This window comes from Rudaea cellulosilytica DSM 22992 (assembly GCF_000378125.1).
In the GTDB taxonomy this organism is placed as follows: domain Bacteria; phylum Pseudomonadota; class Gammaproteobacteria; order Xanthomonadales; family Rhodanobacteraceae; genus Rudaea; species Rudaea cellulosilytica.
Map to the genome: position 1 here is coordinate 1,834,381 of NZ_KB899241.1, position 230,686 is coordinate 2,065,066.

At 64.0% G+C, this 230,686-nt stretch carries 173 protein-coding genes, 1 tRNA gene, 3 pseudogenes and 2 riboswitches (2 of these 179 running past the window's edge); of the genes and pseudogenes, 86 read left to right on the forward strand and 91 right to left on the reverse strand.

What is annotated here, in order from left to right; translation table 11 throughout:
- The 6 genes from rimK to F455_RS0108165 all read left to right on the forward strand — a co-directional run.
- A protein-coding gene (rimK, locus tag F455_RS0108140) for a 30S ribosomal protein S6--L-glutamate ligase (protein ID WP_018972791.1) crosses the window boundary here: on the forward strand, positions 1-359 show its 3' portion. It extends 538 nt beyond the left edge of the window; 359 of the gene's 897 nt are visible here — the last part of the coding sequence; its start codon lies beyond the left edge, outside the window; its stop codon occupies positions 357-359.
- A 118-nt stretch (positions 360-477) separates the two neighbouring features.
- Complete coding sequence (locus F455_RS21940) at positions 478-1,008, forward strand: hypothetical protein (RefSeq protein ID WP_018972792.1); 531 nt, start codon at positions 478-480, stop codon at positions 1,006-1,008.
- A 27-nt stretch (positions 1,009-1,035) separates the two neighbouring features.
- Positions 1,036-1,437, forward strand: coding sequence for a BlaI/MecI/CopY family transcriptional regulator (locus tag F455_RS0108150; RefSeq protein ID WP_018972793.1), 402 nt, complete (start codon positions 1,036-1,038; stop codon positions 1,435-1,437).
- Positions 1,434-3,149, forward strand: coding sequence for a TonB family protein (locus tag F455_RS21945; RefSeq protein WP_018972794.1), 1,716 nt, complete (start codon positions 1,434-1,436; stop codon positions 3,147-3,149). The genes F455_RS0108150 and F455_RS21945 overlap by 4 nt, the downstream gene beginning before the upstream one ends.
- Before the next feature lie 390 nt (positions 3,150-3,539).
- Positions 3,540-4,226: a response regulator transcription factor gene (locus F455_RS0108160; RefSeq protein ID WP_018972795.1), complete on the forward strand. Its 687-nt coding sequence runs from the start codon at positions 3,540-3,542 to the stop codon at positions 4,224-4,226.
- Between the two features lie 51 nt (positions 4,227-4,277).
- Positions 4,278-5,600: a sensor histidine kinase gene (locus tag F455_RS0108165; RefSeq protein WP_018972796.1), complete on the forward strand. Its 1,323-nt coding sequence runs from the start codon at positions 4,278-4,280 to the stop codon at positions 5,598-5,600.
- Here the strand turns inward: F455_RS0108165 and F455_RS0108170 are convergent.
- The 4 genes from F455_RS0108170 to F455_RS0108185 form a co-directional block, all read right to left on the reverse strand.
- Positions 5,597-6,256 carry an ATP-binding cassette domain-containing protein gene (locus F455_RS0108170; RefSeq protein ID WP_018972797.1) on the reverse strand — a complete coding sequence of 220 codons (660 nt, stop codon included), beginning with the start codon at positions 6,254-6,256 and terminating at the stop codon, positions 5,597-5,599. The two genes, F455_RS0108165 and F455_RS0108170, sit on opposite strands and share 4 nt — an antisense overlap.
- Complete coding sequence (modB, locus tag F455_RS0108175; RefSeq protein WP_018972798.1) at positions 6,246-6,926, reverse strand: molybdate ABC transporter permease subunit; 681 nt, start codon at positions 6,924-6,926, stop codon at positions 6,246-6,248. Before modB ends, F455_RS0108170 begins: the two co-directional genes overlap by 11 nt.
- A gap of 5 nt (positions 6,927-6,931) precedes the next feature.
- Complete coding sequence (gene modA / locus F455_RS0108180) at positions 6,932-7,708, reverse strand: molybdate ABC transporter substrate-binding protein (RefSeq protein ID WP_018972799.1); 777 nt, start codon at positions 7,706-7,708, stop codon at positions 6,932-6,934.
- 91 nt (positions 7,709-7,799) lie between these two features.
- The gene (locus tag F455_RS0108185) at positions 7,800-8,150 is read right to left on the reverse strand and encodes a winged helix-turn-helix domain-containing protein (protein ID WP_018972800.1); all 351 of its coding nucleotides are present in this window, start codon (positions 8,148-8,150) and stop codon (positions 7,800-7,802) included.
- A 200-nt stretch (positions 8,151-8,350) separates the two neighbouring features.
- Here F455_RS0108185 and F455_RS20180 point away from each other — a divergent pair, with 200 nt between their 5' ends.
- The 6 genes from F455_RS20180 to F455_RS23440 all read left to right on the forward strand — a co-directional run bounded on the left by F455_RS20180 (position 8,351) and on the right by F455_RS23440 (position 18,975).
- Positions 8,351-16,078, forward strand: coding sequence for an Ig-like domain-containing protein (locus F455_RS20180; protein WP_033408949.1), 7,728 nt, complete (start codon positions 8,351-8,353; stop codon positions 16,076-16,078).
- Between the two features lie 130 nt (positions 16,079-16,208).
- Complete coding sequence (locus F455_RS0108195; protein ID WP_018972801.1) at positions 16,209-16,712, forward strand: phage tail protein; 504 nt, start codon at positions 16,209-16,211, stop codon at positions 16,710-16,712.
- 12 nt (positions 16,713-16,724) lie between these two features.
- Positions 16,725-17,228: a phage tail protein gene (locus F455_RS0108200; RefSeq protein WP_018972802.1), complete on the forward strand. Its 504-nt coding sequence runs from the start codon at positions 16,725-16,727 to the stop codon at positions 17,226-17,228.
- 12 nt (positions 17,229-17,240) lie between these two features.
- Positions 17,241-17,765 carry a phage tail protein gene (locus tag F455_RS0108205; protein ID WP_018972803.1) on the forward strand — a complete coding sequence of 175 codons (525 nt, stop codon included), beginning with the start codon at positions 17,241-17,243 and terminating at the stop codon, positions 17,763-17,765.
- 56 nt (positions 17,766-17,821) lie between these two features.
- A complete protein-coding gene (locus F455_RS23435) occupies positions 17,822-18,412 on the forward strand; it encodes a hypothetical protein (protein ID WP_018972804.1) in 591 nt (196 codons plus the stop codon).
- Positions 18,409-18,975 carry a GNAT family N-acetyltransferase gene (locus tag F455_RS23440; RefSeq protein WP_018972805.1) on the forward strand — a complete coding sequence of 189 codons (567 nt, stop codon included), beginning with the start codon at positions 18,409-18,411 and terminating at the stop codon, positions 18,973-18,975. Before F455_RS23435 ends, F455_RS23440 begins: the two co-directional genes overlap by 4 nt.
- A gap of 15 nt (positions 18,976-18,990) precedes the next feature.
- On the opposite strand, the gene F455_RS20190 is transcribed toward F455_RS23440, so the two are convergent.
- From F455_RS20190 to F455_RS0108230, 3 genes are all read right to left on the reverse strand, one after another.
- Entirely contained in the window at positions 18,991-19,284 is a 294-nt protein-coding gene (locus tag F455_RS20190; RefSeq protein ID WP_018972806.1) for a DUF6916 family protein, read from the reverse strand.
- A gap of 5 nt (positions 19,285-19,289) precedes the next feature.
- Complete coding sequence (gene metF, locus F455_RS0108225; protein ID WP_018972807.1) at positions 19,290-20,120, reverse strand: methylenetetrahydrofolate reductase [NAD(P)H]; 831 nt, start codon at positions 20,118-20,120, stop codon at positions 19,290-19,292.
- 106 nt (positions 20,121-20,226) lie between these two features.
- Positions 20,227-21,294, reverse strand: coding sequence for a fatty acid desaturase (locus F455_RS0108230; RefSeq protein ID WP_018972808.1), 1,068 nt, complete (start codon positions 21,292-21,294; stop codon positions 20,227-20,229).
- A gap of 473 nt (positions 21,295-21,767) precedes the next feature.
- Here F455_RS0108230 and F455_RS0108240 point away from each other — a divergent pair, with 473 nt between their 5' ends.
- From F455_RS0108240 to F455_RS0108255, 4 genes are all read left to right on the forward strand, one after another.
- Positions 21,768-22,217 carry a fasciclin domain-containing protein gene (locus tag F455_RS0108240; RefSeq protein ID WP_018972810.1) on the forward strand — a complete coding sequence of 150 codons (450 nt, stop codon included), beginning with the start codon at positions 21,768-21,770 and terminating at the stop codon, positions 22,215-22,217.
- Between the two features lie 398 nt (positions 22,218-22,615).
- Complete coding sequence (locus tag F455_RS0108245; RefSeq protein WP_018972811.1) at positions 22,616-24,520, forward strand: alpha/beta hydrolase family protein; 1,905 nt, start codon at positions 22,616-22,618, stop codon at positions 24,518-24,520.
- 165 nt (positions 24,521-24,685) lie between these two features.
- Positions 24,686-27,112, forward strand: a complete 2,427-nt coding sequence (locus F455_RS0108250) for a zinc-dependent metalloprotease (RefSeq protein ID WP_018972812.1) — start codon at positions 24,686-24,688, stop codon at positions 27,110-27,112.
- 10 nt (positions 27,113-27,122) lie between these two features.
- Positions 27,123-27,680 (forward strand): DUF3228 family protein, encoded by a 558-nt coding sequence (locus tag F455_RS0108255; RefSeq protein WP_018972813.1) that lies wholly within the window; start codon positions 27,123-27,125, stop codon positions 27,678-27,680.
- A 7-nt stretch (positions 27,681-27,687) separates the two neighbouring features.
- On the opposite strand, the gene hslO is transcribed toward F455_RS0108255, so the two are convergent.
- Positions 27,688-28,575, reverse strand: a complete 888-nt coding sequence (hslO, locus tag F455_RS0108260; RefSeq protein WP_018972814.1) for an Hsp33 family molecular chaperone HslO — start codon at positions 28,573-28,575, stop codon at positions 27,688-27,690.
- 254 nt (positions 28,576-28,829) lie between these two features.
- Between hslO and F455_RS0108265 the strand changes: the two genes are divergently transcribed.
- The 3 genes from F455_RS0108265 to F455_RS0108275 all read left to right on the forward strand — a co-directional run bounded on the left by F455_RS0108265 (position 28,830) and on the right by F455_RS0108275 (position 31,561).
- A complete protein-coding gene (locus tag F455_RS0108265; protein WP_018972815.1) occupies positions 28,830-29,738 on the forward strand; it encodes an alpha/beta hydrolase in 909 nt (302 codons plus the stop codon).
- A gap of 190 nt (positions 29,739-29,928) precedes the next feature.
- A complete protein-coding gene (locus F455_RS0108270; RefSeq protein WP_018972816.1) occupies positions 29,929-30,408 on the forward strand; it encodes a VOC family protein in 480 nt (159 codons plus the stop codon).
- Positions 30,409-30,562: 154 nt separating this feature from the next.
- Entirely contained in the window at positions 30,563-31,561 is a 999-nt protein-coding gene (locus F455_RS0108275; protein WP_018972817.1) for a zinc-dependent alcohol dehydrogenase family protein, read from the forward strand.
- A gap of 579 nt (positions 31,562-32,140) precedes the next feature.
- Here the strand turns inward: F455_RS0108275 and F455_RS0108280 are convergent.
- The 3 genes from F455_RS0108280 to F455_RS0108290 all read right to left on the reverse strand — a co-directional run bounded on the left by F455_RS0108280 (position 32,141) and on the right by F455_RS0108290 (position 35,945).
- Complete coding sequence (locus tag F455_RS0108280) at positions 32,141-33,724, reverse strand: Na+/H+ antiporter (RefSeq protein ID WP_026293194.1); 1,584 nt, start codon at positions 33,722-33,724, stop codon at positions 32,141-32,143.
- A 191-nt stretch (positions 33,725-33,915) separates the two neighbouring features.
- Positions 33,916-34,935 (reverse strand): TolB family protein, encoded by a 1,020-nt coding sequence (locus tag F455_RS20195; protein ID WP_018972819.1) that lies wholly within the window; start codon positions 34,933-34,935, stop codon positions 33,916-33,918.
- A gap of 44 nt (positions 34,936-34,979) precedes the next feature.
- A complete protein-coding gene (locus F455_RS0108290) occupies positions 34,980-35,945 on the reverse strand; it encodes a TolB-like translocation protein (RefSeq protein WP_018972820.1) in 966 nt (321 codons plus the stop codon).
- A 345-nt stretch (positions 35,946-36,290) separates the two neighbouring features.
- On the opposite strand from F455_RS0108290, the gene F455_RS21950 reads away from it, so the two are divergent.
- Positions 36,291-37,148 carry an SH3 domain-containing protein gene (locus F455_RS21950; RefSeq protein WP_018972821.1) on the forward strand — a complete coding sequence of 286 codons (858 nt, stop codon included), beginning with the start codon at positions 36,291-36,293 and terminating at the stop codon, positions 37,146-37,148.
- A 174-nt stretch (positions 37,149-37,322) separates the two neighbouring features.
- On the opposite strand, the gene F455_RS23550 is transcribed toward F455_RS21950, so the two are convergent.
- Positions 37,323-37,526: a hypothetical protein gene (locus F455_RS23550; protein ID WP_281167379.1), complete on the reverse strand. Its 204-nt coding sequence runs from the start codon at positions 37,524-37,526 to the stop codon at positions 37,323-37,325.
- Here F455_RS23550 and F455_RS0108305 point away from each other — a divergent pair.
- Positions 37,510-38,961, forward strand: a complete 1,452-nt coding sequence (locus tag F455_RS0108305) for an alpha-L-fucosidase (protein ID WP_018972823.1) — start codon at positions 37,510-37,512, stop codon at positions 38,959-38,961. The two genes, F455_RS23550 and F455_RS0108305, sit on opposite strands and share 17 nt — an antisense overlap.
- Positions 38,962-39,104: 143 nt before the next feature.
- Here the strand turns inward: F455_RS0108305 and F455_RS0108310 are convergent, their stop codons facing one another.
- Both F455_RS0108310 and F455_RS20210 read right to left on the reverse strand, forming a co-directional pair.
- On the reverse strand, positions 39,105-39,488 hold the full coding sequence (locus tag F455_RS0108310; protein WP_018972824.1) for a hypothetical protein: 384 nt from the start codon (positions 39,486-39,488) through the stop codon (positions 39,105-39,107).
- Positions 39,489-39,775: 287 nt separating this feature from the next.
- Positions 39,776-41,452 carry a S41 family peptidase gene (locus tag F455_RS20210; RefSeq protein WP_083918840.1) on the reverse strand — a complete coding sequence of 559 codons (1,677 nt, stop codon included), beginning with the start codon at positions 41,450-41,452 and terminating at the stop codon, positions 39,776-39,778.
- Positions 41,453-41,716: 264 nt separating this feature from the next.
- Here F455_RS20210 and F455_RS0108320 point away from each other — a divergent pair, with 264 nt between their 5' ends.
- From F455_RS0108320 to F455_RS0108335, 3 genes are all read left to right on the forward strand, one after another.
- The gene (locus tag F455_RS0108320; RefSeq protein WP_018972826.1) at positions 41,717-42,961 is read left to right on the forward strand and encodes a ComEC/Rec2 family competence protein; all 1,245 of its coding nucleotides are present in this window, start codon (positions 41,717-41,719) and stop codon (positions 42,959-42,961) included.
- Between the two features lie 420 nt (positions 42,962-43,381).
- Positions 43,382-43,561 (forward strand): hypothetical protein, encoded by a 180-nt coding sequence (locus F455_RS0108325; protein ID WP_018972827.1) that lies wholly within the window; start codon positions 43,382-43,384, stop codon positions 43,559-43,561.
- A gap of 375 nt (positions 43,562-43,936) precedes the next feature.
- Entirely contained in the window at positions 43,937-44,845 is a 909-nt protein-coding gene (locus tag F455_RS0108335; RefSeq protein WP_157578539.1) for a hypothetical protein, read from the forward strand.
- A 302-nt stretch (positions 44,846-45,147) separates the two neighbouring features.
- Here the strand turns inward: F455_RS0108335 and ahcY are convergent, their stop codons facing one another.
- The 6 genes from ahcY to F455_RS20225 form a co-directional block, all read right to left on the reverse strand.
- Entirely contained in the window at positions 45,148-46,575 is a 1,428-nt protein-coding gene (gene ahcY / locus F455_RS0108340; protein ID WP_018972830.1) for an adenosylhomocysteinase, read from the reverse strand.
- Positions 46,576-46,589: 14 nt separating this feature from the next.
- Positions 46,590-46,677: riboswitch (S-adenosyl-L-homocysteine riboswitch) on the reverse strand.
- A 178-nt stretch (positions 46,678-46,855) separates the two neighbouring features.
- Positions 46,856-47,503, reverse strand: a complete 648-nt coding sequence (locus tag F455_RS21955; protein ID WP_018972831.1) for a hypothetical protein — start codon at positions 47,501-47,503, stop codon at positions 46,856-46,858.
- A gap of 11 nt (positions 47,504-47,514) precedes the next feature.
- A complete protein-coding gene (locus F455_RS0108350) occupies positions 47,515-48,030 on the reverse strand; it encodes an RNA polymerase sigma factor (protein ID WP_026293195.1) in 516 nt (171 codons plus the stop codon).
- A gap of 238 nt (positions 48,031-48,268) precedes the next feature.
- Positions 48,269-51,331: a TonB-dependent receptor gene (locus F455_RS0108360; RefSeq protein ID WP_018972834.1), complete on the reverse strand. Its 3,063-nt coding sequence runs from the start codon at positions 51,329-51,331 to the stop codon at positions 48,269-48,271.
- Between the two features lie 83 nt (positions 51,332-51,414).
- Entirely contained in the window at positions 51,415-52,434 is a 1,020-nt protein-coding gene (locus F455_RS0108365) for a FecR family protein (RefSeq protein ID WP_051084172.1), read from the reverse strand.
- A gap of 1 nt (position 52,435) precedes the next feature.
- Entirely contained in the window at positions 52,436-53,068 is a 633-nt protein-coding gene (locus F455_RS20225) for an RNA polymerase sigma factor (protein ID WP_018972836.1), read from the reverse strand.
- A 59-nt stretch (positions 53,069-53,127) separates the two neighbouring features.
- Between F455_RS20225 and F455_RS20230 the strand changes: the two genes are divergently transcribed.
- Together F455_RS20230 and ppc are read left to right on the forward strand one after the other, a co-directional pair.
- Positions 53,128-54,225, forward strand: a complete 1,098-nt coding sequence (locus tag F455_RS20230) for a cyanophycinase (RefSeq protein ID WP_157578541.1) — start codon at positions 53,128-53,130, stop codon at positions 54,223-54,225.
- Between the two features lie 103 nt (positions 54,226-54,328).
- Positions 54,329-57,031 (forward strand): phosphoenolpyruvate carboxylase, encoded by a 2,703-nt coding sequence (ppc, locus tag F455_RS0108380; protein ID WP_026293198.1) that lies wholly within the window; start codon positions 54,329-54,331, stop codon positions 57,029-57,031.
- A gap of 750 nt (positions 57,032-57,781) precedes the next feature.
- Here the strand turns inward: ppc and F455_RS20235 are convergent.
- Both F455_RS20235 and F455_RS0108390 read right to left on the reverse strand, forming a co-directional pair.
- On the reverse strand, positions 57,782-60,013 hold the full coding sequence (locus tag F455_RS20235) for a patatin-like phospholipase family protein (protein WP_018972839.1): 2,232 nt from the start codon (positions 60,011-60,013) through the stop codon (positions 57,782-57,784).
- A 52-nt stretch (positions 60,014-60,065) separates the two neighbouring features.
- A complete protein-coding gene (locus F455_RS0108390; RefSeq protein ID WP_018972840.1) occupies positions 60,066-61,967 on the reverse strand; it encodes an ATP-binding cassette domain-containing protein in 1,902 nt (633 codons plus the stop codon).
- A 155-nt stretch (positions 61,968-62,122) separates the two neighbouring features.
- Here F455_RS0108390 and pyk point away from each other — a divergent pair, with 155 nt between their 5' ends.
- On the forward strand, positions 62,123-63,595 hold the full coding sequence (pyk, locus tag F455_RS0108395; RefSeq protein WP_018972841.1) for a pyruvate kinase: 1,473 nt from the start codon (positions 62,123-62,125) through the stop codon (positions 63,593-63,595).
- Positions 63,596-63,650: 55 nt separating this feature from the next.
- On the opposite strand, the gene F455_RS0108400 is transcribed toward pyk, so the two are convergent.
- Positions 63,651-65,711 (reverse strand): S9 family peptidase, encoded by a 2,061-nt coding sequence (locus F455_RS0108400; protein WP_018972842.1) that lies wholly within the window; start codon positions 65,709-65,711, stop codon positions 63,651-63,653.
- A gap of 404 nt (positions 65,712-66,115) precedes the next feature.
- Between F455_RS0108400 and F455_RS0108410 the strand changes: the two genes are divergently transcribed.
- Positions 66,116-66,571 carry a hypothetical protein gene (locus F455_RS0108410; protein ID WP_018972844.1) on the forward strand — a complete coding sequence of 152 codons (456 nt, stop codon included), beginning with the start codon at positions 66,116-66,118 and terminating at the stop codon, positions 66,569-66,571.
- 139 nt (positions 66,572-66,710) lie between these two features.
- Positions 66,711-67,727: a class I fructose-bisphosphate aldolase gene (locus tag F455_RS0108415; protein ID WP_018972845.1), complete on the forward strand. Its 1,017-nt coding sequence runs from the start codon at positions 66,711-66,713 to the stop codon at positions 67,725-67,727.
- Positions 67,728-67,869: 142 nt separating this feature from the next.
- On the opposite strand, the gene F455_RS20240 is transcribed toward F455_RS0108415, so the two are convergent.
- On the reverse strand, positions 67,870-68,892 hold the full coding sequence (locus tag F455_RS20240) for a hypothetical protein (protein ID WP_157578543.1): 1,023 nt from the start codon (positions 68,890-68,892) through the stop codon (positions 67,870-67,872).
- A gap of 53 nt (positions 68,893-68,945) precedes the next feature.
- Positions 68,946-69,461: an O-acetyl-ADP-ribose deacetylase gene (locus tag F455_RS0108425; RefSeq protein ID WP_033409590.1), complete on the reverse strand. Its 516-nt coding sequence runs from the start codon at positions 69,459-69,461 to the stop codon at positions 68,946-68,948.
- A gap of 41 nt (positions 69,462-69,502) precedes the next feature.
- Here F455_RS0108425 and F455_RS0108430 point away from each other — a divergent pair, with 41 nt between their 5' ends.
- Together F455_RS0108430 and F455_RS0108435 are read left to right on the forward strand one after the other, a co-directional pair.
- Positions 69,503-70,372 (forward strand): TrmH family RNA methyltransferase, encoded by an 870-nt coding sequence (locus F455_RS0108430; RefSeq protein ID WP_018972848.1) that lies wholly within the window; start codon positions 69,503-69,505, stop codon positions 70,370-70,372.
- 4 nt (positions 70,373-70,376) lie between these two features.
- The gene (locus F455_RS0108435) at positions 70,377-72,563 is read left to right on the forward strand and encodes an alpha-N-acetylglucosaminidase (protein ID WP_018972849.1); all 2,187 of its coding nucleotides are present in this window, start codon (positions 70,377-70,379) and stop codon (positions 72,561-72,563) included.
- A 4-nt stretch (positions 72,564-72,567) separates the two neighbouring features.
- Here the strand turns inward: F455_RS0108435 and F455_RS0108440 are convergent, their stop codons facing one another.
- From F455_RS0108440 to F455_RS0108470, 7 genes are all read right to left on the reverse strand, one after another.
- Positions 72,568-73,797 carry an RNA polymerase sigma factor gene (locus F455_RS0108440; RefSeq protein ID WP_018972850.1) on the reverse strand — a complete coding sequence of 410 codons (1,230 nt, stop codon included), beginning with the start codon at positions 73,795-73,797 and terminating at the stop codon, positions 72,568-72,570.
- Positions 73,798-73,802: 5 nt separating this feature from the next.
- On the reverse strand, positions 73,803-74,153 hold the full coding sequence (locus F455_RS0108445) for a YciI family protein (RefSeq protein ID WP_018972851.1): 351 nt from the start codon (positions 74,151-74,153) through the stop codon (positions 73,803-73,805).
- A 116-nt stretch (positions 74,154-74,269) separates the two neighbouring features.
- The gene (locus F455_RS0108450; RefSeq protein ID WP_018972852.1) at positions 74,270-74,701 is read right to left on the reverse strand and encodes an EamA family transporter; all 432 of its coding nucleotides are present in this window, start codon (positions 74,699-74,701) and stop codon (positions 74,270-74,272) included.
- A 37-nt stretch (positions 74,702-74,738) separates the two neighbouring features.
- Positions 74,739-75,215, reverse strand: coding sequence for a GFA family protein (locus tag F455_RS0108455; RefSeq protein ID WP_018972853.1), 477 nt, complete (start codon positions 75,213-75,215; stop codon positions 74,739-74,741).
- Positions 75,212-76,687, reverse strand: a complete 1,476-nt coding sequence (locus F455_RS0108460; RefSeq protein ID WP_018972854.1) for a M20/M25/M40 family metallo-hydrolase — start codon at positions 76,685-76,687, stop codon at positions 75,212-75,214. Before F455_RS0108460 ends, F455_RS0108455 begins: the two co-directional genes overlap by 4 nt.
- Positions 76,688-76,864: 177 nt before the next feature.
- Positions 76,865-77,266, reverse strand: coding sequence for a large-conductance mechanosensitive channel protein MscL (mscL, locus tag F455_RS0108465; protein ID WP_018972855.1), 402 nt, complete (start codon positions 77,264-77,266; stop codon positions 76,865-76,867).
- Between the two features lie 112 nt (positions 77,267-77,378).
- On the reverse strand, positions 77,379-77,825 hold the full coding sequence (locus tag F455_RS0108470) for a hypothetical protein (RefSeq protein WP_051084173.1): 447 nt from the start codon (positions 77,823-77,825) through the stop codon (positions 77,379-77,381).
- Positions 77,826-78,015: 190 nt separating this feature from the next.
- On the opposite strand from F455_RS0108470, the gene F455_RS0108475 reads away from it, so the two are divergent.
- The 4 genes from F455_RS0108475 to F455_RS0108490 all read left to right on the forward strand — a co-directional run bounded on the left by F455_RS0108475 (position 78,016) and on the right by F455_RS0108490 (position 82,533).
- A complete protein-coding gene (locus F455_RS0108475; RefSeq protein WP_018972857.1) occupies positions 78,016-79,266 on the forward strand; it encodes an efflux RND transporter periplasmic adaptor subunit in 1,251 nt (416 codons plus the stop codon).
- 65 nt (positions 79,267-79,331) lie between these two features.
- A complete protein-coding gene (locus F455_RS0108480; protein ID WP_018972858.1) occupies positions 79,332-80,021 on the forward strand; it encodes an ABC transporter ATP-binding protein in 690 nt (229 codons plus the stop codon).
- A gap of 12 nt (positions 80,022-80,033) precedes the next feature.
- A complete protein-coding gene (locus F455_RS0108485) occupies positions 80,034-81,194 on the forward strand; it encodes an ABC transporter permease (RefSeq protein ID WP_018972859.1) in 1,161 nt (386 codons plus the stop codon).
- Entirely contained in the window at positions 81,175-82,533 is a 1,359-nt protein-coding gene (locus tag F455_RS0108490; RefSeq protein ID WP_018972860.1) for an ABC transporter permease, read from the forward strand. The genes F455_RS0108485 and F455_RS0108490 overlap by 20 nt, the downstream gene beginning before the upstream one ends.
- 54 nt (positions 82,534-82,587) lie before the next feature.
- Here the strand turns inward: F455_RS0108490 and F455_RS0108495 are convergent, their stop codons facing one another.
- The gene (locus tag F455_RS0108495; protein ID WP_018972861.1) at positions 82,588-84,021 is read right to left on the reverse strand and encodes a short-chain fatty acid transporter; all 1,434 of its coding nucleotides are present in this window, start codon (positions 84,019-84,021) and stop codon (positions 82,588-82,590) included.
- A 69-nt stretch (positions 84,022-84,090) separates the two neighbouring features.
- Positions 84,091-85,848: a 3-hydroxybutyrate oligomer hydrolase family protein gene (locus F455_RS0108500; RefSeq protein ID WP_018972862.1), complete on the reverse strand. Its 1,758-nt coding sequence runs from the start codon at positions 85,846-85,848 to the stop codon at positions 84,091-84,093.
- A 74-nt stretch (positions 85,849-85,922) separates the two neighbouring features.
- Here F455_RS0108500 and F455_RS0108505 point away from each other — a divergent pair, with 74 nt between their 5' ends.
- Complete coding sequence (locus F455_RS0108505; RefSeq protein ID WP_018972863.1) at positions 85,923-86,573, forward strand: response regulator transcription factor; 651 nt, start codon at positions 85,923-85,925, stop codon at positions 86,571-86,573.
- Between the two features lie 23 nt (positions 86,574-86,596).
- Here F455_RS0108505 and F455_RS0108510 read toward each other — a convergent pair whose 3' ends face one another.
- Positions 86,597-89,971 (reverse strand): hybrid sensor histidine kinase/response regulator, encoded by a 3,375-nt coding sequence (locus tag F455_RS0108510; RefSeq protein ID WP_018972864.1) that lies wholly within the window; start codon positions 89,969-89,971, stop codon positions 86,597-86,599.
- Positions 89,972-90,146: 175 nt separating this feature from the next.
- Here F455_RS0108510 and F455_RS0108515 point away from each other — a divergent pair, with 175 nt between their 5' ends.
- Positions 90,147-91,661: a fumarate hydratase gene (locus F455_RS0108515; RefSeq protein ID WP_018972865.1), complete on the forward strand. Its 1,515-nt coding sequence runs from the start codon at positions 90,147-90,149 to the stop codon at positions 91,659-91,661.
- A gap of 23 nt (positions 91,662-91,684) precedes the next feature.
- Here F455_RS0108515 and yedA read toward each other — a convergent pair whose 3' ends face one another.
- Positions 91,685-92,590 (reverse strand): drug/metabolite exporter YedA, encoded by a 906-nt coding sequence (gene yedA, locus F455_RS0108520; RefSeq protein WP_018972866.1) that lies wholly within the window; start codon positions 92,588-92,590, stop codon positions 91,685-91,687.
- A gap of 86 nt (positions 92,591-92,676) precedes the next feature.
- Positions 92,677-92,940 (reverse strand): hypothetical protein, encoded by a 264-nt coding sequence (locus tag F455_RS20245; protein ID WP_018972867.1) that lies wholly within the window; start codon positions 92,938-92,940, stop codon positions 92,677-92,679.
- Between the two features lie 72 nt (positions 92,941-93,012).
- On the opposite strand from F455_RS20245, the gene F455_RS0108530 reads away from it, so the two are divergent.
- A complete protein-coding gene (locus F455_RS0108530; protein WP_026293205.1) occupies positions 93,013-93,357 on the forward strand; it encodes a Rieske (2Fe-2S) protein in 345 nt (114 codons plus the stop codon).
- A gap of 16 nt (positions 93,358-93,373) precedes the next feature.
- On the opposite strand, the gene F455_RS0108535 is transcribed toward F455_RS0108530, so the two are convergent.
- From F455_RS0108535 to F455_RS21960, 5 genes are all read right to left on the reverse strand, one after another.
- Positions 93,374-95,218: an SLC13 family permease gene (locus F455_RS0108535; RefSeq protein WP_018972869.1), complete on the reverse strand. Its 1,845-nt coding sequence runs from the start codon at positions 95,216-95,218 to the stop codon at positions 93,374-93,376.
- Between the two features lie 335 nt (positions 95,219-95,553).
- Positions 95,554-96,237, reverse strand: a complete 684-nt coding sequence (gene trmB / locus F455_RS0108540) for a tRNA (guanosine(46)-N7)-methyltransferase TrmB (protein ID WP_018972870.1) — start codon at positions 96,235-96,237, stop codon at positions 95,554-95,556.
- Positions 96,238-96,319: 82 nt separating this feature from the next.
- A complete protein-coding gene (locus tag F455_RS0108545) occupies positions 96,320-97,132 on the reverse strand; it encodes a thiazole synthase (protein ID WP_051084135.1) in 813 nt (270 codons plus the stop codon).
- Positions 97,133-97,376: 244 nt separating this feature from the next.
- The gene (gene thiS, locus F455_RS0108550) at positions 97,377-97,580 is read right to left on the reverse strand and encodes a sulfur carrier protein ThiS (RefSeq protein WP_018972872.1); all 204 of its coding nucleotides are present in this window, start codon (positions 97,578-97,580) and stop codon (positions 97,377-97,379) included.
- Positions 97,581-97,674: 94 nt separating this feature from the next.
- A complete protein-coding gene (locus F455_RS21960; RefSeq protein ID WP_051084136.1) occupies positions 97,675-100,098 on the reverse strand; it encodes a DUF6600 domain-containing protein in 2,424 nt (807 codons plus the stop codon).
- 346 nt (positions 100,099-100,444) lie between these two features.
- On the opposite strand from F455_RS21960, the gene F455_RS0108560 reads away from it, so the two are divergent.
- From F455_RS0108560 to F455_RS0108580, 5 genes and pseudogenes are all read left to right on the forward strand, one after another.
- Complete coding sequence (locus F455_RS0108560) at positions 100,445-101,434, forward strand: sulfate ABC transporter substrate-binding protein (protein WP_026293206.1); 990 nt, start codon at positions 100,445-100,447, stop codon at positions 101,432-101,434.
- A gap of 7 nt (positions 101,435-101,441) precedes the next feature.
- Positions 101,442-102,326 carry a sulfate ABC transporter permease subunit CysT gene (gene cysT / locus F455_RS0108565; protein WP_018972874.1) on the forward strand — a complete coding sequence of 295 codons (885 nt, stop codon included), beginning with the start codon at positions 101,442-101,444 and terminating at the stop codon, positions 102,324-102,326.
- Positions 102,323-103,192 (forward strand): sulfate ABC transporter permease subunit CysW, encoded by an 870-nt coding sequence (gene cysW, locus F455_RS0108570; protein ID WP_018972875.1) that lies wholly within the window; start codon positions 102,323-102,325, stop codon positions 103,190-103,192. The genes cysT and cysW overlap by 4 nt, the downstream gene beginning before the upstream one ends.
- A 1-nt stretch (position 103,193) precedes the next feature.
- A pseudogene (locus F455_RS20260) lies at positions 103,194-103,904 on the forward strand (sulfate/molybdate ABC transporter ATP-binding protein); the annotation flags it as partial.
- 186 nt (positions 103,905-104,090) lie between these two features.
- Positions 104,091-104,981 carry an EamA family transporter gene (locus tag F455_RS0108580; RefSeq protein WP_018972877.1) on the forward strand — a complete coding sequence of 297 codons (891 nt, stop codon included), beginning with the start codon at positions 104,091-104,093 and terminating at the stop codon, positions 104,979-104,981.
- Here the strand turns inward: F455_RS0108580 and F455_RS0108585 are convergent.
- Complete coding sequence (locus tag F455_RS0108585) at positions 104,973-105,998, reverse strand: cysteine synthase A (RefSeq protein WP_018972878.1); 1,026 nt, start codon at positions 105,996-105,998, stop codon at positions 104,973-104,975. The two genes, F455_RS0108580 and F455_RS0108585, sit on opposite strands and share 9 nt — an antisense overlap.
- Positions 105,999-106,304: 306 nt before the next feature.
- On the opposite strand from F455_RS0108585, the gene F455_RS0108590 reads away from it, so the two are divergent.
- Complete coding sequence (locus F455_RS0108590) at positions 106,305-107,300, forward strand: LysR substrate-binding domain-containing protein (protein ID WP_018972879.1); 996 nt, start codon at positions 106,305-106,307, stop codon at positions 107,298-107,300.
- Positions 107,301-107,356: 56 nt separating this feature from the next.
- A complete protein-coding gene (locus F455_RS0108595; RefSeq protein ID WP_018972880.1) occupies positions 107,357-107,704 on the forward strand; it encodes a GFA family protein in 348 nt (115 codons plus the stop codon).
- Positions 107,705-107,707: 3 nt separating this feature from the next.
- Here the strand turns inward: F455_RS0108595 and F455_RS0108600 are convergent, their stop codons facing one another.
- From F455_RS0108600 to F455_RS0108610, 3 genes are all read right to left on the reverse strand, one after another.
- Positions 107,708-108,427, reverse strand: coding sequence for a phosphoadenylyl-sulfate reductase (locus F455_RS0108600; protein ID WP_018972881.1), 720 nt, complete (start codon positions 108,425-108,427; stop codon positions 107,708-107,710).
- A gap of 178 nt (positions 108,428-108,605) precedes the next feature.
- Positions 108,606-110,345 carry an assimilatory sulfite reductase (NADPH) hemoprotein subunit gene (gene cysI, locus F455_RS20265; protein ID WP_033408960.1) on the reverse strand — a complete coding sequence of 580 codons (1,740 nt, stop codon included), beginning with the start codon at positions 110,343-110,345 and terminating at the stop codon, positions 108,606-108,608.
- A gap of 1 nt (position 110,346) precedes the next feature.
- Entirely contained in the window at positions 110,347-112,206 is a 1,860-nt protein-coding gene (locus tag F455_RS0108610) for an assimilatory sulfite reductase (NADPH) flavoprotein subunit (RefSeq protein ID WP_018972883.1), read from the reverse strand.
- Between the two features lie 315 nt (positions 112,207-112,521).
- On the opposite strand from F455_RS0108610, the gene F455_RS20270 reads away from it, so the two are divergent.
- A complete protein-coding gene (locus tag F455_RS20270; RefSeq protein WP_157578547.1) occupies positions 112,522-113,973 on the forward strand; it encodes an FAD/NAD(P)-binding protein in 1,452 nt (483 codons plus the stop codon).
- Between the two features lie 74 nt (positions 113,974-114,047).
- Positions 114,048-114,121, forward strand: a tRNA-Gly gene (locus F455_RS0108620).
- 347 nt (positions 114,122-114,468) lie between these two features.
- Here the strand turns inward: F455_RS0108620 and F455_RS0108625 are convergent.
- The 4 genes from F455_RS0108625 to F455_RS0108640 form a co-directional block, all read right to left on the reverse strand.
- A complete protein-coding gene (locus F455_RS0108625) occupies positions 114,469-115,377 on the reverse strand; it encodes an alpha/beta fold hydrolase (RefSeq protein ID WP_018972885.1) in 909 nt (302 codons plus the stop codon).
- A gap of 210 nt (positions 115,378-115,587) precedes the next feature.
- A complete protein-coding gene (locus F455_RS0108630) occupies positions 115,588-116,844 on the reverse strand; it encodes a peptide-N-glycosidase F-related protein (protein WP_018972886.1) in 1,257 nt (418 codons plus the stop codon).
- Positions 116,845-117,367: 523 nt separating this feature from the next.
- Complete coding sequence (locus F455_RS0108635) at positions 117,368-117,949, reverse strand: nucleoside deaminase (RefSeq protein WP_018972887.1); 582 nt, start codon at positions 117,947-117,949, stop codon at positions 117,368-117,370.
- The gene (locus F455_RS0108640) at positions 117,946-119,676 is read right to left on the reverse strand and encodes a glutamine--tRNA ligase/YqeY domain fusion protein (RefSeq protein ID WP_018972888.1); all 1,731 of its coding nucleotides are present in this window, start codon (positions 119,674-119,676) and stop codon (positions 117,946-117,948) included. The genes F455_RS0108635 and F455_RS0108640 overlap by 4 nt, the downstream gene beginning before the upstream one ends.
- 151 nt (positions 119,677-119,827) lie before the next feature.
- On the opposite strand from F455_RS0108640, the gene F455_RS0108645 reads away from it, so the two are divergent.
- From F455_RS0108645 to metB, 5 genes are all read left to right on the forward strand, one after another.
- The gene (locus F455_RS0108645; protein ID WP_018972889.1) at positions 119,828-120,094 is read left to right on the forward strand and encodes a putative signal transducing protein; all 267 of its coding nucleotides are present in this window, start codon (positions 119,828-119,830) and stop codon (positions 120,092-120,094) included.
- 65 nt (positions 120,095-120,159) lie between these two features.
- Positions 120,160-120,822 carry a glutathione S-transferase family protein gene (locus F455_RS0108650; RefSeq protein WP_018972890.1) on the forward strand — a complete coding sequence of 221 codons (663 nt, stop codon included), beginning with the start codon at positions 120,160-120,162 and terminating at the stop codon, positions 120,820-120,822.
- The gene (locus F455_RS0108655; RefSeq protein WP_018972891.1) at positions 120,819-121,718 is read left to right on the forward strand and encodes a DMT family transporter; all 900 of its coding nucleotides are present in this window, start codon (positions 120,819-120,821) and stop codon (positions 121,716-121,718) included. Before F455_RS0108650 ends, F455_RS0108655 begins: the two co-directional genes overlap by 4 nt.
- A gap of 73 nt (positions 121,719-121,791) precedes the next feature.
- A riboswitch (SAM riboswitch) is annotated at positions 121,792-121,931 on the forward strand.
- Positions 121,932-121,973: 42 nt separating this feature from the next.
- Entirely contained in the window at positions 121,974-123,002 is a 1,029-nt protein-coding gene (locus F455_RS20275) for an alpha/beta fold hydrolase (protein WP_018972892.1), read from the forward strand.
- Positions 123,003-123,177: 175 nt separating this feature from the next.
- Positions 123,178-124,386 carry a cystathionine gamma-synthase gene (metB, locus tag F455_RS0108665; RefSeq protein ID WP_018972893.1) on the forward strand — a complete coding sequence of 403 codons (1,209 nt, stop codon included), beginning with the start codon at positions 123,178-123,180 and terminating at the stop codon, positions 124,384-124,386.
- 212 nt (positions 124,387-124,598) lie between these two features.
- On the opposite strand, the gene F455_RS0108670 is transcribed toward metB, so the two are convergent.
- The 3 genes from F455_RS0108670 to F455_RS0108680 form a co-directional block, all read right to left on the reverse strand.
- Positions 124,599-126,023, reverse strand: coding sequence for a PA domain-containing protein (locus F455_RS0108670; protein WP_018972894.1), 1,425 nt, complete (start codon positions 126,021-126,023; stop codon positions 124,599-124,601).
- Positions 126,013-126,513: a post-PEP-CTERM-1 domain-containing protein gene (locus F455_RS0108675; RefSeq protein ID WP_157578549.1), complete on the reverse strand. Its 501-nt coding sequence runs from the start codon at positions 126,511-126,513 to the stop codon at positions 126,013-126,015. The genes F455_RS0108670 and F455_RS0108675 overlap by 11 nt, the downstream gene beginning before the upstream one ends.
- A 168-nt stretch (positions 126,514-126,681) precedes the next feature.
- Positions 126,682-127,479 (reverse strand): inositol monophosphatase family protein, encoded by a 798-nt coding sequence (locus F455_RS0108680; RefSeq protein WP_018972896.1) that lies wholly within the window; start codon positions 127,477-127,479, stop codon positions 126,682-126,684.
- 180 nt (positions 127,480-127,659) lie between these two features.
- Between F455_RS0108680 and F455_RS0108685 the strand changes: the two genes are divergently transcribed.
- The gene (locus F455_RS0108685) at positions 127,660-128,397 is read left to right on the forward strand and encodes an RNA methyltransferase (RefSeq protein ID WP_018972897.1); all 738 of its coding nucleotides are present in this window, start codon (positions 127,660-127,662) and stop codon (positions 128,395-128,397) included.
- Here F455_RS0108685 and F455_RS0108690 read toward each other — a convergent pair.
- A complete protein-coding gene (locus tag F455_RS0108690; protein ID WP_018972898.1) occupies positions 128,394-129,737 on the reverse strand; it encodes a hemolysin family protein in 1,344 nt (447 codons plus the stop codon). The two genes, F455_RS0108685 and F455_RS0108690, sit on opposite strands and share 4 nt — an antisense overlap.
- 196 nt (positions 129,738-129,933) lie before the next feature.
- On the opposite strand from F455_RS0108690, the gene rfbB reads away from it, so the two are divergent.
- The 12 genes from rfbB to F455_RS21965 all read left to right on the forward strand — a co-directional run bounded on the left by rfbB (position 129,934) and on the right by F455_RS21965 (position 152,228).
- Positions 129,934-130,986: a dTDP-glucose 4,6-dehydratase gene (gene rfbB / locus F455_RS0108695; protein ID WP_026293211.1), complete on the forward strand. Its 1,053-nt coding sequence runs from the start codon at positions 129,934-129,936 to the stop codon at positions 130,984-130,986.
- A gap of 9 nt (positions 130,987-130,995) precedes the next feature.
- Complete coding sequence (locus F455_RS0108700; protein ID WP_018972900.1) at positions 130,996-131,217, forward strand: hypothetical protein; 222 nt, start codon at positions 130,996-130,998, stop codon at positions 131,215-131,217.
- Between the two features lie 12 nt (positions 131,218-131,229).
- Complete coding sequence (gene rfbA / locus F455_RS0108705) at positions 131,230-132,123, forward strand: glucose-1-phosphate thymidylyltransferase RfbA (protein WP_018972901.1); 894 nt, start codon at positions 131,230-131,232, stop codon at positions 132,121-132,123.
- On the forward strand, positions 132,110-132,667 hold the full coding sequence (gene rfbC / locus F455_RS0108710) for a dTDP-4-dehydrorhamnose 3,5-epimerase (RefSeq protein ID WP_018972902.1): 558 nt from the start codon (positions 132,110-132,112) through the stop codon (positions 132,665-132,667). Before rfbA ends, rfbC begins: the two co-directional genes overlap by 14 nt.
- The gene (gene rfbD, locus F455_RS0108715) at positions 132,664-133,599 is read left to right on the forward strand and encodes a dTDP-4-dehydrorhamnose reductase (protein WP_018972903.1); all 936 of its coding nucleotides are present in this window, start codon (positions 132,664-132,666) and stop codon (positions 133,597-133,599) included. Before rfbC ends, rfbD begins: the two co-directional genes overlap by 4 nt.
- Before the next feature lie 89 nt (positions 133,600-133,688).
- Positions 133,689-135,143 (forward strand): mannose-1-phosphate guanylyltransferase/mannose-6-phosphate isomerase, encoded by a 1,455-nt coding sequence (locus tag F455_RS0108720; protein WP_018972904.1) that lies wholly within the window; start codon positions 133,689-133,691, stop codon positions 135,141-135,143.
- A 577-nt stretch (positions 135,144-135,720) separates the two neighbouring features.
- A complete protein-coding gene (locus F455_RS0108730) occupies positions 135,721-143,637 on the forward strand; it encodes a DUF5979 domain-containing protein (RefSeq protein ID WP_157578551.1) in 7,917 nt (2,638 codons plus the stop codon).
- 121 nt (positions 143,638-143,758) lie between these two features.
- On the forward strand, positions 143,759-145,825 hold the full coding sequence (locus tag F455_RS0108735) for a S9 family peptidase (RefSeq protein ID WP_018972906.1): 2,067 nt from the start codon (positions 143,759-143,761) through the stop codon (positions 145,823-145,825).
- A 263-nt stretch (positions 145,826-146,088) separates the two neighbouring features.
- Positions 146,089-146,940, forward strand: a complete 852-nt coding sequence (gene fghA / locus F455_RS0108740) for an S-formylglutathione hydrolase (protein ID WP_018972907.1) — start codon at positions 146,089-146,091, stop codon at positions 146,938-146,940.
- A 96-nt stretch (positions 146,941-147,036) separates the two neighbouring features.
- Positions 147,037-148,146 carry an S-(hydroxymethyl)glutathione dehydrogenase/class III alcohol dehydrogenase gene (locus F455_RS0108745; RefSeq protein ID WP_026293212.1) on the forward strand — a complete coding sequence of 370 codons (1,110 nt, stop codon included), beginning with the start codon at positions 147,037-147,039 and terminating at the stop codon, positions 148,144-148,146.
- Between the two features lie 123 nt (positions 148,147-148,269).
- On the forward strand, positions 148,270-148,845 hold the full coding sequence (gene gfa, locus F455_RS0108750) for an S-(hydroxymethyl)glutathione synthase (RefSeq protein ID WP_018972909.1): 576 nt from the start codon (positions 148,270-148,272) through the stop codon (positions 148,843-148,845).
- A 581-nt stretch (positions 148,846-149,426) separates the two neighbouring features.
- Positions 149,427-152,228 (forward strand): CshA/CshB family fibrillar adhesin-related protein, encoded by a 2,802-nt coding sequence (locus F455_RS21965; protein ID WP_169337308.1) that lies wholly within the window; start codon positions 149,427-149,429, stop codon positions 152,226-152,228.
- Between the two features lie 478 nt (positions 152,229-152,706).
- On the opposite strand, the gene F455_RS0108765 is transcribed toward F455_RS21965, so the two are convergent.
- From F455_RS0108765 to rpsB, 25 genes are all read right to left on the reverse strand, one after another.
- Positions 152,707-154,713 (reverse strand): sigma-54-dependent Fis family transcriptional regulator, encoded by a 2,007-nt coding sequence (locus tag F455_RS0108765; protein ID WP_018972910.1) that lies wholly within the window; start codon positions 154,711-154,713, stop codon positions 152,707-152,709.
- 175 nt (positions 154,714-154,888) lie between these two features.
- Positions 154,889-155,416, reverse strand: a complete 528-nt coding sequence (locus F455_RS0108770; protein WP_211212291.1) for a c-type cytochrome — start codon at positions 155,414-155,416, stop codon at positions 154,889-154,891.
- A gap of 107 nt (positions 155,417-155,523) precedes the next feature.
- On the reverse strand, positions 155,524-157,158 hold the full coding sequence (locus F455_RS0108775) for a quinoprotein dehydrogenase-associated putative ABC transporter substrate-binding protein (protein WP_018972912.1): 1,635 nt from the start codon (positions 157,156-157,158) through the stop codon (positions 155,524-155,526).
- 123 nt (positions 157,159-157,281) lie between these two features.
- The gene (locus tag F455_RS0108780) at positions 157,282-159,174 is read right to left on the reverse strand and encodes a PQQ-dependent dehydrogenase, methanol/ethanol family (RefSeq protein ID WP_018972913.1); all 1,893 of its coding nucleotides are present in this window, start codon (positions 159,172-159,174) and stop codon (positions 157,282-157,284) included.
- 483 nt (positions 159,175-159,657) lie between these two features.
- Positions 159,658-160,617, reverse strand: coding sequence for a beta-propeller fold lactonase family protein (locus F455_RS0108785; protein WP_020684066.1), 960 nt, complete (start codon positions 160,615-160,617; stop codon positions 159,658-159,660).
- A 147-nt stretch (positions 160,618-160,764) separates the two neighbouring features.
- Positions 160,765-164,235, reverse strand: a complete 3,471-nt coding sequence (gene mfd, locus F455_RS0108790; protein ID WP_018972915.1) for a transcription-repair coupling factor — start codon at positions 164,233-164,235, stop codon at positions 160,765-160,767.
- A 97-nt stretch (positions 164,236-164,332) separates the two neighbouring features.
- Entirely contained in the window at positions 164,333-164,836 is a 504-nt protein-coding gene (locus F455_RS0108795; protein ID WP_018972916.1) for a carboxymuconolactone decarboxylase family protein, read from the reverse strand.
- Positions 164,837-165,020: 184 nt separating this feature from the next.
- The gene (gene rnhB / locus F455_RS0108800; protein ID WP_018972917.1) at positions 165,021-165,602 is read right to left on the reverse strand and encodes a ribonuclease HII; all 582 of its coding nucleotides are present in this window, start codon (positions 165,600-165,602) and stop codon (positions 165,021-165,023) included.
- Positions 165,599-167,380 carry a sulfatase-like hydrolase/transferase gene (locus F455_RS20290; protein WP_018972918.1) on the reverse strand — a complete coding sequence of 594 codons (1,782 nt, stop codon included), beginning with the start codon at positions 167,378-167,380 and terminating at the stop codon, positions 165,599-165,601. The genes rnhB and F455_RS20290 overlap by 4 nt, the downstream gene beginning before the upstream one ends.
- A 117-nt stretch (positions 167,381-167,497) precedes the next feature.
- Complete coding sequence (gene lpxB / locus F455_RS0108810) at positions 167,498-168,670, reverse strand: lipid-A-disaccharide synthase (protein ID WP_018972919.1); 1,173 nt, start codon at positions 168,668-168,670, stop codon at positions 167,498-167,500.
- 5 nt (positions 168,671-168,675) lie between these two features.
- Entirely contained in the window at positions 168,676-169,446 is a 771-nt protein-coding gene (gene lpxA / locus F455_RS0108815; protein WP_018972920.1) for an acyl-ACP--UDP-N-acetylglucosamine O-acyltransferase, read from the reverse strand.
- Entirely contained in the window at positions 169,446-169,913 is a 468-nt protein-coding gene (gene fabZ / locus F455_RS0108820; protein ID WP_018972921.1) for a 3-hydroxyacyl-ACP dehydratase FabZ, read from the reverse strand. Before fabZ ends, lpxA begins: the two co-directional genes overlap by 1 nt.
- On the reverse strand, positions 169,910-170,941 hold the full coding sequence (gene lpxD, locus F455_RS0108825; protein ID WP_018972922.1) for a UDP-3-O-(3-hydroxymyristoyl)glucosamine N-acyltransferase: 1,032 nt from the start codon (positions 170,939-170,941) through the stop codon (positions 169,910-169,912). Before lpxD ends, fabZ begins: the two co-directional genes overlap by 4 nt.
- Positions 170,938-171,498, reverse strand: coding sequence for an OmpH/Skp family outer membrane protein (locus F455_RS0108830; protein WP_018972923.1), 561 nt, complete (start codon positions 171,496-171,498; stop codon positions 170,938-170,940). Before F455_RS0108830 ends, lpxD begins: the two co-directional genes overlap by 4 nt.
- A gap of 249 nt (positions 171,499-171,747) precedes the next feature.
- A complete protein-coding gene (bamA, locus tag F455_RS0108835; RefSeq protein WP_018972924.1) occupies positions 171,748-174,198 on the reverse strand; it encodes an outer membrane protein assembly factor BamA in 2,451 nt (816 codons plus the stop codon).
- Positions 174,199-174,327: 129 nt separating this feature from the next.
- A complete protein-coding gene (rseP, locus tag F455_RS0108840) occupies positions 174,328-175,695 on the reverse strand; it encodes an RIP metalloprotease RseP (RefSeq protein ID WP_018972925.1) in 1,368 nt (455 codons plus the stop codon).
- 78 nt (positions 175,696-175,773) lie between these two features.
- The gene (locus tag F455_RS0108845; RefSeq protein WP_018972926.1) at positions 175,774-176,988 is read right to left on the reverse strand and encodes a 1-deoxy-D-xylulose-5-phosphate reductoisomerase; all 1,215 of its coding nucleotides are present in this window, start codon (positions 176,986-176,988) and stop codon (positions 175,774-175,776) included.
- Positions 176,985-177,800: a phosphatidate cytidylyltransferase gene (locus F455_RS0108850; RefSeq protein WP_018972927.1), complete on the reverse strand. Its 816-nt coding sequence runs from the start codon at positions 177,798-177,800 to the stop codon at positions 176,985-176,987. The genes F455_RS0108845 and F455_RS0108850 overlap by 4 nt, the downstream gene beginning before the upstream one ends.
- A gap of 136 nt (positions 177,801-177,936) precedes the next feature.
- Positions 177,937-178,674 (reverse strand): polyprenyl diphosphate synthase, encoded by a 738-nt coding sequence (gene uppS, locus F455_RS0108855; protein ID WP_033408963.1) that lies wholly within the window; start codon positions 178,672-178,674, stop codon positions 177,937-177,939.
- A gap of 200 nt (positions 178,675-178,874) precedes the next feature.
- The gene (frr, locus tag F455_RS0108860; protein WP_018972929.1) at positions 178,875-179,432 is read right to left on the reverse strand and encodes a ribosome recycling factor; all 558 of its coding nucleotides are present in this window, start codon (positions 179,430-179,432) and stop codon (positions 178,875-178,877) included.
- A 125-nt stretch (positions 179,433-179,557) separates the two neighbouring features.
- The gene (locus tag F455_RS20295) at positions 179,558-180,277 is read right to left on the reverse strand and encodes an RNA polymerase sigma factor (protein ID WP_157578555.1); all 720 of its coding nucleotides are present in this window, start codon (positions 180,275-180,277) and stop codon (positions 179,558-179,560) included.
- Positions 180,278-180,442: 165 nt separating this feature from the next.
- The gene (locus F455_RS0108870; protein WP_018972931.1) at positions 180,443-180,799 is read right to left on the reverse strand and encodes a hypothetical protein; all 357 of its coding nucleotides are present in this window, start codon (positions 180,797-180,799) and stop codon (positions 180,443-180,445) included.
- 252 nt (positions 180,800-181,051) lie between these two features.
- The gene (gene pyrH / locus F455_RS0108875) at positions 181,052-181,777 is read right to left on the reverse strand and encodes a UMP kinase (protein ID WP_018972932.1); all 726 of its coding nucleotides are present in this window, start codon (positions 181,775-181,777) and stop codon (positions 181,052-181,054) included.
- Positions 181,778-182,007: 230 nt separating this feature from the next.
- The gene (gene tsf, locus F455_RS0108880) at positions 182,008-182,883 is read right to left on the reverse strand and encodes a translation elongation factor Ts (RefSeq protein ID WP_018972933.1); all 876 of its coding nucleotides are present in this window, start codon (positions 182,881-182,883) and stop codon (positions 182,008-182,010) included.
- 108 nt (positions 182,884-182,991) lie between these two features.
- Positions 182,992-183,939 (reverse strand): 30S ribosomal protein S2, encoded by a 948-nt coding sequence (gene rpsB / locus F455_RS20300; RefSeq protein ID WP_018972934.1) that lies wholly within the window; start codon positions 183,937-183,939, stop codon positions 182,992-182,994.
- Positions 183,940-184,236: 297 nt separating this feature from the next.
- Here rpsB and map point away from each other — a divergent pair, with 297 nt between their 5' ends.
- Genes map through dapE form a run of 6 tightly spaced genes read left to right on the forward strand, consistent with a single transcriptional unit; the run spans position 184,237 to position 190,433 of the window.
- Positions 184,237-185,004, forward strand: coding sequence for a type I methionyl aminopeptidase (gene map, locus F455_RS0108890; RefSeq protein WP_018972935.1), 768 nt, complete (start codon positions 184,237-184,239; stop codon positions 185,002-185,004).
- A gap of 8 nt (positions 185,005-185,012) precedes the next feature.
- On the forward strand, positions 185,013-187,739 hold the full coding sequence (gene glnD / locus F455_RS0108895) for a [protein-PII] uridylyltransferase (protein ID WP_018972936.1): 2,727 nt from the start codon (positions 185,013-185,015) through the stop codon (positions 187,737-187,739).
- Positions 187,726-188,553: a 2,3,4,5-tetrahydropyridine-2,6-dicarboxylate N-succinyltransferase gene (dapD, locus tag F455_RS0108900; protein WP_018972937.1), complete on the forward strand. Its 828-nt coding sequence runs from the start codon at positions 187,726-187,728 to the stop codon at positions 188,551-188,553. Before glnD ends, dapD begins: the two co-directional genes overlap by 14 nt.
- 16 nt (positions 188,554-188,569) lie before the next feature.
- Positions 188,570-188,956, forward strand: a complete 387-nt coding sequence (locus tag F455_RS0108905) for a VOC family protein (protein ID WP_026293217.1) — start codon at positions 188,570-188,572, stop codon at positions 188,954-188,956.
- Positions 188,953-189,306, forward strand: coding sequence for a Spx/MgsR family RNA polymerase-binding regulatory protein (locus F455_RS0108910; RefSeq protein ID WP_018972939.1), 354 nt, complete (start codon positions 188,953-188,955; stop codon positions 189,304-189,306). The genes F455_RS0108905 and F455_RS0108910 overlap by 4 nt, the downstream gene beginning before the upstream one ends.
- A complete protein-coding gene (dapE, locus tag F455_RS0108915; RefSeq protein WP_018972940.1) occupies positions 189,303-190,433 on the forward strand; it encodes a succinyl-diaminopimelate desuccinylase in 1,131 nt (376 codons plus the stop codon). The genes F455_RS0108910 and dapE overlap by 4 nt, the downstream gene beginning before the upstream one ends.
- 55 nt (positions 190,434-190,488) lie before the next feature.
- Here dapE and F455_RS0108920 read toward each other — a convergent pair whose 3' ends face one another.
- Positions 190,489-191,388: a helix-turn-helix transcriptional regulator gene (locus tag F455_RS0108920; RefSeq protein WP_018972941.1), complete on the reverse strand. Its 900-nt coding sequence runs from the start codon at positions 191,386-191,388 to the stop codon at positions 190,489-190,491.
- Between the two features lie 208 nt (positions 191,389-191,596).
- Here F455_RS0108920 and F455_RS0108925 point away from each other — a divergent pair, with 208 nt between their 5' ends.
- Positions 191,597-196,147: a beta strand repeat-containing protein gene (locus F455_RS0108925; protein WP_018972942.1), complete on the forward strand. Its 4,551-nt coding sequence runs from the start codon at positions 191,597-191,599 to the stop codon at positions 196,145-196,147.
- Positions 196,148-196,199: 52 nt separating this feature from the next.
- Here the strand turns inward: F455_RS0108925 and ppnP are convergent, their stop codons facing one another.
- Complete coding sequence (ppnP, locus tag F455_RS0108930; RefSeq protein WP_018972943.1) at positions 196,200-196,517, reverse strand: pyrimidine/purine nucleoside phosphorylase; 318 nt, start codon at positions 196,515-196,517, stop codon at positions 196,200-196,202.
- Positions 196,518-196,525: 8 nt separating this feature from the next.
- Positions 196,526-198,907, reverse strand: coding sequence for a penicillin acylase family protein (locus F455_RS0108935; protein ID WP_018972944.1), 2,382 nt, complete (start codon positions 198,905-198,907; stop codon positions 196,526-196,528).
- Positions 198,908-199,099: 192 nt separating this feature from the next.
- Between F455_RS0108935 and F455_RS0108940 the strand changes: the two genes are divergently transcribed.
- Positions 199,100-199,993, forward strand: coding sequence for a hypothetical protein (locus F455_RS0108940; protein ID WP_018972945.1), 894 nt, complete (start codon positions 199,100-199,102; stop codon positions 199,991-199,993).
- 8 nt (positions 199,994-200,001) lie between these two features.
- Here F455_RS0108940 and parC read toward each other — a convergent pair whose 3' ends face one another.
- Positions 200,002-202,242 carry a DNA topoisomerase IV subunit A gene (gene parC / locus F455_RS0108945; protein WP_018972946.1) on the reverse strand — a complete coding sequence of 747 codons (2,241 nt, stop codon included), beginning with the start codon at positions 202,240-202,242 and terminating at the stop codon, positions 200,002-200,004.
- A 464-nt stretch (positions 202,243-202,706) separates the two neighbouring features.
- Between parC and F455_RS0108950 the strand changes: the two genes are divergently transcribed.
- On the forward strand, positions 202,707-205,739 hold the full coding sequence (locus F455_RS0108950; RefSeq protein ID WP_083918848.1) for a TonB-dependent receptor: 3,033 nt from the start codon (positions 202,707-202,709) through the stop codon (positions 205,737-205,739).
- A gap of 151 nt (positions 205,740-205,890) precedes the next feature.
- On the opposite strand, the gene F455_RS22915 is transcribed toward F455_RS0108950, so the two are convergent.
- From F455_RS22915 to F455_RS0108965, 3 genes are all read right to left on the reverse strand, one after another.
- Positions 205,891-206,559: a hypothetical protein gene (locus F455_RS22915; RefSeq protein WP_157578557.1), complete on the reverse strand. Its 669-nt coding sequence runs from the start codon at positions 206,557-206,559 to the stop codon at positions 205,891-205,893.
- Positions 206,560-206,713: 154 nt separating this feature from the next.
- Entirely contained in the window at positions 206,714-207,847 is a 1,134-nt protein-coding gene (cfa, locus tag F455_RS0108960; protein WP_018972949.1) for a cyclopropane fatty acyl phospholipid synthase, read from the reverse strand.
- Positions 207,848-207,939: 92 nt separating this feature from the next.
- Positions 207,940-208,755: an outer membrane protein assembly factor BamD gene (locus F455_RS0108965; protein ID WP_018972950.1), complete on the reverse strand. Its 816-nt coding sequence runs from the start codon at positions 208,753-208,755 to the stop codon at positions 207,940-207,942.
- A 111-nt stretch (positions 208,756-208,866) separates the two neighbouring features.
- Between F455_RS0108965 and rluD the strand changes: the two genes are divergently transcribed.
- From rluD to F455_RS0109005, 7 genes and pseudogenes are all read left to right on the forward strand, one after another.
- On the forward strand, positions 208,867-209,835 hold the full coding sequence (gene rluD, locus F455_RS0108970; protein WP_018972951.1) for a 23S rRNA pseudouridine(1911/1915/1917) synthase RluD: 969 nt from the start codon (positions 208,867-208,869) through the stop codon (positions 209,833-209,835).
- A gap of 47 nt (positions 209,836-209,882) precedes the next feature.
- On the forward strand, positions 209,883-211,400 hold the full coding sequence (locus F455_RS0108975; protein WP_018972952.1) for a M20/M25/M40 family metallo-hydrolase: 1,518 nt from the start codon (positions 209,883-209,885) through the stop codon (positions 211,398-211,400).
- 8 nt (positions 211,401-211,408) lie between these two features.
- A complete protein-coding gene (gene pgeF / locus F455_RS0108980; protein WP_018972953.1) occupies positions 211,409-212,173 on the forward strand; it encodes a peptidoglycan editing factor PgeF in 765 nt (254 codons plus the stop codon).
- Between the two features lie 159 nt (positions 212,174-212,332).
- Complete coding sequence (gene clpB / locus F455_RS0108985; protein ID WP_026293218.1) at positions 212,333-214,924, forward strand: ATP-dependent chaperone ClpB; 2,592 nt, start codon at positions 212,333-212,335, stop codon at positions 214,922-214,924.
- A 77-nt stretch (positions 214,925-215,001) separates the two neighbouring features.
- Positions 215,002-215,422 (forward strand): annotated as a pseudogene (locus F455_RS21575) (RNA-binding S4 domain-containing protein).
- A 627-nt stretch (positions 215,423-216,049) separates the two neighbouring features.
- Positions 216,050-216,244: an alpha/beta hydrolase gene (locus tag F455_RS0109000; RefSeq protein ID WP_018972957.1), complete on the forward strand. Its 195-nt coding sequence runs from the start codon at positions 216,050-216,052 to the stop codon at positions 216,242-216,244.
- Positions 216,237-217,880 (forward strand): glycosyltransferase family 2 protein, encoded by a 1,644-nt coding sequence (locus F455_RS0109005; protein ID WP_018972958.1) that lies wholly within the window; start codon positions 216,237-216,239, stop codon positions 217,878-217,880. The genes F455_RS0109000 and F455_RS0109005 overlap by 8 nt, the downstream gene beginning before the upstream one ends.
- 47 nt (positions 217,881-217,927) lie before the next feature.
- On the opposite strand, the gene F455_RS0109010 is transcribed toward F455_RS0109005, so the two are convergent.
- Positions 217,928-218,149 (reverse strand): hypothetical protein, encoded by a 222-nt coding sequence (locus tag F455_RS0109010; protein WP_018972959.1) that lies wholly within the window; start codon positions 218,147-218,149, stop codon positions 217,928-217,930.
- Positions 218,150-218,213: 64 nt separating this feature from the next.
- Here F455_RS0109010 and F455_RS0109015 point away from each other — a divergent pair.
- Positions 218,214-218,420 (forward strand): annotated as a pseudogene (locus tag F455_RS0109015) (hypothetical protein); the annotation flags it as partial.
- 98 nt (positions 218,421-218,518) lie between these two features.
- Here F455_RS0109015 and F455_RS20310 read toward each other — a convergent pair.
- On the reverse strand, positions 218,519-218,701 hold the full coding sequence (locus F455_RS20310) for a hypothetical protein (protein WP_020684068.1): 183 nt from the start codon (positions 218,699-218,701) through the stop codon (positions 218,519-218,521).
- A gap of 112 nt (positions 218,702-218,813) precedes the next feature.
- Here F455_RS20310 and F455_RS0109025 point away from each other — a divergent pair, with 112 nt between their 5' ends.
- Complete coding sequence (locus F455_RS0109025; protein WP_018972962.1) at positions 218,814-221,117, forward strand: winged helix-turn-helix domain-containing protein; 2,304 nt, start codon at positions 218,814-218,816, stop codon at positions 221,115-221,117.
- A gap of 327 nt (positions 221,118-221,444) precedes the next feature.
- Positions 221,445-222,317 (forward strand): helix-turn-helix transcriptional regulator, encoded by an 873-nt coding sequence (locus tag F455_RS21970; protein ID WP_083918849.1) that lies wholly within the window; start codon positions 221,445-221,447, stop codon positions 222,315-222,317.
- Between the two features lie 96 nt (positions 222,318-222,413).
- Here F455_RS21970 and F455_RS0109040 read toward each other — a convergent pair whose 3' ends face one another.
- Positions 222,414-225,338, reverse strand: a complete 2,925-nt coding sequence (locus F455_RS0109040; RefSeq protein ID WP_018972965.1) for a TonB-dependent receptor domain-containing protein — start codon at positions 225,336-225,338, stop codon at positions 222,414-222,416.
- 260 nt (positions 225,339-225,598) lie between these two features.
- Here F455_RS0109040 and F455_RS0109045 point away from each other — a divergent pair, with 260 nt between their 5' ends.
- Positions 225,599-226,345 carry a DUF1223 domain-containing protein gene (locus tag F455_RS0109045; RefSeq protein ID WP_018972966.1) on the forward strand — a complete coding sequence of 249 codons (747 nt, stop codon included), beginning with the start codon at positions 225,599-225,601 and terminating at the stop codon, positions 226,343-226,345.
- Positions 226,345-226,875, forward strand: coding sequence for a hypothetical protein (locus F455_RS20320; RefSeq protein WP_018972967.1), 531 nt, complete (start codon positions 226,345-226,347; stop codon positions 226,873-226,875). The genes F455_RS0109045 and F455_RS20320 overlap by 1 nt, the downstream gene beginning before the upstream one ends.
- Before the next feature lie 60 nt (positions 226,876-226,935).
- Here the strand turns inward: F455_RS20320 and F455_RS0109055 are convergent, their stop codons facing one another.
- Complete coding sequence (locus tag F455_RS0109055) at positions 226,936-229,419, reverse strand: TonB-dependent receptor (RefSeq protein ID WP_245539955.1); 2,484 nt, start codon at positions 229,417-229,419, stop codon at positions 226,936-226,938.
- 67 nt (positions 229,420-229,486) lie between these two features.
- Positions 229,487-230,686, reverse strand: the 3' portion of a protein-coding gene (locus tag F455_RS20325; RefSeq protein ID WP_018972969.1) for a tetratricopeptide repeat-containing sulfotransferase family protein. Its footprint extends 573 nt past the window's final position; only the last 1,200 of its 1,773 coding nucleotides appear in the window; its start codon lies beyond the right edge, outside the window; the stop codon is at positions 229,487-229,489.

Here is a 230,686-nt window from a genome sequence, read left to right on the forward strand (position 1 = left end):
TCAAGGAAGCCAAGGGCGCGGACATCCGCTGCTTCGTCGTCGGCGGCAAGGTCGTCGCCGCAATGCAGCGCCAGGCGCGCGAGGGCGAGTTCCGCTCGAACCTGCACCGCGGCGGCATTGCGACCGTGGTCGATCTCGACAGCGCGGAAATCGATACCGCGGTGCGCGCCGCCCGCGTGATGGGGCTCAACATCGCCGGCGTCGACCTGCTGCGTTCGAAGCGTGGGCCGCTCGTGCTCGAGGTCAATTCCTCGCCCGGGCTCGAGGGCATCGAGGGCACGACCGCGGTCGACATCGCCGGGGAAATCATCGAATACCTCGAGCGGCGCGTGCGCCAGCGGACGGCACGCAAGCGCTGATCTGTTCGGCCCGGTTCGGCCCGATTTTGACTTACGAAGGTCTTCGTTGACATCCTCGCGGAATTGGAACTACGATGCGCTACGTAGTCCTTCCATTCATCACAATCGGGGGTTCACCGTGAAACAGTTTTTCCGTCATCTGGCCCTGCTCGCGTCCGTGCAGGTACTTGGTCTGGGCTTGGCCATGGCCTCGGACAAGGTCGTCGAAAAGCCGGTCGCGGCCGATACGCCGGAGAAGTTCGCTGCGACGGCCGCACAGATCCGCAAGGAAATGGGCGCCGAGGGCCGCTACGAGTTCATTCGCGCCGACGACAAGGCCAAGGCCGACGCTGACCTCGACACCATCGCCGCGATGCTGCAGAAGGCTGGCTCGGTATCGGCGATGTCGCAAAGTGACCAGGTGCAGCTGTTCAACACCCAGGAACATCTCAACGGCATTCTGACCCACAGCGACCGCAACCGTCTGGTTTGCGAGCGCCGCGCGCCGGTCGGCACGAATATTCCGCAAAATACTTGCAAGACCGTGGCGGAAATCGAGAAGATGCGTCGGGACTCGCAGAAATACATGAACGATCATTCGCGGGATGCGAATAGCAACAGCGCGGCGATGAACAGGATCGGCGGGGACTCCGCTAAAGGCGCTCACTGATCTCTGACTTGTGAGAATATCGGCATCATGACTTCGTCAAAGCCAAGTCCTCGTCCGACCGAAGCGGAGCTCGATATCCTGCGCGTGCTCTGGGACCAGGGCGCGTGCACGGTGCGCGAAGTGCATGAGCAGCTGCACGCCGATGGCGGCGCCGGTTACACGACCGTACTTAAGCTATTGCAGATCATGCACGCGAAAGGGCTGGTGGCGCGCGACGACGCACAGCGTGCACATGTCTATCGCGCGACGGTAAGCCGGCAGCGTACGCAGAAGCGCTTCCTCTCGGAGATGGTCACGCGCCTGTTCAACGGCTCGCCCTCGCAGCTCGTACTGCATGCGCTCGGCGAGACGCCGCGTGCCTCCAAAGCCGAGCTGAGGCAGATCCGCGAGTTGCTTGATCGCATCGACGGTGGAGGCAAATCGCAATGAACGCGCTGATCGCCGAACTGGTGCCGTACGTCCATGCGGTGGGATGGACCTTGCTGCATTTTCTCTGGCAAGGGGCGTTGATCGGGTTGGCCTACGCGCTGCTGCGCAGCGTGTGCACATCCAGCGTTGTGCGCCATCGCCTCGGCATGCTTTGCCTACTGGCGATGCTCGTCTGTCCGCTGGCGACGCTCGCGCTGCTGTGGCCCGCGCCGGTCGATCCGGCCGGCCTCTCAGCGGCGGTGGCGTCCGCCTCTGCGGAGAACGTTTCCGCATTGACCGATACGCCGGCCACGGGTTTTGAAGCGTGGCTGCCTTGGTGCGTGGGCCTGTGGCTGGTCGGCGTTTGCGCGATCGCGTTGCGCTCGTTCCTGCACTGGCGCCGTCTGGCCGCGCTGGTGCGCACCGCGACCGCTCTGCCGCGCGATTGGCAGTTGCGCCTGATCGAGCTACGTCAGCGTTTCGGCATCCTGCGCCCAGTGCGTCTGCTCGCTTCGTTCGCAGTTGCCACGCCAACGCTGATCGGCTGGCTCAAGCCGACGATCCTGCTGCCGGCGAGCCTGCTCAGCGGCTTCAGCCCGGAGCAGATCGAGCTGATCCTCGCCCATGAACTGGCCCATGTGCGCCGCTACGATTACATCGCAAACCTGGTCCAGGTCATCGTCGAGACGCTGCTGTTCTATCACCCCGTCGTCCACTGGATCTGCGCCGATGTGCGCCAGCAGCGCGAACAATGCTGCGACGATCTCGTGCTCGGCGTCGGCGGTGGCGAGCGTCTAGCCTATGCGCGCACGCTGGCCGATCTGGAAGAATGGATGCAAGGCGAGTCGCGCCACGGCTTTGGCGCGACACCTGCGCTCGCTGCCAGCGGTGGCGTGCTGCTCGAACGCGTGCGTCGCATCGTCGATCCGCGTCCCGCGCAATCGCCCGGACTTCTCTCGCGTGACAACGGCATGACCTTGCCCGCCCTGGTTGCCGGCGCGGGTCTGTTGCTGGCGCTGCTGCGCCTGCACGCGCCGTCGGCGGAAGCGCTCGGCGCGGCGTTGGTGCGCGCCTCGGCGACGAACGCCGAATTGCTCGCGCTCGCGACGCTGCGCATCCACGCCGATGCATCGATCCCCGTACCGCGGATCACGCCGGCGGCGCTCGTCGTCGCGGCGCCGCCACGTGAGGCGGAGCGCCAGCCCGCAACGGTCGTACCGTCGGCATCGCAGGCGACGGAGCGAACCGAGATGCCCGCCGTGATCGCCGCCCCTCACGCCGCAGTGCCGGAAGCCGGCTCGATCTCGCCGCCGTCCGCTTCTGCGGTGGTGCAAGCGCCGGCAGCACCAGCTCCGTCGCCAGCCGTTGTCGCCGAGAAGACGCCGTCCGCTGCAATTGCGCCACCGGGACCGCAGCTGTTGCGCGTCGTGCAGCCGTCGTATCCACTCGATGCGCTGCGCAACGGCGTCGCGGGCAAGGTCGATCTGGAGTTCGAGGTCGATGCCGAAGGCCGCGTGCGCGACATCCATGTGCTCACCGCGCAACCGGCTGGCGTATTCGAGCAATCGGCGATCGCCGCATTGCGGCAGTGGCGCTTCGCGGCGCCTGCGGCGCCGGCCCGTTACACGCGCAGTTTTGCCTTCACGCACGGCAATAGTGCGGCGGAAAATTGCCATGAAATCACCGGTTCGCACATTTGCAGGCGGCCAAATTCGGAAACCGAGTCCAATTAACGAAACCAATAGATCGGCTTAACGTCGATTTAATCGAGCGATGCCTAACATCCTCGTCACTGTACTTGCTCGACACTCCCAAGGTCAGGTCAGGTGACTGGCAGGTTACGGTAATCGGGGCAGTAGCTTTAAGCCCAAGCGAGGTGCGTTCCCCCAATGGCGCCTCCTTGGGCTTTTTTATTGGGTGTTTGTCTCGCATTTCCGCCATCGCCCATGATGGCGAAAGTCAAAAAAAGCGACCATCCTGGCCGCACTTCTCACTAATATCGACTTGCTCCCGACGTCCCCGGCAAGTTTTGATGCGCGGCCGGACGGGAACTCGAAGCCTCGTGCGGCGATCCAACCACGACCGGCCGAGCAATTCGGACGCTATACGGGTAAGCTTTGCATATGCGCATACTGGTCATCGAAGACAATAGCGATATCGCCGCGAACATCGGCGACTATCTCGAGGAAAAGGGCCACACGGTCGATTTCGCCGGCGACGGTGTCACCGGCCTGCACTTGGCCATCTCGCATGACTTCGACGCGATCGTGCTCGACCTCACGCTGCCCGGCATGGACGGCCTCGAGCTCTGCCGCAAGCTGCGCCAGGAAGCACGCCGGCAGACGCCGGTGCTCATGCTCACCGCGCGCGACGCGCTCGACCAGAAGCTGACCGGTTTCGATTCCGGCGCCGACGACTACATGGTCAAGCCCTTCGCCCTGCAGGAACTCGAAGCACGCCTGTCGGTGCTCGCACGCCGCGGAAAAGGTATACAAAGCCGCGTGCTACAGGTCGCCGATCTGAGCTACAACCTCGACACGCTGATCGTCACGCGCGGCGACAAGGCGATCCAGCTCAACCCGATCGGGCTAAAGCTGCTGCAGAACCTGATGGAATCGAGCCCGTCGGTAGTAACCCGGCAGGAGCTGGAAACGCGCGTCTGGGGCGAGGAACTGCCCGACAGCGACTCCCTGCGCGTGCATATCCATGGCTTGCGCGCGGCAATCGACAAGCCGTTCGAGAAGCCGCTGATCCAGACGCGCCACGGCATCGGTTATCGCATGGTCGATCCCGACGCGGCCGCGAACTGACTGCGCAGCCTGCTTGCGTAGCGCCGACACTTCGCCGATCCTTCGGCGCGCATGAAACCCGCGAAGTTCCGCCGGCGGCTGCGCAGCCGCATCATTATTTCGTTCTTTCTGTTCGGCTTTGGGCTGACGGCTCTGTTCGCTACGGCGATCATGTATCTGCGCGCGCAGATCGAAGAGCAACTCGTCAACAACGATTTGGGTCGACAGGTTAAAAACTTCGTCGACTTCAAGCGTGACCATCCGGACGAAAACGCGCCATGGAATCCGCCGCAATACGACCCGGTGCCGTACATTGCCAATGCACGGAATTTTGCCAGGGTGCCGTTCGATCTGCAGAAGTACGACAAGACCGGGGTATACGACGTGGAGTTGCCGGCAGTGGACGGCAAGGTGCGCCCGCACAAGCTGGCGGTTTACAAGGATGCCGACTACTGGGGGTTCGTCTGGAATGACTACGGTCCGCAGAAACTCAACGAGCATCAGCTTTACCGCGGGCTTTTCCTGGGCGTGCTCCTTTTCGGCGTATTGTCGTTGTTCACCGGAATTTGGCTGTCGCGCCGTGTGATGCGGCCAGTCACGGATCTGGCGCAGCGCATCCGCACCCTGAGGCAGACCGGCAAACCGACACCGGTTGCGCCGCATTTCGCCGCCGACGAAGTCGGCGAGCTCGCCGCGGCTTTCGACGACTATTCCCGGCGCATGACCGCGATCGTCGTACGCGACCGCGACTTCAACGCCGACGTCAGCCACGAACTGCGCACGCCGCTTGCGGTGATTTCCGGCACGACCGAGCTGCTGCTCGGCTCCGACAAGATCGACGACAAGATTCGCGAACGCCTCAAGCGTATCGAGCGCGCGGCAAAACAATCGACCGAATTGACCAATGCACTGCTGCACCTGTCGCGCAGCGAGCGCAGCGCGCCGAACGATGGCGAAACGACCGACGTTGCCAAGGTTGCCGAGCAGGTTATCGACGTCTATCGCTCGCATATTGGTCGCAAACCGATCGACGTGCATCTCGTCGTCGATCAAGCGGTTGAAGTCGTCGCGCCATCATCGGTCGTCGCGGTTGCGCTGGGAAATCTGATCGGCAACGCGTTCAAGTACACGCAGAAAGGCGACGTCATCATCACGGTCGGCGCCAGGCGCGGAGTCGTCACGGTCGAGGATTCCGGCCCGGGCATCAAGCAGGAGGATGCGGACAAGCTTTTTCAGCGCGGCGTGCGCGGCGAATCCTCGACCGGCACCTCGGGCGCGGGCCTCGGTCTCGCCATCGTTATCCGCCTGTGCCAACTCTTCGATTGGCACGTTTCGCTTGCGCCGCGCCCGCAGGGCGGCGCCGTCGCCACGCTCGATTTCCGTTTGCGTTCCTAGGCCGCCCTACCGCTTTCGATAGGGACGAGACGACCGCCCAGCGCGGCCACGTCGTCGGGATCATGCGTGATCACCACCATCGGCACATCGAACTGTGCGCGCACGGCGAGCAGTTCTGCGCGCAGGCGCGCGCGCAGCGGTGCGTCGAGCGCGGCGAACGGCTCGTCGAGCAGCAGCAGGCGCGGCTTCGCCGCGAGCGCGCGGGCGAGCGCGACGCGTTGGCGCTGGCCGCCGGAGAGTTCGTGCGGATAGCTCGCTGCGAGCTTGCCGAGTGCGAAGCGTGCGAGCAGGGCGTAGACCTCGGATGGGGCGCGACGCGAATTGAATATCGTGCTGCGCGAGGTCGCGAACGCGACGTTCTGTTGCACGGTCAGGTGTGGAAACAGTGCGTAGTCCTGGAAGACGTAGCCGATGCCGCGCCGGTGTGGCGGCAGGTCGATGTTGCGCTCGGTGTCGAACAGAGTTGCATCGCCGACGCGGATCGCTCCGCGCTCGGGCCGCATCAGACCGGCGATCGCGTACAGAGTCTGTGTCTTGCCGGCGCCCGAGGGACCGAACAGCACGGTCACGTCTGCCTCGCTCGCAAACGCCAGCTCGAGGCGGAACTCGCGATCGCGTGCGCGCAGCGTTTTGGCGATGTCGACTTCAAGCCGCATTGTCATCTCCGTGACGACTTCGCTGCAGCGCCTGCGCAGCGAGCACAAGCGCGATGACGGCGACGACGAGCGCGACAAGTACGAGCGCCTGAGCGGTTGCGTCGTCGCCGGCCATGACCGCGTTGTAGATCGCGATCGATAGAGTTTGCGTGCGGCCGGGCAGCGAGCCGGCGACCATCAGCGTCGCGCCGAACTCGCCCATCGCGCGTGCGAACGCGAGCAGCGTGCCGGCGCAGATGCCGCGCCATGCCAGCGGCAGGCTGACGCGGAAGAACACCGCGGTTTCATTCAGGCCGAGCGTGCGTGCTGCGCGCTCGAGTTGCGGATCGACCTCGCGGAACGCGGCGCGCGCCGCGCGCAGGATCAGCGGAAACGCGGCCACCGCTGCGGCGATGACCGCGCCTTGCCAGGTGAAGATGAGGCTGATGCCGAAGGCATCGTGCAGCCAACTGCCGATCGCGCCGTTGCGCCCGAGCACGACGAGCAGGTAGTAGCCGAGCACGGTCGGCGGCAGCACGAGCGGCAGGGTCAGCAACGATTCGGCGGTGTCGCGCGCGAGACTGCTTTTGCGACCGAGAGCGCGCGCCGCGGCGATACCGAAGATCAGCGCCAGCAACGTCGCCAGCGCGGCAACCTTGAGTGTGAGCCAGAGTGGAGCGAGGAATTCCAAATGGGCTACGGACTGAGCGGACTGAATCCGTATTTTGCCAGCGTCGCCTGGCTGGAGGGCGTGGCGAGGAATTGCACGAAATCGCAGGCCGCAGGTTTATGCTTGCAGGCGCCGATCGCGGCGACGGGATAGCGCACGGGCGTCGCCGTCGGTACAGTCAGCGCAACTTTTACTTTGCTCGCCTGCGCGGCTGCGTCGGTTGCGTAGACGAAACCGGCCTCGGCTTCGCCGCGCGCTACGTAGTCGAGCGCCTGGCGCACGTTCTGTGCCTGCACGAATTTCGGTTGCAGCGCGTCCCACAGCTTCGCGTCGACCAGCGCTTGCTTGGCGTAGCGTCCAGCCGGCACCGAGTCGGGATTGCCGATTGCGACGTGCTTGTAGGCGTCCTGCGCGAGGTCGCCGAGTTTCGCCGGCACCGCGCCGCCGGCAGGCGTGATCAGCACAAGCGTGTTCGCGGCGAAATCGCGGCGCGAGGCCGCGTCGATGCGTCCGGCGTTCGCGGCGCGATCCATCATCGCCTCATCCGCGCTGGCGAACACGTCAGCCGGCGCACCTTGCTCGATCTGCTTGAGCAGCACGTCGGAAGCGCCGAAGTTGAGGCTCACCTGCGTGCCCGGGTGCTGCGCCTCGTAGGCGCGGGCGATGTCGGTGAACGCGTTGGTCAGGCTTGCCGCCGCGGATACGACGAGATCGTCGGCGCGCGCGCTGGTTGTGCTGGCGAAAGTGGCGCCGAGAATCAGCGCATAGTTAAACCGCGAGGGCGATCGGGAAGGGCGAGTCATGACCGGATCCGCGTCGATATGGCCAAGTGACTATATTGCTTCGCAGCGAATGTAGCTATCCCGGCGTGCGGCCGGGCTGCGGAAGGCGGAGTTAGTCAGCGAGCAAGCGCGACAGCACCCGCAGTTCTGCCGCACAGGCGAGTTTCGCCTTGCGTTCGATGTCGCGATAGGCGCGGACGACCTTTTCGCCGGTCGCAGTCAGCGTCGTGCCGCCGCCGTGTTCGCCACCCTTGTTTGCCGCGATCAGCGGCTCGGCGAAGCTGCGGTTGAGGTCGTCGGCGAGCTGCCAGGCGCGCTTGTAGCTCATGCCCATCGAGCGGCCTGCGGCGGCGATCGAGCCGGTCGCCGCGATCGCTTCGAGCAGGTCCGCCTTGCCCGGGCCGAGCGCATGCTCGGCGTCGAGCAGCAGGCGAAAGCGCAACGCAGGCGATGGATGGGCCATAAGACACAATAACGTGAAACCACCGGGAAACGTATCAGCGGATATGCTGCTGATGCATCGATTTGTGATTAGGTCTTCAAATTCTTTCGTATAATCTGAAGTACTATCAAGCATTCTGCTGCCAGGCACGGGTCCGCTGAAGGCAGCCACCATGGATTCGGGGGAATCACGTGCTGCCTATCATCCGGCGATTTGTCGCCTTGTTTGCACTGTTTGGTGCGACTTCCGTATTCGCCCAGACCTATACCTATTCGATTTACGTCGACGCTGACAACAGCGCGGCCACCGGCTGCAGCGTAAGCCTGCCGGGCGGCAACATCGCCGGCGCGGAATCGGTGCTGACCGCGACTATAAACGCGGGCTCGCCGCCGCAGGTCGCACAGGTAACCCGCAGCACCTGTGCGGGCGGCAGTTTCGGCGCGCCGGTCGGATTCGGCAACGCCGCGGTCAGCGTCGGTGCGGGTAACGGCGGGACCACGTCAATCGAACTGAGCGGAGCGCTGGCGAGCATCGCGCCCGGCGCGACGACAATCCGACTGTACGTCGTTGCACAAAGCACCGATGGCAGCGATGTCCTCCTGACCACCACAGGCGCGCCGGCCGGCGCGCCAATCCTGCTGGCGGTGAACGCGTTGCCGGGGCAGGGCGCAGTCCCCGCGCCAATGATCGGCATCCCTGCGGTGTTGCTGCTCGGGATGGCCCTGCTGCTGATCGGCTCGCGCTCGGCACGCCGGCGCATGATCAAGCGGTTGATGCTCGGCCTCGTGCTGTTCAGCGGCATCGCTGGCGGTGCCGCCCTGTTCAACTGGAACGGCGTTGCGCCGCTCGCGACGGATCTGGCCGGCGACTCCAGCAGTGGCGAAGCTGCGATCGACCTGCGTTATTTCTTCGCTGCTTTCAGCAATAACAACGTCTTCTTCCGCTTCGACGTCACCGGCGATCTCGCAACGCCGCCGCCCAAGCCCGTAGCCGTCCCGGACACCTACAACGCCACGATCAACACGCCGCTCAATGTCTCTGCTCCGGGCGTGCTGGCCAACGACACCTTGAACGGCGGCACGATCAGCGGCCATACCAACCCCACCCACGGCACGTTGGTATTCAACGCCGATGGCAGTTTTGTATACACGCCGACGACGGGCTACACAGGGCAAGACAGTTTCAACTATACGTTGACCAACGCCGGCGGCAGTTCGACCGCTCTCGTCAATATCGTCGTTCTCAACGGGCCGGCCGCAGAGCCAGACAGCTACACGACCGTCGTCGGTACCGCACTCAACGTTTCCGCGCCAGGCGTACTCGTCAACGACAATCTCGGTAATCCGAACGCAACGCTGCAATCGTTCGGTGGCGGCAGCTTGGGTGGGTCGGTGACGACGAACGCGCCTGGCGCGAGCGTTGCGCTCGGTACGTCGGGCGGCACCTTGACCTTGAATGCCAACGGCAGTCTGAGTCTGACTGCGCCGGCAACCGCCGGCACCTATACGTTCCTGTATCGCATTGGCAACGTGAAGGGGACATCCGACGCCACGGTGACGATCCAAGTCAATCAGCCACCGTCGATCACCAGTGTCGGCCCGGCGAACTTCTCGGTCGGCACAAACGGCACGTACACGATTACAACCACGGGTACGCCGACGGTCACCTCGATCACGCTGACCGGCTGCACGCTGCCGGCAGGTCTGAGCTTCTCCTACACCAGCGGCGCAACGGCGACGATCTCCGGCACGGCGACTGCCCCCGGCACGGCGAGCTGCACCGTAACCGCGAGCAATGGCGTAAGCCCGGATGCGACGCAGGCCCTCGTAGTCAATGCCACCGCGGGACCGACGGTGACGGCGGTGTCGCCGCCCAACGGCCCGACAGCGGGCGGTACCGTGGTGACGATTACCGGCGCGAACTTCACTGGCGCGACGGCGGTGAGATTCGGTGCGACGCCCGCGACGACGTTCACGGTGAATCTGCCCACGCAGATTACGGCGACGGCTCCGGCCGGCAGTTCGGGCACGGTGGACGTCACGGTGACGACGCCGAGCGGAACCAGCCCGACAGGCCCCGCCGACAAGTTCGCCTACTTCGGACCGCCGGCCAGCATCGTCGTGGCCAGTGGTACGCCGCAAAGTGCGGCGGTAGGCACGGCTTTCGCCGCGCCTTTGGTCGTGACGGTGTTGGATGCTTCGAGCAATCCCGTGCCTGGCGCGACAGTCACTTTCACCGCGCCCGCGAGCGGCGCGAGTGCGAACCTCGGTGTGGCGGCGGTGACGAACGCGAGTGGCCAGACCCAGGTGACCGCAACCGCCAACAACACCACCGGCGCGTATTCGGTGAGCGCAAGCGTGAGTGGTGTGGTGACCCCGGCGACGTTCTCGTTGACCAACACCGCCGCAGGAGCAACGCACTTTGTTGTCAGTGCACCCGCGACGGCGACCGCGGGCACGGCGTTCAATTTCACCGTGACGGCTTTGGACCAGTTCAACAACACGGCCACGGGCTATGCCGGGACAGTGCACTTCACGAGCACCGATGGGCAGGCAGTGCTGCCGGCGGACTCGACCTTGAGCAGCGGCGTAGGCACGTTCTCGGCCACGTTGAAGACAGTGGGCAGCCAGACGCTCACGGCGACGGATACGGTGACGGCATCGATCACCGGTACGTCAGGCGCGGTCACAGTGAGTGCCGCTGCCGCGACGCACTACTCGGTCAGTGCCGCTGCCTCGGCGATCGCGGGCACGGCGTTCAATTTCACCGTGACGGCGCTGGATCCGTTCAACAACACGGCCACGGGCTATGCCGGGACGGTGCACTTCACGAGCACGGATGCACAAGCGGTGTTGCCGGCTAACTCGACCTTGACCAATGGTGTAGGCACGTTCTCGGCCACGTTGAAGACGGCGGGCAGCCAGACGCTCACGGCGACGGATACGGTGACCGCATCGATTACCGGCACGTCGAACACGATCGCGGTCGGTGCCACTGCGGCGACGCACTACACCGTCAGCGCCCCTGCATCGGCGGCGCCAGGTATTGCGTTCAATTTCACCGTGACCGCGCAGGACCAGTTCAACAACACGGCTACGGGCTATGCCGGAACGGCGCACTTCACGAGCACCGACGGGCAAGCGGTACTGCCGGCGGACTCGACTTTGACCAACGGTACGGGCACGTTCTCGGCCACGTTGAAGACGGTGGGCAGCCAGACGCTCACGGCGACGGATACGGTGACGGCATCGATCACCGGTACATCGAGCACCATTACCGTGAATGCCGGTGCAGCGACGCACTACACCGTCAGTGCCCCTGCGACGGCGACGGCGGGTACGGCGTTCAATTTCACCGTGACGGCTTTGGACCAATTCAATAATACCGCCACGGGCTATAGCGGCACGGCGCATTTTACGAGCACGGATGCACAAGCGATGCTGCCGGCTAACTCGACCTTGACCAATGGCGTAGGCACATTCTCGGCCACGTTGAAGACGGTGGGCAGCCAGACGCTCACGGCGACGGATACGGTAACCGCATCGATCACGGGTACGTCAGGCGCGGTCACAGTGAGCGCCGCTGCCGCGACGCACTACTCGGTCAGTGCCCCTGCCTCGGCGATCGCAGGCACGGCGTTCAATTTCACCGTGACGGCGCTGGATCCGTTCAACAACACGGCCACGGGCTATGCGGGGACGGTACACTTTACGAGCCCCGATGGGCAGGCAGTGCTGCCGGCGAACTCGACCTTGACCAATGGCGTAGGCACGTTCTCGGCCACGTTGAAGACGGCGGGTGGCCAGACGCTCACGGCGACGGATACGGTGACCGCGGCGATTACCGGCACATCGAACACGATCACGGTCGGTGCTACCGCAGCGACGCATTACTCGATCAGCGCCCCTGCGTCGGCTACGGCGGGCACGGCGTTCAATTTCACCGTGACAGCGCTGGATCCATTCAACAACACGGATACCGGTTATGCCGGAACGGCGCACTTCACGAGCACCGATGGGCAGGCAGTGCTGCCGGCGGACTCGACCTTGACCAACGGTACGGGCACGTTCTCGGCCACGTTGAAGACGGTGGGCAGCCAGACACTCACGGCGACGGATACGGTAACGGCATCGATCACCGGTACATCGGGCGCCATTACCGTGAATGCCGGAGCAGCGACGCATTACACCGTTAGTGCCCCTGCGACGGCGACCGCGGGCACGGCCTTCAGCTTCACCGTGACGGCTTTGGACCAATTCAATAATACCGCCACGGGCTATGCCGGCACGGTGCACTTCACGAGCACGGATGCACAAGCGGTACTGCCGGCGGACTCGACCTTGACCAACGGTACGGGCACATTCTCGGCGACGTTGAAGACGGTGGGCAGCCAGACGCTCACTGCGACAGATACGGTGACCGCATCGATCACCGGTACATCGGGCACCGTCACAGTCAATGCCGCTGCAGCAACGCACTTCACAGTCAGCGCGCCTGCGTCGACGACCGCGAACACGGCTTTCAGCTTCACCGTGACGGCTTTGGACCAGTTCAACAACACAGCCACGGCCTATAGCGGCACGGTGCACTTCACGAGCACGGACGCGCAAGCGGTGCTGCCGGCGAACTCGACCTTGACCAATGGCGTAGGTACGTTCTCGGCCACGCTGAAGACGGGCGGCAACCAGACGCTCACGGCGACCGATACGGTTACCGCTTCGATTACCGGAACATCGGGCCCGATCCAGGTCCAGGTGCCACCGCAGATCACGAGCGCAAACTCGACCACCTTCATACCGGGCGTGGCGGGTACGTTCTCGGTCACGACCACCGGCTTCCCTACCGGCGCCTCGATGTTGATCAGCGAGATCGGCGCGCTGCCTGCGGGCGTCAATTTCGTCAACAACAATAACGGCACCGCGACCCTCTCCGGTACGCCTGGGGCGCTTTCGCAGAACGGCTCGCCGTATGCGCTGACGATCACTGCGAATAATGGCATCGCGCCGAACGCGACGCAGGGCTTTACGCTCAACGTCGTCTGCCCAACGATCACCGTCAGCGGTACGATCGCCGACCAGACCTACAACACGGCGATGAGCGCGGCGACGTTCTCACAGAGTGGCGGCCACGGGACGATCACCTGGACCGCGAGCGGCTTGGCGCCGGGCGAGTCGATCGGCGCGGGGAACGGCCAGGTCACCGGCACCCCGACCAACACCGGCACGTTCACCGCGAGCGTCACTGCGACCGACGCGTACGGCTGCAGCGGCTCGGGTACAGCCACCTACCACGTCAATCCGAAGGCGAGCAACGACGCCTACAACGCGCTCGGCAACGTGCTGGTCAATTCGGCCAACGGTGCGCCCGCGTTCGCGGTCACCGACAACGACAGCTTCCCCGCCGGCACCACGATCAGTGCGTTCGATGCGACCTCGACCGGCGGCGGCGCGGTGACCATGGTCACTTCCGGTGCGAACATCGGTCAGTTCACCTACGATCCGCCGACCGGCGCGAACAGCGGCACCGACACGTTCACTTACACGCTGTCCAGCAACGGCCGCACTGCGACCGGCACGGTGACCTTTGCGATCACAGCACGCGTTTGGTTCATCAACAACACGGCGGGTGCCTGCTCGTCCACCTGCGACGGCCGCCAGAGCCATCCGTTCACCAACACGTCGACGTTCCAGACGGCCAACACCGGCCTAGCGCTCAAGCCCGGGGCGAACGATCCGATCTTCATCTACACCGGCGGTTCGGCCTACAGCGGCACGATCACGCTGCTCAACGGCCAGCGCCTGATCGGGCAAGGCGCGTCGAGCACGCTCTCGACGCTCGGTGCGGTGTTCCCGCAGCCTGGCCAATCACTGCCGTCGACCGGCGGCGCGGCGCCGAACCTGACCAGCTCGGGCACAACGATCACGACCGGCAGCGGCAACTTCATCCATGGTCTGAACCTCGGCAACGCGACTACGGCGCTCGCCGGCACCAACTTCGGCACGCTGACGATCAACAGTAACGTCGCGATCAACAGCAACGGTCAGGCCTTGAACTTGAATAACGGCACGTTGACCGCGACGATCGAAAGCATCACCTCGACCGGCGGCGCCAACAACATCAAACTGATCAGCGTCGCGGGCACGTCGACCTTCCAGCACGCCGGCATCGGCGGCGCGCTCACCGGTGCGACCGGCACCGCGTTCCTGATGGGCTCGGGGGTGGCGAGCTCGGGCGGCACGTTGACGGTCGACTACGACGGTACGATCACCGCCAGCGCCGGTCAGTCGCCGGTGATCCTGCAGAACCGCACCAACGGCACGGTCACGCTGAACGGCGCGATCAACTCGACCGCGCTCGGCGTGCAGTTGCTGAGCAATACCGGCGCGACCACGGCGCTCACCGGCAAGCTGACGCTCGCCACCGGCGCCAACGCGGCGTTCACCGCGACCGGCGGCGGCACGATCAGCGCGACCGACGCTACGAGCACACTGACCACCACCACGGGCACGGCGCTCAACGTCGCCAATACGGCGATTGCCGCCGGCAACCTGATCTTCAAGAGCATCAGCGCCAACGGTGCGGTCAACGGCATCGTACTGAACAGCACGGGCTTGACCGGTGGTCTGACAGTCACGGGCGATGGCGGCGCGGTGTCGAACGGCTCGGGCGGCACGATCCAAGCCACGACTGGCGACGCGATCCTCATGACGAACGTGGCAAAAATCAGCCTCGGTTACATGAACATCACCAACCCCGGGCTAACCGGAATCAAGGTGATCCCAGTAGGCTGGACGCTCTCGCCGGCAAACTCATCAACGTCGAACGGTGTGACGAACTTCACTTTGAACCGCTGCAACATTTCCGACAACGCGGGCTCAGTTGCCGCTGACGACGGCCTGACGCTTTCGAACGCAAGCGGCAACGTCACGCTCACCAACAACTCTTTCAACGCCGCTCGACACCAGGGTGTCACGGTCGATAATTTCAGCGTCAACATGGCGAGCTTCACGATGACCGGCAACACGGTGAGCAACACGCCGGGTGGTGACGGCATGCTGATGCAGATGCGTGGAACCTCAGTGATGACGACGGGCGCGATCGGCGGTGCGACCGCGGCGCTCGGCAACACGTTCTCGAGCAACTCGGCGACCGGCCTGCAGATCGCCAACGCCGATACCGGGAATATTCAGAGCATGAATATTCAGAACAATACGATCAGCAACAACAATGCCGGTACCGATCTCGATCTGGGCCAGTCTTCCAGCTACAACATCACCGTGCAGAACAACAATTTCCAGAACCAGCACACACAAGTCATCAACATGGTCCAATCGACTGGGTCTACGGCCGGATCGCTCACCGCGTTAATCAAGAACAACACGATCGGCACGCAAGGAACTCTCGATTCGGGTTCGGCGATCGGCAGCGGTATCCGCGTGGCGAACGGCGCGGTGAACGTCGCAGTGACGATCGATTCGAACCAGATCCGCGAGGTCCCGAACGCGAGCGGCATCGAGCTCGGCGCACAGGCCTACACGGTGAACGGCAACGTCAAGTACAAGATCGTCAACAACACGATCCCACGGCCCACGGGCACCAACCAAGCCGTGTGCGGGCCGACCGCGCCGTGTCCGCTTCCGTCGATCTTCCTGCTTTCCGACAGCAACGGTGTCGGTGGGTTCGATCACCTGTGCACTCAGATCAGCGGCAATTCGGCCTACGATCCGTCCTCGTGGGCGTTGGGTGCGGGCCAATCGGCGTTCTATTTCGCGCGGCGCACGAGCGCGTCCAACACACTGCAACTCGAGGGCACGCAGGCGAACGTGACCAGCCAGATCACAACGACCAATACGATCACGAACCTCACGACGCCGCCGGGCGTGATCGACGAGAACACTTCGGGAACGGTGACGATCGTTCCAGCGGGTACGTGCGGCAGTTTCCCATAACGAGAAACTGCCACCGAGAGCGAGGGGAAATCGAAGTTTGAGGTGGTATCCGTGGTTTCGGATGCCGTGATGTACCGGCGTCGCCCGTGCGGCGGCGCTGGCGACCGTTCACCGTTGATGGAGGTGCGATATGGCCGAACCGTTTCTGAGCGAGATCCGCATCATGAGCTTCGGGTTCCCGCCGAAAGGCTGGGCGTTGTGCGACGGGCAGTTGCTGCCCATCAATCAAAACCAGGGGTTGTTCTCTCTGTTGGGGACGACTTACGGTGGCGATGGTCGCGTCAATTTCGGCCTGCCCAACTTGCAGGGCCGGGTGCCGATCCATATGGGCAACAGCCATACGCTCGGAGAACGCGGTGGCGAACAAGCGCATACGCTCAGCATCTCCGAAATCCCGACGCACACCCATGTGCTAAATGGCAGCAGCAACGCGGGAACACTGGCCATCGCGCCCGGCAACCTAAGTGGCAGCTCGGCGTCACAGGCCTACCAGGCCCCCGACAGCAATATGGTCGCGATGGCGCCCGGCAGCATCGCCAACGTCGGTGGTAGCCAGGCGCATCTAAACATGCAGCCATTCCTGGTGCTGAATTTCAGCATCGCGCTGCAGGGCATCTTCCCGAGCCAGACCTGACGGAGACGAACCATGGCACAGCCTTACGTTGGCGAGATCCGCATGTTTGCCGGCAATTTCGCACCGGCCGGGTGGATGTTCTGTGAAGGACAATTGCTTCCGATTTCGGAATACGAGACGCTGTTCAACCTGATCGGTACGACCTACGGCGGCGACGGCCAGTCGACGTTCGCGCTGCCCGACTTGCGCGGTCGCGTGCCTTTGCATTTCGGCAACGGCTTCACGCTCGCTGAGACCGGCGGCGTCGAAACGGTCACCCTGACCGTGTCGCAAATCCCGGCGCACACACATCCACTACTCGCGACGAGCACCCTCGCCACGCAGCAGAACGTGCAGGGCAACGTGTATGCGGAAGCGACGCTGTTCAATCCGTACATCAACGTGGCGCCGGCGGCAGCAATGTCGCCGCTCGCCGTGGGCAGCGTCGGCGGCAGCCAGCCGCACGACAATTTTCAGCCCTATCTGTGCGTGGATTTCATCATCTCGCTGTTCGGCATCTTCCCCTCACAAACCTGAGCGAGCACCGTCATGGACCCATTCGTTGCTGAAATCAGAATCTTCCCGTTCAATTTCCCGCCCAAGGGTTGGGCGTTCTGCGACGGCCAGATTCTGCCGCTGTCGCAGAATACCGCGCTGTTCTCGCTACTCGGCACCACCTACGGCGGCGATGGTAAGTCGAATTTCGCTCTGCCGGACATGCAAGGCAATGCGCCTATGCATCCCGGGCAGGGACCTGGCCTGTCGCTGCACGATCTCGGCGAGACCGGCGGCTCCGATACAGTGACGCTGCTCGAGTCCGAAATCCCGTCGCATTCGCATAGCCTGATGAGTTCGACAGTGAACTCCAGCAAGCCCTCACCGGGCGGCAATGCGCTTGCGCGTGTCACCGGCGCCACACCGTACGTGGCCGGCACGCCGGCTCCGCCGCTGTCGCAATTCAGCAGCAACGCACTCGCGCCGGCCGGCGGCGACCAGCCGCACAACAATATGCAGCCGTATCTGACATTGAATTTCTGTATCGCGCTGCAAGGCGTATATCCTCCGCGCACGTAAGCCGGAAATTTCCACAGGGGAAAGTTTTTTTCATGCCGATTAACCGACGACGTTTTTTGACAACCCCTCTGCTCGCGCTCGGCGCGGGTGCATGTCTGGGGGCCGGGGTCATCGCGCATGCGAAAACTTCCGCGAACGGCCCGTTGCGATTCACGCTGTTGCGTCTGCAGGGCAGCGATGGCAGTGCGGCCGACGCGCAACGGCGCGGCCGGGTGTGGGAGAGCGCGGAACGAGAGAACGGCCCCGCGCTCGCGCGCATCACCGTACATGGTTTCGTTCCTGCATCGGTGTTCGGCCCGAGCGCGGCCTTGGTGCAGAACCTGTTCGGCGACGCCGGCGAACCGGTTCACGATCTGTATCGGTATTTCGCAGCTCCGCATCTGGCGAACAGCCGGGCGGTCGGTTTCGATGCGGTCGCCGGAGCGTTCGCGGGTTTTCGCGTGAGTCTGACCCAGGCCGAAGGAGAGCCGGCTCAGGTCGGCGAATTCCGCATGCCGCGTCTGCGTCCCGGTCTCTATGCACTGGTCGCCGACGATGTCATGCTGCCCGGAAAGTATACTTTTACCGGCGAGCTAGCGCGGCCCCTAGCGGGCGTGTTCGGTATCGTGCCGAACCACCTCGTCTTCAGCGTGGCGGAAAGCGTTTGACCGTTGGGTTCGGCACGGCCAACGGCGAGTCGCTCGCTGTCGCGCTGCAACGTGCATGCCCCGACATCGGGCTGCATCCCGAGCATGACGGTGACCTGGATTTCCTGCGCGGCCTCTACGCGAGCGTACGTGCGCCGGAACTCGCGCCGATCGACTGGAGCGAGCAGCGCAAGCGCGAGTTCACCGATGCGCAGTTCGCTCTGCAGGGCAGCCACTATCGCGAGCACTATCCCGGTGCGGAATTCCTCGTCGTCGAGCACGCCGGCGTGCCGATCGGCAGGTTCTACCTGTGCCGCTTCGCGCACGAGATCCGGGTGATGGACATTGCCCTGGTCGAGGCACGCCGCAATGCCGGCATCGGTACGCGCCTGATGCGCGCGCTGCTCGGCGTGGCCGATGCGGAAGGCCGCAGCGTGACCTTGCATGTCGAGCCCGACAATCCTGCGCAACATCTGTACCGCAGACTCGGGTTCGCCCTGATCGAGCCGCGCGGCGTCTACGATTTTCTGGGTCGCCCGTTGCCGGTGACGGCGTCGGCAACGCGCGCGTCGCCGGACAGGTGACGGACGCCGATTACGTCAGTTGAAAATGATTTCGTAGCACATGCCCTGTCCGTCCGGACCGACCGGCACGGTGAACAGGTCGAGCGGCCCATGCACGGGATGCTCGTAGCGGAACGTGCCCTGCGGCAACGAGGCACGCGCACCCTTGTCGCGCAGGAGCAGCGCAAACGGCGGCGCGGCCCGTTGTGAGCGCGCCGGCAACGCACGCACTCCGGCCACTTCGAAGTCGATGCGCTTGTCGCCGTGCACCATGGCCAGGCGATGCTCCGGCAGGGTTTCGAAATCGGCGGCGGAAAGTCGATCGATCATGCTGGTTATCTCAATCCGATGCGCTCGCAGATCGCGAGCGTAGCCTTGGCCCGGTTCAGAGTGTAGAAGTGTATCCCCGGAACGCCGCCGGCGATCAGTTTTTCGCAGAGCTGGGCGACGACATCGGCACCGAATTCTCGGATCGAGTCGGCGTCGTCGCGAAACGCTTCTAGGCGCTTGGCGATCCAGCGCGGGATCTCGGCGCCGCACATGTCCGAAAAGCGCTTGAGCTGCGAGTACTGCGTGATCGGCATGATTCCCGGCGTGATCGGCACCGTGATGCCTGCCTTGCGTGCATCGTCGACGAAGCGGAAATACGCGTCGGCATTGAAGAAGTACTGCGTGATCGCGCCGTTCGCGCCGGCATCGACCTTGCGTTTGAAGTTGGCGAGGTCGCTGTGCGCGTCGCCCGACTGCGGGTGCATCTCCGGGTACGCGGCGACTTCAATGTGGAAGAAACCATCGTGGTCGTGGCGGATGTATTCGACCAGGTCGCTCGCGTAGTGGAACTCGCCATAGCTCGCCATGCCCGAGGGCAGGTCGCCGCGCAGGGCGACGATGCGCCGGCAGCCCATCGCCTTGTAGCTGTCGAGCAGCTTGCCGATTTCCGCGCGCGTGCCGCCGACGCAGGACAGGTGCGGCGCCGCGTCGAGACCGTGTTCTTCGCGCAGATGGCGCACGGTTTCCGGCGTATAGCTCAGTGTCGAGCCACCCGCACCGAATGTGCAGCTCACGTATTCGGGCTTGAGCGCCTTGAGTTTCGGCAGCGCCGCTTCGAGCGTCGCCCGTTGTTCGTCGGTTTTCGGCGGGAAGAATTCGAAGCTGATCGGCGTCATCGTGGCGGGGCGAAGTTTGCTCAGGCCGGAAGTATATATCTCTTTGTCGCGATGAAGCGATATTTGCTTCAAATACGGGGTTCCGACCGGCACAGCCACGAAGCGATCACGACATGGGTGCGGCCCGCTCCGACGCGGCGCGCTGCTCCCTGCGGCGCTGCCGGATCGGGGCGAATCCGATCAGCTTCTTGGTTTTCTCGTCCCACAGCCGCAGCGTCAGCGTGCGCAAGCTTGCGACGAACGTGATCGGCTTGACCTGCCTGAACAGCGGATCGGCGTCGTGACAGGTCTGGAGATAGTAGTTCGGAATCCGCGGGCTCAGATGGTGGATGTGATGAAAGCCGATGTTGCCCGAGAACCATTGCGCGATCGCGGGCAATTTGTAGAACGAGCTGCCGCGCAGGGCGGCGGCGGTGTAGTTCCATTGGTCGCCGCGCTCCCAATACGCGTCCTCGAACTGGTGCTGGACGTAGAACATCCAGACGCCTCCGGCGCCGGCCACCATGGTCACAGTCAACTGGATCAGAAGATACGCCCCGATGCCGAAGATCCAGCTCATCGCGACGACGAAGCAGGCCACCGCGAGGTTGATCCACCAGACCGAATGGCGTTCGCGGCGCCCCTCGGTCGAGGGTATGCGCTGGATGACGAGGAACAGGACCAAAGGCGCAACGAGAAGCAGAACGAACGGGTTGCGCACGAGCCGATAAGCGAACCGCTTGCGCTTCGACGATTCCAGGTACTCCTGCACCGTCATCGTCCACACGTCACCCTTGCCGCGCTTGTCCAGATGTCCCGCGGTGCCGTGATGGATCGCGTGCTCCCAGCGCCATTGGTAGTACGGCGTGAACGTCAGCACGCCGGCAATGATGCCAAGCACGTCGTTGGCGCGCCTCGATCCAAAGAACGAGCCGTGTCCGCAATCGTGGAAGATGATGAAGATGCGCACGAGAAAGGCGCCGGCGAGCATGGCCAGCAGTATCGTCAACCACCATGACACACCCAGACTGAGATACATCAAGCCCCATAGCATCGCGTACGGGACGAACGTGTTCGCCACCTGCCATAGTGCCCGCGGCGTCGACGGCTGCTGGTACCGCGCGACGGCGCGCTGCCATGCCGGCTTGCCCCCGAAGTCGACTTCGGCGGCCGCCGTTGGCTGTTCTGCAATCATGGGTCGAATTCCACTGCGCCGTGCCGGCGCGTAGCGATGGATGTGGTCAATATACTAGACCGCGTGTGAACAAGTTGGTTTCCATGAAATTCCGACCGAAAGAACCGAGCCGGGCTGCGATTGTGAAATTCGCGCGGGAGTATGTGCGCGCCGGTTGATCGATTCGGTTCTGCTGTGCACGCCGACGCGATTTCTCCCGCTGCATTCGCGTCTGAATACTGTGAAATTGTATACAAAGAAAAAGGTATGCGCTTCGGAAAACACCGCGCAGGTTCGCGTGCGTCACGCCAAACTAACAACAGCAAGCGCATACTCTGCGATGCACTACGACGCAAGGTCGTAACGGCCACTCAGCCGCGCTGCGCTTCCATCACCAATCGCTTCTGAGCCTCGCACTCCTTCACCGAGGGAGTATCGGCTTCGGCCGTCCCGAGATTGGGCATCAGCGCCTGTCTCTCCAAGAGGTCATCATCATGAACAACCAATCCAACACTCCTTCCACCCAGAACCTCGTCGACACCGCCGCGGCAAACGGCTCCTTCAAGACCTTCGGCCAGGCCGTCGAGAAAGCCGCGCTCAGCGACACGCTGCGCGGGCCCGGTCCCTTCACCGTTTTCGCGCCCACCGACGCGGCGTTCGAGAAACTGCCGCCCGGCAAGCTCGAGCATCTGTTCAAGCCGGAAAACAAGGAAGAACTCGTGGGCGTGGTCAACTACCACGTGCTCAAAGGCCAGAAGAGTTCCGCAGACATCGGCAAGTGGAACGCGGCAAGAATGGTCCAGGGTCAATCGGCACCGATCACGCAGAGCGACGGCAAGGTCAGTATTGACGGGGCCCAGGTCGTCGTCGCCGACGTCGCGTCGAGCAACGGCGTGATCCACGGCATCGACAAGGTCAACATACCTGCGCCGACCGCGCATTGAAGCGGATCTAACGTCACAGCCACGGCAGGGAGCGATCCCTGCCGTTTTTGTTCGTGGAATTCGATGCGGGGTGAAGCGACGCCAGTTCTAAAAAAACCGCGTACATCGTTTTGTTGCTGATGACGCGCTGCCTCGATCAGAACGGCAGAAGTTGGAATTTACCACGCGATATGTCGTTGGACGCTAGGAAATTCCCGCATGCGCAGGCCTTGTGCATGGTCTTGCTGTCGCGTTCTCGATCGGGTTTACTTCGATTCTCGGCTGATGCGACTGGGCTGCTTGTCCGGAGATCTGCCGATCGAACAATGGGGTTTGTCAAACGGACAAATGTAATTGGCTTTCGGGGGGCAGGCTGAACAATGTCGTACAACAAGGGGACGGGGATCGCTGGATTGCCAATGGCGCTGTTGCTCATGGTGTTCACGGTTCCGGCACAGGCGCAGGTGCCGGCCTTGAGGGATTTGGCCAAGCATGAGCAGTTTCGCGACGTAAAGATTTCGCCGGACGGGCAATATCTGGCGGTAACGGGTGTGGTCAAGGACAAGACAATACTTTCCTTGTTGCGCCTTGCCGATATGAGTGGAGTGAATCTGCGCCCGATCGAGCGCGACGAAGTGCAGGACTTCTGGTGGCTCGGATCCCACCGTATCGTCTACAACATGTCCGCGAAACTCTACGATGTCGACGGCATGGTTGCCAATGGCGAGTTACTCGCGGTAAATGCCGATGGTGGCAACAAGACGGTGCTGTACAGTTGGCGCCGTTCGGCCGGTATGCAGGGCTTTGCGGTAGTCGAAGGTCGCCTGGGCGGGAACGAAAAGCTGCTTGTCAATGTAAGGCCTTGGGGCAAGTGCGATCACGGGCCCTATCCGACCGCGCGGTCGCTTGCGGTGGACGGGAGCATGGAAACGCTTGCTACGGCTCCGATCTGCAATGCAAGTTTCGTTGCCGACAACGATGGTACGGTGCGCTTTGCCCATGCGACGGGGGACGATCTCAAGGCCAAGGTCTACTATCGCGCGAGTGCGTCGGCAGAATGGGAACTCCTGTTCGACGAGGGCGTGACGCATCGTATCGACACGCCGCTAAGGTTCACGCGCGACAATAAGAAGGTCTACTTCTCCTGCCCCGGTGAGCACAAGAAGGGCGGCGTTTGTTTGTGGAACGTCGCTGATCGCAGGATGGAGGTGCTCTGGAGCGGCAACGAGGCTGACGCGGACGAACTGCTCGACACCTTCGATGGGCGTGATGCTTATGCGATCGCCTCGATGCCGGGACGGCCCGCGCTGATCCTGGTCGACAAATCAGCACGAGAGTCGGAGATGATGCGCAATCTTGCGCAGGCGTTTACTGGACAGCATGTGAGTATCGGCAGCCACACGGACGACGGCAGCCACGCCGTGGTGTTCGTCGATAGCGACACGAATCCAGGCGAGTATTACCTTTACGACGTGGCGGCACACAAGCTGCGCTTTCTCGTCGCTAAATATCCCTGGCTTAAGCGTGAAACACTTTCGCCGATGGAGCCGGTCGAGTTCGCTGCGCGGGACGGCACGAGCTTGCACGGCTATCTGACGAGACCACAGCGCACAGCGCCGGGCAGGTTGCCGCTGGTTGTGTATGTCCACGGCGGCCCCTACGGAATCCGTGACCGCTGGAGTTACGATCCCTACGGCCAGGCACTCGCTTCGCGCGGATACGCAGTGCTGCAAGTCAATTTTCGCGGGTCGGGCGGCTACGGCGAGGAATTTCAAAACGCCGGTGCGCGTGAATGGGGTGGCAAGATGCAGGATGACGTCGCCGACGCGACGCGCTGGGCGATCGCGCAGGGAATTGCCGATCCGCAGCGTGTATGCATCTTCGGCGCGAGCTACGGCGGCTATGCTGCGCTCGAGGGAGTGGCCAAGGAGCCCGACCTCTATCGCTGTGCGATCGGCTATGTCGGTGTCTACGATTTGCCGATGATGTTCAAGCGTGGTGATATCCCCGAGAGCCGATTCGGCAAGAATTATCTCAAGTGGGCTCTTGGCGAAAACGAAGAAGAATTGCGTGTACGTTCGCCGGTCGCGCAGGCGGACAAGATCAAGGCCAAGGTGATGCTCGTTGTTGGAGGCAACGACGGACGCGTCCCCGAGGAACATGGAAAGGCCATGCGCGACGCGCTCAAGGCAAAAGGCGCGGAACCGGAATGGTTGTACGACCGCACCGAAGGCCATGGCTTTTATGCCGAGGAGCACGTCACCGAATTGTTCGAGCGCCTGCTTGGATTTCTCGACCGCGAGATTGGTCCAAACCATCGCTGACTCTTCGCCGACCACTTGCTTGAGGGCGATTCCGGAGGGCGTTCCCTTTTCTCAATCGCAGCAGGATGCATGATTTTCGGCCCATAGGCAGCGGCCTATGGGTCGGGCAGAATCATCCACATCCTTTCATTGCGGGAGCAGATCGTGGGGTGTAGCGGGAGAGTGATGGTTGCGATGCTGGGGTTGCTGATCGTTGCCGTGGTGAACGCGGCGCCTCAGCCGTCGGAAAGCAAAGCAGCAACGGATTTCGTAAGCGCGACGCAAGGTTTGCGGCACACGACCGGTTTCTTTGAAATCTATCGCGACGAAGCGAAAGGCCGCATCCTGCTCGGCGTACGCGAATTCGGCCAGCCGTTCCTGATGATGAGCTCGCTGCCGTGGGCACTCGGCTCGAACGATGTCGGTCTCGATCGCGGGCAGAGCAGCGAGTCGCATCTGGTCGAGTTCCGCCGCGTCGGCGCGCGCGTACTGCTGGTCGAGGACAACACGAAGTTTCGCGCCGTCTCGAACAACGCGGACGAGGCGCTCAGCGTGCGCCAGGCATTCGCCGAGTCGGTGTTGTGGGCGGGAGAAATTGTCTCTGAGCGCAAGGGCGGGAATGGTGAGGCGCTTGTCGATGTGAGTGCTTTGCTGACTTCTGATCGCCACGGCATCGCGCAGCGGCTGAACGAGACCAAGCAGGGCAAGTACGAGATCGACGACAAGCGCAGTGCGGTGTCGCTCGCCGATGCGAAAAGTTTTCCGGACAACACCGAACTCGAAGCGATGCTCACGTTCCGCGGTCCCGGCGAGGGCGCGTTCGTCAAGGACGTGGCGATGGACCCACAGAGCGTCAGCGTGCGCCAGCACCTGAGTTTCGTGCGCTTGCCTACGCCCGGTTATGCGCTGCGTGCCTATCACCCGGCCTCGGGCGGATTGAGCGTCGGCTGGTACGACTTCGCCCAGCCGCTTGCTTCGAGCATCGACCGTCGCGTGCAGCCGCGCTTCCGTCTCGACAAGGTCGACGCCGCCGGCCACGTGAAAAAGCCGATCGTGTTCTATCTTGACCGCGGCACGCCCGAGCCGGTGCGCTCGGCGCTGCTCGAAGGCGCGAACTGGTGGAAGACGGCGTTCGAAAAGGCCGGCTTCAAGGACGCCTACCGCGTCGAACTGCTGCCCGAAGGCGCCGATCCGATGGACGTGCGCTACAACCTCATCACCTGGGCGCATCGTTACACGCGCGGCTGGTCGTACGGCCAGCCGATCGTCGATCCGCGTACGGGTGAGATCATTCGCGGCAACGTCACGCTCGGCTCGCAGCGCGTGCGCCAGGACATCCTCATCGCCGAAAGCCTGCTTGCGCCGTACGACAAAGCCAACGCGGGCGAATTGAAGAACGAAGCCGAGCAGATGGCGCTTGCGCGCCTGCGCCAACTCGCGGCGCACGAGGTCGGGCACGCGCTCGGCTTCGCCCATAACTTCGCCGCGAGCCGGCTCGGCAACGGTTCGGTGATGGATTATCCGCATCCGCTGCTCGCGCTCGGCGCCGACGGAAAAATTTCGCTCGACCACGCCTACGGCATCGGCCTAGGCGCGTGGGACGACTTCATCATCGCCCACGCTTACGCGCAGTTCGCGCCGGGCGCCGAAGAATCGTCGCTGGCGAAGCTGCGTGCGGATATTGCCAAAGCCGGCTTCCACTACATCAGCGACCAGGACGCGCGCAGCCCGGGCGATGCGGAGCCCGACGGTTTGTTGTGGGATTCCGGCCCTGACACATTGAAAACGTTCGATGCGTTGCTGGCAGCGCGACAAAAGGCGCTCGCGAATTTTTCGCTCGGCGTGTTGCCGCCCGATCGCCAGGTCGGCGAACTCGAAGCGCGGCTTGTGCCGGTGTATCTGTTGCATCGCTACCAGGCCGAAGCGGTCGCGCGCCTGCTCGGTGGTGTCAGCTACACCTATTCGCAAGCGACCGATCGCCAGGCAGGCTCCACCCCCGTGCCGGCGCAGACCCAGCGCGATGCGCTCACGCGCCTCGTCGCGACGCTCGGTGCGGACGATCTCGCGCTGCCGGCGAACGTGCTCGACCTCGTCACGCCGCCGGGCGCGGACTACGCACGCAATCGCGAATACTTCGCGACGAAGACGGGGCCGACATTCGATCCGCTCGGTGCAGTCGAAGCGGCTGCTGCGCAGACGACGCTGTTCCTGTTTGCGCCCGAACGCCTCAACCGTCTCGCCTGGCAGCATGCGCGCGATGCGAAGCAGCCTGGCGTCGGCGACGTGCTCGATGCGGTGTTCCGCGGCACGTGGCAGCAGACCACGCACGACGGCTCCGCGCCGGCTGCCGTGGCCGTGCAGACCGCGGCGAATTGGGTCGTGCTCGACACGCTGCTGCACGCACTCGACGACGGCAAGCTGCATGCGCAGGTCGATGCCGACGTGCGCGCAGCGCTGCAGCAATGGCAGGCGTGGCTTTCAAAGCAGGGCGGCAGCGAGGCAGTTGCCGCGAACCGTGCGTCGGCCGCCGAGACGATCCGCAAGTATCTCGCCGATCCGAAATCGGTGAAGCTGCGGCCGTTGCCGGCGATTCCGCCCGGCGCGCCGATCTGAGCCGCGCGGTATGTCGATCTTTCTCACGCCATTTGCACGCGCGCGCCTGTTCCCGAAGGAGCGTCGCCGCAACACGATCCAGGACTGCACGCCAGAAGAGTTCGAGCGCCATCTCAACGAGCACGCGCCGCTCAAAGTGCTCGACGGTTACGCACCGTTCTGCAAACTGCATGTGCATCGCAACTGGACGTCAACGCGCTGCCTGACCGTGCCGATCGGCGACGACAATCGTCATCTGCTGCGCTCGGGTTACGAGGCGCGCACGAAGGACGAATTGGCGGTACTCGTGCGCTGGTTCGAAGGCGTCGAAGCGCCGGTCGCGAACTGGCTCGTCGTCATCCTCTACGGCCGCGAGCAACTGGCCAAGGAGGGCTCGCCGATCGACGCCGACTGGGGCGTCGTCGGCTGCCTGTACACGATGGAACCCGAGGAAATTCCGATGGCGCCGATCACGATGATGCGCAATGCGCTCGGCGTCGAAGAAGGCGGTTCGGGCGTGTCGCTCGATCGCGAGGCGTATCGGCGCAGCGTGGAGTTCTGGGAGTGCAACGCGAACTGGCGCCCGTAGCTTCGATTCAATGCCGCGTCGGTACCGCATCGACCGGCGGTTCGTCGGCGAACAGTTCGTTGATCTCGGCCTCGTCGAACACGTAGTGGCGATTGCAGAACTCGCAGGTGACCTGCACCGAGCCTTGCTCGGCGAGCACGGCATCGTTTTCCGCGCGGCCGAGCGTGCGCAGCATTGTGCCGACGCGCTCGCGCGAGCAGGTGCAGCCGAACGCGAGCGCCTGCGCGGGTTGCAGGCGCACCTCTTCCTCGTGGAACAGGCGCCGCAATACCTCTTGCGGCGGCAGGTCAAGCAGTTCGTCCTGCCCCAGAGTAGCGAGCAGGTGTTCGGCGCGGTTCCAACCGTCCGCATCGGCGACGGCAGCATTTCCACCGGTCGTGGCGACCTGTTGCAGCATCAAGCCGGCGCAGCGCTCTGCGTTGGCGGCAAGGACAAGTCGCGTCGGCAACTGTTCCGAGCGCTGAAAATACCCCTCGAAGGCAGCGGCGAGATCGCCATGCTCGACCGGTACCAGCCCCTGGTAGCGCGTATCGGTCACCGAGTTCTCGATCGTGATCGCGAGGCGCGCATCGGTTTCGAGCGACACGCGCGATTGCGGTTGCTCGCCGTCCCAGCGCGCGATGCCGCGCAGCTGGCCGTCGTGCGTACAGTCGGCGAACAGCAAGCGCAGCGCGCCGCTTTCGCGCAGATGGATGGAAAGCCGTCCTTCGAACTTGATCGGGCTCGTGAACAGCGCGCTCGCGGCCACGGTCTGGCCGAGCAGTTCGGCGAGCGGGCGGCTGTAATCGCCGTTGGCGCGGATGCGTTGCCAGGCCTCGTCGAGGCGCACGATGGCGCCGCGCACACCGGCGCGTTCGAGTTGGAAGCGGTGCAGGGAATTGTCGGTCGTCGTCATGACTTGCGGTGTCGAATCGTTGGGGTCGGAAAGCGGCTGGTTGTCGCGCAGGACGCCAGTTTATGCGGGCAGACATGGGACGATGCAAGAGCCGGCGCGTGCGATCGTTGTCAGAAAATTTCCCTCGCCCGCGCCTGGCCCGGGCCGAACCGCGCAAGAAGATGAGGCAGGATGGCCGGCGACAGCGGTTCGAAACGGGAGAAGACTGCTTGAAACGAATTGAGGGGTTTTTCTGCCGGGCCGCCGCGCTGGCGATGCTGCTGGCGCAAACAGGCTGGGCAAACGAGTGGTCACCGCCCGCGGATATCGAACAAATCCCGCTGTGGCCGCGCACGCCGCCAAATGCGCAACCCGTACCGGGGCCGGAATATGCGCTGACCAAGACGAGCCCCGACCCCAAGTTTGCCGGCAAGCCGGTGACCGGGGTGTACAACGTCTCACAACCGACGCTGTCGGTATTCCCCGCCAAGGGAAACAACACCGGTGCGGCGGTCGTGGTGTTTCCGGGCGGCGGCTATCAAATGCTCGCGATCGACTTCGAAGGTACCGAAGTCTGCGACTGGATCACGGCGAAGGGCGTCACCTGCATTGTGCTCAAGTATCGCGTGCCCGGCGGCGGCCCTTACGGCCTGAAGATGCCGCATGTGCCGATGGCGCTGCAGGATGCGCAACGCACGATCGGCCTGCTGCGCGAGCGCGGCGGCAAATGGGGCATCGATCCGCACAAGATCGGCGTGCTCGGATTTTCCGCCGGCGGCCATCTCGTCGCCTGGGTCAGCAACGAGGCCAAGCGCAGCTATGCTCCCGTCGATGCCGCCGACAAGCAGAGCAGCCGCCCGGATTTCGCCGTGGTGCTCTATCCCGGTCACATCTGGGACTATGAGGATAACCATTACGAGACACCGGCAAACGGCCTGCGCGTTAGCAAAGACGCGCCGCCGACCTTCATCGTGCAGGCGCAGGACGATCCCTTCGACAACATCCACGAATCGGCCACCTACTATCTCGCCCTGGTGAAAGCCAAGGTGCCGGTGGAGATGCATGTCTACGCGCACGGCGGCCACGCGTTCGGCCTGCGCCGTACCGAGCAGCCGATCACGCAATGGCCGGCGCTGGCCGAAACGTGGCTGCAGAGGATCGGGATGTTGCCGAAGCAGCCGTAGCGGGTCGCAATCTTTCAATCATCAGCGCGGTCGCGATTCCCGTATGGAAGCGCGCATCGCACCTCGATCGTCGAAAAAATTCCGCAGATGTCGATTTCCGCAAACACCGCTCGTCGTTTCGATGCAAGGCCGATGAGGCAGGGCTCGAACCGACCGATTGCACATACCCATCACAAGCAGGAGAACGAACATGATCCCCAAGAACACGATTTGCATCTGGTACGACGGCACTGCCCTGGAAGCCGCACAGTTCTACGCGAAGACGTTTCCGGACAGCGCGGTCGGTGCCATTCATCGCGCACCGGGCGACTATCCCGCGGGCAAGCAGGGCGATGTGCTGACGGTCGAGTTCACCGTCGCCGGCATTCCCTGTCTCGGCCTCAACGGCGGCCCGGGAATCAACCACAGCGAGGCATTCTCGTTCCAGATCGCGACCGACGACCAGGCCGAAACCGATCGCCTGTGGAATGCGATCGTCGGCAACGGTGGCAAGGAAAGCGCCTGCGGCTGGTGCAAGGACAAGTGGGGCATATCGTGGCAGATCACGCCGCGTGTCCTCACCGAAGCCTTCACCGGCTCGGATCGCGCGGCGGCCAAGCGCGCATTCGAGGCGATGATGAAGATGGGGAAGATCGATGTCGCTGCGATCGAGGCAGCGCGGCGGGGCTGAGCTTGCAGGCTGCACACGACAAGCACACGAACGGGATTGTTGCCGAAGTAGCGGCACGGCATCGTCGAACGGTCTAGAATTCCTGCGAACTTGCGCGTTCTCGCCGGCGATCCATGCCGGCACCGACACTGTCGCGACACTCCCGGGAGCTCACATGACTACCTGGCTCAAAGCGCAATACACCCGGCGCGATCCCGATCCGCAATCCGTCATCGAGGCCGTGCCATTCGAGCGCCCCGTGCTTGCGCCAGGCCAGGCGCTGGTCGCGGTGCTCGCCGCGCCGATCAATCCGAGCGATGTGCTGACACTGACCGGCGAGTACGGCATCCTGCCACCGCTACCGGCCGTCGGCGGCAACGAAGGCGTGGGTCGCGTCGTGGAACTGGGCCCGGATACGCAAGGTCCTGCCGTGGGCCAGACCGTATTGCTGCCGGCCGGCATCGGTACCTGGGCCAGCCACGTCCTCGCGCCGGTCGCGAAACTCGTTCCATTGCCGAATGGCGCCGATCCGCAGCAGCTCGCGATGCTCACGGTGAATCCGCCGACGGCGTCGCTCCTGCTCGGCAATTTCGTCGATCTCAAACCCGGCGACTGGGTAGTGCAGAACGCCGCAAACTCCGGCGTCGGCAGCTATCTCGTGCAGCTCGCCAGGCAGCGCGGCCTGAAGACGGTGAACATCGTGCGGCGTGAGTCTGCCGTGGCCGGCGTCGAGACGCTGGGCGCCGATGTCGTGCTTGTCGATGGCGAGGATCTCGCCGCTCGCGTCAAGGCCGTAACGCACGGCGCGTCGATCAAACTCGGCGTCGACTCGGTCGGCGGCAGCGCCACGCTGCGCCTCGCGGCGTGCCTCGGCGAGGGCAGCATCGTCGTGAACTACGGCGCGTTGAGCGGGGATGCGTGCAAGGTGTCGCCGCGCGAACTCGTATTCCGCGACATCACGCTCAAGGGTTTCTGGCTCGCGCGTTGGTTCCGCATCACGCCTGCGGCGCAACAGCATGCGCTGCTCGCCGAACTCGCCGGCCTTATCGCTGCGGGCAAGTTGAAGGCTCCGATCCAGGCCACCTATGACCTGATGCAAATCAAGCAGGCCGTGGCCGCTGCGGCAGCGGGTGAGCGCCAAGGCAAGATCATGATCGTGCCCAGGCACGAGTGAGCGTGCGGGCACGGCTCGATTGAAGGGTGCGCCGAGGCATCGATACTCGAGAATTGTCGCCGCGCGCTCATCCGCACCGACACATTTGCCGATCAAATTACGTCCGATCTCAGAAGAGCTCATTTTTCCGAGAAGGTACCCATCGATGCGCATGCTCGCCCTATCGACTGTCGCGGCCTGTTTGTCGCTCACCGGCTGCATATTTGGTTACATCGCACCCGCGCCTGACGGCTTTCGGGGCGATTTCGTGCTGAAAGACGATGCGCAACTGACGTCCTGCAGTTTGGGGCCGGGCATGTGGAGCGGCTCCACGCCAGGAACTTGCATAGGATTCGGCTGCAGCGAAAACTGCATATCTGTTCCCGCCGGGACGCCAGTCAGAGTTTTGCATACGTTTGTCCACGCCGACGGTATCGAAGACGTATCAATACGCGTAGGCGAGGGCTCAGGTGCGAGGGTTGCGCACCTGTACGGGACATGGGGCGGATTCAAGGAGCATCTCGCTCGTCGCTGAATTGAAACTCCGTCCGATCGGAGTAGCCGACGTAGACCGGTCCTGATCCGCACCGCAACGCGGTCTCATTCCCCGCGCTGCAGGATGACGCCCATCTCTTCCACGTCGAGATCGCGCTCGAGTTCGTGCAGGACTTCGTCTTCGATCAATCCGGCGCGATGGATGCGGATCAGTTCGGCGCGACCGGCGGCAATGCTGATCAGCACCACGTCGAAATGCGTCTGGATGCCCGACATGAACTTGTCCGCGTCCGCTGCGTAGCGCTCGGTGATTTCCAGGCGCCTGCGGTACTCCGCAAGCAACTGCGGATGGATCAGCGTTCCGTCCGCTGCGTAGGCATTCGCCTCCACTGCTGCAGCGCGGGCGCGGGCGATCGCGGCTTCCGAAGCAGGCAGGCTCATTTTCGCCGGCGGGTCGGCGTCGACGGGTCGTACGCGCCGGATCAGCCAACCCAGGCTCGTGCCCTGGATCACCACGGTGGCGAAGATCACGGCGAACGCAGTTACGAGCATCAGGTCGCGACCCGGCATAGCCTCTGGCAGCGTGAGCGCGACCGCGAGCGTGACGACGCCGCGCATGCCGGCCCAGCTCAACACGGTTGCCTGGCGCATGCCGAGCGGCCGCGCGCGTTTCAGCCCCACGCCGCGCAGCAGGGTGAGCAGGCCGTCGACGCCGAACACCCAGATGAAGCGCGCGACCACGATTGCGAGCACGACACCGAAGATCGGAATGGTCATCGTCGTCGTGACCGCGCCGATCCCGCCGACGCGATCGAGCACGCCGCGCAACGAGAAGCCGATCAGGATGAAGACCAGCGCTTCGAGCACGAACACCATCGTGCGCCAGAACGAGCTGCCGCGCAGCCGCACGCGTGCCGGCAGGATCACATGCTGATACCAGCCGAGCACGAGCCCGGCGACGACCGTGGCGATCACGCCGGAAACATGCACGGACTCGCCGGCGATGTACGCAGCCCAGCACATGAGCGTGTTGGCCATGATGATCAGCGTCTGCTCGCCGAGGCGTTTGACCACGAAGATCCAGGTCGCGGAAACGGCGAGGCCGACCGCGATTCCGCCAAGGGCAAGGAATAGAAAATTCGACACGGCCGCGCCGGCATCGAACAAGCCGCTCATCGTCGCCGCGACGGCGAAGCGGAACAGCACGAGGCCGGTCGCATCGTTGAGCAGGCTTTCGCCTTCGACCAGCGCCGACAGCCGGCGCGGCAGCTTCACGCCTTCGAGCACCGCGCGCGCCGACACCGCATCGGGTGGCGAGACGATCGCGCCGAGTGCGAAACACGCAGCCCACGGCAGATTCGGCACGAGCCAATGCGTGACCACGCCCACCGCGAACGTAGTGAACACGACGGCGCCGATCGCAAGCGAGAGGATACCCGGCAGATGCCGCCGAAAACGGCCGAACGCGGTGAAATACGCGCCGTCCATCAGCAGCGGCGGCAGGAACAACACCAGTGTCAACTCGGGATCGAGCGCCAGCGGCGGCAGACTCGGCACGAAGGCCAGCGCGCCGCCGCCGACGAGCAAGGCGGTCGCAGGCGGCAGGCCAATGCGCCGCGCCGCCCAATGCAGGGCGACGACGACGGCGAGAAGAATAAGCAGGAGCTCGAAGGTTTCGACGGGAGGCATCGGCGTGAGAGTACCGTTTTTTGCGCCGGATTCAACGCGCGAGTATGCGGCCGGCGGCAGCTTGCATGGCATTTTGCAAATCAAGCGTTTGCAACAAAACTGGGTTCAACAAAACTGAGGTCAGAGTCACTTTCGATTTAGCCAAAAGAAAGGGCGCCTCGCGGCGCCCGTTTCTTTGGCAACATGAAGTCTCAATACTTTGGGGCGCGAGCGTTGAGCGACTGCGATCCGGAATGCGCGTCGATCCACGGTTTGAGCGGTACCGTCCAAATGTTGTAGTTGCCGTTGTCCCAGCTTTGCAGCCGGGCGAGATCGGCTTTGGCCTGCTCCGGGCTGCGGGGAAAGGCGATAGGCAGAGTGCGTTCGCTGCTGAAATACAGCGTTTTCAAATCGGGGCTCAATCGAGGTTCGGCATCGGAGCCGGGGCTGTTGACCGTGTCGCCCATCCAAATGGGTTCGCCCCAGGCGCCGTTTTGTTTGAAGACGATAAACAGGTCCATGCTTCGTTTAGGAACGCGTCCGGAGCCAAACACCATGAAGGATTCGTCCGGGGCGACGGCGGGATCGACGTCGGAGTACTGGCCGTCGCTGAACGACGGAGGCACCGGTGCGGAGAACACGCCGTCGCGATATTGCGAACGATAGAGTTGGAAATGATTCGTCTGTGTATTCCAGGACATGAAATAGAGGCTGCCGTCGGCGACCACGCTGGGCGCAAAGATCGTTGTATTGAAATTCACGACGGCCGATAAATGCTCCGGTGGGTTCCAGCCGGAATCGGTGCGTCGAATTCTCCACAGATTTCCGCCGATGTGCTCGTTGCCTTGAAAGTACGATTTGATCGCCTTTCCGCCGCTCTGCACGGGGCGATCGGAGATGAAGATGAGGGATTTGCCGTCCGGTGCCATGGTGGGTTCCATGTCGTTCCACTGCCCGGAGAAAGGCGCAATTTCGGGTTGCGACCAGCCTTCACTCGCGCGATGCGAAACCAATATCGTCGACTGCACCGCGCTGCTGCGCTGAAAGTACACGGTGTTGCCGTCGCGCGTGAAAGCGGGCGCGGCTTCGTGCGCCGCCGTCGATATGACGCCGGGTGCAAAAATTTCCGGAGCCGGAGAAATCACCTGCGCCGCCGGCGCGTGCGACGCTGACAAAACCAGCAGCAGTGCAAGAAGCTGGCGTTGCTGTGCAATTTCGAAACGACCGATCATAAGAATTTCGATTTGGTTGCGGAGGTTTTGTTCGCAGCCTAGGATCACTGCGCATGATGGGCGTCGAGCACCGACGCCAGCGACACATACCAGATGTTGTCGGCCCCGTTGTCCCAGGTTTGCCAGCGCACCAGGTCGTCTTGCATCTGCTGCGGCGTGCGCGGCCAGCTCACTTTGCTGCGCCGGTCCGAGGTGAAATACAGGCTGCGTCCGTCGGGACCCAGATGTGCGCCCCAAGGATTGTTCTTGCTGCCGACGACATCGCTCAGATCGATCGGCGGGCCCCAATGGTCGGCCTGTCGAAATGCGATGAATAGCCGGTCGGGGCTGCTCTTCGCCGCGAGGTTGGAATCGAACACGATGAAGGATTCGTCCGGAGCGACGGCAGGATCGAGCTCATGCGTGCCGCCGTCACCCAACGCGACGCGCGTGGGGGCGAGATATTCGCCGGCCTGGTATTGCGATCGCCAGAGATGAAACTCGCCGCTGGTTTCGTCGGCTTTCTGAAAATACACGCTGCCGTCGCGGACGACGCTGGGCGAATAGATGCGGGGGTTGTTGTTGACGACATCGGGCAAGCGCACCGGCGTGCTCCAGCCGTTGCCCTTGCGATCCACGCGCCAGAGGTTGCCGCTGACGCTCGGTGCGGATTTTCCATCGGGGGCGCCGCCTTCCGTCGCCGGTCGATTCGACGTGAAGATCAGAAATGAGCCGTCCGGTGCCATGGAGGGATCGTGATCGCCCCAACGCCCTGAAAACGGAGCGATCTGCGGCGTCGACCATTTTCCGTTCTGCTTGTGCGAAACCAGAATCACGATGCCCGATCCGCCGCGATCGAAAAATACGGTGTCGCCATCCGGGGAAAAGGTCGCGCAATCCTCGTTGGCAGGGCCTGAAATCACGCCAGGCGCGAATACTTCCGCGGTGCTCGGAGCACTCGTTTGCACGGCGCGGACGTGCATGCAGGACAGCATTGCCGCGACGAGCGCGCACGATTTGTACAAATTCATAGGCTTCGCAATTGATTGCATGAGGCTCGCAGGAGGGTTTCAGGGCAGGGCGGCTGTTCGCCGAAATGGCTGCGAGCATGTTAGTGGGTCTTGCACTTTTCCCTGTTTCGCTTCGACGCGGATTTCGCACGTTCCGGCGCTCGCGCTATTTCAATTTTGTCTCTGTTGCGCGAAACCATATTGAAACGCGCTCTCCGCGTTCACTGGCAGGTCGGTAATGACAGGGAAATGCACTTTGTTGCGTTTCTATGAGTTCGCTTAAATTCATTTTGGCCGCCCGAGGTCACCTTGCTTTCAGTCGAGGCGGCGTAAACCAATAACGTCTTCCGCAAAAAGGAGAACGTTATGAAAACGTTGACTGCATTCTTCGCGGCCACAGCCTTGGCGGCATCCGCACAGGCCTACGCTGCGGAAGGTTTCATCGTCGCCGACATCACCTTGCAGTCCGGACCGGATGACGAATATCCGCCCGTCGATCAGCTCGCCGCCGGTACGCCGGTGAACATCGAAGGTTGTCTCGAAGGCTGGACGTGGTGCGATGTGGACGTCGGCGACCTTCGCGGTTGGGTGCCGGGCACTTACATCGAACAGAGCTATGGTGGCCGCTGGGTATACATCACCGACTACGGTCCGCGTATCGGATTGCCCGTTGTCGTGTTTTCACTGAACACGTACTGGGGTGCGCACTACAGCAGTCGCCCGTGGTTTGGCGAACGCGAGCGCTGGGCCTCGCGCCAGATTCGCCCGCGCATGCCGACGCGGCCGCAGGGCGAAGCGCATGCTCCACCGCAGCGAGCGATGCAGCAGACGACACGGCCGATGCAGGTCGCCCCACAACGGCAGACGCAACAGACGACGCAGCCCGAAAATTCTCAACATCGCGCCCCGGCGCTGCAAGCAAATCCGAACGTGGCTCCGCGAGCCGAAACCCGACCCACCGATCGGGAGCGGCCGCACGAAACAAGATCCCCGCAGCCACAGAACAACAACCTGGCGCCGCCGCCTCGCCCCGAACGCGAACGTGCGGGTCCTGCCAAGCCAACTACGGAGCCCGCGAATCATCCGCAGCAGACGCAGCCGAAGTCGGCGAATCCGGAGCGGCCCAGGACCGAGAGCAAACCCAAGCCCGAACCGAAACAGCCGGTCAAAAAAGACAACCAGGACCACCGCGATGAAAACAACGGGCACGATGCCGAAATATAGTTCGCGGTTGATCGCGCTTTTCAAATAGAGATGGTCGAAGAGGAGTGCGTGGCATTTGCGCCAGCGGTTTTCGCCGCTGGCGCAATTTGATCGGTTTGTAGGGCGATGTCCCGGCGGTCGAGTTCACGGTCATAAGCATCCCTGTCTCGGACTCGGTGGATCCACGTTGCGTTCTTATTCCAGGTAGCCACCGGCGATCAGGCCGGTCCCGATCGCGCCGCGGCCAAGCGCGCGTTCGATGCGATGATGGAGATGACCAAGATCGATATCGCGAGGATCGAAGCGGCGCTGCGCGGTTGACGCTGCGCCTTCCAGATCACCAGCTCGACGGAGTGTTGTTTCATCGAGTAGAATTTTCATTATGAAATTGTCATTCATATATGAAAATTTTGCCCACCTGCTTCTTGCTTTCTGCGCGCTTGCCGCAGCGCATGGCGTCGCCCAGGAATCCGGAAACTATGTCAGCGAGACCGATCCGCTGGTCGTGAAGAAGCTCGCCGACTGGCAGGACTGGAAATTCGGTTTCCTCGTCCACTGGGGACCTTACAGTCAGTGGGGCGTGGTCGAGTCCTGGTCGATCTGTTCGGAAGACGTGCCGTGGTGCACTCGCCCCGCGGGCATTTCGTATGTCGACTACAAGAAGAAATACGAGGCATTGCCGACGACGTTCAATCCGCTGCGATTCGACCCCGACGCCTGGGCGCGCGCCGCGAAGGACGCTGGCATGAAATACGTCGTGTTCACCACCAAGCATCACGACGGCTTCACGATGTACGACACGAAGGAAACCGACTACCGCATCACCGCGCCGGACGTGCCATTCCACAACAATCCGCGCGCGAACATTGCCAAGGAAGTGTTCGCTGCGTTCCGCAAGCAGGGATTCGGCATCGGCGCTTATTTCTCCAAGCCTGATTGGCACAATCCCGATTACTGGGCACCGGAATGGGCGACGCCGGATCGCAACGTCAACTACGACACGCGCACGCATCCGGACCGTTGGCAGAAGTTCGTCGCCTTCGTACACCGGCAGATCGGCGAGATCACCTCGACCTTGGGGTCGATCGATGTGCTTTGGCTCGACGGCGGATGGGTCAACCCGCAGGAACACCCGCACGCCGTGCCGGGGTCGGGCGAAGTGCCGTGGCCCCAGGATGTCGACATGGCCGGTATCGCCGCGTTGGCGCGCAAGAATCAGCCCGGGCTGATCGTGGTCGATCGCGCCGTGGGCGGAAGATACGAGAACTACCGCACTCCGGAGCAGAAGATTCCGGAAGCGCCGCTGCCCTATCCGTGGGAAACCTGCATGACGATGGGCGATTCCTGGTCGTACAAGCCCAACGACAAATACAAGTCCTCACGCGAACTCGTGCACAAGCTCGTCGATGTGGTCTCCAAGGGTGGCAATTTTCTGCTCAATGTCGGTCCCGACGCGAACGGAGACCTGCCCGAAGAAGCGCTCACTCGCATGCGCGAAATCGGCGCATGGATGCACGTGAATTCCGCAGCCATCTATGCATCGCGGCCGTTGGCGCCATACGCCGACGGCCATTGGCGTTACACACGACTACGCGATGGTTCGGCGTACGCGATTTATCTCGCCGATGCGGATGAAGACAAGTTGCCACAACAATTGACGCTGAAAGGACCCGCCCCGAGGAATGGAGCCAAACTCCAATTGCTCGGCTACCCGGAAGCGTTGCACTGGCGGCGCGGAGACGAAGGCGTAACCGTCGTCGAAATTCCGGATGCCGCGCGGAAAACTTTGTCTGGCGCTTATGCGTGGACGATACGCCTCGCAGCGGTGCGATGAAATAGCGGCGCGGGCGGTGCGAATTTCGGAACCGGGGCCGAAACGCTTCCATTCCGTGCATACAAAACGGGCGCCTCTCGGCGCCCGTTTCGTTTCCTTCTTTGACCCGTTTCCGGGTGACGTAAGACTCACTTCAGAGGCGACTACCGGTCGTCGTCATCGTGGTGATGCTTGAAGTGGCGAACGACCCAATCATGACGCTCGTACGGGCGCTCCGTGTCCAGCTCGACCGTCACACCGCCACTGCGGATATACGCCTCATCTTCGGGCGGCAACACTCTGCCTGAGCGCCAGCTGCCGTTGGACAGCCAATAGTAGGTTCGCGTGTCCGGCGCGAAATAGATGTCGTGATCGGCGTAGTACATATACCGATGCTTGGTCGTCGTGGTCGTGACCACACCGTCATCGGTTCTGCGTTCGACCGTGGTTGTTTGATCGACCGGCGGCGGCTGCGCCAACGCGGGCAGACCAGCGCCGAGTGCTATCGCCAGTGCGGAAATCTTCAGAACGTTTCGATGAATGCTCATGGCGTTCTCCTCGTAGGGTTCGCCGTCGCAACAAGCACGGCAGCAAACGGGAATTCGCCGGGGATGGAAAATCGTATGTCGCCAGCCTCGACGACAGTCCTGCAATTGGCATGGGGGATTCAAAATGCGCGATTGGCGCGGCCAGCAGTGACTGCGATTTTCACCGTAGTGCGCAATCGATGAACGTCGCGGGAACTATACAGAGCACCGTTCATTTGCCATATGGGTTGCGAAATTCCCGAGGAATGGATCGGGTAGCGCAATGTGTTTCGCCGGACCAGCGCCGTTCACTTTGCAGCCAACAGTGCCGCAGCTGCGCGCTCCAAGGCGATATCCTTTTTACGCCGGATGCTCTCGAGGGTCGGTGAAGCAAGGATGGTCGGGCGCAGACCCACGCCCTCGAACACGGTGCCATCGAAGGCACGGTCATTTCTCGTGCAGACACGCGCGCTGCCGCCGCCGGGCAGTTGGAAGAATATCGGCTGGCCGGTGCTTCCCGCCGTTGCCTCGCCGACGGTGATGCCCCGGTGCATGGCATCGAATGCCGCAACGAAATCTTCCGCCGCCGAAAAGGTGCGCGCGCTGGTCAAAACCGCAATCGGTACGTCGACATGCTGCGCGGGATCGGCAGCTACCTCGAATGGAGCAATGTCCGTCCATCCCGGCAACGCGCCGCGCGCCCGGTCAGCAGCAACGTAGCTTCGCGTGCGCATCATCGGACCGCGAATCGGATCTCGCGTCAGCACCTGCAGCAGATCCACGGGCGTGCTGCCGCCGCCGTTGGCACGAACATCGATGATCAGCCCCTTGGAGGAGTTGACGAGCGCCAGGTTGGCGAGAAGCGCTTTCGTTCCCTCCGTGTCGTCGAACTCATCGATCGTGAGGACACCAATTCGATCCGTGCGCATCTTGAAAGAGGCGCCGAATTTTTTCAGTTTCGATTGATCCTCCAGCGTCAGCCGCGTCAAGGCGCGTTCTTCTTTCTTGCCTTCGGCATTCTTCACGGTCACCCGGACCTGGCTGCCGGCGCGCCCAGTGAGCAACGCATAGTCGAAGGTGCGTACCTGAAGATCCTGCGGTGTCGAAGAACTCTGGTAGGGCGCGATCTCGCGCTCTGCATAGCTGTGGATGTCCTCTCCATCGATCTTGAGCAGCACATCGCCCACGCGCCACCGTTGCGCGAGCAATGCGGGATCGTTGACCTCCATTACCACGACGGTATTTTCCACGAGTTGCGTGCGCAGCCCGGGCCCGCCATAGAAGACGTCGCGCAGCGGCGCGGGCGGATAGACATTCGTGTGGCCGTCCTTGAGCAGTGCCACGAATCGCATCAGCACACGATAGTAGTCTTCGGTGGAAGTCGTGGCTCTCACCTTGGGCAGGAAGTCCAGATAGGTCTGATTCCAATCCAGATCCGGCTGCCGGTCGAAGAAGGCGAAATTGAAGCGAGCCTCCGACCATACCGTGGACAGGCCCGCAATCTTGGCGTCGTCGCTCAGATTGGGTGCGAAGGGCAAGCTCTGCCCAGGCGAGTGTGCCCACAGGCGTTCGCGACTGCGCGCTTCCTCGACAAGCCGGGTGAATCGCGGGTCGTCATGCAGCGATGCCAGATTCTTGTCGGACGCGAGCTGATCCGCGGGAACGCTGCCGCCCCGGGCTTGCGCGGCCATGAGCACGTTCATCGCTTTTTCCTTGCGACCCGCCAGCGCTTCGTCGGAGGCGAGCTGGTACATCGCGGCGTTCCAATGCCAATCCATGCCGTTCGGGCCGGCGGCATAGAACGGCTCGAGCATCGCGGCGGCCTCGGCGTATCGCGTTGCTTGATGAAGTTCGAGCGATTTTATGTAGCGCGCGGGCAGGCTGGCTGCCGATGGGGGCGGTTCTTGGGCCGCGGCGCTGAACGTGAATCCGCAGGCCACGAGAAAGAAAACCTGGCCGCACGTTGCTATCCGGGTTCTGATCATGCCGTCTCCGCTGCTCGATGGTTCGTGGCTGTGCTTGAGCCATCTTCGACAGGCGGCTCGGATGATCTTTCGTCGTGGGAAGGTATCCGGATGTAGTGCGCCAGACAAGCTCTGCGGCTTAAGATCCGACTGCGGCTGCAACTCGCACTATCCAAGGATGCATACATGAAGAAGCCTATTGCCGTCTTGCGCAGCGTGCTTTACCGGCTTACGGAGCCTGTGCGTCGAAGGTCCATCGTGCGCAGGTGCGCCGCGTGGACGGCCATGACTGTCATCTGTGTGCCGGTGCCTGTCTCTGCCGCATCGGGCGATGCTGAGCTTCTTCCGGCATGGTCGAACGGCTATTTCTACATTCATCACATCAGCACGGGGCGGGGCAATGCGACCTACTTCGTCTTCCCCGACGGAACCACGCTGCTGATCGATGCGGGCGAGGCGGATCCGAAGTTCGTTGAATCCGTGCGGCCGTTGAAAGCGTTTCCTCCTCGCCCCGACGGCGCGCATTCGGCGGCCTATTGGATTGCCGACTACATCCGCCAGTTCGCGCCCGCGGGCCGGCCGGTGAAGCTCGACTATGCGCTGATCACGCATTTCCACACCGATCACATCGGCACGATCACGCAGGACAAGCCCATGTCGCGGACCGGCGCCTATCGCGTGTCCGGGATCACCGAGCTTGCCGATCTGCTGCCCATCGATACCCTCATCGATCGCGCCGCGCCGTCCTACGACACTCCGGTCGATCTTCATCAATGCTCGCAAGGCTCCGATGGCTTGTCCCTCTCGAACTATCTCGGGTTCGCCGAATACCGGTTGAAACACGGTCAAGCCGTGGTCGGGCTGAAGCCGGGAGCGCTCGATCAGATCAAGCTCGGCCAAGCCGACGCATTCCCGAGCTTTCATGTCCGCAATATTGCGTCCAATGGAATCATCTGGACCGGCGCCGGCGAGGAGACGCAGTACTACATTCCCAAGGGTGCGATCACCGATTGCCATTTCGACGAGAACCCGTTGAGCAATGTGCTGACGTTCGCCTACGGCAAGTTCAAGTATTACTCGGGCGGCGACATCCCGGGCGTTCCCAATTACACCCAGCCTTGGTGGCGCGATATCGAGACGCCGGTGTCCGCGGTCGTCGGAGGAGTCGACGTCATGCTGCTCGATCATCACGGCAACCGGGATTCGACGAACGAGAACATCCTGCGCAACCTGCAGCCGCGGATCATCGTCCAGGAGAACTGGCTCTCGCCGCAACCGGGTGAAGAGGTCGTCACCCGCATGGCGTCCAAGGGACTCTATCCCGGACCCAGGGACGTCTTCTCGACCGGAATGAGCCCGGAGAGCCGCATTGTGATCGGGCCGATCATGGACAGCATCTACAAAAGCTATGGCGGTCACATCGTCATCCGCGTCGCGCCGGGCGGCGATCGATATGAGGTTTATGTCCTCGATGACGCGGACAAGCACCGCAAGCTCGCGAAACGGTTTGGGCCGTACAAGTCGAAATAGACTGTTCGCTCCCGCCACGTCTGCAAGCGGAAGTCTCGTCGAAGAATCGTATTCGTGAAGCCGGGGGTAAAAGTATACCCTGACCCCAGTTTTCGACCCAAGTTTCCCAATTCCGCCAACAAATGACGCACCGCTTTTGACCTGGAATCATCGCCGCGCTATGTTTGTGGCAGGGAACAAGGGGACGTGCGTGGGACGTACGAAGGGAATTTGATCAAAGACGTTGCAACGTTGCCGTGGCCGACAGGCGTTGTCGTGGCGTGGGCAGGTAGTGCTTTGACCCAGACAAAGAAGACGGGCGCTGGCGGTGCTGTATTCGTTTTCGAGAAAAAGTGTACTCTGACCCCAGTTTGCCAGTTTGAGTTTTGCGCTATGTCTTTCCGTTAGGAGAGGCCCTAGACCATAGATCCGAGGAGGCTCATGGCAAAGTCCAAAAAAGAAGACGGCGAACGTGCCGTGGAGTTGCTTGAGAAACTACTAGTGTTTCAGATGTACTCCATGGGCGCGACGCAAAGCCAGATTGCAAGGACTGTCGGTCGACAGATGCTGTGGGTCAATTCGCTATTGAAGGGTGTGCCGCGGGAGAGTCGCACGTCATGAGTAAGTCCGCTATCATCGACTCAAACAACCAAGCCGAACTCATCCGATATCTGCTTGTGTTGGAGTTATGGCAAAGTGGCTTGTCGCAAGCCGAGATACGCGCCCGACTCGGCATCTCGACTAACACCGTAAACGCAATGCTCAAAGGTATACCGCGGAAAGGCTACAAGGTCAGCGAGGAATAGCCCAAATGCCATCGAACACTGACGACCTTAAGAGACTGGCTGACGCTACCGAAGATATCCGCAAGCTGCTTATCTTTGCTCTCCTAAGAAACGGAGCATCGCAGGCCCAAGTCGCCGCGGCACTAAGCGTGAATCAGAGTTCTATCAGCCGGCTGTTCCCACAGGCAAAGGGCAGCGCAAGGACGCGTAAGTGACAAGCCCGCAGTCAGTCGTCGATCTCTCCTCAAATGCAGAAGAGAACGTTGCTCACGCCGCCAAGGTTGTGGGCCGCGGCGAGGGTCGTCGCAGTGTATTTGCTGCTATCTACGATGGAAAGCAGAAGATTAAGTCCGCAAAGGAGATTGCGAAGAAGACCGGATTGACGGAAAAGCGGGTGCTTCTGGAGGGCAAAGATCTAACTGACAATCACATTGCCATTTCCGCCAAGGTGAACGGATACAAGGCGTATCAGAAGATCGATTTTTACCATCGACGCAAGAAGCAGATTCTGGATCTCGCTGCCTCGAAAGCGAAGCTGTCAGCGTTCCCAACAAAACGAAATCCGGTAACGAAATCCGCAAAAGCGGAGCGCATAAAAATCGACGTCCGTATTCCTCGGAAGAAGCATGCAGCGCGCCACATTACAGTGGATGACATAGACAATTTCCAGAAGGTCGCGTCAGAGGGAAGCCACCCTTACGTCAAGATGGCCGAATCGACGTTCAAGAACGGTGTGGCGAGGATTCTAGGCGAACGAGGAATTTTCAAAGACTGGGGAGGCGAGAGTCGTGACCTTTCAAGCACGCGGCTCAAGATCGGCAACAAGCGAAAGATTGCTGCTTTCGCATTCAAAGGTCCGGGGAAGACCGGAAAGCTAACGCCCGGCAAGATGGGCGTTAATGGCGATCAGATACAGCGACTAGTTAAGTGCCCCGCCGAAGTGTTCATCGTTCAGTATTGGGCCGATATTGAAGACTCTGTACTAGAGCAGCTGAAAGATTTTGTAACGCTCAAGTCGTACTTAGAAGACAAGGAACTGTGGTACGGCATTATCAATGGCAATGATTCCGCAAGATTGATTGCCGCCTACCCGATGCAGTTTTCAAACAAGCAGAAGTAGAGGCTGAAATGTCCGAAGCACCGAGTCGCACTGAAAAGATCTTGGCTCAGCTGCTGATCATCGCCTTGAATGATGCGCCATTGGGCGAGAAAGCGTCTGTTCTGAGTAAGGCAGGATTCGAACCCTCAGAAATCGCCACACTCTTGGGTATATCGCCCGGCTCGGTACGGCAGCAACTATACACACGCCGGAAATCTATCACGGGGAAGAAGCGAGTTACGAAGTAGGTCCACTTTCGTTCCATGTAAACAAAACGGGCGCCTTGCGGCGCCCGTTTCGTTTCAAGATAACTCGCAAGCCAATCAGTAACGATAGTGCTCCGGCTTATACGGCCCGTTCACATCGACGCCGAGATAGGCGGCCTGGGCGTCGGTGAGCTTGGTCAGCACCACGCCGATCTTTTCCAGGTGCAGGCGCGCGACTTCCTCGTCGAGCTTCTTCGGCAGGCGATAAACGGTCTTCTCGTACTTGTCCTTGTTCGCCCACAGGTCGATCTGGGCGAGGGTCTGGTTCGAGAACGAGTTCGACATGACGAAGCTCGGGTGGCCGGTGGCGCAGCCGAGGTTGACGAGGCGGCCTTCGGCGAGCAGGAAGATGCTGTTGCCGTTGGCGAACGTGTACTTGTCCACCTGCGGCTTGATGTTGGTGTGCTTGACGCCGGCCAGCGCCTTGAGCGCGTCGACCTGGATCTCGTTGTCGAAGTGGCCGATGTTGCAGACGATGGCCTGGTCCTTCATCGCGGAGAGGTGCGCGAGCGTGAGCACGTCCTTGTTACCGGTCGTGGTCACGTAGATGTCGCCCTGGCCGAGCGTCGACTCGACCGTGTTGACCTCGAAGCCTTCCATCGCTGCCTGCAGCGCGTTGATCGGATCAATCTCGGTCACGACCACGCGCGCGCCGTAGGCACGCAGGCTGTGCGCCGAACCCTTGCCGACGTCGCCGTAGCCGCAGACCACCGCGACCTTGCCGGCGAGCATCACGTCCATCGCGCGCTTGAGGCCGTCGGCGAGCGACTCGCGGCAGCCGTAGAGGTTGTCGAACTTCGACTTGGTCACCGAGTCGTTGACGTTGATCGCGGGCACGAGCAGCTTGCCGGCCTCGGCGATCTGGTAGAGGCGGTGCACGCCGGTCGTGGTTTCTTCCGACACGCCCTTCCAATCCTTGACCACGCCGGTCCAGAAGCCCGGGCGCTCCTTGGCGACGCGCTTCAACAGGTTCTTGATCACCTGTTCTTCGTGCGAGGACGACGGCGAATCGACCCACTTGTCGCCCTGTTCGAGCTCATAGCCCTTGTGGATCAGCAGGGTCACGTCGCCGCCGTCGTCAACGACGAGCTGCGGGCCCTTGTTGCCCGGGAAGGTGACCGCGTCGAGCGTGCAGTCCCAGTATTCTTCGAGCGTCTCGCCCTTCCACGCGAACACCGGCGTGCCGGTCGCGGCGATCGCGGCGGCGGCCTGGTCCTGGGTCGAGAAGATGTTGCACGAGGCCCAGCGCACGTCGGCGCCGATGTCCTTGAGCGTTTCGATCAGCACGGCGGTCTGTATCGTCATGTGCAGCGAGCCGGTCACGCGCACGCCCTTGAGCGGCTTGGCGGTGGCGTACTGCTTGCGGATCGACATCAGGCCCGGCATTTCGTGCTCGGCGATGTCGATTTCCTTGCGGCCCCAGTCGGCGAGCGACATATCGGCCACTTTGTAATCTTGTGCAGCGGGTTTTACGACGGCGTTCATTGGCGAAATCTCCAGTGATTGGGGCGCGGTTCGGTAAGGTGACCCGAAAGCCCGCCGAGCCTGATTCCGCGTAGTTGCGAAAATGCAGCGCCCCTCGGCAGGAGAGGTATCCGTCGCGTTGAGCGGCCGCCTGTGGCGGCCGCTCAACGCGACGCTGGGACAATTATATCGCTTATTCGCGATGAAAAGATAAATGGGCGTTATCGCCCGGCTTCGCCGGGCAATAACTCGTGCCGTTGCAGCTGCCAAGTGCGGCAGCTGAACGGCATGGAGGCGTCGCCTACATCTTTTCGAACCGCTCGATTTCGTCGAGTTCGCCCTTCGCCTCGCGCAGGCTGCGCGGGGTGTCGCTGGCGTCCGCCATCCCGGCCGAACTGGCATTGCGCCGGCGCAGATACCACACGGTTGCGACGAATCCGGCCACGCCGATGGCCACGTTGATCCAGATGAAGGCGGGCAGCGTGACGAAGAGATCGATGTCCAGATTTGCTTTCATTTCCAGCACGAAAATGGCGATCCACAAAAACCACCACGGCAGTCCCAGGTACAGGCTGGCCAGCGCGTAGAGCCGGTGCAGGGCACCGACGCGCTTCTGTATTTCCACCACGGGCGCGGCGTAGTCGATGCTTGCAATTTTTCCGAGGGTCAGGCCGCCGAAAATCACCGTGAGCAATCCATAGGCGAGCATGAACAGGCTGCAGGCGAGCAGATGCGGTACGTCGCGGTGGCGGATGGCGGCCATGATGCCGAAATAGATCAGCGCGTCGCCGAACAGGATCTGCACGATCTTGCCCCAGTACAGGCGGCGCAGGCGCGAGTGCGTCTTGTCGAGCCGGTCCTGTTTGAACTGGTGCAGGAACAGCGCGTTCTGCAGGTCGAGGCGCCGGTCCAGCGTTTGCCATGCGAGTTTCATGTCGTCGAGTTCCATGCTGCGATTCCTCACGAATGTTCCGCGGCCATGTCGGCGCGGATGCGTTGTTTGAGCCGGCTGATCTTGGTCGCCACGTTCGTTTCCGAAATGCCGAGAATGTCGGCGATCTCGCGATAGCTGCGCTCTTCGAGATAGAGCAGGAGCAGGGCGCGGTCGAGCGCGTCGAGCTGGTCGATGAAGCGATAGAGCGCACGCACGCGTTCGTCGGTTTCGGGTTCGGCGTCGCCGGCGACGTCGTGCAGCGTCTCGTCGAGCGCGACCGAGTGCCGGTCGCGATGCACCGCGCCGCGCACGAACGAGATCGCGACGTTGAGCGCGATGCGGTAGAGCCAGGTCGAGAACGCGCGCGCCGGATCGTATTTCGCGAATGCGCGCCAGCCCTGCGCGACGATCTCCTGGGCGAGGTCGGCGCGGTCCTCGGGCGTGCGCGCATACGTGTTCGCGACCTTGAACACGATCTTGCGATGGTCCTCGAGCAGGTCGCGAAACCGCGCCTGCATCGCCCTGTCGTCGATGATCCCCATTGCTGCCTGCGCCGCCATGCCCCGTGTCCGAAAGTGTGCCTGTTGCACACATGATTCGCACGCGGGGAAGAAAAATCACACGACAGCGATGCGCGGATTCATGCTGGGCATCGTCGGGGGAATCCGCAAAGGCCTGAAACCGCGCGCGGCGGCGAGCGTGGGAAAAAAGGTGCCATCCCTGGCGTCGGACTCCCCGCGGAACCAGCCGGTTCCGCTTACCCAGATCAAAGCAAGGTGATCAGCCGTCGTTGCCGCCGAACTTCACGCTGAGGTCGACGAACAGCGCGCGGCCGAGCGGGCTGAACCAGCGGCGCGCGTAGTACGGATACGAGGTCCAGGTATTGTCGCGTCCGGGCTTGGCGTCGAACAGGTTGTCGACGGTCACGCCGACGCCGACGTTCTTGCTGTAGCGGTAGTTGAGCGTGGCGTTGTAGAGCATGGTCGGGCCCATGCGCTGGTCGCCGTCGTAGTTCGGGATGCCGCCGAGGCGTGCGCCGTACAGCGTCGTGGTGAAGTCGCCGTAGCTCCATGCGACCGAATAGTTCGCTTTGCTGCGCGGGATGACGTAGGTGTAGTAGTCCGACAACTCGTTGACGAATGGATCGCCCGGGAATTGCTGGATGCGGTTGGTGACGACATAGGTCAAGCCAAGGTTGAAATCGAAGCTGCCGAGGCGATCGGTTTCCCAAAGATAGTGCGCCTTGAAATCGACGCCCGAAGTGCGATGCGTGGAGGCGTTGATCGGCAGCACGAGGACCGAGGTGATGTTCTCGGCGCCGGGTCCGCCGACCGGATTGCGCACGACCTGGCTGATGGCGTTTTGGCACAAGCCCGAGTTGATGTCGAGCTGGCCGAGGCGGCATTGCGCCTCGGTGCGCAGGATTGCGTCGCTGCTCTGGTAGATGACCTCGTTCGACAGCTTGACGATGTAGTAGTCGGTGCTGATGTCGAGACCGCGCAGCGGCGAGAACACGAAGCCCCAGGTGAGCGACTTGCTCGTCTCGTTCTTGAGGTCGACGCTGCCGTTGCTGCGGCCGTTGAAATTCACATCGCCCCAGTCGCAATCGCTCAGGTCCACGTCGGGCTGGTATTTCGCGCAGCGGTAGTAATCGGCGCCGCTCGAGCTCGATCCGCTCGGGCCGGCGTAGAGGTAGGACAGGTCGGGTGCGCGGAAGCCGGTCGAATACGAGCCGCGCAGCAGCAGCGAGTCGATCGGACGGTATTCGATGCCGAGCGCGTAGGTGAACTTGCTCGACGAGTTCTGGCTGTACTCGTAGCGATCGTAACGGCCTGCCGCGCTGAGGTTGAGCTGCGCGAACACCGGCACGCGGAATTCGAAGCCGGTGCCCGCATGGCTGCGCGAGCCGACCGCAACCGTGTTGTGCAGGCCGAAGTAGCTGCCGTCGAGCGAGAGCGGGTCGGGTTTGAGGCCGAAGTATTGGTTGCCGTACTCGGCGACCGCGGCGAAGCCGACCGGACCCGCAGGCAACTGGAACAACTCGGTGTTGTTGATTGAGAACGAATAGTTCTCCGCGCGGCTGGTGTCGCGGTCGATCGAGTCCTGCGTTATCGAGGCGAACTGCGCTGGCGTCAGCGGCGTGTACAGGCGCTCGTGCGGCGCGTAGTACATCTGGTAGCCGGAGTCCTCATCGACGCCAAGCGAGGGGCCGAGGTAGAGCATCTGCGCCTTGGCCGAGACGAGCGCGGGCCATTTCGCTTCGAGCTGGTTCTGTGCGTGGCTGAACATCGCCTCGTAGTTCCATGCCTCGCCGAACGTGCCCTTGAGGCCGGTGTTGAGCGCGAGCGTGTTGTTGATGTTGCGGATCATCGCGCGCTTCAAGCCACCGTTTTCCTCGTAGGTGAAGTACTGGCGCTGCCACTGTTCCACTTGGCCGGTCGCCGTGTTGTAAAACGGCGTCGGCGAGGAATCACCGTTGAGCGGATAGCTGTTCTGCCACTTCAACTGGGTGTTGTAGGTTTCCTGGTGCGAGGTGCTGTACTGCAGGTCGGCGAAGAAATCGAGATGATCGTTGAAGTGGTACGTCGCCGAGCCATAGAAATTCGCCGCGCGGCGCGCGTTCTGCATCGTGCCGTAGCGCACGTCTTCGAGGCTGCCGCAGTATTTGCCGTAGCTGCGGCGGGTCAGGTATTGCACGGTGCCCTGGTTGAGGTATGAGAGTTTGTCGCAGGTCGCCTGGCCCGGGTCGATGTAGTTTTCGTCTTCATCCATGATGACGAACGTCGGCGCGGCGACCCGCGTCGGGCTGGTGCCGTAGCGCGGATCGTTGGTGCGCGAGGCAAGGTAGCTGCGCTGATACGCCCAAAGCGGATCCTGGTTGTAGATTTCGACGCCGAACACCGAATCGAACTTGTCGTTCGACCAGCCGGAGGTCAACGTGAAGCGCTGCGACGCCGCGCCGCCGTGCTGCGTGTCGCCGAGGCGGAATTCGAGCGTGGTGCCGTCCGCCTTCTTCTTCATGATGAAATTGATCACGCCGGAGATCGCGTCCGAGCCGTACACGGCCGAGGCGCTGCCGGAGAGAATTTCCACGCGATCGATCAGCGAGGCGGGGATGTTGGTGATGTCGGTGAAGTTGCTGCTGCCGTTGTACGACTGCGGATAGTCGGCGATGCGGCGACCGTTGACGAGGATCAGGGTGTGGTTGGGGCCGAGGCCGCGCAGATCGACAGCCTGCGCGCCGTTGGAAAAGCCGTTCGTGATCTGGTTGTTGTCGAGATCGCCCAGGTTCTGGCTGAGCGAGGTCATGATGTCGGCGACCGTGGCGAAACCGCGCTCGGCGATATCGCGCGCGCTGACGATCGTGATCGGCGCCGGGCCTTCGACCTGGGCGCGCGGGATGTGCGAGCCGGTCACCGTGACCTTCTCGAGTTCCTTCGGCGGCTCCTGCGGCGCAGGCGCGGGATTGCTGCGCGCCTGCGGCTCATTCGCCTTCGTCGCCGCGGGCTTGGCCGCGCCCGGCTTCACCACGACGGTGGCTGCATCGGTGAATTCCGGCGCGAACGCGGTGCCTTCGAGCAGTTTGTTCAACGCGACGGCGGCGGTGAGCTTGCCGCTGACGCCTGGCGACTTCGCGCTTTCGAGATTCGCGCCGGAAGTGAGCACCTGCACGTTGGCCTGTTTGGAGTACTCGATCAGCGCGCTGGCCAGCGACTGTGGTGGAATCGAGAACTCCTTGCGCTCCGCCGTCCCCTGCGCGCGCGCGCCGGCACCGAGGAGCAGAAACGAGATGGCGAGAACAAACGAAAATCCCCTGTGCAGCAGAACCCCTTGGCGACCCATGAATATCCCCATTGCCTGCGGCAAAAGCGCCGCGCAAAGACCATGACGGTTCAGTGACGGGATTTTGAAATCGCGTGACGCAATCAGCGCCGCTTGCTGTCCGCCGCCGCGATCGCCACGCGCTCGCCGTCGGCGTCGACACGCAGCGGCAGGATCTTCGGCAGCGCCCTGAGCCAGCCATCGAGTGCGCCGGGATCGACCGTACCGGTGAACGCGAGCGTGCCGAGTTTCTCGTCGGCGAGCACGAGCGGTCGCGTCGAGTAGCGGTTGATATTGGCCACGACCGAGTCGAGCGGCTCATTGACGAATTCGAGACGATGCTCGCGCCAACTCGTCGCCCGCGCAGGCGTGATCGAGCTCACGGTCAAGCCAGACGCGCGCGGATCGAATGAAATCTGCTGCCCGGCCACGGCTTCGAGCGCATCGGCTGCGGAGACGCTGCCGCTGGCCGCGGCTTCGCTGCTCGCCACGCGCACGCGTCCCTCGGCGACCGTGATGGTGACGCGCGCACCGGTGCGGCGCACGTTGAACGCCGTGCCGACCGCGCGGATCGACACTTCGCCCGCGGCGACGACGAACGGCCGCGCCGTGTCGTGCGCGACCTGGAAGAAGGCTTCGCCGGTGCTCAGGTTCACATCGCGGCGGTCGCGTGTGTAGCGCGTGGTCAGCCGCGTTGCGCCGCCGATCGCGACCTGCGAGCCGTCGGACAAGGCGACGTTGCGGTCGACCGCAACCGCGGTGGCGTAGTTCTCGACCTCGACGGCATTGGCGCGATGCCGGTTCCAGAGCGCGCCGCCGGCGGCGACCGCGAGCAGCAGCGATGCGGCGATCGCATACGCGGGCCAGCGCGTCGTTCGCGCCGAGGCCGGGGCAAACTCGCGCAGCAATTCGCGGCGTGTCTCGGCGTCCACGGCGCCGAGCTGGGTGCCGAGTTCACTGATGCGCGCGAACGCGTCGAGGCGCTGCGCATCGCGGCCGCTCCATTCGAGCCAGTGTTCTTCGTCGCTCGCGGAGCGGTGCGGATCGCGCAGGCGCACCCACCAGTCGGCGGCGGCCTGCAATGTCGAGTCGGAAGTCGGCGTCAGCCGGGTGTTCTTGTCCATGTCAGACATCCTCCTGCGCGTCGAGGCGCGCGCGGCAATGCGCCATCGCACGCGCCACGTGGTAGCGCACCATGCGTTCGGTGAGTTTCATCGTGCGCGCAACCGCGTCGAACCCCTTGCCCTCGATCGCATGCATGACGAAGGCCGCACTGGTCTTGCGCGGCAGTTCGCGCAGCGCCTCGCGCACCAGGCGCAGCTGGTCGACCGCGAGCGCGCGGCGTTCCGGCACGGGCGTATCGAGCCACTCCTCGAACAATTCGTCTTCCACCGCGTCGGCGCGCACGCTGCGTGCGCGCAGGCGGTCGACGGCGAGATTTGAGGCGATGCGGAACAGGTAAGCGCGCAGAAAGCCGACCTGTTCCGGATGCTCGAGCCGCAGCAGGCGCACGTAGGCTTCCTGCGCGATCTCCTGCGCTTCCGCTGTCGAATCGAGTCGGCTCGACAGGAACGCGATCAGCGCACGGTTGTGCTCGCGGAACAGGCTGGCGACCTGTGCGGCATGTGCCTCGCCGCTGCCCTCGCGGCCGTGCTCGGATTCGTGCTGGAAATTTGCCGGATTCAACTCGGATTCGTCCTGCTTGTGATGCTCAAGACGATTATCCGCGATCGAATTGAAATGCGGGGGGCAGTGCATTTCAAAATTTGGCGTCCCGACCGTCACGGTTGTCATTCGCCAACGAGGATATCGTCCGCATGCATTTGAAAGCCCTTGCTGCCTTCTTATTGCCCATTGCTTGTGCTTCGCCTGGTCACGCCGCCGACGGCGCCGTCGCCAAGGCGCAAAACTATCGCGACAAGAACTTCGACTATTTCGTCAGTGGCGACCCGGCGAAGCCGCGCGCGGCGCACACCGAGTTCGGCCTCGCCCTGATGGGTGGCGGCGGCAAGCTCGATTCGGCGTTTCGCTTCATCGCCACGCGTGCGGGCGGTGGCCACATCGTGATCCTGCGCGCGGTCAGCGACGACAGCTACGATCCGACCGACGGCAGCTATGGCGAGTCGTTCATGAAGGAATGGGGGCCGGTCACAGCAGCCGAGACCATCACCTTCCACAACCGGCAGGCAGCGAGCGATCCGCGCGTCGTCGCCGCGTTGAAGAACGCGGACGGTATCTTCCTCGCCGGCGGCGACCAATCCAACTACATCCGCTACTGGAAGGGCACGCCGGTGCAGGCGGCGCTCAATGCACACGTCGCCGCGAACCGGCCGATCGGCGGATCGAGCGCGGGACTCGCCATCCTCGGCCACTACAGCTATGGCGCCCTGGACGGCGGCAGCATGGAGTCGAAGGTCGCGCTCGCCAATCCGTTCGACCAGGGCGTGACGCTCGAAGACGATTTCCTTCACTACCGCCATCTCGAGGACGTCATCACCGATACGCACTTCTCGCAGCGCCATCGCCTCGGGCGCTTGATCGCCTTCCTCGCGCGGTTGAATTCCCCGTCTTCCGCGCGCGCGGCGAGCAGCGTCTTCGGCATAGGTGTCGACGAGAAGACCACGTTGCTGATCGGCGCTGACGGCCTCGGTCGACTCGCCGAAGGTTCCGCCGGCAGCGCGTGGATCGTGCTGCCGCGGCAGCCTGCGTCGAATCTCGCCACAGGAACGCCGCTGTCGATGGCCGATATCCGCATCATCCAGCTCGGCCCGGCAGGCAGCCTCGATCTGAAAACCCGCAGCGTGAGCACGCCGGCGGCCGAAACGACGATCTCGATCAAGGACGGAAAGCTCGCCGCGGAGTCGATCGCTGCGAAGATCCTGACGCGCGACAAGCCCCTGCCCGGAGAAGACTGAGCGTTTGGACGGCCGAACGCTCCAATCGGAAATGCTGTTGCATTGCACAAATTCATGGCAAAGTACGCTGATAACAACGATCAGCGAGTACTCATTGGTGGCCGTGAACAAGCGACGCGAAATCGATTTCCTTCCGGCCGATGGGCCCCTGCGCGAGGACGTGCGCCGGCTCGGCGCAATGGTCGGCGACATGCTCGCCGAGCAGCTCGGGCATGCTTTCTTCGCCAAGGTCGAGGCGATCCGCACCACGGCGATCCGCCTGCGCAGCGCCGGCGAGCCGCCGGCGGCGCTCGCGGCGGAAGTGTCGGGACTCGCTCCGCAGCTCGCCGAGCAGCTGACGCGCGCGTTCGCGACCTATTTCCAGGTGGTCAACATCGCCGAGCGCGTGCACCGCATCCGCCGCCGCCGCGACTACGAGCGCGCGGCGGCGACGCCGCAGCCGGACAGTCTGAAAGACGTGCTGCAACGGCTGAAGGCGGCCGGCGTGGGCATGGAGGAAATTGCCGCATGGCTGACCAAGCTCGACATCGAGCCGGTGTTCACCGCGCATCCGACCGAGGCCGTGCGCCGCACGTTGCTGGAAAAAGAATCGGTGATCTTCCGCTGTCTGATTGCCGATCTCGACGCGCAGCGCACGCCGCATGAGCGCGAAGTCGATCTCGCGCGTCTGCGCATGGCGCTCACCGCGGGCTGGCAGACCGCCGACAGCGCGCGCACGCGCCCGCGCGTGCAGGACGAGTTCAACCACGTCGGTTTCTATCTCGGCGGGCCGATCTATCGCGTCGTGCCGGTGTTCTACGAGGTATTCGAGTCGGCGCTCAACGAGGTCTATGGCGAGACGCTGCCGCTGCCGACGATGCTGCGCTTCGGCTCGTGGGTCGGCGGCGACATGGACGGCAACCCGAACGTCAACGCCGACACGATTGCGGCGACGCTGCGTGCGCAGCGCGAGCTGGCGCTGCGCCGCTACGATGCCGAAATCGTCGAACTCGCGCGTGAACTGAGCCAGACGATCGGCCACACCCAGTTCGATGGCGCCGTGTTCGCGCGCATCGAGGACTATCGCGCGCAGCTTCCGGCGATCGCGAACACGATCAATCCGCGCTATGCCGACATGCCGTACCGCGTCCTGCTCGCGTTCATGCGCGCACGCGTGCAGGCGACGGCGGACGAAAAGGAGGCTGCCTACGGCTCGGCCGCGGAGCTGCTCGCCGACATCCAGCTCATCGCCGACAGCCTGCGCACGAACAAGGGCCGCAACGCCGGCTGGTTTTCGGTGCGGCGCCTGCTCTGGCGCGTGCGCACGTTCGGCTTCCATCTGGCGCGGCTCGACGTGCGCCAGGATTCGCGCGTGCACGCGGCAGCACTTGGCGTTGCGCTGGTCGACGAGCAATGGGAAACACGCGATGCAGCCGAGCAGGCTGCGACGCTTGAAGCCTATGCGCGCGGTGATGCCGAATTGCCTGAGCCCGCGGACGACAAGGGCGCGATGCTCGATGCGGTGTTCGATCAGCTCGCCTACGCGCGCGACGCCTACGGCGCAGGCGCGATCGGCCTCTACATCATCAGCATGGCGCGCAGCGCGGCCGATGTACTTGCCGTGCTCGCGCTCGCCCGGCGAGCCCAGTTCGTCGACGAAAACGGCAACGTTCCGCTCGACATCGCGCCGCTGTTCGAGACGGTCGACGATTTGAAGCATGCGCCGGCGACGCTGTCCGCGCTGTTCGCCGATCCGGTCTATCGCGCGCATCTCGCGGCGCGCGACGATCGCCAGACGGTGATGCTCGGCTACTCCGACTCGAGCAAGGACGGTGGCATCGTCGCCTCGCGCTGGGCGTTGCAGGACGCGCAGGTGGAACTGCTCAAGATCGCCCAGGGCGCCGGCGTGCAGATCGCGTTCTTCCATGGTCGCGGCGGTTCGGTCAGTCGCGGCGGCGGCAAGACCACGCGCGCGGTGATCGCCTCGCCGCGCGGTTCGATCGCCGGCCGCCTGCGCGTCACCGAGCAGGGCGAGGTGATCCATCGCAAGTTCGGCATCCGCGCGCTTGCACTGCGCAACCTCGAACAGACCGTCGGCGCCGTGCTCGAAGCATCGGTACGCCCGCGTCCGCCCGAGCCGCGCGAAGCAGTGTGGCGCAATGCGGTCGACATCGCCGCACGCCACGGCGCCGAAGCCTATCGCGCGCTCGTTCGCGCCGAGGGCTTCATGGACTACTTCCGCGAGGCCACGCCGATCGACGTGATCGAGCGCATGACGCTCGGTTCGCGCCCGTCGCGGCGCGGCTCGGGCTCGATCGACAACCTGCGCGCGATCCCGTGGGTGTTCGCATGGACGCAGAATCGCTGCGGCCTGACCGGCTGGTATGGCGTCGGCACCGCGCTGGAAAAAACCGCGGCCGAAGTCGGTGAGGACGTGCTGCGTGAAATGGCGCAACGCTGGCCGTTCTTCCGCACGATGCTCGACGACGTCGAAATGGTGATGGCGAAATCCGACCTGGCCATCGCGGCCGCGTTCTCGCGCCTGGCCGGCCCGCTGCACGAAAAATTCTTCGCCCGGATCGAGGCCGAGTTTGCGCGTGCCGAGGCTTGGATCCTGCGCCTCAAGGGCACTGACCGCGTGCTCGCCGAAGACCCGCGCCTGGCGCTGTCGATTCGCCTGCGCAATCCCTACATCGATCCGATGAGCCTGATGCAGGTCGATCTCGTCACGCGCTGGCGCGCCGCGAATCGCGAGGACGAGGCGCTGTTCGCGGCGCTCGTGGCGACGGTCAACGGCATTTCGGCGGGGATGCAGAACACAGGCTGACGCGGATCGGGCGTTTTGCATTTGGCGTGGCGAGATTGCTGGGTGTAGTCCAGCGACTTTGTTTTTGATCTTTGGAACTCCGAAGCAAGAGCTTCCACTCGCCCTTCGGGCGAGTGGGTGACTTTTCTTTGCTCGTGCAAAGAAAAGTCACCAAAAGAAACACGCCCCGGAACATTGCGCCCTTTGGGCTCCTGCCCAAAGGGTTTGCGCCAGCGGCCGGGTTCCGCTAATTGCACGTCCGTGTGCAATAGCGGAATGCGCGCGGTCCACGCGCGCACCCTGCGGGCCTGATCGACCGCTGCCGCCGCAATGTAACGGGGACCCGGAAGACCAGAGCAGCGCGCATCCTGCGCGCCTGGCCTTGGCACTTGATCCGTCTTTTGATTCTCGGGTCCCCGTTTGCCGCGGCGAGGGCAGGTCGGAAATGCTCGCAGAGTCGCGCGCACGACGCGCGCGAGTTCGTTGCTTGAACAGGGATGTTCAATCAACGAACCCCGGCCTGCCCTCGCGCACCGCCGCAGGCGGCGCGGCATCTGGGGTGTGTTTCTTTGCTTACTTTCTTTGCACAAGCAAAGAAAGTAAGCCGCTCGACTGAAAGGCGAGTGGAAGCTCGTGCTTTCGAAAATCACCCCGGCTGGACAGGCGCGGAATGGCGAAGGGATGCGGTCCGAGCAAAATCAAGAGCGAGGAACCGGATCCGGCCTCCATTGAAATGACCGGCAAGAAGGAAGTAGCGCGAAAGTCGCGCACCTACTCGTTCGTGCGCAGCAGCGACCCGAACGTCAGGTACGCCGCGTTGTGTCCGCCTTGCGCGTAGCCATAGCCGAGAAAGATCGGACCGAGAAACGTGTCGATGCCGACGAAGACGCTGCCGGCGCCGATGAGATTGCGGCCTATGTCGCGGCGCTGGTTCCACAGGCCGCCGGCTTCGAGGCTGGCACCGAGGTAGAGCGGGACGCTGAACAGCGCATCGGCATTGGTCAGGCGCCGATAGTAGATCGCGCGCAGCAAAGCAGTGTTCGAGGCGAACAACTGGTTTTCGGTGTAGCCGGAGAGGTTGGCCAGGCCGCCGATCTGGCTCAGCGCAGCGATCTGCACGTTCGCGCCGCTGCCGCCGGCGGTGTCGATGCTGGCGCCGAGCAACCAATGGTTCGCGCCGTGCGACAACGCCCAATCCCAGCGCAGGCGCGTGATGCGCGCGGCGTCGCTGGAGCCGAGCTGGGTCAACAGCAGTTCTTCGGAGACATCCAGGCGCATGCCGCGCGTGGGAAACGCGCCATTGTCGAGATCGTCGTAAACGGCGCGCAGCACGACGCCGCCGAAGTCGGTGGCGACGTTCTTCGCCAGGCCGCCCTCTGCGGGACTGCCCGGCGTGCCGATGCGCAGATTCGCTGCGTCGCGGCCGTATTCGAGCGCCGACGACAGTTGCCAGTTGGCATCGGGCGTATAGCCGAGTTCCAGCGCGCCGAGACCGCGGCGGCGACGGTATTCAGCAACCTCGCGGCCGTCATCGTCGACCGGGAAATTGTAGGCCTTGTATTGCAGGCGCGGCGCGATGTAGTACTGCCCCAGGTTTCCCCAGGGTTGCAGGAACTCGCTGTACAGCTCGGTGACCTGGCCGAGCTGGATGCGGTTGCGGCTTTCGCCACCGAGCGAGTTGAGGCCGGTGAAGTTGGCTTCGGCGAACAGTTGATAGCTGCTGCGGCCGGCGAAATTGTCGGCCAGGCGCAGGCCCAGGCGCAGGTAGTTCGGTCCCCAACCCTTGTCGACCGGCTGCACGACGAGGCCGGTGCGGCCGACGCGATCGACGAGGTCGTAGGTGATGCGCTCGTAGCTGCCTTCGCCGTAGGCGAGACCGATGCGCTTTTCGATCTGCTCCGTGTCGAAAGGCTTGTCGACGAGATCGGAGAGGCGTTGCTTGACGTAGTCCGCGGTGCGGCTGCGTCCGCTGAGCACTTCGAGAAATGCGATCAGCGGCGCATCGAACGGCCGCTGGCGATGGCGCGCGCTGAATTGCGCGTAGTCGGCCTCACTCACGGCCAGCGTGCGCAACGCGCCGAGGTTGTCCGCCGCGGCCTTGGCGCCGGATGCCATGGCCTGTGTGGCACGGTCGAATGAGGCGCTGGTGATGTCGCCGAGCTGTGGTACGAGCAGCACGTCGTTGGCGCCGAGCGTGCGCAGTTGCGCCTCGGTCTGGCGCTGCATCATCGCGGTCAGCATCTGGTTGGCGATCGAGAACGGCGAAGTCAGCTCATCCTCGGAGGCGAGCGGCTGGCCGACGTTGACCACGATTAAGTGGACGCCACCGAGCTTGCGCGCTTCGTCGATCGGCACGTTGTCGACGATGCCGCCGTCGACGAGCAGGTGGCCTTGATAGCGGATCGGCGCGAATGCCGCCGGCACGGACATGCTCGCGCGGATCGCCATGGCCAGATCGCCCTTGGCGAACACGACCTTCTCGCCGCGGCCGATGTCGGTCGCGATCGAGCGGAATGGAATCGGCAGATCGTCGAAGTCCTCGGTGCGCAGCGTCGACAGCAGCAGGCGGCGCAGCAGCAGCTGCAGTTTCTGCCCCTGGATCGCGCCGCGCGGCAGCGCGATCCGACCGTCGCGCAGGCCGAGCTCGATGCCGCCGAGGAAGCGCAGTTCGTCCTCCTTGCGCCGCATCGGCAATTCCTCGCGCGGCGGGTCGTCGTTGAACATGTCCTTCCAGTCGATGCTTTTCAGCACCGCCTCGATTTCGTCCGCCGTGTAGCCGGCGGCGTAGAGGCCGCCGACGATCGCGCCCATCGAGGTGCCGGTGATGCAGTCGACCGGCACGCGCTCGCGCTCGAGCACCTTGAGCACGCCGATATGCGCCGCGCCGCGTGCGCCGCCGCCGCCGAGCACGAGGCAGGTTTTCGGGCGTGCGGTTTGCGCCGAAGCATCGAGCGATGCGAGGCTCGACGCGATCAGCGCGAGAAAGGCGATGAAACGAAGCATGAGGCTCCCCGGCGGTCTTCGCGTTGTCGCGCGAAGCGTAGCCGAGTCGCGCTCAGCTTTCGAGCGCCTGCCAGCGTGCGTAGGCGTGATCGAGTTCCGCCTGCAGTTTCGCAAGTTCGCTGTTCGCGGCGAGGACGGCCGCGCTGTCCTGCTTGAAGAACGTCGGATCGTTCATCGCCGCGGTGCGCGCGGCGATGTCGTTTTCGAGTGTCTCGATGCGAGCGGGCAGTTGCTCGAGTTCGCGAGCGTCCTTGTAGCTCAGTTTGCGCTTCGCCGATGAAACGGCGCCTTCGCTGTCGAAGGCAGGTGCGGGCGTTGCCGCAGCGGATGCTGTCGTCGGCGCGGATTCGCGGCGCTCGTTGCGCGCGGTCGCCGCAGGGCGCTGCCGCAGCCAGTCGCTGAAGCCGCCGATGTATTCGCCGACGCGCCCCTCACCTTCGAGGACCAACGTCGACGTCACCACGTTGTCGATGAATTCGCGATCGTGCGAAACGAGCAGCAGCGTGCCCTGATACGACGCGAGCATTTCTTCGAGCAATTCCAATGTCTCCACATCGAGATCGTTGGTCGGCTCGTCCATCACCAGCAAATTCGACGGCTGCGCGAACAGCTTGGCGAGCAGCAGGCGGTTGCGCTCACCGCCGGACAGCCGCGTGATCGGCGCGCGCGCGCGTTCGGGCGAGAACAGGAAATCCTGCAGGTAGCCGAGCACATGCTTGCGGCTGCCGTTGAGTTCGACATATTCGGTGCCTTCGGCGACGTTGTCGAGCGCGTTCCAGTCCTCGCGCAGGGCACTGCGGTGCTGGTCGAAGTAGGCGATCTGCAGGTTCGTGCCGGGTTCGATTTCGCCGCGCTGCGGCTTCAACTCGCCAAGCAACAATTTCAAAAGTGTACTTTTGCCCGAGCCGTTCGGACCGACGATGCCGATGCGGTCGCCGCGCAGGATTGTCGTCGAGAAATCGCGCAGGATGATCTTGTCGTTCCAGGCGTAGTCGACCTCACGCGCCTCGATCACCTTCTTGCCCGAGGCCTGCGTCGTCGCCAGCGTCATCTTCGCGTTGCCGCCGAGCTCGCGCCGCTCTGCGCGCTCGCGGCGCAGCGCCTTGAGCGCGCGCACGCGACCCTCGTTGCGCGTGCGCCGCGCCTTGATGCCCTGGCGGATCCAGACTTCCTCCTGCGCGAGCTTCTTGTCGAACAACGCGCTGGCCTGCGCCTCGGCGTGCAGGCGTTCCTCGCGCCGGCGCAGGTAGTTGGCGTAGTCACCGGGCCACGAAGTGACCTGGCCGCGATCGATCTCGACGATGCGTGTCGCCAGCGCACGCAGAAAACTGCGGTCGTGGGTGACGAAGATCAGGCTGAATTCGGCGTTGCGCAGAAATTCTTCGAGCCAGGCGATCGCTTCGATGTCGAGGTGGTTGGTCGGCTCGTCGAGCAGAAGCACGTCGGGCGCACTCACGAGCGCCTGGGCGAGCAGCACGCGGCGTTTCATCCCGCCGGACAGCGCGGCGAAGTCCACGTCCTCAGGCAGTTCCAGCCGCGCGAGCACCTGCGACACGCGCCGGTCGAGATCCCAGCCGTGCTGCGCTTCGATTTTTGCCTGCACTGCGCCGAGCGCGTCCAGATCACCGGAATGTTCGGCAATCAAATGGTGATAGCGCGCGAGCAACGCGCCTAGGTCGCCGAGGCCCGCGGCGACCACGTCGAACACGCTGCCGGCCACGTCCTGCGGCACTTCTTGGGCGAGCTTGGCCACGCGCACGCCGCCTTGCACGCGCACCTCGCCGTCGTCGGGTCGAATCTCGCCCGCGATCAGGCGCAGCAGCGTGGACTTGCCTTCGCCGTTGCGGCCGACGATGCAGACGCGCTCGCCGGCATCGATCGCGAGATCGACCTTTTCGAGCAGCAGCGGGCCGCCGACGCCGTAATCGACGCGTTGGAGTTGGATCAGGGACATGGACCAATTGTAGCGTGGTCGATGCCGTCGGCCCTGGTTTTTGTGTGGCCGATGGCGAATCGATTGCGCCGGCCGCCCGCGGCGCAACGATTTGCGCAACGTTGTGCTAGCGTAGCGACATCGATACCAAAGCCACGCAGAGACGAGAGGGAGAGATGGAAACGCAAGTCCGCCGCACCAAGATCATCGCCACGCTGGGGCCGGCCACTGACGCGCCGGGGATGTTGAAGAAGATCCTTGCCGAGGGCGTCGACGTGGTGCGCCTGAACATGTCGCATGGCAAACCCGAGGATCACGCGCGCCGCGCCAAGGAAGTGCGCGAGATGGCCGCCGAGCTCGGCCGCGAGGTCGCCGTGCTCGCCGACCTGCAGGGGCCGAAGATCCGCATCGAGAAATTCCTTGCCGGGCCGGTGATCCTCAAGTCCGGTGATCCGTTCGAACTCGACTGCCGTACCGAGGCGCCGCCGGGTGATGCGACGCGCATCGGCGTGAGCTACCTCGGCCTGCGCAACGACGTGAAAGCCGGCGACATGCTGCTGCTCGACGACGGTCTCATTTCGCTCAAGGTCGACAAGATCGAAGGCACGAGCATCCACACGACCGTGGTCGCCGGCGGCGCGCTGTCTGACCGCAAGGGCATCAATCGCCAGGGTGGCGGTCTCTCGCTCGCCGCGCTCGCGGAGAAGGACAAGGACGACATCAAGACCGCCGCGCAGATCAACGCGGACTTTCTCGCGATCTCGTTCGTCAAGTCGGCCGCCGATATCGAGGAGTCGCGCAAGCTCATGCGCGCGGCCGGCGGCAGCGCGGCGATGGTGGCGAAGATCGAACGCAGCGAGGCGATCGAAACTGTCGTGCTCGCGGGCATCATCGATGCCTCCGACGTGGTCATGGTCGCGCGCGGCGATCTCGGCGTCGAGATCGGCGACGCGGAGCTGCCCGGCATCCAGAAGAAGATCATTCGCGAAACGCTCGCGCGCAGCAAGGCCGTGATCACGGCGACGCAGATGATGCAGTCGATGGTCGAGTCGCCGATCCCGACGCGTGCCGAGGTGCTCGACGTCGCCAACGCCGTGCTCGACGGTACCGATGCGGTGATGCTGTCGCAGGAAACCGCGGCCGGCAAGCATCCGGACAAGGCGGTCGCGGCGATGGCGCGCGTCTGCCTGGGCGCCGAGAACGGTTTCGAGGTAGGCGAGGAGTTCACGCCGCCTGCGGTACGCCTCGAACGTGTCGATCAGGCGATCGCGCTGGCGACGATGTATACCGCCCGCCACATCGGCGTGCGCGCGATCATCGCGCTGACCGAATCGGGCGGCACCGCGCAGTGGCTGTCGCGTTATCGCTCGCGCGTGCCGATCTATGCGTTGTCGCGCCGCATCGGCGCGCGCCGGCGCATGATGATCTACCGCGACGTCACCCCGATCGCGTTCGACGCGCACGGCGTCGACCCCGCGCATGCGGCCAAGGCTGCGGTGCAGACGCTGTTCAACTTGAATCACCTCAGCGAAGGCGACCGCGTGATCCTGACCACGGGCGATCACACCGGTCAGCACGGCGGCACCAATACGATGAAGCTGCTGCGCGTCGGCCCCGGCGGAGTTGCCGAAGGCCTCGGCGATCTGTGATACGAAGTACCGGAGCGCGAATCATCGCGCTCCGGCTTAGTGTAGGACGCGGTGACTACTTCTTCTCCGCGCCCGCGCGGTGCTTCTCGAACCAGCCGATCGTGTACAGCACCTGGTCGAGCATGTTCGACGGCCGCGTGTTGATCTCGTGCGAGGCGCCGGGAATGCGCAACATCGCGGTGTCGACGCCGCGCAGCTTGAGCGCCTGGTAGAACTGCTCGGCCTCGCCCGACGGGGTGCGATGGTCAGCGTCGCCGGTAATCATCATCGTCGGTGTCTTCACCTTGCCGACGTAGGCGATCGGTGAGCGCTTCATGTAGTGTTCGGCGTTTTCCCACGGCACGCCGGGGAACCAGTACTTGGTGAACAACTGGTAGAAGTCGCTGGTCAGCACGAAGCTGTACCAGTTGATCACGGGCTTGGCGACGACGGCCGCGCGGAAGCGGTCGGTGTGGCCGACGATCCATGCGGTCAATACGCCGCCGCCGCTGCCGCCGGTGACGAACAGGTTGCTCGTATCGATGCTGCCGCGCGCGATCACCGCGTCGACGACACTCATGAGGTCGTCGTAATCCTGGCTCGGGTAGGCGTTCTCGATCAGGTTGGCGAACTCGCTGCCGTAGCTCGTGCTGCCGCGCGGGTTGGCATAGACGACGACGTAGCCCTGCGCGGCGTAGAGCTGCGTTTCCGGCGCGAAATGCGGGCCGTAGGCGGCGAACGGGCCGCCGTGGATTTCGAGCATCAGCGGATACGACTTCGCCGGATCGAAGCGTGGCGGATAGACGACCCAGGCCTGCACGCTGCGTCCATCGGCCGAGGATTTCACGTTGATCTCTTCGACCTTGCCGAGGGCCTTGTGGTCGAGCAGGTTCGCGGACAGGTCGGTCAGCGATTTCGGGTTGCTGCCGCGCGCGACGATGCCGACATCGGCCGTGTGCGTGAGCGCATCGCGCGTGTAGGCGACGCGTCCGCCCGCGCCCGACATCGAGCCGCCCGTGTACGGCCGGCCGATCTGCGTGCCGCCAAGATCGTCGGCGACCGTTTCGACCTTGCCGCCGCCGAGGCCGACATGGCCGATCTTGGTCACGCCGCGTTCGTCGTAGTTGAAGTACAGCGCGCCATTGCCGTCCCAGACGGGCTCGTCGACGCTGACGTCGGTATCGGCAGTCACTGCATGTGACTTGCCGCTGGCGAGATCGAGCGCGTACAGGTGCACGGCCTGGTATGGATGCCCCTTGTCGTCGAAGCCGACGTAGGCGAGCGTGCGGCCGTCCGGCGAGATCACCGGATTGCGATCGGGGCCGCGGCGATCGGTGAGCTTGGTTAGTGCGCCGCTGTCGACGTCGACGCGATACAACTCGCTTTCCAGCGGCTGGTGTTCCCAGTCGTCGTTGAGATTGGCCGAGACGTAGACGCTCTTGCCGTCGCGCGCCCAGGCGATCGGACCGGCGAAGTCGTGCTTGCCCGTCGTCACCTCGCGTGCGGCACCGCCGTCGGCAGAGACGACGAAGACGTGCGCATAGCCCGGATCGACGTAGCCGCCGCCATCGATGCGATAGGTGAGGCGGTCGATCAGTTTGGCCGGCTCGGCCCATTCGGCGCCCTTCGGCGCGGGCGGCAGTTTTGCCAGCGGCGTGTCCTGCGCGGGCACGCGCTGGGTGAACGCGATCCAGCGGCCGTCCGGCGACCACGCAAGGTTGCCCGGGCCTTCGGTCAGATGCGTGATCGCCGAACTCGCGCCCGAGTCGAGCCAGAGCACGTGGATCTGTGTCTTGCCCTCGCTTGCGCCGATCCAGGCGATGCGCTTGCCGTCGGGCGACCATTCCGCGCCGCGCTGGTCGGCGCTGTCGGAGAGCAGCGCGCGCTGGCCGCGGCCTTCGCTGTCGACGAGCCAGAGCTGCGAGCGCTTGCGGTCCTTCATGATGTCGAATCGCATGCGCTCGTAGACGACGCGCTTGCCGTCGGGCGAGAGCTGCGGATGGTCGGCCCATTCGAGCTTGAACACGTCGAGCGGAGCGAACGTGTTTGATTGAATCGGCTGCGGATCGGGCGGTGGCGCATCGGCGGCAGCAGTCAGGTTGACGATGAGCAAGGCACCGAGCGCGATCGCACGCATGAGTTTTCTCCGCGGAAAGAGCTGGCATTCTGCCATGCGCACGTGCGCCGACAATGTGCCATTGGGCACCTCGAAAAACCTACTGCGCTCGACAATTTGCGCGCCGGCGGTGCTCGGACTGCGGAGGCAGGAGGCCGAAGCGAACAGCGAAGCTGGCCCGCAGGGCATGCCGCAGGAGCGGCATGTAATCCTCATGTACTCGACAGTACACTCCGGTTCCGTCGCTGCGGCGACGCGCCCGATTCTAGTTGAGATCGGCTCTTCGCTCGTGACGGTTTTCGAGGTGCTCTGTTGTGCATGGATGAACACGATGGAAACACGACGCCGGATTTCGCGAACGACTTCGGCTTGCGTATGATCCAAGTTCCACAGCGTCGTTTCGGCGCGTGCCACAGGAGATCGATATGAAACCGGTGTTTCGGGTTCTCGCCTTGACCCTGCTCGCCGCCAGCGGCAGCGCATTCGCACTCGAGCGTGCGCATCTGGTGCAGCCTGCGGAACTTTCGAACTGGTGGCTCGTGTCGGGCACGGGCGATCCCAAGGTACCTTCGTACGGCAAGGGCCTGACGACGCCGACCTGCGTGGCGGTGTCCTACCGCATCGAACGCGGCGGCACCACGAGCCAGGTCAAGCTCGAGAAAATCGTGCCCGAGGGCGACCTCGGCGCGGTCGCGGTGGACATCGTCAAGGGCCTGCAGTACACCGCTGCGCAGAAGAACATCGGCAAGGATCCGGTCTACACCTATGTGGTCATGCCGTTCAACGCGCCCGACGTGAACAAGGGGCCGAGCGCGGTAACGGAGCGCCAACGCATCCTCGATGCGTGCAAGCTAGAAGACTTCAAGCTTCCGGCCGCCTAACGAAAAGTTCATGCACCGGCGTCGCGTCGGCGTTCAGCTCGCAGCAGCGGAATCCGAATCGGCCTATAATGCTGACCCCCGCGATTTGCGAATCGCGGCAGCGCGCACGCGCACGAATTCAAACGTTACGGAGTCATCCATGAGCATCGAAGAACTGGAAAGCATCGCCCAGGCGATGGTAGCGCCGGGCAAAGGGATCATCGCCATCGACGAGTCGACGAGCACGATCAAGAAGCGCTTCGACTCGGTCAAGATCGAGAACACCGAAGACAATCGCCGCGCCTATCGTGAAATGCTGCTGACCGCGCCGAAGCTCGGCGACTACATCTCCGGCGCGATCCTCTACGACGAAACGATCCGCCAGTCGACCAAGGCCGGCGTGCCGTTCACCAAGGTCATGCTCGACAATGGCATCCTGCCGGGCATCAAGGTCGACAAGGGCCCGCATCCGCTGGCCGGTTTCCCCGGCGAAGTCGTCACCGAAGGCCTCGACGGCCTGCGCGAGCGCCTCGCCGAATACGCCAAGCTTGGCGCCAAGTTCGCCAAGTGGCGCGCGGTGATCAACATCGCCGACGACGCGCCGAGCGGCACCTGCATCGAGGCGAACTGCCACGCGCTCGCGCGCTACGCGGCGCTGTGTCAGGAAGCGGGCATTGTGCCGATGGTCGAGCCCGAAGTGCTGATGGACGGCAACCATGACATCGACATCTGCTACGAGGTGACCGAAGCGACGCTGCGTTCGCTGTTCGGCGCGCTGTACGAGCAGAACGTCATGCTCGAAGGCACGATCCTGAAAGCGAGCATGGTGATCCCAGGCAAGGATTGTCCGGACCAGGCTTCCGTCGACGAAGTCGCCGAAGCGACCGTGCGCTGCCTCAAGGCGACCGTGCCGGCCTCGCTGCCGGGCATCGTCTTCCTCTCGGGCGGCCAGACCGACGAGCAGTCGACCGCGCACCTCAACGCGATGAACCAGATGGGCCCGCACCCGTGGCCGCTGTCCTTCAGCTACGGTCGCGCGATGCAGTCGGCCGCGCTGAAATACTGGTCGAAGGACCTGGTCAAGAACTTCGCCGAGGCACAGAAGATCGTCGTGTCGCGCGCGCGAGAAAACGGTCTGGCCGCGCTGGGCCAGTGGACGAAGGCCAAGGCCGCTTAGTCGGGACGCATACGTCCTGCTGACTTAGTCGCGTCGTTTGAGCGGCCATGCGGCCGCTCAACGCCGTGCGGGAAACGAAAATGGCGGGGGTGGCATACGTGCCGACGTTCCCGCAAAGGGAAGGCCGGCACCTTGTCGGCGCTCAGGGAACAACCTTGGATTCGCCCAGATCCTTCCAACTGTAGCGCGGCACCTGGATCCACTGTCCGCCTTTGAGTTCGGGCACCTTGTGCACGCGCACCTGGTCCACGCTCATCTTGCCGTCCTTTTCGCTGAGCCAGAAATCGATGTCGTAGATTTCGCCCTTGCTGCCGGCGGTGCGGAAATCGGTACAGGCGAAAAAGTGCCCATCGTCGAGCTGGCGAATCGGTTGATGCGTGTCGACGAATTCCAGGTTAAGGTCCTTGCCGGTCTTGTCGTCCTTGAGTTTGAATACGCCGCCATTCTTCGCGGCCTGAGCGAGCGCATTCTGCTCGACCACTGACATCACTTCCCAACTGCGCTTCTGCGCCATGTGGCCGGGATGCTCGGACGCCGGTATCCACCACCACGGAATCGGCTGGCGCGTGACTGCCGTCCATTTGCCGTCCTGCTGCTTCGGCGCCTGATAGATGCGGGTCTCGACGATCTGCAGCTGGCCGTTCGCCGGCGCCACCCAGAAGTCGACGAGGTAGTTCTTCTGCGCGTCCTTGCTGTCGTGGAACTTGACGTCGGGGAAGAAGCCGTAGCCGTCGATCGTGCGCGTGAAATCGATGCCGTCGAAGGCGAGCTTGAGTGCCGAGCCGTCGAGCGGATCGGTCAGCGCGAAGACGCCGCCGTTGGCCTTGGTCTGCGCCGCGACGTGCGCCTTGACCACCGTTTCCGCATCGTTGCTGTCGAAATTCTGCATCGCCTCTTCGGTCGACTGCACCATGCTCGCCGCGATGAACGCGCGCGCGCGTTCGAGATTCTGCTGGGGATCCTTGAGGAACGCAGTCTTCGACGCGGCGTCGTGGAAGCAGTAGACCTTGCCGTCCTTATCGGTCCAGGTGAGGCTGCAGTCGGTCATCACGTGGCGACCGGCTGCGAGACCCTCGGCGCACTGGCCGCCGAATTCCGGCTGCGGGCCGGCGGCGGCGACAACGGAGATCTGCAGCAGCAGTGCCATGGCAATTGCGCGGATCATGGCGGGACTCCAGAAGCTTTTCCTCATCATACTCCGAAGCCGCGCGGCTGAAGTCATGCTCCGAGCTCGTCGCGGTAGGCACGCACGGCGTCGCCGCCGAAGCAGCAGAACACGATGCGCTGCGGCGAAATTCCGCCCCAGGCGCGCACCTCGCGTATCGCGATGCGCGCCGCCTGCTCGAACGGATAGCCGAATACGCCGCAGCTGATCGCCGGGAACGCGACGCTGCGGGCGCCGTGCTCGAACGCCAGGCGCAACGATTCGCGGTAGCACTTCGCCAGCTTTTCCGCTTCGCCTTCCTTGCCGCCGTGCCAGATCGGCCCCACGGTGTGGATGATGTGGCGCGCGGGCAGGTCGAAGCCGGGCGTGATGCGCGCCTCGCCAGTCGGGCAGCGCACGTATGGACGCACCAGCTGGATGGCCTTGCATGCGGCCGACAGGCGCGGACCGGCGGCGCGGTGGATCGCGCCGTCGACGCCGCCTCCGCCCGACAGTGCCTCGTTCGCCGCGTTGACGATCGCGTCCACGCGCAGCGTCGTGATATCGGCTTCGACCACTTCGATCTTCAGCATATCGGCACCATCGATGCTAATGCGGTTAGCATAAGCACATGCAACGTAAAGATTTCCATTCGAACGACCCCTGGCGCAACGCCAGGGTCAAGCCGGCTGCGCCTGCGCCACGCGCCGCGCCGCCGCAGGCCGAGCGCACGACGCCCGAATCCGCCAAACGGCCCGCGGCGCAGCGCCGCGGCGAGGAAGTCCGCGTCTACGGCCGCAACGCCTGCCTCGCCCTGTTCGCGAAACGGCCGAACGACGTACGCAAAATCTATCTCACCGAAGCGCGTATCGCTGAGTTCAAGCCCGTGCTGGCCTGGTGCGTAAAGCAGCGCATCGGCTATCGCGTGGTTGAAAACGACGACCTGGATCGACTGACGGAAAGCCAGCACCACGAGGGCGTCTGCTTCGAGGTGCGCAGGACGCCGCTGCTGTCGCTGCGCGAGCTGCTGCATGAGATTCCGCGAGAGCAGCCTGCGCTGCTGATCTGGCTGGACGGCGTCGGCAATCCGCACAACGTCGGCGCCCTGTTGCGCAGCGCGGCCAATTTCGGCGCGCGTGGAGCGATCCTGCCGGCGGGTGCGCCCGCGCTTTCGGGCGCGGCGCTGCGCGTCGCCGAGGGCGGTGCCGAAGCGCTGCCGCTCGCGCAGGCGGCCGCGGGCGAGGACGTCTTCGAATCGCTGCACGATGCGGGTTTCGGGGTAGCCGCGACCGTGCCGCGTGACGGCTGGGACTTGTACAAGAACAAGCTGCCGGCACGGCTCGCATTGATCCTCGGCGCGGAAGGCGAAGGCATGTCTGCGCGGTTGATTGCGGACGCCGACCTGCGCCTGACGATTCCCGGCACTGGCGCGGTCGAAAGCCTCAATGTGTCGGCGAGCGCAGCCGTCCTCTTCGCCGAATACTGGCGCCAGCACCGATAGTCGCATGCGCCTCGTCGTCGCGCTGCTGCTGCTCGCGTTCGGCATCCCGCTCGGCGCGGCGACACCGGGCCAGGCGCCGAGCTTCGATCTGCGGCCGGCACAGGCCGTCGTGCAGCGCGTTCTCGGACCACACGCCGGGCAAATCGAGCTGGGAACTCTGGATGCCGGCGACGACGGCGAGCGCTTTCGTATCGCGCGCGACGGCAAGCGTGTGAAAGTCGAAGGTACGACCGCGAGCGCGTTGCTGTTCGGCGTCAACTGGTACCTTAAATACATCGCGCACCGCCAGGTCTCGACCAACGGCGATCGTCTCGGCGACGAGGCGCTGCCGCCGCCGGACGAGACAATCGAACGCGCCGCGCGCTACCCCTGGCGCTACGCGCTCAACCAGAACACCGACGGCTACACGATGCCGTACTGGGATTGGCCGCGCTGGGAGCGCGAGATCGATCTCTACGCACTCAGCGGCATCAACGCGATGATCGTCGAACGCGGTATGGATTCGGTGCTTTACCAAACCTTCCGCGATTTCGGTTACTCCGACCGCGAATTGCGCGCGTGGATCACCCAGCCCGCGCACCAGAACTGGCAGCTCATGGGCAACCTCTGCTGCTTCGACGGCCCGATCAGCCGCGAATTGATGGCCAAGCGCGCGAAGTCGGCACGGCAGATCCTCGCGCACCTGCGCGAACTCGGTATCACGCCCGTGCTGCCGGGATTCTACGGCATCGTGCCCGCGGATTTCACGAAGAAATTCCCGCAGGCGCACGTGATCGCGCAGGGCGACTGGGCCGGCTTCACGCGGCCCGGTTGGCTCGATCCGCGCGATCCGATGTTCGCGAAGATCGCGGCGAGCTTCTACCGCCACCAGCGCGAGCTGTTCGGCGATTCGGCAATTTATGACCTGGAAATTTTCCAGGAGGGCGGCAGCTCGGGCGACGTGCCCGTGCGTGAGGGCGCACATCTTGTCCAGGCCGCGCTCGAGGCGGCGCATCCCGGTGCGAAATGGATGATGCTTGCCTGGCAGGGCAATCCGCAGCCGGAACTGCTCGCCGGCGTCGACCGCGACAAACTCTTCATCATCGACATCGATCACGACAAGGTCGCGCGCGACGATCGCATGACCGACTTCAAGGGCGCGCCGTTCTTGTTCGGCGGCATCTGGGCATTCGGCGGGCGTACGACGCTCGGCGCCAACATCCGCAACTACACCGAACGGCTGCCGCGGATCGCCGCTGCGAACCCGAACATGATCGGCACGGCGGTGTTTGCCGAAGGCATGGATACTAATCCATTCGCCTTCGATTTGTTCACCGAGATGGCCTGGCGCGACGGCGAAGTCGATGCCGCGCAGTGGACGGCGAATTATGTGCAGCGCCGCTACGGCGCCGCCGATGCGCACGCGCTGGCGGCCTGGAAGGCCTTGCGCGAGACGGCGTACAGCATTGCGCCTGACGCGGTCGAATTCAACAGCGAACGCGAAGCCGGGCAGGAATCGCTGTTCGCCGCGCAGCCAAGCCTTGACGCCTTCCAGGCCTCGCACTGGTCGCCCGTCGCGCTGCGTTATGACGCGAAAGCGTTTGCCGTCGCGCTGCCGGAGTTGCTGCGAGTGGCGCCGCAGTTGCGCACGAGCGAGACCTATCGCTACGACCTCGTCGACGTCGCGCGCCAGACGCTGGCGAACGAAAGCCGCATCCTGTTGCCTCGAATCAAGAGCGCATTCGTGACAAAGGATCGCACGCAGTTCTCTTCGCTGACGCAGCGTTGGCTCGCGCTGATGGACTTGCAGGATCGCCTGCTCTCGACACAGCGAGATTTTCTCGTCGGCGTCTGGCTCGAGCGCGTTCGCGGTTGGGCTTCGACACCCGAGGAACTGCGCCGCCTCGACTACGATGCGCGTTCGATCCTGACCACCTGGGGCGAGCGCAAGGCGAGCGAAGGCGCCGAACTGCACGACTACGGCAACAAGGACTGGGCCGGCCTCACCCGCGACTACTACATGCAGCGCTGGAAAGTATACTTTGCCGCACTCGACGACGAATTGCGCACCGGCGAAGCGGCAAAGCCGATCGACTGGTTCGCGCTCGGCGAGCAGTGGAATCGCGGCAAGCAGCGCTATGCGACGCGGCCGCAGGGCGATTCTTACGCGCTCGCTGCGGAAACCGCCGAGACGCTCGGATTGGCCGACTGACGGTTCAACCGCCGAGCGCGGCGATCCGCCGCGAAAGCCAGCGTCGCTCCGGTTCGAGCTTCGCCGCGGCGAGAGCGATGCGGTATTGACTCAGCGCTTCGTCGCGGCGGTCGAGCCGCTGCAGCAAGTTCGCACGCGCCGCGGCGAACAGATGACTGTGTTCGGTATCACTGCGCGCGATCAGCGCGGTGAGCAAGTCGAGCGCGTGCGCCGGGCCGTCGACCATCGAGATCGCAGCGATACGGTTGAGTTCGACGATCGGTGTCGGCTGCAGCCGCGCGAGCACCTCGTAAAGTCCGGCGATCTGCCGCCAGTCGGTATCGGCGTGATGCGGCGCGCGTGCGTGCAGCGCGGCGATCGCGGCCTGCACGACGTAGGGGCCGATAAGCTCCTTCGTGCGCAACGCGCGATCGAGCAAGGCGGTGCCGGCGTCGATCTGTACGCCGTTCCAGAGCGAGCGGTCTTGGTCCTCGAGCAGCACGATGTCGCCCGCCGGAGTCGTACGTGCCGCACTGCGTGCATCGTGCAGCAACATCAATGCATTGAGGCCTTGCACCTCGGAGCGTTGCGGCAGCAGTTCGTCGAGCAGGCGGCCGAGGCGGATCGCTTCGCGGCACAGGTCGCGGCGGATCAGCGTATCGCCTGCGGTCGCCGCATAGCCTTCGCTGAAGATCAGGTAGATCGTCGCGAGTACGCTGGCGAGGCGTTGTTCCAGTTGCGCGGGCGCCGGCGTTTCGAACGGAATACCGGCATCGCGGATCTTCTTCTTCGCGCGTACCAGGCGCTGCGCCATTGTCTCCTCGCCGACGAGGAAGGCGCGCGCGATCGCCTGCGTGTCTAGGTCGCAGACCGTGCGCAGGGTCAGGGCGACCTGGGCTTCGATGTTCAACGCCGGATGGCAGCAGGTGAAGATCAGGCGCAGACGGTCGTCGTCGAAGTGCGCTTCGTCGATTTGTTCTGCGTCGAAGTGAACGGTGCCGGCCGAAAATTCCGGAGCGATGCGCATGTCGAAGAAGGTGCGCCGGCGCTGCGTATCGATGGTCTTGTTGCGTCCGACCTGGACCAGCCATGCGGCGGGATTGGTCGGCACGCCCGCAGCCGGCCACTGCTCGATTGCGGCGGTGAACGCGTCCTGGCGCGCCTCCTCGGCCAGGTCGAAATCGCCGAGAAGGCGGATCAGCGTGGCAAGCACGCGACCCGCTTCCCGTTGCAGGACGGCTTCGATCTTCGGCACGAAGATCAGCTGTACTTGTGGATCGCCCGCACCTCGATGCTGCCGAGGCGCGCGCTCGGGATGCGCGCGGCGATCGCCACGGCCTCATCGAGATCCGTCGCTTCGACCAGATAGTAACCGCCGAGTTGCTCGCGCGTTTCCGCGAAGGGGCCGTCGGTAATCGCAGTCTTGCCATCGCGTACGCGCACCGTCGTCGCCGTCGTCGTTGGCTTGAGCGCATCGCCGGCCTTGAACTGGCCGCCTTCGATGATCGACTGGGTGAAGGCCGTGTACTCTTCGTGCAGTTTGCCTCGATCGGCTTCGTTCATCTTGCCGAAGCGGACTTCGTTGTCGTAGATCAGCAACAGGTATTGCATGGTCGTTTCCTGGGAACGTGGCGGGATTGCCATGATCTGGTCGAACGGGAGATGATCGGATCGACAGCGCGGGAGCAAAATTTTCCGCTAGCGAAATGGGCCAGTCGAATCGACCGCTACTTTTTCAGCGCGAGCACGAGGACGCCGGCACCGACCATTGCGATGCCGAACCACTCGCGCAATGAGGGTCGCTCGCCGAGGAAGGCGAACGCGAACACCGCGACGAGGACGAGGCTGAACTTGTCGACCGGCGCGACCTGCGATGCATCGCCGATCTTGAGTGCACGGAAATAGCAGACCCACGACGCGCCCGTGGCGAGGCCGGACAGCACGAGGAAGATCCAGGTACGCGCCGACAGTTCGAGCGGATTGCTCCATTTTCCCGCCGCGCCGACGAAGGCGGCGAGGACGACGATGATGACCGCGGTGCGGATCAATGTGGCGAGATCGGAATCCACGCCCTTGATGCCGATCTTGGCGAAGATCGCGGTCAGCGCGGCGAAGCCGGCCGAGCCCAATGCCCAGAAAAACCAGTTCGATGCGGCCATGCGATCCGCGCCTCGCGCTCGTGGAATCGGATTCAGTTTAGCGCAGCGACGGCGGATGTGATTCCGCGTCCTGGTTCACTCCGATTTGCACTATGCGAACATCGGGCACCCAGAGTTCGCGCCAGCGCGTGGTTTTCTGTTCCGCGTCGAGCTTTTGCGGCGAAACGGTGAGGGTGGCGCCGAATCCCGGATTGCCATCGAGGCACGCCGCATTGACAGCAGCGTAGATGCGCGCAGCGTGCGCATAGGTTGTCGCGACGAGCACGCCACAGCGCCGGCACAGAAGGAACTGTGCCGCGCCCGACCCTTGCCGGTACTCGAGTGGCGGCTCCCCGCGCAGCTCGAGCTTGAGTCGTCCGGCGGGATCGGAAATCCATGACGCGCCGTGCTTGCGGCAGAACGAGCAGTCGCAGGCGCGCGGGGCGATGGCGGCGGGCGTGAGTAGCGTCGAAAGTTCAAGACTCAGGCAGCCGCAATGGCAGCCCCCGCGCAGCGTGGCTGCGTCGTGCGTCACTCCTCGTCCTTGTCCTTGGCGAACGCAGCCGGCGCCGAACCGAAGTCGCCTTCGGCCTGCGCGGCCAGGTAGGTCCACGCGGCGTACACGGCGACGTTTTGCGCGAGTTCCTTGGGATCGATCTTGTCGAGCGTGTCGTTCGCGGTGTGGTGGATGTCGAAGTAGTGCGTGCCGTCCTGCAGCAGCGTCAGTGCGGCCATGCCCTTGGCGTGCATCTGCGAAAGATCGGAGCCGCCGCCGCCGGGTTTCTTGTCGTCGTAGTCGACACCGATGGGCTTTAGCACGGCGGCGATTTGCGCGATCGCCGCACGCGCTTCGGGTTTCACGCTCGCGCTCATGCGCCAGATCGGGCCGGCGCCGAAATCGGATTCGGTGCCGAGCACATGCTTGCCGATTTCCGCTGCGTGTTTGTCTGCATAGGCCTTGCCGCCGTAGAGGCCGGCTTCCTCGTTGGCGAACGCGATGACGCGGATCGTGCGGTCGGGACGCTGCGGCATTTGCTTGACCAGGTGCGCGGCGGCCGCGGCGATGGCGACGCCGGCGGCGTCGTCGATCGCGCCGGTGCCCGGATCCCAGGAATCGAGATGGCCGCCGATATCGATGATCTGGTCGGGATGCTTCTTGCCGGTGACTTCGCCGATCACGTTGGCGCCGGTGTAGTCGCCGTCGAAGCCGACGTCGAGGTCGAGCTTGAGCGTCACCGGCTTGGCGTACGCGAGCACGCGCTCGAGCTGGTCGGCATCGGGATTGGACAGCGCGGCGGCAGGAATGCCGTTGGCCTTCGCGTCGGCGAAACCGGTCACGCCGGTATGCGCCATGCGGTCCTTGGCATCGGTGCCGGCCGAGCGCAGCAAGAATCCACTTGCACCCTTGCTCGCTGCGAGCGGCGGGCCGCCGACGCGGATCGACGAGCCCGTGCCGTAGTCGTGGCCATCCTTGTGCGGCTGCATCTTGAAGCCGATGTAGACGATCTTGCCTTTCACCTTGGCCGGATCGGCGGCCTTGAGCGCGTCGAGATTCTCGAAGCGCACGACTTCGGCGGTGAGGCCGCCTGCCGGCGTCGGGAAACTGTGGCCGAGCGCGGCCAGTACGAGGTTCTGCGCAAACGGTGCGACGATCGCGCCGGCCTCGTGGCGGCGCACCCACTTCGGATAACTCACCGGCTCTTCGTAAACCTTGTCGAAGCCGAGCGCCTTGAATTTCGCGATCACCCACGCGCGCGCCTTGGCGTCGTTATCGCCGGCAGCGAGGCGCGGGCCGACTTCGGTGGTCAGGCCTTCGACGAACCTGTACGCGGTGTCGTCATTCATCGCGCGGTCGCGCAATTGCTCGGCGGCGCGCACGGCGGCGTCGGGAATATGCGTGTCGGCGGCGTGGGCGGCGCCCAGGGCAAACACGGAAGCGGCGGTGAGGCTCAGGGCGGAAAACAGTTTCACGATGGACTCCGAATCTGGCGAGGAACGATGGGGCATGGCGCGGGTTCGCGACAATGTCGAGCGTCGCAAAATCGGCCTTCATGCAGAAGGGCCACTTGGCGCGCGAACGAGGCAACCAAGTTTTGCTGCTACTGCTCGAGAGCGCAAAGCTTCGCAAACGAAAAGGGCGCAGCATGGTCGCTGCGCCCTCCGCTCATTGCCCGGATCACACGACTACTTCTTCAGCGCGTCGCGGATCTCGGTCAGCAGTTTCTCGGTCGGCGTCGGCTCGGGCGGTGCGGCGGGCGCTTCCTCGGCCTTCTTGGACATGCTGTTGATGATCTTGACCACGATGAAGATCGCTGCGGCGATGATGACGAACTGGATGACCGTGTTGAGGAACACGCCGATCTGGATCGCAACCTCGCCCTTGCCGTCCGCGCCGGCGGCCTTGAGCACCCATTTCCATGCCGAGAAATCGACGCCCCCGATCAGCAGCCCGATCGGCGGCATGATGACGTTGTCGACGAGCGCGGAAACGATCTTGCCGAATGCTGCGCCGATGACGACGCCGACGGCGAGGTCGACGACATTGCCGCGCAACACGAAAGCCTTGAATTCGGTGGCCAAGCTCATGGCGGGTTCTCTCCTGAAGATAGGGGTTTGAACTGCATGGTGCGACGCAGACGCAAATCTACACCAAGATTCGTTAAAGGAAACCCCTTTGTCGGATCGGGCCGGGTTCGGATCAAGCTGTCTTGGCGCTGGCCGTGCGGCGCACGAATTTGAGTGCGGACCAGATCGCATCGACCGCGCAAACCTTGACATCGACCAGGCCGAGCGGCAATACGATTTCTCGCAGGGTGTCCTCGGTAACGTCGGTGGCGATCTTGGCCGATTTCTTCGGCCACGAGATCCACAACACGCCCTTGTCGGCCAGACTCGCAATCAGGCCGGGCAGCTCGCGTTCCAGCTGCGTCCGTTTCGTCGCGAAGACGTGGGTGAAGTCGCTGCTGCCGGTTTTGCGCGCAACCAGTGCAACCTGCGTGGCGTCGAAACCGCATAGACTGAAATAGTCGTCCGGCGCGTGCACGAGACGTACGCGCAACCCCGGTTTCAACCCCAGCTTCGACCACAGCGGCTTGCCGGAATAGCCGGCAGGGGCAGGCTGGGATTTTTTGTGTATGGCCGGCATGGCGACTCCATGTGTGTCGAAATGCGTGCTGCCCATTCGTCGTATGCGAGGACGAATTGCGAAACTGCGTGCCACTCATCACCCGCGCGGCGATCTGACAGTTGTCATTCCGCATTCGTGAGGATAGTCCCTGTCGCGCGAATCGTGGTATCGGCAGTCTATGGCACACTTGGGAAGTAGCAAAACTCGCATGGGCATCATGGACAAATCGGATCTGCTGAACGAATTGCGCATCGGCAAGGAGCAGCGCGACGATCACACGGGCGGCGGTTCGCGCCTGCCATGGATCGTTGCCGCCGCGATCGCCGTGGCCGTCGCCATCGGTGCGGCGAGGTGGTATTTCGTCGCGGGCGGCGCCAAGGCCTTCGAGGTCGAGGCTGCCACCGCCGCCGCGCCGAGTGCGGGCGGCGCCGACACCTCGGTGCTGCAGGCGACCGGTTATGCGACCGCGCGGCGCTCGGCGACCGTGTCCGCGCAGATCACCGGCACGCTGACCGAAGTGCTGATCGAGGAAGGCGATCGCGTCGAGAAAGGCCAGGTGCTCGCGCGCCTCGAATCGACGCAGCAGCAGGCCTACCTCGCCCAGGCGCAGGCCGGCGCGCGCGCGGCGCAGGCGCAGCTCGTGCAGTACCAGGCGCAGCTTGCGCAGAACCAGCGTGATCTGAAACGCCAGCAGGACATCGTCGCGCGCAAGCTCGCCTCGCAGCAGTCGCTCGAACTCGCCCAGACCCAGGTCGACACGCAGGCCTCCGCAGTGACCGCGCAGCGCCGTCAGGTCGATGTCGCCCAGGCGAACGTGCAGGCCGCGCAGGTGCAGCTCGACTACACCACGGTGCGCGCGCCGTTCAGCGGCATGATCACGGCCAAGGCCGCGCAGGTCGGCGAAATCGTCTCGCCGCTGTCGGCCGGTGGCGGTTTCACGCGCACCGGCGTCGGCACGATCGTCGACATGGATTCGCTCGAGATCGAGGTCGACGTCAGCGAATCGTACATCGCGCGCGTCGTGCCGAAGCAGCCTGCGCAGGCGACGCTCGATGCCTATCCCGATTGGAAGATTCCTGCGCACGTGATCGCGATCATCCCGACCGCCGACCGCGGCAAGGCCACGGTCAAGGTGCGCATCGGCATCGACGCGAAGGACCCACGCATCCTGCCGGACATGGGGGCGCGCGTGTCGTTCTTCGAAGATGCACCGAAGGCCGCGAATGCGCCGCCGCCGAAGGGCGTGCTCGTGCCGGGCTCGGCGATCGTCAAGCGCGACGGCAAGGACATCGTCTTTGCGATCGACGCCGATCACGCGCGGGCAAAACCCGTGACACCCGGACAGACGTACAACGATCTGCGCCTGGCCGAGGGCATCGGCGCGGGCACGCGCGTAGTCAAACAACCGCCGGCGGAAATGGCCGACGGGGCCAAAGTGGAAATCAAGTCGGCGAAATAGCTTCGCCGCTGTCGAATTCGGCGTCTTTCGCACGTCGTCACAAAGAATCATCGAGGAGTTCAGGCATGGGTACGCTGGTCGAAATCCGCAATGTCAGCAAGGTGTACGAACGCGGCAAGCAGAAGGTCGAGGTGCTGCGTCACATCGACCTCGATATCGCGCAGGGCGATTTCCTCGCGCTGATGGGGCCGTCCGGTTCGGGCAAGACGACGCTGCTTAACCTGATCGGTGGCCTCGACTCGCCGACGCAAGGTCAGATCAGCGTCGGCGGCACGCGCATCGACAATCTCAACCAGGGTGCACTCGCAAAGTGGAGAGCATCCAATGTCGGCTTCATCTTCCAGTTCTACAACCTGCTGCCGATGCTGTCGGCGCAGAAGAACGTCGAGCTGCCGCTGCTGCTGACCAAGCTCGGCGCTGCGCAGCGCAAGAAGAACGCGGCGATCGCGCTGCAGCTCGTCGGCCTCGCCGACCGCGCCGGGCACAAGCCGACCGAGCTCTCGGGCGGCCAGCAGCAGCGCGTCGCGATCGCACGCGCGATCGTGTCCGATCCGACCCTGTTGGTCTGCGACGAGCCGACCGGCGATCTCGACCGCCAGTCCGCCGAAGACGTGCTCGGCCTGTTGCAGACGCTCAACCGCCAGCACGGCAAGACCATCGTCATGGTCACCCACGATCCGAAGGCGGCCGAGTACGCGAGCCATACGCTGCATCTCGACAAGGGCACGCTCGTCGAACAAGCCGCGCACGCATAACGGAGCGCCGCCATGAAATATCTGCATCTCATCTGGGCGGCCTTGTTCCGCCGCAAGACGCGCACGATTCTCACCCTCGTGTCGATCGTCGCCGCATTCCTGCTGTTCGGCCTGCTCGACGCCGTGCGCGTGTCGTTCGCTGAGGCCGGGCAGTCGGCGAACGGTGCCGAACGCCTGCAGACCGGGGCGAAGCTGTCGTTCATCCAGCCGCTGCCGCAGTCGCTGATGACGCGCATCGCAACGATCGACGGAGTCAAGGAAGTCGCGCACGCGAACTGGTTCGGCGGCGCCTACCAGGATCCGCACAACCAGATTTTCACCTTCGCGGTCAGCGACAACTATCTCGACATCTATCCCGAGGTCAGTGTCGATGCCGGCGAAATGAAGGCTTACAACGACGACCTCAACGGCATCCTCGCCGGCGAGGTGCTGATCAAGAAGTACGGCTGGAAGATCGGCGACAAGATTCCGCTGCAGTCACAGATCTTTCCGAACAAGGAAGGCTCGAAGAACTGGAGCTTCAACCTGCGCGGCGTGATGAAGGCGAAGGACGACAAGGCCTTCCAGAGCCAGATGATCATCCTGCACTGGAAGAATTTCGACGAGACCACGCCATACAACCGCGGCAACGTCGGTTGGTATATAAGTCGCGTGAAGGACGTCAACGACGCCGACCGCGTGGCCAAGGCGATCGACGCGCTGTCGGCCAATTCCGACCACGAAACCAAGACGCAGACCGAGCAGGCGGCGACGCGCAACTGGATCAAGCAGCTCGCCAATATCGGCCTCATCGTCACCTCGATCATGGGTGCGGTGTTCTTCACGCTCATTCTGCTCACCGGAAACACGATGATGCAGGCGGTGCGCGAACGCACCTCGGAGCTGGCCGTACTCAAGACGATCGGCTTCTCCAACGGCAGCGTGCTCGGCATGGTGCTCGCCGAGTCGGTGTTGCTGCTCCTGCTCGGCGGCGTCATCGGCCTCGGCCTCGTCGCGGTGATCAGCGCTGGGTTGCCGGCGATGAGCGGCGGCATGATCACGACCGCGGCGGTGAGCTGGAAGAGCTGGGTGCTCGGCGTGGTCCTGGCGCTCGCCATCGGCATCGTCATCGGCGCATTGCCCGCGCTGCGTGCGATGCGCCTGAATATCGTCGATGCGCTGGCCGGACGTTGAGGAGAAACACGCCATGAAATTTTTGATCGGACTTCTGACCCTCGTCGTCGTCATCGCCGGTGTGTGCGTGTTCCTGAGCCTGCCGTGGCAGGGGCTGGTCGTGCTGCTGGTCTTGCTCGGCGCATGGATGCTGCTCACGCGCCGCGGCCAGCAGGCGGCGCAGGTGACCGGCATCGGCGTGAGCACGCTCGGCCAGCGCCTCGGCTCTTCCGCAGTCATCGTCGTCGGCATCGCCGGCGTCGTCGGCGTGCTCGTCGCGATGTTGGCGATGGCGAACGGCTACAGCGAAACCCTGCGCCGCAGTGGTGGCAACGACACCGCGATCGTAATGCGCGGTGCGTCGGCATCCGAGGTGTCCTCGGTGCTCGGTCACGACGCGACCGTGGTCATCGAGCAGGCGCCCGGCATCGCCAAGGACGAGGCCGGCAAGCCGATTTCCTCGCCCGAGCTCGTGGTCGCGGCGAACCTGCCGATGAAAGGCGGCGATCCGGAGCAGGACGTCGGCAGCGTTACCGTGCGCGGCGTCAGCGACATGGCGTGGAAGCTGCGCACGAACGCCAAGATCATCGCCGGACGCAAATTCACGCCCGGTCTGCGCGAGCTCGTCGTCGGCAAGGGCGCGCAGCGCCAGTACGAAGGCATCGATGTCGATCGCGAACTCAAGCTCGGCAACCAGACCTGGAAGGTCGTCGGCATCTTCGAATCGAACGACGCGATGGAATCCGAACTGTGGGGCGATGCCGACGTGGTCGGTTCGACCTATCGCCCGAACGGTAGCAACAGCCGCAGCTCGGTGTTCGTGCGCCTGACCGGTGCCGACGCATTCGAGCCGTTCAAGGCGTCGCTGAGTTCCGATCCGCGCTTGCAGGTCGACGTCGACACCACCGCAAACTACTTCGGCAAGCAGAGCGAAGGCACGACCAAGATGATCACCGTAATCGGCATCGTCGTCGGCGCGATCATGGCGATCGGCGCGGTGTTCGGCGCGCTCAACACCATGTTCGCCGCGGTCGCGACGCGTGCGCGCGAGATCGCCACGCTGCGCGCGATCGGTTTCCGTGGTGTGCCGGTCGTGGTCGCGATCATGCTCGAGACGATGCTGCTCGCGCTGATCGGCGGTGCGCTCGGCGGCCTCGTCGCCTGGCTGATCTTCAACGGCTACACCGCATCGACGATGACTGCGGGCACCACGGGCCAGTTGATGTTCACCTTTAACGTGGCGCCGTCGGTGCTGTGGACCGGCATCAAGTGGGCGCTCGCGATCGGCTTTATCGGCGGCCTCTATCCGGCATTGCGCGCAGCGCGCCTGCCGGTGACGACCGCGTTGCGCGAATCCTGAGGAAACGTCGATGCGGCGAAGAACGGGGCGCGAAGGCGCCCCGTTTTCGTTTGCTCACGGCGCGGCGGGAACCACCGGCGGGTGATATCCGAGCGTCGTGCCGAGCGCCCACAACAGGAACAACACCAGCGGCACGTGCACGACGAGCTGAATCACGGTGAAGCCGATCAGATCGCGCGCCTTGAGGCCGAGCACGCCGAGCAGCGGCAGCATGAAGAACGGATTGATCAGGTTTGGCATCGCCTCGGCGGCATTGTAGATCTGCACGGCCCAGCCGAGGTGATAGTGCAGATCGTTCGCAGCCTGCATGACGTAGGGCGCCTCGATCAACCACTTGCCGCCGCCCGAAGGCACGAAGAAGCCGAGGATCGCCGAGTACGTGCCGATCACGAGCGCGTACGTGTCGTGCGACGCGAGCGCGACGAACACCGACGACAGCTTTTCCGCGACCGTGTGCCCGTCGCTGCCCTTGGCCACGGTCAGGATCGCCGCGATGCCGCCGTAGAGCGGGAACTGGATCAGCACGCCCGTCGTGCTCGGCACCGCGCGCTTGACCGCATCGAGGAAGCTGCGCGGCCGCCAGTGCAGCAGCAGGCCGGCCATGACGAACAGGAAGTTGTAGGTGTTGAGGTTGGAGATCGCGAGGTACCAGACTTTGCTCGCGAACTCGTGCACCACCCAGCCGAGTGCGAGCAAGGCGACGAGGATGGTCAGCAGTGGGCTGCGCTCCAGCCATTCGCCTGGCACGCGCCCGGTGCTGTCCACTTCCGTACTTCTGTCACTCTGCACGTTGGTGAAATGCTCCGCGCCCTGCGCCTCGGCCGCGCCAGGCGCCGACCACCATGCGATCAGCGCGGAAACCGCGATCAGGATCAGTGTGAGCAGCATCGACTGCCAGAGAAAAATCGTCTCGGTGAACGGGATCACGCCGGTGATCGGCAGCAGCGTCTTTGGAATGCTCGCAGGATTGGCCTGCAGCTGCGCGGCCGATGACGACAGGCCCATCGCCCACGAGGCGCCGAGACCGAGGTACGCGGCTGCGCCCGCGGCGCGGTAGTCCATCGCGAGATTGGTGCGCCGCGCGAGCGCGCGCACGAGCAGGCCGCCGAAGACGAGGCTGAAGCCCCAGTTGATCAGCGAGGCGAGCATGCTGACGATGGCGACGAACGCGATCGCGTTGCGCGCGTTCTTCGGTATCGCCGCGAGCGCGTCGATCAGGCGTGCGACCGGCGGCGACGAGGCGACGACGTAACCGCCGACGACAATGAACACCATCTGCATCGTGAACGGGATCAGGCTCCAGAAGCCGTCGCCGAACGCGACCGCGGTGGCGGTCGGTCCCGCGCCGATCGCGAGCGCGGCGAGGGCGACGATGACCACGCCGAGTGCGGCGAAGACATAGGCATCGGGAAACCAGCGCTCGGCCCAGTTGGAGACGCGCAAGGCGGTGTGCGCGAGGCCGCTGCTGGCGGCGGGTGTGCTGCTCATGTTTCCTCCCGTTGGTGAGTGGTTCTGTATTGGTGTCGGTGTTGTTTGTTTCACGATCGAGCGCACAAGCTAGAGCGGCAATGCGAGATGCTTTGTTTCCAGCTTGCCTACGCCGCGCGGCTGTGCGGCAGGCGTCGTGCCCGCATCGAGTGGCTTGCCGTGCACGACATGCGCATACATTTTTTCGAGCGCTGCATAGGCATACGCGAGCATTGGCACGTAGCGCTCACCGAATCCGGGCCAGGCGAGGAAGGAGTCGAAGTGTTGCGCATGCGGGACGCGCCAATACGCGGCATCGCGCGCGTTCGCGTGCAGCCAGGCAAGGTAGGCGTCGGAGGAGAACACCGCGGGAATCAAACCGTCTTCGGCACCGTGGACGAGGAAGATCGGCAACTCTGCGCGCGGCAGTCGTGCCAGCGTAGTCTGCACGGATGCGCGCAGGCGTTGCGCCGCGTCGTCGCTGCCGCTCCACAGTCCGCGCAAGCCGGCGAGACCTTTCCAGTGCGGATCGGCGCCGTTACCCGGTGTGGTCTCGGTGATGAACACGCCGTTGCCGGGTGGGATGCCACTTGCGTCGCTCCACCATGCGGCGCGCTCCGTTGCCGTGGCGGCGCGTGGTTTGAAGTCGGTGCCGAGTGCGGAGAAGCGAAATCCGCCGGGCATCGCACCGACCGCGCTGCGCGTGTATGCGCTCGCGTAGGTTGCGCCGAACGCGCGCCACATATCGTAGGCGGTCGTACTTGCTGCGGTCGCGAGTGCGGCGTCTTCCCAGCCGCCGGCATGCAGGCGCGCGAGCGCGTCTCGTGGATCGCCCGTATCGAGGATGCCTGCCTCACGCAAGGTCGCAGCGCGCGTCGCCCAGGTCGCGATGTTGTTGCCGGGCAGCTTCGCCAGCGCGCCGCGCACGGCATCGAAGCGCGCATCGAGCAGTGCGCACGGCGCGAGCAGCGCGGCTTCGCTTGCGTAGTCGTAGAGCGGGCGCGCATGACTGCCTTCGACCTTGGATGCGTAGACGTTCGGCTCGACCGCGACGGCGCCGGCCAGCCAGCCGGCAGCGTCGATGCCCGCCGCCTGCAGCACCGCAGCGCCGCCGTTCGACAGACCGGCCGCGATGATCCTCGTGTTCTGCGGCGTGAACGGTGCCTGTTGCGGAAACGCGCGGTCGAGCATGGCCAGTCCGAACTGGGCCGCCTGCAGTAAGTGCTCACCCCAGTGCGCCTCCGGATTGTCGGTCGAGTGCGCATGCTTGATCGCGATGCCGGCATCTCCGCAATAGCCGGCCGGTTCGAACTCGAGCTCGACCGCGCCGCGCTCGGCGCGCGTGCCGTCGAGGGCGACGCCGCTATCGCTCGGCGTGTCGAAGTATCCAGAGCCTGCGCCCTTGTCCGTGTAGGCGACTGCGCAGCGGTGGGCGAGTCCCCACGCGCCGGCAAACGCGATCGCACCGTAGATGCCGCGCGATCCCGACGAGGCGGTCACGATCAGGCAACGCGTGCTCGCATCGAAGCCGTCGGGTATCTGCGCGAGCACGCGATGCGGCTGGGTCGCGCCGGCGATGCGCGCGAAGGCCTGGTATTCGCGGCCGTCGACCTTCGGCACGGCGCCGTAGATTGAGCCGTAGCCGCCGAGTGGGCCCAGGTCGGCGATGCCGAGCCACGCCGTCTGGATTGCGCGCCGGCGCATTTCGGCCGGCGTCGGCCTGGCCGCATCGGCGAATGGCGCAGGCAGCGCGCGCAGTCCCGCGAGGCCGAGTCCGGCGCTGAGCAGATCGTCTTCGCCGCGGTGCGCGGTTTCGCGAATGACGCCGAGCGGGAAGGATATCGACATCGCTGCCTCCTATGGCAACGATACCACGCGTGCGCTAGCGACTCGTCGTCGCCGAACTGCTACAGTGCGCGCCGATGAGCACGCGCATCCTGATTGCCGACGATCATCCCTTGTTCCGCGCCGCTCTGCGCAGCGCGGTGGTGCAGGTCGAACCCGAAGCGGCGATCGCCGAGGTCGATGACCTGGCCGGGGTGATGGCGCGACTCGAGGCCGAACCCGACACCGACCTCGTTCTGCTCGATCTGCACATGCGCGACAGCCATGGCCTGACCGGCCTTGCCGCGCTGCGTGCGCAGCATCCGGCGGTCGCCGCGCTCGTCGTCTCCGGCACCGAGGAAGCGAGCGTCGTGCGCCGCGCGCTCGACCATGGCGCGGTCGGCTTCGTGCCGAAGAGCACGCCGCCGGCCGATATCATCATTGCGATCCGCGCCGTGCTCGGCGGCCAGCGCTGGCTGCCGCCGGCACTGGTGCAGGCGCTCGAGTCGGCGCAGAGCGACCCCGCCGACGCCGCGCTCGCAACCCGTCTCGCGCGCCTGACCGGGCAGCAGTTCCGCGTGCTCGCGCAGATCGGCGAGGGCCGCCTCAACAAGCAGATCGCCGACTCGCTCGGCATCCAGGAACGCACCGTCAAGGCCCACGTCAGCGCGATCTTCGAGAAGCTCGGCGTGCGCAACCGCACGCAGGCGAGCGTCCTCCTGCAGCGGCTGCGGCTGCAGCAGAAATAGCTGCAGCTCAGGATGGGATTCGACTAGTCCTGCGGCGTCAGCGTCGAAGCGACGAAACGCACCCCCGCGCCTTCGCTCTTGCGCAATACCTGTTTCAGCGCCAGCGGCTTGAGCGGCTTGTACAGCAGCATGAGGCCGAGTTCGAGCGTGCGCTTGCGCAAGGCCGCGTCGCGATCGGCGGTAAGGATGGCGGCCGGGATATCGCCGAGGATGTTCTGCAGCTTTGTATACAAATCGAGGCCGTTGTCGCCGCCGGCCAGATGGTAGTCGAGGATGGCGATGTCGGGTCGCTCGTTGCGCGTTCGCTCGAGCGCGTTCGCCGCATCCGATGCCGTGAGCACGCGCCAGCCCCATTGTTCGAGCAGGGTGCGCAGTGCGGTCAGCGCCTGTGGCTCGTTGTCCACGATCAGCGCCGTGCCTTTGGGCATGTCCGCCGGCAATGCCGACTCCGCCACCGGCGTCGAGGCGGCGATCGCCGCATACGCGGCCGCACTGCGCGGCACACTCACCGCGAACACGCTGCCGTGGCCGACCCAGGAGCGCAGGCTCAGATCGTGGCCGAGCAGTCGGGCCATGCGCTGGGCGATGGCCAGTCCGAGGCCCAGGCCCTGGTTGCTGGCAGCGCTGCCGCGGCGGAATTCCTCGAAGATCAGCTGGGTCTCGCTCTCGGCAATGCCCGGACCGGTGTCCCAGACCTCAATGCGCAACTCCGCGCCCACGCGTCGACAGCCGAGCAGGACGCGCCCCGATTCGACGTGGCGCAGCGCGTTGGAAAGGAAGTTCTGCAGCACGCGGCGCAACAGGTGCGGATCCGAGCGCACCCAGGCGCGCGTCGGCACGTGGTGCAGGCTCAGACCCTTTTCGTTCGCGAGCACGGCGAACTCGGCGGCGAGCGCGCCGAGCAGGTCGTTGAGCGCGAACGCGCGCGGGCGCGGTACGAGCTTGCCGGCATCGAGCCGCGCCATGTCGAGCAGGCCGCCAAGCAACGATTCGGTCGCGGTCAGCGAGGAGTGCAGGTGGCGCGCGGTGACGCGGCCGTCGTCGTCGGTGCGTGCTGCCAGACTGTGCGCAAACAGTTGCGCGGCGTGCAGCGGTTGCATGAGGTCGTGGCTGACCGCGGCGAGGAAACGCGTCTTGGTTTCGTTCGCGGTTTCAGCGGCGTGCGTGGCGTGTTCAAGTTCGGCGGTGCGCTCGGCGACGCGCAGTTCGAGCGTCTCGTTCGCGCGCTCGAGCGCAAGCGCGGCACGGCGGAATTCGGTGACATCGGTGAACGTGGCGACGAAGCCACCGCCGGGCATCGGGTTGCCGCGGATCTCGACCACGCTGCCGTCGGGGAAACGCCGTTCGGACAGATGCGGCGTGCCGGAGCGCATGTGCGCGAGGCGCCGCTGCACCGCCGCTTCGAGCGTCGCCGGGTCGCGCGCATCGGTGCCGATCATGCCCTCGCCGATGCTGTAACGCGCGAGTTCCTCGACCGGCCGACCGACGCGCAGCAAGCCTGGCGGGTAGAGGAAAAGCTCGGCGTAGCGCCGGTTCCAGGCGACGACGTTGAGCTCGGCGTCGACTACGCAGATGCCTTGAGACATGTTCTCGAGCGCGGCGAGCAGCACGCGTTGATTGAAGCGCAGATCGGCCGAAGCCTCGTCGACGATCGCCGCGACCGTGTCGAGCTGCATGCGCCGTTCGCGTCGTGCGATATCGAGCAGCAGGCGCGCGCTCGATGCACCGATCACCGCGGACAGCTCGTGTTCGACGGCGGCGAGCGTGGCCGCGTCGGCCGGTCGGTGCGCGACATTGCTGCCGATCAGCACATGTGCGCGTTCTTCGGAAAGGAAGCGCGATGCCAGCGCACGCAACTGCTGATTGTAGAGCTGCGTGCCGACCGCAGGCGCGTCCTCGCGCTTGCCGAACAATTCGACAAGGGCGATGACGATGAGGTTGGTGGCGATGCCGAGAACGACCGCGCGCGTGAGCGGGCCGACGCCATTGAGGCCGAACAGGTGCATAGGCGCCAGCGCGCCGAATCCGAATGGCCCGGTGGACAGCCACGCTGCATGCGGAGCGATCACGCCCGGCAGCAGCGTGTACATCCACACCAGCGTGCCTGCGGCGAGTCCGGCGAATACCGCGCGCGGCCCGAGTTGCGGGCGATAGAGTGCCGCCCAGGTCGTCGGCGCGAGCCCGCCGAGCGCCGAGAACGACAGCGCACCGATGTCGGCCAGCGCGGCATCGTCGAAGATCACGCGGCTGTAGGCCCAGGCCAGGGCGATGATGACGATGATCGCCGCTCTCCGCTGCCATATTACCTCACCGCGCAGGTCGTTCTCCGCCTCGTTCTGGCCCCAGCCGGCACGCAGACGCAAGGGCGCGATGAAGTGGTTGGCGACCATCAGGCTCAGCGCGAGCGTGGCCACGACGACCATGCAGGTCGAGGCCGACAGGCTGCCGAGGAAGGCGGTCAGTGCGAGCGCGTGTTCGCCGTGCGCGAGCGGCAGCGCGAGCAGGTACTGGTCCGATGGCACGCCTTGCGCGGCGAGTTGCGCGTCGCCGAGCCGCGCAAGCGGCAGTGCCGGTACCGAAATCAGCACCATGTAGACCGGAAACAGCCAGCGTGCCGTCTTCAAGTGACGCACGTCGCGGCATTCGACCACGCCGGCGTGGAACTGGTGCGGCAGGGTGAACATCGCCAGCGCGCCGAGCACGATCAGGCTCGGAAAGCCGGTGAGGTCGTGCGCAGGCGGCGGCGCGGCTTGGCCTGGGATCGGCGCCATGAACAGCAGGCTGGTCAATGCAAGCATCGCCACGAGCTTGAACAGCGACTCGAAAGCGATCGCCAGCACGAGGCCGCGGTTGTGCGCCACCGCAGACGATCTGCGCGTGCCGAACACGATCGCGAACAGCGCCATCGACAAGGCCACCCAGAGCGCACCGTCGCGCCAGGCAGTCAAGCCGCGCGGATCGCCGAGGATCGTGGTGAAACTCATCGCGACGGCTTTGAGCTGCAGCGCGATGTAGGGCAGCATGCCAAGCAGCATCACCGCGGTGACCAGCGCACTCAGCGCCGGGCTCCTGCCGAGGCGTGTGGAAATCAGGTCGGCGAGCGAGCTCGAATTGTGTTCGCGCGCGAGGCGCACGAGACGAAAAAGTATACCGATGCCGAGGACGTACATCGCAATCGCGCCGACGAAATTCGGCGGCACCCACCAGCCCGAACGGCTGGCCTGGGTCGTGTTGCCGAGAAATGTCCACGAGGTGCAATGCACGGCGAGCGAGAGCGCATAGACGATCGCCCAGCGTTTTTCGAGCACGCGCGGATGGCGCTCGCCGTAAACCGCAACGGCGAACAGCACGCCGAGCCAGACGATGCCCGAGACGATGACGAGAGCGACGCTCAACATCGCACAAGCATAGCGCAGCGGTCACGAAAGGACGTGCGGCGAAAGGGCATGATGCAGCGCAGCGCGAGGGATGCGAAAATGGGTGGTATCTCGGTAATCCTCCATGATTGCGAGGATCAACAAGCGGCCATCCTTGGCTGCACTTTTCAATGAAAATCAGCCTCCGCCCTACGCCATGAGCACGATCAAACAAGCCGACCTCATCCAGTCCATTGCCGACGCGTTGCAGTACATCAGCTATTACCATCCGGTCGACTACATCAAGAACCTCGCTGCAGCCTACGAGCGTGAGGAGTCGCCCGCGGCCAAGGATGCGATCGCGCAGATATTGATCAACTCGCGCCTGTGCGCCGAGGGCCACCGGCCGATCTGCCAGGACACCGGCATCGTCACCGTGTTTCTCAAGATCGGCATGAACGTGCGCTGGGACGCGACGATGTCGCTTGAGGATATGGTCAACGAAGGCGTGCGCCGCGCCTACAACGATCCGGACAACAAGCTGCGTGCCTCGATCCTCGCCGATCCCGCGGGCAAGCGTACGAACACGAAGGACAACACGCCGGCGGTGATCAACGTCAGCATCGTGCCGGGCGACAAGCTCGACGTGATCGTCGCGGCCAAGGGTGGTGGCTCGGAGGCGAAATCGAAGTTCGCGATGTTGAATCCCTCCGACTCGATCGTCGACTGGGTGCTCAAGACCGTGCCGACGATGGGCGCGGGCTGGTGTCCGCCCGGCATGCTCGGCATCGGCATCGGCGGCACCGCGGAGAAGGCGATGCTGCTGGCGAAGGAATCATTGATGGATCCGATCGACATCACCGACTTGCAGGCGCGTGGACCGTCGAATCGCGCCGAGGAACTGCGCCTGGAGCTGTACGAGAAGGTCAACGCGCTCGGCATCGGCGCGCAGGGCCTCGGTGGTTTGACCACGGTACTCGACATCAAGGTACGCGATTATCCGACCCACGCGGCCAACCTGCCGATCGCAATGATCCCGAACTGCGCGGCGACGCGGCATGCGCACTTCGTCCTCGACGGCTCGGGCCCGGTCGCGCTCGAGCCGCCTTCGCTCGAAGACTGGCCGAAGCTGACCTACAGCCCGACCGGAGCGCGCCGTGTCGATCTCGACACGATCACGCCTGAGCTCGTCGCTACGTTCAAGCCGGGCGAGGTGCTGCTGCTCAACGGCAAGCTGCTGACCGGCCGCGATGCCGCGCACAAGCGCATCGTCGACATGCTCAACAAAGGCGAGAAGCTGCCGGTCGATTTCAAGGGACGCTTCATCTATTACGTCGGCCCGGTCGATCCGGTGCGCGACGAAGTCGTCGGACCTGCCGGCCCGACCACGGCGACGCGCATGGACAAGTTCACCGAACAGGTGCTCGCCCAGACCGGCCTGCTCGGCATGGTCGGCAAGGCCGAGCGCGGCCCGGCCGCGATCGAGGCGATCAGGAAGCACAGGTCGGTCTATCTGATGGCGGTCGGCGGCGCGGCCTATCTGGTGTCGAAGGCGATCCGCTCGTCCAGGGTTGTCGGCTTCGCCGACCTCGGCATGGAGGCGATCTACGAGTTCGAGGTCAAGGACATGCCGGTCACCGTCGCGGTCGATTCCAGCGGCACGAGCGTACACCAGACCGGCCCGCGCGAATGGCAGGCAAAGATCGGCAAGATTCCCGTGGTCGTCGCCTGAAGCAGGAATCCGCTCGCGAAGACTTATTTCTTGGTCTTCGCCAGCGTGATCGCCGCTACGCCCGCGACGATGACGATCGTGCCGACGATGTCCAGGCGCGAAACCACCTCGCCGCCGAGCAGCACGCCGACGAGCACGGCGACCGGCGGGTTGACGTAGGCGTAGCTCGAGGCGAGCGCCGGGCGCGTGTGGTGCAGAAGGTAGATGTAGGCGCTGAAGCCGAGCAGCGAGCCGAACACGATGAGATAGGCCATCGCCGCCATCGACGTCGCATCCGGCATGCCGGTGAAATGCTCGCCGCTGGCGACCGAAACGATGGCCAGCGGCACGCTGCCGGCGAGCATCTGCGCGGCCGCGCTCATCATCGGCTCGGGCATGTCCTGGTGCTTGCTCCAGACCGAGCCGAACGCCCAGGCCACTGGCGAGAGGACGAGCGCGATCGCGCCGGCCGGCGAGCCACGCAACTCGCCGCCGAGATTGAGCACGACGATGCCGGCGAAGCCGATGACCAGGCCGACCCATTCCATGCGATTCGGCCATTGCCCATACCATCCCGCGAAAATCGCCATGAACAGCGCGGCGCTGGCGACAGCGACCGCAGTAATGCCCGAGGCGACCGTCTGCTCGGCATAGCAGACGCCGCCGTTGCCGATGCCGAGCAGCAGCGTACCGGTGACGAGGCAGTTGAGCCATTGGCGCCAAGTCGGCGCTGCGCCGCCGCGCCAACGCAGCAGCGCGTAGAGCAGGCCGCCGGCGATCACGAAGCGGATCGCCGCGAGTGCGAACGGCGGGAAGCCGCCGAGGGCGACGCGCAGACCGTAGTAGGTCGAACCCCAGATCACGTAGACGCCGAACAGCGCGAGCGGGACCAGGACGTCAGGCGAGAGAGACCGGGCCGGAGCGGCGACGGCGGGGGGGTGGTCATTCATCGTCGGATTCTATCGGCCGACATGAATCCGTGACAGCGCCGCTTGTACGGCGCCCTGGGGTACCGGCGATCCGGCTGAGAGGCCGATCAGTGCTTGAACGACGCCGTGCGGCTGGGCAGCACGACGAATTCCCCTTCGATCACGTTCGGTTTGCGCTGCGCAACAGGATGTGGCGTTGCGGCGCGGGAAAGCGCGCGCACGATCGCGACGATGGCGCCGATTACGGCAAACGCGACGAGCGCAAGGAATCCCAAGGCGAGTACAGCAGCCAGCAACGCCATCCCGAGCACGCCGATCAGGACGCGTGCGAAAGGATGGTGAGGGCGGTTGAACCAGCGCCAGTAGGACATGTCGGCGACGCTCCGTGGCAAAATGGACAAAACGGCATCCCCTATGCCGCGAACGAGAGCAATTAGATACCGATGACCGTTACGAAAGCGTTATGTCGCGTTGACGATATCCCCGATGGCGGTGCGTTTGAAGCGGGATACGTGGACGAACGTGACGGAATTCGCGATTCATTGATGCTGACGCGCCACGGCGATGCGGTGCGCGCGTACCGCAACATCTGTCCGCACGCGGGTCGACGCCTCGATTGGGCCCCGGGCCAGTTTCTCGTCGAAGAAGGCCACGTGATCTGCACTGCGCATGGCGCGATGTTCCGACTCGCCTCGGGCGAGTGCGTTTCGGGTCCGTGCCGCGGCACCGGGCTGACCGAAGTGCCGGTCGAATCGCGCGGCGGCGAGGTGATGTTGCGCGAAGCCTGATCCGCTATCGCGCGGATCAGTGGAATACGAGATTCACCGCGGCCAGCATGACCACGAGCATCAGCAGCGTCAGCGGCAGGCCGACGCGCAGGAAGTCGCGAGCACGGTAGCCGCCGGGGCCGGCGATGAGGGTGAGCACCGGATTGGCGCTTGCGATCAGGAAGCTGTTCGAGGTCGAGATCGCGACGATCAGCGCATAGATTGCCGGATTGCCGTTTGAGGCGAGCGCGACGTTGATCGCCATCGGCACCATCATCACCGTCGCGCCGACATTGGAGACGATCTGGGCGAAGAACAGGGTGAGTACCGCGACGACCGCTTGCAGCGCCCATTGCGGCCACGCGCCGAGATAGCGCAGCACCTCCTGCGCGAGCCATGCGGCGGCGCCGGTCGCATCCATCGCCCAGCCGAGCGGGATCAGGCAGGCGAGGGTGAAGATCGTCTTCCAGTTGATCGCACCGTAGGCCTCTTCCATCTTGAGCACGCCGGCGAGGAGCATGCCGACCGCGCCGGTAAGCATCGCGATCGACAGCTTCAGGTCGGTGAACAGGCCAAGGCCCATGGCGAGTGCGAAAAAGGCGACGGCGTGCCAGATCTTGCTTGGCCGGCCTTCCTCTTTCGGGTAGTCGGTGACGACGACGAAGTCGTGATCCTCGGCGGCGACGGCGAGATCGCGCCAGAGCCCGTGCAGCACGAGCGTGTCGCCGGCACGCAGCGCGATGCCGCGCACGTCCTCGCGGTGGATCTCCTCGCCGCGGTTGACTGCGAGCACGCTGATGCCATAGCGCTTGCGCAGATGCAGTGCGCCGACGCTTTGCTTGACGAATTCCGAGTTCGGCGGGATCACCGCCTCAGCGATGCCGGCGCGGGTCGGATTGAACATGTCGCGGAACCAGCGCAGGCGCGTCTGCGCGAGCAGCAGGTTGAGATTCGCGAAGTGGTCAATCTCGGCGCGCTTGCCGAGCGTGCCCAATACCGTGCCTACCCAGATCATCGTATCGGCCGGCGGCGCAAGGCGGACTTCATCGCCGTTCTTGATCGCAAGAATCATCGGCGCGCCGCGTAACGCCTCGGCCTCGAGCACGCTCATGCCGACCAGCGGGCTCTCGGCGGTGACGGTCAGCTCGAATACTTCACCGGAAATACCGTAGGTTTCGGCGAAATAGGTGTCGGTGCGGCCCGGGGTGACGCCCTGGCTTTCCTCGTCGGACGGCAGCAGTTTGCGCGTGAATGCGGCGAAGAAGGCCAGGCCGGCGAGCAGTAAGGGGAAACCGACCGGCGCGATCGAGAACAGCGAAAAAGTCTGGATCGTCTGCGCACCCTGCGGCAGGTTGCGGTTTGCGCTTGCGATCAGGTCGTTGAGCATGATCAGCGGCGAATTCGAGATCATCGTCATGTTCGTGCCGCAGAGAATGCAGAACGCCATCGGCATCAGCAGGCGAGATAACGGTACGCCGGTGCGTGAGCTGACGCGGCTGACTACGGGCAGGAATAATGCAGCCAAAGCCTGGCTCTGCATGATCGACGACAGGCCGCCTACCATCGAGTTTATGGCGAAGGAAAGCCGTGACTCGACGCCACGTGACATGCGCAGGATGAACGAAGCCGCTTTGTTGAGCACGCCGGTGCGGTCGAGCCCAGCGCCCATGATCATGACCCCGAGCAGCGAGATCACCGCGTTGCCGGCGAAGCCGTCGAACAGCTGCTCGACCGGAACCAGGCGCGTGATGCCGATCACGACGATGACGAGCAGGGCAATCAGATCCCCGCGTATCCATTCGAGCACGAGCATGAGCACGGTGAAGGCGAGCAGGCCGAACACTAGCAGCATGTCGTGGGTGAGGAGGAGTCCTTGATTCATCTCATCGGGCGCTGCGCTCGTTCTTCTCTTGCTCGGTTTTACTGTAACCGCATCCATTCGCCTTTCCGCCCGCATCCTGCGAGCGGGTCACTTTTCTTTGTTTGCCCAAAGAAAAGTAACCAAAAGAAATGCACCCCGGATGCCGCGCCCGTCGCGCCGCGCGCTCCGGGTTCGCGAGGTCATGCCGGGGTTCGTTGAACGCACGTCCCTGATGCGTACAACGAACTCGCGCGCATCGTGCGCGCGACCTTTCAGGCATTTCCGTCATGCCCTCGCCGCGGCAAACGGGGACCTGAAAATCAAAATCAAAAACGCGGTGCTTTGCGGCGATATTCTCAAACTCGTTCGTAGATGAAATCCCAGACTCCGTGCCCCAGACGCAGGCCGCGCTTCTCGAAGTGCGTTTCGATGCGCCAGTCGGGTCGCGCCACGCCTTGACCTTTGCCGGCGACGTTGCGCCATTCGGGCGCGGCATCGAGCACTTCAAGCATGTGCGTGGCATAGTCGGCCCAGTCGGTAGCCAAATGCAAGCGTCCGCCGCGGGCGACTCGGCTCGCGAGTAGTGCGACGAATTCCGATTGGATCAGGCGACGCTTCTGCTGGCGCTTCTTCGGCCACGGGTCGGGGAAGTAGATGCGCGCCTCGGCCAGCGATTCCGGCGCGATCGCGTTACGCAGAATCTCGACGGCGTCATGGTTGTACAGACGCACGTTCTTCACCTCATGCGCGGCGAGTGCATTCATGAGGCGGCCGACACCGGGGCGATGCACCTCGATGCCGAGGAAATTCTTCTCCGGCTCGTGCAGGCCCGCGTGCAGCAGTTGCTCGCCGTTGCCGAAGCCGATTTCGAGAGCCAGCGGTGCGGCGCGACCGAATATCTGCGCGTAGTCCGGCGGCGTCGCCGCAGGTTCGAGACCGAAACGAGCCCAGTGCTGCTCGAACGCGCGCTGCTGCGCTGGAGTGAAGCGGCCCTGGCGCAGGACGAAGCTGCGGATATGGCGCTGCTGCGGGATGCTCATGCCGTGGGCGGTAGGCTGCTCTTGTTGAGAAGTGCGGCCGAGGATGGCCGTTTTTTGATTTTTGCGAGCAGGGACGATTGCACTAAACCAGTCCGTCGATCGGGCTCGATGCGCTGGCAAAGCGCTTGCGCGGAATGCGTCCGGCGAGGAAAGCCTCACGCCCAGCCTCGACCGCCTTCTTCATCGCGCTCGCCATGAGCACGGGATTCTTCGCGCCGGCGATCGCGGTATTCATGAGCACACCATCGCAGCCGAGTTCCATTGCGATCGCCGCGTCCGAAGCGGTGCCGACGCCGGCGTCAACGATGATCGGAACCTTGGCGTTTTCGACGATCTCGAGCAGGTTCCAGCGGTTCTGGATGCCGAGGCCCGAACCGATCGGCGCAGCCAGCGGCATGACCGCAACGCAGCCGATCTCCTCGAGGCGGCGCGCTAGGATCGGATCGTCGCTCGTATAGACCATGACCTCGAACTTGTCGGCGACGAGTTGCTCGGCGGCCTTCAAGGTCTGCACCACGTCGGGGAACAAGGTCTTCTGGTCGCCGAGCACTTCGAGCTTGACCAGGTTGTGACCGTCGAGCAGTTCACGCGCGAGGCGACAGGTACGCACCGCGTCTTCGGCGGTGTAGCAGCCGGCGGTGTTCGGCAGGATCGTGTAGCGATCAGGCGGCAGCACGTCGAGCAGGTTGGGCTGGTTCTTGTCCTGGCCGATGTTCGTGCGGCGGATCGCGACGGTGACGATCTCGGCGCCGGCGGCGTCGGTCGCGCGGCGCGTTTCGTCGAGATCCTTGAACTTGCCGGTGCCGGTCAGCAGGCGCGAGCGGTAGGTTTTGCCGGCGATGATGAGGACGTCGTTGTCGGGCATAGGAGGGGCGGGGCGGATTTGGGCGTTCATTTTTGCTTTATACGGAACTCTTGAGTTGCAACGTGTGCGCTCGACTTTGTCGCGCTGACCGTTGCTAAGCTCGGCCATCCAGGCCTCGCCAAGCAACCCGTCCCTACGCATCCTGCTCCGGGCCGTCGGCTTCGCGCGATATGCGCTTACTCGCATCGTCCCTGATGCTCGCCCTTCGGGCCATTCGCTACGCGAATGTTCGGGCGCGCTCCAAGCGCGCCTCGTCAACGCATATCGCAAGCGCTCAGCCTCCGCCAAGCGCATGCACAATTTCCACGCGGTCACCGTCCGACAGCACGCGTTCGCGATGCAGGCTCCTCGGCACGATTTCGCGATTGATCTCGACGGCGACCCGGCGTTCGGCGTAACCCGCGGCTTCGAGCAGCGCGGCGACGCTGGTCGACGCCTGCACCTGTTTCGCTTCGCCGTTGAGTTGGATCGTGAGCATAGGCGCATTGTAACGCCTCGCGCGGGGGCAGGAGCGCGCGCAAAAGAAAACGCCCGGCATTGCCGGGCGTTTCTTCGTTGTTGCTGCGTGGGGGTCAGCGCTGGCCGCGATCGTTCTTGCGGTCGTTCTTGTCGTCGTGCTGAACGCGGCCACGTCCTTGCGGTTGCTCGGCTTGCTGTTTCGGCTGTTGCTGTGGCTGCACGCGCATAGTTTCGGTTCGTGGCTGGACCTGCTGCTGCGTGCGCATCTGCATCTCCTGACGCTGCTGGATCTGCTGTTGCTGTTGCTGCGCTTGGATCTGCATTTCCTGGCGCTGCGGGACCTCACGCTGCTGGCGCTGCTGCACCTCGAAGTTCTGCTGGCGGCGCATCTGCATTTCCTGACGTTGCTGCATCTGCTGTTGCTGCTGAACCTGCAATTGCTGACGCTGCTGCACCTGCTGTTGCTGCTGAACCTGCATTTCCTGCTGATGCTGCTGGACATCGGCGCGCGGCGCGCGTTCGACCGTCGTCGAACGGTATTCCTGGCGATTGTCGCGCTGCACGCGTTCGTCCTTGCGGCCAGTGTCGACCGTGGCGTTGTTGTTGTCGCCGCGCAGCACGCGTTGGTTGTTGTCCGCCGCGTTTGGATTGACGTAGCGACTCGACGGCAGTGCGCGACGTTCGTCCATCTGGGTGCGGCCGTTCGGTGACCCGGTCACGGTGCGGCTCTCGACCGAGGGGTTGCCCGTCCTCTGGTCGCGCAGTACCTGCGGGTTGTTTTGTATGCGTGCGGCGTTGTCGATCGCGCGGCGATCGTTCTGGCCGCCATTGTTGAGCACGCGTGCGTCGGTCTGAATCGGACCGCCCGTGCGTGACTGGATCGCCGGTGCGATCGAGCGCGCCGGAATGCCGTCGCGAGTGACGACATTGACATTCGGACGTGCCGTGAGCGTCGCGCGCTGCGCTGCCTGACCGTTGCCGATCACGGTCGGCGCGCTGCGCATCTGCGCGACCGGCAGAGCGCGGCCCGGATCGCGCTGCAGCAGGTTTTCGCGCTGCGCGAACGAGGCCATCGGCGCCGGCGGGCGCGTAGCGGCGATGATGTTGCGCGTCTGCGCGGCCTGCGGCGGCGCAGCAGCGCGGACACCGCCGTTGAAAGCGAGGCTCTGGCGCGTCGGCGCAATCGCGGCGAAGCCGGCCACATGCGCGTTGGCGAACGTCTCGCGGTTGACCGGGATCACCGAGCCGCGCACCTCGCGCGAACCAGTGAACACGTCGCCACGCACCGCGGTGATCGCGTTGGTGACGTTGCGGTTGGCGTAATTGATGCGGCTGTAGTCGAGGTTGCCGCGCTGGTAGCCGCCGTAGAAATTGTTGATCGTGACGTTGTTGATCGTCGTGTTATGGATGTTGACGTTGGTGAAGTAATTGCGGCTCACGCGATAGCTCGGCACGTACACGTCGCGCGGGCCGAGCGGGAACCAGCCGACCGGGCCGCCGACGCTGAACGACAGGCGTGCACCGCCGCCACCGACGAAGGCGACCAGCGCCGGTGCGTAGTACGGACGCTCGCGCGCCGGACCCGGGCACCAGCCCCAGCGGTTGCCGATGTAGGCCCAGCGGCCGTAGTGGAACGGCGCGAAGCCCCAAGGCGAAGAGTCGACCCAGGTCCAGCCATAGGCGCCGACCCAGGTCCAGCGGCCGTAGCTGTACGGCGTCCAGCCGACCGCGACCTGGCTCGGATACCAGACGTTGCCGTAGTCGGGCGAGGTATCCCAAGAGCCGTTGCTGTCGAGGTCGTCGTAGCCGATCACGTCTTCGGAGACGAACTGGCGCGAGCGCGAGTTGTCCCAGCGCCCGTCACGCTCGAAGCAGAAGCGGTCGAAGTCGTCCGGATTCGGCACGCCATTGCTGGCGTAGTCGCGCAACTGCGGGTCATTGAAGCGGATCGACTGACCTTCCTCGATGCGGAAGCGCGCGCCGGCCTCGCCGTAGGCGTCGCCGCCGCCGTGGAATGCGGTGACGATGGTGCCGTTGCCATCCGGGGCGACGTCGATGCGGTATTCGCCGACACGGTTGATGACGAAGGCGAGCGTCGGCGTGTCTACCTCGTAGGTCTGGCCGTCGTAAATACGGCGCACGCGCAGGTTGAGCGTACCTTCGGTCAGCTCGATCTGCGCCATGTTGTCGTCGAGGTTGAGGAAGTGGAAATTCGACTGGCTGTCGACGCGGATCGCCGAGGAACCGATCTGCAGTTCGGCGCGTGCGCCGCGGTCTGTCCACAGCTTGTCGCCCGAGATCAGCGGGCGGTTGATTTCGGCCTGGACCCAGTTGTCCTCGCCGGCCGGCGAAAAACTCACCGCGCCGTTGACGAGCGACAGGCGCGCGACGCGCGTGGGCGGGTCGACCGCGGCGCTGGAGGCGTCGTTGTCGTAGCTCGGGCCGTCGTTGGCGTAGTCCGGCGCCGGCTGGGCGAAACCCGTGCCGGCGATCAGCAATCCAGCGAGCAACACGACAGCAGGTTTGTACATGGTCATGGCGAACGCTCCTTTGCGTTGCGCGAGAAATGGAAGGACGGGATCACAAATCGGTTCGGGAGCGGCGCGGCGGTTCTCATGGCTCTGCGACGGTCCCCTCCCCTGATACTGCAACCCTGCGTGCATAGTTAAGCGTAACCAAGCTGAATGCGGACTTTCGATTCTCGTCGCGCGCGGTTGGGAATCCGGGTTGTTTATCCTGTACTTAGCGTGGATGCGGCCGCTAACGAAAAGTCAACGGGTCGACGCGCAAAGTCGCCCGGGCGATAAGCATATGCGGTCGTGCGTATTGCGGCGCAATGAAGTTCCGTTACGCTGTCCGGCAGTCATTCAGATTGGGGTTGTCATGAGGCGATATGTCCTGGGCCTGGCCATGCTGGGCGCGTTCGTTGGGAATGCGTCGGCAGCGGAATTGCTCAACGTGTCCTACGACCCCACGCGTGAGCTGTACACCCAGCTCAACGAGAAGTTCGCCGCTGACTGGAAGGCGAAGAACGGCGGCGAGGAGGTGACGATCAAGCAGTCGCACGGCGGCTCTTCCGCGCAGTCGCGCAAGATCATCGACGGACTCGAGGCCGACGTGGCCACACTCGGCATCGCCTCCGACATCGACGTGCTCGCCGACAAGGGCCTGTTGGCCGCGGACTGGCAGCAGCGTCTGCCGGGAGATTCGACGCCGTACAACTCGACGATCGTGCTGCTCGTGCGCAAGGGCAATCCCAAGGGCATCAAGGACTGGAGCGACCTGGTCAAGCCAGGTATCGCGGTAATCACGCCGAATCCGAAGACCTCGGCCGGCGCGCGTTGGAATTTCCTCGCGGCCTATGCGTATGCGCTCAAGCAGAACGGCAACGACGACGCCAAGGCGCGTGCATGGATCGGCCAGCTCTACAAGAACGTACCTGTGCTCGATACCGGCGCGCGCGGCTCGACCGTCACCTTCGCCCAGCGCGGCCTCGGTGACGTGCTGATCGCATGGGAGAACGAGGCCTACCTTGCCTCGGCCGAGTTCGGCGCGGACAAGTTCGACATCGTCGTGCCGTCGAGTTCGATCCTGGCCCAGCCGCCAGTTGCGGTGGTCGAGAAGAACGCGAAGAAACACGGCACCGAGAAGCTCGCCGAGGCTTACTTGAAGTTCCTATACACGCCCGAGGCGCAGGAGATCGTCGCGAAAAACCATTATCGTCCGCTCGATCCAACCGTTGCGGCGAAGTACGCATCGAGCTTTCCGAAGATCGATCTGACCACGATCGCGCAGTTCGGCGGTTGGAAGGCTGCGCAGCCGAAATTCTTCGGCGAGGGCGGCATCTTCGATCAGATCTACGACAAGAAGTAAGGTCGGCATGGGCACGATCGCGATCCCGCATCTGACCCGCGCGCCCTCGCGCCGGCGCGCGATGCCGGGCTTTGGCTTGACGCTCGGTTTCACCCTGAGCTATCTGTCGCTGATCGTGCTGATTCCGCTCGCCGCGCTCGCGTTCAACGCGGCCGGACTCGGCGTCGGCGGTATCTGGAAGGTGCTCAACACCTCGCAGGTGATCAACGCACTCAAGCTCAGCTTCGGCGGCGCACTGGTCGCGGCGGCGATCAATGCCGTGTTCGGCAGCCTAATAGCCTGGACCTTCGTGCGCTACGACTTCCCCGGCAAGCGCGCGTTGCAGGCGATGATCGATTTGCCGTTCGCGCTGCCGACCGCGGTGGCCGGCATTGCGCTGACCGCGCTGTATTCGGTGCCGACCGTGCCGAGTCCCGCGCAGGGCTGGCTCGGCGTGCCGCTCGAGGCGCTCGGCGTCAAGGTCGCCTACACCCAGCTCGGCGTGATCGTGGCGATGACCTTCATCAGCCTGCCGTTCGTCGTGCGCACGCTCGAACCCGTGCTCGAACAGATCGACAGGCAATACGAGGAGGCTGCGGCGACGCTCGGGGCGACGCGCTGGCAAGCGGTATCGCGGATCGTCTTCCCGGCGCTGCAGCCGGCGCTGTTGACCGGCACGGCGCTCGCGTTCGCGCGCGCGGTCGGCGAGTACGGCTCGATCATCTTCATCGCCGGCAACCTGCCCAACCTGACCCAGATCGCGCCGTTGCTGATCGCGATCAATCTCGATCAGCACGAAATCGGCGCGGCGACGGCGATTGCAGCTGCCATGCTCGCGCTGTCGTTCGCCATCCTGTTCGCCATCAATCTGCTGCAGGCCTGGGTGCGGCGTTCGGAAAGGAAGTCGGCATGAGCACGATGGCGACCACGCATCGTCCGTTCCGCTCCGCCACTGCCGAGCCATTGTCGGTGCGCTGGCTGCTGATCGGTTTCACTTTCGCGTTTCTGATCGTGTTCCTGCTGTTGCCGCTGATCGTCGTGTTCGTGCAGGCATTTGCTGGCGGAATCAAGGCCTACTTCGCCGCACTTGCCGATCCGGATTCGCTTTCGGCGATCTGGCTGACGCTGAAGACCGCGGCGATCGCGGTGTTGCTCAACACGCTGTTCGGCGTTGCCGCGGCCTGGCTCGTGGCCAAGTTCGAATTCCGCGGCAAGGATTTCCTCATCACCCTGATCGACCTGCCGTTTTCGGTGTCACCGGTCATTTCGGGCATGGTCTTCGTACTGATCTTCGGTGCGCAGACCTGGCTCGGCGGATGGCTGATCGACCACGACATCCGCATCATCTTCGCCCAGACCGGCCTCGTCCTCGCCACGGTGTTCGTCACGTTCCCGTTCGTCGCGCGCGAGCTGATTCCGTTGATGCAGGCGCAGGGCAGCGACGAGGAATACGCAGCGCTGAGCCTCGGCGCAAGCGGCTGGCAGACGTTCTGGCTCGTGACCCTGCCGAACATTCGCTGGGGCCTGCTTTATGGCATCCTGCTGTGCAATGCGCGTGCGATGGGCGAGTTCGGCGCAGTGTCGGTGGTTTCGGGCAAGATCCGCGGCGCGAGCAACACGATGCCGCTGCACGTCGAAGTGCTGTACCAGGACAACAAGATGGTCGCGGCGTTCGCGGTGGCCTCGCTACTCGCCTTGCTCGCCCTGCTGACGCTCGGCTTGAAGACTTTTCTCGAATGGCGCCACGGCGACGAACTCGCTGCACTGCGCGGGAGATGACATGCAAATATCGATACGCCAGTTGAGTAAGAGCTACGGCAGCGTTGCCGCGTTGAACGCGATCGATCTCGACATCGCCTCGGGCGAATTGCTCGCGCTGCTCGGCCCGTCGGGATCGGGCAAGACCACGCTGTTGCGCGCGATCGCGGGGCTGGAGCCGATCAACGGCGGGCGCATCCAGTTCGGCGACATCGACGCGACCGAGCTTTCGGTGCAGGAACGCCGCGTCGGTTTTGTCTTCCAGCACTACGCGTTGTTCAAGCACATGAGCGTGCTCGACAACATCACGTTCGGCCTGCGCGTGCGCAAGCGCAAATATCGGCCCGCACGCGAGGAGATCCGCCGGCGCGGCGAAGAACTGCTCAAGCTCGTCCAGCTCGGCGGGCTCGAGGCGCGCTATCCGAATCAGCTGTCCGGTGGCCAGCGTCAGCGCGTTGCGCTGGCGCGCGCCCTTGCGATCGAGCCGCGGGTGCTGTTGCTCGACGAGCCGTTCGGCGCGCTCGATGCGAAAGTGCGCAAGGAGTTGCGCGTTTGGCTGCGCCAGCTGCATGACGAGACCGGTTACACCACGGTGTTCGTCACCCACGACCAGGAGGAGGCGCTCGAACTCGCCGATCGCGTCGTCGTGATGAACGCGGGTTCGATCGAGCAGGTCGACACGCCCGAGGCGATTCTGCGTCGCCCGGCGACCCGTTTCGTCGCCGAGTTCGTCGAGCGTGACGCGGCCGGGCACTACACTGCCGCGCATCCGCCGCATCCGCGCACGGTGCATGAGCGCGTCGCGCACGCGGTGCGTGTGGGCTAGTGTCCGCGTCTGTGCGAATGAAGAATCCTTAATTTCGCGGGAAGACGCCGGTCGGGGGCTAGAATGCCGCCTCGCTCGCATTCCCCGATTCGCATGTCCTTCGCGCACCTGCTGCTTGCCCTTGCGGTCATCATCGTCTGGGGCACGAATTTCGTCATCATCAAGCTCGGTCTCGGCGAGTTGCCGCCGTTGCTGTTCGCGACGCTGCGCTTCGTCTTCTCCTGCATGCCGTGGCTGATTTTCGTGCGTCGGCCCGCGGTGCCATGGCGGCTCCTTATCGCGAACGGCTTCTTTCTCGGCTTCGGCTTGTTCGGCGTGCTGTTCATCGCGATGCGCAGCGACATTGCACCCGGCGTCGCCTCGCTCCTCGTGCAGACGCAGGCGTTCTTCACGATCGTGCTCGCGATGCTGCTGCTCGGCGAACGCATGCGTGCATTTCAGGCGACGGGACTGGCGGCGTGCGTCGCCGGTCTTGCGATGTTCTTCTTCCATGTCGACGCGAGTACGACGATTCTCGGTTTGGTGCTGACTCTTGCCTGCGGTCTGTCGTGGGCGATCGCGAATCTGGTGGCAAAGAAGGCCGCACAGATCGCTCCATCGCTGAACATGCTCGGCTTCATGGTCTGGTCGAGCTTGTTCGCAGTGCCGCCGCTGCTGCTCGCGAGCCTGTTCTTCGAAGGCCCGCAGCGCATCGCCGACGGCCTGGCGCACGCCAGTGCATTCGGCTGGGCTGCGTCGGTATGGCAGGGCGTCGCCAACACGCTGTTCGGCTACGGCGCATGGAACTGGCTGCTCGCGCGCTACCCGGCGGCGACGATCTCGCCGCTGTCGTTGCTCGTGCCGGTGGTCGGCATGGCGAGTGCGGCGATCTGGTTCGGCGAGCCGCTGCCGGCGTGGAAGCTTGAAGCGGGCGCGCTGGTCCTGCTCGGCCTGATGACGATCACGCTATGGCCGCGGCTGCGCGCGCGTTTCATCTCAGCCTGATACGGGCGGGAAAGCGCGATCGAGCCACGCCGGCACTGGCAGATTTTTCGCGCGCAGGAATTCCGGATTGAAGATCTTCGCCTGGTAGCGCGCGCCCGAATCGGCAAGCACGGTGACGATGGTATGGCCCGGGCCGAGCGTGCGCGCGAGGTGGATCGCGCCGGCGACGTTGACGCCACTCGATCCACCGACGCTGAGGCCTTCCTCGGCCATCAGCGCATGTACGAGCGGCATCGATTCGTCGTCGGCAATCGACCAGGCCAGATCGACCGGCGCGTCCCTGAAGTTCGCGGTGACGCGGCTGTAACCGATGCCTTCGGTGATCGAGCTGCCTTCGGTTTTCAACTCGCCGGTATTGACGTAGCTCGCGAGCGCGGAGCCAGCCGGGTCGGACAGCGCGATCGTGACGCCGGGTTTGTTTGCCTTGAGAAAACGGCCAACGCCGGCGAGCGTGCCGCCCGTGCCGGCAGCGCAGACGAAGCCGTCGACGCCGCCGCCGGTCTGCACGAAAATTTCCGGCCCGGTCGTCGCTTCATGCACTTCGCGGTTCGCGATGTTGTCGAACTGGTTGGCGAACCAGGCGCCGCCGGGATCACGCGCATTGAGTTCCTGCGCGCGGCGCTGCGCGGTGTGCGAGTAGTGTCCGGGATCGCTATAGAGGGCGGGTGGGACGAGCTGCACCTCGGCGCCGGTCAAGCGCAACGCGTCGATCTTCTCGCGGCTCATCGTATTTGGCATGACGATGATCGTGCGGTAGCCGCGGCTCGCGCCGAGTAGAGCGAGGCCGATGCCGGTATTGCCCGCGGTGCCCTCGACGATGATGCCGCCGGGACGCAGCGCGCCGATTTTCTCGGCGTCGAGCAGCAGGCCGAGCGCGGTGCGGTCCTTGATCGAGCCGCCCGGATTGGCGAATTCGCACTTGGCCAGAATCTCGCAGCCGGTGAGTTCCGAGGCGCGGCGCAGGCGGATCAGCGGAGTGCGGCCGATCGTATCGGCAAAGTCTTTGCGGATGTCCATGCGCGAAAGGGTATTGGGAAAGGGCGGTCTTGAGAAGGAAGGCCCGGCGGGCGGCAGCCTTGAATCCCGGGCCAAAGAACACCATGCATCAGCATATTACCCGGGGTTATTAGGCAGAAACTGCCACAGAAATGGCGTATTTGGCCGTCTAAACGTCTGGACGCCCAAATAACCAACAGTTATGCTGCAGAACGTCAATCGGGAGAATTCCATGGTGTTTTCGCATTCCGCTCGCTGTTGTCGCCGCCAATCCGCTGTTTCGCGCCTAGCCGAATCCCGATTGCGACCCCCTTCGAGTACCTCGTCATGACCCTGACCCAGCTCCGCTACCTCGTCGCCATTTCCGACGCCGGCCTCAACATCACCCAGGCCGCCGATCAGGTCCACGCCACCCAGCCTGGCCTGTCCAAGCAGCTCAAGCAGCTCGAGGACGAACTCGGCTTCCAGCTCTTCGCGCGCAAGGGTAAAAGTCTTTCCGCGATCACGCCCGCAGGCCAGCAGGTCATCGACCGCGCCCGCATCATCCTCGCCGAGGCGCGCAACATCCGCGCGCTGGCCGCCAACCTGCGTGGCGACGACAAGGGCGAACTGACGATCACGACCACGCACACCCAGGCGCGCTTCGTTCTGCCCCATGCGATCGCCACGCTCAAGCAGCGCTATCCGGCGGTAAACGTGCACCTGAAGCCGCTCGGCGATGCGCAGGTCATGGGTCTGTTCGAGCGCGGCCAGGCCGACCTTGCTCTCATCTCGACCACTGGTGCCCTGCCCAGCGACGGCCTCGCCGTGCCGCTGTTCCGTTGGCGCCGCGCCGTCGTCGTACCGAATGGACACGCGCTCGCCGAATTGAAGCGGCCGCTGAAGCTGTCCGATCTCGACGGCGAGCCGCTGGTCAGCTACGAGTCTTCGCTGCGCCCCGAGTCCTCGTTGCGCCGCGCGTTCGCCGCGGCCGGCGTCGTGCCGCGCTTCTCTTGCACCTCGCGTGACGCCGACCTGATCAAGACCTATGTGCGCGCCGGCCTTGGCGTCGGCATCTTCGCCGACCTGGCATTCACCGCGGACGATGCGCGCGATCTGCATCAGATCGACGCCGAGGGCTTGTTCCCCGAGTGCACCACATGGCTCGTGTTGCGCCGCGACCGCGTGTTGCGCGCCTATGCGGGCACGCTGGCCGAACTGATCGCGCCGCAGATCGACCCACGCGACTTGCAGCGCGCGCTCGCCGGCGAGGAGCCGGCGCAGTGGCCGCTGCCGCCGTACTGGAGCGAGCTGCAGAAGAAGCTCGTCGCTCGCGCTGCCTGACTTTGTGCTGCGGCTGGGCTAACCTGCGGACATTCCGGTCTGCAGGAGTCCAGGCGATGAAGTACCTAGGCAGCTGCCATTGCGGGCAAGTCGCGTTCGAGGTCGAAGGCAATCTCGAAGGCGCGATGAGTTGCAACTGCTCGATGTGCCAGCGCAAAGGCGCGCTGATGTGGTTCGTGCCGCGAGAGAATCTGCGCGTCACGCGCGGCGACCGCGCCATGGCGAGCTATACGTTCAACAAACACGTCATCCAGCACAAGTTCTGTCCAACCTGTGGCATCCATCCATTCGGCGAAGGCACCGATTCGTCGGGCAAGGCGATGGCGGCGATCAACGCGCGTTGTCTCGAAAACGTCGACCTGGCTGTGCTCAACATCACCCAGTACGACGGACGTTCGCGCTGACAATCAGTCGAAGTGCAGCCCGCATTCGCGCTTGAGGCCGAAGAAGCGCGTGTCTTCCTCACGCATGCCTTCGCCCAGCGCGCGCGTCGTGTGCACGTCGCCGATCGAGACGTAGCCCTGTTCCCAGAGCGGGTGATAAGGCAGGCCGTGTTGCTGCATGTACTGCCAGATGTCGCGATCGCTCCAGTCGACCAGCGGGTGCAGCTTCCAGCGGCCGTCGCGCACTTCGAGCACATTCGAGTGGCGGCGGGTGGTCGATTGCGCTCGACGCAGGCCGGCAATCCAGGTGTGGGCACCCAGTTCGGTCAGCGCACGGCGCATCGGCTCGACCTTGCGCAGCGCGTTGTATTCGCTGATGCCGTCGACGCCGTTCTCCCAGAGCTTGCCGTGGCGCGCTTCCATCCAGGCGATGCCGATCTGCGGGCGGTAGACCTTGAGGTTGAGCGAAAGCTTCTCGGTGAGCTGGTCGGCGAAGCGGTAGGTTTCGGGGAAGAGGTAGCCGGTGTCGATCAGAACGACCGGAATGTCGGTGCGCTCGCGCGTGGCCAGATGCAGCAGCACGGCTGATTGGGCGCCGAAACTCGATGACAGCACGTGCTCGCCGGGCAGATTCTCCAGTGCCCAAGCGATGCGCTGATGCGCGTTGCGGGTTTCCAGCCAGGTATTGAGTTCGACGAGGGCGGTCGGGTCCTCGGCGACGGTCTTGATGTCGGGCAGTTTCATGGCGCGCTCTCCGGCGCTGTGGTCTTTGATGCGGTTGCGACGGGTTTCAAAGCGTCTTTTTGTTCGACGCTGTTGTTGAGAGGTGCAGCCGTGGCTGGCTGCTTTTTGACTTATGCCCTCGTGGACGGGGGCTGAAATACTGGTCGTACAGTGCAGCATGGGATCTTCGCTCCTGGGCTCACGCCGCCGCGGCCGACGGCTCGAGCAGCGTGACCGGAATGACTTTGTAATGGGCCTCGGCGAGAACGCCGGCGCGCACGAGGAAATCGCCGAACGCTTGCGCATCAGCGCGCTCGGCCGCATAGCGCGCGAGCAGTTCGTCCAGTGTCGCGAGAATTTGCGCCTCGTCGACGTTCTCGCGATGCAGGCGGTTGAGCCGCTGCCCGCGTACGTCGGCGCCGAGCATGAGGTTGTAGCGCCCAGGTGCCTTGCCGATCAGCGCGATCTCACCAAGATACGGACGCGAGCAACCGTTCGGGCAGCCCGAGAGGCGCAGGTGGATGCGGGCGTCACGCAGGCCGTGCTTGTCGAGCAGCGCTTCCACCTTGGTGGTGAAATCGGGCAGATAGCGCTCGGCTTCAGCCATCGCCAGCGCGCAGGTCGGCAGCGCGACGCAGGCAAGCGCATTGAGTCGCAGCGGCGTTGCGGTGCGATAGAGGTCGAGATGGTGCTCGGCCACGATCTCGTCGATCTCGGCGCGATCCTCGCTCGGCACGTTCGCGATCAGCAGGTTCTGGTTCGGCGTCAGACGGAATTCGAGGCCGGAATCTTCGTTCGCATGAAGTTGCGCGATCTTGCGCAGGGCCGACAGATGCCGCTGTTCGCCACGGTCGGCGACGCGGCCGGCCTCGATGCGCAAGGTCAGGTGGGCGCGACCGTTGCGGCCTTCGACCCAGCCGAAACGGTCGCCGTTGTGCTCGAAGCGGAACGGTCGTGCAGGGCGCAGCGGCGCGCCGAAGCGGCGTTCGACCTCACTCTTGAACCAGTCGAGACCGCGGTCGTCGATCGTGTACTTCAGGCGCGCGTGCTTGCGGTCGGCACGGCCGCCGAAATCGCGTTGCGTCGTGATCACGGCCTCGGCGATCGCGTTGACGCGGTCGGCAGCGACGAAACCAAGCACATCGGCCAGGCGCGGATAGGTCGCGGGCTCGCCGTGCGTCGCGCCGAGTCCGCCGCCAACGACGACGTTGTAGCCGAGCAGCTGGCCGTTCTCGATGACGGCAATGAAACCGAGGTCATTGGCGAACACATCGACATCGTTGAGTGGCGGCACGGCGAATGCGACCTTGAACTTGCGCGGCAGGTAGACCGCGCCGTAGATCGGCTCGTACTCCTCGCCGGAACCCGCGACCTTTTCCTCGTCGAGCCAGATTTCGTAGTAGGCGCGTGTCTTCGGCTTGAGGAATTCCGACAGATTCGCCGCATCGGCGTAGACCTGCGCGTGCAAGTCCGAGACCAGTGGATTCGCCGCGACCATCACGTTGCGGTTGACGTCGCCGCAGGCCGCGATCGTGTCGATCAGCGCGGCGTTGATCGCCTGCAGCGTGCTTTTGAGTTCGCGCTTGATCACGCCGTGGAACTGGAACGCCTGGCGCGTGGTGAGGCGCAGCGTGCCATTGGCGTAGCGCTGCGCGATCGCGTCGAGCTTGAGCCATTGCTCGGGCGTGACCACGCCGCCCGGCAAGCGCGTGCGGATCATGAAACTGTAGTCGGGTTCGAGCTTGGCCGCACGGCGCTCCTCGCGCAGGTCGCGGTCGTCCTGCATGTAGCTGCCATGGAACTTGATCAGCTGCGTGTCGTCGTCCGCGATTGCGCCGGTAACCTCGTTCGCAAGGCTTTCCAGCAACGTGCCGCGCAGGCGCCGGCTGCGGGTCTTGATGCCTTCGACGGGAGAGAGAACGGGCGCGGTTACGGACATGTCAGTAGACGTCGCGAGCATAGCGGCGCTCGGCCGCGAGCTGGTTGAGGAAATCACGCGCATCTTCATCGGACTTGCCGCCGTGCTCGATCACGATGTCGCGCAGTGCCGCATCGACGTCGGCGGCCATGCGCGTGGCGTCGCCGCAAACGTAGACATGCGCGCCGTTTGCGATCCAGTCGTAGAGTTCCTTGCCGCGGCGGCGCAACGAGTGCTGCACATAGACCTTCTCCGACTGGTCGCGCGAAAACGCGAGGTCGAGCTTGTGCAGCGTGCCGTCCTTGAGCGCCTTCTGCCATTCGACCTGGTAGAGGAAGTCGGTGCGGAAATGCGGATTGCCGAAGAACAGCCAGTTGCGGCCGCTCGCGCTGGTTTCGGCGCGTTCCTGGATGAAACCGCGGAACGGCGCTACGCCGGTGCCGGGGCCGATCATGATCACGTCGCGCGATGTGTCGGCCGGCAGGCGGAAGCGATCGTTTTCTTCGATAAAGACCGGCACGCCGGCGTCTTCCGGGAGAGTGGCCAGAAACTGTGACGCCGCGCCGACGTGCCGGGTCCCGAACTTTTCGTAGTCGAGCACTGCGACGGTGAGGTGGACTTCATCGCCGACCGCCTTCTGGCTCGACGCGATCGAATACATGCGCGGCGCAAGCGGACGCAACGCGGCGACGAATTCGTCGGCACTCCAATCCGCAGGGAAGGCGCGCAGCACATCGATGAGCTGGTAATCGCCGAGCAGTTCGCGCAGCACGTCCCTGCCTTCGGGCAAGAGCGCGCGGTCGAGCGCTTCGCTTTTCGCGCGTTTCGCATGCTCGACGAGGAATGGCTTCGACAGCGTCGTGATCTCGCGTTTGCGCAGCAGCCATTCGCGCAGCGAATGCGATTCGGCCTGCAGGCTTACCGCGCGCTCGCCATCGAACTTCAGCAACGCCAGCAGGGCGTCGACCAGAGAGGGCGGATTCGTCGCGACCACGCCGAGCGCATCGCCCGGGTGATAGCTCAAACCCGAGCTCTCGAGCGAAAGCTCGACATGGCGGATGTCCTTGCCGCCGTCGCGTGCGCTGATACGCTGGTTCGCGAGCAGCGGCGCCGTGAACGGTTTCTCGCGCGTCCAAGCCGACGCATGCACGTGCACCGCACTGCGCAGCGGGGTGACCGTGGCCGCGCGCGGTGCGGGCGAATCGGATTTGAGCAGCTCGCGTGCTTGGTCCAGCGCCTGTTTCGACCACGGCGCTGCGACGCTGGCGATGTCGAGATCGGCCTCGCCGCGTGCAAACAAACGGGTCGCGCCGAGTTCGGCGAGGCGCGCGTCGATCTTCGTTCCGATCGCGCAGAACTGCGGATAGCTCGAATCGCCCAGGCCGAGCACGGCGAACTTGAGCTGCGGCAACTTCGGCGCGCGCTTGCCGGCGAGGAATTCGACGAAGCCGCGGGCGTCGTCCGGAGGATCGCCGTCGCCCTGGGTCGAAATCACGACGTAGAGCAGGCGTTCACCGGCCAGCTCGCGCGTCGCGTAGGTGTCGGCGCGGACAAGGCGGACGTTGAGTCCCGCGCCTTCGGCTTCGCGCGCGAGCGCCTCGGCCTGGCGCTTGGCGTTGCCGGTCTGGCTGCCGTAGACGATGGTCAGACGGGTTGAAACCTGCGCTTCGGCGGCCGGCGCGACGCTCGCCGGCAAGGGCACGGCCAGGTTGGCCGCGACGGCGGCGCTCAGCGGCACGTGGCGGGAGGAGGCGGCCACGCCGGCGACATAACCGGACAGCCAGTACAGCGAGTCGGTGTCCAGCCCCTCGGTCAGGCGCGCGAGCAACGCGAGCTTGTCCTCGGAAAATGGCGACAGAATGCGATTCGGTTGGGCAGACACGGCGGCACTCGCTTCGGTTTGGACGGCTAGACGTCTGAATATCCAGACGCGATGGGGCGATCCTAGTCCTCCTGGGCGGGTGCCAGAACGTACCTTTTGTTATAGGGACATGCGCGGCAGTTATCACTTCGGGTGATATGGCCGGTCCGCGGCAGGCTGCGGGCCCGGTGCCACGCGGTTCGCGATGCCGCACCGCCGCATTGCTGCAGGCATATCCACATCACCGCGGGGACTTTCGATTTAGCGAACTCCTAACAGTCGTTGTGCTTCCATTCAGCCATCGCCGCTTCGACGCGGCTGCCGAACAAACTCAATATGCAGCGACTTATCGTGATCGGCGGGGGAGCCGCGGGCTCTGCTGTCGTGGGCGAGCTCCTGCGCCGTGGCCAGCCTGGCGAGTTCGACCTAACTTGGCTCGTCGGCCGTCAGGCACCGGGCCGTGGCGTCGCCTACTCGACCACGGCCGAGCACCACCTGCTCAACGTGCGCGCAGCCAACATGGGCCTGTTTGCCGACGATGTCGGCGGATTCATCGCCCATGGGCAGGCGCAGGGCTGGCCGGTCAAGGGCCTCGATTTCGTGCCGCGCGCCTGGTACGGCGACTATGTCGAGGCCGTACTTGCGCGCGAGATATCCGCTGCGCGCGAACGCGGCCTGGCGTTACGCGTGCTTTCGACGGATGCGACCAGTGTACGCGGCGACGATGCAAACGGTTACGTCGTCGGCACCGCCGATGGCGAGGACTTCGACGCCGACGGCGTGGTGCTCGCGATCGGCGCACTGCCCTCCACGCCGCTGGCCGAAGTCACCGAAGCGGCGCGCGCCAGCCATGCCTATACGGCCGATCCCTGGCATTGGCCATTGCCGCGTCGGGCGCCCGAGCGCGTCGTCGTGCTCGGCACCGGCCTGACTGCGGTCGATGCGCTGCAGAGCGCGGCGCGCCTGTGGCCAAATGCGCAACTCACCGCGATTTCGCGCCATGGCCGTCTGCCGCGCAACCATAATCCCGCGCCCGGCCAGCCTTACGAACACCAGGCGTCGTTGGTCGACGCATTACGCGCGCGGCCGCAGGTCGTGCATTGGCTGCGCGAGATCCGCGCGGCGATGGACGACGAGGACGTCGAATGGCGCTCTGTCATCGATGGCCTGCGCGCGGAAACGCAGGGCCTCTGGCGCCTGCTCGATACTGCCGAACGCGCCCGCTTCCTGCGCCATCTGCGCTGGTTGTGGGAGTCCGCGCGCCATCGCCTGCCGCAGCAGACGACGAACGAACTCGCGCGCCTGCGCACGCAGGGCCGGCTTAAGATTCTCGCCGCGCACATCCGCTCGATCGACGTGCGCGCCGGCGAACGCGACCAGCTCGAAGTGCGCGTACAGCCGCGCGGTGCCGAGAGCGTGCGCAGCTTCGCCGCCGACCTCGTCATCCAGGCCACGGGCTTCAACATCTCGGTGAACGCGACCGATCACCCGTTGATCCAGCAGATGGTGCAAGAAGGCGTCGCCCACCCCGACGAACTCGATCTCGGTCTCGCGACCGATGCCGAAGGCCGTCTGCTGCGCGCCGATAGCACACCGCGGCACGGCCTGCGCTGCCTCGGCACGCTGCTGCGCGGATCGATGTGGGAGTGCAGCAGCTTGCCCGAAATCCGCGCGCTGGCCAAGGCCATCGCCTGCGAGCTGCCGGCGGAATTGCGCCGCGTCGCCAAGCCCGTGTCCGCACGTTCGTCGACATCACGCAACGCCGCGTTCGTCTCCGCCGTGGCCTGAAACCGATTGGCGGCCGATTCTTGCTTTCCGCGCGGCGGGGCCGATAAGCTTTGCCGCAGGCAGTTGTTCGCCAAGCGGGTGTAGTTCAATGGTAGAACTGCAGCTTCCCAAGCTGCTAACGTGGGTTCGATTCCCATCACCCGCTCCATGTTTCGGCCGTACGCAGCTAAGTGACTGCAGCGGTTGCAGATGCGAGTCCTCCTTACACCGGAAGCAAATTTTCTCTGGCGCAAATGGAGCCAATGCCAACGCCACGTTGCTCGTGCATCGATCAATGTTTCGCTGCCCAGAAGATTGCGCACGCGCCGAATGTTGGGCGCGGTTGGACCGGTCGATGTTAGAAACGACGACGGTAGGCCTGGAACGGTGAAGGAATCGGGGACGGCGGGCGTCCGGCATGGCCGAACGCGTCGCCGAGGATCCCCCCTTATTTCCTCAACGAATGTCCAAGCAGTTTATCGGTTTGCCGCGGTTTCGCTTCCTCGACCGCGCGCATCAGTTCGATAGGAAAGCCGTCATCATCGCGACGGTAGCGCCCGGGTTCTCCTCCATGATCCAGTGACCGGAATCGGGAATCACGTCCGCGGTGACGTGGGTCGCGACGAGGGCGAGAATGTCCGCCTGCCTCTTGCCGGCCGATTTTTCTCCACCCACGGCAAGCACCGGCATTGCGAGTTTGCCTTTTTCGGCCAGCAGCGCTTTATTGTCGAGCGCGTCCTGATTGAAGGCGCCGAATTGCTCGAACGCATCGTGAATGGCATGCGGGCGTGCATACAACGCGGCGTAGTGTTGGCGTGTCGCCTCGTCGATCTTTTTCGGATCGGCGGACAACTCGTTGTAAAAACGGTCGAGGTAGATCCGTTCGCGTCCGGCGACCAGCCGCTCTTCGTCGGGACCGCGAAAATTGAAATGCCAGAGCAGCGGACTTTGCTTGATCTCCTCCCAGTTGCCGATGCCCGGTAACGGTGCGTCGATCACCATCCATTTCGTGATTCGATCCGGATATTGCACCGCCAGCGCATAACCCACCATGTTGCCGATGTCGTGCGTGACCAAAGCCGCTTTCTGGATCTTCAGAGCGTCCATCACGCCTGCGATGTCGACGGCCTGATTCTTCTTGGTGTAGCCCGTGTCCGGATGCGCGGATAATCCCATGCCGCGCAGATCGGGAACGATCACGGTATGGTCATGCATGAGCGCCGCCGCGGCAGTGGCCCACATGTCGCCGGTGTCGGCGAAACCGTGCAGCAGGACCACAGCCGGACCGCTGCCACCTGTGCGCACATGCAGCGTGGTGCCGTTGGTCGCTATTTCGCTGGTGTGAAAACCGGATGGAAACGGTTCGATCGCTAAAACGGAACCTGCAAACAGGAGTGCAAGGAGCGAAATGACCACGCGCGGCATCAGCGTTCTCCCAACGGACAGCGGCAACGATAACCCGGACGCGTCGCCCGCGCTAGGCGCATGCCCATGTTATAGCTGGAACCGCCTACCCGCTCCAATCTCGTTTAACCACGCGTCGTACCGTACGGCCAAATCGAACAACCGTACTCGCCGCGTGGGCGACGAGCACGGATGCGATGATGTCAGATCAGAAACCCGCCTGGCGCATGCTCACGGCGAAGGCACGAATGTGATCGACGTCGGATAGTAGTCGCCGTTGCTCGCGTTGTACGCGCCGCCGAACCGTGTCTGGAACGGCCCCATATTCAGCACGACGTTATTGCTGCCGACATTAAGGGTGACGTTGCTGAACACCTGCGCCTGAATCGGCGTGCCGGGGTTGCTCGTTGTCGGGTTGGGGACGCCCGGGTTCGCCGCCGTGGTGCGCACGGGCGTAGCCGGGCACCAGTTTCTCGGATTGGACGGGTGGCTGCCGGTGGTGTTTCCTTCCAACGACGTGTTCAGCGGATTGATCGTGCTGCTTGCGTACGGCGCGCAGTCCGCCTGCGTGCTGAACGAACTGCCCACCTGCGTGCCGTTGATGACCAGCGTATTGCCGGTGTTGAAGCCGTATTCCGAATCGCTGCCATGGCTGGTGACGATCACGATCACGGTGCCGGTGACGGTCGTTCCGCTTCCGGGGCTCGGCACGATCATCGTTCCGGCGATGGAAAGGGTGACGGTTCTCGAGCCGACCACGGTGGGCGCATTCAACACCGCGGCCACGACATCGGTCGATGCGGGCGTGCCGGCGGATTGCGAGGAGACGAAATCAAGCGCGAAACTGAAGCCGACGTACGGCGCCTGCGCTTCGGTGATGTTCGGTGGAAACGTGGTGAGCGGGATGTTCGTGCTCGGATTGCCGTTGCTGTCCCAGCACTTCTGGTAGCCCTGCGAGGGCGGGAAGGTCGGGTTCGAGCCGCCGGCGATGCCCACCCAGATGTCCTGCGCGCCGTTCGCGAGAAAGCGCTGGTACGAGCCGATGTTCATGTATGGGTAGACGTAGATCGGCGCAGCCTGGTCGTAGTAGTTGAACGACGACATGAAGCGCGCCATCTCGATAGCGTTGGGCAGATCGTTGCTCGTCGGCTGCACGCCGGGCGGCATCGCCAGATACACCACGGACTCGATGCGGTCGTAGGAATCGCAGCCGCCGTAGTAGGTGACTTTCGCCTTGAGGTCGGAGCCGAGCTGCTGTTGCTGCGATGCTGTCAGCTTGGTGAGCGTGTACCAGGATTGGTTTCCGCGCAGCACGATAACGCCTTGCGGCGGCGTGTAGTTCGTCGGCAGGGTGCTGCTGTAGATGCCGAATTGCGGCGCCTCGGCGAGTACGTTGACCGTGGTCTGCGCAGCGGCAGCGAACGGCAGGCCAAAGAGCACGAGGCAGCCGAGTTGCTTGATGTGGTTCATCCATTTCGCGAATTGCATAGCTCACTCCTGTTGCGTTGGTAGACAGGGACTGAAATGCGTCTTGCGGCGAAGCGTGGGCATTGCGATGTGTCTGTACGTCATCGAAAAAAAAGAAGTTGTATTCGCTTCCATGCGATGTGGGAGGGCAGCATGTCGAGGATTTTTTGTCGGGATCGAGGCTGTGATTCGGAGTGGCCTTCTACTCGGACCGAAGATCGTTGGCGGCCGAACGTTGCATTCGCGCAGCAACGAGAAGGCTTAAGCGGCTCGCGCAGGATTCGCGTGCTTGTGTCGAGGAGCGAACGGTGCGGAAAGGGGAGGCCCAAGCAGAGATCGTTCATTGCTGCGGCAGCGCATGCGGCGTTCCCTCGAGGCGAGCGGGCGGCGTTCGAATGATTTTTAGATCGATTTAAAAGCAAAAATACAGCAAGAGGATGTTGCTTGCATTCTGCGCCGCAGCATCATATATAAAATTGCAATTTATACTCAGAACGCAGTCGAGCGTTCTGCTGCGCCAACATGCGCAGCCAGGACCGTGCGCTCAGTAGCTTGTGCCGCCCGCTTCGCGATAGCGCAGGAACACTTCACGCGCGGCGTCGCGCAGGATGTCACGCTTGACCCGCACGCCGCGTTTTTCCAGTTCGCCGATCCAGTCCGCGGGCAGCGGGCCTTCGTCAAACTCGCTCAATTCCTCGACGTCTTCGGAGCGTGCACCGATCAGCAGTTCGTCGACGCCGGCCCAGACGGTCGCGCCGTAACACTGGCAGCAGGGCTGCGCGCTCGTGGCGAGCACGAATTCCTCGCGCGCTTCGCCCGGCGCGGGTTCGTTGAGACGGAAACGACGCAATTTGGCCTGCGCGAGCATATAAGCCACCATCTCCGCGTGCGCGACCGAGCAGCTGTGCGGCACGACGCGATTGACGCCGGCGGAGACCAGCTTGCCCGTGCGTGTAAATACGGCCGCGCCGAACGGGCCGCCGGTCTTCTCCTCGACATTGCGATTGGCGAGGCGAATCGCCAGTGCGACGCGCTCCTCATCGCTGGCGTAGATCTTCGCGGCATCGACTTCGCGGAACACCCAGTCGGGCAGGGACAGTTCCACGAACGAGGGCAGGACGTTCATTTCGTAGCCTTGGCGAACGAATCGCGCAGCGTGACGATGCGGTTGAACACGGGATGGCCCGGCGCATGGTCGCGGCTGTCGGCGACGAAGTAGCCAAGACGCTCGAACTGGAGCGCGGTGCCGGCTTGCGCGTCGCCGAGTGAAGACTCGACGAAGCCGCGCACGACCCGGCGCGAGTTCGAATTGATGTAGTCGCGGTAGGTTTTGCCGTCCGTGTCATCATCGGGATCGGCGACGGTGAACAGGCGCTCGTACAGACGCACCTCGGCCTCGATCGCATGGCGCGCGCTGACCCAGTGGATCGTGCCTTTGACTTTGCGTTCGGCGCCTTCCTGTCCCGCGCGTGATGTCGCGTCGAGCGTGCAAAGCACTTCGCTCAGCTTTCCGCTCGTATCCTTTTTCACGTCGACGCATTTGACGATGCCGACGCCGCGCAGGCGTACTTCGCCGCCGGGCACGAGGCGATGGAAGCCTTTCACCGGTTCTTCGAGGAAGTCCTCGCGTTCGATCCACAATTCGCCCGAGAACGGCACGGCACGCGTGCCGAAGGCCTCGTTCTTCGGGTGGTTCGGAAATGTCAGCGTCTCGGCGTGGCCATCCGGAAGGTTGGTGATGACGAGTTTGAGCGGATCGATCACGCCAAGGCGTCGCGGCGCCGCCGCGTCGAGTTCCTCGCGCACGCAGGCTTCGAGCACGGAGTATTCGATCGTCGACACCTGCTTCGACACGCCCGCGCGTTCCCAGAAATTGCGGATCGCCGCGGCCGGGTAGCCGCGCCGACGCACGCCGGCGAGCGTGGGCATGCGCGGATCGTCCCAGCCGTCGACGAGGCCGTCCTCGACCAGCGCGGCGAGCTTGCGCTTGCTCGTCACCGTGTAGTCGAGGTTGCCGCGTGCGAATTCGATCTGCTGCGGCGTGCTCACGGGCATGCCCAAGCCTGCATCGACCAGCGGCTGGGTCAGTTCGGGATGATTGGGCAGATCGATCTGCTGCAGGCACCAGTCGTAGAGCGGACGATGGTCCTCGAACTCGAGCGTGCACAGCGAATGGGTGATGCCTTCGACCGCGTCGGAAATGCAGTGCGCGTAGTCGTACATCGGATAGATCGGCCAGGCGTCGCCGGTGTTCTGGTGCGTGGTCTTGCGGATGCGGTACAGCGCCGGGTCACGCAGGTTGATATTGCCCGAGGCCATGTCGATCTTCGCGCGCAGCGTCTTCGCGCCGTCGGGAAATTCGCCCGCGCGCATGCGCTGGAACAGATCGAGGTTCTCGGCGACGCTGCGCTCGCGGTACGGCGAGTTGCGCCCAGGCTCGGTCAGCGTGCCGCGGTATTCGCGCACCTCGTCTGCCGACAGGTCGCAGACGAAGGCCTTGCCGTCGCGAATGAGCTTCAGCGCGCAGAGATAGATGACCTCGAAATAGTCCGAGGCGTGGCGTAGCGCATCCCACTCGAAACCGAGCCAGTGCACGTCGGCCTTGATCGCCTCGACGAATTCGGGGTCTTCGCGGATCGGATTGGTGTCGTCCAGACGCAGGTGGCAGACGCCGCCGTAATCGCTGGCGACGCCGAAATTGAGGCAGATGGACTTGGCATGGCCGAGGTGCAGATAGCCGTTCGGTTCGGGCGGAAAGCGCGTGACGATGCGGCCGCCGTGCTTGCCGGTGTCCTGGTCGCCATTGATGATCTGGCGGATGAAGTTGTTGACGATCGGGGGATTGCTGCTCATTTTTGGTATGCGCGCGGCTCTGTGGCCGTTGTTGTTCGGGTTTTTCCGACGGGATTCCGGAGTATACCGATCCGGCGCCGGAATTCGACAGGCTTTGCCCGGGCGAGCGGATGCGTTAGCGTGCGAGAAGCGGAATGCGAACGGGGCGGACATGAAGATCGTCTACCGGGCCGAAAACATCATCGACGCGAACCTCGTCAAGAACGCGCTCGAGAACGAGGGCATCGTCGCGTTCGTCGGCGGCTATTACCTGACCAGCGCCGCGGGCCGGTTGCCGTGCAACGATCTGGTCAATGTCATGGTGGCGGACTACGACTGGCCGCGAGCGCGCATAATCGCCGAGTGTATCGACGCGGCGTTGGCCGAGCGCCGCTCGGATCCGGCGTACGACGACGACTGGGCGGTCGATCCGGTCTGAAAGCGGCACTTCATCGCGCCACGTCGGTGTGGTGGAATTCGTGCCCCTTCACCTGATGCCCGTCCATGAGCGCGAAACCCATCCTCGTCATCGGCAACAAGAACTATTCTTCTTGGTCGCTGCGCCCATGGCTGCTGCTGCGCCAGTTTGGCGTGGCTTTCGACGAGGTCAAGCTGCCGCTCGATACGCCGGAGTTTTACGCGCGCATCAAGGACTACTCGCCGGCCGGGCGCGTACCGGTACTGATCGACGGCGACGCACACATCTGGGATTCGCTGGCGATCTGCGAATACGCGAATGACTATTTTCTCGACGGTGGCGGCTGGCCGGCGGAGCGCACGGCTTGCGGCCATGCGCGCGCGATCAGTGCGGAGATGCATTCCGGGTTTTCCTCGTTGCGCACTCATCTGCCGATGAACACGCGCCGGCAGGGGCCTTCGCCCGCGATCGGTGCCGATACGGCCGCCGACATTGCGCGTATTCGCATGATCTGGCGCGAAGCACGCGAGCGCCATGCGGCGCGCGGACCGTTCCTGTTCGGCGCATTCTCGATTGCCGATGCGATGTATGCGCCGGTGGCGTCGCGTTTCGCCAGCTATGCGGTCGAACTCGGCGCGCCGGAGCGCGACTATGTCGATGCGTTGTTCGCACTGCCCGCGTTGCAAGAGTGGCTGGCCGAGGCCCGGACCGAGCCGCTTGCAGTGGAGCACGAGAAGACGACGCCGTGAACGCCACCGCCACGGCCGGCAGCGTGGCCTATCGCAGCGCCTTCCTGAAGATGCTCGCGGGCGCGGCGCTGATCTCGACGACCAGCATCTTCGTGCGCTACGCCCACGTCGCGCCGACCGTATCGGCGTTCTATCGCCTCGCCTTCGGTGGCGCGATGCTGCTCGGCCTGCTCATCGTGCGCGGCGAGTGGAAGCGTTTCGGTCCGCGCGACGCGCTGTGGCTGGCGGTGCCCGCGCTGGCCTTCGCCGTCGATCTGATCATGTGGCACCGGAGCATCCACTACATCGGGCCGGGCCTGGCGACGTTGATCGGCAACTTCCAGGTGTTCGTCATGGCCTTGGCCGGCGTCGTCTTCTATCGCGAGAAGCTCGGCTGGCGCTTCGCGCTCGGGCTCGCGCTGGCTGTTCTCGGCCTGTGGCTGATCGTGGGACAGGGCTGGTCGGCGCTGAGCGCGGACTATCGCCTCGGCGTTCTCCTCGGCGTGCTTACCGGCATCGCCTACGCGATCTACATGCTGACCCAGCGCCGCGCGCAACTGCGCCGGCCGGCGCTGACGCCGCAGCTGGCCCTGTGCGGAGTCAGCCTGATCTGCGCGGCGATGCTCGCCGTGGCCGTGGTCGCCGAAGGCCAGAGCTTTGCGATTCCCGATGGCCAATCTTGGGCAGCGCTGCTCGCGCTAGCCTTCTTCGGTCAGGTGCTCGGCTGGGTGTTGATCTCGCAGGCGATGCCGGTACTGCCGGCGTCGCTGGTCGGCCTGCTCCTGCTGCTGCAACCGGGGTTGTCGTTCGTGCTCGACGTGATCCTGTTCGCGCGGCCGACGGCGTTGACGGACTGGATCGGACTCGCGCTTTCGCTGCTCGGCATCTTCGTCGCCAGCCAGCGCAGCCGCGGATAGGCGTTCCAAAATTTGGACGTCTAAACGCCTAAACGTCTTGACATCCAAAATACACGTCCGTAGCATACGCCTGTACTCATCAAGACCGGCTGAGGGACAGGCCCAGCGACGCCGGGGCAACCGTCACGAAACCTGACAAGGTTCGCGATTGGTGCCAAATCCTGCGAGGTCCGCGGAAGTTTCAAGCCGCGGTGGACCCCGTAAAGATGAGGCGAGCGCAAGATTTCCGCTGCATTCGTCTCGTTGGGGCTGTAGATGAAAGACGAGACCGAAATGGGCGCCGAACCGCAAATCCACTATCACGCCGAGGCGGTCGCGCCAGCCGTGCAATGGCTGGAAGGCGAGCTCGCGCTGCCGCAATCCTTCACGCTCGAATCGGGCGCCACGCTCAGCGATGCCAAGCTGGCCTGGGCCTGCGTCGGCCCTGCCGATGCGCCGGTGATCGTCGTGCTCGGCGGCATTTCAGCACATCGGCGCCCGGTCGCGCGCGACGGCCGCGGCTGGTGGGAATCGCAGTGCGGCGCGGGCAAGGCGCTCGACACAAACCGCTATCGTATCGTCGGCATTGACTGGCTCGGCGGCTGCGATGCCTCGACCGGGCCGAAGTCGTCCGACCTTGAAGATTTTCCGGCCATCTCCACGGCCGACCAGGCTCGTGCCGTGCTCCTGCTGCTCAACCGCCTCGGCCTGCGCCGCGTGCATCTGGTCGTTGGCGCATCCTATGGCGGCAACGTCGCCCAGCAACTCGCCGCGCTGCTCGGCGAGCGCCTGCGCCATCTCGTCCTGCTCAGCGCGGCGCACAAGGCCGCGCAGTTCGGCCTCGCGCTGCGCCATGTGCAGCGCGCGATCCTCGATCTCGGCAGCGATTCGACCGAAGCGCTCGCGTTGGCTCGCTCGCTCGCGGTGCTCGGCTATCGCACGGCGGAAGGCGTCGAGCAGCGTTTCGGCAGCGAGGCGACGCGCGATGCGCATGCCGATGGCGTGCTCGGCTGGATCGATCATCATGGCAAGAAGTTTGTGCGTCGCTTCGATGCCGACGCCTACCGTTGCCTCGGCCGCTCGCTCGACGCACACGACATCGACCCGGCCGCGGTGCGCGTGGCGACCACGTTGTTCGCCGTGCGCGAAGACCTGACCGTTCCGCTGTCGCTGCTGCGCGAATACCAGACTCGCGCCGGCGCCGCCTGCGAACTGGTCGAAATTTCCTCGGACTACGGCCACGACGCCTTCCTCAAGGAAGAGGCGATCGTGGGCGCGCTGTTCGAACGCTGTGTGCAAGTCTGAGGAAACTTTGCACATGTGCAGAGTTTCCTTGAGGCCAAGGATGGCCTGACGCGAATCGAGCACGCAAGTGCTTGATTTGGCGTAGCCGAGTTCGAATTCACTTCGAACTCGGCGCGGGCTGCCAACCTCAGGATGAGGTTGTGCAGACCTTCCCTGAAATCTCCGGAGAAGCAAAGTGAGTCACGTCGCCCAGAAGCCAGCCCGCCAAGCCGCCACGATCGCCGCCCGCGCCGGCGTCGACCAGGATGCCGCGCACGGCGCCGTGATGCCGCCACTGTATCTGTCGACGAACTACAGCTTCGAAGGTTTCGGCAAGAAGCGCGAGTACGACTATTCGCGCTCGGGCAACCCGACCCGCGACGTGCTCGCCGGCGCGCTGGCCGAACTCGAGGGCGGTGTCGGTGCGGTCGTCACTGCGACCGGCATGGCCGCGATCACGCTCGTCACTTCGCAGCTTTCGCCGGATGATCTCATCATCGTGCCGCACGACTGCTACGGCGGCAGCTATCGCCTGTTCGTCAATCAGGCCAAGCGCGGTCTGTATCGTTGCGCAGTCGTCGATTTCAACGACACGGTGGCGCTCGCGACTGCGCTCGCGTGCAAGCCGAAGCTCGTCTGGATCGAGACGCCGAGCAACCCGCTGCTGCGCATCGTCGACATCGCCGCGGTGTCGCGCCTCGCCCATCAGGTCGATGCGCTGGTCGTGGTCGACAACACCTTCCTGTCGCCGGCGCTGCAGCAGCCGATCGCGCTCGGTGCCGACATCGTCGTGCATTCGACGACGAAGTATCTCAACGGTCATTCCGACGTCGTCGGCGGCGCGGTGATCTGGAAGGACGCCGCGGTCGGCGAGCAGCTCGCCTGGTGGTGCAACTGCCTCGGCGTGTCGGGCGGCGCGTTCGACAGCTATCTCACCTTGCGCGGCCTGCGCACGCTGCAGCCACGCCTGCGCGCACATCAGGAAAACGCCGCGGCGATCGTCGAGATTCTCGACGCGCATGCGGCCGTGGAAAAAGTCTACTTCCCGGGGTTGGCCAGCCACCCGCAGCACGCGCTCGCCGCGCGCCAGCAGCGCGGTTTCGGCGCGATGCTGAGCTTCGACCTGGTTGGCGGCGTGCCGGCGGTCGAGGCCTTCGTCAACGGCTTGCAGTCGTTCACGCTGGCCGAGTCGCTCGGCGGCGTCGAAAGCCTGGTCGCACACCCGGCGACGATGACGCATGCGGCCATGGATGCCGAGGCGCGCCGTGTCGCCGGTCTCGGCGACGGCCTGCTGCGTCTGTCGGTTGGCATCGAAGCGGTGGAGGATCTGGTTGCGGATATTGATGCGGCGTTGGATCGCGCTGCGTCCTTTCTGCCCTCACGCGCCGTAGCCAACGCGCGCTGAGAAGCCATTTCCAAATCTACTGCGCTCGGTATTTTGGCCGCGTGCGGTGCTCGGAATCCTCATGTACTGCCATGTACACTCCGGTTCCTGCGCTCCGCGCGCGACCAAACTGCCTTCGCTCGCTACGATTTGAAAACAGCTTCTGAGTCTGACGAAAACGAAAACGCCGCAGATTTGCGTCTGCGGCGTTTTGTTTTTGCAGCGGGTCGAACTTACCAGCCGATATCCTTCATGAATGGCAGGGTCAGGTCGTACGGCGCATCGAGGTGCTGGGTCAGATCGCTGTTGATCGCCGGCTCCATAAGCAGGTTATGGAACGCGCTCGTGTCCCAATGCGACACGGACGAGCCGCTCTGGAACGGACTGGGCGTGTACAGCATGACGTGACCGGCTTTGTCCGCGCCGGCGAGTTGCGCCGGATCGATGCCGATGCGTGCGACCACGCCGGAACTGCGATTGCCGGGCGTCAGATTCATGCCGCTGAGCAAGGTCACGCCGTCTGCGAGGCTGATGCGCACCGCCGGAATCGTGACGTTGGGATCGGCGCCACCGAGATCGGGCGGCGGCGAGCCGGCGACGTTGTCGACGACGATGACGCCGAGTGCTCCCGCATTCTGCGCATTCAGCACCTTGACCGTGAACGCACAGGTGCCACGCAGCACGAGTGCGATGCGATTCTTCACCGCACCGGCGTTTTCCGCGTCGAACGCATTGCAGGCAAGCCCGAGGTTGCCGTTCTCGACTACCGGCATCACCTGCTTGTTGACGCCGGGATAGCCAAGCGCGGGCCCGAATTGAGCGCGACCGGCGAGGTAGGTGCCGGCGATAGCCGCGGGCGCGTTGATCTGCAACTGTGGCGTGCCGCCGACGAGCACCGACGGCGCGCCGGCGGTCACGTTCGCACCGATCCAGACGAGCTGGCGCGGATTGACCGCCGAGAACTGGCGTTCGGCGTTGGTCATCTGCACCCAGGTCTTGCCCAGCGTGTTGTCGTAGGCAAGCGTGTCGTAGATCGAAGGATAGCCACCGAGGTAGGCGCCGGTCGTGCCGCTGGTCACGGTCGAGAAACCCAGGCCGTGCGCGAATTCGTGCAGCAGCACCTCAACGAGATTGACCTTGCTGCCGGCGTTGCCGTCGAGACCGAGGTAGAACGGCGATCCGGTAAGGCATCCGGTGTTGCCGAGGTTGCTGTTGAAGCGCGCGCGAATTTCGGCGGTCGAAGGATCCGCGACGTCCCCGTAAAGCTTGTTCGTGAGCGCGGCGTGGTACCAAACGCCAGGCACCAGGGCGCCGGGAAAATCTCTGAATATCTCGGTCGGGCCAGCCGAGCCGAGAACCGCACTGGTCGCGTTGCAGCTCAACGGCTCGAATGTGGACAGCACCCGGATGGCAGCGGCGCTGTCGAGCGTGGCGCCCCATATGCTCGCGGCGTACTGGAAAGCGTTGAGTCGCTGCTGGCCCAAGGTCGTGCCGGGATTGCCGCCAACGGGGGCGACCGGGGTGGGATCGTTGAAGCCGACGCCGGCGGCATTGCCGTTGACGATCGTGATCGTCATCGCCGCGTACGCGGCGCTACCGCCACCGAGCAACCCGAAGGCGAGCACGCCGGCGAGGATCTTGCGCAGATTATTTTTCATTCGCGGTCTCCTGCTTCGTCGTCGAGACGAGTGCGCGCTTGGCGGCACCATCGCCGGTCACGCATTGCTCCTCGAACTTGCCGTCGGCAGTTTTGTGTACGACGAGATCGGACATGAAGGAGTCGTTGAGCACAGCCACTTGTCCGCCCAACGGGCTGCTGTGCACTTCGACCGTGGAAGCATCGTTCGAGCGAGCGGCGGCTACGGCTTCGTCGAGCAGTTCCTCGGGGTTGGCCTTGCGCAGTTGCCCCGTGTCCTTGTCCTTGTACGCCCTCAGGCCGTTTTCACGATGACCCGGAGCCTTGGCCAAGCTATCGGCTTGCGCCGACGTGACTGCAGCGATCTTGACGTTGGGCAGCACGAGCAGCCCGTCTTTTGATGCCAGTTGCGGCGTCGCTGCGCCGGCGAGCGATGATGCGGTGGCGAGAGCGATGGCTGATGCCGCCCCCAGAACTGCCGCACGACGCGGCAATCGATTTCTCGATGTCATGTTGAACTCCCGGAAGTTACCCCGTAAAGCGCGGCGCTGGTTACCCCTTTGAACCCGTCACTTTGGGGAGTGTGACGAAGGCCGCAATTTGATTGCAGCACATTTCCGGCGGCGGTGCAGCTTGCACCACGGCAAATCGCCGGGAGGCCAGACGGGGCTTACGAAGGCCTACAGCAGCGTCGGCGGCGAGTGTGCCGAGATGACCTTGGCCATCGCCGCGGCGACGAAGTGGTTGCCAGCGATGAGATTGCCGTTCTCGGGCATACCGGCCCTGCCGGCGAAATCGCTGCACTGACCGCCCGCCTCGCGCACGAGCAATACGCCCGCGGCCATGTCCCACGGATTCAGACCGGTCTCAAAATAGCCGTCCAGACGACCCGCGGCGACATAGGCGAGATCGAGTGCGGCGGAGCCGGTGCGGCGGATATCCTCGGCTTCGCCGAGCAGGGCGCGGGTCATGTCGAGCTGGGCGCCGAGATGGCGGCGCTGGCGGTACGGGAATCCCGTGGCGAGCAGTGCACCGGCAAGGCTTTCGCGCTTGGTCACGCGCATGCGGCGATCGTTGAGGAAGGCGCCATCGCCCTTGCTCGCGGTGAACATCTCGTCGCGCAGCGGATCGTAGACCACGCCGTAGACGAGGTCACCGTGGTCGCGGAAGCCGATCGAAACGCAGAAATGCGGGAAGCCACGTAGATAATTGTGCGTGCCGTCGAGCGGGTCGATGATCCAGACCTTCTCGGTCCTGCCTTTCTGCCCCGATTCCTCGGCCAGAAAACCATGGTCGGGATAGGCGCGGCGCAGCTCCTTGATGATCTCGGCCTCGGCCAGCTTGTCGACTTCGCTGACGTAGTCGTGCCGCGATTTTTCCTCGATGTTGAGTCCCTCAACGCGATTGAGGTTGCGCAGGATGATATTGCCGGCGGCGCGCGCGGCCTTGACCGCGACATTGACGGCGGGGCGGGGCATGGTGGAACTCCGAATCGATGGCTGGTAAAGAACGACCCGTCAGGCCGGGCCCGCGGGGCGCGAAGGGTAGCACAAAGCCGAATCTGCGACTCGGGGCGGGCCTGCTTCCGGGTATTTTTCCGATGAGGACGGGAACGGCGAACGTGTAAGCTTTCTCCGCTTCCACTTCCATTTTCCCCCATGCAGCCGATCCGCTTCGTCCTCGTCCGCACCTCGCATCCCGGCAATATCGGCTCCGCTGCGCGCGCGATCCGCACGATGGGCTATACGCGGCTCGTGCTGGTCGCGCCGCACAAATATCCGCATGCCGACGCGACGGCGATGGCCGCCGGCGCGGACGACGTGCTCGACGGCATCGTCGTCGTGCCGACGCTGGTCGACGCAATCGCCGATTGCCGCCTCGTGCTCGGCTGCACCGCACGGCGGCGTGGGGTCTCGCTGCCCGAAATTACGCCGCGCGAGGCGGCGGCGCAGGCAGGCGAGGCCGCTATGGCGGGCGAGGTCGCGATCGTGTTCGGCAACGAGCGTACGGGCCTGGAGAACGAGGAACTCATGCGTTGCCACGCTGCCGTGCACATTCCGGCGGACCCGAGCTATTCCTCGCTCAATCTCGCCCAGGCCGTACAGGTGCTCGCCTATGAAATGCGTCTGGCGCAGCTGCAAGGCCAGCCGTCGGCAGTTGCCGCTGCAAAATCCGATCCCGCCGCGACCGCGGAGCAGATGGAATATTTCTTCGGTCACCTGTTCCAGACGCTCGTCGACATCGACTTCCATAAGGGGCGCTCGCCGGTGACGATCGAGCAGCGTCTGCGCAAGTTGTTCCTGCACGCGAGCCTCGACCAGCGCGAGGTGCGCATCCTGCGCGGCATCTTCGACGATGCGCAGCGCATGGCGAGGATAGCTAAGGAGCGCAGCTAGCCGGTTTCGTCTTCCGCGGCCGCGGATTCCTTGAACCGGCTGATCAGGATCTTGTCGATGCGCGCGCCATCGAGATCGACGACTTCGAAGCGGTAGCCCGACCAGTCGAAATGCTCCGCGCAGGCGGGAATGCGGCCGAACTGGGCAATGACCATGCCCGCGGCGGTACGGTAGTCGTCGTCTTCCTCGTGCGGAAAGCGGCCGATGCCAGTCAGCTCGCGCAGGTCGTCGATGCCGAGCGCGCCGTCGATCAGCCAGCTGCCGTCGTCGCGCGTGACGATCGGCGCGTCATCGTTGCCATGCGCCTCGACCGCAGGCAGCGCGGCCTTGCCGACGACGGCGCCGAGCAGGTCGTTGAGTGTGACCAGGCCCTCGATGTCGCCGTATTCGTCGACGATGAACGCCATCGGCGTGTCCGCGTCGCGCAGTTCCTCGAGCAGATCGAGCGCGCGCGCCGTGCCAGGTACGTAGACGGGCTTTGCCAGCGTGCGGAACAAGTCCACCGGCCGGTCGGCGGCGGTATTTTCCAGCGTGTCGATCAGGTTCTTGACCTCGAGGATGCCGAGCACGTCCTTGTCGCTGCCGCGCATGACCGGATAACGCGAATGCGAGGACTCACGCATCACCGCGAGGTTCTCCGCAAGCGCCGCGGTGACGTCGAGCCACGCGATGCGCGGGCGCGGCGTCATCAGCGAGTCGACGCTACGGTCGCCGAGGCGCAGCACGCGGTTGACCATGTTGTGTTCGTCCGAGTCGATGACACCCTGCTCGGCGCCTTCGGAGACAAGCAGGCGGATTTCCTCTTCGCTCACGCGCTCGCCGCTGGCCTGGTTGAGCTTGAACAAATGCAGCAGCCTGCGCGTGATCCAGATCAGAACAAAGCTGAAGGGCATCGCCAGCCAAGTCAGGACGCGCATCGGTATTGCGACCGCGGTGGCGAACTTTTCCGGCGCGACCAACGCAAGGCGTTTGGGCAGCAGCTCGCCGAGCAGCATGTTGACGAAGGTGATGCCGGCGACACTGAGCACGACGCCGACCGGCGGCGCGAATTCCGCAATGCGCGGCAGGTCGAGCTTTTCCAGCCAGCGTGCGATCTCCTGGCCGATGGATTCGCCGAGCAGGGTGCCCGTGCCGATGCCTAGAAGCGTGATGAACACCTGCACGGTCGAGAGAAACTGCTCGGGCTGCTTTGCCAGATCGAGCGCGACGCGTGCGCGGCGGCTGGTCTGGGCGAGCTGTTTCAGGCGCAGCTTGCGCGAGGTCATCAGCGCCATTTCGCTCAGGGCGAAGAAGCCGTTGAGCAGGGCGAGGAAAACGACGAGGACGACTTCGGTAATCATTCCGCGGCGGATGGGGATGCGACCCGCAGTGTAGCAGGCCCGCGGGAGTGGCCACGTACCGGAATGAACAAAGCCTGACAAATCAAAAATTTAACTCCAAGGTCGTTGGGCTGGTAAGGAGCATGGGCTAAAATGCCGGCCCGCGTCACCGATGCGGATTTTTCCGCCTGCGTGGCGCAATGAGACTCTCTATCGCATGAAAACTCTTCTGGTCACCGGCGGCGCCGGCTTCATCGGCGGCAACTTCGTGCTCGGCGCGGTCGCGGACGGCCACCGCGTCGTCAATCTCGACAAGCTCACCTACGCCGGCAATCTCGACACACTGGCCGCGCTCAAGGGCAATCCGAATCACGTTTTCGTGCAAGGCGACATCGGCGATCTCGAGTTCGTCGGTAAATTGCTCGCCGAGCACAAACCCGATGCGATTGTGAACTTTGCCGCCGAATCTCACGTCGACCGTTCGATCGATGGCCCGGCTGCGTTCATCCACACCAATGTGGTCGGCACGCTCGGGCTGCTCGAGGCGACACTGAAACATTGGCGGACCTTGAGCGACGCGAACAAGATCGCGTTCCGCTTCCTGCATGTGTCGACCGACGAGGTCTACGGTTCGCTCGGTGCGGAAGGCAAGTTCACCGAGACGACCGCGTATGCGCCGAATTCGCCGTATTCGGCGTCCAAGGCCTCATCCGACCACATCGTGCGCGCCTTCCACCACACCTATGGCCTGCCGACGCTGACGACGAACTGCTCGAACAACTACGGTCCGTACCAGTTTCCCGAGAAGCTCATTCCGCTGATGATCCACAAGGCGCTGGTCGGCGAGAAGCTGCCGGTCTACGGCGACGGCAAGAACGTGCGCGACTGGCTCTACGTAGTCGATCACTGTCATGCGATCCGTCGCGTGCTTGACGCCGGGCGTCCGGGCGAGGTCTACAACGTCGGCGGCGACGCCGAGCGCGAGAATATCCACGTGGTGCGCACGATCTGCGCGCTGCTCGACGAGCGCCGGCCGCTGGCGAACGGTGCGAGGCGCGAGGCGCAGATCAACTTCGTCGCCGATCGCCCCGGCCACGACCGGCGTTACGCGATCGACGCCTCCAAGCTCAAGCGCGAACTCGGTTGGAAGCCGTCGGAGACGTTCGAGACCGGCATCGCCCGCACCGTAGACTGGTATTTGGCCAACGAGGCCTGGGCCGGACGCGTGCTCGATGGCAGCTATCGCATGGAACGTCTTGGCGTTGCCTGAGCCGCTGTCATGATCTCGAATCCCGCCGTGGCCAGAAAAATCTCCGATTTGATGATCGAGTGCAGCAAACGCCTAACTGCAAGTGTCGCGGAAATCAAAGAGTCGTGCTCGGAAACTGAATTCGTCGAATATCGGGCGGCGGTTGCAAGAATCATGGCGGACATGTTGCGTGAGGTGATGAACCCGCTCTACAAGCAACATCCCCAGATCAAGCCGACAGAATTGAAATAGCAACGGACAGACATGACCAACAAAGGCATCATTCTCGCCGGCGGCTCGGGTACGCGCCTGTATCCGCTGACCCAAGTCATCAGCAAGCAACTGCTGCCTGTGTACGACAAGCCGATGATCTACTATCCGCTGTCAACGCTGATGCTCGCCGGCATCCGCGACGTGCTGGTGATCAACACGCCGCATGAGCAGGCGTTGTTTCAAAAGCTGCTTGGCGACGGATCGCAATGGGGCATTTCGATCCGCTATGCGGTGCAGCCGTCGCCAGATGGATTGGCGCAGGCCTACCTGATCGGTCGTGACTTCGTCGACGCCCAGCCAAGTTGTTTGATCCTTGGCGACAACATCTTCTACGGTCATGGTCTCACCGACGTGCTGCGCCGGGCGGCCGCACGCGCGCATGGCGCCACCGTGTTCGGCTACTGGGTACGCGATCCGGAGCGCTACGGCGTGGCCGAGTTCGACGCGGTCGGCAAAGTCTCCGGGCTCGAAGAAAAGCCGAAGAATCCGAAGTCAAACTACGCGGTGACCGGCCTGTATTTCTACGACGGCCGCGCCAGCGATTTCGCCGCCGCGCTGAAACCGTCTCCGCGCGGCGAGCTCGAAATCACCGATCTCAACCGCTGCTATCTCGACGACACCTCGCTGATGCTCGAGAAACTCGGCCGCGGCTACGCCTGGCTCGATACCGGCACGCACGAATCGCTGACGGAGGCGTCGAACTACATCGAGACGATCGAAAACCGCCAGGGCCTAAAAGTCTGCTGTCCCGAGGAGATCGCGTATCTCAACGGCTGGATCGACGCCGAGCAGGTGCTGCGCCTTGCTGCGCCGCTGGCGAAAAACGGCTATGGCCAATACCTGCAGCAGCTGGTCAAACAAGGGCGCATGAATGAAATCGATTGAGACGGATCTGCCTGGTTGCCTCATCATCGAACCACAGGTGTTCGGCGACGCGCGCGGATTTTTCTACGAAGGCTACAATGCGGAAAAGTATAAAAATTCCGGGATAGATCGCGTGTTCGTGCAAAGCAACGTATCGCGCTCCGCGCACGGCGTGCTGCGAGGCTTGCACTACCAGTGGCCGAATCCGCAAGGCAAACTCGTCAGCGTGCTCGAAGGCGAGGTTTACGATGTCGCCGTCGACATCCGCCGCGGTTCGCCGACCTTTGGACGCTGGGCCGCGGTTGTGCTCTCCGCCGAGAACCACCGCCATTTCTGGATCCCCGAAGGTTTCGCCCACGGCTTCGCCGTGCTCTCGGACTTCGCCACATTCACCTATCAATGCACCGCGCTCTACGACGGCGCCGCCGACGCCGGCATCCGCTGGAACGATGCCGATATCGCGATCGACTGGCCGATCAGCGCGCCGCGACTGTCGGGCAAGGACGAGAAGGCTCCGTTCCTGCGCGACGTGCCGGTAGAAAGGCTGCCGGTGTACGCGCCGTGAAGATTCTTCTGCTCGGCGCCAACGGCCAAGTCGGCTTCGAGCTGCAGCGCTCGCTCTCGCCGCTCGGTGAGGTGAGCGCGACGACGCGCAGCGGCAAGTTGCCGGGCAACGTCGATGGCCTGCGCGCCGATCTTGCCGATGCAGGCTCGCTTGCGCAGGCTTTGCAAAGCGAGCGCTGGGACATCGTCGTCAACGCCGCGGCATACACCGCAGTCGATCGCGCGGAGGACGAGGCGGCGCTCGCGCAGCGGATCAACGGCGAGGCGCTGGCGCAGATCGGACAATGGGCTGCACGCAACGCGGCGCTCGTCGTCCACTATTCGACCGACTACGTATTCGACGGCCAGGGCGCGCGCCCGTATAGCGAGGACGACGCAACCGCGCCGCTCGGCGTCTACGGACGCAGCAAGCTCGCAGGCGAAGAGGCACTGCGCGAATCCGGTTGCGCACACCTGATCCTGCGCACGGCCTGGGTCTACGGCGCGCGCGGCGGCAATTTTCTGCGCACGATGCTGCGCCTCGCGCGCGAACGCGATCGCTTGACCGTGGTCGACGACCAGCGTGGCGCGCCGACGTCGAGCCGGTTGATTGCCGCAACGACGGCCATGATCCTCAAACAATGGCGCGATGGCGATGCGACGCGGCGCGGCGACTACAATGGCATCCATCATCTCGCCGCGGGTGGCGAGACCACGTGGTGCGGTTTCGCCCGCGCCATCGTCACGCGCGCGGCTGTGGCCGGATTGATCGCGCGCGAAGTTGAGGTGGCGGCGATCCGCACGGCGGATTTCCCGACCAAGGCACGCCGGCCGGCGTATTCGGTGTTAGACACCTCGAAGCTGCGCGAGCGCTTCGACTTGGAGATGCCGGAATGGACACGGGGGCTGGATGCGGTGATCGGAGAGTTGGCCGAAGCCAGCGGTGGTAAATAGAAAACCAGGAAACATGAAACAAGCGCGGTCGGGGGCCGTTGGATGAATCAGGCGATCGGTGACGATCGCGCAATGTTGGAGGTGCAGCGATGTTGATCCCAGTAATCCTTTCCGGCGGTGCCGGAACCCGTCTTTGGCCGGTATCGCGCAGTGCGTATCCGAAACCGTTCATGCGCATGGCCGACGGCGAGTCGCTCCTGTACAAGACGCTGACGCGCGCGCTGCGCGTGGCGGACGGGGGCAACGTACTCACCGTTACCGGCCGCGATTTCTATTTCCTCAACCGCGACGAATACGCGCGCCATCCGGATGCGAAGATCGATCGCATGCGTTTCCTGCTCGAGCCTGCGGGGCGCAACACGGCCCCGGCGATCGTGCTTGCCGCACTGTACGTGCGCGAGCATTTCGGCGCAGACGCGAACCTATTGATCCTCGCCGCCGATCACCTGATCGCCGATGTCGACTCCTTCGTCGCCGACGTCGCGCGTGCGCAGGGGCTGGCGCAGGAAGGCTGGCTCGTCACCTTCGGCATTCCGCCGCAGCATCCGGACACGGGCTTCGGCTACATCCGCCAGGGCGCGCAAATTGGTGAAAGTGGACAAAGAGAAATTGCCGCGTTCGTCGAGAAGCCTAGCCTCGACAAAGCGAAGGAATATCTAGCCAGCGGCGACTACGTGTGGAACTCGGGTATGTTCTGCTTCCGCGCCGACGTGCTGCTCGCCGCCGCTGCACAGACTTGTCCGGACGTGCTTGCCGCCGCGCAAGCCTGCCACGCCAGCGCGCGCACGCACGAGAGCCCGGTCGAGTACGACAAGGAAAAGTTCCTCGCCCAGCCAGACATCTCCATCGACTACGCGGTGATGGAGCGCGCGCCGCGTCGAGCCGTCGTTGCCGCGGGCTTCGACTGGAGCGATGTCGGCTCGTGGAAGGCAGTCAGTGAGATTCCGTCCGCGGCCGAACCGGACGCCGCTGGCAACCGCGTGGTCGGCAAGGCGATCGTCGTGGGCAGCGAGAATTGCTACATCCAGAGCGACAAGCGCATCGTCGCCGCGGTTGGGGTGAAGGATCTCGTCATCATCGACACCGGCGACGCCGTGCTCGTTTCCGATCGCGAACATGCACAGCAGGTCAAGCAGGTCGTCGAGCAGTTGCGCGACGATGGCCACGAGAGCGCGCGCCATCATCAGACCGTGCGCCGGCCGTGGGGTAGCTACACCATTCTCGAGGACGAGAACGACTGCAAGGTCAAGCGCCTCACGGTCAAGCCCGGCCAGGTGCTGAGCCTGCAGCTGCACCATCGCCGCAGCGAGCATTGGACCGTCGTCTACGGCACGGCCAAAGTGCGAGTCGGCGACAAGGAATTCCTGCTCAAGCGCAACGAGTCCTGCTACATTCCGGTCGAAACCCTGCACCGCCTGGAAAATCCGACCGACACCGACATCCATCTGATCGAGGTGCAGTGCGGCGACTATTTCGGCGAGGACGATATCGTCCGGCTCGAGGACAAGTACGGCCGCGTGCCGGCGACGGCATCGTCGTCGTAACTCCGCGTTCAACCGAGTACCGATCCGGCACTTCCGCTTGCGGGGTGCCGCGTCCAGCTTGCGAATGCTGACGTCGTTAGCATTCCGCGCGGCCTCGACCAACTGCCGAACAGCGTCACATTTTGACCAAACTTAAGCGTCGACTAAGTCACATTCCCTGCTATCCTTTGTGATGTGGTTGACAGTCGCTCTATGCGTGCGGCGCCGCCAAAGTCGCATGTATGGATGGGTTTTCGGACCTTTCGCGCAAGATCGTGCCGCAATGGCACGGATGTTGCTTAAGAGCTGCAAATCTTCGTAAACCATAAACCTTGTCGCGCGGCCAAATGGTCGGCGCCGGCACGGGTTGACTTGTGTCGGATTTGTCAGGGGCAAAGCAAACATGTCGTGGATAGCGCTCGTAAAAGGTGTTGTTTCCCGTCGCAGGTCTGTATCGATCGTGCCGAGTTCAAGCTCGTTTCAAGCGGGCACGCGCCGAAAGACTGCCGCAGCAGTGGAAAACGCGGCTTCACCCTCTCTGTCTACGACCATGCGAGCAGGTTGCTCGGCGCGTCCGGCTGCCATTGAGATGCAAATCATGCGTGTGAACGTTTCGGCAAACCTGGCGAAGAAGACCTTCGCCTGCTTGGCGTTTCTGGCAGTTTGCATAGCCGCGCCGGCCTTTGCCCAAGTGCAGCGCAGCTTCGTCAATCCGAGCTTCGAGTCGCCCACCCTGTCGCCGGCAGGCGGCTGCTATGTGCAAATACCCAGCAGTCTCGTACCGGGATGGGAAACGACGCATCCGTCTGCGACGGGTACTGGAAGCTGTACCAGTCCTGCCGCCGGGCAGACCGGGCCTCTTATCGAGATGTGGAACAGCGGGTTCAATGGCGTCACCGCCAGGAGCGGCAACAACTTCGCCGAGTTGAACGCGCAGCAGTCCTCGCGCATCTACCAGAATATCTGCTTCATCAATGGCGAGCAGATCAACTGGCAATTCAGCCATCGCGGCCGCGGCAGCGCAACCGTACCTGACGTCGCGCAGATGAAGGTCGGCGCCACGAACAGTCTGGTGCAGGTCAGCACCACGAACGACGGCACCTTCACCACCCCGGTTGTCAGCCAAGGCACGGCGAACACCCCGGTGTCCGGCGGCAACGGCTGGGTGGACTACAGCGGCACCTTCTTCTACTCCGGCGCCAACGGCGTCAACAGCATTGGCTTCGAATCGATCAGCACCGGTTCTGGCAGCAATTCGGTTGGCAATTTCCTCGACAACATCCAGATCAACCTTGCACCGTTCGTGGATTTTGTCAGCGCGAGCAGTTCGGATCTGGAAGGCGACACCGGCACGAATCTTCTCGCCAACCGGCCGACACTGCGCGTCAACGGTACCGTCGCTGCGGCTTTCACCGTTACTGTCAAGATCACCGGCGGCACCGCCGTAATCGGCACAGACTATTTCACCAATACCGCGACGGGAACTAGTACCACTCTCACGATAAACGTGCCTGCCGGCACCTACGACGGCGTGACGACCGGCCTGTTTCAACTCCCGGTCTACGTTGTTGGCAATACCGTGCAGCAGTCGAACAGGGACATCGTATTCACGATCCAGCCTGCGTCGGGGGCGAATCCCCCGTTCTTGCTCGCCTCCAGCGCGACCTGCGGTGCGTCGGTGCAGACAACCTGGGACTACACGATCATCGACGACGATGGTCCGGTGACCGTAACCAAAACGGCGTCGGCGCCGGTTCTCGTTTCGGGGACGCAATACGACATCACCTACACGATTGTCGTGGACAACTCTTCCGGCGGATCGCGGACCTATTCGCTGACCGATACCCCGTCTTTCGATGGGGATGTGACCATCAACAGCCTGCAGACATTGAGCCGCACCGGCGGCGGTGGCGGCAGCAGCGGCGGGACTTTGCTTTCGGTGCCGCAAAACAATTCCGGGCCGTGGTCGCTGACCACCACCAACCGGACTCTCGCCAACGGTCGAACAGATACGTACACGATGACCGTGCGCTTCACGATCAACTCAGGTCGATCAGGTCCTGACATCTGCAACGGAAGCGCGGGCAAGGGCCTGTTCAACAACGTCTCCGCGACGGTGACGGGCACCGGCGCCGGAACCTTCTCGGCTAATGCCTGCCAGAACACGCCCACGCCAGTATGGGTAACCCTGACCAAGCAGGTGCCTAGCGGCCGTGCTGTCGCCAGCGACCAATTCCAGGTGCGGATGACATCGGGCGGCATTGCGGTAACGGGCGGCAATGCAACGACCTCGGGCGCCGGCACGAGCGCAACCACCGGCCAGATCGTACTGCCGGCCGGATCGACCATGCAGTTTTCCGAAGCGCTTTTGACCAACGGAGCGGGCGCCGACCAAGCACCGAGCAACTACAGCACCGCATTGTCCTGTACCAATTCAACCAGCGGGTCGCCCACGGTGCTGCCCAGCGGCAACGGCACAGCCCAGGCCACGCAACAACAGTGGGCGGAGTTTTCGCCCACGGCGGGTGACGCGCTCAGCTGCACGATTACGAACACGCCCAAGCCGGCGACGCTGACGGTGACGAAGAACATCACGGGCGGCCCGGCCGTAACGAGCGCGATGGCGTTCCCGTTCAACGTGGCCTGCTCGACACCGACGGCGACGTACCCCGGCACAGTGAACGTGGCGGCGAATGCGACGACGGGTTCGACGACGGTGAGTATCCCGGCCGGCTCGACGAGCTGCACGATCACCGAAGGCACGCAGCCGACCGCACCGACGAACTACAGCTGGGGTGCAGCGACGTACACGCAACCGAGCGCGACCGCGATGGCCGCCGGCGGCACGGCTTCGGGCACGATCGTCAATCCGCTGAGCGCCAATCCCGGCGTGTTGACGGTAACGAAGAACATCACCGGCGGCCCGGCCGTAACGAGCGCGATGGCGTTCCCGTTCAACGTGGCCTGCTCGACGCCGACAGCGACGTATCCCGGCACAGTGAACGTGGCGGCGAATGCGACGACGGGTTCGACGACGGTGAGCATCCCGGCCGGCTCGACGAGCTGCACGATCACCGAAGGCACGCAGCCGACGGCACCGACGAACTACACCTGGGGTGCGGCGACGTACACGCAACCCTCCGCCGCGGCGATGGCCGCAGGCGGCACGGCGAGTGGCACGATCGTCAACCCGCTGAGTGCGAACCCGGGTGTGCTGACGGTGACGAAGAACATCACGGGCGGCCCGGCCGTAACGAGCGCGATGGCGTTCCCGTTCAACGTGGCCTGCTCGACGCCGACAGCGACGTACCCCGGCACGGTGAACGTGGCGGCGAATGCGACGACGGGTTCGACGACGGTTAGCATCCCGGCCGGCTCGACAAGCTGCACGATCACCGAAGGCACGCAGCCGACGGCACCGACGAACTACACCTGGGGTGCGGCGACGTACACGCAGCCCTCCGCCACGGCGATGGCCGCCAGCGGCACGGCTTCGGGCACGATCGTCAATCCGCTGAGCGCCAATCCCGGCGTGTTGACGGTAACGAAGAACATCACCGGTGGCCCGGCGACGACGAGCGCGATGGCATTTCCGTTCAACGTGGCCTGCTCGACGCCGACAGCGACGTACCCCGGCACAGTGAACGTGGCAGCGAATGCGACGACGGGTTCGACGACGGTGAGTATCCCGGCCGGTTCAACGAGCTGCACGATCGCCGAAGGCACGCGACCGACGGCACCGACGAACTACACCTGGGGTGCAGCGACGTACACGCAACCGAGCGCGACCGCGATGGCCGCGGGCGGTACGGCGAATGGCACGATCGTCAATCCGCTGTCGCGCAACCAGATCGCGGTGACGATCGGCAAGACGGTGACGGGCGCACCGGCATCGGGTGCACCGGGCGCCTACGCGTTCTCGCTGACCTGCGACACCGGCACGTACACGGGCACGGTGACTTTGAGTGGGACGGCAACGACGGGTTCGACGACGGTGAATGTGCCGGAAGGCGCGACGTGCTCGGCGTTGACCGAGACGAGCAAGCCGACCGCACCGACGAACTACAGCTGGGGCACGGCGACGACCACGCCGCCGACAGGCACGATCGCAACGGGCTCGAACGGCAATATCACCAATCCGCTGTCGCGCAACCAGATCGCGGTGACGATCGGCAAGACGGTGACGGGCGCGCCGGCATCGGGCGCGCCGGGCGGTTACGCATTCTCGCTGGTGTGCGACACGGGCACGTACACGGGCACGGTGACCTTGGCCGGCACCGCAACGACGGGTTCGACGACGGTGAATGTACCGGAAGGCGCGACGTGCTCGATCTTGACTGAGACGAACAAGCCGACCGCACCGACGAACTACAGTTGGGGTACGGCAACCACATCGCCGCCGACGGGCACGATCACGACGGGGTCGAGCGGCTCGATCACCAATCCGCTCAACACGCCGGCGGACATCACGGTGACGAAAGCGGTGAAGACCGTAAACGGCAGCGCGGCGACAACGTCGACCGTAGTGAGCGCCGGTGACACAGTCGTGTACACGCTGACCTACAAGAACAGTGGCGGTACGGCGGGCGTGGGCTCGGCGTACGAAGTGGTGCCGCAGCACACGCAGCTGACTGCGATCGATACGACGGCCGGTTCGACCGCATGCAGCTTGGCTGCCCCAGCCGGCACGGCCTGCAGGATCGATACGGTTTCACCGATATCGGCCAACAATGGTACGGCAACGGTGGACGTGACCGTGGTGGTGGACAATCCGCTGCCGGCGAACACGACGGGCATCTTCAACTTGGCCTCGACGACATTGCCGAACACCTGCGCAGTTAACGGCATGTGCACGACGCTGCCGGTCGGTCCCAGTTGTACGGCGCCGGACAGTTGCACGAACAATCCGGTGACGCTGCCTTCGGTCACGGTAGCGAAAACGGTCGATGCAGCGACGCCGAACCCGATCGGTGCAAACCAGGATGCGGTGTTCGATTTGACCGTGACAAACACGGTGACGGGCACGACGGCGGCAGCGGGTTACAGCTTCTACGAAGTGGTGCCGCAGAACACGACGTTCACGGCACTGACCAACGGCACGACGGACTGCGCACTGCCGGCCGCGGCGGGCACCTTGTGCACGATCACGGTGACGAACGCGGTCACGGCCGGTGCGCCGCAGGTGCTGAAGGCGACGTTCCACACAGCGAACCCGCTGGCCGCAGGGACAACGAGCATCTTCAATCTGGCGACGCAGAATACGACGAGTCCGCCGACCGGCTGCACGGCGAGCGGAGCGGTGTGCGCGAACCCGCCGAGCACCTGTCCGGCGACCGGCGCGACCTGTGCCTCAGTGCCGACCTCGACCGCCGCGCTGACCGTCGTGAAGACGGTCGATGCAGCGACGCCGAACCCAATCGGTGCAAACCAGGACGCGGTGTTCGACTTGACTGTGACGAACACGGTGACAGGCACGACGGCGGCGGCGGGCTACAGCTTCTATGAAGTGGTGCCGCAGAACACGACGTTCACCGCGCTGACGAACGGCACGACGGACTGCGCATTGCCAGCAGCCGCAGGCACGCTGTGCACGATCACAGTGACGAACCCGGTGGTGTCGGGCTCGCCGCAGGTGCTGAAAGCGACGTTCCACACGGCGAGCCCGCTGGCGGCAGGCACCACGAGCATCTTCAACCTGGCGACGCAGAACACGACGAGTCCGCCGACGGGCTGCACGGCAAGCAACACCGCGTGCACAAATCCGCCGAGCACGTGTCCGGCGACCGGTGCGACCTGCGCCAGTGTGCCGACGAGCACGGCCGCACTAACCGTGGTGAAGACGGTCGATGCATCAACGCCGAACCCAATCGGCGCGAACCAGGACGCGGTGTTCGACCTGACCGTGACGAACACGGTGACGGGCACGACGGCGGCGGCAGGCTACCAGTTCTATGAAGTGGTGCCGCAGAACACGACGTTCACGGCGATCAGCAACGGCACGACGAGTTGCGCCTTGCCGGCGGCGGCAGGCACGCTGTGCACGATCACGGTGACGAACCCAATCGCGGCCGCTGCACCACAAATAGTGAAGGCGACTTTCACGACCGCGAATCCGCTGCCGGTCGGTGCGACGAGCATCTTCAACGTGGCGACACAGAGCATGACGCCTCCGACCGGCTGTACGGAGACAAACACGGTGTGCGCGACACCGCCGACCACGTGCCCGACGAACGCGACCTGCGTTTCGGTGCCGACCGCCCAAGCCGACATGCAGGCGACGGGTCCGACAAGCGTTCCCGGTACGATCGGCACGCCGGTGACGGTGATGACCACGTGTAAGAACTTAGGTCCCGATCCGGCGGCCAATCCGACCTGCGTGGTCGGCTTCCCCGGCGGTACGCCGGCCGGCGCCACAACGACCTGTAGTCCGGCGCCTGCGCCCAACCCGTTGCCGGTCGACGGTACGATCACGTGCACGACCACGTTCACACCGACGAGCGCGGGCACGGTCCAGATCGTCACGACCGCGGGCAGCACGACCCCGGATCCGAACACGAGCAACAACACGGCGGCGACGGACGTGGTGACGCCGAGTTCGGCGGCGGTGACTGCGGTGAAGACGCTCGATGCATCGACGACTACACCGATCGTCGGCGGCCAATCGATCGTCTACGACCTGACCGCGACGAACACTGGCGGCACGGCCGTGGCCGGATACACGGTGAATGAAGTCGTGCCGGCGAACACGACCTTCGTCTCGGCGACGAGCGGCACGGTCGCGGCGACGAGCAATTGCCTGGGCGGCGAGAATGCCGGCACGCTATGCCAGATCATCTTCGCCAGTGTGCCGGAGCAGGTAGAAGCGACGCCGGGCACGGCGAGCGTGAAGGTGACGGTGAAGGCGGTGAGCCCGATCCCGGATGGGACGATGTTCATCGCGAACGCGATCACCGAGCCCGCGACCTGTACCGGTGCGACGTGTGCACCGCCGCCGCCGCCGACCGGCTGCACGCAGAGCCCGTGCACGCCGCCGACCAACTGTGCGGCGAATGATCCGCATTGCGTGCAGACGCCGACGGCGATCGCGGACATGCAGGCGACGGGCCCGACGACGGTGCCGGCGACGATCGGTACGCCGGTGACGGTGACGACGACGTGCACGAACGGCGGCCCGAATGCCGCGGCGAACGCGATCTGTACGGTGACGGGCGCCCCGGCCGGAGCGACGACGTGTACGCCCAGCATGCCGGTGGCGACGCTGGCAGTGGGTAGCAGCATCACCTGCACGACCACGTTCACGCCAAGCAGCGCGACGCCGGTGGTGATCGTGACGACGGCCGACAGCGACACGCCGGATTCGAATCCGGCGAACAACGAGGCAACGACCACGATCAACCCAGGCCAGATCACGCCGACTCCGGACTCCGGGACGACGCCGTTCAACACGCCGGTCACGATCAATGTGACGGCGAACGATACGGCGGCGGGATCGACGATCAACCCGGCCTCGGTGGTGCCGACGCAGCCGGCGCACGGCACGGTGAGCTGCGATGCATCGGGCAACTGCACCTACACGCCGAATGCGGGCTTCACCGATATCGACACGTACACCTACACGGTGTGCGACAACTCCGGTCCGCCCGCGCGCTGCGGTTCGACGACGGTGACGATCGCGGTCGGACCGAAGGCGAACGACGATACGGTTAGCACCTCGCAAGGCAGTCCGGTGAACGGAAACGTATCGGGCAACGACGTGTATCCGCCGGGTTCGACGTTCGTCGTGGCGACCAACCCGGTCCACGGCACGGTGACGATGAATGCGGACGGCAGCTACACCTACACGCCGGCCAACGGCTACAACGGGACGGACTCGTTCACCTATACGGTGTGCGAACCGGCTCCGTATCAGGCGCTGTGCAGTACGGCGACTGTGCATGTCACGGTGACGCCGCCGAATGCGTTTGATCCACCGTTCATCAGCAAGTCGGTAGAGGCGGTTGATCTGCAGACGCTGAACTGGACCGTGGTGGTGGACAACAACCAGAACGCGGCCGCGCAGTACACCGAGGTGCGCGATCCGTTGCCGGCCGGACTCACCTTCGTCTCCGGCAGCGTCAGCTGCCAAGCGTTCGGATCGTCGACGGTGTCGAGCTGTGCATTCGATGCGGCTAACAACCGTATCGTGGCGGACGCCCTGCTGAGCTCCGACCTCGGCGTTGCGACCCCGGCGACGGCGCCAAACCGACTGGTGATCGTGTTCACGGCGAAGTACTCGGCCGCGCCGACGCCGGTGACCAATACGGCGCTGGCGTGCTACGACTCGGGGAACAGTCCGGGAGCAGTGAGCGCGTGCGCACAATCGGTGTCGGGCATGGCGACCTACACGCCGGCGTCGAGCCAGCCTGCGCGCCCGGTGCCGCTTGACGCACGCTGGATGCTGGTGCTGATGGCGCTGCTGCTTGGCGCTGGGGCAGCTGGCTCGCTGCGCGAGCGGATCACGGTCCGCGGCGGATAAGGCCCGCGTTTTGATCAAGGCCCGGGTTCGAGGAGCCCGGGCGTCTCTCATCGCCGCCGCCGGCTTTCGCCGAGCCCGGCGTGTCGGTAGCATGGGCCTTTCGTTTTTTGCGAGGAAACCCATGAGAATCCTAATTGCCGGCGTTGCGCTGCTCGCCGCCGTGAATGCCGCTGCATCGGTGCCGCATCCGTTCGGCATCCACGATCTGGTCATGCTCGACCGCGTCAGCGACCCGCAGATCTCGCCCGACGGCAAGCGTGTCGCCTACCAGGTGCGCGAAACCGACTACGAGAACAACAAGGGCAAGAACGGCATCTGGGCGATCGAGCTCGGCAATCCGAAGGCGCAGGCATTGCGGCTGACCGACGTAGCGGCCAATGCCACCGCGCCGCGCTGGTCTGCCGACGGCAGCGCGATCTATTACCAGGACAAGGGCCAGATCTGGCGTCTGCCGGCCGGCGGCAAGGGCGCTGCGCTGCAGGCAACGAATCTCGCGCTCGATATCAATGCCTACAAATTTTCCGCGGACGGCAGGCAGGTGTTGTTGTCGCTCGACATCGATCCGCAGTGCGGCAAGGAGAACGATCCGATCGCTTGCACAAAGAAGCGTGACGACGACAAGGGAAAAAGCAAGGCCAGCGGGCGCGTTTACGACAAGCTCTTCGTTCGCCATTGGGATACATGGGCGGACGGACACCGCTCGCAGCTGTTCGTCGCGATGGTTGGCACGGACGGAAAAATCGGCGCGCCGAAACTTCTGACGCGAGATATCGATGGCGACGTGCCTTCGAAACCGTTCGGCGGAGACGACGAGTTCGCTTTTTCCGTCGACGGCAAGAGCGTGTATTTCAGTGTACGCATTGCCGGCAACAGCGAGCCGTGGTCGACCAACTTCGACATCTACTCGGCGCCTGCCGACGCCAGCGCCGCACCGAAGAACCTGACCGCGGCGAACCTCGCCTGGGACACCGCGCCCGTGCCGTCCGCCGACGGCAAGACGCTGTACTACCTGGCGATGAAGCGTCCTACTTTCGAAGCGGATCGCTTCGCGATCATGGCGATGGACCTGGCGAGCGGTGCGACGCGCGAGATCGATCCGCAATGGGATCGTTCGGCCGGCGGGCTCAAGCTCTCGGCCGACGGCAAGACACTGTTCGCGACTGCGGACGACAACGGCGAGCATCCGTTGTTCGCTGTCGACATCGCCTCGGGCAAAGCGACGAAACTCGCAGGTCAGGGTTCGGTGCACGACTACAGTGTGCGCAGCAACGAGATCGTGTTCGCGCGCACGACGTTGAAGACGCCGGCCGATCTGTTCCGCGTCGCGACGAGCGGTAGCAAGGTCACCGAACTGACCAACCAGAATTCGACGAAGATGGCGTTCGTCGATACGGGCGCGTTCGAGCCATTCACCTTCAAGGGTGCGAATGGCGACAGCGTGCAGGGTTACGTTGTTAAGCCGGTCGGCTTCGACAAGAGCAAGAAATATCCGGTCGCGTTCCTAATTCACGGTGGTCCGCAGGGCGCGTTCGGCAACGACTGGAGTTATCGCTGGAATCCGCAGACCTACGCGGGCCAGGGTTTCGCCGTGGTCATGGTCAACTTCCATGGCTCGACCGGCTACGGCCAGGCGTTCACCGATGCGATCTCGGGCGACTGGGGCGGCGGGCCGCTCGAGGATCTGCAGAAGGGCTGGGCGGCGGCGCTGGAAAAGTATACTTTTCTCGATGGCAGTCGCGCCTGTGCGCTCGGCGCGTCGTACGGCGGCTACATGGTTTACTGGATCGCCGGCAAATGGAATCAGCCTTGGAAGTGCCTGGTCGATCACGACGGCGTATTCGACAACCGCATGATGGGTTATTCGACCGAGGAACTTTGGTTCTCCGAATGGGAGAACAAGGGGACGCCGTGGGATGCGCCTGCGAACTACGAGAAGTTCAATCCGGTCAACTACGTCAAGGACTGGCGTGTGCCGATGCTCGTCATCCATAGCGAAAAGGATTTTCGCATTCCGCTCGGGCAGGGACTGGCCGCATTCACCGCGCTGCAGCGCCGCGGCATTCCGAGTGAACTGCTGACTTTCCCGGACGAGAACCACTGGGTACTCAAGCCGCAGAACAGCGTGCTCTGGCACGACACGGTGAATGCCTGGATCAAGAAGTGGACCGCGCCGAACGGCAGCAAGTGAGCTAGCGTTGTCTGTGGAGCATGGTCAAGGGTCCGATTCATCGGGCCCGACTTCTACAGACACAAGGCGTTGTAGAAAGCGCCCCCGCAATGGCTTCGAGCGTCGCTGATGTCCCGCTTCCGGGACAGTTTGCGTAGCGTCGCTCCAAGATTTCGCACATCTCTTCCCGTACCGCAAAGCCGCCCTAGAATCCTCGTCAATCCTTGGGGAATGGGTCGTGCCCGTCGTGGTTCGAACAAGCTCCCCAAGCAACGACAAGGACTATGCCCGTGGCGGCAATCGAAAAAATTTCCGAACAGAAGAGTTTTGGCGGGATGCAGGGTTTCTACCGGCACGATTCGGTCGCATGCAATGGGCCGATGCGCTTTACCGTGTATCAGCCGCCGCAGGTAAAGCATGGTCGCGTGCCGGCCTTGTTCTGGCTGTCGGGGCTCACCTGCACGGAAGAGAACTTCACGATCAAGGCCGGCGCGCAACGTGTGGCTTCGGAACTCGGGTTGATCGTGATCGCGCCCGATACGAGTCCGCGTAACACCGGCATCCCGGGTGAGGCGGACGACTGGCAGTTCGGGGCGGGAGCGGGCTACTACGTCGACGCCACGGTCGCGCCGTGGTCGAAATTCTTCAACATGTATACCTATTGCAGCCGCGAATTGCCCAGCTTGATCGCCGAGCATTTTCCGATCGATACGCAACGCGTCGGCATCTTCGGGCATTCGATGGGTGGCCATGGTGCGCTGACGATCGCGCTCAAGCACAGCGACAGGTTCCGCTCGGTGTCCGCATTCGCGCCGATCGTCGCGCCGATGCAGGTGCGTTGGGGCGAGAACGCGTTTCCGCGTCTGCTCGGACCCGATCGCGAAACCTGGAAACAGTACGACGCGACCGAGTTGGTCCAGCAGAAGAAGTTTCCCGGCACGATCCTGATCGATCAGGGCGACGCGGACAGTTTTCTCAACGAGAACCTGCGTCCGGAGATATTCGAGGCCGCATGCAGGAAAGTCGGGCAGCCGTTGTCGCTGCGCATGCAGCCGGGCTACGACCACAGCTATTACTTCATCAGCACCTTCATCGAGGATCACTTGCGTCATCACGCGGCGGTGCTGCGGACATGAGCGTTGCCTCGCCTGAGAATGCGAGGTTCAGATTGCGGTGATTCGAAACCACGCGTGGCGGCATCTTTTTATCAAAACTTGTTGCGAGGAATGGACATGAAAACCAAAGCGGCGGTCGCTTTCGAAGCGGGCAAACCTCTCGAAATCGTGGATGTCGATCTGCAGGGGCCGAAGGAGGGCGAAGTGCTCGTACGCATCGTTGCGACGGGCGTCTGCCACACCGATGCGTTCACGCTGTCGGGCGCGGATCCGGAAGGTCTTTTCCCGGTCATCCTCGGCCACGAAGGCGGCGGTATCGTCGAGGAAGTCGGTCCGGGCGTGACTAGCGTCAAGCCGGGTGATCACGTGATTCCGCTGTACACGCCCGAATGCGGCGAGTGCAAATTCTGCAAATCCGGCCGCACGAACCTGTGCCAGAAGATTCGCGTGACACAAGGCAAAGGCCTCATGCCGGACGGCACTTCGCGTTTCTCGTACAAGGGCAAGCAGGTGCTGCATTACATGGGCACGAGCACGTTTTCCGAATACACGGTGCTGCCGGAAATCTCGCTGGCCAAGATCAATCCGAAGGCGCCGCTCGACAAGGTATGCCTGCTCGGCTGCGGCATCACGACGGGCGTCGGTGCGGTACTCAACACAGCGAAGGTGTGGCCTGGCGCAACAGTGGCTGTGTTCGGCCTCGGCGGCATCGGCCTCGCCGTCGTCCAGGGCGCGGTGATGGCCAAGGCTTCGCGCATCATCGCGGTCGATCTGAATCCGTCGAAGTGGGAGATGGCCAAGGCGATGGGCGCCACCGACTTCGTCAATCCGAAAGACTACGACAAGCCGATCCAGCAGGTGCTGATCGATCTGACCGATGGCGGCGTCGACTTCTCATTCGAGTGCATCGGCAACGTCAACGTGATGCGTTCGGCGCTCGAGTGCTGTCACAAGGGCTGGGGTGAGTCGATCATCATCGGCGTCGCCGGCGCGGGCCAGGAGATCTCGACGCGTCCGTTCCAGCTCGTCACCGGCCGCGTCTGGCGTGGCTCGGCGTTTGGCGGCGTGAAGGGCCGCTCGCAGCTGCCGGGTTATGTCGATCGCTACCTCGCCGGCGAACTCAAGGTGGACGAATTCGTCACCGAAACCCTGCCGCTCGAGCAGATCAATCATGCCTTCGACCTGATGCACGAAGGCAAGGTGATTCGTTCGGTGATCAAGTACTGATTCTCGAAAGAAGGGTGGCCGTGGACGGCCGCTGTGCTTAGCTTCGCGATAACGGACGATCGCAACAACAGCGTGTGGTGCCGTCGATCACGGCAAGCATTTCAATCATCGGGAGGAACAGCCATGGCAGTTGCAATTCATCCATCGGTAGACAATGGTCTCAAGCCCGCTGCCGCGGGTTTCGCGGGCGGCACGCTGGTCTGCAAGTGCACCAGCAATGCGGTCAAAGTGCAGATCGATTCGCAGGTGCTGCACAATCACGCATGCGGCTGCACCAAGTGCTGGAAACCGGCCGGTGCGCTGTTCTCAGTCGTCGGCGTCGTGCCGAAGGACAAGGTGAAGGTGGTCGAGAATGGCAACAAGCTCAAGATCGTCGACGACAAGGCGACGATCCAGCGTCATGCCTGCACCGGTTGCGGCGTGCATCTGTTCGGCCGCATCGAGAACAACAAGCACGCGTTCTATGGGCTCGACTTCATCCACACCGAACTGTCGCCCCAGTCAGGCTGGGCACCCGCAGGTTTCGCGGCGTTCGTGTCCTCGATCATCGAGGGCGGCGCCGATCCGAACGGCATGGGCGCGGTGCGTGGTCGCCTGAAAGAGATTTTCGGCAACGACTACTACGACTGCCTGAACCCGCCGCTGATGGACGCGCTGGCGACGCAAGCGGCCAAGTTGAGCGGCGTGCTCAAGACCTAAGACGTTTCAATCGCGGAAAAAAACGTCGGCGCAATGCTCAGGTGTTCGCTTAAAGTGTTTGTTACGAAGCCCTCCCTCCAAGGAGGGCTTTTTTTATCTGCTAGCGCCCGATTCGACTACGAAAAGCACCACGACGCGAAGCAATCTCGCGAACAGGCGGAGGTTGACCGCTTTAGCTGCGCCTTCAACTGGGCGAGAGACTTTGATGTTTTCGAACGTTCGACGTTTGGTGAAATTTGGTGAGGTTTAGTGAGTGATTTTTGAGACATGCTTCTCTATATTCGCCGCCAATTCATCGATGGGGCAGCGACGAAAGATTGAACACGGGGCATTGATCAACCTCATCACCGAAACCCGGACAGTGCGTCGACAAAAGCACTAAGCCTCTCTGCGCGGCAGCTCCGGTTTCATTCGCAGCGTGCGGATCCAAGCCTCAGGATCCGCGTGCGCTAAAACCATACTTCTTCAGGGAATTTACGATGTTGAATCGATTTGCGCCTCTGCGGGCGCAACGTGTTGTCGCGTGGATGATTTGCGCTTTCGCGTGCAGCGCCTCTTCGTTTGCGTATGCCAATGTCGGCGTGCTCGCCACTCCGACAAGCGGCCAGTACGCGGATCACATCTATTGGATGGATTGGACCGGCTACAACATTCCCGCTGCCGGTGGCACCCAGCATTTCACCTTCAATCTCGCCGACGGGTCCCAACTCGATCTCGACCTGGTCCGTTCCGGGCCAAGTACGGCGGCGGTCGCGGCGACGACGGTGCCGACATTCGGTGGCGCCGCGATGGGCAATGCGGGCTATACCGGACTCAACACATCGAAGGTCGCGCTGTATTCGAGCAGCGCTATCTCGACCTCGATCACCTTCACCCTGAGCAACATCGTGCTCACCAACCCGTTGCACGCTGTCGTGCCCAATTTCGAAATCGTCATGGCCGATGCGGAAAGCATGGACACCGGTGACGGCGCGTCGGCAAATATCACTTTCACGACGACCGGTGGAAATTGGCAATCCATCGAGCGTGTGCCCGCGGCGGGTCGCACGAATGTCGCTCTGACTGGGGTGGACACTCAAACCGTGGTGCAGCCTGCAGGAGCATCGCCGGTTCCCGCTTGGATTCTGGCCACGGCCAATTCGGGCGCCGGCTTCTCCACTTCAGCGACGCTGAACTCTGCCCAGAAGCAGGGAATCATGCTGGGCATACGCGTGGCTTCGGTCAGCCTCGACAAGAATATCGTGGCACGCAATGATCCGTCGGACCAGTTCGTCTATCGGATCGTCAACTCCGCGGCGGCATCCGTCGGCGGCGGACCTTGCACGTTGGCTCAGCCGAACCAGATCGGTGATTGCACCACCACAGGTGCAAGCACGGGGTTGCAAGGGGCAATCGGCGCGGCGGTGACGAACGGCAACGTGGTGACCCTGCAGGAAGACATGGCGGCGGGCAGTGCTTCGACTCTGGCGTCGTACGTAAAGACGATTCAATGCAGCAACACGAATGCCGGCTCGCCCACGGTGCTTCCGGGCGGCGGAGCGGTGATTCCCTATGATCCGGCAAACCCGCCGACGATCAACGTGCAAACCCAGAAGGACGAAATCAGTTGCGTCATCCGTAATGATGTGGATGCGGACATGGCGGTAGCGGTCAATCTTCCGGCGAGCGCGGTCGCCGGAAGCGTGGTGACCGGCAACTTCACTTGCACGAACAACGGCCCCAGTTCGGCCGCCGCAGCGACGTGCGGTATCTCCGGTTTGCCCGCCGCGGCGGTGGTGACATGCATACCGACCGTTCCCACCGCGGCTCCCTTGGCGAGCGGAAGCGCCGTCGTCTGCAGCGTCAGTTATACCGCGCCGGTCTCCGGCTCGGTAAGCGGTGTGGCGACCACGGGTAGTTCCACCACCGATTCGAATGCGGTCAACAATACGGCGCCCTTCAGCACCGCAATCTCTCCGTCGGCGGATATGGTCGCCACGAGCAATACACTGCCGACGACGGTGACCGCGGGCCAAGTTGTGACCGGTCAGATTACTTGCACGAACGCCGGGCCCAGCACCGCGGTGAATGCCACTTGTGCGATTCCGGGATTGCCGGCGGGTGCAACGACCGCCTGCACGCCCGCCACTCCGGTGGCGAGTTTGGCCAATGGCGCAACGCTGGTTTGCAATGTGAGCTACACGGCGCCAGCAACGGGAACGGTGAATGCGACGTTGACCGCGGCGAGCAGCACCGCCGACCCCAATCCCGGCAACAATACGCTGCCTTACGCGGCAAATGTCACGCCGGAAGCGGACATGGCCGCGACGGTGAATTTGCCTGCGACCGCGGTCGCGGGAAGTACCGTCAGCGGCACCTTCACCTGCACGAACAACGGGCCCAGTGCGGCGACGGCGGCGACCTGTGCCATCAGCGGCCTGCCGTCGACCGCAACGGTGACTTGCACACCCAGCGTGCCTACCGCAGCCGCATTGCCCAGCGGAAGTTCAGTGGCCTGCAATGTCAGTTACACCGCGCCGGCGAGCGGCAGCGTATCGGGCACCGTCACTGCCGGCAGCGCCACGAACGATCCGAATGCGAGCAACAATACGGCCCCTTACAGTACGGCGGTGTCCGCATCCGCAGACATGGCATCCACCGTCAGTTTGCCGAGCACCGCGACCGCCGGGAGCCCGGTAACCGGTAGTTTCACCTGCACCAACAACGGCCCCAGCGCCGCAGTGGCCGCAACCTGCGACATCGCCGGATTGCCGCCTGCGTCGACGGTGACATGCACGCCGGCAGTGCCGACGGCCAACTCGTTGGCGAGCGGGTCTTCCATTGTTTGTGAGGTCGGCTTCACCGCACCCACGAGCGGCAGAGTGTCCGGCACGGTGACGGCTGGCAGCACCACTTCCGACCCGAACGCGGGCAACAACACGACGCCTTACAGCACGGCCGTATCCGTATCGGCGGACATGACCGCGACGGCGAATTTTCCCTCCAGCGGCGTTGTGGGAAGCACGGCAAGTGGAACCTTTACCTGTACGAACAACGGTCCCAGTGCAGCCACGGCGGCAACGTGCAGCATCGCCGGGTTGCCCGCCGCAGCGGTCGTTACCTGCACGCCTGCCGTGCCGACGGCAAGCGCGCTGGCTTCGGGAAGCGCGATCGTCTGTAGCGCGTCCTTCACGATCCCGGCGAGTGGAAGTGTGTCGGCAAGCGTGACGGCCGGCAGCAGCACCGCAGACCCAAACCCCGCCAACAACGCCGCAAGCTTCGCTACGAACGGCTCGACTGCCCCGGTGCCCGCTCCTGCGAACGCAGGCTGGGCGCTGGTGCTCCTGGCATTGTCAATCGCGGCCGCGGCCGTTTTCTCCCGCTTCGGCGCAATCCGTCGCTGAATCAAATGCCGCCGTTCCGGGAAGAGAAAGACATTCTCGAATGTTTACGGAACCGCCCGGCAATCTTGCCGGGCGGACGCCGCAGCGCGGCGTTGGTTCCATCCAGCGACAAAGGTCGAGCGAATTAGATCAAGCAGAAATGGAGCAATGGGAAACTCGTCTAGTCGAAGCGTTGAACCGGCACGGGGCGGCTTAGTTGATGTGTCCAACCACGTGAAGACAGTGGGGTTTGTATTTCCTGTCGCGCGAGGTGTGGCTCACCCTGGTCAATATCCGGTACGACCATTCGCTGATCGAACGCAATCCTCGCGCCGTAGAACAGCGCATTTTTGGAAATTCCTATAGCGGCCCGAAGTGCGGTACTTGGTGCTGGTGATAGCGAATCAACCCAGGTCCGCATGTACAGGGTTAAAAAAAGAGATGCGCGGACTCCATGTCTTTTTGACGTCGAGCAAAGTGGTCATCCGTGCGATATCGCTCAATGCGACAGCACGATGCCATGCTTGTGCATCTTGCGATAAAGCGTGTTGCGACTGATATTGAGCGCGTGCGCGGTGCGACTCACGTTCCAGCGCAGGCGTTCGAGTTCGCGCAGCAGGGCGGCGCGTTCTGCTTCGCGCAGCGCCGTCGAGGGTGAACCAGCGGCATCCTGGGCGTGCTGGGCATCAGCACCTGCGGCGATCTTGGCCGTCGGCGCGCCGAGGTCGCCGTCGAGGATCTCCTGTGGCAGGTTGGACAAGCGGATCATGTGATCGCGGCACAGCACCGAGGCCGTGCGCAACACGTTGCGCAACTGGCGCACGTTGCCGGGCCAGGGATAGTCGATAAGGCGCTGAAACGCGTCGCGGGCGATATCGATCGAGGCATCGGGCGACTCTTCGTGCAGCAAGGCGCGGATCAAGTCGGCTTTGTCGGTGCGATCGCGCAGCAGCGGCAGCGACAGCGAAATGCCGTTGAGACGATAGTAGAGGTCCTCACGAAATTCGCCATTGGCGACCATGGTGCGAATATCGCGGTGGCTCGCGCTGATTACATGCAGGTCGACCGGAATTGTCGTCTCGCTGCCGACCTGGGTGATCTCGCGTTCCTCGATCACGCGCAGCAGGCTGGTCTGCAGCGCCATTGGCATGTCGCAGATTTCGTCGAGGAACAGAGTGCCGCCGCTCGATTGCTGGATCCGGCCCACGCGGCCGTCTTTCGATGCGCCGGGGAACGCGCCGCGCCCGTAACCGAACAACTCGCTCTCGATCAGGCTCTCCGGAATTGCGCCGCAGTTGATCGAAACGAACGGCTTGTCGTGCCAGTGGCTTTCGCGATGCAAGGTGCGGGCGAACGCCTCCTTGCCACTGCCGGTCGCGCCTTGCAGCAGGATCGGCACCTGCTTGGCGAACAGTTGGTGGCCGCAGGCCAGGGCTTTGCGGATCGCATCGTCGTTGCCGACATATTTCTGATGCACATCCACGCGCGCATCGACCTGGATTTGCGCAAGCGATTCGGCAGCGCCCGTCGTCGCCGCGCGGAAAGGATTGTTGACGTGTTGGACCATAGGTGCGCGTACGATGGCGAAGAAACGACGGCCGAGCGCGACGTCGCGCACGGGCCAGATCGCGCCGGGTTCCCTGCGCGCGCGCTGCTCGAGCGTTGCGAAGTCGAATTGGAACAAATCGGATATCGGCTTGCCGACTAATTGCTTCCGGTTTGGGCAACCCAACTGCAACAGCGCGGATTCGTTGGTGGCAAGCACGAGGCCGGTCGCATCGACCGCGAGCAAAGCTTCGTGCAACAGGCCGACGAATTCAGGGCGGCTGTGGAAACGCAGGACGAACGCATCGCGAAATTCATGGAGGAAGTTCCAGCGCGAAATCAGGCTTGCCGACATGTTCACCAAGGCCATGGTATGGCGCTGAATGAGGCGGCTGTCGAGCGAGTTCACCGAGGAGGCATCAAGCACGGCAAGAAGTTCGCCGTGTGGATCGAGTATCGGCGCACCCGAACACGACAGCGCCATGTTGTAGCCGCGGAAGTGTTCCTCGCGATGTACGGTGACCGAGGCGCCTTCGGCGATGCATGTGCCGATGCCATTGGTGCCTTCGTGGCGCTCGTCCCAGAGGGCCCCCAGCCACAGGCCGGCCTGGCGGAATTCGCGTTGCAGGGTAGGGTCGGTGATGGTGTTGAGCAAGGTGCCTTGGGAATCGGCCAGCATTACCGCGAAGCCGGACCCGGAAATCTGTTCGTAGAGGCTTTCCATCTCCGCGCGCGCGACGCGCAGCAACTCGCCCATGCGCTGTTGCAGTTCCTTCACCGCGACCGGATCGCGCACCGCGATCTTGCGCGGGCCTTGCGGCTCGAGCTTGTACTCCTTGATGCAGCGGTGCCATGAGCGGGTGACATGCGGCTCGATGCCGGCTGGCTTCAAGCCGCTTTGCACCGTATGGATGATGCGCGAGGCATGACTGGAGGCGAGTACCGATTGCGACTGAGTCACGCGACTACCCTCGAGTGCTGGCCGATTTGGTGCCTCCCCGATGGCAAACCATCGGGGCCCCCTCGTGGCACTGCATTACTCGGCGGTTCTGGTTGCCGTTAGATTCCGCCTATCGCGTCGGCTGAGCAAACTGCACTGCAACATTTTGGTGCCGAATGTACCGGAAACGGAACACTTATTGTTGCTCGGGCGGCGTGCCGTATTTGTACGCGGGATCGGCGTTCGACGAATATTTCGAGCGCACGAAGGTAATGGCTTTCCACAGTTCGTCGGCATTTTTGATGATGCCGCCAAACGGAGGCATCGGGCCGACCACGTTCTCGCGGCCCTTGCGCATGTAGCCGGCCTTCTGCAGCTCGTCGCTGCCGAGCGTGACCAAGCGATAGACCGTGTCGTCGTCACCGCCGTAGACCCACACGTCGTTGGTTAGGGGTGGGCACATGCCGCCGCCGCCGCCGCCGCCGTGACAGCCATTGCAGCCGTAGCTCAGAAAGATATGTTCGCCTTCGGCGACGACTTTCGCATCGCTGTCCTTGTACGGATTCTTCAACTGGCCTTTCGGCGTTTTCGCCACGAGATCGGCAGGCTTGATCGCGGTCAGATCCACCGCCTTCGGCGCATCGGCAGCGATAGCCGTTTGCAGGGTATAGGCCGCGCCGCTGAGGGCCAGCAAGCAAGCCAAACCGCCAAGAAATTTTTTCACCACCACTTCAACTCCTCTGCTTTTTGCATCATGGGTGTTGCCCCGAAAACCGCGTCACGTCCCTCCGCCTTGCATGGCGTGCCACGGCAGGTATACGGGCTGGCGCGTCAGGAACCGCTCCGCTTGTCGCCGGCCTGCAACAGCTTGAGCACAGCTTCGCTGTTGTTGGACTGGGCGATCTTGAGTGCGGTGCGGCCGTCCTGGCTTGTCGCGGTCACGTCGGCGCCGGCGGCGAGCAGGCGCGCGGCGACTTTCGGCTGGTTTTTCGCGGCGACGATCATCAGTGCGGTGACGCCGCCGGCGTTCTTCGCGTTCACCTTGGCGCCGCGCTTGAGCAGCAGGTCGGCGATATCGAGCGAACCTGCGCTCGCGGCGAGCATCAGCGGCGTATAGCCGGCTTTGCCAACGCCGAGGTTGACGTTCGCGCCGCCATCGATCAACGCCGCGGTGGATTTGGCCTTGCCGTTTTGCGCGGCGATGGCGAGCGGGCTCAATCCCTCGTCATCGGCGAGGTCAATCTTGGCGCCATGCGCGATCAGCATGCGCACTTGTTCCGGGTCGTCGTTCCAAGCCGCATACATCAGCGGCGTCCAGTGACTGATGTCGGCCTGGTTCGGATCGGCCTTGCGCTCCGCCAGATAGGCAGCAACCGCATTGAAGCCGAAGCGCGTCGCGTTGGCCAACGGGGTATAGCCGTCGTTGAAGCGCGTGTTCGCATTGGCGCCGTGGTCGAGCAGCCAGGTCACGCGCGGCAGATCCGCGGCGACGATGGCATTGCCGAGTTCGTCGTTCGCATCCGCGCCGTTCTTCAACGCTTCCTTGACTGCAGTGAGGTGCGCGTCCTGTTCCGCCTTGACCGTTTCCGCCGTGGCGACTTCGGTCGGCGGCAGTGGTTTGTAATCGCCGTGCGAGGGCAGATCGCCATCGATCACGCAGTCGGCGCAGTGCACAAGCGGCACGCCGTAGTCGACGAGAATCTTACGGATTTCATCCTTGCGCGCGCGCATCGCGCGCTCGACCGCAGCCCTGATTTCGGGGCGGCCGCGGGCGGTGGCGAGGGTCATGCTGAATTCGAGCGGTACCGTGTCGTCGATCGTGTTCATCGGCTGCAGCACGATTGGCGCTTTCTTGATCGTCTTGTAATACCCGGCCATCGGGCCCCAGGCGGCGGCGATGTCGAGCTTGCCATCCACGACCTGTTTGACCTGATAGGAAGGTTGGTTCTGTTCGACCAGATCGCCGTTGTGGCTGATGTACTGCACCACGGTGTTCGTCATGATGCCGTGTTGCGAGAGCGCCTGGCGTGCCGCGGACATCTGGAACACGCCGATGCGCAGATTCTGCAGCCGAGGTTCGTTGAGCGACTGGAACTTGCCGAAGCCCTTGTCCTTGCGGTAGGCGAGCACGAAGGTCGAACGGTACAACGGTGCGGTGACGATGGCGCCTTCGGTGTCGGCGGCCATGTCCATCCACAGATCGCAGTTGCCCTCGGAGAGAGTCGTGCGCATCAGGCCGCGCTCGATCGATGGCCGCCAGTAATACGAAACGCCGGTGCCGAGTTCCTTGCCAAGCACCTGCGCGATCTTGTTCTGGAACCCTTCTCCCTTCTGGTTGGACAACGGCATGTTGCCCGGATCGGCGCAGACGGTCAGTGATTTCAGGCCGTCGTCGGCTGCACGCGCATGACTGGCGAACACCGAGGCGCCGGCAAGCACGAGGGCGAGGTGAAGGGAACGCTTCATCGTCTGTTCCTGTTTACTGCGATGCCGTTCATGCATCGTATCGCCGATGGATGAACCCTTGCTGTGTGTCCGGCGCGTTGCGCGCCGGACACATGTTTTCATCGTGACTGCAAACGGATTGTCTCAGCCTCCGCCAAGACGGAATGTGTACAGCGTGCCGCCTTGCGGGATGTGATTCAGGCCCGCTGCCTTGGTCATCGCCGTCGCACCGATCGCGCCGAACTTGTCGCTCAAATCAAGGCCCGCGGTGACCGGCAGGCCGATCCAGCCACCGATGCCCGACCACACGGTCACGTACTGCTTGCCCTTCACCGACCAGGTGATCGGGTTGCCGATGATGCCGGAGCCGAGCTTGCGCGACCACAGGATCTTGCCGGTCGCACGGTCGAGGGCGCGGAAGTCGCCGCCAAGGCTGCCGTAGAAGACCAAGCCGCCGCCGGTGGTCAGCGTACCGCCCCAGTTCGGATACTGGTCGGGCACTTCCCACTCTGTCTTGCCGGTGACGACGTTGAACTTCTTGATCTTGCCGGTCACACCGGGCTTTTCGGGATACATGTACACGTTGGCGAACACGTACACCGTGCCTTGCTGCGTGTGTGAACGCTCCTGCGGATTCAGTTCCATGCACCAGTTGTTCGTCGGCACGTAGAACACGGCGGGATCGCTCGGATCGACCGAAGCCGGCTGCTGGTCCTTGCCGCCCATCGCGGACGGACAGGCCTGCACGTTCTTTTGCGGATCGAGCGGCGAGTGCTCAGGCACCTTGACCGGACGACCGGTCTTGAGGTCGACCTTCTCGGCCCAGTTCGTGGTGACGTACTTGTGCGCGCGCAGCAGCGTGCCGTCGGTGCGGTCGAGCACGTAAGCGAAGCCGTTGCGGTCGAACTCGACGAGTGCCTTGTGCTTCTTGCCGTCGACGTCGAGGTTGTCGACGAGGATGACTTCGTTGATGCCGTCATAGTCCCACTGGTCGAACGGCGTCTTCTGATAGACCCATTCGACTTCACCCGTATCGACGTTGCGCGCGAAGATCGACATCGACCACTTGTTGTCCCACGAGCCGTCGTTGCAGGCGGCCTGCGTTTGCGGTTTCGCGCCGCAACGGAACGAAGGGCTCCACAGACCGGGGTTGCCGGTACCGTAGTAGACCAGATGCAGGTCGGGATCGTAGGCATACCAGCCCCAGGCCGCACCGCCGCCGCGCTGCCACTCGTCACCCGGATAGGTGTGGATGCCGAGATCCTTGCCCGCCGTGCCGTAGTGCGGGTTCTTCGCATTCGACTTCGCGGTCAGGCCGACGTCTTTGTCGCTGCCATTGCTGTAGAACTCCCACGCCTTCTTGCCGTCGGCGAGGTTGTAGGCGGTGAAGCGGCCGCGCGCGGCGAATTCGTCGCCGCCGAAACCGATCATGACCTTGTCGTTGGCGATGATTGGCGCCGGCGTGATCGTCTCGCCCTTGTCCGGATGGGCGTGCTTGACCACCCACGCCTCCTTGCCGGTCGTCGCATCGAGCGCGATCACGTAACCATCGAGCGTGCCGAACACGAGCTTGCCTTCGGCATAGGAGAGACCGCGGTTCACCGTGTCACAACAAGCGCGTGGCACGGCGGACTCGTCGCGTCCGGAGGTCTTGGTGTAGCTCCACACCTGCACCGGATGATCCGGATCGGACAGATCGAGCGCCTGAACGATGTTCGGCCAGCCGCTTTCGAGGAACATCATCGGCTTGCCGCCGACGTCGTTGATCACCAGAGGCTGACCCTCGTGGCCGCGTAGCGTGCCGCTCGACTGCGACCATGCGTACTGCAGGTCTTTCACGTTCGAGGCAGTGATCTCCTTGAGCGCACTGTAGCGGTGCTGGTCGAGGTTGCCGGCCGGTGCGCCCCACTGGTTGGGGTCCTTGAAGCGGGCGAACTGCTCGGCATCTGAACCCGCGCTCGCCGTACCGCTGAGCGCGACCAACGCCGTGATCGCCGCCACCATCTTGAGCTTTCGTTGCAACGTGAAATCTTTCATCGTGAATTTCCTCTTGGCAAAGGTTATGTCAGATTTGTTGCCGACCCACGCAGCCGCGACATGCGCGACATTGAATGTCGCGAACTGCGGTTGACGAACCTCCGTTCTCACTCGGATGAACCTCCCTCCTCCCGCTTGCTTTCTTGAAACTCGTGCGGCTATGCGCTGCATATGCGCGCGGATTCGACCGCGTGCGACCACGTTAGCCAGAGGCGATGCGAGATGCATCTCGATTGCACGGAAGTTGTGCGGCAATGATGTCGACGCGCGTAGCGAGAACGAATGTCCTCGCTAAAAAGTATCGATATATCAATTGATTACTGGCGCGTGACGCGCGACGCGATGCTGCGCCGCGGTAGAAAGTGTGTCCTCGGCGTGACACCTTCGCGGCGGCGGACTGCACCACGAATGAAGCGTATGCGTGTGCCTGCGCACGTTTGTGCGCTCAAGGTCGATGTCCTGCGCAATTCGCGCATTGCGCGATCAGGGAATCGCCACGCCCCAGGGCAATTCGCCGACCGGGATTTCCTTGTTGACCTTGCGCGTAGCGATATCGATCACGCTGACGCTGTTCGAGCGGCCATTGGCGACATAGAGTTTCTTGCCGTCACGCGTCAGCGCCATGTTCCATGGCCGCTTGCCGACTGGGATTTCCGCAACTGCGGAATTTTTCGCCACATCGATCAGCGTCACGCTGCCGGCACCGCCATTGGCGATGTAGATCGTCTTGCCGTCGGCGGATGCAATGGCGCCTGCCGAGCGCAACGCAGCGGGAATCGTGCGCACGACCTGGCGCTTGTCCGCATCAATGACGTCGACCGCGTTCGCCGTCTCGGCGGCGACGTAGGCGATATGCGTGCCGGGCAGGAACGCCATGCCGCGCGGATGCCCGCTCGATTTAACCGTGCCGAGCGTCACGCCAGTCTTCAGATCGACCACGTCGACGTCGTTCGAATTTTCGTTGCTTGCGAGCAGCAGCGCGCCGTCGGGACTGAAGACGCAGTGTTCCGGATTCTTGCCGGCGAGCGTGATGTGCTTGGCGACCTTCAGCGTCTTTACGTCGATCAGGGCGGCTGCGTTGTCGTCCTCGAGGCAGGCCGCGAGGAAATCGCCTGCCGCGGACATGCCGATACCTTCTGGACTGTCGCCGACGAGAACCTGTGCCTTGACCTTGTCCGTGGCGATATCGAGCACATCGACCTTGCCGCCCTTCGCGTCGACCACGAAAAGCGTCTTGCCGGTACGCTCGGCGACGATGCCGCGCACATTCTTGCCGAGCTTGCCTTCGCCACTCAGCGTGCGAACGACTTCGTCCTTGCCGGTATCGATCACCGATACCGTGCCGCTGGCCTGGTTTGAAACGTAGGCGAACGGTGCGGCCAGGGCCGGCGTGGAGAATGCGATCGTGATGGCGGCAATCAAGGCATGGCGGGAAAGGCGCATTTCGGATTCCGGCGTTGGGAGGCAGGCCATGAACGTTATCCGGGTATGCCGATTCGCTCAAGCCTTGTCGCACTCGGACTTCCAATGCCGGGAAAAATTCCCGATGGCCTGCGCCGGTCCGGACCAAATGCGCGCCGCTGTCGCCATCTACGCTTCGGCCAAGCGACCGCCAAGCGCGGTCAGCAGGCTTTGCGCCGCACCGATGCGTTCGGCCGCGCCTGGCAGTTCCATGCGGATCTTGAATTTGTCCTGGCCATCGAGCGAATAGATCTTGGGCTGGCCCTGGATCAGCTTGATGATGCGTATCGGGTCGATGTTCGGCTGTGGCTTGAACAATACGCGACCGCCACGCTCGCCGAGTTCGAGCTTCTTGATGCCCATGGCGGTTGCAGCGAGCTTCAGCGCAGCCGAGACGAACAAGTGCTTGACCGGTTCGGGCAGCAGGCCGAAGCGGTCGATCATCTCGATCTGCAATTCGCGCAACGCATGCGCGTCGCGCGCGCTGGCGATGCGCTTGTACAGGGTCAAGCGCGCGTGCACGTCCGGCAGGTAGTCGTCGGGGATCAGCGCGGGGATGTGCAGCTCGATTTCGGCGTCGTGTTCGTTGACCAGGTCGAAATCCGGCACCTTGCCCGACTTGAGCGCGCGCACGGCGCGTTCGAGCAGTTCGGAGTAGAGCGAGAAGCCGACCGCCTCGATCTGGCCCGACTGTTCCTCGCCGAGCAGCTCGCCCGCGCCGCGGATCTCGAGGTCGTGCGTGGCGAGGGTGAAGCCCGCGCCGAGTTCCTCGAGCGAGGCGATCGCTTCGAGGCGTTTCTCCGCATCGGCGGTGATGCTGCGTTTGTCCGGCACGATCAGGTAGGCATAGGCGCGATGATGCGAGCGGCCGACGCGGCCGCGGAGCTGGTGCAGCTGTGACAGACCGAAGCGGTCGGCGCGATTGATCAGGATCGTGTTCGCGCTCGGCACATCGATGCCCGATTCGATGATCGTGGTGCAAACGAGCACGTTGAAACGCTGGCGGTAGAAGTCGAGCATCACCTGCTCGAGTTCGCGCTCGGGCATCTGACCATGGGCGATGCGCAGGCGCGCTTCCGGAATCAACTCGCCGAGTTCGCGCGCGGTCTTCTCGATCGTCTCGACCTCGTTGTGCAAAAAGTATATCTGCCCGCCGCGCGCGAGTTCGCGCTGGAACGCTTCCTTGATCGTCGCGGTGTCCCACGGCGCAACGAAGGTCTTCACCGCGAGGCGATGCGACGGCGGCGTGGCAATGATTGACAGATCGCGCAGGCCGCTCATCGCCATGTTGAGCGTGCGCGGGATTGGAGTTGCGGTCAACGTCAGCAGGTCGACTTCGGCACGCAGTTTTTTCAGCTGTTCTTTCTGGCGCACGCCGAAACGTTGTTCTTCGTCGACAATGACGAGGCCGAGGTCCTTGAACTTGATATCGGCCTGGAGCAGGCGATGCGTACCGATCATCACATCGATCTGGCCGTTCGCGAGTTTCTTCAATGCCTCGTTCACCTCGGCTTTCGACTTGAAGCGCGAGATCACTTCGACGCGCACGGGCCAGTCGGCGTAGCGGTCTTGGAAATTCTGGTAGTGCTGCTGGGCGAGCAGGGTGGTCGGCGCGAGCATAGCCACCTGCTTGCCTGCGATGGCCGCGACGAACGCGGCGCGCAGCGCGACTTCGGTCTTGCCGAAGCCGACATCGCCGCAGACGACGCGGTCCATCGCTTTGCCTGAGGCGAGATCGGAGATCACCGCTTCGATCGCGCGCAGTTGATCCGGCGTTTCCTCGAACGGGAACGCGGCGGCGAATTGCTCGTAGAGGTTGCGATCGTAGACGAAGGCCGTGCCGCCGCGCGCCTCGCGTTGCGCATACAGCGCGAGCAGTTCTGCGGCGACGTCGCGCACCTTCTGTGCGGCTTTGCGTTTGGCTTTTTCCCAGGCTTCGCCGCCGAGCGCATGCAGCGGCGCGAGTTCCGGCGCCGCGCCCGAGTAGCGCGAGACCAGATGCAGTTGTGCCACCGGTACGTAGAGCTTGTCGCCTTTCGCGTATTCGATGCAGAGGAATTCGCCGCCGGCGCCGCCGACATCGAGTTTGAGCAAGCCTTGGTAGCGGCCGACGCCGTGATCGGCGTGCACGATCGGCGCACCGATCGTCAGCTCCGAGAGGTCGCGCAGGATCGCTTCCGGTTCGCGCACCGCGTGCTTGCGCCGGCGCGTCGCGCGCGCGCGTTCGCCGTAGAGCTGGCGGTCGGTGAGGACGGTCAGCGCGGGGTCGGTCAGGGCAAAGCCGTCGTCGAGCGCGGCGACGGTGATCGCGAAGCGCGGCTCGCCGTCCCTTGGCGGCGAAAAGAATTCATTCCACGACGCGACGACTTTCGGCCGCACCTCCATGGTCGCGAGTTGTTCGACCAGTGCCTCGCGTCGTCCAGCCGAATCTGCAGCGATCAGCACGCGGCCCGGATAGGCATCAAGGAATCGTTTCAGTTCCTGCGCCGGTTCTTCACCGCGCTGGTTGAGCGGCACACTCGGCGCGGGCTGGGTGCCGAGATCGACGGCGTGTTCGCTTGCCCCCTTGCTGACGATCTCCACACGCAGGCTGCGATTGAGCCGCTCGCGCAACTCCTGCGGCGGCAGGTACAGCTCGGCGACCGGCAGGATCGGCCGTTCGATGTCGTGCGCGCGGCTGTCGTAGCGTGTCAGCGCCTGTTGCCAGAACGTTTCCGCAGAATCGAGCGCGTTCTCGGCGAGAACGAACACCGACTCGGTGCTCAGGTAATCGAACAGCGTTTCGGTGCGTTCGAAGAACAGCGGCAGGTAGTACTCGATGCCGGCCGGGGTCGTGCCTTCCTTGATGTCCTGGTAGATCGGACAGTGACGCGGATCGATCGGGAAGCGTTCGCGCAAAGTGTTGCGGAACGCCTTCACCGAATCCTCGGTCAGCGGAAATTCGCGCGCCGGAAGAAGATTGATCTTGTTGACCTTGTGTGCCGAGCGCTGCGTTTCCGGATCGAATGTGCGGATCGATTCGATCTCGCGGTCGAACAGCTCGATGCGGTAGGGCTCGCTCGTGCCCATCGGGAAGACGTCGAGCAGGGCGCCGCGCACGGCGAAATCGCCGGGTTCGAGCACCTGCGGCACGTTGCGATAGCCGGCAGCTTCGAGGCGGCGCTGTTCGGTCGCGAAGTCGAGCGTCTGCTTCAGCGCGAGAACCAGGCTCGATCCGCCGATGAAGCTGCGCGGTGCGAGGCGCTGCATCAGCGTCGACATCGGCACGACGAGCACGCCGCGCTGCGTCGCCGGCAGGCGATACAGCGCGGCGATGCGCTGCGAGATGATTTCAGGGTGCGGCGCGAACAGGTCGTAGGGCAGCGTTTCCCAGTCAGGGAAATGCAGAACGTCGATCCCATTGCCGGCGAGTGCGCGCAGGTCGGTTTCGAGTGTGTGCGCGGCGTGCGTGTCGCGCGTCACCGCGACGACGACGCCGGCGTGCGCGCGCGCAGCCGCGGCGATGGCCAGCGCCAGCGCGCTGCCATGTGGGGCGTTCCAGAAACGGCGCTGCTTGACGTCGCCAGGCAGCGGTGGATGCAACAACAGCGATTCGGTCATAAACCGATCATTTTAGCGGATCGCATCGGCGCCTGGGGCCGGCATGCACAGTTCGCGCGGCATCGCGCCGCACGAACTGTGCTGTGTCTGCCTACGATTACTTCTTTGCCGGTTGCGCCTGTGCTTTGGCTTTCTCGGCCTTGTCACCGGCGAATTTCATCATCGCCGCGAACTCCGTCTTGAATTGCTCCATGTCGATCTGCGAGCCGTTGAGCACGGTACTCCAGTGACGCGTCGCTGCAGACATCGCGATCGCTTCACGGACTTCCGCCTCGGTCGCGCCGTTGGCTTTTGCCGCTTCGGTATGGAAGTAAATGCAGTAGTGGCACGGAATCTGCGCCGCGACGGCGAGACCGATCAACTCCTTTTCCTTGTTCGACAGCGCCGTGTGCGGATTCAACTGAAAATTCTTCATCTCCGCCCAGGCACCGGCAATGCCTTCGGGCGGGAATACTTTGAGGAAGGTCGGCACGCTGCCGAAGGTGGCCTCAATGTCCGCGTAGGCTGCCTTGGCATCGGCACTGACGGCATCGGCGGCAAGCGCCACGCCGGAAAGACCGCAAGTAACAGCGAGGATGGCGAGACTGATCAAACGTTTCATGATGCATTCCCCCGATCTATGCGAAGCGATATCCGCGGAGTGCGGACGCCTGCGACGGCGGTGCGGTGAGCGTTCGAGATCGTTTGCGGCGCCCATCGGGCCGACGCGCCCGAATAGATTACCGAAAATCGGGGCAATAAACGCAGGAGCGCAGGGCTGCGATGGCGGGATTGTGGGCCGACGCCTAATCAAACAAGGTCTGCTGGCGCACCGGAGCGAAACTGCGGCGATGCTCGGGGCACGGTCCGAGCCGCTCCAGCGCGGCCCTGTGCGCAGCGGTCGGGTAGCCTTTGTGCACGGCAAAGCCGTAACCCGGATGCAGTGCGTCGAGTTCGCGCATGCGTGCGTCGCGCACGACCTTGGCGAGAATCGACGCGGCACCGATCGCCGGCTCGAGCGCGTCGCCGTCGACGATTGCACGGGCGTCACAAGGCAAGTCGCGTGGCAATTTGTTGCCATCGATCAGGGCGAGCCGCGGCCGCGTCGCGAGCGCATGCAGCGCGCGCGACATGCCGAGCAGGCTGGCTTGCAAGATATTCAACTCGTCGATTTCGTTGACCCCGATTTCGATCACACTGAAAGCGAACGCGCGCGCACGGATCTCGATGGCGAGTTCCTCGCGCCGCGCGGGACTGAGTACCTTGGAGTCGGCGAGTCCCATGATCGGCCGCGCCGGATCGAGGATCACCGCAGCGACGACGACCGGTCCCGCGAGCGGGCCGCGGCCGGCTTCGTCGACTCCGGCGACAAGGGCGTCGTCGTTCATTCGTGCAGCGCTCCCAGCTGGTAGAAGACGTAGTTCTGGTACGAGTCCAGGATTTCGCTCTTGCTGCAGTTCAGGTAGAAGCCGCCGCAGCGTTCGCGCATCAGCGCATTGGCCTGGAAGAACGTGTCTTTCTTCACCCCGGCGACATCGAGGATCAGCGATGGCGCAAAGCTCAGATCCATTTCGCGTTCGCCGTACTGTTTTGCCGGCTTGTAGTTGGTCTTGAGCACGTAGTAGGTGATGAAGTTCGCGTCGCCATCGGCCGCGGGCAGGTTCTTGTCCAGCGCGCGCATCGCGCCGTCGAACGAGGGCTGATGATCGCCGAAATGGAAAAGCAACACAGGGCGATCGGCGTCGAGCAGCTTTTTTTCCAGTTCCGCCATCGCGATGTCCGAACCTTCGAGCCGCTGCAGATAGTTGCCGAAGTTGAGGTTCATCCACTCGTCCAGCGATTTCGGCGTGAACTTGCCGGGGAACAGCGGCTTGTCGTACGGCGCGGACAGCGTCTTCAGCGGCGTCATGTGCGGGCCATGCTGGCGCAAGGTCAGCATCATCACGAACAGCGGCTGCTTGGCGTAGACCTGCTTCTCCTTGTCGTAGATCTGGTTGAACACCTGGAACAGGTCGTTGTCCGAGGATTCCCACGACAGGCCGTAGTCCTTGCCGTCGTAGAACGCGTCGAAGCCGTAGTTCTTGTAGGCGTTGCGCGCATTGATGAAATCTCCCGACATAGGATAGATCGCGATCGCGCGATAGCCGGCCTCGTGCAGCATGCGCGGCAGGGTGAAATTCACCCGCGGCGCAAGATTGTACGGCGCATACAGGCCGGCGTCGCCGAAGCTGAGGTGATTGAGGCCGGTCATCAGCGAGAATTCGCTGGTCCAGGTGCCGCCGCCCCAGACGTGCACGGTCAGCGGGCCGTGCGCGCGCGTGCGCCCGTCGGAGACGAACATCTTGCGCTTGCACACGTCCGCGCGCGTGCAGGCCTTGATCATTGCCGGGTCGAACGTGCTCTCCTCGAGCACGGCGACGATATCGGGATGTTCCTGCCCGTCCTTGGCGCGCGCCGCGTCGGGCTTGCACGCGGGCGTTGCGCAGGCGGGTGGATTGTCGGCGGCGGTTTGCGTCCAGTCGAGGCCGCTTTCCTCGTCGTGGGCGAACGCCGGGATCACGACCTGGGTTTGGTAGAACGAGGTGACGAAGTCGGTGAGGTAGCTCTTATCGTTCATCGCCTGCCACATGCCCTTCTCGAACACGCTGGCGAATGGGCCGCGCGGCCAGAGGGCGAGTGCGAGGACGACGAGTGTGGTCAGCGTTCCAACGATGCGCGCGAGCCGTCGCCGCTTCTGCGAGAGGCCGGCAAGGAAGCGTGGGCGATCCCAGCGCCAGGCGAGCACGAGCAAGGTCGGGATCGCGATCGCGGCGGTGATCACGGCGATGAGGATCGGCGGGTAGTGCAGGGCGACGTCGAGCAGGTCGCGATTGACGAAGTAGACTAGGTCCGGCGCCATCAGTGGCGTCGTCAGATAGTGGAACTTCATGATGCTCGCGATCAGCAGGCCGCCGAAGACCAGCGTCGGCAGCGCGAGCGCGAACATCCAGCGCCGCGTCAGCAGGACGAGGAGCACGATGAAGGCCAGGATCAGGGTCGAGGAGAACGCACATTCGATCCAGGTCGCCTCGCGCAGCGGACCGAATGCGATCAGCGCGACGATGGCGGCGAGGACGAGGGAAAAAAGGACTTTGCTTCTGCGCGGAAGCGACGCGGATCCGGGCATCGCGGAAAGTGTGGGTGTCGGCACGGCGCAACGTTACGGGCAGCGCGTGCGCAGGTCAACGTCGACCGGTGCTGCGGCGCGGTAGCGGTGAACGCAGATTCAGGATGTCGTGTCGAGCTATGTTTTCTGCTCTCCACCAAGCAATTCGGCGATGGCGGCAGCAGCGTCGTGCCCCGCCTCGCCGCGCAGCGACTCGTGGATACGCACGAATTCGTTCAGCGTGTCGGCGGCCAGCACGCGTGCGCGCAGCATCGGTGCGATCGCGGCGGCGAGCGACTGTGGGGTGCAGTCGTCCTGCATGAGCTCGGGTACGACGCGGCGGCCGGCGAGGATGTTCGGCAGCGAATACACCTGCGTCTTCAGCATGCCGAGCGTCTTCACGATGCGGTAAGTCATCGATGCGATGCGATAGGCAACGACCATCGGTCGTTTGGCCAGCATCGCTTCGAGCGCCGCTGTGCCCGAGGCGAGCAGGATCGCGTCGGCGGCGAGCATGGACTCGTGAGCACGACCGTCGAGCAGCGTGACCGAAGGCTCCGTGCCGGGCTCTGCCAGACCGACGCCGCGCATCAACTCCTCGAACGCGGCGCGGCAAGAGGCGTTCGCCATCGGCGCGACGATGCGCAGATCGGGGAATTCCTTGCGCAGCAGTATCGCGGCGCCAAGAAAATCGCGACCAAGCCGCGCGATCTCGCCAAGCCGGCTGCCAGGCAGCACGGCGAGGACAAGGGCATCGTCGGCGAGACTCAACGCGCGGCGTGCGGCGAGCTTGTCCGGATGCAGTGCGAACGCATTGGCCAGCGGATGGCCGACGAAGCGTGCATCGACGCGATGGCGCGCATAGATCGGCGGCTCCATCGGAAACAGGCAGAGCACGCGATCGGCGCTGTGGCCGATTCTTTCCGCGCGGTTTTCGCGCCAGGCCCAGATCGACGGGCTGACGTAATGCGCGGTGCGGATGCCGGCGCGCTTGAGTTTCTTTTCGAGGCCGAGGTTGAAGTCGGGCGCGTCGATGCCGATGAAGACGTCGGGCTTTTCCTGCAGCGTGCGCCGAAATACCGCGCGGCGCAGCGCGAGCAGCGATGGCAGGTGCTTGAGCACTTCAACCAGCCCCATCACCGCCAGGCGTTCCATCGGCTGCCAGATTTGCATGCCTGCCTCGTGCATGCGCGCGCCGCCGATGCCGGCAAAGCTTGCGTTCGGGAAGCGCGCCTTGAGTCCGGCGATCAGATCGGCGCCGAGCAGGTCGCCCGAGGCTTCGCCGGCCACGACGACGAAGCGCGGCGCCACGGGAGTCACCGTGCCAACGGCCTCTGTCCGCGCTCGATGAAGTCGAGCATGGCGCGCACGTCGGGCTCGGATTCGGCGCTGGCGGCGAGCGCGGCGCGCGCTTCGTCGAGCGGCGACTTCGACACGTACAAGGCGCGGTAGGCGCGCTTGATCGCGGCGATGCGTTCGGCGGAAAAACCACGACGCTTCAGGCCTTCGGTGTTGACTCCGCGCGGACGGCCATAGTCGGCGGCCATCATCACGAACGGCGGCACGTCGCCGTTGACCATGCAATTCATGCCGACGAACGCATGCGCACCGATACGGCAGAACTGGTGCACACCGGCAAAACCCGACAGGATCGCATGGTCGCCGACCTCGACATGGCCGGCGAGCGTGGCGTTGTTGGAAAACACCGTGTGGCTGCCGACGAGGCAGTCATGCGCGATGTGCACGTAGGCCATGATCCAGTTGCTGTCGCCGATGCGGGTGACGCCGCCGCCGTCGCCGGTGCCGCGGTTGATCGTGACGAATTCGCGGATCAGGTTGTCGTCACCGATGACCAGCTCGCCGCGCTCGCCGTGGTATTTCTTGTCCTGCGGATCGCCGCCGACCGAGGCGAACGAAGCGATGCGGTTGTTGCGGCCGATCCGCGTCGGACCCTGGATGACGACATGCGGCGCGATCTGGGTGCCGTCGCCGATCTCGACGTCGGCGCCGATCACGCTGTAGGCGCCGACGCCGACGTTCGCGCCGAGTTTGGCGCTGGCGTCGATTTGAGCGGTGGCGTGGATCATCAGTCCGTCTTCTCCGCGCACATCATCTCGGCCTCGGCGACGGGCTTGCCGTTTACTGAGGCGCGGCCGTGGAATATAGCCATGCGGCGGATCATGCGCTTCAATTCTATGTCGAGCGTGAGCTGGTCGCCCGGCGTCACGATCTGGCTGAACTTGGCCTTGTCGACCTTGACCAGGAAGTACAGCGGATGCGCACCCGGCGCGTACTGCGAGGACAGGTGCACGAGTACGCCCGACGCCTGTGCGAGCGCTTCGATGATTAGCACGCCCGGCATGACCGGGAAGCCGGGGAAATGACCTTGGAAGAACGGTTCGTTCATCGTCACGTTCTTGATCGCGGTCAGCGTCTTGCCCGCTTCGAACGCGAGCACGCGGTCGACGAGCAGGAACGGATAGCGATGCGGCAGCATCTTCGAGATGTCATGCGCCTCGATCGGCAGGGTGGGTTGGGTCTTCGTGTCGTTCATGGCTTTGCGTCCTTCTCCAGCGCTTGCACGCGCCGGTTCAACTCATCCAGATGTTTGAAGCGCGCCGCGTTGCGGCGCCAGTTGCGATTATCCTGGATCGGGGTACCCGAGGAATACTCCCCGGGCTCGTGGATGGAATGGGTAACCAGCGCCATCGAGGTGATCGTCACCTTGTCGGCGATCTCGAGATGCCCGAGCACGCCGGCGCCGCCGCCGATCAGGCACCAGCGGCCGATCTTCGCGCTGCCGGCCACGGCCGAGCAGCCGGCCATCGCCGTGTGCGCGCCGATGCGCACGTTGTGCGCGATCTGGATCTGGTTATCGAGGCGTACGTCTTCCTCGAGCACCGTATCCTCGAGTGTGCCGCGGTCGATCGTCGTGTTCGCGCCGATCTCGCAGTCGTCGCCGACGACGACGCCGCCGAGCTGCGGCACCTTGATCCAACGGTCCGCATCGAAGGCGAGGCCGAAGCCGTCGGCGCCGAGTACGGCGCCCGGATGCACGAGCACGCGCTTGCCGAGGCGCACGCGCGCGACCAGGGTGACGCGCGCGACGAGCCGCGACTGCGCTCCGACATGGCAGTCCATGCCGACATGGCAGTGCGGGCCGAGCACGGCGCCGTCGCCAATGCAGGCGCCCGCTTCGACGACGCTAAACGGGCCGATGCTCGCGCTTGCGGAGATCTGCGCATCGGCGGCGATCACTGCGCTGGGATGGATACCACGCGCGCTCGCAGGCTGGCGCTCGAACAACGCGGCGATCTTCGCGTAGGCGACGTAGGGATCCTTTGCTACCAGCGCTGCGCGTGCGAAGTGTTCTACGTCCTCGGCGCGCAGGATCACCGCGGCGGCCTGCGTCGTCGCGAGCTCGCCGCGGTAACGCGGATTGGCGAGAAAGCCGATCTGGGTCGACTGCGCTGCGGCCAGCGTCGCCACACCATCGATGGATACGCCACCGTCGCCGCGCAGCTCCAGTGCAAAACGCTTGGCGAGTTCCGCCAGCGTATAGGTCGCCTGCACACCGCTCACGGTTTGGCGCTGCCCGCGTTGAGTTCCTTCAGGCGCTGCAGAACCGCATCGGTGATGTCAAGGCGCGCGCTCGCGTAAAGCACGGCCTGGCTGCCGACGACCATGTCGTAACCCTGGGTGCGTGCGTACTCGATCGCGGTATCGTTGATGACGGCAAAATTGCGCGCATTCTCAGCCCTGCCGCGTTCGTTGAACTCGGTGCGCGCTTCGTCGCGACGGCGTTTGTTGTCGCGCTCGGTCGCGTCGATCTCGCGCTTTAGCGCATCGGCGTTGTCCTTGGTCATGATGGCGCTGTCACGCTCGTAGCGCTGCTTGAGTGCGGCCAGTTTTGCGTCATCGGCATTGATCTGCGCATTCTGTTTGGCGAACTCGCGTTCGAGCTTGGCTTTGGACTCGAGGAATTGGGGGGCGGTGTCGATCAGGCGTTTGACGTCGATATAGCCGATGCGCGGCGAAGCGGTCGTCTGGGCCCAGGTCCAGGCGGGTGCGAACAGCGCCAGCGCTGCGATCAACGCGCACTTGGCAAAACGTCCGCTGGCACCGAATGGATAAATCAAGCGTCGGGCTCTCCGCAAAGCGCCGGCATGTCGCATGGCGACGGCACCGGCGCGGCTCAAGCCGTCATCTTAACCCGAGAGTGCGGCTCACGTCGCCCCGTGCGGGAAGCTGATTTGTGGGTGCCACGAGCGAAGCCTCGAAGCCACTTTGGACCGAGGCGAGCAAGGCAGGGTGTTTTCCGTGGTTGCCGGATCGGATGGCGTGCGCGCGCCCGCGATGCGGGCGCTGCCACTTTGCGGGCGGCGTTTCTAGAACGTACCGCCGAAGTTGAATTGCAGGGTCTCGGAGATATCGCCAGGCTTCTTGATGATCGGACGGCCGAGGTTGATCACGATCGGGCCGACCGGCGCCTGCCAATGCAGGGACAAGCCTGTCGAGGCGCGCAGACCGTCGTTGCCGGACCAGGAGAAGTCGCTGAAATTCTTGTAGACGTTGCCGGCGTCGACGTACCAGGACAGGCGCGTGGAGGTCTCGTCCTTGATGAACGGCAGCGGGATGATCAATTCCAGCGAGCCGGTCGTCTTGAACGCGCCGCCGAGTGGCTGCAGGCAGTAGTCGGCCTGGGTGAACGAGGTGCAACCCTGGTACAGGGTGCGCGTCGCAGTCGAGCCGAGTGTGTTGTCGCGGAAGTTGCGCACGTCGGAGACGCCGCCGGCGTAGTAGTTGGCAAAGAACGGCAGGCCGAGATCCGAGTACTTGCCGTAGGCTTCGCCGTAGCCGATGTTGACGGAGCCTTCGAGCACGAAGCCATGCGTGATCGGGAAATACTGCTGGTAGCGGTAGTTGATGCGCCAGTATTCCGCGGTCGAGCCGGGCAACGCGACCTCGATGCCGAGCGACTGTACCGAGCCGTGGGTCGGGTTGAAGTACTTGTTGCGCGTATCGTGGGTCCACTGCGCCGACCAGCTCAACTGGTGGAACGTGTAATGCCCGATCGCGTTGAGATAATTGATGATCTCAACGGGCGAGTAATAGTTGCGGTAGAGAATGTTGTTGCCATCGGGATCGGTCTGGTAGACCGGATTGCCGTTCGCGTCGTAGATCGGCGCGCCGTTTGCGTCCTTGGCGATGAGGAAGCTGTCGTAGAAGGTGCGGATCTTGGTCTTGCTCACGCCAAGCGAGACGCTGATGGCGTCGTTCTCGCCGATCGGCACCGCGCTGTTGGCCGAGAGCGAGGCCGTGTCGTTCGTGTAGTTCGCGATATTCGCGTTGCCGTAGTCGCTCTTGGTGTAGCGCGCGCTGTAGCCCAGGCCGATGCCGCTGTCGGTCAGGTAGGGCTGGAAGTAGTTCACGCCGAACGACTGCTGATAGTAGCTCTTCGACGCGCTGACGCCGGCCGAGTCGCCAGAGCCGAGGAAGTTGTTCTCGGACACTGAGATCGAGAGGATCAGCTTGTCGAGCTGTGAATAGCCGACGCCGAAGGTGAAGCTGCCCGAGTTGGTCTCCTCGACCTTGACCTTGATATCGATCTGGTCGTCGGTGCCCGGCACGCGCGGCGTGGAAATGTCGACCTTCTTGAAGTAACCCAGGCGCTGCAGGCGCACCTTCGAGCGATCGATTGCGGCCTGCGAATACCAGGCGCCTTCGAGCTGGCGCATCTCGCGACGCATCACCTCGTCCTCGGTACGGCCGTTGCCGGCGAATTCGATGCGGCGCACGTAGACACGCTTGCCCGGGTTGATGAAGAAGTTGATGCCGACGGTGAGTTTTTCCTTGTCCGGCGTCGGGATCGGCGTGACCTGAGCGAAGGCATAGCCGATGTTGGCGAGCACCGCGGTCATCTGTTCGGAGGCTTTCTGCACCTTCTGCCGCGAGAACACCTCGCCAGGCTTGAAGTCGATGAACTTACGCATCTCGTCCTCGCTGACGACGAGGGTGCCGGACAACTGCACGTCGGAGATCTTGTACACCTGGCCTTCGGTCATCGACGCGGTCAGGTACATGTCGCGCTTGTCCGGGCTGATCGAGACCTCGGTCGAATCGAGGTTGTAGTCGAGGTAGCCGCGGTCGAGATAGTACGACTGCAGCTTTTCGAGGTCGCCGGTCAGTTTTTCGCGCGAATACTGGTCGTCGCGCGAGTACCACGAGGTCCAGTTGGTCGTGTCGGATTCGAAATCGCCGCGAATCTCGTTGCTCGGATAGGTCTTGTTGCCGACCAACTCGATGTTCTTGATCTTGGCGACCTTGCCCTCGGCGATGTTGATCGAGAGCTCGACGCGGTTGCGATCGAGGTTGATCACGGTCGGTTTGATCGTGACGTTGTACTTGCCGCGGTTGTAGTACTGACGCGTCAGTTCCTGGGTCACGCGGTCGAGCGAGAGGCGGTCGAACGGCTCGCCCTCGGACAGACCGATGTCCTTGAGGCCCTTGAGCAGATCTTCTTCCTTGAGGTCCTTGTTGCCCTTGAGCTGGATCTTCGAGATCGCCGGGCGCTCCTTGACCGAGATGACGAGGATGTTGCCCTGGCGGCCGAGCTGGACGTCGGTGAAGAAGCCGGTCTTGTACAGAGCACGCACGGCCTGCTGGGCGCGTTCGGTGGTTACGGTGTCGCCTTTTTCGACCGGCAGGTAGGTGAATACAGTGCCGGCGGAAATGCGCTGCAATCCGTCAATGCGGATGTCGGAAGCGACGAAAGGGTCGATGGCGTGCGCTTTGGCGGTAAGGCAGGCAAACAAAACTAGGGCGGCGATACGCTTCATCGTCACTTCCGGAGACAAAATCAAAAGACAAGTTTAGTGGAAAAGGCAGCCCTGAGGGCGAAAACAACGGCAACCTACCTATACCGTCGTCAATCGGGGCCCATTTCCGTGTCCGCGCTGCCGATGGACCTACGAGCCGAACACCTGCGCGAGATTGCGCGCAATGTCGTTGTAGAACGCCAGACTCATCAGGCTCATCAGCAAAGCGAGGCCGACATACTGGCCGGCGATCAGTGTACGTTCGCTGACCGGGCCACCTTTCACCCATTCGACCAGGGTGAACAGGATGTGGCCGCCGTCGAGAATCGGGATCGGTAACAGGTTGAGGATGCCGAGGCTCAGGCTGATGACCGCGAGGAACGACAAGAACCAGGCCACGCCCTGGTTGGCCGACGCGTTGGCGACCTGGGCGATCGAAATGACGCTGGACAGGTTCTTCACCGAGGCCTCGCCGACCACCATGCTCTTGATCATGCCGAGCATCGAGGCGGCTTGCTTCCAGGTCTCGGCGAACGCCGCGGGCACGGCGGCGAGCGGGCCGAAGTGCTCGAGCGCGTCCTTGGTTGCCGGGGCCGGGCCATAGCCGATGCCGATCTTGGTCTTCTCCTTGCCGTCGACGAGGCTTTTTTCTGCGACGACATGCAACGCAATGCGCTGGCCATCGCGCTCGACGAGAAATTCGAGGTCGGCAGACTTGGCCGTTTCATCGGCCAGTATCGAAGCAAAGCGTTCGGTATCGGCGGTCGCGATGCCGTTGACCTGCACGATGCGGTCGCCGGCGTGCATGCCGGCACGTTCGGCCGGCTGTCCCGCACTCACGCTGGCGACGATCGGCGGCGTAGGCTTGGCGTAGATGCCGATCGCGTCGACCGCGGCGCGGTTGTCTGGTGCGCCGGGCGGCAGTTTGCTCAGTGCCAGCACGGTGCTGCGTGCCTGGCCGTTCGCGTCGGTTACCTCGACGGCCGTGTCTCGGTGCAGCGCGGCCGCCTCGAAGATGGCCTGGATCGCATTGCTCATCGAGTCGATCTTCTCGCCGCCGACCGAGACGATGCGGTCGCCCGCGCTGAGGCCGGCTTCCGCGGCCAGGCCCTTGGGCGTGCCGATGACGGGCTGGTAGTCCGGCCGGCCGATCACGAACATCGCCCAGAATGCGACGAGGGTGAACAGGATGTTGAACACCGGCCCGGCCGCGGCGATGGCGATGCGCTGCCACGGCGGCTTCGAATGGAACTCGCCCGGTTCGCGCGCCGCGGCGATCGGGTCGTCGGCCTCGCGCTGGTCGAGGAACTTGACGTAGCCGCCGAGCGGAATCGCACCGATTGCCCACTCGGTGCCGTCCCGCCAGAACGAGGCGATCGGCTTGCCGAAGCCGATCGAGAAGCGCAGCACGCGCACGCCGCAGCGTCGCGCCACCCAGTAGTGGCCGAATTCGTGGAAGGTGACCAGCACGCCGAGGGTGACGGCGAGCCAGAAGATGGAACCGAAGAATTCTTGCATGGAGAAAATCGGAAATCGCGGTGGGGTTCGGAATGGAAAAATGCTTGCTTTCCTTCCCTAGGCGAGAAGGAGAAGAAATCAGCAAAAGCCTTGTCGCATCTTACGTTGCGCCGTCTGGCGTGCCGTTAAATCCACGTGAACGAGGTGTTCGACGTCGGCCACCGGTTCAGCCGATATTGCGTCGAGAGTGGCCTCGATCAACTCCGCGATGGCGAGGAACGGCAGGTTGCCCTCCAGGAACGCACCGACGGCGACCTCATTGGCCGCGTTGAGCACGGTCGGTGCCGTGCCGCCTGCGGCCAAGGCGCGGTAGGCGAGGTCGAGGCAGCGGAACGTGTCACGATCGGGCGCCTCGAACTGCAGCGCGCCGGATTTGACCAGGTCGAGCGGCGCCACGCCTGCGTCGATCCGCTCAGGCCACGCGAACGCGTGCGCGAGCGCGGTGCGCATATCCGGGTTGCCGAGCTGCGCGAGCACCGAGCCGTCGGCGTACTCGACCAGCGAATGCACGAGGCTTTGCGGATGCACGACCACCTCAATCTGCGCCGGCGCCGCGCCGAACAGCCAGTGCGCCTCGATCACCTCGAGGCCCTTGTTCATCAGCGTCGCCGAGTCGACCGAGATCTTGCGGCCCATGCTCCATTTCGGATGCGCGCAAGCCTGGTCGGGCGTGACCGCGGCGAGGTCTGCGCGCTTGCGCCCGCGGAACGGACCGCCCGAGGCCGTGAGCAGAATCCGGCGCACGCCGGCGGCGGCGAGATCGGGTCTGCCGCCCGGCAGGCGTTCGACATCAACCGCCCTCGGTTGATGGGGCAAACACTGAAAAATCGCGTTGTGCTCGGAATCGACCGGGATCAGCTCGCCGCCGCCCGCGCTTACCGCATCGAGCAGCAGCGGGCCGGCCATGACCACCGATTCCTTGTTGGCGAGCAGCAGGCGCTTGCCGGCACGTGCGGCGGCAAGCGTCGACTCAAGCCCGGCGGCGCCGACGATCGCGGCGACGACGCTGTCGCACAGCTCACCCGACACGGCATCGTTGAGCGCGCGCGCTCCGGCGGCGGCACGTGTCGCAAGCCCGGCTGCGGCGAGTTTGTCGCGCAGCGAGGTCTCGAGCGCGGCGTCGGCGATGACCGCGAGATCAGGTTTGAAGCGCAGGCACAGCGCGACGAGTTCGTCGACCTTGCGGTGCGCGGCGAGCACGCTTGCGCGAAACCGGTCCGGGTGGCGCGCGATCACGTCGAGCGCGCTCGCACCGATCGAGCCGGTGGCGCCGAGGATCGCGACGTTTCTCATAGTCCGAGCAGCGCTTTGCCCAAGGCAAAGAAGGGCAGCGCAGCAAATACGCCGTCGAGGCGGTCGCAGACGCCGCCGTGACCCGGGAACAGGTTGCCCGAATCCTTCACTCCGGCATGGCGCTTGATCAAGCTCTCGAACAGGTCACCGACGACCGAAAACGCGACGCTGATCAGGGCGACCACGACGAGCAACGCGAGGGTCACGCCGCGCACGTCGAGCAGCCAGCCGCCGATCGCGGCGACGATGCCGGAGCCGATCAGCGCGCCATACAGCCCTTCGCGAGTCTTGCCCGGACTGATCTGCGGTGCGAGCTTGACCTTGCCCCAGCGGCTGCCGGCGAAGTAGGCGAACGTGTCTGCCGACCAGACCAGCAGCATCGCGTAGAGCGCCCAGGTGTGCGGTATCGCCTGAGTCTGGTGGATGCGCATCAGGCCGGCGAATGCGGGTAGGATCGCGAGCGCGCCAGCGGCAAGTTTCACCGCGGTGTGCTCACGCGTCGGCGATGCGGCGTAAGAGAAATCGCGCAGCCAGAAGATCGCGCCTATCCAGGCGAGGCTGCCGAGGATGATGAACGACCACCACAGCATGACGTTCGAGGTGAAATACAACGCCAGCATCGCGCCGACGCCGAGCGCGACCGCGCCCGCGCGCCATGGCCGCGCTTGCATGCCGGAAAGACGCGTCCATTCCCACATGCCGATGCCGCAGATCGTCCCGATCACCGCAACGAACGCCGGTGTTGGTACGAACAGGAACAACGCGATCGCGAACGGCGTGATCAGCAGCGCGGTAATGACACGTTGTTTCATAGCAACCGTCCCTGATTGCGAAGATCACAAAGCGGCCATCCTTGGCCGGATTTGTCTCTGCAGTCGTCCCTGATTGCGAAAATCACGAAGCGGCCATCGTTGGCCGCACTTTTCAAATCAGATTGCAACTTCGCGATCATGTTCCGCCCCCGACCTGGGCGCTCGTTTTACCATATCGGCGCTCGCGTCCGGCGAAATCGGCGATCGCGGCATCGAGGTGGGCTGCGTCGAAGTCCGGCCAGAGCGTTTCGGAAAAGACAAGTTCGGCGTAGGCGAGCTGCCAGAGCAGGAAATTGCTCACGCGTTTCTCGCCGCCGGTGCGGATGAACAAGTCCAGCGGCGGCAGGTCCGCCAGCGAGAAATATCCAGCCAGACGCGCCTCGTCGATCTGCGTCGCATCGATTTCTCCGCGGACGGCAGCTTGCGCGGCTTGGCGCGCGGCTTGCGCGATGTCCCAGCGGCCGCCGTAGTTGACCGCGATGTTGAGCGCGAGCTTGGCGTTGCCGGCAGTCTTTTCCATCGCCGCGTACATGCGCTCGCGCAGCGCTGGCGCGAACGCGGCCAACTCGCCGACGAAGCGGATGCGTACGCCGTAGCCATGCAGTTCGTTGACCTCTCGGTCGAGCGCCTTGAGGAACAGTTCCATGAGCGCGCCGACCTCATCCTGCGGCCGTTTCCAGTTCTCCGAGGAGAACGCGAAAAGGGTCAGCGCCTCGATGCCGCGGCGCAGGCAGGCCTCGATGATCGCACGCACCGCCTTCTGCCCGGCACGGTGACCGAACGTGCGCGGCCGATGGCGCTGTTTGGCCCAGCGGCCGTTGCCGTCCATGACGATGGCGATATGGCGCGGGAGTTTATTTGTGGAGTTTTCCACTTTGTAGTGTCTTGCTCGTCATTCCGGCATGGATGCCGGGGTTCGTTGAACGCACGTCCGTGATGCGTGCAACGAACTCGCGCGCATCGTGCGCGCGACCTTTCGGGCATTTCCGTCATGCCCTCGTCGCGGCAAACGGGGACCCGGGGATCAAAAGCGGAAAAGAAAAAACGTGAGGTATTGCGTCTCTTCTTTGTTTTTTACATCGCCATCAATTCGTCTTCTTTCGATTTGACCACGCCGTCGACGTCCTTGACGAACTTGTCGGTGAGCTTCTGCATGTCGTCCTCGGCCTTGCGCTCTTCGTCCTCGGTGATCTTCTTGTCCTTGAGCAGTTCCTTGATCTGGTGCAGCGCGTCGCGGCGCACGTTGCGGATCGCGATCTTCGCGTTCTCGCCTTCGTGCGAAACGTGCTTGGACAATTCCTTGCGGCGCTCCTGGGTGAGCGGCGGGATGTTGATGCGGATCACCGTGCCGGCGGTGGTCGGGGTGAAGCCGAGGTTGGCGGCGATGATCGCCTTTTCGACGGCCTGCACCATGGGCTTCTCCCACGGCGTGATCGTCAGCGAGCGCGCGTCGGCGACGGCGATGTTGGCCACCTGGCCGATCGGCACGTCGGAACCGTAGTAGTTGACCTTGAGATGATCGACCAGCGCCGTGCTCGCGCGACCGGTGCGCAGGCGCGTCAACTCGTGCTTGAGCGCGTCCACGCTCTTGGCCATGCGCGTCTGCGCGTCGGTTTTGATGTTGTTGAGCATGGCGGGCTCCGTGGTGTTGGAAAGGCTGCGGAGTATATCAGCCCGCCCGCGGGTGATCTCGCGGCTCCGGCAGCGTCAGGCAACGGTGTCGGCCGTGGCTGCGAGGAGGACGGGCTGCGCCGAAGTCATTCGGATGGAAGCAGTCCCGGCAGCGTCTTGTGCACGTGATCGATTTCGTGGTCAAGCGAGATCAGGTCGTTGGTCGTCTCTGCAAGTTCTTCGCGCACACAGGCTTGCAGGCGTGCGCGCAAGCGGTGCACCGCGACCGCGAGGGTGCCACGTTTCATCTGCAGCGTCTCCGCGAGGCGCGCGTAGTCGTCTTCGCTGGGGCGTTCGATCAGGAATTCGCTGACGGCGTCGAACAGATCTTCTTTGCCCGCCGCGGCCGTCTCGGCGCGCAGTCGGCGAATGGCGGCGTGCAGAACGGCTTGCGCCCAGCTGCGCTCGAAAACCTGTTCGGGCGTGGTGGGCTGTTGCGTGTCGCCGAGCGGGTCGCCGGTATCGAGATCGTCGAGTGCGGCATGGCGGACGGCGCCGCCGCGTTTGAGCGCGCGTTGGCGGTCGCTTTCATCGTCGAGGAAATGCTTGAGCGCGGTCAGCAGGAAGGAGCGGAAGCGGCCGCGCGCAGGGTCGGCCTGTGCATGCACGGCGCGCTCGATGAAGCGGGTGAAGAAGCCCTGGGCGAGATCCTCGGCGACGTCTGACGCGTGGCCGCGGGCGCGAATGTAGGCGAGCACGGGTGGACGGTAGGTGCGGCATAGCGATTCCAGCGCCACGCGCGCCTCGGCTTGTTCGCCGCGCGAGCGCAGCACCACGCTCCAATGCGTCGTATCGAACCGGGCCATCGACACGTCTCCCCTAGTTGACGCGGCTACAGTCTGCCACAAACGCTTCACGATCAAGCGATCCGCTTACGCGCAATCGCGGTGCAGAGTAAAAGGCGGTCTCGGAAAAAAGTCGCCCCGCATCGGCGGGGCGAACTTCACACAAGATGGAATCGCGTGTGCGACTCATTTCGTCGATGCGAACGCCGTCAGGTGCTGCTCGTCGTAGGTGCGTGCAAACGAGTCGTAGCGGCGCGCGACCTTGTCGTACGAGGTGGCGTACTGAAGCGAGGTGGTCGCCGCACCGAACAGCATGCCTATTTCGCTCATCGTGAAATTGCGGCGGATTTCCTTGTGGAAGGCCGTGCATTCGACGGCCGAGTTCGGCGGCGTGCAGTCGAGCGTATAGCCGCTGCGCGGAGCTTTGGCGGACGAACGCTCCGAATGCACGACGACCGACGGAAGGGACGATTGCGGTTCCGCCTGGGCGATGCCGGCTGTTGCGGAAAGCGCGATTGCGATGTTGAGCAGAAGAGTTTTCATGATGTTTCCTCGATGTGATGGATGGACGAAAATACGTTCCGAAACACGGATGCGGTCCTTCCCTTGACCGCATCCGTTCCCTGACGCTTGGGCCTTCGCATCGTGCGCCGGCCGAAGTTTTTGCCTTCGACCATCATTGCGGGAATCGGCCGGCGCGATTACAGCCGGGTCGGCGAAGCGCGAAAAAAAGACGCGCACAGGCAAGCGCGCATGCCTTGCACATGCGCTGCGGGAACGACCATCGAGAGCGGATTACTTGCCGGTGTCGACCAGCGTGCCGACGGCTTCGCCGCGCATGATGCGCATGAGGTCGCCCTCGCGGCCCATGTCGTAGATACGCAGCGGCAGTTTGTTGTCGCGGCAAAGTGCGATCGCTGCGGTGTCCATCACCGCGAGCTTGCGTTCGATCACCTGGTCGTAGGTCAGACGATCGTAACGAGTCGCGGTGGCGTCCTTCTTCGGATCGGCGGTGTAGATACCGTCGACCTTGGTCGCCTTGAGTACGAGGCCGGCGCCGATCTCGATCGCGCGCAGCGCGGCGGCCGAATCGGTGGTGAAGAACGGGTTGCCGGTGCCGGCGGCGAAGATCGTGATGCGGCCCTTCTCGAGGTGGCGGATCGCGCGCCGGCGGATGAAGTCTTCGCAGACCTCGTTGATCTTGATCGCGCTCATCACGCGCGCTTCGCCGCCCGATCTCTCGATCGCGTCCTGCATCGCGAGCGCGTTGATCACGGTGGCGAGCATGCCCATGTGGTCGCCGGTGACGCGATCCATGCCGGCTGCAGCGAGGCCTTCACCGCGGAAGATGTTGCCGCCGCCGATGACCATGCCGACCTGCACGCCGGCGCGTTCCACCTCGATCGTCTCGCGCGCGAGGCGGTAGATCACCTTCGGATCGATGCCGTAGTCGGAATCGCCCATCAACGCTTCGCCAGAAAGTTTCAACAGGATGCGCTTGTATTTCGTCTCGGCGGGCATGGGCGGATCTCGTCGTGATTTGTGAAATTATATCGCGGTGCAGAAAAAATCGCCGGGAGCGATTTTTGACATCGCGTCAGCGATGGCCGCAGGGTGAGTGCCATGGATGGTAGTCACAAAAAATCGCCGGGAGCGATTTTTGGCATCCCGTCAGCTTTGGTGCGCAGGGTGGTGGCCATAAAAAAACCCGCAGTGGCCTGCGGGTTTTTCTTTTCTTCAACGCGAGGCGTTCAAACCTGCATCGCCTTCGCAACTTCAGCCGCGTAGTCCTCGACCACTTTCTCGATGCCTTCGCCGACGGCGAGGCGCTTGAAGCCGAGGATGTCGGCACCGGCGGCCTTGGCCGCGGCCTCGACGCTCTTGTCGGTGTCGAGCACGTAGGCCTGGCCGTAGAGCGTGTTTTCGTTGACGATCTTGGCGATCTTGCCGCCGATGATCTTCTCGAGGATCTCGGCCGGCTTGGCCTTGTCCTTCTCGCTCATCTTGGCCAGCTCGATTTCCTTTTCCTTGGCGACGAAGTCGGCCGGGACGTCGGCGGCCTTGTTGTACGGCGGGTTCATCGCGGCGACGTGCATCGCGACGCCACGCGCGAAGTCGGCGTCACCGCCCTTGACCTCGGCGAGCACGCCGATGCGGCCGCCGTGCAGATAGGCACCGACATTGTTCGCGCTGTCGATGCGTACGAGGCGACGCACCTGCACGTTCTCGCCGACCTTGGCGATCAGCGCGGCGCGGGCTTCCTCGACCGTCTCGCCCGTGGCGAGCTTGACGCTCTTGAGCGCCTCGGCGTCGGCGACACCCGAAGCAAGCGCGGCCTGCGCGACGGCGTCGGTGTAGGCGATGAAGTTCGCGTCCTTGGCGACGAAGTCGGTTTCCGAGTTGATTTCGACGAGCACGGCCTTGCCGCCGGCCTGCGCCATCGCGATGCGGCCTTCGGCGGCGACGCGGCTGGCCTTCTTGTCGGCTTTGGCCAGGCCCTGCTTGCGCAGCCACTCGGCCGCGGCGTCGATGTTGCCTTGGTTTTCGGTGAGCGCCTTCTTGCACTCCATCATGCCGGCGCCGGTGCGCTCGCGCAGTTCCTTGACCAGGCTTGCGGTGATTTCCATGGGTACCTCTTTGCGTGATTCAAAAGATGGACGCGCGATCATGCAGATCGCGCGTTACGCTGAGTTGAATGTTTCGTTGCCTTCGAAAGCGAAAGGCAACGCGACGGATCAGACCGCCGCGTCCTTGTCGGCCGCTTCGTTCTCGGCGACTTCGGCTTCGGCGCGAGCGAGGCCGGCAGCGTCGTTGTCGCCAGCCTTCTTCGCCGCCGGGGCGGGGCCGCGGCGTTGACCGGCCGGGGCCTTCTTCGGCGCCGGCTTGCGCGGGCCTGGCTTGCGGCGGTCGTCGCGGTCGTCAGCGCGCTTCTTCGTCACCGGATTGCCTTCGGCGTCGAGTTCGACGAACTCGTCCTTGGCCGCGGCAACGTAGGCCGGCGCAGCGGCCTTGCCTTCGAGCACCGCATCGGCAGCAGCGCGCGCGTACAGCTGCACGGCGCGGATCGCGTCGTCATTGCCCGGGATCGCGTAGTCGACCAGCGACGGGTCGTAGTTGGTATCGACCACGGCGATGACCGGAATGCCGAGCTTCTTCGCTTCCTTGATCGCGATGTCTTCGTGGCCGATGTCGATCACGAACAGCGCATCGGGCAGGGCGTTCATGTTCTTGATGCCGCCGAGCGATTTCTCGAGCTTTTCCTTCTCGCGAATCAGGCCGAGCACTTCGTGCTTGACCAGCTTCTCGAAACGGCCGTCGACGGACATCGCCTCGATCTCTTTCAGGCGACCGACCGACTGCTTGACCGTGCGGAAGTTGGTCAGCATGCCGCCGAGCCAGCGTTGGCTGATATAGGGCATGCCGCAACGCGCGGCTTCTTCCTTGAGCGTGTCGCGCGCCGAGCGCTTGGTGCCGACGAACAGCACGGTGCCGCGCTTCTGCGCGATCGCCGACAGGAAGTTCATCGCGTCGGTGAACAGCGGCAGGGTCTTTTCGAGGTTGATGATGTGGATCTTGCCGCGCGCGCCGAAGATGTACGGCGCCATGCGGGGGTTCCAGTAGCGGGTCTGATGACCGAAATGCACGCCGGCTTCGAGCATCTGGCGCATGGTGACTTGAGGCATTGTATACTCTCACTGCAATGGACATCCTCGCGCGTTGTCGTTGGCGCGATGAGTCCGGGGTTTAACCTCCACGTATCCAGCGTTGGCGACCTCGTTTCCCGAAGGGATCGAAGCACCCCGACAACGGTATCGATACGTGTGCGGATTTGGGCGGAATGCCCGGCGGACTTGGGAATTTGCTCCCGCGACCGCATTTCGAAAGCCGGCTTCTGTATTTGCAGCGGCCCGCGAAACTTTGAAATTATAGCCTGTGGACCCGCTTGGGGACAAGCAGCCCCGGGCCGGACCGAGAAAAGCATGCCCGTTACCATCAAAAATCCCGAACAGATCGAAAAAATGCGCGTCGCCGGCAAGCTTGCCGCCGAGGTGCTGGAAATGATCGTGCCGCACGTCAAACCGGGCATGACGACCGAGGATCTCGACAGGATTTGCCACGATTACATCGTCGATGTGCAAAAGGCGATCCCGGCCAACGTCGGCTACAAGGGCTTTCCGAAGACGATCTGCACCTCGGTCAACCATGTCATCTGCCACGGCATCCCGAGCCCGGGCAAGGTTTTGAAAGACGGCGACATCGTCAACATCGACGTCACCGTGATCAAGGACGGCTGGCACGGTGACACGAGCCGCATGTACTACGTCGGCAAGCCCGACGTGCGCGCGCAGCGCCTGTGCACGGTGACCTACGAGGCGATGATGCTCGGCATCGGCCAGGTCCGGCCCGGCGCGACGCTCGGCGACATCGGCCATGCGATCCAGAAGCACGTCGAAGCGGCCGGGTTCTCGGTCGTGCGCGAATACTGTGGCCATGGCATCGGCCAGATTTACCACGAGGACCCACAGGTGCTGCACTATGGCCATCGTGGCCAGGGCTTGCGCCTGGAGAAGGGCATGACCTTCACGGTCGAGCCGATGGTCAACGCGGGCAAGCGCGATACGCGCCTGCTGCCCGACGGCTGGACCGTGGTCACGCGCGACCATTCGCTGTCCGCGCAGTGGGAGCACACGGTCACCGTGACCGACGACGGCGTCGAGATCCTGACGCCCTGGCCGCGCGCGGCCTAGGCCGGATCATGTCCGAAGCGGCGGCAAACTTCGATTTTCGTTTGAGCTTGCCGCGTCTGCCCAAGAGCGTGCCGCGCTCGGGCGTGTCCGAGCAGGCGCGGCTTGCGCTGCGGCAATTGCTCGGCGATACCGATCGGCGTTTCGCCGAGGCGTTCGCCGCGATCGATCGCGATCGCTACGATGCGGCTACGTCCGAGCTGATCCGCGCGCGCTCGCGCGCGGTCGAGCGCATCGTCGCCCATGTCTGGATCGCCTGCGTCGGCGAGAGCGAGATGCTCGCGCTATTCGCTGCCGGCGGATTCGGGCGCGAGGAGATGTTCCCGTACTCCGACGTCGACCTGCTCGTGTTGAGCGTGCCGAAACCGGAGCCGGCGGCCCTGCGCGCGGTCGAATCGTTCTTCACCTGCCTGTGGGACATCGGCTTGAAGCCCGGCCACGCCGTGCGCACGCTGGCCGAATGCCGCGAGCTGGCCGGCACGGACGCGGTGATCTATACGAGCCTGCTCGACGCGCGATTGCTGCTCGGCTCGACCTCGCTCGCCGACGAATTCGCGCGCCTGATGCACGACGAAACCCTGTGGCCGCCGGCGCAATATTTCGCGGCCAAGCGCGCCGAGGAGGAACAGCGCCGGGCCAAGTTCAACGACACCGCCTACAACCTCGAGCCGAATCTGAAGGACGGCCCAGGCGGCCTGCGCGCACTGCAGCTGATCCTGTGGTTCGGCAAGCGCCTGTTCGATGCGCCGACGCTGGAGGCGCTGGTCGCGCGCGGCATGTTGTCCGCGGATGAAGCCGCTGCGGTCGAGGCTGCGCGCGCGCGCCTGCAGCACATCCGCTATGCGCTGCATCTTGCCGCGGGACGCCCCGAAGAACGTCTGCTGTTCGACTACCAGCGCCTGCTAGCCGAGCGCCTGGGCTATACCGACGAGCATGCGCGCAACCTCGGCGTCGAGCAGTTCATGCAAAGCTTCTTTCGCGCCGCGATCGTGGTCGCACGGCTCAACGAGCAGTTCCTGCAGCGCTGCGAGGAGGCGCTCGATGCGGACTCCGCATCGGCCGTGCCGCAGCGGCTCAGCATCGACTTCGTCAGTCTCGGCGGGCGCCTCGACTGTGATCCGCCCGACCTGTTGCTACGCCGTCCTGCCGCGCTGATCGACCTGTTCCGTGTCTGGGTCGAGCATCCCGAGATCAAGGGCCTGCGCGCCGATCTCGTCAGCCGCATCAACGAGGCACTGACCAAGATCGGCCGCGATCTCGCTTTCGACGACGGAGTCAATGCCGCGTTCGCGCGCCTGTTGCGCAAGGGCGCGCCGGCAGTCGATGCGCTGATCCGCCTGAACCGCTATGGCGTGCTCGCACAGTACCTGCCTGCGTTCGGCAAGGTCGTCGGGCGCATGCAGTACGACTTGTTCCATGTCTACACGGTAGACGAGCACACGATGCGCGTGCTGCGCAACGTCGCGCGCTTCGCCGACGCGGACAAGAGCCGCGAATTCGCGCTCGCGCACCAGTTGTTCGAGCGCCTGGCCAAGCCGGAACTCCTGATTCTCGCCGCCCTGTTCCATGACATCGCCAAGGGTCGTGGCGGCGATCATTCCGAACTCGGCGAGAAGGATGCGCGCGAGTTCGGTGCTGCGCTCGGCCTGTCCGCGGCCGACATCGACCTCGTCGCCTGGCTCGTGCGCTGGCATCTGCACATGAGCGTGACCGCGCAGCGCCAGGACATCAACGATCCCGACGTCGTCCATCGTTTCGCCGCCACGGTGGAAGATTCCGAGCGGCTCGATTATCTGTACCTGCTGACCTGTGCCGACATCGCCGGCACCAGCGCGAAGCTGTGGAACTCGTGGAAGGACAAGCTGCTCGCCGATCTTTACACGAGCGCACGCTATGCGCTGCGTGGCGGCCTCGAGCGGCCGCCGCACGTGCCCGAGCGCGTGCGCGAGGCGCAGGCGCAGGCGTACGAGGCGCTGGCCGAACTCGGCCTGTCGGCGCAGTCGATCGGACGCATCTGGTCGGACTTCCCCGAGGAAACCTTCCTGCGCTTCAAGCCGAGCCTGATCGCGTGGCAGACCGCGGGCATCGCCAACGCGAGCGACGCGAAAGCGCCACTCGTGCTCGTCGACCCGCAGGGGCCGCGCGGCGGCAGCGAAGTCTTCGTCTACGCGGCGGATCGCGACGGCCTGTTCGCCGCGGTGACCGCCGTGTTCGAACGCATGCGCCTGTCCGTACTCGACGCGCGCATCGTCACCTCGAAGAGCGGCATGGGCATGGACAATTTCCTCGTCCTCGACGCGAATTCGCGCACGCTCGACTCGGGCACCGTGCAGCGCCTGCGTTCGACGCTCGAGGAAACGCTGCGCCAGGATCCGTATCCGGTTTCGGTCGGCGCGCAGCGGCCGTTGAGCCGACTGCGCCACTTCCACATCCCCACGCGCATCGAATTCCGCGACGACGCGCAGAGCGCGCGCACCCAGCTCGCCCTGGTTTGCTCGGATCGTCCCGGCCTGCTAGCCGCGGTGGCGCAGGTGTTCCGTGCGCGCAAGCTGCGCGTGCACGACGCGCGCATCGCCACGTTCGGCGAGCGTGTCGAGGATTTCTTTCAGCTCACCGACGAATACAATCGCATGCTCGATGCCGACGCGTGCAAGGTGCTGCGCGAGGCGCTCATCGAACGCCTCGCCGCGCCGAGCGTCACGAACACCCAGACCGTGGAGACCTATGTTATCTCTTGAAGACACCATCGACTCGGCGTGGGAGCGCCGTACCGATCTGCAACCTACCGAAATCGAATCCGCACTGCGTCCTGCGATCAAGCGCGCGCTCGACCTGCTCGAGAGCGGCGAACTGCGCGTCGCCGAGCCCGACGGGCAGGGCGGCTGGAAGGTCAACCAGTGGTTGAAGAAGGCCGTGCTGCTGTCGTTCCGCATCCACGGCAACAAGGTGATGGATGCCGCGCCGGCGCCGTACTACGACAAGGTCCCGCTGCGCTTCGAAGGCTACGATGAGGAAAAATTCCGTGCGCTCGGCGCGCGTGCCGTGCCCGGCAGCGTCGTACGCCGCGGCGCGCATATCGCCAAGGACGTCGTACTCATGCCGAGCTTCGTCAACATCGGCGCCTACGTCGGTGCAGGCACGATGGTCGACACCTGGGCCACGGTCGGCTCGTGCGCACAGATCGGCAAGCACGTGCACCTGTCCGGCGGCGTCGGCATCGGCGGCGTGCTCGAGCCGCTGCAGGCCGGGCCGACGATTATCGAGGATGATTGTTTCATCGGTGCGCGCTCGGAGGTTGTCGAAGGCTGCGTCGTCGAGCGGGGTTCGGTGATAGGCATGGGCGTGTTCATCGGCCAGTCCACGCGTATCTACAACCGCGCCACCGGCGAGGTCAGCTATGGCCGCGTTCCCGCCGGTAGCGTCGTCGTCGCCGGCTCGTTGCCGGCGAAAGACGGCAGCCACAGCCTCTACGCCGCGGTGATCGTCAAGCAGGTGGACGAGAAGACGCGCAGCAAGACGTCCATCAACGAGCTGTTGCGCAGCGGCGACTGATCGCACTCCTCCGTTCGTGTCAGCCATCGGTCTCAACCACTACAACATTCGCGCGCCAAGCCCGTTGCTGGAGGAGTTACGCGACTTCTACTGCGCGATGGTGGGCCTGCGCGTCGGCGCACGCCCGGCTTTCCCCAGTCGCGGATATTGGCTCTATGCGGACGATCAGGATGTGCTGCATTTAACCCAGGCTGGCGCGGGTGAAATACGCGAGGTCGGCAGCGTGCCGACATTCGATCACGTTGCGTTCACGTGCGAGAATTTCGAAGCGATGCGCGCCGCATTGACGGCTGCCGGGATCGCGTATGAAATCGAAGATGTACCGCTGACCGGCCAGCGCCAGATATTCTTCCGCGATCCCACGGGCAATGGCATTGAACTCAATTTCGGATCGAAGGCATGAGTACCAAAGTATACGGATTGGAAAAATGCAGCACCTGCCAGAAGGCGCGCAAGTGGCTCGACAAACACGAGATTGCGTACGAATTCATCGACTATCGCGAGCATCGCGTCGACGCACCGGCACTGAAGGACTGGGCAAAGCAGGTCAGCGGTTGGGACAAGCTCGTCAACCGCAGCGGCATGACCTGGCGCAACCTGCCGCCGAACCGCAAGTCGCCCGAGTCCGATCCGGAGTGGTTGCTGCTGATCAAGGAATATCCCGCACTTGTTCGACGTCCCGTCGTCGTGCGCGGTGGCGAGGTGAGCCTGGGCTTCACCGAGAAGCTGTTCAGACAGATTTTCGACGCATGAGCGACATCCTAGACCTCACGATCGATCTGATCCGCCGTCCCTCGGTCACGCCGGAAGATCGCGGTTGCCAGCAACTCCTCGCCGATCGCCTCGCGCGGGCGGGCTTCACGATCGAGTGCCTGCGCTATGGCGAGGTCGACAATCTTTGGGCGACGCATGGCTCCGACGGACCGGTGCTCGTATTCCTCGGCCATACCGACGTCGTGCCGCCGGGGCCGCTCGACAAGTGGACGAGTCCGCCGTTCGAGCCAACGATCCGCGATGGACGTCTATACGGCCGCGGTGCGGCCGACATGAAGAGCGGCGTGGCGGCGATGACGCTCGCACTGGAATCGTTCGTGCGCGATCACCCGACGCACAAGGGCACGATCGCGCTGCTTATCACCGGCGACGAGGAAGGGCCGACCAATCTCGATGGCGTGCGCCGCGTCGTTGAGGAATTCCGCCGCCGCGGCCAGCGTATCGACTGGTGCGTGGTCGGCGAGCCTTCATCCGCGCAGACATTCGGCGACGTGATGCGCGTCGGCCGGCGCGGCTCGCTGTCGGCGCGACTCGTCGTGCGCGGCGTGCAGGGTCATGTTGCCTATCCGGACAAGGTGAAGAATCCGATCCATCTCGCCGCGCCGGCACTGGCTGAACTCGCGGCGACGAAATGGGACGAGGGCAACGAGGAATTCCCGCCGACCTCGATGCAGATCTCGAATATCCGCGCCGGCACCGGCGCGCTCAACGTCGTGCCGGGCGCGCTCGAAGTCGATTTCAATTTCCGCTTCTGCACCGAGAGCAGCTCGGACTCGCTGCGCGAACGCGTGGATGCGATCCTGCGCCGGCACGGCCTCGATTTCGAAATCGCCTGGGACCTGTCGGGCGAGCCGTTCCTCACGCGCGAAGGCGCATTGCGCGCGGCGGCGAGCGCAGCTGTGCGCGAGATCTGCGGCGTTACGCCGGAAGCGAATACGGGCGGCGGCACCTCGGACGGGCGCTTCATCGCGCCGCTCGGCGCCGAAGTCGTCGAACTCGGGCCGCTCAACGCCTCGATCCACAAGATCGACGAGCACGTCGCGCTCGACGAACTGGAGAAGCTGCCAGCGCTCTTTTTGCGCATCGGCGAGAAGTTGCTGGCTTGACGGCCGAGGAAGAGTGCAAAGTCGTCGCAGAGACTGTCGGCTGATGCGCGTCTAGTCAGGCCGCCGCTGCAGTCGATTGAGGCGCGGGTGCGGCAATGGTGTGTTCGCCGGCAGGCGACCAGCGCGAACCAGGCAGCGTCCACATCGGCGGCAGCCGCGCGAAGGGCGGCCGCCGATGCACGGCCAACGCCGCGCCGAGGCGGTCGTCCACGCCGAGTTTGTCGAACACCAGGCGCAGGTGACTCTTCACCGTGTCGAGGCGCACGCCGAGCAGTTGCGCGATGGCGTCGTTCGACTTGCCGTCCGCGAGCAGGCGCGCCACGTCGCGCTGACGCGGCGTAAGATCGGGGCACTGGTGGATCAGTTTCTCGGCCGGCGGCAGTGATTGCGCGGTGCGCTCCAGCGCTTGGCGGTAGACGATCGCAAGATGGCGGCGCAGTTCCTGCATGCGATCGCGCTCGGCGTCGGAGAACGCCGGCTTGCCGACCGTGCGATGCGCCGAGATCGATAGTGCGTAGCCGTGCTGCATGATCACGGCCTTCATCTGCCGGTGCGCGTTCGACGGCAGGAACACCTCGCGCGCGATCGGCAGCGCCATGAATTCCTCGTCGCTGAAGAAATCCGATTCGCGCAGCGCGCGTTCGCCGAAGAAGGCCGGGTCGCTGCCCCAGAACGGATGGCTGCCGGCGTGCTTCGCATACGCGGCGACGCCCTGCGCGCGGCGCTGCGGATCGGGATCGACCTGCGAATACTCGACGCGGAACTCGCCACTGGCGAGATGAAATTCGCCGAAGCCCGCCACGTCGCATCCGCCCGCGTCGCTTGCGACCGCCAGTTCGAGGCAGGCGAATACTTCGCGCGGCAGCGAGTGCAAATCCGGCTCGGCTGCATACAACTCGACCAAGCGCTGCTGGAAGCGCGCTTGCATGTCGGATTCGGAAAACTTCACGTTCATCGCTGTCGATCTGTGCGTAGTTGTTGGACGCCCATTTTACCGTGTCGCGTCGGCGCAATTCCGTTTCCAAGCGTGATGGCGATCACCCATGTTCTGTCCCTCGCCGGTGCGCCTCACTCCAAAGTGTGATTGTGCCCGGCCCGACGTCGACCGCAACATCGCGGATCAATCGCCTTGTTCGTCGCGCCGCTCACAGCGGGGGAATGTCATGCGTTTCGTGCTTCGTTTTTTTGCCGCGCTCGCGGCGCTTGCCGTGGCCGCGCCGGCGTTCGCCGATTACGTGATCGCACCGTATGGCGGCGACATCACTGGCGCGCGCTTGTCGGCGCGGCTTGCCCAGGGCGACGTCACACTGACGGCCGCGTCGGGTGATCTTGTCGTGCTCGACACGGTGAACTGGAGTGCGCACACGCTGACGCTGTCCGCGCCCGCCGGCAGCGTCAACGTGGGTGCGGTGATGACGGCCTCGGGTTCGGCCGGTCTGTCGCTTGAAACCGCCGCGTCCGCTGCCGACGGCGGCGTGGCCATGGCGCTGACGGCCGGCGGCTTCACCGGGCGCGTGGATTTCACCGGAACCGGGCAAAGCTACCGCGTCAACGGCACGGCCTACACGCTGATCCATACCCTTGCCGAACTGGAAGCGATCCGTCCCCCCTCCAACGGCACCATCACGGGCGCCTACGCGCTGGCGGCGGATGTGGACTGGAGCGGCGCGACCAGCCAGACGCCGCTTGGTTTCCTTGGCGGCAGCGGTCGGTTCGACGGCCTCGGCCATCAGTTGCTCGATCTCGTCATTGCCGGTAGCGTCGACGACACCGGACTGTTTTCCTACAACTCGGGCGGCGTGATCCGAAACGTCGGCGTGCGCGGCGGCAGCGTGTCGGGCGGTGGGTGGGTCGGCACGTTGGTCGGCGACAACTTCGGCGTCATCGCCCACGTCTATTCCACGGCCGCCGTCTCGGGCACTCTGTTCGTCGGCGGTCTGGTGGGCTTCCACAACGGCAGCGGCAGCCTGATCGCCGATGCCTGGGCCAGCGGCAACGTGACCGGCACGGGTGCGGTCGGCGGCCTCGTGGGTACCACCCAATCTGGCGGTGCCGTCAACAACGTCTGGGCGAGCGGCAACGTAACGGGGCAGGACAGCATCGGTGGGCTGGTGGGAGTCACCCAGACCAATGCCACCGCCAGCGAGACCTTGCGCAACGCCTATGCCACCGGCAACGTGACGGGCAGCATCCAGGTTGGTGGCCTCGTGGGCCACAACATGAGCCCCGTCGAGCACGTCTTTGCCACCGGCAGCGTTTCGGCCAGCAGCAACAGCTATGTCGGCGGTCTGGTGGGTCTCAACGATGCCGGCCCTGGCGGCAGCGTCAGCGACGGCTGGTTCGCCAGCGACACGGCCGGCGCGCACCCGGACAATGGCGTCGGCACGGCGATTTCGCTGGCGAATCTGGTTTCGGCGTTGCCGGGCAGTTTCGACGCGGCCGTGTGGGACAACCAGAACGGCAAAACCACGCCGTACCTCAAATCCCTGCCCGGCGCGGTGTACGTGCAGGCGGAAAGCGCCAGCGCTGCCAGCGCGCTGCTCTACACGCCCGTGACCACGCTCGACCAGTTGCAGGCGATCAACGACAACCTCGCCGGCAACTTCGCGCTGTTCAACGACATCGACGCCACGGCCACGAGCGGCTGGAACGGCGGCGAGGGCTTCGTGCCGATCGGCGATTGCAGTGGCGGCTTCAACGGCCGCTTCGACGGACTCGGGCATGTGGTCGTCGATCCGACGATCAACCCCGGCAGCAGCGGTCTGTGCGCGGGCCTGTTCGGCGCCATTGGCATCGGCAGCGTGGTGCGCAATGTGGGCGTGGACGGCGGTTCGGTCTCGGGCTACTACGCGGTCGGCGGGTTGGTGGGTTACAGCGACGACGGCAGCATCAGCAATGCCTTCGCCACCGCCAATGTTTCCGGCACCAACTACGGCGGCGGTCTGGTGGGTTTCAGCACGGGCAGCATCGACTATGCCTATGCCACCGGCAGCGTGACGGTCGCGAACGATGGCGCCGGCGGTCTGCTGGGCGGCACGTTGGGCGGCAGCCTCGCCCATGCCTGGGCCAGCGGCCGGGTGTCCGGGGCGGGCAGCAAGGTCGGCGGCCTGCTGGGCGATAGCGGAGATCAAAGCACTGTCAGCAACAGCTACTGGGACAGTTTCAGCACCGGCCAGAACAGTGCGACGGGTGCCGGCGGCATCGGTACCGTGGCCAATGTCAGCGCCGTCACCAGCGACCCGGCGCAAAGCGGCGCGGCCAATTACGCCTTCAAGCAAAGCGCTTACGCCAACTTCGGCGCTTGGACTTGCCTGTACGTTTGCACGACCAGCGACAACGCCTGGGTAGTGTTCGACGGCTACACGCGCCCGTTCCTGCAAATCGAATACGCGACCACGATCGACACCACGCACCAGTTGCAGTTGATGAACCTGGTGCTCGGCGCGAGCTATGTGCTCGGCGGCCCCTACACCTTGTTCGGCAACCTCGACGCGAGCGAAACCGGCCGCAACGACGGCACGGCGGCGAACAGCAACGGCATGTGGGCGCAGACGGGGTTCTTCACGATAGGCAGCGACGGCAACGACTTCAGCGGAAGTCTCGACGGGCAATATCACTTCATCGCCAACCTCACTATCAACCAACCCGACGGCGGCCGCATCGGCCTGTTCGGCAAGGCCACGGGAATGGTTCTGCAAAACCTGGCGCTGCGCAATGTCTCCGTCACCGGCGGCATGTGGGTCGGTGCGCTGGTGGGCTATTCGCTCGATGGCAGCATCAGCGATGTCTACGTCAGCGGCAGCGTGTCGGGTGGCAACACCGTTGGCGGGCTGGTCGGGCGAAGCAGTAGCAGCATCAGCAACGCCTACGTGACGGGCAGCGTGACGGCGAGCGACAGCTATGTCGGCGGCTTGGTGGGCACCAACTATGGCGCGATCAGCAACACCTACGCCATCGCCAGCCTCTCGGGCATCAATGCCGGCGCCCTGGTGAGCGCCAACGCCGATCAGCACGGCGGCAGCATCGCGCACAGCTTCTGGAATACCGATGTGAGCTTCCAGGGCATCGTCACCTCCGATTCGCTGGCGGGGCTCACGGGAGGAGCCGCCGCTGACGCAAAGGGCCTTTCGTCGGTGCAATGGCTCTCGCAAGGTCCGATCGCGACCGGCTTGTGGGACACGTCTGCGACGTGGGTGGCGGGCTATCCGTATCCGGTGCTGAAAGGCTTTCCCTACGTGCTGGTGACGGCCAGCGGCGTGACGGCGATCTACGGCTCGCCGACGCCGACCGTCGCCGCGTACACCAGCCTTGACCGGTATGGAACGAGCGTGGCATTGGGTGGCACGCTGGCGTGGTTCGACGATCCGCAGCGCGCCGCCGGCACGGCCGTCAACATCGGCGGCAAGGGCGCGAGCGTGCCGTTTCCCTACCAGTTGACCTACATCGCGGCGCCGCAGCCCACGGTGAGCCCGATTGACCAGACGCTGACTTTCGGCGCGCAGGCAGCGCAGACGTATTCGGCGGGCGGCACGTTCGCGATCAATCCGCTGGCGACGACGGACGGCGATTCGCCGATCGTGTATTCGTCCACAACGCCTGCGGTGTGCACGCTCAGCGCCACGACGGTGACGATCGTGAGCCGCGGCACCTGCACGATTGCGGCGAACACGGGCGCCAGCCCGAGCGGCAACTACGCCGTAGCGGCCGAGGTGACGCAGAACGTCGCGATCGGTTTGGCGGCGCAGACAATCACGTTCCCGCCGCAGGCGGCGCAGACCTACGTCAGCGGCGGCACGTTCGCGATCAATCCGCCGGCGACGACGGACGGTGATTCGCCGATCGTCTATTCGTCGAAGACGACGCCAGTGTGCACGGTAAGCGCTACGACGGTGACGATCGTCAGCGCGGGCACCTGCACGCTTGCGGCGAACACCGGGGCCAGTGCGAGCGGCAACTATGCGGCGGCGAAGGAAGCGACGCAGAACGTCGCGATCGGCCTCGCGGCGCAGACGATCACGTTCCCGGATCCGGGAACGCAAACGCTGACGAACGGCACGTTCACAATCACTGCCGACACCGACTCTGGCCTGCAAGCCGCGTTCTCGACGAGCACCGGCAGCGTGTGCAGCATCAGCAGCACGAGCTTCGCCGCGCCGACCGCGACGGCGACGGTCACGATGCGGGCAGCAGGCATCTGCACCCTCACTGCAAGCCAGGCGGGCGATGTCGGTCACGCGGTCGCGACACCGGTGACGCGCAACGTGACGATCGCGAAGAAATCGACGACGCTGACCTTGAGCGGGCCGGCTTCGGCGCAGCCTGGCCAACAGCTGCAGATCGTGGCGACCGTGGCCGGCGATCCGCCGAGCGGCACCGTGTTGTTCTGCGACGGCGCATTGAGCGGCGGCACGTGTACGGGCACGCTGCTGTGCGCGCCGGCGGTGACGCTGGTGGCGGGCACGACGAATTCCACGGCGACCTGTTCGACGACGCTTGCCACGCCGGGCACCCATTCGATCGCCGCGTACTATGCTGGCGATGCCGCGTTCCAGCCGGTCGTGACGACGATGCCGCTGCTGGTCGTCGTGACCGCGGCGCCGCCCGCAACGACAGCCGTGCCGGCGCCGGCGTCGAACCTGTGGTCGCTGCTGCTGATCGGGGTGCTGATGGCCGGGATCGGCATCGCTTCGACCGGCCGCGAAAGCGCGTGCTGAGCGGTCTCTTGTTCGGCACGGGCGGAGCAAATCCGCCCGTGCCTGTGTGGTCTCAGCCGAAGTGGCAAATGTAGTGGTAGCCCTCGTTCGTGCGGATCTCGAACTTCGAGTTCGCCGGCACGCTGAATTTCTCGCCAGCGGCGGATTTGATCCACTCTTCGCTGCCGTTGAGGCGGTATTCGCACGAGCCCGCGACGCCTTCCATGACTTCGGGCGCACCGGTGTTGAAAGTCAGCGTCGACGGCAGGATCACGCCGATCGTCTTGCGGCTGCCGTCGGCGAAATGCAGCGTGTGCGACACGCACTTGCCGTCGGCGAACAGGTTGGCCTTCGTGGCGACGCTGGCGGGGTTCAGGGTTTCAGTAGTCATGCCGCGTATTATCCTTTTGGCAAAAATGCAAGTTTATACTTTGTGGCGTCGGGCAGGAACGGAGTCGGCTTACCCTGAGCCCAATCCTCGTGGCCAACGCCATAGAACGGCGACAGCGGATTACCGCTCTGTCCGCCCGGCATGTGGAAATAGCCGCTCTCTTCGTGTCCCGGCTGTACGCCGAAGCGCTCGCTCGCACCGAACGTTGCGCCTTGCACGCGCGGCATGTTGCTATCGCCCGGCAGCGTCTCTGAAGGCATGTCGATCAGCTTGCCGAGCAGCGGCACCGCTGCGCTGAGCGGGTGGGCGATATTCGTCTTTGTCACCTCGCCCCAATTGCGCGCGGCGAGTCCACCCGGCTGCGCGTCTAGCTTGGCGGCGACGCGCTGCGCGCACTGACGCAGCAGGTCGTCCCAGTCGGCGTAGCCCGGTGGCAGCAGATAAAGTGGGCGGCCCTGCAGGATCGCTTCGACTTGATGTTCGCTCTGGAACTGCGCCGGAAATTTGAAATCGGGGACCTTTGCTCGCACCGCCGCGGCGAAGCCGCCGAGCACTGTGTCGAGCACTTCGAGGCGGAAGGCACGCGCGAGCCGGTAGCCGACGGAATTCGGATCCGCGTGGCCGTTCCAGTCATCGGTATACTTTTTCATGCCGACGAGATCGGCTGACTCTGCGTTCGCCAGCACGCTGCGCAGCCGCTCGTGCCATGGCTGCAGGAACAAGGCGCGATCGTCGAGCTGGACTGCGAGGAAATCGGCCGGCGCGAACTGCTGTTTCGCCTGCAAGTCGTCGCGAATCTGCTGCTGGCGCGCGCCGAGGTCGAAGCCGCCGTCGCCGACGCGCGTGTATGCGGGCGAGTCGAAATCGAGCGTGCGCGAATTCGCCGTCCAGATGCGTGCTGCGGGCGGGTTGATCACGTGCGGATAGTCGGCCCGATCGAGCCAGCCGTCCCAGCCGTTGCCGGCCCGGCTCCAGTCGCAGGGCAGTTGCGGATCGCAGTCGCCGACACGGTGCGGAATGCGCCCGGCGATCGTCCAGCCGACGTTGCCGGCGGCATCGCCGACGGTGAAGTTCTGTGCCGGCATGCCGGCGCGGTTGGCGACTGCCATCGCCTCGTCGACCGAGGCGACGGAGTCGAGATTGAGCAGTTCGATGTTGCTGCCGCCGGGTTGCAATGCTGTCCACGCCAATGCGAGCGGCGTGCCGTCGGCGTCGTCGGCGAGAATCGGGCCCCATTGCGTGTCGCGCACTTCGAGCTTCTCGTCGGCGCCGTTGTGTACTTTGATGATTTCTGTACTTTTCGCGATCGCCTGCCAGCCCTCAGCGGTGCGATAGCGGTTCTTGTCGCCCGGATCAAGATTCACGCGCACCCAGTCGAGCCAGTCGCCGTAGCTGTTGGTGAAACCCCAGGCGACATGGCGGTTGCTGCCGGCCACGAGCGAGGGCAGGCCGGGCAGGGTGACGCCGATCAGGTCGATGCTCTCGCCCGCATGGTGCGGATTCGGATACTGCAGCCGAGCGCGAAACCAGATGTTCGGCACACGCAGGCCGAGATGCATGTCGTTCGCGACCATCGCCGCACCGGTTTGAGTCAGCGATCCGCCGACGGCGAAATTGTTGCTGCCGAGCACGTCGACCGGCGCAGAGATGGCATCGGCCAATTTGATCAGCTTGGCGTCGGCTTTGCGCAAGTCGATGTCGACTTCGGGCGGCAGCGTCGGCAGCGGCATCGCCGCGCCGGACAGCGGTGCGTCCCACGGGCCGCTGGTCGTGCGCAGGAACTTGACCACGCTCTCGGGCAGCGCGGCCTTCATCTTCGCGTAGGCGAGTTCGCGCGCGTTGCTCGAGTCATTGAGGTCGAAGAACATCGCATCGAGCACGAGGATGGAGTCGGCTTCGGTCCACGGCTTGGGCTGGGTGCCGAGCAGCCAGTATTCCCACGGCCTTGATGCGAGCGCGGCGAGGCCGTCGTTGACGCCGTCGCGATACGCGGCGACATCGGCGTGCTGCTCGGGCGGCAGCGCGGCGAGCGACGCTTCGGCGCGCGCGCGCATGCGGAACACGCGACGCTGCTTGTCCAGCTTCAGTGTCGCCGCGCCGACCAGTTCGGACAGCTCGCCCGCGGCAGCGCGGCGCATCAGGTCCATCGCGAAATAGCGCTCCTGTGCGTGCACATAGCCGAGCGCATACGAAACGCTGGTCCGGTCCGGCCCCTTGATCGTCGCGACACCTGCGGCATCACGCTCGACCGTGACGGCGAAGCGTGCCGCAGCGATCTCGCCTTCGAGCCGCGGCAGACTGGCACGGACGAGGAGGTATGCGCCGATTGCGACGGCGGCCAGAACGACGATCAAGGCGAGGAACAGGCGGCGCAGGATTCGCAGAAGCATGGGCTTGGGCGCAACAGGGATGTATGGCGATGGTAAGGCATGCGTCGCGGCTTTGGTGCACCCCACGCAATGCGAAATGCCTCACGGATCAAATGGCAACCGGTCGCGCATTGCGCTTGCCGCCACATGTGAGAATTCGCGCTAGATGCCGTTGGCGACGACGGTGCCGCAACCGCTTTGGAAATCCACGCCATGAACGTCTCCAGCCTGCGCTCTACCCGCCGCGCCTGCCTCGTTGCGGCGATCGCATTCTGTGCTTCCGCGCTCGCTGCGACCGAAGTCGACCGCGGCATGCGCTTCGACAGCCCGGGTGTGCTCGATCTTGCTGCATCTGCGCCTGCCGCCGCCGACCGCCGCGCCGAAACAGTTCTGCTTACGCCGGCCGATGTCGACGCGATCCGCGTCGCACCGATCGTCGGCGCCGATGCGCTGCCGCTGCCGGTCGCCGCCGATGTCTTCCATTGCGCCCCGGCGAATCGATCATGCCTCGATGCAGGCGAACGCCAGGCGTTGGCCGCGGGAGCCGCGGCGCGCGCCGGCGAACTCCTTGGCGTACGCCCGGCGCAGGGCGCGACAGTCGAGTTCGTCGACTGGAATCGCCCGCCGACTGCGACCGCCGATGGCGACGGCGAAACGCACCGCTACCTCGGTCGCCTGCCAGGCAGCGGCTATCACCGCGTCGAAGTCGAATTCGCCCACGACGCGCCGGGCAGCTTCCTCGTCAACCCGGCGAACGGCAAGATCGCGTTCGTGCACAACGCCGCTGACTTGGTCGCACCGGCGCCTGACGGTCGACATCTCGTCGAGTTCAATGCGGACGATGCAACGCGTCCGCTGCGTGTGGCCGCGCTCGACGAGACCGGGCCGCGTCTCGTACTGTCGTGTCAATTCGGTGGCGACCACTCCGCGCTGGCGTTCAAAGGCTGGCACGATGCGGCGAGCTTCGACCTGTTGCTCACGCCGGATCGCAACGCCGCGAGCGTGACCGTGCCGCTGCGCATCGCGCGCATCGGTGATGCGTGGCAGCTGCGCATCGCGGAGACGGCACGCACCGTCTCGGCGCAATTCCGCTGTGCAATGCGCTGACGCTGCGATCAGCCCGTCGTCTCGATCCGCTCCACGCGCTGGAAGCCGCGCGGCAGGCTGCCGCCACGCTGGGCGCGGTTGCCGTTGTATTCGACGAGGTCGGCCCACTTGAGGATGAGCTTGCGCTGGCCGGCGTAGACCGTTACTTCGCCCGAACCTTCGCTGACGACGGCGATGCCGGCGACGCGCTCACCCTCGCCGAGTTTCGCTTTCGGAATCTCGATCAGTTTGTTGCCCTTGCCGCCGTTATCGAGTTCGGGCAGCTCAGCGACCGAGAACATGAGGAAGTGGCCTAGGTTGGTCGCCACGGCGATGCGGTCGCGCGCGGGATCGTTCACGTAGGCCGGCGCGAGCACGTGCGCCTCGTCGTCGAGATTGATGATCTGCTTGCCGGCCTTCTTGTTCGCGAGCAGCGCTTCGAACTTGGTCACGAAGCCGTAGCCGAAGTCGGAGGCGAGCACGAGTTTCGTCGCCGCGTCAGCCATCGCGACCGCGTCGAAGCGCGCGCCCCCGGCCGGCGTGAAGCGGCCGGTCAGCGGCTCGCCGTTGCCTCGCGCGGAGGGCAGCGTATGCGCCGGCGTCGAATAACTTCGGCCATTGGAATCGATGAAGGCAACGTTCTGTACGGTCTTGCCCTTTGCAGCCTGATGGAAACCGTCGCCTTCGCGATAGCCCAACGACGCTGCGTCGATGTCGTGACCCTTGGCCGCGCGCACCCAACCCTTCGCGGACAGGATCACCGTGATCGGCTCGCTCGCGACGAGCGCGGATTCGTCGAGCGCCTGCGCGGCCTCGCGTTCGACGATCGGCGAGCGGCGCTTGTCGCCGTACTTCTCGGCATCGGCGCGCAACTCGTCCTTGATCAGTGTTTTCATCTTCGCCGGCGATTTGAGGATCACCGTGATCTTGGCGCGTTCTTCCTCGAGCGCATCGCGCTCGGCGTTGAGCTTCATTTCCTCGAGCCGCGCGAGCTGGCGCAGCCGCGTTTCGAGGATGTAGTCGGCCTGCTCCTCGCTGAGCCGGAAGCGCGCGATCAACACCGGCTTCGGCTCTTCCTCGGTGCGCACGATGCGGATGACTTCGTCGAGGTTGAGGAAGGCGATGCGCAGGCCTTCGAGCAGGTGCAGGCGGCGCTCGACCTTGTCGAGGCGATGCTGCAGGCGGCGCGTCACGGTCTGCTCGCGGAAGCGCAGCCACTCGCTCAAAATCTTCTTCAGATCCTTGACCTGCGGCTTACCGTCGAGGCCGATCATGTTGAGGTTGACGCGGTAGCTCTTCTCGAGATCGGTCGTCGCGAACAGGTGCTGCATCATCTCGTCGAGATCGATGCGGTTCGAGCGCGGGATCAGGACGAGGCGCACCGCGTTCTCGTGGTCGGACTCGTCGCGCAGGTCCTCGAGCATCGGCAGCTTCTTCGCGCGCATCTGCTCGGCGATCTGGGCGATGATCTTTGCGCCCGAGACCTGGTACGGCAGTGCATTGACGACGACGTTGCCGTCCTCGATCACGTAGCGTGCGCGCGCGCGTACCGAGCCGTTGCCGCTCGTGTACATCGCCTTAAGCTCGGCCTTGGGCGTGATGATCTCGGCCGTGGTCGGGAAGTCCGGGCCTTTGATCTTCTGGCACAGGTTGGCGATCGACGCTTCCGGCTCGTCGAGCAGCAGGATCGCCGCTTCGACGACCTCGCGCAGGTTGTGCGGCGGAATGTCGGTGGCCATGCCGACCGCGATGCCGGTCGAACCATTGAGCAGCACGTGCGGCACGCGCGCGGGCAGCCACGACGGCTCCTTGAGCGTGCCGTCGAAGTTCGGCGTCCATTCGACCGTGCCCTGGCCGAGCTCGTCGAGCAGCAGGTCGGCGATCGGCGTCAGCTTCGATTCGGTGTAGCGCATCGCCGCGAACGACTTCGGATCGTCGGGCGAGCCGAAGTTGCCCTGGCCGTTGATCAGCGGATAGCGGTACGAGAACGGCTGCGCCATCAGCACCATCGCCTCGTAGCAGGCCGAATCGCCGTGCGGATGGAATTTGCCGATCACGTCACCGACCGTGCGCGCCGATTTCTTCGGCTTCGCCGCGGCATCGAGGCCGAGCTCGCTCATCGCGTAGACGATGCGCCGCTGCACCGGCTTCAAGCCATCGCCGATGAACGGCAGCGCGCGGTCGAGGACCACGTACATCGAGTAGTCGAGATACGAGCGCTCGGCGAATTCCTTGAGCGGAAGTTGTTCGTAATTGGCTTGCAGATTCATCGGGGATCGTTTGCGGCCCGGGTGGAAATAAGCCGCCTATTGTGCCGGAAATCAGGAATGAGCCGGCATCGGCTAGGTGCGGCGAAATGCTCCATTTCGGTGCGTGGATCTGCGTAGGACGAAATTTCTATACATTTGTTGACTTAATTTAACTTTTTATTTACGGTGCCCCGGGGGTGCCAGAAGTCATGGTCTGCGGAAGCGCAGACTTCCATTTCGGGTTTGCCAGGTCAAAACCAAAAGGTATCGCAAGCACTCACAAGCAATCGCAAAGATAGTTTGGCGGCCGCGCAGGGACATGAGGGGTGTGCGGCAGGTGCGAGGACCGATCTTCGTACCGGATCCAGCGTTTCGGGGTTTTCCATGTTTGGGGACGACGTAGGTGCGCTTCAGGGCGCACTTTTTTCGGTGCCGTCGCTATCGACGGTTTTCGGCGCGTATTTGCCTGATTCAAGGGAGATCACATGATTCGTTCCATATCTCGGCACTCGAACCTCTTGCTGACACGTCTGGCAATTGCCCTCGGCGCGTGCATCGCCGCAGGCCAGCTTCACGCCCAGCAAGCCACGGGTTCGATTTTTGGCCAGGCGTCGTCCGGCGCTTCGGTGACACTCGAAAACCTAGACACCGGCAGCAAACGTTCGATCGCGGCGGACGGCGAAGGTCGCTTTCGCTTCGCCCAATTGCCGACGGGTCGCTACAAGGTCACCACCGACGCCGGTTCGCGCGATGCAAGCGTCAATGTCGGCACCGGCACGGAAGTGAATTTTGTCAGCGCGGCGACGGGCACTTCTCTGGGCACGGTGACCGTGACTGCCAATGCGGTCAATCCGATCGACGTGTCCTCGGTCGAATCGACCACGGTTTTCACTTCTCAGCAGCTCGCCGTCCTGCCGGTGGCCCACGACATTACCAATGTGGCCCTGCTCGCGCCGGGCACGGTCAAGGGTGATCCTGGTTTCGGCAACCTCGCCTCGTTCGGTGGTTCGTCGGTCGCGGAGAACGGCTACTACATCAACGGATTCGATGTCACCAATCTGCATACGTTCCAGAGCTACTTCACCCTGCCGTTCAATGCGATCGCGCAGGAACAGGTCAAGACCGGCGGCTACGGTGCCGAATACGGGCGCTCGCTCGGCGGTGTCATCAACATCGTCACCGAGCGCGGCAGCAACGACTGGAAGTTCGGCGGAGCGGCATTTTGGGAACCAGACGCGCTGCGCTCGCAGGGTCCGAACGTGCGCAATCCGAACGGCCAGGACTACGTGATCTTCGATGAGTCCGACAAACAGAACAACGTCACCTACAACGCTTACATCAGCGGGCCCCTCGTGCGCGACAAGTTGTTCGTCTATGCGATGATCGAGGGTCAATCCAATACCCGCGATGACTTCAATCCGGTAACCAATACTGCCTACGGACGGGATCAAAACGCCCGTAGCACGGTGAAGACGCCGCACGCCTTCGTCAAAGTCGACTGGAACATCAGCGATCATCACCTGCTCGAGTTCACCGGCATCAGCAGCCATGACCGGACGACGGTGCAAACCTACGACAACGGCGATTCGCTCTGGAGTACGAAGCATCTCGCTCCCTCTGATCGCTACACCGATATCAGCGGCGGCGACCTCTATATCGCCAAGTACACCGGCTATCTGACCGACGCGCTGACGCTGTCGGCGCAATACGGCCAATTCAAGATGGACAACTATCGCAACCCACGCAACCTACCGGGTGCGGATTGCCCCTGGGTGCTAGACGGCCGCACGGTCAACAACGGGGCGAGTGGCGACCTGGTTCCTGAGGGATGCTACAACCAGAACAACATCACGATTTCCGATCCGAAAGGCACGAACCCGTACGACAAACGCAGTGCCGGCCGCCTTGATCTGGAATGGAAGCTGGGCAGCCACACGCTGCGTGGCGGTTTCGACGGCGAGAAATTCACCTCCACCGACCTGGGCTACACCTATACCGGTGGCGTGTACTGGCGCTACTACGTGTATCTTGGCGGCAAGATCAACGGTGTCACGCCGCCCGACGGCACGACCGAGTATGTGCGCGCCCGTCACGTCTCCGCAGCCAGCGGCATGTACAAGGTCGACAATACCGCGGCTTATATCGAGGATACCTGGCAGTTCAACGATCGCTGGATGTTTTACGCCGGCTTGCGCGAGGAAACGTTCGACAACAAGGATGGCTTGGGGCGCAGCACAGTCAAGTCGAGCAACCAGCTTGCGCCGCGTCTCGGCTTTTCCTGGGACATGACCGGTGATTCCGCCAACAAGCTGTTCGGCACGCTCGGCCGCTATTACATCCCGGTGGCATCGAACACGAACATCCGCGCGAGCCGCGCCGAGACGTTCATTTCCGACTTCTACACGTTCACCGGGCAGGATCCGCGCACCGGCGCGCCGATCACCCTGGGCCAGCATCTCGGTTCGACGGTCGTCAGCGAGTCTGGCGTCATTCCTTCACCCGGTCAGTTTGCGGCGACCAACCTCAAGCCGATGTATCAGGATGAGCTGATTCTCGGATTCCAGCATGCGTTCGCGGAGCGCTGGTCGGGCGGCGTGAGCACAACAATACGCAAAGTCGGCGCCGGCATGGATGATTTTTGCTGGCCCGGCGCATTCGACAATTGGGCAGCGGATCATGGCTATACCAATTTCGACGACAGCACGTTGCCGAGTTGCATGCTGCTCAACCCGGGCAGGGACAATGCGTTCAAGCTGGACTTGAACGGCGACGGCAAGCTGACCAATGTCACCATCCCGGCCAAGTACTTCATGCTGCCGAAGTACAAGCGCCGCTACAACTCGATCGAACTGTTCGTCGAAAAGCAGTGGAGTGACAACTGGTGGGCGCACGCCTCGTACACCTGGTCGCATGACTATGGCAATGCGGAAGGCTACGTCGATTCGAATTTCCAACAGGGCGATGCGGGGACCACGGCCGACTTCGACTACCCGTCGTTCACCGACGGCATCAACGGCAATCTGCCCAACGATCACCGCCACGTGTTCAAGCTGTTCGGCGCCTACAAACCCGCGCCCAATTGGATGGTGTCCGGCAATCTGCTGGTCGAGTCCGGTGGTCCGATCAGCTGCATCGGCTTCCTGCCGCTGACCGGACCGGAGGGCGAGGACCAACTGCGCAGCATCAACCAGAGTTATGGCCCGAGCAGCAACTACTGCAATGCCGGAGCCGATGCCAATGGCGATGCGATCCAGAAGCTGGTCCAGCGCGGCACGGTCGGGCGCACGCCTTGGATCAAAAGCCTCGATGTCGGCGTCAAGTGGAGCCCGCCGATTGATGGCGCAAAACTGACCTTCGGCATCGATGTGTTCAACCTGCTGAACGATCACAATGCGGTGCGCGTCTCGATGACCCACGACGGCAACGCGGGCAATCCGCAAACGGTGAACACCTTTGGTTTGACTACGGACTATCAGCAACCGCGCTATGTTCGTTTCAGCGCGCGCGTGGACTTCTGAGGTAAGGAACGGGATTTCGCTTGAGCCTCGGCGCCTTCACCGGCGTCGAGGCTGCTCCTACCGTTCGTTCAAAAGCCAATCCCGCCTGACCTCATCCTCATCGCCAGCATGTCGTATTGGCATTCCATTCTCCACGGATGAGGCCGAGAATTTACGAGCGCAAACTTTCTACTGCCATACCGATGCATCTTCCCGCTGACGAGTCGGTGCGCTTCACATCGGGGGTTTCGTATGCATTGGACTGGAGATGAGCGGCTTTTGCCGCGAACTGCGTCTTTTCCGAATACCGGTTGCAGTCAGGGTTTGAGGAGACGATCATGCCCAATATCTTTGGAAAGCCCCGGAAATCCACATTCCTACTTGTGCTGGCGCTGTCCGCCGTGCTGTGCCCGGGGCACGCGGCGACGATCGTCGTCGACACCGGCGCCGATCCGGGCCTAAGCACTCCAGGTGTCTGTAGCTTACGCCAGGCTATTCCGTGAGCATTGATCGTGAGGAAATCACGCATCTGCGCCGGATGATCGCGATAGCGTCGATGTCTGTGGGTCTCGTTGCGTGCGCATCGGTGGCGCGAGTAACCAATTTGTCCACCGCGGCTTGCGCCGAGCAAATGCAGCGTGGCTTGAGCGATATCCTCGTCGAACAGGGGGAAAGCGCGGATGCCGGCGAATCGCTCGCGCGGGAAGCGCGCTGGGCGCTCGCGGACAAAGCGTTTGGCCCGAGGCCGTTCCTCGTGCCCGCGCCATCCGGCACCGACTATGCCTTCTTCGTGCAGAAGAAATCCGATGTCTGCTTGCTGCGACTCTACGGGCGGCAGCATGGATTCGTTTCCTATACGAACAACCTGACCTACATCGCCACACGGCCGCTGACGAGTTGCGAATGCGCGGAGTGAGCGACGCCCTGCGCTCGCCGCAAGCCCGCGTGTTGGTTCTACGCTTGGCGGCAGCAGCTAGACCGTCGCGGGTGCGGCGTCAGCGCACCGCTGCATAACCGCCCGGCACGCCACGCGGAGAGAACACGATCTGCCAGAGCTGCAGCCGGCGTGCGCGGAAATTCGCCGCCGAGGCGCCGAGGTAGAAATGCCACATGCGGCGGAAGCGTTCGCCGTATTTTTCGCCGAGCGCCGGCCAGGCGGCATCGAAATTCGCGCGCCAGGCCATCAGCGTGCGGTCGTAGTAAGGTCCGAAGCCGTGCCAATCCTCGAGCACGAACAGCCCTTCGGCGGCTTTCGCGATCTGCGCGGCAGACGGGATCATCGAGTTCGGAAAAATATACTTTTCGATCCAAGGATCGGTGTGGCTGGATGATTCGTTGCCGCCGATCGTGTGCAGCAAGGTAAGCCCGTTGCTGCGCAGGGACTGGCGCACGGTCTCGAAATAGGCGCGGTAGTTTTTCACGCCGACGTGCTCGAACATGCCGATCGACCAGATGCGATCGAATTTCTGATCGCCGATTTCATCGGGCACTTCGCGATAGTCCTGCACGCGAATCTCGACGGGCAGGTCGCGGCACAGCTCGCGCGCATACTCCGCCTGCTCGTGCGACACGGTGACGCCGACACCGGTCACGCCGTATTTCCGCGCCGCGTACGCGAGCGCCTCGCCCCAGCCGCAGCCGATGTCGAGCACGCGCATGCCGGGCCTCAGGTCGAGTTTGCGGCAGACCAGGTCGAGCTTGGCCTCCTGCGCTGCGTCGAGATCCGGCGCGTCCTTCCAGTAGCCGCAGCTGTAGACCAGGCGCTTGCCGAGCATCGCGTGGAACAGGTCGTTGCCCAGATCATAGTGCTGCTCGCCGACCTTGTACGCGCGCCGGCCGCGCTGCATGTTGACCAGCTTGGCGCGCAGAAACAGGGCCGCATCGTCGATGCCACCGACGCGCTCGTCGAGATGCGCATCGAGCAGGTGGAACAGGAAGCCGTCGAGGTCCGCCGCGTCCCACCAACCATCCATATAGGCCTCGCCGAGGCCGAGCGAACCGTGCGCGATGATGCGTGCGTAGAGCTGCTCGTCGTGCACCTGCATATCGACCGGTGCGTCACCGTCGATACGCACGCCGGCGAGCGTCAGCAATGATTCAACCCGATTGCGCGCAGTATTGCGGACCATGGCGAAGCCTCAAACGCCACAAGAATTTGGGGTGAAGCCGCAATCTATCAAGCTCCTGACGTGGAGGCTACCATTCCGCCGCTCTGTGCTTCTCAGCCGTGGAACGGCACCAGACGCATCCACCAGTGGCCGTAGTCCGGGTAGTGGCCGCTGAAGTAGGGGTGGTCGGGGTAGTTGAGCTTGAGCACGCGCTCGGTGTCGCTGGCGAGCTTTTCCTGGCCGAGCGCCTTGTAGGACAGGGTGGTGATCGCGAGCGCGTCGCCCGCGGCCGGGGTGCGCGCGAAGCGCTCGAACACGTCCTTGCTGCGGTTGATCGCGGCGACGTAGGCGCCACGCTTGTAGTAAAACTGGGCGACGTGGACCTGCGCGCGCGACAGGTTGTCGCGCAGGTAGATCATGCGCTGGCGCGCGTCGGGCGAGTAGCGGCTGTCGGGGAACTTGGTGACGAGTTCGTTGAAGTCCTCGAACGACTGCAGCGTGCTCGCCATCTCGCGCTTGGTCGGGTCCTGGTTGGCCCAGTTGGCGAGGAAGCCGCGGTCACGGTCGAAGTTGATGATGCCGCGCAGGTAGTAGGCGTAGGCGATGTGTTTCTGCGTCGGGTAGGTCTTGATGAAGCGGTTGATCGTCGACAGCGCTTCGTCTTCCTTGCCGTCCTTGTACTGGGCGAAAGCCAGCTCCATTTGCGCCTGCTCGGTGTACGGACCGAACGGGAAGCGCGCGATCAGGCGCGTGTAGTAGCGGATCGCCTTGGTCTGGTTGCCGGACATCAGCGCTTCCTTGGCCGAGTCGTACATCTGCTCGACCGGCAGCACCTCGGTCTCGTCCTGCTTCTTCTCGCGATGGCAGCCCACGGCGAAGACGGCGAGCAGGAGCAACAGCAGGATTTTGGCGGACAGCGGAAGGCGCATCGGGAAATTTCGCATGGGGAAGGGGGCCGTGAGGCGGCAAGAGCGGCGATAATAGCCCAAAGCCGCGGTACTCCGGAACTTCACCGCCCCCACAGCCAGATTCGATTCAGCATGGAAAACTCCAATCCCGTCCAGACCTTGCCCATCCCCGATAGCGCGGCAGGCTTGCGCTTCGACCAGGCCGTGGCGCAGATGTTTCCGGACTATTCGCGCTCGCGCCTGAGCGAATGGATCAAGGCTGGCGACGTGCTGCTCGACGGCGCGCAGGCGGCGCCGCGGCAGATCGTGCACGGCGGCGAGCTCGTCTCGCTGCATGCGCGGCCCGGCCAGGAAGTGCCGCTGCGACCCGAGCAGATCGCGCTCGACATCCGCTATGAGGACGCCGACCTGCTCGTGATCAACAAGCCGGCCGGCCTCGTCGTGCATCCGGGCGCGGGTCAGCCCGCGGGCACGCTGCAGAACGCGCTGCTGCATTTCGACGCGAAGCTGGTCGAGATTCCGCGTGCCGGGATCGTGCACCGGCTCGACAAGGACACCTCCGGCGTTATGGTCGTCGCACGTTCGCTGCGCGCGCATACGCGGCTGGTCGAGGCGCTGCAGGAGCGCGACGTGCACCGCCAGTACGTCGCTGTCGTGTTCGGCCCGATGATCGCCGGCGGCAGTGTCGATGCGCCGATCGGCCGCCATCCGCGCGACCGCCTCAAGCAGGCCGTGGTCGAGGAACCGGCGGGCAAGCACGCGCTGACCCACTACCGCGTGCGCGAGCGTTTCCGCGCGCACACATTGATCGAATGCCGGCTCGAGACCGGGCGCACGCACCAGATCCGCGTGCACATGGCGCATGCCAAGCATCCGCTCGTCGGCGACAGCCAGTACGGCGGCGGCATGAAGCTGCCCAAGGGCGCGACGAGCGAACTCGTCGAAACCCTGCGCGGCTTCAAGCGCCAGGCGCTGCATGCGGAAAAGCTCGAATTCGAGCATCCGGTCAGCGGCGAACTGGTCAGCGTTACGGCGGAGGTGCCGGAGGATTTCGCCGCGCTCGTTCACGCACTGCGCGAGGATACGAAGACGGGGCGATGACGTAAGATTCCCAGCGACGTTCTCAACACAACAAAGGTGGAGGAACCATGCGCCGCGGATTTCTTGCTTTCGATCGAAACACGCTGAGCGTCGCCATCGCGACGTGCGCGATGCTGCTCGCCACGGGTTCGGCGCACGCGCTCGACGCGACCGATAGGGCTGCGATCAAGGCCGAGATCGGCAAGCGCCACGACGAGTCGCTCAAGCGCCTGCAGGACTGGATCGCGCTGCCGTCGATCGCCGCGGAAAACCGCAATTCGAAGGAAGGCGCCGAGTACATGGCCAGGCTCGCGCGCGAGGCCGGCTTCCAGGAAGTCGAGATCGTGCAAACTGACGGCAAGCCCGGGGTGTTCGCTACCCTCGACGCCGGCGCGAAGAAGACCGTCGGCCTCTACTTCATGTACGACGTCAAGCAGTTCGATCCGGCCGAATGGTCCTCGCCGCCGCTCGAGGCGAAGCTGGTCGACAAGCCCGGCATCGGCAAGGCCGTGGTCGGTCGCGGTGCGGTCAACCAGAAGGGTCCCGAAGCGGCGTTCCTCGCCGCGCTGCATGCGATCAAGGGCGCCGGGAAAAAAATGCCGGTCAACCTCGTCCTCGTCGCCGAGGGTGAGGAGGAGATCGGCTCGCCGCATATCGGCCAGGTCGCGCTCAAACCCGAGGTGCAGAAGGCGCTGAAGAAAACCGTCGGCGTGTTCATGCCGTCGGCGACGCAGGATCTCGACGGCATCGTCACGGTCAGCCTCGGCGCGAAGGGCGTGGTCGAACTCGAGCTTGTTTCGAGCGGCGAGAAGTGGGGGCGCGGTCCGTCCAAGGACGTGCACTCCTCGCTCAAGGCCATGGTCGATAGCCCGGCCTGGCATCTGGTCAAGGCGCTCGACACGCTGGTTTCGGCCGACGGCAACACGATCACGATCGAGAATTATCCGAAGCCGACGCCGATCAGCGCCGAGGAGAAGGCGATGATCGCCACCGCGATCGCGCGCAAGAGCGAGGCGCAGGCAAAGAAACAACTCGGCGTTGCACACTGGATCGACGATCTGCCGTGGCTGGAGGCGAACGAGCGCCTCGAATCACAGCCGACGGTCAACATCGAAGGCCTCGTCGGCGGCTATACCGGTCCCGGCGGCAAGACCGTGCTGCCGCACAGGGCCGTGGCCAAGATCGACATGCGCCTCGTGCCCGGCATGACCCTGAAGGATGCGGTTGCCGCGCTCAAGGCGCACCTGGCGAAGAAAGGCTTCGGCGACATCGAAGTCAACGTTTCCGGCGGCTACGATCCGACCCAGACCGCGGCGAGCGCGCCGTTGATCGAGGCTCAGGTGACCGTGCTCAAGCGCGCCGGCATCGATCCCGTGCTGTGGCCGCGCAATGCCGGCTCGTATCCAGGCTACGTGTTCACCGATGCGCCGCTGAAGCTCGCCTCGGGCCATTTCGGTCTCGGCCACGGCAGCGGCGCGCACGCGCCCGACGAGTACTACGTGATCGAGTCGAGCAATCCGAAGGTGGAAGGCCTCGACGGCGCGGTGATGTCGTTCGTCGACTATTTGTACGAACTCGGGAAGTAGCCGCGCGAATGTCGCCGTTGGCTTCGTTCGACGACACGATCGTCGTGCCCGATTGGCCCGCGTCCACGCGGGTGCGGGCCGCTGTGACGACGCGGCTCGTGCGCGGCGCGTCAGCGTCGCCGTTCGATGCGTTCAACCTCGGCGCGCAATGCGGCGATGATCCTGCCGCGGTGACCGCCAATCGCGCGGCGCTGGTCAGGCTGCTCGGGTTGCCCGGCGAGCCGCGCTGGCTGCGCCAGACCCATGGCACAGACGTCGCCGTATTCGGTGCTGCGGCGACGCACAGCGACCCGCGGGATGCCGATGCGTCGGTGGCCCGCGTCCCCGGCATCGTGCTCGCGGTGCTGACCGCGGATTGCCTGCCGTTGCTGATATGCGCGGACGACGGCAGCGAAATCGCCGCCATTCACGCCGGCTGGCGAGGTCTCGCCACCGGCGTCATCGAGCGCGCGGTCGAACGTCTGGATACATCGCGCGAAAAGCTGCTCGTGTGGTTGGGGCCGGCAATCGGCGCGGATTCGTACGAGGTCGGCGCTGAAGTGCGCGAGGCCTTTTTCACGCTGTCGGAGCACAACGCCGACGCGTTCGCGCCGACGCGTCCGGGGCATTGGCACTGCGACCTCTACGCGCTTGCACGGCGACGTCTGGCCGCGCTGGGGATCACACGCGTCTGCGGCGGCGGCTTCGATACCTACAGCGATGCACGCTTCTATTCCTATCGCCGCGCCGCGCATACGGGCCGGTTCGCCAGTCTGATCTGGACCACCGGCTGAGGTGCGGCTGCGCCCAACTGTTCGGCGTGCAAGGTGCCGAAAATCTTGACCCAAAGCAAAATCATGCCCCGATTTTTTTGGTTGAATTCGCCTAGGCATTGCCTCATATCTCGGACATCTCGCGGCTAGGGGCCGCTTTCCTTTTTTCAGGGTATTCCGATGCGAATGGACAAACTGACTTCGCGTTTCCAGCAAGCGCTCGCCGATGCGCAGAGCCTGGCGGTGGGGCGCGACAACAACATGCTCGAACCCGCGCATTTGATGGCAGCATTGCTCGATCAACAAAGCGGGTCGACCGTGCCGCTGCTCACCCAGGCTGGGGTCAACGTGCCCGTGCTGCGCCAGCGCGTGAACGAGGCGGTCGAGCGCCTGCCGCAAGTCCGCGGACAGGAAGGCAACATCAACGTCTCCAACGAACTGACGCGCCTGCTCAATCTTACCGACAAGCTCGCACAGCAGCGTGGTGACGCCTTCATCGCGAGCGAGCTGTTCGTGCTTGCCGCGGTCGATGACAAGGGCGAGATCGGCCAGGCGCTGAAGGCCGCGGGTGCGACCAAACCGAAGCTCGAAGCGGCGATCGAGAAGATGCGTGGCGGCGAGAAGGTCGAAAGTGAAAATGCCGAAGATCAGCGCCAGGCGCTGGAGAAGTACACGATCGACCTGACCGCGCGCGCGGAGAAATCCAAACTCGATCCCGTCATAGGCCGGGATGAAGAAATCCGGCGCGTCATCCAGGTGCTGCAGCGGCGCACGAAAAACAATCCCGTGCTGATCGGCGAGCCCGGCGTCGGCAAAACCGCGATCGTCGAAGGCCTGGCCCAGCGCATCATCAACAACGAAGTGCCAGAAGGTCTGCGCGACCGCCGCGTGCTCTCGCTCGACATGGGCGCGCTGATCGCCGGCGCGAAGTTCCGCGGCGAGTTCGAAGAGCGCCTGAAAGCCGTGCTCAAGGATCTGGCCAAGGAAGAAGGTAACGTCATCCTATTCATCGACGAGCTGCACACGATGGTCGGCGCCGGCAAGGCTGAAGGCGCGATGGACGCGGGCAACATGCTCAAGCCTGCGCTTGCTCGCGGCGAGCTGCATTGCATCGGCGCGACCACGCTCGACGAGTATCGCAAGTACATCGAAAAGGACGCGGCGCTCGAACGTCGCTTCCAGAAAGTGTTCGTCGGCGAACCTTCGGTCGAGGATACGATCGCGATCTTGCGCGGCCTGAAGGAAAAGTACGCGCTGCATCACGGAGTCGAGATCACCGACCCGGCGATTGTCGCGGCGGCGACGTTGTCGAACCGCTACATCTCGGACCGCCAGCTCCCCGACAAGGCGATCGACCTGATGGACGAGGCCGCCTCGCGTATCCGCATGGAGATTGACTCGAAGCCGGAAGAGCTCGATCGTCTCGAGCGCCGCCTGATTCAGCTCAAGATCCAGCGCGAAGCGTTGAAGAAGGAGAAGGACAAGGAGTCGCAGCAGCGCCTCGCCGATCTCGAAACCGACATCGCCAAACTCGAGCGCGAGTTTTCCGATTTGAACGAAGTCTGGAAGGCCGAGAAGGCCGCCGTGCAGGGCACGACCAAGATCAAGGAAGAGATCGAAGCCGCGCGCGCGGAACTCGAAGCCGCGCAGCGCAAGCAGGACCTCGCCAAGGTCGCCGAAATTCAGTACGGCAGAATTCCGCAACTGGAAAAGCAACTCGGCGCAGCGCAGGAAGCGGAGTCGAAAGGCTTCAAGCTGCTGCAGCAGAAAGTGACCGGCGAAGAGATCGCCGAAGTCGTGAGCCGCTGGACCGGCATCCCGGTTTCGAAGATGCTCGAAGGCGAGCGCGAGAAGCTGCTGCGCATGGAGGACATGCTGCATCAGCGCGTCATCGGTCAGGACGAGGCGGTGCGTGCAGTCGCGGATGCGATCCGGCGTTCACGCGCCGGCTTGTCCGATCCGCACCGGCCGAACGGCTCATTTCTGTTCCTAGGCCCGACCGGCGTCGGCAAGACCGAGCTGTGCAAGGCGCTCGCCGAGTTCCTGTTCGACTCGCCCGACGCGCTCGTGCGCATCGACATGAGCGAGTTCATGGAGAAGCACTCGGTCGCGCGCCTGATCGGCGCACCCCCGGGCTACGTCGGCTATGAGGAGGGCGGTTATCTGACCGAAGCGGTGCGGCGCCGTCCGTACAGCGTGATCCTGCTCGACGAGGTCGAGAAGGCGCACCACGACGTGTTCAACATTTTGCTGCAGGTGCTCGACGATGGACGCCTGACCGACGGTCAGGGCCGCACGGTCGATTTCCGCAACACCGTCATCGTGATGACGAGCAATCTCGGCTCACAGCTGATCCAGGAGATGGCCGGCGATACCGAGGAGGAATACACGAAGATGAAGGCTGCCGTGATGGGCGTCGTCCAAGCCCATTTCCGGCCGGAGTTCATCAACCGCCTCGACGAGATCGTCGTGTTCCGCCCGCTCGACAAGGCGCAGATCCGCCAGATCGCGCGCATCCAGACCGCGTATCTCGCCAAGCGTCTCGGCGAGCGTCAGCTGAACATGACGATCAGCGACAAGGCGCTCGACCTGCTCGGCAATGTCGGCTTCGATCCGGTGTTCGGCGCCCGCCCGCTCAAGCGCGCGATCCAGCAGCAGCTCGAGAATCCGTTGGCCAAGGAGATCCTCGAAGGCAAGTTCCAGCCGGGCGATACGGTGGCGGTCGATGCCGAGCATGGTCGGCTCGTGTTCGCGAGGAACAGGCAGGCGTGATGGTGCGCGCTGCGAGGAATTCGAGAGTAAAGACCTGACGCCACGCGACCCCGTCGCGTGGAACTGGAGGGCAGGGCATGAAGGCGGATGTTTCGGTTGTCGCCGCCGCGAGCGCACCTGGCGTGCGCCTCGACGTATGGCTCTGGGCAGCGCGTTTCTTCAAGACGCGCGCGCTGGCAAATAAAGCGATTGAAGGCGGCAAGGTGGAATTGAACGAGGCCGCGGGCAAGCCGTCCAGGGCGGTGCATGTCGGCGACCGGCTCCGCCGCTCGCGGCGAAGAACGCTTCGAGATCGAAGTCGTCGTGCTCGGCGATCAGCGCGGCCCAGTCGCGCTGGCGCAGTCGCTCTACCGCGAAACCGAGGCCAGCCGCAACGCGCGCGTGGAAGCAGCCGAACGTCGTCGCCTCGAACGCACGGGTTATGCGAAGCCACCGACCAAGCCCGACAAGCGCGCGCGGCGCCTCATCATTGCGCTGGGCGATATTGATGCGATGTAGGGCCGAGTTTCCCGAATCCTCAGGTTAGGCTTATCGACCAACTCGTGCGCTTTATGGAGACTCGAAATTCGAGGCCTGATCCTTGGCAATGATCAGGTCGCCTACGACCTCTGGCACGTCGAGCAACGCCCCAAGTCGATCGCACGCGAAGTGGAACCGGTCGAGATGCCTGCCGCTGCCTGAAGGTTGGTCTTGAAAGCAAACGTGATCCCGTTCGCCGCTCCCGTTCGCCCAGTTAGTCGTGCTTCGCTTGGCCTGCATCGATTTGGACCGACCTTCGTTCGCTTTCGGGCACTGGAAATCTTGATGAGCCTATCTGGACCGCCACAGCCGCCAGCGTCAGAAAAGGAAAAAAGTGACGGAGGAATTATTCGATTGAAACGGAAAATTCCTCCGTCACCTTTTCGTCTATACTTCTGGGCGCGGGCGATTTCGCCCGGTTTCTCGTGGCCGAGACGCCGCGCTGGCCCGAGGCGGTGAAGCAATCGGGGTCGAAGCTGGATTGAAAAACGGAGAGAGCCCGACTTCTGCTGATTTGATAGCAACCAGACCAATATCCACGCCGACGCAACGGCAATTCTTCTTTCATCATTCGCGCCAGACCCCATCCACCGGGAGACTCACGCCATGAACCCAGAATCTATCCTGCCGGGCGCCGAGCCCTTCCTGTTCGAGGGCAGTGACGTCGGCGTGCTGGTGTCGCACGGTTTCAGCGGCAGCACGCAGAGCATGCGCTTCATCGGTGAGCAGTTGCACACCCAAGGCGGCTACACGGTGCTGAGGCCGCGCCTGGCGGGGCACGGCGTGTCGCCCCATGCCTGACACCGCCCCGCCCGCCGCCACCGTCGTCGTCAGCTTTCGCGAGCGCTGGGGCTTCACTGAGGACGTGGTCAAGCGGCTGCTGGCGCACACCCCACCCGAGGTGCCGGTGTGGGTGCTGGACACCGGCCTGCCGCCCGCGCCGAGGCTGGCGCTGCAGGCGCTGGCCGACGCGGCGCCGCGCCTGTCCATCGTGCCGCTGCCGGCCGGCCTATGGCCGCAGCAGGCGCGCGGCGCCGTCGCGGGGCGGATCGGCACGCCCTACGCGGTGTTCATCGACAACGACGTGCTGGTGCAGCCGGGCTGGCTGGCAGCGCTGCTGGACTGCGCCGCAGCCACCGGCGCCGGCATCGTGGGGCCGCTGTACTTGATGGGCGCGGACGAAGCCAGCGAGGTGGTGCACATGGCCGGCGGCCAGCTGGACATTCAGGGCGAGCCCCCCAACCGGGTGATGGGCGAATCGCACCGGCACCTCAACCGCCCGCTGTCCAGCATCCAGCCGCCGCCGCAGCGCGCGCCGTGCGGCTTCGTCGAATACCACTGCCTGCTGATGCGGCGCGAGGTGTTCCAGGACGCGGACGTGTTCGACCCCGACATCGTCTGCGTGCACGAGCACATCCACGCTAGCCTGCGCGCGCAGGAGCTGGGCTACGCCACTTGGCTGGAGCCCGCCACGCGGGTGCTCTACCTGGTGCAGCAGCCCTGGCGGCTGGACGAACTGCCCGGGCTGGCACGGCGCTGGTCCACCCAGGCGGCCGACCACAGCCTGCGCCGCTTTGCCCAGCGCTGGGGCGTGGCCGACGATGACCGCTCGTTTGGCGTGCGCAGGTTCGTGCGCTACCACGTGGGCAAGGTCAGCCCGCTGCGCCCGGGCCTGCAAACCCCCGACAGCGCCCAGCGCACCCTGCAGCCCGCAGACCTGCAGCAAACTCCCGCCGGCCTGCTGCACCAGGCCCGCCAGCGCGGCTACCCGGCCGCCGAGTTGCAAGGCCTAGCCAACGGCCTGCTGCTGGCGCTGCGCCTGTTCAACGGCGGCTACCGCCCCTGCGGGCGGCCCTTCGTCAACCACGCAGTGGGCACTGCCAGCGTGCTGGTGCACTACGGCTTTGAGATGCGCCTGGTGCTGGCCGGGCTGCTGCACGCGGCCTACACCCACGCCATTCCGGCCCACACGCCCGACGGCGCCAAGGCGGCCCAGCAGATCATGGCCGCGCTGGGCCCGCAGACCCCGGTGGAGCACGCCGTGCGCGCCTACACCCTGCGCCAGAAGCGCTACCCCCTGTTGCTGACGCAGGCGCCCGAGTTGCTGCTGGCCAGCGACGCGGAGTTGCTGCTGCTGGACGTCGCCAACGAGGTGGACATGCTGCTCAGCTTGGAGGTGGCCACCAGCGGCCGGCAAGACCTGATGCCCGAGCCGCTGCTGGCGCTGACGCTGGACACCTGCCAGCGCTCCGGCATCCCCGGCCTGGGCCAGACGCTGCAGGCGCAGCGCGCCGGCCTCAAGAACTTGAACTACGCCGACCGACCGACGCTGCGCTTTCACCCTCAGCCCGGCAGCTTCCGCCTGCAGCCGCAGGGCACCGTGCCGATGGCGGGCGCGCTGGACCAGACCCTGGCTCAGCTGCCGTTTCCCGCCTGACATCCGGGCGGGAATTTTCATCTGAACTACCCCGATTTTTCGGACGGTTAATTAGACACCTGTGCCTTGGCAAAGTCTTCCGGCGAGCGATAGCCCAAGGCACTGTGCGTTCGTTTACGGCAGAGCACCTCGATGTGGTCGAACACTACCGATCGAGCTGCATCGCGATCGGCGAACACCGCGAGGACAGCCGCTGGCTTGCCGGATGTCTTCAGAAGTCGCAGCGCTTCGCGCTTGAACTCCGCCGTGAACTTTTGTCGCTTCTCCATCGAACACTTCCGTATGAGGATTGTCCTCGCTTTGTGGTGTCCGAGAAATCAGGGGTGGTCCAAGTTGAACATGACGATCAGCGACAAGGCGCTCGACCTGCTCGGCAATGTCGGCTTCGATCCGGTGTTCGGCGCCCGCCCGCTCAAGCGCGCGATCCAGCAGCAGCTCGAGAATCCGTTGGCCAAGGAGATCCTCGAAGGCAAGTTCCAGCCGGGCGATACGGTGGCGGTCGATGCCGAGCATGGTCGGCTGATGTTCGCGAAAAAGTAGCTTGGCCGAATGCCTTGTGGAATGACCGCGCGTTCCACCAGAACGCGTGTGCGGAAGCCAATAAGCAATTTTAGCCATACGGATCGGCACGATTCGATTCACATCGAACCATATGCCCGGCGTGCGACGGTATGGTGCGCATGCACGTCAAGACCGAGGTCGACATGCGCATCACCCGTTTCATCCATCGTCGAATCGATCGCTGCAGGCTTGAGGTGCGGCGCCACGCCTGCATCGAGAAGGATCGCCCATGATGGGTTGCTTTCGAATTGAAGTAGCACTCTTGGCGGGGTGCCAAATGGCACTTGTCGGGTCGGGCCCCCGAAGTCAGGCTGAAATTTCTGCTTCTCGATACAATGGGAACATTCCGCGTTTTCGCTTCGACTCTCAGCGATGAATGCAAACTTGCAAACGCTGCGGCGCCTGCCTTCGGCGGAGCAGCTCAAACTGCAGAATCTGCGCCTGCGCGTCGGTGATCATGCCGTCGACGTCGGCGCACTGCGCGTGATCGGCGAGGGCGAGTCGTCGCGTCTGACCAGCAAGGCCGTCAGCGTCCTGCTCGAACTCGTGCGCCATGCCGGCAACACGGTCAGCCGCGAACACCTGCTCGAAACCGCATGGAAGGATCGTGTGACCACGCCCGATGTGCTCACCCAGGCAGTCAAGGAACTGCGCCGAGCATTTGGCGATGCGCAATACATCGAAACGATTCCGAAAGTCGGTTACCGGCTGCTCGCGGACGTTTCGGTGATCGAAGCCGACGAAATTCCGTTTGGTCGCATCGATCATCTTGCGTTGCGTGCTGAAAACGAATCCTGGGTCGAACCTGAGGCAAACGAGACGACCCCGCTCGCGCTGGCGGCGGCTGCGCGAGCGTTCGCCGCCGGCAGCAAAGCGGAGCCCGTTGAGCCGGTGCCTGCGCAGGTCGTACCCGCCGCGCCCACTGCAAAGTGGACGCAGTTCGCACCAGCCGTAATGCTGCTCGCGCTCGCCGTCGCGGCAGGCTGGTATTTCATCCGCGGCGGGCGAGTCTCGGCGCCGCCGCCGTGGGCGGTTTCCAATCTGCGTGCGCTGACTTCGGATCCCGAATCTGAAATTCTGCCGCATATCTCGCCCGACGGCACACGCGTGGCGTTCGGCAAATTGATCGAAGCAACCGGGCTCGACAGGCTGTTCATTCGCGGCGTCGAGCCGTCGCAGCTCGTGCCGCTGGCGCCGCACACCGAGAAGGCGCACGACATCCGTCCGGTGTGGTCGTCCGATGGCAGTCACATCGCCTATGAGCGCATCTCCAGGGACAAGTGCACGCTATTCATCGTGTCGAGCCTGGGCGGGCACGAGCGTGAGATCGGCGATTGCCAGGACTTCGGCACAAGCTACTTCGATTTCGCGCCCGGAGATCAGGATCTCGTCATCGGGTTGCGCGGCAGCGGATCGCAGTCCGACGTGACCCTGTCGCGATGGAACATCGCCACCGGCACCGGCGAGCCATTGCAGTATCAACGCGCGAATGGCGAACAAGACATCGAGCCGCGCTATTCGCCGGACGGACGCTGGCTGGCGTTCCGTCGCGGCTTTTCGCCGTATAGCGATCTTTATGTGATGCGCGCGGACGGCAGCGGTGTGCGGCAGATCACGCATTTGTCGGGCAGTCTGCGCGGCTACACGTGGACGGCGGACAGTTCGGCGCTTGTGTTCTCGTCCAATCATCTCGGCAAGTTCGAGTTGTACGCGGTCGGCATCGACGGCGGACCGTTGCAGCGTCTCGGCATTGAACATGCGATCTATCCGGATGCCGCACATGCCGTGCACACCGTCGTCTACCAGATTCAGCGCACGATGAGCGCGCTTGCGGAAGTCGACATCGACGCGCCGCAGACCGTGCCGCGCAAATTGGCCGCTTCGACGGGCAGCGACTCCGCACCCTCAGTCTCGCCGGACGGCAAACACATCGCCTTTCTTTCCGATCGCAGCGGTTTCAACCAGGTGTGGCTCTACGACGCCGCCACGGACAGCGCCGAAGCGCTGACCGATTATCGCGATACGGTTCTTTCCGGCCTGGTCTGGCGCGCCGATTCGGCCGCCCTAGTTGTCACCGTGCGCGAGGAGCCCACCACCTCGCGCCTCGTCGAGATCGATCTGGCGTCGCGCCGAGCGCGTGACATTTCCGGCAAGGACGAGAGCGTGCTGTTCGGCGGCTACGGCCCGAAGCCGGGGAGTTTCCTGCTCGCCACGGGGACAAGCAGCAGCGGCGCGCGCCTGCTGTTGCGGGAATCGGCGGACGCGGTCGGGCGCTCCGACAAGGTGCTTGCCACCGGAGTGCAACAGGCCGAAGTCGATGCTGCGCAGGGTTTCGTCTATTACACCCGCGTCGGGACCGCCGGGTTGTTCCGGTGGACGGCAGCAACGGGCGGAGAGCAGAAGCTGACTGACAAGATCAATGCACTGACTGTTGGTGACTGGCGTCTCATCGACGGCAAGCTCTGGTATCTCGTGCCTGTCGACGTGCGCGCGGTCGTCCTGCATGAGTTCGATCCAGAGAAGAATGCGGACCGCGTGGTCGCCGAATTCCCCATCAGCGTCGGTGGCGTGAATTTCAGCGTCGATCCCGAGCACAGACACATTTACCTGGGTTATGTCGCAAACCAGGACACCGATATCGGCGCGTTCGAACTGGAACGGGCGGCGACGCGTTGAGCTGAGTCTCAGCAACGGTTGCAGCGGCGGGAACTTCAACAATTTCGATCACTTCATGTGCCGGTTTCCGCAACCCGCGGTGTGATCGCGCGGAGCACACTTTGCTCGCCCTCTCCAACGGGCAGTGGAAGCGTCACACGGCCATCGGGACCGGGACCCTGATGGCCGTTTTCATTTCCGCCATCGCGTTGCGCCCGCGCAAGTCGTTGTAACGAAATGATTTCACCGATTGCACCGAAAGATTTCGCCGCGATTTCAGCGCAATTTCCGTACAGTCTTGCGGCAGGGTAAGTAAATAAGCGCCTTCTCTCGACACGAAGGTGCACCATGCCCGCAAGCGTTCAGATCATCAACCCCGGAACTCGCTTGACCCTGCCGCGCATAGACGGCGCTGCGCTTTCGATGTTCATCGGCGGAGGCCGCAGCGCCGGCCTGCGCATCGAAGGACCGGCCGCGGGAGTATGGCTCCCTCTGCGCGGCCGCCTCCAGATTGGCGTAGGCGAGGGTGAAAGCACGCACGCCCGCTTCGAGGCGCGTGCCACCTGCGCCGATGCCTTCACCCAGGTGACCGGCCGCGGTCACGCCCTGTGGCTGGCCGTGGTCGGCACGCCGGCCGCGTGGCGCGAGGCGCTTGCGGCCGGGCCGACGCGAGATTCCGGCCTGCTCCCGGCCACGCACCAGGTCGAACATGCCCTGCTGCGCCGTGCCATGAGCCTGGTGCGCGCGGTGCAGCAAGGCGATGATGCGGTGGCGCTGGATGGCATGCTCGACGAGATCGGCGCGATGCAGAACCGCTTCGACGAGATGATCGCGCGCTGCCCGGGCCGTACCTGGGCGCAGCGACGCCATGTGTTCCTGCGCCTGCAGCGCGTCCGCGAACATCTGGCCTGCAATTGCCATCTCGATCTCGACAATGCTGCGCTCGCCCGCATCGCGAGCTACTCGCCTTGGCATTTCATCCGCGCCTTTCACGCCGCGTACCACGAGACGCCGCATGCGTTCCTCGTGCGCCAACGCCTGCTGCGCGCACAACGACTGCTGCGCACCAGCCCGCTCGCGATCGGCGAGATCGCGCTCGCCTGCGGCTTCGAAAATCGCTGCGCGTTCTCGCGCCTGTTCCGCAAGCGCTTCGGTACTACCGCGAGTGTGTTGCGCAGGGGTGGGGGCGCGCCAATGGCGTTGCGCGCAAACGTGGATTGAAGAAAGCGCCGCCGATTGCAGCGGCGCGTCCACGTCCGAAAATGGGGCGTTGCCCGGAAGGCCCGGGCCGCGTCACCGCGGCCCGGGAAGCAGCGTCTAGAACTTGACCGTAATCTTGCCGAAGAAGTAGCGGCCGACCGTGTCGTAGGTGTTCACGTCGGTGTTGGCATTGGCCACGTTTTCTTGGTAGAAGATTGGCGGTTGCTTGTTGCCCACGTTGTCGACACCGACCTGGATCATCGTGTTGAGCGGCTCGATGTTATAGCCGACCGAGATGTTGTGGTAGGTGTACGCACCGAACTTCAGGATCGCGTTCTCGGGATGCGGATAACAACCGTCCGCACCGGCCGCATCGCCTGCCGCTGCCGACGCGCCGTTGCACGCGTAGCCGATGCGACCGCGGCCGATGTAGCGCGCCGTCCAGTTGGCGTTGAAGGCACCCCAGTTCCAGTCGAGCCCGGCCAATGCGCGCCAGCGCACCAAGTTGCCGTAGGTGCGGTCGAAATGGCCGGCGAAACCCTGGGTCACGCCGGTGGTGATGTCGTACTTCTGGATGTAGGTCGTCTGGAAGTTCGCGGTGAAATTGCCGAATGACGTCTCCGGCAGCCGATAGCGCAGGTTCAAGTCGGCGCCCTCGGTCACCAGTGTGCCGGCATTGAACGAGGACTCGTAGATGTACTTGATCTGGCCGTAGCTTGAGCCGGATGTGTTGCGGGTGATCAGCTGGCAGGTCTCCTGGACGCCGTAGTAGCACGAGGTCAGGATCGTCTGCGCGATGCCGGGGCCGGACACGATCAGGTTGTCGAGCACGATGCGGTAATAGTCGGCGCTGACCGAGAGGCCCGGCAGCCAGTTCGGATCGTAGACAAATCCGTAGTCGAACGACTTGCCGTGCTCAGGCTGCAGATTGATCTTGGTGCCGAAGGCGCTGTTCGAATAGACCGAGCCGTTGACGATGCCGTTGGTCTGGCTGGTTCCGGTGTTCTGGAACACATAACCTTGGCAAGCCGGGTTGCTGGCCACGGACGCCGGTCCGCAGGGATCCGTTGCCGTCGCCGAGTCGGCCGAAGGGCCGGCAAACAGGTCGGTGACCGACGGTGCACGGAACACCTTCGACACCGTCGCGCGCAGCAGCAGGTCTTCGATCGGTTTCAACTCGATCGCGACCTTCCAGTTGTTGGTGCTGCCGAAGTTCGAGTACTTCGAGTAGCGGTCGCCGAGGGTCAGGTTGAGGCTGTGCACGAACGGCTGGTCCTTGAGGATCGGGACGAGCAATTCGGCGTAGGCCTCCTTGACGTTGTAGCCGCCCTGCGTGTTGGCAGTGCAGATCGAGCTCGGGCCCGAGCAGGAAATCGACGCGATGTTGCCCGCGGCGTCGCGTGTGATCTGGCTGACCAGTTGCGCGTCGGCCACCGAATCGACGTATTCCTTGCGGTAAGACGCGCCGGCGGCGAAGCCGACGTCGCCGGCCGGCAGGCTGAACAACGAGCTCGAGCTCACGCCGAATTCTGCCGACTTCATCTGGTAGTTGAGCGGCGAGTTCTTGTAGCTGGTCTTGGCGCTTTGCAGCAGGGAGATCGTGTTGGGATCGTAGATGTTGAAGATGTTGATCGGGTTGCACGACGCCTGGGTGCAGGCAAAGTTCGAGGTCAGCCTGCTGTAGTTGATGTAGTTCGCGTTCTCGCCGTGCTGGGTGACTTTGCCGTAGCTCGCGTCGGCGAACCAGGTCCAGCTCGAATCGGCGAAACTGCCTTTGAAGCCTGCGGTGACCAGGTCATGCGTGGTCGAGAAGTTCGTCTGGCGCGGGCCAAGGCTCGACAGACGCGTCTTGAACTCGTTGTATTGCTGCGAGCCGTCGGGCGCGTTGCCGAAGGCGACGCCGAACGGGTTGTAGTACTGGTTCGACGGGATGTACAGGTTGTCCTGTTGTGCGTCGAGCGGCACCGGCGCGATCTGCGTACGCGATACGGTCTTGTTGTGGAAGATCTCCATGAACGCTTCGACGTTGTCGGTGATCTTGTAGTTGCCCAGCGCGAACAGGCCGGTGCGCTCGCTCGGTGTCTGGTCGTAGTTGCCTACGGCCTGGTAGTTGAACGCGTCTTGCTGGCCGTTGTAGCAGCGATAGTCGCTGAGCGACGTACCGGTGGTGCCGTCCTTGCGCGTGACCCGGCCGCCGTTGCCGGCGATGCCTTTGCAGCCATTGAACGGGGCGCCGCCGAGTATGCTCGCAGGCAGGCTGATCGCGCCGTTCGGCGTGCGGCTCGAACCGCCGTGGACGACGTAGCCGGTGTTGTACTTGTACAAAGCGTCGTGCGAGTACGCACGATTTGCCGCGAGCACCGAATCGGTCTTGTTGTAGTTGATGCCAAGCAGGATGCTGCCCTTGTCGGTCGATTGGCCGAACATCGCATGCACGGCCCTGCGTTGACCGTCGTCATGGTCGCTGATGCCGTAGTCGACGCCGATCTCGGCACCCTGGTAGTTGTTGCGCGTGATGATGTTGACCACGCCGGCAACCGCATCCGAGCCGTAGACGGCCGAGGAGCCGTCGCTCAGTACTTCGATGCGCTCGACTGCCGAGGCGGGGATGATATTGAGGTCCTGCAATTGGAACGGCACACGGTGGCCGTTGATCAGCAGCAGCGAACGCTGGGTGCCGAGGCCGCGCAACGAAATCGTCGACGCACCGGTACCGCCGCCGTTGTTGACGTTGGGGTTCATGGCGTTGCCCGCCATGGAAGGCAATTGCTGGATCAGGTCGCCGAGCGTGACCTTGCCGGACTTCTCGATCGCGGCATGGTCGATGGTGAGAACCGGGTTGGCGGTTTCCATGTCGACGCGGCGGATGTTCGAGCCGGTGACGACGATGGTTTCCAGATTCTGCGACTTGGCGTTGTCGGCGGCGGGCGCTGCGTTCTGCGCCGCGGCCGGAACGGCGACGAGGCAGGCGAGCGAAGTTCCGGCCAGCGGCCACGCGCGCAAGGCATGGCGTATCGCTGTGCTGAGCACATGTTGGGGCATCTTGATCTCCTCGAAAAAAGCTGTCTACGGCCGGGGCTGGCCGGTGCGCGCAAGCGTTACAAATCCGTTGCGAGGAAATGTGCCCAAGAGCGGTCTATCGCTTTGCCGCAATTGCGCGCTGGCGCATGCCGCGAGCGCAGCACCAGCTGCGGCGGCTTTCGCCCAACGACTACTATGTGGGCCGGCAATTACTGCAACCCATTGCGCCGCGCATTTGGTGAGGATCGAGGCGCCGATCGAGCCACAGCAAATGAGGATTCATGTTCGCAAACAGATCACGAAGATTCATCCTGTGCCTCGCGGCGCTCGCTCCGCTTGCGGTGCATGCCGGCACCTGCGAGGTGCAGGGCGGAGCAACACGCACGCATCTGGTCGAGCTGTACACCAGCGAAGGCTGCAATTCCTGTCCGCCCGCGGAGCAGTGGATGAGTTCGATTCGCGACAAGGAAGGCCTGGTCGGACTCGAATTCCACGTCGACTACTGGGACTCGCCGGCCTGGCATGATCCCTACGCGAAACAGGCCTGGGCGCGGCGCCAGGAGGTGAAGGCGAAGCAAGCCAAGGCACAGGTGTACACACCGCAGATCTGGCTCGACGGCAAGCTGTGGAAAAGTTGGCCGAAGGGCGAGGCGCCGGGCGCCGAGCAGCCGGCAGTCGCGCAGATGCCGCTCACGCTGCGCATATCCGCGGAGACCGGCGACAAGGTCAAGGTGCGCCTGCAGGCGACCGGGTCGGGAAACCCCGAGCACAAACGATTCTATGTCGCCCTGACCGAGAACCGGCTGGCGCAGGAGATACGCGGCGGAGAGAACAAGGGCCGTCGCCTCGAGCACGATCAGGTCGTGCGCGACTTCATCGGGCCGTTGCGCTTGCCGGAGGCGCAGGCCGAGTTGAAGGTCCCGACAGGCATGGCGCTGCCGAACGCTGCCGTTGTCGCCTTCGTGCAGGACGAGGACGGCGGTGAGATGGTACAAGTCCTGCGTCTGCCGTTGACGGAGTGCAAATGATGAACACCACGACCTTGCGTGAGATCTCGCTCGGTGTCGACCAATCGGGCAAGCGTTCGCCCGCCGCGTGGCGGACCGTGCTCGGCGCAGGTGCCGCCGCGGCGACGCTCGATCTGGTTTACGCCTGCACCCTCGTCTATTTTCTGCGCGGCATGAGCCCGCAGCGCCTTTTGCAGTCGATCGCGAGCGGCATCTACGGACAGGAATCCTACTCCGGCGGCTGGGCCACGGCCGCGGTCGGCTTCGCCGCGCACTACTTCATCCTGATCGTCGCGGCGTGGTGGTTCTTCCTCGCCAGCAAACGCCTGCGCGTCTTGCGCGAGCAGCCCGTGGCCTGCGGCATCGCCTACGGCGTCGCGATCTACGTCACGATGAATTTCGTCGTCCTGCCACTGTCGAACGCGCCATTTGCAAACAAGGCTTTTGATCTGGCGATCACCTTGCCGCGCCTCGTCGAATTCGGCATGCATCTCGTCTTCGGTCTGATCATCGCGCTGGTCGTGCGTCGTTACTGGCGCCGGACGATTTAAGAAAAGCGAACCGGGCATTGCGCCCGGTTCGTGGTTCCCACAACCCGCAATGGACGGCGGTCAATCGAAGTTGCGCGTCACCCGCAAACCGATCGTGCGCGGCTGGATCGGCACCACGTAGTACTGGCCGAACACATTGGCGTACTGGCTGCCGGCCGGCTGTACGCAGACCGAGGTCGCGCACTCGGCGAAGCGATTCAGTTCGCCGCGACTGTCGAACGCGTTCTTGATGTAAACGTCGAATGCCCACGCGTTCTTCTTCAGGCCGGCGGACAGATCGAACGAGGCATAGCCGGGCATGTCGCCGATCAAGCCATTTTCGAGCGTGCGCAGATCGGTGCGGCGACGGCCCTCGACAAAGCCTGCGGCCTGGAAATAGCCTTCACCGCCGAACGCATCAAATACATAGCGAGCGCTGAGATTGGCCTTCTGTTTCGCGGTCAGCGGCAATTGCGTGCCCTTCGGCGCCTGCGGGCCATCGACCGGATCGCCGGTCTGCGGATTGATCGTGCCCGGCGTGCACACGGTGGCGGGCTTGCCGGTTTCGTCGAGGAATCCGCAATAGTCGGCCTCCAGCTTCGACTTGAGCAAGCTGATACCCGCGGTCAACGTGAGGTTGTACGTCGCCGCCCAGGTCAGGTTCGACTCGAAGCCGCGGATCTGCGCCTTGTTCGCATTGTGGATTTCGGTGAGGCCGTTCGCGCCGAGATAGGCGAACTGGAAATCCTTCCAGTCCTCCTGGAACACCGCGCCGTTCCAGCGCAGACGATGGTCGAGCCATTCGGTCTTCCAGCCGAACTCGTAGTTGGTGAGGAAGTCGGCGACATAGGGCGGCTGACTGCCGCGACGGTTGATGCCGCCGGGGCGGAAGCCCTCCGACCAGGTCGCATAGATCATCTTGTCCGCATCGAACTTGTAGGTCAGGTTGCCCTTGCCGACGTGGTCGCTCTGCGTGGTCTTCTTGTCGAGGTTGGTGCACGGCGCACCGTCGAACTTGTAATCGCTGAAGCAGGCCGCTTCGCCAGTGTGGCTGCTGTAGCCTTCGCTGAAGCCGAAAAATCCACGCAGGCTGTTCTCGGTGTGGAAGAAGCGCGCGCCGAGCGTGCCGGTGAGATTGTCGGTGATGTCGTAGCTGACTTCGCCGAACACCGCACTGCTGTCGTCGACGCGATGCTGCTTCGTCAGCCACAGCGTGTTGGGCCAGCCGGTAACCGACGTCGCCGTGGCAAGACCATCGATGATGTAGTCCTGCGAGATGCGGTGCGACTGATGGTCGAGGTAGAGGCCGGCAACAAAGCGGAAGCGCTGATCCTTTGGCGAATTGATGCGCAATTCGTGGCTGGTCTTGGCGTAGCCGTCGACGCCGTGGATATGCTGGCCCGGATTGATGTAGTTGCCGTTGTTGTCGGTGATGTACTTGCCATAGCCGGACAACGTGTCGTACCAGAACGAATAGTCGCTGTAGTCCGAGTCGGTCCAGTCGCTGCGGTTGAGGTGGGCGAACGCATAGACGAGATCGAAGTTGCCGATCTTGCCCTGCACGGTCAGCGCACTCTGCACCCAGCGGTCTTCCTGCCATTCCGCGTAGCCGTGACTGACCTTGAGGTCGCCGATCTTGGGGTCGAACGCGTAGCTGCCGCCGTTGTGCTGGCTCTGGCCCATGATCGTAGGCGTGATCGACCAGTCGTCGTTGAGATCGAGTTTGAGCGCCGCGCGCGCACCGCGCAGCCAGGATTCGTTATAGGCATCGTGCACGCGGCTGGCGTTGTCCGCAGTGATGCCCGAGGTCGGATAGGTGCGCGCGCCGAGCACGTTGTCGACATAGCCGCCGTCGTGCTCGTCCCAACCGACCACGCGCAACGCGGCCTTCTCCGATAGCGGGATGTTGACGAAGCCTTCGGTGACATAGCCCAGCGTGCCGTGGGACACCGAGTTGATTTCGGTGCTCACGCTCGCCGCGAACGCGCTCGGGTCGGGTTTGTTCGTGATGATGCGGATCGTGCCTGCCTGCGAGCTGGCGCCGTATAGCGTGCCCTGCGGGCCGGCGAGCGCTTCCACGCGCGCGACGTCGTAGATGTGCAGATCGAGCGCGCCCTGGATCGTCGTGATCGGCTCCTCGTCGAGATAGACGCCGACGCTCGGCGACGGGCCGGAATGGTTGCCGTTGCTGCCGCTGGCGACGCCGCGCATGTAGATCTGCGAGAAGCCCGGTGCAGTGCTCTGAATCGACACGCTCGGCAGCATTTTGACGTAGTCGGTCATGCTGTTGACGTTCATCTCGCTGAGTTTGTCAGTCGAGAGTACGTCGATGCTGAGCGGCACGGCCTGCGCATTTTCGGTGCGCTTCTGCGCGGTCACTGTCACCGATTCGAGCGAGGCGGTCGGCTTCTCCTCGGATGGTTGCGTGGGCGGAGCGCTCTGCTCCGCATCGGCGGCGAACGCCGGGGCACAGAAAGCGAGATGTATTGCCGCCGCGAGCGGCAGGCGGATAAATTTTGAACGGCCTCGAAGGCGCGGCCGGACTCCGGGACAGATGGTTGCCACGATGAATTCTCCCAATGAAATGCAACGTTGCGATTGGATGCGGTGCGTCCCCACGCAGCCGCGCCGGTTACCTACTTCTTGTTTCAGCTTGTTCGAACTCCGTCAACGTGTCGCCAAGTGCCTCCTTCAACGGACCGAGCCAGGGCTCGTAGTGCTGCCAATGATCGACGCCAGCCTTGTAGATCGGCTGGCGCACCTGTTCGGAACTCGCCGTGCGCACCGGCCGCTCGTTTTCGAAGAAGCGCAGCACGCCGTCCTCGAACGGCAGGCTGCAGTAGTCGAGGAGCGAGCGCACTTCGCGTTCGGTATCGGCGACCATGTTCTCGTAGATCACGCGATGCACGCGGCCGGGCAGCACGGAATCGAAATGCCGCATCAGCTCGGCATAGTCCCGGTAGTAGCGGCCGATATCGGCGAGGTCGTAGGCGAAATTCTGCCCGCGGGCGAAATGCTGGCGGAAGCACGACCAGCCGCAGGCGAGCGGATGTCGGCGCGCGTCGATGATCTTCGCGTTCGGCAGAATCAAGTGAATGAGACCGACGTGGGCGAAATTGTTCGGCATCTTGTCGATGAAGAATGGCCGCCCGAGCTTGCGATGCTTGGCCGAGCGTTCGAGATATTCCTCGCCGAGCGCGCGCAGTTCGGCGCCGCTCATGCGTGCGAGTGCGTCGTGGTATGCGCCCGGCTCGCGGTTCGTGGAAGCGCGGCGCAACGCGCGCGTGATCGAGGTGAGCTCCGGCAATTCCATCGTGCCTTCGACCTGCGAGTGGCTCGACAGGATTTGCTCGATGAGAGTGGAACCCGCGCGCGGCAGGCCGACGATGAAGATCGGCTCGGGCGAGGGCGATCCCTGCCCGGCACGCGCGGCAAAAAAATCCGGGGTGTACATCTGCTTCGCGCGCGCGAGCCGAGCCGAAGTGTCATCGGCGCGATACGGCGCGAGCTTGAGGCGCAGCGCGTTGCCGGCGGCATAGTGGGCAAACGACGTGGCGTAGTCGGCGCGGTCTTCGAGCGCCTTGCCGAGCGCGAAGTCTAGGTGCAACCTGTTTTCGTCGCCGAGCGAAGTATTCGCGAGCGCTGAGCGCATCGCCGCAATTTCTTCGTCGCCGAAGCGGAACGTCTTGAGATTGGCCAGGCTCCAGTAGGCCTCGCCGAAGCCGCGATCGAGCCGGGTGCACTCTCGATACGCGGCGATCGCGCGCTCAGTGTGGCCTTCGGTTTTCAGCGCATGGCCGTAACTGAGCCACGCATGCACCTGCCCTGGATG

Coding starts and splice junctions, on each gene's coding strand:
- F455_RS0108170 (WP_018972797.1), bottom strand. CDS start 6,256: ATGCGGCTTGAAGTCGACATCGCCAAAACGCTGCGCGCACGCGATCGC.
- F455_RS0108360 (WP_018972834.1), bottom strand. CDS start 51,331: ATGGGTCGCCAAGGGGTTCTGCTGCACAGGGGATTTTCGTTTGTTCTC.
- F455_RS0108435 (WP_018972849.1), top strand. CDS start 70,377: ATGCGCCTCGTCGTCGCGCTGCTGCTGCTCGCGTTCGGCATCCCGCTC.
- F455_RS0108400 (WP_018972842.1), bottom strand. CDS start 65,711: ATGCGTGCGATCGCGCTCGGTGCCTTGCTCATCGTCAACCTGACTGCT.
- F455_RS0108265 (WP_018972815.1), top strand. CDS start 28,830: ATGCTGCTGGCGCAAACAGGCTGGGCAAACGAGTGGTCACCGCCCGCG.
- F455_RS0108645 (WP_018972889.1), top strand. CDS start 119,828: ATGAAGATCGTCTACCGGGCCGAAAACATCATCGACGCGAACCTCGTC.
- F455_RS0109040 (WP_018972965.1), bottom strand. CDS start 225,338: ATGCCCCAACATGTGCTCAGCACAGCGATACGCCATGCCTTGCGCGCG.
- F455_RS0108490 (WP_018972860.1), top strand. CDS start 81,175: ATGCGCTGGCCGGACGTTGAGGAGAAACACGCCATGAAATTTTTGATC.
- rfbC (WP_018972902.1), top strand. CDS start 132,110: ATGAAATCGATTGAGACGGATCTGCCTGGTTGCCTCATCATCGAACCA.
- gfa (WP_018972909.1), top strand. CDS start 148,270: ATGGCAGTTGCAATTCATCCATCGGTAGACAATGGTCTCAAGCCCGCT.
- pgeF (WP_018972953.1), top strand. CDS start 211,409: ATGTCGCCGTTGGCTTCGTTCGACGACACGATCGTCGTGCCCGATTGG.
- F455_RS0108245 (WP_018972811.1), top strand. CDS start 22,616: ATGGCGCTGTTGCTCATGGTGTTCACGGTTCCGGCACAGGCGCAGGTG.
- F455_RS0108350 (WP_026293195.1), bottom strand. CDS start 48,030: ATGGGGATCATCGACGACAGGGCGATGCAGGCGCGGTTTCGCGACCTG.
- lpxA (WP_018972920.1), bottom strand. CDS start 169,446: ATGATCCACGCCACCGCTCAAATCGACGCCAGCGCCAAACTCGGCGCG.
- F455_RS0108845 (WP_018972926.1), bottom strand. CDS start 176,988: ATGAGAAACGTCGCGATCCTCGGCGCCACCGGCTCGATCGGTGCGAGC.
- F455_RS0108675 (WP_157578549.1), bottom strand. CDS start 126,513: ATGACATCGAGAAATCGATTGCCGCGTCGTGCGGCAGTTCTGGGGGCG.
- map (WP_018972935.1), top strand. CDS start 184,237: ATGCCCGTTACCATCAAAAATCCCGAACAGATCGAAAAAATGCGCGTC.
- F455_RS0108430 (WP_018972848.1), top strand. CDS start 69,503: ATGCAACGTAAAGATTTCCATTCGAACGACCCCTGGCGCAACGCCAGG.
- F455_RS0108270 (WP_018972816.1), top strand. CDS start 29,929: ATGATCCCCAAGAACACGATTTGCATCTGGTACGACGGCACTGCCCTG.
- F455_RS0109010 (WP_018972959.1), bottom strand. CDS start 218,149: ATGGAGAAGCGACAAAAGTTCACGGCGGAGTTCAAGCGCGAAGCGCTG.
- clpB (WP_026293218.1), top strand. CDS start 212,333: ATGCGAATGGACAAACTGACTTCGCGTTTCCAGCAAGCGCTCGCCGAT.
- F455_RS0108280 (WP_026293194.1), bottom strand. CDS start 33,724: ATGCCTCCCGTCGAAACCTTCGAGCTCCTGCTTATTCTTCTCGCCGTC.
- cysI (WP_033408960.1), bottom strand. CDS start 110,345: ATGTCCGTAACCGCGCCCGTTCTCTCTCCCGTCGAAGGCATCAAGACC.
- F455_RS0108975 (WP_018972952.1), top strand. CDS start 209,883: ATGCGCCGCGGATTTCTTGCTTTCGATCGAAACACGCTGAGCGTCGCC.
- F455_RS0108480 (WP_018972858.1), top strand. CDS start 79,332: ATGGGTACGCTGGTCGAAATCCGCAATGTCAGCAAGGTGTACGAACGC.
- F455_RS0108530 (WP_026293205.1), top strand. CDS start 93,013: ATGACCGTTACGAAAGCGTTATGTCGCGTTGACGATATCCCCGATGGC.
- F455_RS0108585 (WP_018972878.1), bottom strand. CDS start 105,998: ATGGACATCCGCAAAGACTTTGCCGATACGATCGGCCGCACTCCGCTG.
- F455_RS0108730 (WP_157578551.1), top strand. CDS start 135,721: ATGCGTGTGAACGTTTCGGCAAACCTGGCGAAGAAGACCTTCGCCTGC.
- cysT (WP_018972874.1), top strand. CDS start 101,442: ATGGGCACGATCGCGATCCCGCATCTGACCCGCGCGCCCTCGCGCCGG.
- F455_RS0108205 (WP_018972803.1), top strand. CDS start 17,241: ATGGACCCATTCGTTGCTGAAATCAGAATCTTCCCGTTCAATTTCCCG.
- F455_RS0108310 (WP_018972824.1), bottom strand. CDS start 39,488: ATGAGCATTCATCGAAACGTTCTGAAGATTTCCGCACTGGCGATAGCA.
- modA (WP_018972799.1), bottom strand. CDS start 7,708: ATGACTCGCCCTTCCCGATCGCCCTCGCGGTTTAACTATGCGCTGATT.
- F455_RS0108625 (WP_018972885.1), bottom strand. CDS start 115,377: ATGCCGCGCGTGGTCATTTCGCTCCTTGCACTCCTGTTTGCAGGTTCC.
- F455_RS0108160 (WP_018972795.1), top strand. CDS start 3,540: ATGCGCATACTGGTCATCGAAGACAATAGCGATATCGCCGCGAACATC.
- F455_RS0108935 (WP_018972944.1), bottom strand. CDS start 198,907: ATGCTTCTGCGAATCCTGCGCCGCCTGTTCCTCGCCTTGATCGTCGTT.
- F455_RS20230 (WP_157578541.1), top strand. CDS start 53,128: ATGCATTTGAAAGCCCTTGCTGCCTTCTTATTGCCCATTGCTTGTGCT.
- F455_RS0108365 (WP_051084172.1), bottom strand. CDS start 52,434: ATGGACAAGAACACCCGGCTGACGCCGACTTCCGACTCGACATTGCAG.
- rfbB (WP_026293211.1), top strand. CDS start 129,934: ATGAAAACTCTTCTGGTCACCGGCGGCGCCGGCTTCATCGGCGGCAAC.
- F455_RS0108460 (WP_018972854.1), bottom strand. CDS start 76,687: ATGCCCCATCGTTCCTCGCCAGATTCGGAGTCCATCGTGAAACTGTTT.
- F455_RS0108920 (WP_018972941.1), bottom strand. CDS start 191,388: ATGAACGTGAAGTTTTCCGAATCCGACATGCAAGCGCGCTTCCAGCAG.
- F455_RS23550 (WP_281167379.1), bottom strand. CDS start 37,526: ATGAATGACAATTTCATAATGAAAATTCTACTCGATGAAACAACACTC.
- F455_RS0108560 (WP_026293206.1), top strand. CDS start 100,445: ATGAGGCGATATGTCCTGGGCCTGGCCATGCTGGGCGCGTTCGTTGGG.
- pyrH (WP_018972932.1), bottom strand. CDS start 181,777: ATGCCCGCCGAGACGAAATACAAGCGCATCCTGTTGAAACTTTCTGGC.
- F455_RS0108515 (WP_018972865.1), top strand. CDS start 90,147: ATGAGCACGATCAAACAAGCCGACCTCATCCAGTCCATTGCCGACGCG.
- F455_RS20190 (WP_018972806.1), bottom strand. CDS start 19,284: ATGATCGATCGACTTTCCGCCGCCGATTTCGAAACCCTGCCGGAGCAT.
- F455_RS20295 (WP_157578555.1), bottom strand. CDS start 180,277: ATGGCCCGGTTCGATACGACGCATTGGAGCGTGGTGCTGCGCTCGCGC.
- F455_RS0109045 (WP_018972966.1), top strand. CDS start 225,599: ATGTTCGCAAACAGATCACGAAGATTCATCCTGTGCCTCGCGGCGCTC.
- F455_RS21945 (WP_018972794.1), top strand. CDS start 1,434: ATGAACGCGCTGATCGCCGAACTGGTGCCGTACGTCCATGCGGTGGGA.
- thiS (WP_018972872.1), bottom strand. CDS start 97,580: ATGCTCACGATCCAACTCAACGGCGAAGCGAAACAGGTGCAGGCGTCG.
- F455_RS0108700 (WP_018972900.1), top strand. CDS start 130,996: ATGATCTCGAATCCCGCCGTGGCCAGAAAAATCTCCGATTTGATGATC.
- F455_RS0108305 (WP_018972823.1), top strand. CDS start 37,510: ATGAAATTGTCATTCATATATGAAAATTTTGCCCACCTGCTTCTTGCT.
- F455_RS0108785 (WP_020684066.1), bottom strand. CDS start 160,617: ATGCGCCTTTCCCGCCATGCCTTGATTGCCGCCATCACGATCGCATTC.
- F455_RS0108850 (WP_018972927.1), bottom strand. CDS start 177,800: ATGAAACAACGTGTCATTACCGCGCTGCTGATCACGCCGTTCGCGATC.
- F455_RS20245 (WP_018972867.1), bottom strand. CDS start 92,940: ATGTCCTACTGGCGCTGGTTCAACCGCCCTCACCATCCTTTCGCACGC.
- trmB (WP_018972870.1), bottom strand. CDS start 96,237: ATGAGCATCCCGCAGCAGCGCCATATCCGCAGCTTCGTCCTGCGCCAG.
- F455_RS0108590 (WP_018972879.1), top strand. CDS start 106,305: ATGACCCTGACCCAGCTCCGCTACCTCGTCGCCATTTCCGACGCCGGC.
- dapE (WP_018972940.1), top strand. CDS start 189,303: ATGAGCGACATCCTAGACCTCACGATCGATCTGATCCGCCGTCCCTCG.
- F455_RS0108640 (WP_018972888.1), bottom strand. CDS start 119,676: ATGAGCAGCAATCCCCCGATCGTCAACAACTTCATCCGCCAGATCATC.
- F455_RS20270 (WP_157578547.1), top strand. CDS start 112,522: ATGCAGCGACTTATCGTGATCGGCGGGGGAGCCGCGGGCTCTGCTGTC.
- F455_RS20240 (WP_157578543.1), bottom strand. CDS start 68,892: ATGATCCGCGCAATTGCCATGGCACTGCTGCTGCAGATCTCCGTTGTC.
- glnD (WP_018972936.1), top strand. CDS start 185,013: ATGTCCGAAGCGGCGGCAAACTTCGATTTTCGTTTGAGCTTGCCGCGT.
- rseP (WP_018972925.1), bottom strand. CDS start 175,695: ATGCAAGAATTCTTCGGTTCCATCTTCTGGCTCGCCGTCACCCTCGGC.
- F455_RS0108630 (WP_018972886.1), bottom strand. CDS start 116,844: ATGCAATTCGCGAAATGGATGAACCACATCAAGCAACTCGGCTGCCTC.
- F455_RS0108870 (WP_018972931.1), bottom strand. CDS start 180,799: ATGAAAACTCTTCTGCTCAACATCGCAATCGCGCTTTCCGCAACAGCC.
- F455_RS0108450 (WP_018972852.1), bottom strand. CDS start 74,701: ATGGCCGCATCGAACTGGTTTTTCTGGGCATTGGGCTCGGCCGGCTTC.
- rfbA (WP_018972901.1), top strand. CDS start 131,230: ATGACCAACAAAGGCATCATTCTCGCCGGCGGCTCGGGTACGCGCCTG.
- F455_RS20195 (WP_018972819.1), bottom strand. CDS start 34,935: ATGATCGGTCGTTTCGAAATTGCACAGCAACGCCAGCTTCTTGCACTG.
- rluD (WP_018972951.1), top strand. CDS start 208,867: ATGGAAAACTCCAATCCCGTCCAGACCTTGCCCATCCCCGATAGCGCG.
- F455_RS0108445 (WP_018972851.1), bottom strand. CDS start 74,153: ATGCAATACCTGTTGCTGATCTACGACAACGAAGTCCGCTTCGGCAAG.
- F455_RS0108600 (WP_018972881.1), bottom strand. CDS start 108,427: ATGAAACTGCCCGACATCAAGACCGTCGCCGAGGACCCGACCGCCCTC.
- F455_RS0108595 (WP_018972880.1), top strand. CDS start 107,357: ATGAAGTACCTAGGCAGCTGCCATTGCGGGCAAGTCGCGTTCGAGGTC.
- ahcY (WP_018972830.1), bottom strand. CDS start 46,575: ATGAACGCCGTCGTAAAACCCGCTGCACAAGATTACAAAGTGGCCGAT.
- F455_RS0108545 (WP_051084135.1), bottom strand. CDS start 97,132: ATGAACGCCCAAATCCGCCCCGCCCCTCCTATGCCCGACAACGACGTC.
- F455_RS0109000 (WP_018972957.1), top strand. CDS start 216,050: ATGAACCCAGAATCTATCCTGCCGGGCGCCGAGCCCTTCCTGTTCGAG.
- F455_RS20235 (WP_018972839.1), bottom strand. CDS start 60,013: ATGCTTCGTTTCATCGCCTTTCTCGCGCTGATCGCGTCGAGCCTCGCA.
- F455_RS0108150 (WP_018972793.1), top strand. CDS start 1,036: ATGACTTCGTCAAAGCCAAGTCCTCGTCCGACCGAAGCGGAGCTCGAT.
- F455_RS22915 (WP_157578557.1), bottom strand. CDS start 206,559: ATGCTGCCGCCCGTAGAGTCGCAGCAAGCAGACATCGGATTTCTTCTG.
- F455_RS0108185 (WP_018972800.1), bottom strand. CDS start 8,150: ATGGCCCATCCATCGCCTGCGTTGCGCTTTCGCCTGCTGCTCGACGCC.
- mscL (WP_018972855.1), bottom strand. CDS start 77,266: ATGAGCTTGGCCACCGAATTCAAGGCTTTCGTGTTGCGCGGCAATGTC.
- F455_RS0108635 (WP_018972887.1), bottom strand. CDS start 117,949: ATGAACGTCCTGCCCTCGTTCGTGGAACTGTCCCTGCCCGACTGGGTG.
- F455_RS0108720 (WP_018972904.1), top strand. CDS start 133,689: ATGTTGATCCCAGTAATCCTTTCCGGCGGTGCCGGAACCCGTCTTTGG.
- F455_RS0108795 (WP_018972916.1), bottom strand. CDS start 164,836: ATGAAACGTTTGATCAGTCTCGCCATCCTCGCTGTTACTTGCGGTCTT.
- F455_RS0108240 (WP_018972810.1), top strand. CDS start 21,768: ATGAACAACCAATCCAACACTCCTTCCACCCAGAACCTCGTCGACACC.
- F455_RS0108250 (WP_018972812.1), top strand. CDS start 24,686: ATGGTTGCGATGCTGGGGTTGCTGATCGTTGCCGTGGTGAACGCGGCG.
- rpsB (WP_018972934.1), bottom strand. CDS start 183,939: ATGCCTCAAGTCACCATGCGCCAGATGCTCGAAGCCGGCGTGCATTTC.
- F455_RS0108775 (WP_018972912.1), bottom strand. CDS start 157,158: ATGAAGCGTTCCCTTCACCTCGCCCTCGTGCTTGCCGGCGCCTCGGTG.
- F455_RS0108965 (WP_018972950.1), bottom strand. CDS start 208,755: ATGCGCCTTCCGCTGTCCGCCAAAATCCTGCTGTTGCTCCTGCTCGCC.
- pyk (WP_018972841.1), top strand. CDS start 62,123: ATGGAAACGCAAGTCCGCCGCACCAAGATCATCGCCACGCTGGGGCCG.
- F455_RS21960 (WP_051084136.1), bottom strand. CDS start 100,098: ATGACCATGTACAAACCTGCTGTCGTGTTGCTCGCTGGATTGCTGATC.
- F455_RS0108505 (WP_018972863.1), top strand. CDS start 85,923: ATGAGCACGCGCATCCTGATTGCCGACGATCATCCCTTGTTCCGCGCC.
- bamA (WP_018972924.1), bottom strand. CDS start 174,198: ATGAAGCGTATCGCCGCCCTAGTTTTGTTTGCCTGCCTTACCGCCAAA.
- F455_RS0108670 (WP_018972894.1), bottom strand. CDS start 126,023: ATGAAAAATAATCTGCGCAAGATCCTCGCCGGCGTGCTCGCCTTCGGG.
- F455_RS0108940 (WP_018972945.1), top strand. CDS start 199,100: ATGAACGTCTCCAGCCTGCGCTCTACCCGCCGCGCCTGCCTCGTTGCG.
- F455_RS0108495 (WP_018972861.1), bottom strand. CDS start 84,021: ATGAGCAGCACACCCGCCGCCAGCAGCGGCCTCGCGCACACCGCCTTG.
- cysW (WP_018972875.1), top strand. CDS start 102,323: ATGAGCACGATGGCGACCACGCATCGTCCGTTCCGCTCCGCCACTGCC.
- frr (WP_018972929.1), bottom strand. CDS start 179,432: ATGCTCAACAACATCAAAACCGACGCGCAGACGCGCATGGCCAAGAGC.
- tsf (WP_018972933.1), bottom strand. CDS start 182,883: ATGGAAATCACCGCAAGCCTGGTCAAGGAACTGCGCGAGCGCACCGGC.
- F455_RS0108390 (WP_018972840.1), bottom strand. CDS start 61,967: ATGTCCCTGATCCAACTCCAACGCGTCGATTACGGCGTCGGCGGCCCG.
- F455_RS0108580 (WP_018972877.1), top strand. CDS start 104,091: ATGTCCTTCGCGCACCTGCTGCTTGCCCTTGCGGTCATCATCGTCTGG.
- F455_RS20210 (WP_083918840.1), bottom strand. CDS start 41,452: ATGATCAGAACCCGGATAGCAACGTGCGGCCAGGTTTTCTTTCTCGTG.
- F455_RS20290 (WP_018972918.1), bottom strand. CDS start 167,380: ATGCCCGGATCCGCGTCGCTTCCGCGCAGAAGCAAAGTCCTTTTTTCC.
- fghA (WP_018972907.1), top strand. CDS start 146,089: ATGCCCGTGGCGGCAATCGAAAAAATTTCCGAACAGAAGAGTTTTGGC.
- F455_RS0108275 (WP_018972817.1), top strand. CDS start 30,563: ATGACTACCTGGCTCAAAGCGCAATACACCCGGCGCGATCCCGATCCG.
- F455_RS0108290 (WP_018972820.1), bottom strand. CDS start 35,945: ATGAATTTGTACAAATCGTGCGCGCTCGTCGCGGCAATGCTGTCCTGC.
- ppnP (WP_018972943.1), bottom strand. CDS start 196,517: ATGACTACTGAAACCCTGAACCCCGCCAGCGTCGCCACGAAGGCCAAC.
- hslO (WP_018972814.1), bottom strand. CDS start 28,575: ATGACGACGACCGACAATTCCCTGCACCGCTTCCAACTCGAACGCGCC.
- F455_RS0108165 (WP_018972796.1), top strand. CDS start 4,278: ATGAAACCCGCGAAGTTCCGCCGGCGGCTGCGCAGCCGCATCATTATT.
- F455_RS21955 (WP_018972831.1), bottom strand. CDS start 47,503: ATGGAACTCGACGACATGAAACTCGCATGGCAAACGCTGGACCGGCGC.
- F455_RS0108925 (WP_018972942.1), top strand. CDS start 191,597: ATGCGTTTCGTGCTTCGTTTTTTTGCCGCGCTCGCGGCGCTTGCCGTG.
- F455_RS0108535 (WP_018972869.1), bottom strand. CDS start 95,218: ATGAATCAAGGACTCCTCCTCACCCACGACATGCTGCTAGTGTTCGGC.
- F455_RS0108735 (WP_018972906.1), top strand. CDS start 143,759: ATGAGAATCCTAATTGCCGGCGTTGCGCTGCTCGCCGCCGTGAATGCC.
- mfd (WP_018972915.1), bottom strand. CDS start 164,235: ATGACCGAATCGCTGTTGTTGCATCCACCGCTGCCTGGCGACGTCAAG.
- F455_RS0108195 (WP_018972801.1), top strand. CDS start 16,209: ATGGCCGAACCGTTTCTGAGCGAGATCCGCATCATGAGCTTCGGGTTC.
- F455_RS0108485 (WP_018972859.1), top strand. CDS start 80,034: ATGAAATATCTGCATCTCATCTGGGCGGCCTTGTTCCGCCGCAAGACG.
- F455_RS0109025 (WP_018972962.1), top strand. CDS start 218,814: ATGAATGCAAACTTGCAAACGCTGCGGCGCCTGCCTTCGGCGGAGCAG.
- parC (WP_018972946.1), bottom strand. CDS start 202,242: ATGAATCTGCAAGCCAATTACGAACAACTTCCGCTCAAGGAATTCGCC.
- F455_RS20320 (WP_018972967.1), top strand. CDS start 226,345: ATGAACACCACGACCTTGCGTGAGATCTCGCTCGGTGTCGACCAATCG.
- F455_RS0108255 (WP_018972813.1), top strand. CDS start 27,123: ATGTCGATCTTTCTCACGCCATTTGCACGCGCGCGCCTGTTCCCGAAG.
- yedA (WP_018972866.1), bottom strand. CDS start 92,590: ATGAATGACCACCCCCCCGCCGTCGCCGCTCCGGCCCGGTCTCTCTCG.
- F455_RS0108650 (WP_018972890.1), top strand. CDS start 120,160: ATGAGCGCGAAACCCATCCTCGTCATCGGCAACAAGAACTATTCTTCT.
- F455_RS0108500 (WP_018972862.1), bottom strand. CDS start 85,848: ATGTCGATATCCTTCCCGCTCGGCGTCATTCGCGAAACCGCGCACCGC.
- F455_RS0108745 (WP_026293212.1), top strand. CDS start 147,037: ATGAAAACCAAAGCGGCGGTCGCTTTCGAAGCGGGCAAACCTCTCGAA.
- F455_RS0108475 (WP_018972857.1), top strand. CDS start 78,016: ATGGGCATCATGGACAAATCGGATCTGCTGAACGAATTGCGCATCGGC.
- F455_RS0108320 (WP_018972826.1), top strand. CDS start 41,717: ATGACTGTCATCTGTGTGCCGGTGCCTGTCTCTGCCGCATCGGGCGAT.
- F455_RS0108510 (WP_018972864.1), bottom strand. CDS start 89,971: ATGTTGAGCGTCGCTCTCGTCATCGTCTCGGGCATCGTCTGGCTCGGC.
- F455_RS0108410 (WP_018972844.1), top strand. CDS start 66,116: ATGAAACCGGTGTTTCGGGTTCTCGCCTTGACCCTGCTCGCCGCCAGC.
- fabZ (WP_018972921.1), bottom strand. CDS start 169,913: ATGAACGACACGAAGACCCAACCCACCCTGCCGATCGAGGCGCATGAC.
- cfa (WP_018972949.1), bottom strand. CDS start 207,847: ATGGTCCGCAATACTGCGCGCAATCGGGTTGAATCATTGCTGACGCTC.
- F455_RS0108950 (WP_083918848.1), top strand. CDS start 202,707: ATGATTCGTTCCATATCTCGGCACTCGAACCTCTTGCTGACACGTCTG.
- F455_RS21950 (WP_018972821.1), top strand. CDS start 36,291: ATGAAAACGTTGACTGCATTCTTCGCGGCCACAGCCTTGGCGGCATCC.
- F455_RS0108780 (WP_018972913.1), bottom strand. CDS start 159,174: ATGAAAGATTTCACGTTGCAACGAAAGCTCAAGATGGTGGCGGCGATC.
- F455_RS0108470 (WP_051084173.1), bottom strand. CDS start 77,825: ATGCCGGCCATACACAAAAAATCCCAGCCTGCCCCTGCCGGCTATTCC.
- F455_RS0108680 (WP_018972896.1), bottom strand. CDS start 127,479: ATGCCCCGCCCCGCCGTCAATGTCGCGGTCAAGGCCGCGCGCGCCGCC.
- dapD (WP_018972937.1), top strand. CDS start 187,726: ATGTTATCTCTTGAAGACACCATCGACTCGGCGTGGGAGCGCCGTACC.
- F455_RS20225 (WP_018972836.1), bottom strand. CDS start 53,068: ATGCACTGCCCCCCGCATTTCAATTCGATCGCGGATAATCGTCTTGAG.
- F455_RS0109005 (WP_018972958.1), top strand. CDS start 216,237: ATGCCTGACACCGCCCCGCCCGCCGCCACCGTCGTCGTCAGCTTTCGC.
- F455_RS20275 (WP_018972892.1), top strand. CDS start 121,974: ATGAAAGACGAGACCGAAATGGGCGCCGAACCGCAAATCCACTATCAC.
- F455_RS0108910 (WP_018972939.1), top strand. CDS start 188,953: ATGAGTACCAAAGTATACGGATTGGAAAAATGCAGCACCTGCCAGAAG.
- F455_RS0108690 (WP_018972898.1), bottom strand. CDS start 129,737: ATGATTACCGAAGTCGTCCTCGTCGTTTTCCTCGCCCTGCTCAACGGC.
- rnhB (WP_018972917.1), bottom strand. CDS start 165,602: ATGAACGACGACGCCCTTGTCGCCGGAGTCGACGAAGCCGGCCGCGGC.
- F455_RS0108415 (WP_018972845.1), top strand. CDS start 66,711: ATGAGCATCGAAGAACTGGAAAGCATCGCCCAGGCGATGGTAGCGCCG.
- metF (WP_018972807.1), bottom strand. CDS start 20,120: ATGACGCCGATCAGCTTCGAATTCTTCCCGCCGAAAACCGACGAACAA.
- F455_RS21970 (WP_083918849.1), top strand. CDS start 221,445: ATGCCCGCAAGCGTTCAGATCATCAACCCCGGAACTCGCTTGACCCTG.
- F455_RS0108230 (WP_018972808.1), bottom strand. CDS start 21,294: ATGATTGCAGAACAGCCAACGGCGGCCGCCGAAGTCGACTTCGGGGGC.
- F455_RS0108685 (WP_018972897.1), top strand. CDS start 127,660: ATGCAGCCGATCCGCTTCGTCCTCGTCCGCACCTCGCATCCCGGCAAT.
- F455_RS0108325 (WP_018972827.1), top strand. CDS start 43,382: ATGGCAAAGTCCAAAAAAGAAGACGGCGAACGTGCCGTGGAGTTGCTT.
- F455_RS0108200 (WP_018972802.1), top strand. CDS start 16,725: ATGGCACAGCCTTACGTTGGCGAGATCCGCATGTTTGCCGGCAATTTC.